This window comes from Caballeronia jiangsuensis (assembly GCF_046030135.1).
GTDB classification, from domain to species: Bacteria; Pseudomonadota; Gammaproteobacteria; order Burkholderiales; family Burkholderiaceae; genus Caballeronia; species Caballeronia jiangsuensis.
The window spans coordinates 1-228,756 of sequence record NZ_JAQQDB010000002.1 but is presented as its reverse complement, the minus strand read 5'-3'; the positions used below and the strand labels follow the sequence as shown (position 1 = coordinate 228,756).

207 protein-coding genes (1 of these 207 only partly in view) are annotated in these 228,756 nt (G+C 63.8%); 80 read left to right on the top strand and 127 right to left on the bottom strand.

Annotation, left to right across the window (positions count from 1 at the left end; all coding sequences use genetic code 11):
• The 4 genes in view from PQR08_RS02945 to PQR08_RS02930 are tightly spaced (at most 58 nt apart) and all read right to left on the bottom strand, a layout consistent with a single transcriptional unit that may run on beyond the window.
• Positions 1-376, bottom strand: the 5' portion of a protein-coding gene (locus PQR08_RS02945) for a VOC family protein (RefSeq protein ID WP_250485488.1). It extends 5 nt beyond the left edge of the window; only the first 376 of its 381 coding nucleotides appear in the window; the start codon lies at positions 374-376; its stop codon lies beyond the left edge, outside the window.
• A 58-nt stretch (positions 377-434) separates the two neighbouring features.
• Entirely contained in the window at positions 435-1,703 is a 1,269-nt protein-coding gene (locus tag PQR08_RS02940; protein WP_238211195.1) for a DUF3734 domain-containing protein, read from the bottom strand.
• Positions 1,704-1,712: 9 nt separating this feature from the next.
• Entirely contained in the window at positions 1,713-2,495 is a 783-nt protein-coding gene (locus PQR08_RS02935) for a 3-hydroxybutyrate dehydrogenase (RefSeq protein WP_187604066.1), read from the bottom strand.
• Between the two features lie 30 nt (positions 2,496-2,525).
• Positions 2,526-3,305: an acetoacetate decarboxylase gene (locus PQR08_RS02930; protein ID WP_273654916.1), complete on the bottom strand. Its 780-nt coding sequence runs from the start codon at positions 3,303-3,305 to the stop codon at positions 2,526-2,528.
• A gap of 366 nt (positions 3,306-3,671) precedes the next feature.
• Here PQR08_RS02930 and PQR08_RS02925 point away from each other — a divergent pair, with 366 nt between their 5' ends.
• Positions 3,672-3,851 (top strand): hypothetical protein, encoded by a 180-nt coding sequence (locus tag PQR08_RS02925; RefSeq protein ID WP_187604531.1) that lies wholly within the window; start codon positions 3,672-3,674, stop codon positions 3,849-3,851.
• A 90-nt stretch (positions 3,852-3,941) separates the two neighbouring features.
• Here PQR08_RS02925 and PQR08_RS02920 read toward each other — a convergent pair whose 3' ends face one another.
• Both PQR08_RS02920 and PQR08_RS02915 read right to left on the bottom strand, forming a co-directional pair.
• The gene (locus PQR08_RS02920; protein WP_250485490.1) at positions 3,942-4,499 is read right to left on the bottom strand and encodes a M48 family metalloprotease; all 558 of its coding nucleotides are present in this window, start codon (positions 4,497-4,499) and stop codon (positions 3,942-3,944) included.
• Between the two features lie 2 nt (positions 4,500-4,501).
• The gene (locus PQR08_RS02915) at positions 4,502-5,362 is read right to left on the bottom strand and encodes an oxidoreductase (protein WP_238288798.1); all 861 of its coding nucleotides are present in this window, start codon (positions 5,360-5,362) and stop codon (positions 4,502-4,504) included.
• Between the two features lie 97 nt (positions 5,363-5,459).
• Between PQR08_RS02915 and PQR08_RS02910 the strand changes: the two genes are divergently transcribed.
• The 12 genes from PQR08_RS02910 to PQR08_RS02855 all read left to right on the top strand — a co-directional run bounded on the left by PQR08_RS02910 (position 5,460) and on the right by PQR08_RS02855 (position 17,610).
• On the top strand, positions 5,460-5,708 hold the full coding sequence (locus tag PQR08_RS02910; RefSeq protein ID WP_250485491.1) for a hypothetical protein: 249 nt from the start codon (positions 5,460-5,462) through the stop codon (positions 5,706-5,708).
• A 181-nt stretch (positions 5,709-5,889) separates the two neighbouring features.
• Positions 5,890-7,149 carry an MFS transporter gene (locus tag PQR08_RS02905; RefSeq protein WP_250485492.1) on the top strand — a complete coding sequence of 420 codons (1,260 nt, stop codon included), beginning with the start codon at positions 5,890-5,892 and terminating at the stop codon, positions 7,147-7,149.
• Between the two features lie 199 nt (positions 7,150-7,348).
• Positions 7,349-8,074 (top strand): ABC transporter permease, encoded by a 726-nt coding sequence (locus PQR08_RS02900; protein ID WP_035505821.1) that lies wholly within the window; start codon positions 7,349-7,351, stop codon positions 8,072-8,074.
• Positions 8,075-8,077: 3 nt separating this feature from the next.
• Positions 8,078-9,196, top strand: a complete 1,119-nt coding sequence (locus tag PQR08_RS02895; RefSeq protein ID WP_238211188.1) for an ABC transporter ATP-binding protein — start codon at positions 8,078-8,080, stop codon at positions 9,194-9,196.
• Positions 9,193-9,897, top strand: coding sequence for an ABC transporter permease (locus PQR08_RS02890; protein WP_408161045.1), 705 nt, complete (start codon positions 9,193-9,195; stop codon positions 9,895-9,897). Before PQR08_RS02895 ends, PQR08_RS02890 begins: the two co-directional genes overlap by 4 nt.
• Positions 9,898-9,933: 36 nt before the next feature.
• The gene (locus tag PQR08_RS02885) at positions 9,934-10,818 is read left to right on the top strand and encodes a glycine betaine ABC transporter substrate-binding protein (RefSeq protein ID WP_035505815.1); all 885 of its coding nucleotides are present in this window, start codon (positions 9,934-9,936) and stop codon (positions 10,816-10,818) included.
• 33 nt (positions 10,819-10,851) lie between these two features.
• On the top strand, positions 10,852-11,670 hold the full coding sequence (locus tag PQR08_RS02880; protein ID WP_238288793.1) for a nitrilase-related carbon-nitrogen hydrolase: 819 nt from the start codon (positions 10,852-10,854) through the stop codon (positions 11,668-11,670).
• On the top strand, positions 11,654-12,862 hold the full coding sequence (locus PQR08_RS02875; protein ID WP_250485494.1) for an acyl-CoA dehydrogenase family protein: 1,209 nt from the start codon (positions 11,654-11,656) through the stop codon (positions 12,860-12,862). Before PQR08_RS02880 ends, PQR08_RS02875 begins: the two co-directional genes overlap by 17 nt.
• A gap of 15 nt (positions 12,863-12,877) precedes the next feature.
• Positions 12,878-14,452 carry a class I adenylate-forming enzyme family protein gene (locus PQR08_RS02870; protein ID WP_250485495.1) on the top strand — a complete coding sequence of 525 codons (1,575 nt, stop codon included), beginning with the start codon at positions 12,878-12,880 and terminating at the stop codon, positions 14,450-14,452.
• The gene (locus PQR08_RS02865) at positions 14,449-15,249 is read left to right on the top strand and encodes a crotonase/enoyl-CoA hydratase family protein (RefSeq protein ID WP_250485496.1); all 801 of its coding nucleotides are present in this window, start codon (positions 14,449-14,451) and stop codon (positions 15,247-15,249) included. Before PQR08_RS02870 ends, PQR08_RS02865 begins: the two co-directional genes overlap by 4 nt.
• A gap of 3 nt (positions 15,250-15,252) precedes the next feature.
• The gene (locus tag PQR08_RS02860; protein WP_250485497.1) at positions 15,253-16,584 is read left to right on the top strand and encodes an MmgE/PrpD family protein; all 1,332 of its coding nucleotides are present in this window, start codon (positions 15,253-15,255) and stop codon (positions 16,582-16,584) included.
• Positions 16,585-16,587: 3 nt separating this feature from the next.
• Positions 16,588-17,610 carry a GlxA family transcriptional regulator gene (locus PQR08_RS02855; RefSeq protein WP_250485498.1) on the top strand — a complete coding sequence of 341 codons (1,023 nt, stop codon included), beginning with the start codon at positions 16,588-16,590 and terminating at the stop codon, positions 17,608-17,610.
• Between the two features lie 23 nt (positions 17,611-17,633).
• On the opposite strand, the gene PQR08_RS02850 is transcribed toward PQR08_RS02855, so the two are convergent.
• On the bottom strand, positions 17,634-18,251 hold the full coding sequence (locus PQR08_RS02850) for a hypothetical protein (RefSeq protein ID WP_250485499.1): 618 nt from the start codon (positions 18,249-18,251) through the stop codon (positions 17,634-17,636).
• Between the two features lie 391 nt (positions 18,252-18,642).
• Here PQR08_RS02850 and PQR08_RS02845 point away from each other — a divergent pair, with 391 nt between their 5' ends.
• A complete protein-coding gene (locus tag PQR08_RS02845) occupies positions 18,643-19,797 on the top strand; it encodes a porin (RefSeq protein ID WP_250485500.1) in 1,155 nt (384 codons plus the stop codon).
• Positions 19,798-19,903: 106 nt separating this feature from the next.
• Here the strand turns inward: PQR08_RS02845 and PQR08_RS02840 are convergent, their stop codons facing one another.
• A complete protein-coding gene (locus tag PQR08_RS02840; RefSeq protein ID WP_250485501.1) occupies positions 19,904-21,034 on the bottom strand; it encodes a porin in 1,131 nt (376 codons plus the stop codon).
• Between the two features lie 74 nt (positions 21,035-21,108).
• Positions 21,109-21,291: a hypothetical protein gene (locus tag PQR08_RS02835; RefSeq protein ID WP_250485502.1), complete on the bottom strand. Its 183-nt coding sequence runs from the start codon at positions 21,289-21,291 to the stop codon at positions 21,109-21,111.
• Between the two features lie 163 nt (positions 21,292-21,454).
• Here PQR08_RS02835 and PQR08_RS02830 point away from each other — a divergent pair, with 163 nt between their 5' ends.
• On the top strand, positions 21,455-22,000 hold the full coding sequence (locus tag PQR08_RS02830) for a 4-hydroxylaminobenzoate lyase (protein ID WP_250485503.1): 546 nt from the start codon (positions 21,455-21,457) through the stop codon (positions 21,998-22,000).
• Between the two features lie 34 nt (positions 22,001-22,034).
• On the opposite strand, the gene PQR08_RS02825 is transcribed toward PQR08_RS02830, so the two are convergent.
• From PQR08_RS02825 to PQR08_RS02785, 9 genes are all read right to left on the bottom strand, one after another.
• The gene (locus tag PQR08_RS02825) at positions 22,035-22,571 is read right to left on the bottom strand and encodes a ProQ/FinO family protein (RefSeq protein ID WP_250485504.1); all 537 of its coding nucleotides are present in this window, start codon (positions 22,569-22,571) and stop codon (positions 22,035-22,037) included.
• Positions 22,572-22,696: 125 nt separating this feature from the next.
• Positions 22,697-22,963, bottom strand: coding sequence for a hypothetical protein (locus tag PQR08_RS02820; RefSeq protein WP_187604048.1), 267 nt, complete (start codon positions 22,961-22,963; stop codon positions 22,697-22,699).
• A 167-nt stretch (positions 22,964-23,130) separates the two neighbouring features.
• Complete coding sequence (locus PQR08_RS02815) at positions 23,131-24,489, bottom strand: MFS transporter (RefSeq protein ID WP_250485505.1); 1,359 nt, start codon at positions 24,487-24,489, stop codon at positions 23,131-23,133.
• A 236-nt stretch (positions 24,490-24,725) separates the two neighbouring features.
• Complete coding sequence (locus PQR08_RS02810) at positions 24,726-25,700, bottom strand: LysR family transcriptional regulator (RefSeq protein WP_250485506.1); 975 nt, start codon at positions 25,698-25,700, stop codon at positions 24,726-24,728.
• 4 nt (positions 25,701-25,704) lie between these two features.
• Complete coding sequence (locus tag PQR08_RS02805; protein WP_250485507.1) at positions 25,705-26,454, bottom strand: gamma-glutamyl-gamma-aminobutyrate hydrolase family protein; 750 nt, start codon at positions 26,452-26,454, stop codon at positions 25,705-25,707.
• On the bottom strand, positions 26,451-27,677 hold the full coding sequence (locus tag PQR08_RS02800; protein WP_250485508.1) for an NAD(P)/FAD-dependent oxidoreductase: 1,227 nt from the start codon (positions 27,675-27,677) through the stop codon (positions 26,451-26,453). The genes PQR08_RS02805 and PQR08_RS02800 overlap by 4 nt, the downstream gene beginning before the upstream one ends.
• Before the next feature lie 4 nt (positions 27,678-27,681).
• The gene (locus tag PQR08_RS02795) at positions 27,682-28,005 is read right to left on the bottom strand and encodes a 2Fe-2S iron-sulfur cluster-binding protein (protein ID WP_187604043.1); all 324 of its coding nucleotides are present in this window, start codon (positions 28,003-28,005) and stop codon (positions 27,682-27,684) included.
• A gap of 26 nt (positions 28,006-28,031) precedes the next feature.
• Positions 28,032-29,468 carry a glutamine synthetase family protein gene (locus PQR08_RS02790; RefSeq protein WP_250485509.1) on the bottom strand — a complete coding sequence of 479 codons (1,437 nt, stop codon included), beginning with the start codon at positions 29,466-29,468 and terminating at the stop codon, positions 28,032-28,034.
• Between the two features lie 61 nt (positions 29,469-29,529).
• The gene (locus PQR08_RS02785; protein WP_250485510.1) at positions 29,530-30,846 is read right to left on the bottom strand and encodes a Rieske 2Fe-2S domain-containing protein; all 1,317 of its coding nucleotides are present in this window, start codon (positions 30,844-30,846) and stop codon (positions 29,530-29,532) included.
• Positions 30,847-31,185: 339 nt separating this feature from the next.
• On the opposite strand from PQR08_RS02785, the gene PQR08_RS02780 reads away from it, so the two are divergent.
• Positions 31,186-31,917 carry a GntR family transcriptional regulator gene (locus PQR08_RS02780; RefSeq protein WP_035505778.1) on the top strand — a complete coding sequence of 244 codons (732 nt, stop codon included), beginning with the start codon at positions 31,186-31,188 and terminating at the stop codon, positions 31,915-31,917.
• On the opposite strand, the gene PQR08_RS02775 is transcribed toward PQR08_RS02780, so the two are convergent.
• Positions 31,912-32,541 carry a TetR/AcrR family transcriptional regulator gene (locus PQR08_RS02775; RefSeq protein WP_250485511.1) on the bottom strand — a complete coding sequence of 210 codons (630 nt, stop codon included), beginning with the start codon at positions 32,539-32,541 and terminating at the stop codon, positions 31,912-31,914. The two genes, PQR08_RS02780 and PQR08_RS02775, sit on opposite strands and share 6 nt — an antisense overlap.
• A gap of 111 nt (positions 32,542-32,652) precedes the next feature.
• On the opposite strand from PQR08_RS02775, the gene PQR08_RS02770 reads away from it, so the two are divergent.
• Positions 32,653-33,771, top strand: a complete 1,119-nt coding sequence (locus tag PQR08_RS02770) for an MBL fold metallo-hydrolase (protein WP_250485512.1) — start codon at positions 32,653-32,655, stop codon at positions 33,769-33,771.
• 15 nt (positions 33,772-33,786) lie between these two features.
• Here the strand turns inward: PQR08_RS02770 and PQR08_RS02765 are convergent, their stop codons facing one another.
• Positions 33,787-34,413, bottom strand: a complete 627-nt coding sequence (locus PQR08_RS02765; RefSeq protein ID WP_187604038.1) for a CGNR zinc finger domain-containing protein — start codon at positions 34,411-34,413, stop codon at positions 33,787-33,789.
• A 143-nt stretch (positions 34,414-34,556) separates the two neighbouring features.
• Between PQR08_RS02765 and PQR08_RS02760 the strand changes: the two genes are divergently transcribed.
• From PQR08_RS02760 to PQR08_RS02740, 5 genes are all read left to right on the top strand, one after another.
• Positions 34,557-35,411, top strand: coding sequence for an alpha/beta fold hydrolase (locus PQR08_RS02760; RefSeq protein ID WP_250485513.1), 855 nt, complete (start codon positions 34,557-34,559; stop codon positions 35,409-35,411).
• A gap of 43 nt (positions 35,412-35,454) precedes the next feature.
• Positions 35,455-36,426 (top strand): zinc-binding alcohol dehydrogenase family protein, encoded by a 972-nt coding sequence (locus tag PQR08_RS02755; protein WP_250485514.1) that lies wholly within the window; start codon positions 35,455-35,457, stop codon positions 36,424-36,426.
• A 15-nt stretch (positions 36,427-36,441) separates the two neighbouring features.
• Positions 36,442-37,212 carry an SDR family oxidoreductase gene (locus PQR08_RS02750; RefSeq protein ID WP_250485515.1) on the top strand — a complete coding sequence of 257 codons (771 nt, stop codon included), beginning with the start codon at positions 36,442-36,444 and terminating at the stop codon, positions 37,210-37,212.
• Positions 37,213-37,296: 84 nt separating this feature from the next.
• A complete protein-coding gene (locus tag PQR08_RS02745) occupies positions 37,297-37,677 on the top strand; it encodes a DUF1090 domain-containing protein (protein WP_250485516.1) in 381 nt (126 codons plus the stop codon).
• Positions 37,678-37,713: 36 nt separating this feature from the next.
• Positions 37,714-38,172 carry an MEKHLA domain-containing protein gene (locus tag PQR08_RS02740; protein ID WP_250485550.1) on the top strand — a complete coding sequence of 153 codons (459 nt, stop codon included), beginning with the start codon at positions 37,714-37,716 and terminating at the stop codon, positions 38,170-38,172.
• Positions 38,173-38,182: 10 nt separating this feature from the next.
• On the opposite strand, the gene PQR08_RS02735 is transcribed toward PQR08_RS02740, so the two are convergent.
• Positions 38,183-39,043, bottom strand: coding sequence for an NmrA family NAD(P)-binding protein (locus tag PQR08_RS02735; RefSeq protein WP_250485517.1), 861 nt, complete (start codon positions 39,041-39,043; stop codon positions 38,183-38,185).
• A 248-nt stretch (positions 39,044-39,291) separates the two neighbouring features.
• On the opposite strand from PQR08_RS02735, the gene PQR08_RS02730 reads away from it, so the two are divergent.
• The 3 genes from PQR08_RS02730 to PQR08_RS02720 are packed head-to-tail and all read left to right on the top strand — an operon-like array spanning position 39,292 to position 42,508.
• On the top strand, positions 39,292-40,107 hold the full coding sequence (locus tag PQR08_RS02730; protein WP_250485518.1) for an HTD2 family dehydratase: 816 nt from the start codon (positions 39,292-39,294) through the stop codon (positions 40,105-40,107).
• A 46-nt stretch (positions 40,108-40,153) separates the two neighbouring features.
• A complete protein-coding gene (locus PQR08_RS02725) occupies positions 40,154-41,317 on the top strand; it encodes an acyl-CoA dehydrogenase family protein (RefSeq protein WP_250485519.1) in 1,164 nt (387 codons plus the stop codon).
• A gap of 12 nt (positions 41,318-41,329) precedes the next feature.
• Positions 41,330-42,508, top strand: a complete 1,179-nt coding sequence (locus PQR08_RS02720) for a CaiB/BaiF CoA transferase family protein (RefSeq protein ID WP_250485520.1) — start codon at positions 41,330-41,332, stop codon at positions 42,506-42,508.
• Here the strand turns inward: PQR08_RS02720 and PQR08_RS02715 are convergent.
• From PQR08_RS02715 to PQR08_RS02675, 9 genes are all read right to left on the bottom strand, one after another.
• Positions 42,505-43,452: a LysR substrate-binding domain-containing protein gene (locus PQR08_RS02715; protein WP_250485521.1), complete on the bottom strand. Its 948-nt coding sequence runs from the start codon at positions 43,450-43,452 to the stop codon at positions 42,505-42,507. The genes PQR08_RS02720 and PQR08_RS02715 overlap by 4 nt on opposite strands.
• Before the next feature lie 84 nt (positions 43,453-43,536).
• On the bottom strand, positions 43,537-44,364 hold the full coding sequence (locus tag PQR08_RS02710) for an HpcH/HpaI aldolase/citrate lyase family protein (protein WP_250485522.1): 828 nt from the start codon (positions 44,362-44,364) through the stop codon (positions 43,537-43,539).
• Positions 44,364-45,296, bottom strand: a complete 933-nt coding sequence (locus PQR08_RS02705; RefSeq protein ID WP_250485523.1) for an electron transfer flavoprotein subunit alpha/FixB family protein — start codon at positions 45,294-45,296, stop codon at positions 44,364-44,366. Before PQR08_RS02705 ends, PQR08_RS02710 begins: the two co-directional genes overlap by 1 nt.
• Positions 45,296-46,045, bottom strand: a complete 750-nt coding sequence (locus PQR08_RS02700; protein WP_250485524.1) for an electron transfer flavoprotein subunit beta/FixA family protein — start codon at positions 46,043-46,045, stop codon at positions 45,296-45,298. The genes PQR08_RS02705 and PQR08_RS02700 overlap by 1 nt, the downstream gene beginning before the upstream one ends.
• A 124-nt stretch (positions 46,046-46,169) precedes the next feature.
• On the bottom strand, positions 46,170-46,526 hold the full coding sequence (locus tag PQR08_RS02695) for a hypothetical protein (RefSeq protein WP_250485525.1): 357 nt from the start codon (positions 46,524-46,526) through the stop codon (positions 46,170-46,172).
• Positions 46,526-47,212: an RNA polymerase sigma factor gene (locus PQR08_RS02690; protein WP_250485526.1), complete on the bottom strand. Its 687-nt coding sequence runs from the start codon at positions 47,210-47,212 to the stop codon at positions 46,526-46,528. Before PQR08_RS02690 ends, PQR08_RS02695 begins: the two co-directional genes overlap by 1 nt.
• Before the next feature lie 8 nt (positions 47,213-47,220).
• Positions 47,221-47,523 (bottom strand): cupredoxin domain-containing protein, encoded by a 303-nt coding sequence (locus tag PQR08_RS02685; RefSeq protein ID WP_187604022.1) that lies wholly within the window; start codon positions 47,521-47,523, stop codon positions 47,221-47,223.
• A gap of 1 nt (position 47,524) precedes the next feature.
• Positions 47,525-48,058 carry a DUF4142 domain-containing protein gene (locus tag PQR08_RS02680; protein WP_250485527.1) on the bottom strand — a complete coding sequence of 178 codons (534 nt, stop codon included), beginning with the start codon at positions 48,056-48,058 and terminating at the stop codon, positions 47,525-47,527.
• 83 nt (positions 48,059-48,141) lie between these two features.
• Positions 48,142-48,873, bottom strand: coding sequence for a GntR family transcriptional regulator (locus tag PQR08_RS02675; RefSeq protein ID WP_250485528.1), 732 nt, complete (start codon positions 48,871-48,873; stop codon positions 48,142-48,144).
• Positions 48,874-49,010: 137 nt separating this feature from the next.
• On the opposite strand from PQR08_RS02675, the gene PQR08_RS02670 reads away from it, so the two are divergent.
• From PQR08_RS02670 to PQR08_RS02655, 4 genes are all read left to right on the top strand, one after another.
• The gene (locus tag PQR08_RS02670) at positions 49,011-50,381 is read left to right on the top strand and encodes a class-II fumarase/aspartase family protein (protein WP_250485529.1); all 1,371 of its coding nucleotides are present in this window, start codon (positions 49,011-49,013) and stop codon (positions 50,379-50,381) included.
• A gap of 26 nt (positions 50,382-50,407) precedes the next feature.
• Positions 50,408-51,820, top strand: coding sequence for a cation:dicarboxylate symporter family transporter (locus PQR08_RS02665; protein WP_250485530.1), 1,413 nt, complete (start codon positions 50,408-50,410; stop codon positions 51,818-51,820).
• A gap of 114 nt (positions 51,821-51,934) precedes the next feature.
• Positions 51,935-54,676 carry an MGH1-like glycoside hydrolase domain-containing protein gene (locus PQR08_RS02660; RefSeq protein WP_250485531.1) on the top strand — a complete coding sequence of 914 codons (2,742 nt, stop codon included), beginning with the start codon at positions 51,935-51,937 and terminating at the stop codon, positions 54,674-54,676.
• Positions 54,677-54,746: 70 nt separating this feature from the next.
• A complete protein-coding gene (locus PQR08_RS02655) occupies positions 54,747-55,193 on the top strand; it encodes a universal stress protein (protein ID WP_187604016.1) in 447 nt (148 codons plus the stop codon).
• 15 nt (positions 55,194-55,208) lie between these two features.
• On the opposite strand, the gene PQR08_RS02650 is transcribed toward PQR08_RS02655, so the two are convergent.
• From PQR08_RS02650 to PQR08_RS02615, 8 genes are all read right to left on the bottom strand, one after another.
• Positions 55,209-56,666, bottom strand: a complete 1,458-nt coding sequence (locus PQR08_RS02650; RefSeq protein WP_250485532.1) for an NAD-dependent succinate-semialdehyde dehydrogenase — start codon at positions 56,664-56,666, stop codon at positions 55,209-55,211.
• 148 nt (positions 56,667-56,814) lie between these two features.
• Positions 56,815-58,476, bottom strand: a complete 1,662-nt coding sequence (locus PQR08_RS02645) for a cation acetate symporter (RefSeq protein ID WP_250485533.1) — start codon at positions 58,474-58,476, stop codon at positions 56,815-56,817.
• Positions 58,473-58,778, bottom strand: a complete 306-nt coding sequence (locus PQR08_RS02640) for a DUF485 domain-containing protein (RefSeq protein WP_035501389.1) — start codon at positions 58,776-58,778, stop codon at positions 58,473-58,475. The genes PQR08_RS02645 and PQR08_RS02640 overlap by 4 nt, the downstream gene beginning before the upstream one ends.
• 253 nt (positions 58,779-59,031) lie before the next feature.
• Positions 59,032-59,832 carry an ethanolamine ammonia-lyase subunit EutC gene (eutC, locus tag PQR08_RS02635; protein ID WP_250485534.1) on the bottom strand — a complete coding sequence of 267 codons (801 nt, stop codon included), beginning with the start codon at positions 59,830-59,832 and terminating at the stop codon, positions 59,032-59,034.
• Positions 59,799-61,178: an ethanolamine ammonia-lyase subunit EutB gene (locus PQR08_RS02630; protein ID WP_187604013.1), complete on the bottom strand. Its 1,380-nt coding sequence runs from the start codon at positions 61,176-61,178 to the stop codon at positions 59,799-59,801. The genes eutC and PQR08_RS02630 overlap by 34 nt, the downstream gene beginning before the upstream one ends.
• The gene (locus PQR08_RS02625; protein ID WP_238211106.1) at positions 61,175-62,326 is read right to left on the bottom strand and encodes a branched-chain amino acid ABC transporter substrate-binding protein; all 1,152 of its coding nucleotides are present in this window, start codon (positions 62,324-62,326) and stop codon (positions 61,175-61,177) included. The genes PQR08_RS02630 and PQR08_RS02625 overlap by 4 nt, the downstream gene beginning before the upstream one ends.
• 96 nt (positions 62,327-62,422) lie before the next feature.
• Complete coding sequence (locus PQR08_RS02620; protein WP_250485535.1) at positions 62,423-63,655, bottom strand: NAD(P)/FAD-dependent oxidoreductase; 1,233 nt, start codon at positions 63,653-63,655, stop codon at positions 62,423-62,425.
• Positions 63,655-65,082 carry an amino acid permease gene (locus PQR08_RS02615; protein WP_250485536.1) on the bottom strand — a complete coding sequence of 476 codons (1,428 nt, stop codon included), beginning with the start codon at positions 65,080-65,082 and terminating at the stop codon, positions 63,655-63,657. The genes PQR08_RS02620 and PQR08_RS02615 overlap by 1 nt, the downstream gene beginning before the upstream one ends.
• 299 nt (positions 65,083-65,381) lie before the next feature.
• Here PQR08_RS02615 and PQR08_RS02610 point away from each other — a divergent pair, with 299 nt between their 5' ends.
• The 7 genes from PQR08_RS02610 (at position 65,382) to PQR08_RS02580 (ending at position 76,692) form a co-directional block, all read left to right on the top strand.
• Complete coding sequence (locus tag PQR08_RS02610; protein ID WP_250485537.1) at positions 65,382-66,791, top strand: aminotransferase-like domain-containing protein; 1,410 nt, start codon at positions 65,382-65,384, stop codon at positions 66,789-66,791.
• Positions 66,792-67,242: 451 nt separating this feature from the next.
• Positions 67,243-68,487, top strand: a complete 1,245-nt coding sequence (locus tag PQR08_RS02605; RefSeq protein WP_238211102.1) for an efflux RND transporter periplasmic adaptor subunit — start codon at positions 67,243-67,245, stop codon at positions 68,485-68,487.
• 44 nt (positions 68,488-68,531) lie between these two features.
• Positions 68,532-71,753 (top strand): efflux RND transporter permease subunit, encoded by a 3,222-nt coding sequence (locus PQR08_RS02600; protein ID WP_187604007.1) that lies wholly within the window; start codon positions 68,532-68,534, stop codon positions 71,751-71,753.
• A 1-nt stretch (position 71,754) separates the two neighbouring features.
• The gene (locus tag PQR08_RS02595; protein ID WP_187604006.1) at positions 71,755-73,230 is read left to right on the top strand and encodes an efflux transporter outer membrane subunit; all 1,476 of its coding nucleotides are present in this window, start codon (positions 71,755-71,757) and stop codon (positions 73,228-73,230) included.
• Entirely contained in the window at positions 73,227-74,513 is a 1,287-nt protein-coding gene (locus PQR08_RS02590) for a paraquat-inducible protein A (protein ID WP_250485538.1), read from the top strand. The genes PQR08_RS02595 and PQR08_RS02590 overlap by 4 nt, the downstream gene beginning before the upstream one ends.
• Positions 74,510-76,111: a PqiB family protein gene (locus tag PQR08_RS02585; RefSeq protein WP_187604004.1), complete on the top strand. Its 1,602-nt coding sequence runs from the start codon at positions 74,510-74,512 to the stop codon at positions 76,109-76,111. The genes PQR08_RS02590 and PQR08_RS02585 overlap by 4 nt, the downstream gene beginning before the upstream one ends.
• Positions 76,111-76,692, top strand: coding sequence for a PqiC family protein (locus PQR08_RS02580; protein ID WP_250485551.1), 582 nt, complete (start codon positions 76,111-76,113; stop codon positions 76,690-76,692). The genes PQR08_RS02585 and PQR08_RS02580 overlap by 1 nt, the downstream gene beginning before the upstream one ends.
• Before the next feature lie 10 nt (positions 76,693-76,702).
• Here PQR08_RS02580 and PQR08_RS02575 read toward each other — a convergent pair whose 3' ends face one another.
• From PQR08_RS02575 to PQR08_RS02535, 9 genes are all read right to left on the bottom strand, one after another.
• Entirely contained in the window at positions 76,703-77,704 is a 1,002-nt protein-coding gene (locus PQR08_RS02575) for a hypothetical protein (RefSeq protein ID WP_250485540.1), read from the bottom strand.
• A 3-nt stretch (positions 77,705-77,707) separates the two neighbouring features.
• Positions 77,708-78,490, bottom strand: coding sequence for an enoyl-ACP reductase FabI (gene fabI, locus PQR08_RS02570; protein WP_035501325.1), 783 nt, complete (start codon positions 78,488-78,490; stop codon positions 77,708-77,710).
• Entirely contained in the window at positions 78,487-79,677 is a 1,191-nt protein-coding gene (locus tag PQR08_RS02565) for an acetate/propionate family kinase (RefSeq protein ID WP_250485541.1), read from the bottom strand. The genes fabI and PQR08_RS02565 overlap by 4 nt, the downstream gene beginning before the upstream one ends.
• Before the next feature lie 3 nt (positions 79,678-79,680).
• On the bottom strand, positions 79,681-80,619 hold the full coding sequence (locus PQR08_RS02560) for a phosphate acetyltransferase (RefSeq protein ID WP_187604001.1): 939 nt from the start codon (positions 80,617-80,619) through the stop codon (positions 79,681-79,683).
• A 38-nt stretch (positions 80,620-80,657) separates the two neighbouring features.
• A complete protein-coding gene (locus tag PQR08_RS02555; RefSeq protein ID WP_250485542.1) occupies positions 80,658-82,949 on the bottom strand; it encodes a DUF3141 domain-containing protein in 2,292 nt (763 codons plus the stop codon).
• Positions 82,950-83,097: 148 nt separating this feature from the next.
• Positions 83,098-84,792 carry a SulP family inorganic anion transporter gene (locus tag PQR08_RS02550; RefSeq protein WP_250485543.1) on the bottom strand — a complete coding sequence of 565 codons (1,695 nt, stop codon included), beginning with the start codon at positions 84,790-84,792 and terminating at the stop codon, positions 83,098-83,100.
• A 27-nt stretch (positions 84,793-84,819) separates the two neighbouring features.
• Positions 84,820-85,653, bottom strand: a complete 834-nt coding sequence (gene ppk2, locus PQR08_RS02545) for a polyphosphate kinase 2 (protein WP_250485544.1) — start codon at positions 85,651-85,653, stop codon at positions 84,820-84,822.
• A gap of 22 nt (positions 85,654-85,675) precedes the next feature.
• Positions 85,676-85,933: an RNA recognition motif domain-containing protein gene (locus PQR08_RS02540; protein WP_187603997.1), complete on the bottom strand. Its 258-nt coding sequence runs from the start codon at positions 85,931-85,933 to the stop codon at positions 85,676-85,678.
• Positions 85,934-85,991: 58 nt separating this feature from the next.
• Positions 85,992-86,204, bottom strand: coding sequence for a DUF2964 family protein (locus PQR08_RS02535; protein WP_035501314.1), 213 nt, complete (start codon positions 86,202-86,204; stop codon positions 85,992-85,994).
• 215 nt (positions 86,205-86,419) lie between these two features.
• Here PQR08_RS02535 and PQR08_RS02530 point away from each other — a divergent pair, with 215 nt between their 5' ends.
• The gene (locus PQR08_RS02530) at positions 86,420-87,391 is read left to right on the top strand and encodes a hypothetical protein (RefSeq protein WP_187603996.1); all 972 of its coding nucleotides are present in this window, start codon (positions 86,420-86,422) and stop codon (positions 87,389-87,391) included.
• Between the two features lie 9 nt (positions 87,392-87,400).
• On the opposite strand, the gene PQR08_RS02525 is transcribed toward PQR08_RS02530, so the two are convergent.
• The 9 genes from PQR08_RS02525 to PQR08_RS02485 form a co-directional block, all read right to left on the bottom strand.
• A complete protein-coding gene (locus PQR08_RS02525) occupies positions 87,401-87,913 on the bottom strand; it encodes a hypothetical protein (RefSeq protein WP_187603995.1) in 513 nt (170 codons plus the stop codon).
• A 22-nt stretch (positions 87,914-87,935) separates the two neighbouring features.
• On the bottom strand, positions 87,936-88,523 hold the full coding sequence (locus tag PQR08_RS02520; protein ID WP_250485545.1) for a hypothetical protein: 588 nt from the start codon (positions 88,521-88,523) through the stop codon (positions 87,936-87,938).
• A gap of 35 nt (positions 88,524-88,558) precedes the next feature.
• Complete coding sequence (locus PQR08_RS02515) at positions 88,559-89,032, bottom strand: glycine zipper family protein (protein ID WP_408161039.1); 474 nt, start codon at positions 89,030-89,032, stop codon at positions 88,559-88,561.
• A 345-nt stretch (positions 89,033-89,377) separates the two neighbouring features.
• Positions 89,378-90,049 carry a hypothetical protein gene (locus PQR08_RS02510; RefSeq protein ID WP_250485552.1) on the bottom strand — a complete coding sequence of 224 codons (672 nt, stop codon included), beginning with the start codon at positions 90,047-90,049 and terminating at the stop codon, positions 89,378-89,380.
• A gap of 12 nt (positions 90,050-90,061) precedes the next feature.
• Positions 90,062-91,057, bottom strand: a complete 996-nt coding sequence (locus tag PQR08_RS02505; RefSeq protein WP_035501306.1) for a 2-hydroxyacid dehydrogenase — start codon at positions 91,055-91,057, stop codon at positions 90,062-90,064.
• A 41-nt stretch (positions 91,058-91,098) separates the two neighbouring features.
• Positions 91,099-92,688 (bottom strand): aspartate:alanine exchanger family transporter, encoded by a 1,590-nt coding sequence (locus PQR08_RS02500; RefSeq protein ID WP_250485553.1) that lies wholly within the window; start codon positions 92,686-92,688, stop codon positions 91,099-91,101.
• 86 nt (positions 92,689-92,774) lie between these two features.
• Positions 92,775-94,871 carry a glycogen debranching protein GlgX gene (gene glgX / locus PQR08_RS02495; protein WP_408161054.1) on the bottom strand — a complete coding sequence of 699 codons (2,097 nt, stop codon included), beginning with the start codon at positions 94,869-94,871 and terminating at the stop codon, positions 92,775-92,777.
• Positions 94,855-97,353, bottom strand: coding sequence for a glycogen/starch/alpha-glucan phosphorylase (locus tag PQR08_RS02490; RefSeq protein ID WP_250485555.1), 2,499 nt, complete (start codon positions 97,351-97,353; stop codon positions 94,855-94,857). Before PQR08_RS02490 ends, glgX begins: the two co-directional genes overlap by 17 nt.
• 140 nt (positions 97,354-97,493) lie before the next feature.
• Complete coding sequence (locus PQR08_RS02485) at positions 97,494-100,166, bottom strand: winged helix-turn-helix domain-containing protein (protein ID WP_250485556.1); 2,673 nt, start codon at positions 100,164-100,166, stop codon at positions 97,494-97,496.
• 139 nt (positions 100,167-100,305) lie between these two features.
• On the opposite strand from PQR08_RS02485, the gene PQR08_RS02480 reads away from it, so the two are divergent.
• Together PQR08_RS02480 and PQR08_RS02475 are read left to right on the top strand one after the other, a co-directional pair.
• Positions 100,306-101,064 (top strand): universal stress protein, encoded by a 759-nt coding sequence (locus PQR08_RS02480; RefSeq protein WP_250485557.1) that lies wholly within the window; start codon positions 100,306-100,308, stop codon positions 101,062-101,064.
• A gap of 41 nt (positions 101,065-101,105) precedes the next feature.
• On the top strand, positions 101,106-101,669 hold the full coding sequence (locus PQR08_RS02475; RefSeq protein WP_187603986.1) for an RBBP9/YdeN family alpha/beta hydrolase: 564 nt from the start codon (positions 101,106-101,108) through the stop codon (positions 101,667-101,669).
• Here the strand turns inward: PQR08_RS02475 and PQR08_RS02470 are convergent.
• A complete protein-coding gene (locus PQR08_RS02470; RefSeq protein ID WP_250485558.1) occupies positions 101,650-102,894 on the bottom strand; it encodes a Zn-dependent hydrolase in 1,245 nt (414 codons plus the stop codon). The two genes, PQR08_RS02475 and PQR08_RS02470, sit on opposite strands and share 20 nt — an antisense overlap.
• Positions 102,895-102,934: 40 nt before the next feature.
• Positions 102,935-103,882 carry a GlxA family transcriptional regulator gene (locus PQR08_RS02465; RefSeq protein WP_238288713.1) on the bottom strand — a complete coding sequence of 316 codons (948 nt, stop codon included), beginning with the start codon at positions 103,880-103,882 and terminating at the stop codon, positions 102,935-102,937.
• A 114-nt stretch (positions 103,883-103,996) separates the two neighbouring features.
• Here PQR08_RS02465 and PQR08_RS02460 point away from each other — a divergent pair, with 114 nt between their 5' ends.
• Positions 103,997-104,791 carry an SDR family NAD(P)-dependent oxidoreductase gene (locus tag PQR08_RS02460; protein WP_250485559.1) on the top strand — a complete coding sequence of 265 codons (795 nt, stop codon included), beginning with the start codon at positions 103,997-103,999 and terminating at the stop codon, positions 104,789-104,791.
• Positions 104,792-104,795: 4 nt separating this feature from the next.
• On the opposite strand, the gene PQR08_RS02455 is transcribed toward PQR08_RS02460, so the two are convergent.
• Complete coding sequence (locus PQR08_RS02455; RefSeq protein ID WP_408161037.1) at positions 104,796-106,007, bottom strand: MFS transporter; 1,212 nt, start codon at positions 106,005-106,007, stop codon at positions 104,796-104,798.
• A 209-nt stretch (positions 106,008-106,216) separates the two neighbouring features.
• Here PQR08_RS02455 and PQR08_RS02450 point away from each other — a divergent pair, with 209 nt between their 5' ends.
• On the top strand, positions 106,217-107,746 hold the full coding sequence (locus PQR08_RS02450) for a tetratricopeptide repeat-containing glycosyltransferase family protein (RefSeq protein ID WP_250485561.1): 1,530 nt from the start codon (positions 106,217-106,219) through the stop codon (positions 107,744-107,746).
• 437 nt (positions 107,747-108,183) lie between these two features.
• Positions 108,184-109,638: a tetratricopeptide repeat-containing glycosyltransferase family protein gene (locus tag PQR08_RS02445; RefSeq protein WP_250485562.1), complete on the top strand. Its 1,455-nt coding sequence runs from the start codon at positions 108,184-108,186 to the stop codon at positions 109,636-109,638.
• 54 nt (positions 109,639-109,692) lie between these two features.
• Here the strand turns inward: PQR08_RS02445 and garD are convergent, their stop codons facing one another.
• Complete coding sequence (gene garD / locus PQR08_RS02440) at positions 109,693-111,285, bottom strand: galactarate dehydratase (protein WP_250485563.1); 1,593 nt, start codon at positions 111,283-111,285, stop codon at positions 109,693-109,695.
• A gap of 203 nt (positions 111,286-111,488) precedes the next feature.
• Here garD and kdgD point away from each other — a divergent pair, with 203 nt between their 5' ends.
• Both kdgD and PQR08_RS02430 read left to right on the top strand, forming a co-directional pair.
• Positions 111,489-112,406, top strand: a complete 918-nt coding sequence (gene kdgD / locus PQR08_RS02435; RefSeq protein WP_250485564.1) for a 5-dehydro-4-deoxyglucarate dehydratase — start codon at positions 111,489-111,491, stop codon at positions 112,404-112,406.
• Positions 112,407-112,508: 102 nt separating this feature from the next.
• Positions 112,509-113,861: an MFS transporter gene (locus PQR08_RS02430; RefSeq protein ID WP_250485716.1), complete on the top strand. Its 1,353-nt coding sequence runs from the start codon at positions 112,509-112,511 to the stop codon at positions 113,859-113,861.
• A gap of 45 nt (positions 113,862-113,906) precedes the next feature.
• Here PQR08_RS02430 and PQR08_RS02425 read toward each other — a convergent pair whose 3' ends face one another.
• Positions 113,907-114,239 (bottom strand): DUF2322 family protein, encoded by a 333-nt coding sequence (locus tag PQR08_RS02425; protein ID WP_250485565.1) that lies wholly within the window; start codon positions 114,237-114,239, stop codon positions 113,907-113,909.
• A gap of 69 nt (positions 114,240-114,308) precedes the next feature.
• A complete protein-coding gene (locus PQR08_RS02420) occupies positions 114,309-114,755 on the bottom strand; it encodes an SRPBCC family protein (protein WP_250485566.1) in 447 nt (148 codons plus the stop codon).
• 179 nt (positions 114,756-114,934) lie between these two features.
• Here PQR08_RS02420 and PQR08_RS02415 point away from each other — a divergent pair, with 179 nt between their 5' ends.
• A complete protein-coding gene (locus PQR08_RS02415; RefSeq protein WP_250485567.1) occupies positions 114,935-116,422 on the top strand; it encodes an MmgE/PrpD family protein in 1,488 nt (495 codons plus the stop codon).
• A gap of 14 nt (positions 116,423-116,436) precedes the next feature.
• On the opposite strand, the gene PQR08_RS02410 is transcribed toward PQR08_RS02415, so the two are convergent.
• Complete coding sequence (locus tag PQR08_RS02410) at positions 116,437-118,098, bottom strand: NAD-dependent malic enzyme (protein WP_408161036.1); 1,662 nt, start codon at positions 118,096-118,098, stop codon at positions 116,437-116,439.
• A gap of 120 nt (positions 118,099-118,218) precedes the next feature.
• Here PQR08_RS02410 and PQR08_RS02405 point away from each other — a divergent pair, with 120 nt between their 5' ends.
• Positions 118,219-118,836, top strand: a complete 618-nt coding sequence (locus tag PQR08_RS02405; RefSeq protein ID WP_250485569.1) for a VC0807 family protein — start codon at positions 118,219-118,221, stop codon at positions 118,834-118,836.
• Between the two features lie 21 nt (positions 118,837-118,857).
• Here PQR08_RS02405 and PQR08_RS02400 read toward each other — a convergent pair whose 3' ends face one another.
• Positions 118,858-119,799: a putative antibiotic biosynthesis monooxygenase gene (locus PQR08_RS02400; protein WP_250485570.1), complete on the bottom strand. Its 942-nt coding sequence runs from the start codon at positions 119,797-119,799 to the stop codon at positions 118,858-118,860.
• Between the two features lie 364 nt (positions 119,800-120,163).
• On the opposite strand from PQR08_RS02400, the gene PQR08_RS02395 reads away from it, so the two are divergent.
• Genes PQR08_RS02395 through tssA form a run of 3 tightly spaced genes read left to right on the top strand, consistent with a single transcriptional unit; the run spans position 120,164 to position 124,487 of the window.
• Entirely contained in the window at positions 120,164-122,125 is a 1,962-nt protein-coding gene (locus PQR08_RS02395) for an ATP-binding protein (protein ID WP_250485571.1), read from the top strand.
• Positions 122,122-122,868, top strand: a complete 747-nt coding sequence (locus PQR08_RS02390; RefSeq protein WP_187603971.1) for a response regulator transcription factor — start codon at positions 122,122-122,124, stop codon at positions 122,866-122,868. Before PQR08_RS02395 ends, PQR08_RS02390 begins: the two co-directional genes overlap by 4 nt.
• A gap of 29 nt (positions 122,869-122,897) precedes the next feature.
• Entirely contained in the window at positions 122,898-124,487 is a 1,590-nt protein-coding gene (gene tssA / locus PQR08_RS02385; RefSeq protein ID WP_408161035.1) for a type VI secretion system protein TssA, read from the top strand.
• Positions 124,488-124,506: 19 nt separating this feature from the next.
• On the opposite strand, the gene PQR08_RS02380 is transcribed toward tssA, so the two are convergent.
• The 17 genes from PQR08_RS02380 to tssB form a co-directional block, all read right to left on the bottom strand.
• Positions 124,507-128,376, bottom strand: a complete 3,870-nt coding sequence (locus PQR08_RS02380) for a type VI secretion protein IcmF/TssM N-terminal domain-containing protein (protein WP_250485573.1) — start codon at positions 128,374-128,376, stop codon at positions 124,507-124,509.
• Positions 128,373-129,062 carry a DotU family type IV/VI secretion system protein gene (locus PQR08_RS02375; protein WP_250485574.1) on the bottom strand — a complete coding sequence of 230 codons (690 nt, stop codon included), beginning with the start codon at positions 129,060-129,062 and terminating at the stop codon, positions 128,373-128,375. The genes PQR08_RS02380 and PQR08_RS02375 overlap by 4 nt, the downstream gene beginning before the upstream one ends.
• A 1-nt stretch (position 129,063) precedes the next feature.
• The gene (gene tssK, locus PQR08_RS02370) at positions 129,064-130,452 is read right to left on the bottom strand and encodes a type VI secretion system baseplate subunit TssK (protein WP_250485575.1); all 1,389 of its coding nucleotides are present in this window, start codon (positions 130,450-130,452) and stop codon (positions 129,064-129,066) included.
• Positions 130,453-130,468: 16 nt separating this feature from the next.
• The gene (locus PQR08_RS02365) at positions 130,469-131,242 is read right to left on the bottom strand and encodes a type VI secretion lipoprotein TssJ (RefSeq protein WP_250485576.1); all 774 of its coding nucleotides are present in this window, start codon (positions 131,240-131,242) and stop codon (positions 130,469-130,471) included.
• 129 nt (positions 131,243-131,371) lie between these two features.
• Complete coding sequence (locus tag PQR08_RS02360) at positions 131,372-132,148, bottom strand: hypothetical protein (RefSeq protein ID WP_250485577.1); 777 nt, start codon at positions 132,146-132,148, stop codon at positions 131,372-131,374.
• A 19-nt stretch (positions 132,149-132,167) separates the two neighbouring features.
• A complete protein-coding gene (locus PQR08_RS02355) occupies positions 132,168-132,563 on the bottom strand; it encodes a DUF4150 domain-containing protein (RefSeq protein ID WP_035501275.1) in 396 nt (131 codons plus the stop codon).
• 8 nt (positions 132,564-132,571) lie between these two features.
• Positions 132,572-133,237 (bottom strand): DUF3540 domain-containing protein, encoded by a 666-nt coding sequence (locus PQR08_RS02350; RefSeq protein WP_250485578.1) that lies wholly within the window; start codon positions 133,235-133,237, stop codon positions 132,572-132,574.
• Between the two features lie 28 nt (positions 133,238-133,265).
• Positions 133,266-134,294 (bottom strand): pentapeptide repeat-containing protein, encoded by a 1,029-nt coding sequence (locus PQR08_RS02345; RefSeq protein ID WP_250485579.1) that lies wholly within the window; start codon positions 134,292-134,294, stop codon positions 133,266-133,268.
• Positions 134,291-136,927: a DUF2169 family type VI secretion system accessory protein gene (locus PQR08_RS02340; RefSeq protein WP_250485580.1), complete on the bottom strand. Its 2,637-nt coding sequence runs from the start codon at positions 136,925-136,927 to the stop codon at positions 134,291-134,293. The genes PQR08_RS02345 and PQR08_RS02340 overlap by 4 nt, the downstream gene beginning before the upstream one ends.
• Before the next feature lie 4 nt (positions 136,928-136,931).
• Entirely contained in the window at positions 136,932-139,583 is a 2,652-nt protein-coding gene (locus PQR08_RS02335) for a type VI secretion system Vgr family protein (RefSeq protein WP_250485581.1), read from the bottom strand.
• Between the two features lie 83 nt (positions 139,584-139,666).
• Entirely contained in the window at positions 139,667-142,315 is a 2,649-nt protein-coding gene (gene tssH, locus PQR08_RS02330) for a type VI secretion system ATPase TssH (protein WP_408161034.1), read from the bottom strand.
• Between the two features lie 44 nt (positions 142,316-142,359).
• Positions 142,360-143,343: a type VI secretion system baseplate subunit TssG gene (gene tssG / locus PQR08_RS02325; protein WP_035501268.1), complete on the bottom strand. Its 984-nt coding sequence runs from the start codon at positions 143,341-143,343 to the stop codon at positions 142,360-142,362.
• The gene (gene tssF / locus PQR08_RS02320) at positions 143,307-145,028 is read right to left on the bottom strand and encodes a type VI secretion system baseplate subunit TssF (RefSeq protein ID WP_035501267.1); all 1,722 of its coding nucleotides are present in this window, start codon (positions 145,026-145,028) and stop codon (positions 143,307-143,309) included. The genes tssG and tssF overlap by 37 nt, the downstream gene beginning before the upstream one ends.
• A 51-nt stretch (positions 145,029-145,079) precedes the next feature.
• Positions 145,080-145,496, bottom strand: coding sequence for a type VI secretion system baseplate subunit TssE (tssE, locus tag PQR08_RS02315; protein WP_238288682.1), 417 nt, complete (start codon positions 145,494-145,496; stop codon positions 145,080-145,082).
• Between the two features lie 20 nt (positions 145,497-145,516).
• Entirely contained in the window at positions 145,517-146,005 is a 489-nt protein-coding gene (locus PQR08_RS02310; RefSeq protein WP_014192977.1) for an Hcp family type VI secretion system effector, read from the bottom strand.
• Positions 146,006-146,201: 196 nt separating this feature from the next.
• The gene (gene tssC, locus PQR08_RS02305; RefSeq protein WP_250485583.1) at positions 146,202-147,689 is read right to left on the bottom strand and encodes a type VI secretion system contractile sheath large subunit; all 1,488 of its coding nucleotides are present in this window, start codon (positions 147,687-147,689) and stop codon (positions 146,202-146,204) included.
• 1 nt (position 147,690) lies between these two features.
• Positions 147,691-148,185, bottom strand: coding sequence for a type VI secretion system contractile sheath small subunit (tssB, locus tag PQR08_RS02300; protein ID WP_035501262.1), 495 nt, complete (start codon positions 148,183-148,185; stop codon positions 147,691-147,693).
• 400 nt (positions 148,186-148,585) lie between these two features.
• On the opposite strand from tssB, the gene PQR08_RS02295 reads away from it, so the two are divergent.
• Both PQR08_RS02295 and PQR08_RS02290 read left to right on the top strand, forming a co-directional pair.
• Positions 148,586-148,930: an STAS domain-containing protein gene (locus PQR08_RS02295; protein WP_035501261.1), complete on the top strand. Its 345-nt coding sequence runs from the start codon at positions 148,586-148,588 to the stop codon at positions 148,928-148,930.
• Between the two features lie 118 nt (positions 148,931-149,048).
• On the top strand, positions 149,049-149,537 hold the full coding sequence (locus tag PQR08_RS02290) for an Hcp family type VI secretion system effector (protein ID WP_035501372.1): 489 nt from the start codon (positions 149,049-149,051) through the stop codon (positions 149,535-149,537).
• Between the two features lie 24 nt (positions 149,538-149,561).
• Here PQR08_RS02290 and PQR08_RS02285 read toward each other — a convergent pair whose 3' ends face one another.
• From PQR08_RS02285 to PQR08_RS02265, 5 genes are all read right to left on the bottom strand, one after another.
• The gene (locus PQR08_RS02285; RefSeq protein ID WP_250485584.1) at positions 149,562-150,416 is read right to left on the bottom strand and encodes a lipase family protein; all 855 of its coding nucleotides are present in this window, start codon (positions 150,414-150,416) and stop codon (positions 149,562-149,564) included.
• Between the two features lie 141 nt (positions 150,417-150,557).
• Complete coding sequence (locus PQR08_RS02280; protein WP_238211029.1) at positions 150,558-150,893, bottom strand: STAS domain-containing protein; 336 nt, start codon at positions 150,891-150,893, stop codon at positions 150,558-150,560.
• Between the two features lie 19 nt (positions 150,894-150,912).
• Complete coding sequence (locus PQR08_RS02275) at positions 150,913-151,341, bottom strand: ATP-binding protein (RefSeq protein ID WP_250485585.1); 429 nt, start codon at positions 151,339-151,341, stop codon at positions 150,913-150,915.
• The gene (locus PQR08_RS02270; protein WP_250485586.1) at positions 151,338-153,341 is read right to left on the bottom strand and encodes a SpoIIE family protein phosphatase; all 2,004 of its coding nucleotides are present in this window, start codon (positions 153,339-153,341) and stop codon (positions 151,338-151,340) included. Before PQR08_RS02270 ends, PQR08_RS02275 begins: the two co-directional genes overlap by 4 nt.
• Before the next feature lie 52 nt (positions 153,342-153,393).
• Positions 153,394-154,323 (bottom strand): hypothetical protein, encoded by a 930-nt coding sequence (locus PQR08_RS02265; protein ID WP_238288677.1) that lies wholly within the window; start codon positions 154,321-154,323, stop codon positions 153,394-153,396.
• A 344-nt stretch (positions 154,324-154,667) separates the two neighbouring features.
• Between PQR08_RS02265 and PQR08_RS02260 the strand changes: the two genes are divergently transcribed.
• From PQR08_RS02260 to PQR08_RS02230, 7 genes are all read left to right on the top strand, one after another.
• Positions 154,668-154,952 (top strand): hypothetical protein, encoded by a 285-nt coding sequence (locus tag PQR08_RS02260; protein ID WP_250485587.1) that lies wholly within the window; start codon positions 154,668-154,670, stop codon positions 154,950-154,952.
• 235 nt (positions 154,953-155,187) lie between these two features.
• Complete coding sequence (locus PQR08_RS02255; RefSeq protein ID WP_408161031.1) at positions 155,188-156,063, top strand: glycine betaine ABC transporter substrate-binding protein; 876 nt, start codon at positions 155,188-155,190, stop codon at positions 156,061-156,063.
• A gap of 135 nt (positions 156,064-156,198) precedes the next feature.
• Positions 156,199-157,563 carry an MFS transporter gene (locus tag PQR08_RS02250; RefSeq protein ID WP_250485588.1) on the top strand — a complete coding sequence of 455 codons (1,365 nt, stop codon included), beginning with the start codon at positions 156,199-156,201 and terminating at the stop codon, positions 157,561-157,563.
• Positions 157,560-158,531, top strand: coding sequence for a dipeptidase (locus PQR08_RS02245; RefSeq protein ID WP_187603949.1), 972 nt, complete (start codon positions 157,560-157,562; stop codon positions 158,529-158,531). The genes PQR08_RS02250 and PQR08_RS02245 overlap by 4 nt, the downstream gene beginning before the upstream one ends.
• Positions 158,532-158,616: 85 nt before the next feature.
• Complete coding sequence (locus tag PQR08_RS02240) at positions 158,617-159,180, top strand: PAS and helix-turn-helix domain-containing protein (protein ID WP_238211019.1); 564 nt, start codon at positions 158,617-158,619, stop codon at positions 159,178-159,180.
• 91 nt (positions 159,181-159,271) lie between these two features.
• Positions 159,272-159,736, top strand: a complete 465-nt coding sequence (locus PQR08_RS02235) for a GNAT family N-acetyltransferase (protein WP_250485589.1) — start codon at positions 159,272-159,274, stop codon at positions 159,734-159,736.
• On the top strand, positions 159,733-160,350 hold the full coding sequence (locus tag PQR08_RS02230) for an FMN-dependent NADH-azoreductase (protein WP_250485590.1): 618 nt from the start codon (positions 159,733-159,735) through the stop codon (positions 160,348-160,350). Before PQR08_RS02235 ends, PQR08_RS02230 begins: the two co-directional genes overlap by 4 nt.
• On the opposite strand, the gene pdxR is transcribed toward PQR08_RS02230, so the two are convergent.
• Positions 160,347-161,816 carry a MocR-like pyridoxine biosynthesis transcription factor PdxR gene (gene pdxR, locus PQR08_RS02225; protein ID WP_250485591.1) on the bottom strand — a complete coding sequence of 490 codons (1,470 nt, stop codon included), beginning with the start codon at positions 161,814-161,816 and terminating at the stop codon, positions 160,347-160,349. The two genes, PQR08_RS02230 and pdxR, sit on opposite strands and share 4 nt — an antisense overlap.
• A gap of 90 nt (positions 161,817-161,906) precedes the next feature.
• Here pdxR and PQR08_RS02220 point away from each other — a divergent pair, with 90 nt between their 5' ends.
• Entirely contained in the window at positions 161,907-162,656 is a 750-nt protein-coding gene (locus PQR08_RS02220; protein ID WP_250485592.1) for an SDR family oxidoreductase, read from the top strand.
• 15 nt (positions 162,657-162,671) lie between these two features.
• Here the strand turns inward: PQR08_RS02220 and PQR08_RS02215 are convergent, their stop codons facing one another.
• On the bottom strand, positions 162,672-163,778 hold the full coding sequence (locus PQR08_RS02215; protein WP_250485593.1) for a porin: 1,107 nt from the start codon (positions 163,776-163,778) through the stop codon (positions 162,672-162,674).
• Between the two features lie 216 nt (positions 163,779-163,994).
• On the opposite strand from PQR08_RS02215, the gene PQR08_RS02210 reads away from it, so the two are divergent.
• Together PQR08_RS02210 and PQR08_RS02205 are read left to right on the top strand one after the other, a co-directional pair.
• A complete protein-coding gene (locus tag PQR08_RS02210; RefSeq protein WP_250485594.1) occupies positions 163,995-165,842 on the top strand; it encodes a glycoside hydrolase family 28 protein in 1,848 nt (615 codons plus the stop codon).
• Positions 165,843-165,981: 139 nt separating this feature from the next.
• A complete protein-coding gene (locus PQR08_RS02205) occupies positions 165,982-166,185 on the top strand; it encodes a hypothetical protein (protein WP_035501235.1) in 204 nt (67 codons plus the stop codon).
• A gap of 80 nt (positions 166,186-166,265) precedes the next feature.
• Here PQR08_RS02205 and PQR08_RS02200 read toward each other — a convergent pair whose 3' ends face one another.
• From PQR08_RS02200 to PQR08_RS02185, 4 genes are all read right to left on the bottom strand, one after another.
• A complete protein-coding gene (locus PQR08_RS02200; RefSeq protein ID WP_250485595.1) occupies positions 166,266-168,245 on the bottom strand; it encodes a PhoX family protein in 1,980 nt (659 codons plus the stop codon).
• 233 nt (positions 168,246-168,478) lie between these two features.
• Positions 168,479-169,507, bottom strand: a complete 1,029-nt coding sequence (locus tag PQR08_RS02195; protein ID WP_250485596.1) for an alpha/beta fold hydrolase — start codon at positions 169,505-169,507, stop codon at positions 168,479-168,481.
• Positions 169,508-169,561: 54 nt separating this feature from the next.
• Complete coding sequence (locus PQR08_RS02190; RefSeq protein ID WP_250485597.1) at positions 169,562-171,070, bottom strand: M81 family metallopeptidase; 1,509 nt, start codon at positions 171,068-171,070, stop codon at positions 169,562-169,564.
• 31 nt (positions 171,071-171,101) lie between these two features.
• The gene (locus PQR08_RS02185) at positions 171,102-172,415 is read right to left on the bottom strand and encodes an MFS transporter (protein ID WP_250485598.1); all 1,314 of its coding nucleotides are present in this window, start codon (positions 172,413-172,415) and stop codon (positions 171,102-171,104) included.
• 122 nt (positions 172,416-172,537) lie between these two features.
• Here PQR08_RS02185 and PQR08_RS02180 point away from each other — a divergent pair, with 122 nt between their 5' ends.
• A complete protein-coding gene (locus PQR08_RS02180; RefSeq protein WP_250485599.1) occupies positions 172,538-173,521 on the top strand; it encodes a LysR family transcriptional regulator in 984 nt (327 codons plus the stop codon).
• On the opposite strand, the gene PQR08_RS02175 is transcribed toward PQR08_RS02180, so the two are convergent.
• The 7 genes from PQR08_RS02175 to PQR08_RS02145 all read right to left on the bottom strand — a co-directional run bounded on the left by PQR08_RS02175 (position 173,463) and on the right by PQR08_RS02145 (position 181,141).
• Positions 173,463-174,680, bottom strand: a complete 1,218-nt coding sequence (locus PQR08_RS02175) for an MFS transporter (RefSeq protein WP_250485600.1) — start codon at positions 174,678-174,680, stop codon at positions 173,463-173,465. The genes PQR08_RS02180 and PQR08_RS02175 overlap by 59 nt on opposite strands.
• Before the next feature lie 87 nt (positions 174,681-174,767).
• On the bottom strand, positions 174,768-175,418 hold the full coding sequence (locus tag PQR08_RS02170; protein ID WP_238288659.1) for a hypothetical protein: 651 nt from the start codon (positions 175,416-175,418) through the stop codon (positions 174,768-174,770).
• 49 nt (positions 175,419-175,467) lie between these two features.
• Positions 175,468-177,747 carry an EAL domain-containing protein gene (locus PQR08_RS02165; protein ID WP_250485601.1) on the bottom strand — a complete coding sequence of 760 codons (2,280 nt, stop codon included), beginning with the start codon at positions 177,745-177,747 and terminating at the stop codon, positions 175,468-175,470.
• Between the two features lie 125 nt (positions 177,748-177,872).
• Positions 177,873-178,511 carry a Vgb family protein gene (locus tag PQR08_RS02160; RefSeq protein WP_187603934.1) on the bottom strand — a complete coding sequence of 213 codons (639 nt, stop codon included), beginning with the start codon at positions 178,509-178,511 and terminating at the stop codon, positions 177,873-177,875.
• A 36-nt stretch (positions 178,512-178,547) separates the two neighbouring features.
• Positions 178,548-179,768, bottom strand: coding sequence for a helix-turn-helix domain-containing protein (locus tag PQR08_RS02155; RefSeq protein ID WP_250485602.1), 1,221 nt, complete (start codon positions 179,766-179,768; stop codon positions 178,548-178,550).
• Complete coding sequence (locus PQR08_RS02150; RefSeq protein WP_250485603.1) at positions 179,756-180,100, bottom strand: hypothetical protein; 345 nt, start codon at positions 180,098-180,100, stop codon at positions 179,756-179,758. The genes PQR08_RS02155 and PQR08_RS02150 overlap by 13 nt, the downstream gene beginning before the upstream one ends.
• 39 nt (positions 180,101-180,139) lie before the next feature.
• Positions 180,140-181,141 (bottom strand): FUSC family protein, encoded by a 1,002-nt coding sequence (locus PQR08_RS02145; protein WP_250485604.1) that lies wholly within the window; start codon positions 181,139-181,141, stop codon positions 180,140-180,142.
• A 168-nt stretch (positions 181,142-181,309) separates the two neighbouring features.
• Between PQR08_RS02145 and PQR08_RS02140 the strand changes: the two genes are divergently transcribed.
• The 4 genes from PQR08_RS02140 (at position 181,310) to PQR08_RS02125 (ending at position 185,779) form a co-directional block, all read left to right on the top strand.
• Positions 181,310-182,074, top strand: a complete 765-nt coding sequence (locus PQR08_RS02140) for a COG4705 family protein (protein WP_035501367.1) — start codon at positions 181,310-181,312, stop codon at positions 182,072-182,074.
• 20 nt (positions 182,075-182,094) lie between these two features.
• On the top strand, positions 182,095-182,499 hold the full coding sequence (locus PQR08_RS02135; protein WP_035501214.1) for a hypothetical protein: 405 nt from the start codon (positions 182,095-182,097) through the stop codon (positions 182,497-182,499).
• 205 nt (positions 182,500-182,704) lie between these two features.
• Positions 182,705-184,261 (top strand): methyl-accepting chemotaxis protein, encoded by a 1,557-nt coding sequence (locus tag PQR08_RS02130; RefSeq protein WP_284509089.1) that lies wholly within the window; start codon positions 182,705-182,707, stop codon positions 184,259-184,261.
• Positions 184,262-184,381: 120 nt separating this feature from the next.
• On the top strand, positions 184,382-185,779 hold the full coding sequence (locus PQR08_RS02125) for an MFS transporter (RefSeq protein WP_284509094.1): 1,398 nt from the start codon (positions 184,382-184,384) through the stop codon (positions 185,777-185,779).
• Between the two features lie 669 nt (positions 185,780-186,448).
• On the opposite strand, the gene PQR08_RS02120 is transcribed toward PQR08_RS02125, so the two are convergent.
• Complete coding sequence (locus PQR08_RS02120; protein WP_250485608.1) at positions 186,449-187,372, bottom strand: LysR family transcriptional regulator; 924 nt, start codon at positions 187,370-187,372, stop codon at positions 186,449-186,451.
• Between the two features lie 143 nt (positions 187,373-187,515).
• Here PQR08_RS02120 and PQR08_RS02115 point away from each other — a divergent pair, with 143 nt between their 5' ends.
• From PQR08_RS02115 to PQR08_RS02095, 5 genes are read left to right on the top strand one after another with little or no spacing between them, the layout of a single operon-like run.
• Complete coding sequence (locus PQR08_RS02115; RefSeq protein WP_035501207.1) at positions 187,516-188,691, top strand: L-rhamnonate dehydratase; 1,176 nt, start codon at positions 187,516-187,518, stop codon at positions 188,689-188,691.
• 47 nt (positions 188,692-188,738) lie between these two features.
• On the top strand, positions 188,739-190,037 hold the full coding sequence (locus tag PQR08_RS02110; RefSeq protein WP_250485609.1) for an MFS transporter: 1,299 nt from the start codon (positions 188,739-188,741) through the stop codon (positions 190,035-190,037).
• 25 nt (positions 190,038-190,062) lie between these two features.
• Positions 190,063-191,064: a 4-hydroxythreonine-4-phosphate dehydrogenase PdxA gene (locus tag PQR08_RS02105; RefSeq protein WP_250485610.1), complete on the top strand. Its 1,002-nt coding sequence runs from the start codon at positions 190,063-190,065 to the stop codon at positions 191,062-191,064.
• Positions 191,065-191,069: 5 nt separating this feature from the next.
• Positions 191,070-192,026 carry an amidohydrolase family protein gene (locus tag PQR08_RS02100; RefSeq protein WP_250485612.1) on the top strand — a complete coding sequence of 319 codons (957 nt, stop codon included), beginning with the start codon at positions 191,070-191,072 and terminating at the stop codon, positions 192,024-192,026.
• A 24-nt stretch (positions 192,027-192,050) separates the two neighbouring features.
• The gene (locus PQR08_RS02095) at positions 192,051-192,971 is read left to right on the top strand and encodes a dihydrodipicolinate synthase family protein (RefSeq protein WP_250485613.1); all 921 of its coding nucleotides are present in this window, start codon (positions 192,051-192,053) and stop codon (positions 192,969-192,971) included.
• On the opposite strand, the gene PQR08_RS02090 is transcribed toward PQR08_RS02095, so the two are convergent.
• Positions 192,972-193,883, bottom strand: a complete 912-nt coding sequence (locus PQR08_RS02090; RefSeq protein ID WP_250485717.1) for a LysR family transcriptional regulator — start codon at positions 193,881-193,883, stop codon at positions 192,972-192,974.
• Between the two features lie 95 nt (positions 193,884-193,978).
• On the opposite strand from PQR08_RS02090, the gene PQR08_RS02085 reads away from it, so the two are divergent.
• The gene (locus PQR08_RS02085; protein WP_238210972.1) at positions 193,979-195,079 is read left to right on the top strand and encodes an NADH:flavin oxidoreductase/NADH oxidase; all 1,101 of its coding nucleotides are present in this window, start codon (positions 193,979-193,981) and stop codon (positions 195,077-195,079) included.
• 13 nt (positions 195,080-195,092) lie between these two features.
• Here the strand turns inward: PQR08_RS02085 and PQR08_RS02080 are convergent, their stop codons facing one another.
• From PQR08_RS02080 to PQR08_RS02025, 12 genes are all read right to left on the bottom strand, one after another.
• On the bottom strand, positions 195,093-195,776 hold the full coding sequence (locus PQR08_RS02080) for a substrate-binding domain-containing protein (protein ID WP_250485614.1): 684 nt from the start codon (positions 195,774-195,776) through the stop codon (positions 195,093-195,095).
• A gap of 5 nt (positions 195,777-195,781) precedes the next feature.
• Positions 195,782-196,465 (bottom strand): 4-carboxy-4-hydroxy-2-oxoadipate aldolase/oxaloacetate decarboxylase, encoded by a 684-nt coding sequence (gene ligK / locus PQR08_RS02075; RefSeq protein ID WP_250485615.1) that lies wholly within the window; start codon positions 196,463-196,465, stop codon positions 195,782-195,784.
• A gap of 1 nt (position 196,466) precedes the next feature.
• Positions 196,467-197,492: an amidohydrolase family protein gene (locus PQR08_RS02070; protein ID WP_250485616.1), complete on the bottom strand. Its 1,026-nt coding sequence runs from the start codon at positions 197,490-197,492 to the stop codon at positions 196,467-196,469.
• Positions 197,493-197,507: 15 nt separating this feature from the next.
• Complete coding sequence (locus PQR08_RS02065) at positions 197,508-198,857, bottom strand: MFS transporter (protein WP_238210966.1); 1,350 nt, start codon at positions 198,855-198,857, stop codon at positions 197,508-197,510.
• A gap of 25 nt (positions 198,858-198,882) precedes the next feature.
• Positions 198,883-200,175, bottom strand: a complete 1,293-nt coding sequence (locus tag PQR08_RS02060; RefSeq protein ID WP_250485617.1) for a gallate dioxygenase — start codon at positions 200,173-200,175, stop codon at positions 198,883-198,885.
• Positions 200,176-200,438: 263 nt separating this feature from the next.
• Positions 200,439-201,311 (bottom strand): D-psicose 3-epimerase, encoded by an 873-nt coding sequence (locus PQR08_RS02055; RefSeq protein ID WP_250485618.1) that lies wholly within the window; start codon positions 201,309-201,311, stop codon positions 200,439-200,441.
• A 36-nt stretch (positions 201,312-201,347) separates the two neighbouring features.
• The gene (locus PQR08_RS02050; protein WP_250485619.1) at positions 201,348-202,889 is read right to left on the bottom strand and encodes a sugar ABC transporter ATP-binding protein; all 1,542 of its coding nucleotides are present in this window, start codon (positions 202,887-202,889) and stop codon (positions 201,348-201,350) included.
• 60 nt (positions 202,890-202,949) lie between these two features.
• Positions 202,950-203,897: a sugar-binding protein gene (locus PQR08_RS02045; protein WP_250485620.1), complete on the bottom strand. Its 948-nt coding sequence runs from the start codon at positions 203,895-203,897 to the stop codon at positions 202,950-202,952.
• A 32-nt stretch (positions 203,898-203,929) separates the two neighbouring features.
• The gene (locus PQR08_RS02040; protein ID WP_250485621.1) at positions 203,930-204,934 is read right to left on the bottom strand and encodes an ABC transporter permease; all 1,005 of its coding nucleotides are present in this window, start codon (positions 204,932-204,934) and stop codon (positions 203,930-203,932) included.
• Positions 204,935-205,059: 125 nt separating this feature from the next.
• Positions 205,060-206,343: a D-tagatose-bisphosphate aldolase, class II, non-catalytic subunit gene (locus PQR08_RS02035; RefSeq protein ID WP_408161027.1), complete on the bottom strand. Its 1,284-nt coding sequence runs from the start codon at positions 206,341-206,343 to the stop codon at positions 205,060-205,062.
• Positions 206,336-207,322, bottom strand: coding sequence for a tagatose kinase (locus PQR08_RS02030; RefSeq protein WP_238288632.1), 987 nt, complete (start codon positions 207,320-207,322; stop codon positions 206,336-206,338). The genes PQR08_RS02035 and PQR08_RS02030 overlap by 8 nt, the downstream gene beginning before the upstream one ends.
• Before the next feature lie 81 nt (positions 207,323-207,403).
• The gene (locus PQR08_RS02025; protein ID WP_408161026.1) at positions 207,404-208,291 is read right to left on the bottom strand and encodes a DeoR/GlpR family DNA-binding transcription regulator; all 888 of its coding nucleotides are present in this window, start codon (positions 208,289-208,291) and stop codon (positions 207,404-207,406) included.
• Between the two features lie 97 nt (positions 208,292-208,388).
• On the opposite strand from PQR08_RS02025, the gene PQR08_RS02020 reads away from it, so the two are divergent.
• Positions 208,389-208,763, top strand: a complete 375-nt coding sequence (locus tag PQR08_RS02020; RefSeq protein WP_408161025.1) for an ester cyclase — start codon at positions 208,389-208,391, stop codon at positions 208,761-208,763.
• On the opposite strand, the gene PQR08_RS02015 is transcribed toward PQR08_RS02020, so the two are convergent.
• From PQR08_RS02015 to PQR08_RS01980, 8 genes are all read right to left on the bottom strand, one after another.
• On the bottom strand, positions 208,760-209,530 hold the full coding sequence (locus PQR08_RS02015) for an ABC transporter ATP-binding protein (protein WP_250485623.1): 771 nt from the start codon (positions 209,528-209,530) through the stop codon (positions 208,760-208,762). The genes PQR08_RS02020 and PQR08_RS02015 overlap by 4 nt on opposite strands.
• Before the next feature lie 13 nt (positions 209,531-209,543).
• Positions 209,544-210,326, bottom strand: coding sequence for an ABC transporter permease (locus PQR08_RS02010; RefSeq protein ID WP_250485624.1), 783 nt, complete (start codon positions 210,324-210,326; stop codon positions 209,544-209,546).
• A gap of 10 nt (positions 210,327-210,336) precedes the next feature.
• Positions 210,337-211,161, bottom strand: coding sequence for an ABC transporter permease (locus PQR08_RS02005; RefSeq protein WP_250485625.1), 825 nt, complete (start codon positions 211,159-211,161; stop codon positions 210,337-210,339).
• Positions 211,162-212,247: an ABC transporter substrate-binding protein gene (locus tag PQR08_RS02000; protein WP_250485626.1), complete on the bottom strand. Its 1,086-nt coding sequence runs from the start codon at positions 212,245-212,247 to the stop codon at positions 211,162-211,164.
• Positions 212,248-212,287: 40 nt separating this feature from the next.
• The gene (locus PQR08_RS01995; protein WP_250485627.1) at positions 212,288-213,226 is read right to left on the bottom strand and encodes a TauD/TfdA dioxygenase family protein; all 939 of its coding nucleotides are present in this window, start codon (positions 213,224-213,226) and stop codon (positions 212,288-212,290) included.
• A gap of 117 nt (positions 213,227-213,343) precedes the next feature.
• A complete protein-coding gene (locus tag PQR08_RS01990) occupies positions 213,344-214,435 on the bottom strand; it encodes an NAD(P)H-dependent flavin oxidoreductase (RefSeq protein ID WP_250485628.1) in 1,092 nt (363 codons plus the stop codon).
• Between the two features lie 29 nt (positions 214,436-214,464).
• Entirely contained in the window at positions 214,465-215,379 is a 915-nt protein-coding gene (locus tag PQR08_RS01985; protein WP_250485629.1) for a LysR family transcriptional regulator, read from the bottom strand.
• Positions 215,380-215,559: 180 nt separating this feature from the next.
• A complete protein-coding gene (locus PQR08_RS01980; protein ID WP_187603888.1) occupies positions 215,560-217,071 on the bottom strand; it encodes a CoA-acylating methylmalonate-semialdehyde dehydrogenase in 1,512 nt (503 codons plus the stop codon).
• Between the two features lie 111 nt (positions 217,072-217,182).
• Here PQR08_RS01980 and PQR08_RS01975 point away from each other — a divergent pair, with 111 nt between their 5' ends.
• Positions 217,183-218,124, top strand: coding sequence for a LysR family transcriptional regulator (locus PQR08_RS01975; RefSeq protein WP_035504481.1), 942 nt, complete (start codon positions 217,183-217,185; stop codon positions 218,122-218,124).
• Positions 218,125-218,193: 69 nt separating this feature from the next.
• Here PQR08_RS01975 and PQR08_RS01970 read toward each other — a convergent pair whose 3' ends face one another.
• Positions 218,194-218,511 (bottom strand): DUF4148 domain-containing protein, encoded by a 318-nt coding sequence (locus tag PQR08_RS01970; RefSeq protein ID WP_250485630.1) that lies wholly within the window; start codon positions 218,509-218,511, stop codon positions 218,194-218,196.
• A 488-nt stretch (positions 218,512-218,999) separates the two neighbouring features.
• Here PQR08_RS01970 and PQR08_RS01965 point away from each other — a divergent pair, with 488 nt between their 5' ends.
• From PQR08_RS01965 to PQR08_RS01950, 4 genes are all read left to right on the top strand, one after another.
• The gene (locus PQR08_RS01965; RefSeq protein WP_250485631.1) at positions 219,000-219,482 is read left to right on the top strand and encodes an Hcp family type VI secretion system effector; all 483 of its coding nucleotides are present in this window, start codon (positions 219,000-219,002) and stop codon (positions 219,480-219,482) included.
• Positions 219,482-219,964, top strand: a complete 483-nt coding sequence (locus tag PQR08_RS01960) for an STM2901 family protein (RefSeq protein WP_250485632.1) — start codon at positions 219,482-219,484, stop codon at positions 219,962-219,964. The genes PQR08_RS01965 and PQR08_RS01960 overlap by 1 nt, the downstream gene beginning before the upstream one ends.
• Positions 219,936-220,310, top strand: coding sequence for a DUF1493 family protein (locus PQR08_RS01955; protein ID WP_250485634.1), 375 nt, complete (start codon positions 219,936-219,938; stop codon positions 220,308-220,310). The genes PQR08_RS01960 and PQR08_RS01955 overlap by 29 nt, the downstream gene beginning before the upstream one ends.
• An 86-nt stretch (positions 220,311-220,396) precedes the next feature.
• On the top strand, positions 220,397-221,626 hold the full coding sequence (locus PQR08_RS01950) for an NAD(P)/FAD-dependent oxidoreductase (RefSeq protein WP_250485636.1): 1,230 nt from the start codon (positions 220,397-220,399) through the stop codon (positions 221,624-221,626).
• Positions 221,627-221,637: 11 nt separating this feature from the next.
• On the opposite strand, the gene PQR08_RS01945 is transcribed toward PQR08_RS01950, so the two are convergent.
• Together PQR08_RS01945 and PQR08_RS01940 are read right to left on the bottom strand one after the other, a co-directional pair.
• Entirely contained in the window at positions 221,638-222,534 is an 897-nt protein-coding gene (locus PQR08_RS01945) for a fructose bisphosphate aldolase (RefSeq protein ID WP_035504521.1), read from the bottom strand.
• Between the two features lie 186 nt (positions 222,535-222,720).
• Entirely contained in the window at positions 222,721-223,125 is a 405-nt protein-coding gene (locus PQR08_RS01940) for a hypothetical protein (protein ID WP_250485718.1), read from the bottom strand.
• 312 nt (positions 223,126-223,437) lie between these two features.
• Between PQR08_RS01940 and PQR08_RS01935 the strand changes: the two genes are divergently transcribed.
• Complete coding sequence (locus PQR08_RS01935; RefSeq protein WP_250485637.1) at positions 223,438-225,090, top strand: D-alanyl-D-alanine carboxypeptidase/D-alanyl-D-alanine-endopeptidase; 1,653 nt, start codon at positions 223,438-223,440, stop codon at positions 225,088-225,090.
• Between the two features lie 12 nt (positions 225,091-225,102).
• Here PQR08_RS01935 and PQR08_RS01930 read toward each other — a convergent pair whose 3' ends face one another.
• Positions 225,103-225,972 carry an alpha/beta fold hydrolase gene (locus PQR08_RS01930; RefSeq protein ID WP_250485638.1) on the bottom strand — a complete coding sequence of 290 codons (870 nt, stop codon included), beginning with the start codon at positions 225,970-225,972 and terminating at the stop codon, positions 225,103-225,105.
• Between the two features lie 105 nt (positions 225,973-226,077).
• Between PQR08_RS01930 and PQR08_RS01925 the strand changes: the two genes are divergently transcribed.
• Positions 226,078-226,929, top strand: coding sequence for a LysR substrate-binding domain-containing protein (locus PQR08_RS01925; protein WP_035504475.1), 852 nt, complete (start codon positions 226,078-226,080; stop codon positions 226,927-226,929).
• Here PQR08_RS01925 and PQR08_RS01920 read toward each other — a convergent pair.
• On the bottom strand, positions 226,907-227,968 hold the full coding sequence (locus PQR08_RS01920; RefSeq protein ID WP_250485639.1) for a phytoene/squalene synthase family protein: 1,062 nt from the start codon (positions 227,966-227,968) through the stop codon (positions 226,907-226,909). The genes PQR08_RS01925 and PQR08_RS01920 overlap by 23 nt on opposite strands.
• A 66-nt stretch (positions 227,969-228,034) precedes the next feature.
• Positions 228,035-228,661 carry a septal ring lytic transglycosylase RlpA family protein gene (locus PQR08_RS01915; protein WP_250485640.1) on the bottom strand — a complete coding sequence of 209 codons (627 nt, stop codon included), beginning with the start codon at positions 228,659-228,661 and terminating at the stop codon, positions 228,035-228,037.
• Between the last annotated feature and the right edge of the window lie 95 nt (positions 228,662-228,756).

Here is a 228,756-nt window from a genome sequence, read left to right as displayed (position 1 = left end):
GCGTGGCGACCCACCAGGTCGTGCCGGCGGCATCGCGAAAACCGCCTCTGAAGTCGTCGTCGGTGCGTTTGCGCGTGGGCGCTTGCACGCTTTGCGCGCCGTTTTGCATCGCGCGGTCGTAGATGGCTTGAGCGTCACGCACATAGACGTGGATATGCGGCCCCGGCGCTTGCTGATCCGTCGCGCCGCCGCCGATCATCACGATGCTGTCGTCGATGCGCACTTCGGCGTGCATCAGCGAGCCATCGGGACGGTCGAAGCGGCGGACCAGTTCGGCTTCGAAGACGCTTTGCAGGAAGGTGATGATCGCGTCAGCGTTTTCGCAGATGAGATACGGGCTGATGGAGGGGTAGGTTGCGGGTTTCCAGTCGGTCATGAGATGCCTCGATTCATCGTGACGAGGCTGATCAGGTTAATGGAAACCCGCGTCGGCTTCAAACGCCTTCCACTTCATCCACATCGACCAGCTTCTTCGCCACCGCTTTCGGCATCTCCGCCGTCGCCTGCGGCGCGGGCTCATATCGATGCACGTCATGCGTGACGAAGCCCAGATCATGACTCGGCACCTCGAACCACTCCGGATGCGCGAACGAGCGGCGAATATCTTCCAGCCCGCTCGCCCAGTGCTCGTCCATCGTGTCGTTACTGAACTCGTAGTCCTTGTAATGACCTTCGAAGAACTTGTTCTTGTAGATGAGATGCACGACGTTCACCGCGCCGCCATCCGCGACTTTCTGCGCCTCGCGCAACAGCGGATGCGAGCGCCGCGTCTTCTCGGGAATATGCTCCAGCAATTCCTTGATGAGCCGCGCATGCTTCTGGTTATGCGAAACGAAATCGGTGATGGCGCGCGTCCGGCTCGAATACTGAATGTCCTTCGTGCGCTCGCTCACGTCGAGAAAATCGCCCGGCAACGTGCCGCGCGCGCTCCACAAATCCACCTGAAACACGAGCGTGTCCTTGTGCTGGCTTTCGCGGATGATCTCCGTCAACGGCGTATTCGATACGAGACCGCCGTCCCAGTAGAACTCGCCATCGATCTCGACAGCGGGAAACCCCGGCGGCAACGCGCCCGACGCCATGAAGTGCTCGGGCGCGAGACGCATCTTCGTATTGTCGAAGTAGACGAGGTTGCCCGTGCGCACATTGACGGCTCCGACCGACACACGCATGGCGCCGTCGTTGATACGGTCGAAATCGGCGAATTGCAGCAGCGTCGCGCGTAACGCGGACGTGTCGTAGTAGCTCACCTCGTTCGGGCGCTTGCTCTTCGTGCCCGGACCGAGTTCAGGCACATGCACGCGCGGCGAAAAGAAGCCCCTCTGCCCTTCGGTCAGCGCGCGCGCCGCCGCCCACATGCTCGAAAACTTGCGGCCGATGTTGGCGAAGCCGAACGCCGCGGGCACGAACGCGCCGACATGCCCGATCAGATCGGCGGGCTGGCAGATCGTGTTCCAGAATCCGCGCAGTGCGGCCACGCGGTGCTCGGGCGCATTGCCCGCGATGATCGCGGTATTCAGCGCGCCGATGGAAATGCCCGACGTCCAGGTCGGATCGACGCCGACTTCCGCGAGCCCTTCGAACACGCCGGCCTGATAGGAGCCGAGCGCGCCGCCGCCTTGCAGCACGAGGCAAACGTCATCGTAGTCCGGCAGCGCGACGTGGTTCGCCTGCATGAGTGTGTTGCGTTGACTGCGGCGCATGGATTCTCCTTATTGCATGAACCAGCCGTGGCTCACGACGACCGACTGCCCCGTCAGCGCATTCGATTCGAAGCCCGCGAGGAATGCGACCGTGTTCGCGACATCGGCGACGGTCGTGAATTCGCCATCGACCGTTTCCTTCAACATCACGTTCTTCACGACTTCTTCTTCCGAAATGCCGAGCGCCTTCGCCTGCTCGGGAATCTGCTTCTCGACGAGCGGCGTGCGCACGAAACCCGGGCACACCACATTGGCGCGCACGCCGCGCGGTCCGCCTTCCTTCGCGACGACGCGCGCGAGTCCCAGCAAGCCATGCTTCGCCGTGACATAGGCCGACTTCAGTTTCGATGCCTCATGCGAGTGCACCGATCCCATGTAGATGATCGAGCCGCCCTTGCCCGACGCGTACATGTGCTTGATCGCGGCCTTCGTCGTGAGGAACGCGCCGTCGAGATGGATCGCGAGCATCTTCTTCCAGTCGGCATACGCATACTCTTCGATCGGCGCGACGATCTGAATGCCCGCGTTCGACACCAGCACGTCGATGCCGCCTAACTTCGCCACCGCCTCTTCGATGCCGGCGTTCACCGCGTCTTCGCTCGTCACGTCCATCGATACGGCGATCGCCTTGCCGCCCGCCGCGACGATGCTGTCCGCAACCTTCTGCGCATTCGCGAGATTCAGATCGGCGATGACGACCGCCGCGCCATCGGCCGCGAGCTTGCGCGCCGTCTCTTCACCGATGCCGCTTGCTGCGCCCGTGACGAGCGCGACTTTTCCTTGCAGTGCCATGTGTTGTTCCCTTGTCGAAGTGATGCGAAGTTATTGATTGACGGCGAGCCTGAGTTCGTCCGGCGGCGCGAGATAGTCATACGCGACTTCGCCGATATCGAGCGTGAGGTTCGCGATGACGTGCCGCGCGCCGACCACCTTGCGCACCGGCAGATCCGCGACGGGCGCGAGCGCGTGCGCATGCAATTCCAGCGCGGCGGGGCCTTCCCACGCGCCGAGAACGCTCACGTCGCGCAGAAAGAAACGCACGAGTTCGCACACGCGCGCGGTGCCATCGACATGCGGCAGCACCTTCAGCAGATAGTTCGGCGTATCGGCGAGCTTCTTGCGCTCCGCTTCGAGATCGAGCGGACGATACTTGTAGCCCATCGTGCCCGTCGCGATACGCTGCGAGCCGTAGTCGAGCGTGCCGAGCAGCGTGTCCTTGCCGTCGACGGCCAAGCGCGGCGACGCCAGCTTCTTCGGAAAGCCCCAGATCTCGCGACCGCCCGCGATCGGGCCTTCGTCGTCGAGATACATCGCATGGGTATAGCTGCCCTTCCTGCCATCCGGATCGATGACCGAGATCACCTGGCCGCTTTCGGTGTAGTCGCCGAAGCCGGACGAATCCGGCATGCGAATGAATTCGTAATGCACGAGGCCGCTGTCGACTTCGAGCGGCTCGGGGACCACGGCGCGCAACGCGTCGAGATCGGTCTCGTAAGAGATGATGAAGTACTCGCGATTGAGAAAGCGGAACGGCGGACGCGGGTAAGCGGGATTGTGCACAGGCATGGCGAAGGCATTCCTGCGGATGTCGTCTTCTTTCACTGGATCGTCCCTGAGTTGAGAGCAGGCACGATAGTAGATGCAGTCGATGACATTTGTCGCGGACCACAGGCAGCAGATGCACATCTGTCGAAGCAGTGCAAATCGACAAAAATCCCGTTGCGTCAACGTCTTATGCGCGCGTATCAGTGAATTGCACTTTTTTGTGCAATATACTGTTGCCTCAGCAGCGCCCGGCGCGGAGGAACCGCGCGGCCGCGGCCTGAATCACAAACGCATGAGCGCGATCGAGCCGGTTTTCCCCTAGTTGCACCGGAATATCGAGTCTTTATATTTCTTTCGGTGCGAAGCGGCCGCCCACGCGTTGCTTTGCCCTTTTTAAGGCCATCTCCTCCAAGCGAGTCTCCGATGAAAAAGTCTTTGAAGAAATCCCTCGTGCTTCTGGTGCTGGCGGCTTTCGCGGCCCCGACGCTGTCGTTCGCGGCGGCGGACTACCCGAACAACAAGCCGCGCCCCGCGTATCACAAGAAAGGCCAGAAGCATCACAAGAAGTCGACTACGACGCCGCCCGCCTCGCAAACGCAATAACGCGGCAATCACGCGACACTGCTCATAAAAATGCACGGGCATCCGGTTACGGACGCCCGTGCATTTCTTTTGGCGCCGCCCGGCGCGAAATCAGGCCGCTTCGAGACGCGCCCGCATGGCGTCGAGACGCGCGGCGTCGATATGGCCGCGCGCCGCCATGACTTCGAGCGCTGCCAGCGCGGATGCCGCGCCACAAAGCGACGCGGCTTTCGCGTCCGCATCGAGTTCGAAGGCGGCCGAACGTTTGGCGCTACGCATTCGCCAGATTTTCCCGCACGCGAAAAACGCCACCACGAACCCGAATCCAGGGACGCTCACGCGCCAGAAGTCTTCATCCGATGAAGTCGCGAAAACGACGCAGGGTATCGACAGAAGCGCCATCACCGACAGCACCGTCCATGCGAAATCGAGCAGCATCGTTCTGCGTTGCGTCGCGTGCCCGACTTCATGCGCGACGACGATTCGAAGCAACGGCTCCGGCAGCGCCAGCGTGGCGCGATCGACTTCGATGCGATTGAACAAGGCCTCGTAGCAAGGCCCGGCGCAGCCGGTCACGAAGCGCACATGCGGCGGCGTGACGTGCAGCGCAGCGGCATCGGCGGCGACGAGCGAAAGGATATGTTGTTCCTCCACGCGAAGCCGCTTCATGATCATTGTCCCGGATGATCGGTCCATTCGCTGCGCGTCTGCCACGCATCGATCTCGGCGGTCAGCTTCGCCAGTTTGGCGCGCACGAGTTCCAGCCCGGGGCCGCCGAGCACGAGATGTCCCGGCGGCTCGGGCGACGTGACCGCTTCGATTATGACCTGCGCGGCGCGCGCCGGATCGCCCGGCTGCCTGCCGCTGCGTTCCGCGATGGCCGCGCGCCGGGTGCCCGACGTCTGCGCGTAATCGTCGATCGGCTTGCGCGTTTGCTTGAGGGACCGGCCCGCCCAGTCCGTGCGGAACGGGCCCGGCTCGACCGCCGTGACCTTGATGCCGAGCCCTTCGGTTTCGCGCGCGAGCGCTTCGCCGAGGCCCTCCAGCGCGAACTTCGTCGCCGCGTAGTAGCCGCTGCCCGGATTGCCGACGAGACCGCCCACCGACGTGATGTTGACGACATGCCCCGCACGGCGTTCGCGCATGCGGGGCAGCACAGCCCGGATCATCGCGGCTGCGCCGAAGAAGTTCGCTTCGAACATCGCGCGCACTTCATCGTCTTCGCCCTCTTCGACGGCCGAGAGATAGCCGAAACCCGCGTTGTTTACGAGCACGTCGATACGACCGAACGCGGCGTGGGCATCGTCGATGGCGGACTTGATCTCATCGGCGTGCGTGACATCCAGACGCACCGCGATTGCGCGGCCTTCGGCGCGTTCGACGATATCGGTGACGCTCGCGGGATCTCGCGCGGCGACGACAGCGCGCCAGCCCTTGTCGATCACGGCGCAGGCGAGTTCGCGGCCGAAGCCGGTCGAGCAGCCGGTGATGAACCAGACGGGCGTGTCGTTGTTGCCGTTGGATGCGGACATGTGGTTCTCCATGGAAAACGCGCGCACCCGATCATTTTGACCGGAATGCGCACGCGTGTGTCGGAGGGTTCGAAAGACGAATTCGTGAAGCTAATTCGTGAAGCTATCGCAACGCGGGCATACGGATCGCGCGATGATTCCGCGGCTCGAACAAAACCGCTTGTTCGATGCGCGTCGCGATTTTCTTCCACCCGGCGAGCTCGTCTTCGAGCACCGCGAGCGTCAGAAGAATGCGCTCGCGATCGTGTTTCCCGCGGGCCTCTTGCGCGCTTTCGCGCAACGGCACGAGCGCCGCCTCACGCTCCGCGATCTGCTTCGCGATTCTGTCCCTCAGGCATTTCAGTGATTGGTCCATTTCCGTATGACAGGATGATGTCACCGATCCCTGAGCAAACCGCGCGCCTGACCGCGAACGCCGCACAATGCCGCCTTCGTGCAAACCGATGTCGCTGCCGTGCTACACGCCTGCCCCGCTCCGTCCTTATAGTGATCCGTCGATCCGGCGCGCATTCATTCGAGGCGAAAGCGTGAGCACTGAAGAACTGGGCAGCATGAGTCCGCCGGATGAATGCGATAAACGCATCGGCGCCGGGCTTCCTTTTGGCCGCATCGTTTCGTCCATTGCCAGTCTTTTGCTCGGCTTCGCCCTGCTCGTCATGGGCAACGGCCTGCTGGGCACGCTCGTCGCGTTGCGCATGGTGCATGCGAATTTCCCGTCGGCGACGATCGGCTTCGTGCAGGCCGCCTATTACACCGGCTTCATGCTTGGCGCATGGCGCGGCTCGGCGATCATCGCGCGCGTCGGGCATCATCGCGCGTTCGCGGTTTTCGCGGCGCTCGCTGCGGCGAGCGCGCTCGGCTATGCGGTCACGTCCCAAGCGGCCGTCTGGATGGCGCTGCGCTTCTTGACGGGCTTCTCGCTCGTCGGCATCTTCGCCGTGATGGAAAGCTGGCTCAACGGCGTTGCGCCCAATGCCTTTCGCGGACGCGTGTTCTCCGTCTATTCCATCACCACGTATCTGTGTGTCGGCGCGGGGCAGTTTCTGATCGGCGTGGCGAATTCGAACGGCTTCGAACTGTTCAGTCTCGTGGCCGCGCTGTTCGCGTTGTCGCTCGTGCCGGCGAGTCTCGCGCGCGTGTCCGTCGCGGATATCGATGAACGTCCCGAGCCGGCCGGTCCGCTCGAAGCGCCGCCGAAAACAAAGCTCAAGGCATTGCCGACGCTCTGGCGCGATGCCCCTCTCGCGTTATGGGGATGCTTCGCATCGGGCCTGCTCAACAGCACGTTCTATGCGCTCTATCCGGTCTACATGCGGGGCGCGGGATATGCCGTCGAAGAAGTATCGAGCTTCATGGGCCTCGCGCTGATTGCGGCGCTGCTGCCGCAGTGGCCGCTTGCGCATCTGTCGGACAGGTTCGACCGCAAGCGCGTGATCTGCGCGATTGCTTCGGCGCTGACGCTCGCGAGCGCGACGCTCTTCGTCTTTCATGGCGCGGCCTTCGTTCAGCCCGTCGCGTATCTCTACGTGAGTCTCATCTTCACGATCTATGGCGTATCGGTCGCGCATGCGAACGACTGGATCGCGCCGCGTCAGCGCGTAGCCGTCAGCGCCGGACTGCTGCTGACCTTCGCGCTGGGCGGAAGCATCGGCCCGATTGCGGCTTCGTTCGTGATGGGTCGCGTCGGCCCTGCGGGCATCTATCTGTTTGCGCTGTTCGTCACCGCTTCGCTTGCGGCACTCGCATGGCGCAGTATCGGTGCTCGCCGCAATGCAGCATCGCAATGACCAGACCGTACAGCCGACGTACTTCCGTATGCAACTGATTTAAAACGAAAAAACTAGGTCACGCGCACGTCATGGCGTTTTCGTGACAAACAATGTCGGGTCGATGGTAGCCCTATGTCCCCACTCCGCTCTATCGTTTAGGCCATAGCAGGACTCAAACATAGACACGGCTCTTCAACGAAGGAGCTCAGGAGACATAGTGGAAACCCTTGCCTTCATCTGGGACAACCTGGCGAGCATCGCCAGGATGACCGGCGAGCACATCGAGATCGTCGGCGTGGGCGTCGGGCTCGCGATCCTGACTGGCGTGCCGCTCGGCATCGCGATCACGATCAACGAACGCCTCGCGAAGATCGTGCTGTATGTCGCGGCGATCATCATGACGATTCCCTCGGTCGCGCTGTTCGGCCTGATGATTCCCGTCCTCTCCGTGATCGGCCAGGGCATCGGCTTTCTGCCGACGGTCATCGCGCTCTTTCTCTATTCGCAGTTGCCGATCGTACGCAACACCTATACCGCGATCACCAACATCGATCCGGCCTTGCGCGAAGCAGCACGCGGCATGGGCATGACCACCGGCGAGCGTCTGCGCAAGGTCGAGATTCCCATTGCGCTGCCGATCATCATGGCCGGCGTGCGCATGGCGGTCGTGATCAACGTAGGCATCGCGGCGATCGCGGCGTATATCGGCGCGGGCGGTCTCGGCAAGCTCATCAGCCGCGGCATTTCGCAGTCGGACCCGCGCCAGTTGATCGCGGGCGCGATCCTCGTGAGCGTGCTCGCCATCGCCGCCGATATCGGTCTCTCGTGGGTGCAGCGCTGGCTCACGCCGAAGGGACTTCGCGCTCCTTCGCGCGCAGCCAGCCTCGCGCTGCGCCTCACCGCCATGACGGGCTTTCGCAAACAAACCGGACACGCGCAATAAATCATGATCAAGCTCTCCAACCTTACCAAGCGATATGACGGCGCGGCGAGCCCGGTCGTCGACGGCATCAACATGGAAGTGGGCGCGGGCGAGATCTGCGTGCTGCTCGGGCCGTCGGGATGCGGCAAGACCACAACGCTCAAGATGATCAACCGTCTCGTGCGTCCCACCTCGGGCAAGATCTATCTCGAAGGGCGCGATACGGACGAGTTCGAAGTCGTCGAATTGCGCCGCCGCATCGGTTATGTGATTCAGCAGATCGGGCTCTTTCCGAACATGACGGTCGAGGAAAACATCAGCGTCGTGCCGACGCTGCTCGGCTGGGACAAGGCGAAGACGCGCCGCCGCGCGGCGGAACTGCTCGAGATCGTCGCGCTCGATCCCGCAACCTATCTCACGCGCTATCCGAAGGACTTGTCGGGCGGCCAGGCGCAACGTGTCGGCGTGGCGCGCGCGCTCGCCACCGATCCGCCCGTCATGCTGATGGACGAGCCGTTCGGCGCGATCGATCCGATCAATCGCGAGCTGATTCAGGACGAATTCCTGCGCATTCAGAAGCAGGTGAAGAAGACGATCATGTTCGTGAGCCACGACATCGACGAAGCCGTGAAGATGGCCGACAAGATCGCTATCTTCCGCAACGGTCATCTCGAACAATTCGATTCGCCGGACAACATTCTCGCGCGTCCCGCCACGCCGTTCATCGCGGGCTTCGTCGGCACGGATCGCGCGTTGAAGCGTCTGCGTCTGTTGCGCGCCCGCGATGCGCTTTCCGCATGCGATTGCATCGTACGCGTCGGCGAAGACAGTGCGCGCGCCAGAGCGATGATGGAGAAGCACGGCGTCGACCGCATCGTGCTCGTCGATGCCGCCGACAAGCCGCACGGCTGTCTCACGATCGATCGCTTGCTGAATGTCGAAGGCCCGGTCACCGCGGCGCACGCGCTTCCCGTTCAGGCCACCGCGAGCCAGAAGGACGATCTGCGCACCGTCGTATCGACGATGTTCGCGAACGGCGCTTCGTGGCTGCCCACCGTCGATGACGACGGCCGCTTCGTCGGCTATGTGAGCCAGGAGCGCATCGTCGACATGTTGAAGCTGCCTGCCGGAGAACACGCATGAAACGCGTATTGTCAGCCGCGCTCCTTGCTGCGCTGAGCACGCAGGCGCACGCCGATAGCTGGTGGGCGAGCATCGATCAGTACCGCAGCGACATCGTGTATCAAGGGCTGCACATGATGATGATGGTCGCCGTGGCGGGCGTGCTCGCGATCATCGTCGCGATTCCGGCCGGCGTCTATCTGAGCCGTCCGTCGCAAAAACGCGGCGCGGCCGTCGTGATGCAGTCGCTCAACGCGGGACAGGCCGTGCCGAAGCTCGCCCTGCTCGCACTCGCCATGAGCGTGATGGGCATCGGTGCGATGCCCGCGATCTTCGGCTTGTGGGTCGCTACGCTGCTGCCCATTGCGCTGAACACATACGAAGGCCTGCGCGCGGTGCCGCCCACGCTGATCGAAGCCGCGACCGGCATGGGCATGACGCCGTGGCAGATTCTCTGGCGCGTCGAGCTTCCCAACGCGCTATACGTGATCTTCGCGGGCATTCGCACGGCATTGGCGATCACGGTCGGCACGGCCCCGCTCGCGTTTCTGATCGGCGGCGGCGGCCTCGGCGAACTGATCTTCACCGGCATCGATCTGAACGACTTCGGCATGCTGCTCGCGGGCGCCGTCCCGACCGCGCTGCTCGCCATTTTCACCGACGCGTTCATCGGCCAGATGCAACGACTGATGGTATCGCGCGGCGTGAATCCGCAAACCTGACTCCTTGATCCGCATTTCGCAACAGTGAGAGAGACCATGAAAAAGTTATTCTCCGTATCGTTCGGCATCCTTATTTCGATGTTTGCAAGCTTCACCGCGAGCGCCGCATCGGTGGTGGTCGGCGGCAAGAACTTCACCGAGCAGCAGTTGATGGCCGAGATGACCTCGCGCTATCTCGAAGCGAAGGGCTTCACCGTGACGAAGAAGGACGGCATGGGCAGCGCCGTGCTGCGTCAGGCGCAGGAAAACGGTCAGGTCGATGTGTACTGGGAATACACGGGCACGTCGCTCATCACCTACAACAAGGTCAACGACCGCCTCTCGCCCGACGACACCTACAAGAAGGTCAAAGAACTGGATGCGGCGAAGGGTCTCGTGTGGCTGAACCCGTCGAAGGCGAACAACACGTATGCGTTCGCGATGAATCAGGACGAAGCGAAGAAGCTCGGCATCGTCACGATGAGCGATCTCGCGAAGGCGATCAAGGGCGGCAAGGAACTCACGTTCGCCTGCAACTCGGAGTTCTACGCGCGCCCTGACGGTCTGCGTCCGCTGCAAAAGCAATACGGTTTCGAGTTCAGCCAGGGCGATGTCAAGCGCATGGATACGGGCCTCACGTATCAGGCGCTGAAGGATCATCAGGTGGATGTCGCGCTCGTCTTCGCCACCGATGGCCGCGTGCCCGCATTCAACTTCGTCTTGCTGAAGGACGACAAGGGCTACTTCCCGTCGTATGCGCTGACGCCGGTCGTCCGCAAGGCGACGCTCGATGCGAACCCCACACTCGGGCCGCTGCTCAACGCGCTGTCGGCGAAGCTGGATGCGCCCACGATGGCCCGCCTCAACGCGAGCGTTGACGTACAGAAGAAGTCCTTCTCCGATGTCGCGAATCAGTTCCTCAAAGAGTCCGGGCTGATCTGAACGCCAGCCGCGCAAATGCAAAGGATCGACCTCATGACCACGATCAAAGTGGCCGCTGCGCAAACCGATACGGCATACGGCGACGTGCACGCGAACCTCGCTCGTCATCTCGATCATATCGGCGATGCGAAGAAGCGCGGCGTGCGTCTGCTCGTCTTCCCCGAGCTTTCGCTGCACGGCCATAGCGGCGGCAAGGATGCGCTGCGTCTCGCGATGACGCGCGACGATCCCGCGATCCGCCAACTCGCCGAAGCGAGCGCGGGCATGCATGTGGTCTTCGGCTTCATCGAGGAGGCGCCCGGCGGGCAGTTCTACAACAGCCAGGCGACGGTCGCGAACGGCAAGCTGATTCACGTGCATCGCAAGACGATGCTGGCGACGTACGGCAAGCTGCGCGACGGCCTTTACTTCGCCGCCGGCCCGAAGCCGGAAAGCTATTCGATCGATGACGCATGGCGCGTCGCGACGCCCATCTGCAACGATCTATGGAATCCGGCGGTGGTGCACGGACTCATGTGCGACGGCGTCACGCTGCTGGCGGCACCGATCAGCTCCGCGCGCGAGGCCGTGGGCGAAGGCTTCGACAATCCATCGGGATGGGACCTCAATCTGCGCTTCTACGCGCTCACGTACGGCGTGCCGATCGTCATGGCGAATCGCGTCGGCACGGAGGGCATGATGACCTTCTGGGGCGGCTCGCGCATCCTCGATCCTTTCGGCAAAACCATCGCGCAGGCAGAAGGCGAAGCGGAGTGCCTCGTCGTCGGCGAGATCGATTACGAAGCGATCCGCCGCGCCCGCTTTCTTCTGCCGACCGTGCGCGACGCACGCGTCTATGCGCAGCGAATCTGAACGAACCTACACCACGATCATGCGCGATTTTCTTTTAGACGATGCGGACCGGGCCTTTCGCGCCGAAGTCCGCGACTTCCTGCAACGCGAGCTTGCGCCGCGCACAGCAGATATCGAAGACCGTCAGAGCTGGGATGCGGTCAGGCATGTAGTCCGCGCACTCGGTGCGGCGGGCTATCTGAAGCTGATGTTCCCCGACCTGTACAAAGGCAAGCTCGAACACCCCGGCCTCACGCACGCGACGATTCTTTCCGAAGAAGCGTCGTACATCAACTATGCGTTCGAGACGACCATCGCGACCGCCCTGTCATGTGCGTATCCGCTGCATCGTCATGCGAGCGAGCGTCTGCGCGATACCTATCTCACGCCGATACTCGAAGGCACGGCCATCGGCGCAATCTGTGTGACCGAACCGAATGTCGGCAGCGATTCGGCGGGCATGGAGACGCGCATCGAGTTCGATGAAACGCGCAACGAGTGGGTCATCAATGGTTTCAAGCGCTATATCTCGAATGCATCCGTCGCGGATGTCTACATCGTCTATGGACTGACCGGCGACGGCATGACCGCGGTTGCGGTGCCGAAGAACGCGAAGGGCATCAGTTTTCCTCGCAACTATACGTTCATGGGGCGGCGCGGCTGCATCGTCGGTGAGGTGAGGTTCGAGAATTGCCGCGTGCCTGCCGATCATCTGCTCGGCGACAAAGGCGGCGGCTTTCGCATCATGCGCGGCATGTTCAACTTCGAACGCGCGATTCTCGGCGGCTCGGGGCTCGGCGTCGCACGCAGCGCATTCGATATCGCGACGGCGCACGCGCAGACGCGCAAATCGTTCGGTCAGGCGCTCGGCTGCAAGCAACTCATCTGGGACAAGATCGCGCAGATGAGCTGGCGCATCGACGCATCGGAACTCATCACCTATCGCGCGACCAAGATGTACGACGCGGGCGCCGACGGCAAGGCGCTGATGAAGGAAGCCGCGATGGCCAAGCTCGTCGCGACCGAAACCGCGAACTATTGCGCCGACGAGACCGTGCAGATTCTCGGCGGCGACGGCCTCACGAAGGAATACGGCCGCGCCGAGCAGCTCTATCGCGATGCGCGGGCGCTCACCATCGTCGGCGGCACGTCAGAAGTCGCCAAGTATCTGATCGCGGGTCGCGATCTTCCCGATATCCGGATCACTCTCTAGAGAGCAACACGCATCATGCTCACGATCACGTCGCTTTTCGAAAACACGGTCGCTAAATATCCGGACCGTCCCGCGCTGACCTGCGGCGCCGTTTCACTCACGTATGCGCAATGGAATGCGCGTGTGCGCCGTCTCGCGCAGGCGCTCTTCGATCTTGGCGTGCGCCAGATGGACCGCGTCGCGATTCTGCAAAAGACCTCCGACGCGACGCCCACTGCGTACATGGCGTGCCAGTTGCTCGGCGCGATCGCGGTACCGATGAACTTCCGTCTCTCCGCCAACGAGGCCGCGTTCATTCTGCGCGACGCGGGCGCGCGGGCTTTGATCTATGACGACTCGATGTTGCCGGTGGTCGCGAAGATCGAGCAGTCGCTGCCTGATCTGCGCACGTACGTTTGCGTGAACAATGGCTCCGACATGCCCGCGCATCATCACGCGTTCGAAGCGTTGATCGCGCGCGTGGAGCAATTCGATGCGCCGCTGCCGCGCCTTGAGCCCGACGATATCTCCGCGCTCGTCTATACGTCCGGCACCACGGGGCGTCCGAAGGGCGCGATCCACACGCACGGCAACGACGTTTCCATCGCGACGAACTGCGTGATGGAGTACAGCCTCACGAGCACGGATGCGGCCTTGCATATCGCGCCGCTCTATCACGTCGGCGGCATGCAGGCGTATTTCGTGCCGCATCTGATGGTCGGCGCGCATAACGTGATCCTGCCGCGTTACGAGCCGCTCGCGACGCTGCAAGCTATCGCGCATTACGGCATCACGACGCTATTCGCCGTGCCGACGCAGATACAGGACATGCTGTTCCATCCGGACTTCGCATCGATCGATACGCATAGCCTGCGCATGATCACGACCGGCGGCGCGGCGATTCCCGCGAAAACGATGCAGCGCGTGATCGACGAGTTCTGCCCGAGCATCTTCAACGGCTATGGCATGACCGAAGCAAGCCTCACGCTGCTGCTGCATCCGCGCGATGCGCTCACGTATCTCGGCTCGTGCGGCAAGCCCACGCTCATCAGCACCTGTCGCGTGATCCGCAATGATCCGGAGCGCGTCGTCACGCCGAGCGAAACCGTCGAGGCGGGCGAAGTCGGCCAGTTGATCGTCAAGGGACCGCAGCTCGCGTCGGGCTACTGGAACAACCCGGTCGAGACCGACAAGAAATTCAAGTCGGGCTGGCTCTATACGGGCGATCTTTTCAGCATCGACGAAGCAGGTTACTTTCACTTTCAGGGCCGCGCCGACGACATGATCGTGTCGGGTGGCGAGAACATTTATCCGCGCGAGATCGAGGAAGTGCTGTATCACTGTCCCGGCGTGCAGGAAGCCGCGGTGATCGGCGTGCCCGACGAAAAGTGGGGGCAAGCGGTGACCGCCTTTATCGTGCGCAGCGTATCGACGCTGACCGAAGACGATGTCGTCGCCTTCTGCAAAACCGGCGACGATCTCGCGCCCTACAAGCGGCCGAAGAAGGTGTTCTTCGTCGATAAGCTGCCGCTGAATCCGAGCGGCAAGGTGCTGCGTCACGAACTCGCCGGACCCGTTTATCAAAGCATGCTTTCAGGAGCCTCGCAATGAGCGAACCCGTACTGTACGAACAGGACGGCCACGTCGTCACGATGACGCTGAACCGCCCCGAAACGCGCAACGCCATTACCGAAAAAGAAGTCGTCGATGCGATCATCGCGTGTCTGGAGCGCGCGCAGGGCGACATGTCCGTGCGCGTGATCGTGCTGACGGGTTCGGGTCCGGCGTTCTCGTCGGGCGGCAACATCAAGCATATGCGCGATGAAGTCGGCACGTTTTCGGGAACGTCGGCGCATATTCGCGAGAACTATCGGCGCGGCATTCAGCGCATTCCGCGTGCGTTTCATGAACTCGACGTGCCGTGCATCGCCGCCGTGAACGGTCCCGCGCACGGCGCGGGCTGCGATCTCGCGCTGATGTGCGATATCCGCATCGCGGGCGAAAGCGCGTTGTTCGCCGAGAGCTTCGCGAAGGTTGGCATCATTCCCGGCGATGGCGGCGCGTGGCTGCTGCCGCGTGCAGTCGGCCTGTCGCGCGCCAACGAAATGATCTTCACCGGCAAGGCGATCGACGCGAAATGCGCCGAGGCATGGGGACTCGTGTCGCGCGTCGTGCCCGATGCGGAACTGATGGAAACGGCGCTCACGCTCGCACGCGAGATCGCGAGCAACGCGCCCGATATCCTGCGCATGTCGAAGCGCCTCGTGCGCGAAGGTCAACGCATGGACCTGCCGAGCCTGCTGGAAATGTCGGCGGCGTTTCAGGGCATCGCGCATCGCACGGCGGATCATCGCGAGGCGATCGCCGCCACGTTCGAGCGCCGCGCGCCCTCCTATACCGGAGACTGATGGATGGGCACATCCGCCATCGCGTTCATTCATGAACTGACGTTCGATGTCTTGCCTGGGCGCGTCATCGAACAGGCAAAACTATGCGTGCTCGATTTGCTCGGCGTCGCGCTTGCCGGAAGAAAAACCGAGTCGTCGCGTATCGCGAGCGATCACGCCTTCGAGTTCTTCGCGCCTGGCGCGCTGCGCTCGCGCATGTTGTTCGATGGCCGCGCCGCCAGCCCGATCGGCGCGGGCCTCGCAGGCGCGATGACCATCGATAGCTGCGACGGCCACGACGGCCACGCGCAGACGAAAGGGCATGTCGGCGTGACCGTGCTGCCCGCGCTGCTCGCGCTCGCGGACATGCGGCCCGGCATGAGCGGCCGCGAGTTTCTCGCATGCGTCGTGCTCGGCTATGAGCTCGGCACGCGCGCGGGCATTGCGCTGCACGCGAGCGCCTGCGATTATCATACGTCGGGTGCACGGAATGCCCTGGCTGCGGCGGCGCTCGCCGCGCGCGTGCTGCCGCTCGACATGCGGCAAACGCGCGAGGCGCTCGGCATCGCGGAGTATCACGGGCCGCGCAGTCAGATGATGCGCTGCATCGATCACCCGACGATGGTGAAGGACGGTTCCGGCTGGGGCTGCATGGCGGGTCTCTCCGCCGCGTTTCTCGCGCAACGCGGCTTTACCGGCGCGCCGGCGATCACCATTGAGCAGGACGAAACCCGCGGTATCTGGAGCGATCTGGGCGAACGCTGGCGCATCATGGAGCAATATTTCAAACCGCAACCCGTCTGCCGATGGGCGCATCCCGCTATCGATGCAGCGCTCGCGCTCAAGTCGGAACACGGCTTCACGAGCGAGCAGATTCGCGCGGTGAACGTGCGCACGTTCCATCATGCGACGCGCCTCGCGCACGCCGCGCCGGCATCGACTGAAGAGGCGCAGTACAGTCTGCTCTTTCCCGTCGCGGTCGCGCTGAAACATGGCGCAGTGCGCTTCGACGCGCTTCACGGCGATGCCCTTCGCGATCAGCAAGTCCTTCGTCTGAGCCATCTCATTCGCGTCGAGGAAGGCGCGGAGTACACGTCGCGTTTTCCGGGCGAGCGCTTCGCCGAAGTGAGCATCGAACTATTCGATGGCAGGCGTTTCGATTCCGGTGCGACGCAAGCGCTGGGCGATCCCGACTTGCCGCTCGACGCCAACGCGATCCGCGCCAAGTTCCGCGCGTTCGCCGAGCCCGCGTGCGGCGCGAACATCGCGCGCGAACTGAAACGCACCGTTGACTCGCTGGACTCAGACGATGTGACGCCCCTGCTCGATCTCGTGCTCGGATCGATTCGCGTCTAGCGCATGAACGCGAACGACATCCCGCCGACCACACGCTCGATCAGGGCCGTGCGCGCGCCTGCGTCCATCGCCGATGGAGAGACGAAAACCCAGCGCATGGGCTTCTTTCTCGTTCCGCACTTCTCGATGATGGCGCTCAGCTCCGTCACCGAGCCATTGCGCGCGGCCAATCGCGTGAGCGGCAAGGCGCTCTATAGCTGGCACCTGATCAGCGCGGACGGCGAGCCGGTCTCATCGAGCTCGGGCTTCGCGCTGTTGCCCGACTTCGCGATCACGTCGTCGCCGGAATTGAGTCATGTGTTCGTCGTCGCGAGTATCGGCGTGTCGAACTATCGCAACGCACAGGTCTTCGATTTCTTGCGGCGCTATGCGGCAAAGGGATCGACGCTCGGCGGCATCAGTCTCGGCACGATGATCCTCGCGCGCGCGGGATTGCTCGACAAGCGCCGTTGCACGATTCACTGGGAAGCACTGAAGGAACTCGCCGACGAATTTCCCACGCTCGACGTGAGCCGCGATCTCTATTGCATCGAAGGCGATCGCATGACATGCAGCGGCGGGACCGCCGCCATCGACATGATGCTCGATCTGATCGCGCGTCAGCATGGGCATCAACTCGCCGCGGAAGTCGCCGATCAGTTCATCCACACGCGCATGCGCACCGCGCAGGAAAGCCAGAAGATGGCGATTCAATGGCGCTACGGCGTGGAAGATCGCCGCATCGTGCATGCGGTCACGCTGATGGAGCAGAACATCGAGCGTCCCATTCCGATGAAGACGATCGCATCGCTCGCGGGCATTTCGCCGCGCACGTTCGAGCGCATGTGGATCAAGCATTTCAACGTACGGCCGTCGCAGTTTTATCTGGAGCTTCGGCTCAAGGCCGCGCAAAAGCTGATTCGCGAATCGTCGCTTTCTCTGCTCGATGTTGCGATGCAGTGCGGCTTCGCGAGCGCGTCGCATCTCGGGCGCTGCTACAAGCAATGCTTTGCAAAGACGCCAGGACAGGAACGCGCCGCCAGCTAGACGCGATGAAAGTTATCGCGACGTTATCCGGCATCGCCTGCGCTGATCGCCGATTGCATGCTCTTCAATAGCTTCGCGAGATAGCGAAGCAAGCCGACCGTATCGCCGAATTCGATAAAACCCGGCTTGACGCCATCGCTGAAGAGCAGCGTGCCGTCCAGCGCGTGATCGACGATCAGGCCGGCGTACGCGGCGTGCGGCCTGTATTCGTCGGCGGCGAGGCTGAACGTGTTGCCGGTCGCGACGGCATCGCGCAGACGCATGAGGAATTGCACTTCCGGCGCGCGCGATGCGGAAAGTCGGTGAATATCGAAGTATTCGGCGACCGCGAGAATCGCATTCGTGCACGGCACGGTCAGCGCGAAAGCGATGCGCTTCTCGGCAGTGTCGAACGACGGCCACGACGGCGCGTTCTCCGGCGGCGAGCTTTTCATCGGCGTGCCGTCTTCGCTATGCGTATGCGCTTCAGGGTGCGAATGCTTGCGCGCGAGTAACGGCTGCGCTTTCGCGAAATCGGGCGGCGGCGCGCCGCGCTCGATCCAGTCGGACAGCAGGCTCGCATAGGCATGGAGCGTCGTCAGTTGCGCTTCGATGAAAGCGACGCCGATTCTGCAAGCGTCTGGATGGCGGTTTTCCGGCATGGCATCTCCTTTGCGTTTTTTCTTTATATGCAATGACTGCGCCCGATCAAAGTACGGGCCGGGGATCGACAGTTAGTTGCGCGGCATGTGACCGTAATGTGGGAGAAATGCTACAAATAACGTAACGGAAATTTACCAATCCCTGACGACACGCTATATTCCCATCGCTATAACGTGAAGCGGCGCTCCGTCGGCTTCATCGCGGTGGGACCTCTTGTCACTTCTCTCGCAAGAAGTGGCTTCAATGACATCACGCACGACTCGACCTTCGCGCGATTACTCGCGAAGCCGGGATGGCCGCGTTCGCGCCTTTAAAAGCGCTGCGCCGTCCCTCGATCGGGCCGCGTCGAGCGGCATCCGCGTCATGCGGACAACACCTGGGAAAAGAAAAATGAAGAAGCACATCGTAGCGGCTGCGGCACTCGGCATGTTCGGCATCGCGGCGCACGCGCAAAGCAGCGTCACGCTGTACGGGATCATCGACGCCGGCATCACGTACGCGAACAAGGTCGCGGTGCCCGGCGGCCACGACAGCCTCGTGAAGTACGGCGACGGCGTCGCGCAAGGCAGCCGCTGGGGCCTGCGCGGCACGGAAGATCTGGGCGGCGGTCTCAAGGCGATCTTCGTGCTCGAGAGCGGCTTCAACAGCGGCGACGGCACGCTCGGCCAGGGCGGCGCGCTGTTCGGCCGTCAGGCGTATGTCGGTCTCGCGAAGAACGAATACGGCTCGCTGACCTTCGGTCGTCAATACTCGTTCTCCACCGATTATCTCGGCGGCAGCTACACGATGGGCAGCCAGACGCCCGCCGGCAACTACGCGTATCACATCAACGATCTGGACCAGTTGACGTCGAGCCGCATCAACAACGCGGTCAAGTTCAGCAGCGCCAATTTCGACGGCCTGACGTTCGGCGCGATGTACGGCTTCTCGAACTCGACGAACTTCGCGGGCTCGCCCACGACCGGAACCGGCGCGACCGCGGTGCAAGGCTCGTCGAGCGCGTATAGCTTCGGTTTGAACTACGCGCAAGGGCCGCTCGGCATCGGCGCGGCGTACACCAAGCTGCGCTATCCGAACGCCGCGACGCCGGCCTTCAGCGTGAGCATCGCCAACGTGAACACGCTCGGTCTGCACGACCTCGAAACCTACGGCGTGGGCGCGCGTTACTCGATCGCCGCCGCCGTGATCTGGGCAAACTGGACGCACACGATGTTCCATCAGATCACGACCGGATCGTCGACGCTGAACAACTATGAAATCGGCGGCAAGTACACGTTCACGCCGGCATTGAGCGCGGGCGTCGGCTACACGTTCTCGGACCTGAGCGGCAACTTCGACGGCAAGTGGCATCAGATCAACGGCGTGGTGGACTACGCGCTGTCGAAGCGTACCGATGTCTATGTGATCGGCGCGTATCAGAAGGCGTCGGGCAGCAACCGCGGCGTGCCGGTGCAGGCGGAGATCGGCTCGTCGTCGTCGTTCATCGGCAATGCGGGCGCGAACACGCAGCTCGTGACGCGCGTCGGTCTTCGTCACAAGTTCTGATCGAAGGCTAGTTCGATGAAAGCGCGATGCCGCAGCGGCAGCGCGCTTTTTTTTCATCCATTCGATAGGCACCGTAGGCGCGCCGGCATTGCCTGACATGCGCCAGTCAGAAGGAGTGCCTCACGCCGACGATCGCGCCCAGTTGTCCCATGCCCGCGCCGGGTGTCGTGCCGCCGCCGCCCGCGCTCACCGAATAGCGCGCCTTCGCGCTGTTCCACAAGTAAGCGACGTTGCCGTATACGGCCGTTCGCTTCGACAGGAAATAGGTGGCGCGCAGGCTTGCCATCGTCGCGCGCGTGTCGTGTTGCTGGACGATCACGCGGTAGCCTTCGCCATCGAGCGCGAGCGCCGGCGTCACGAAGTATTGCGCGCCGAGATAGAAGAGATTGGAACGCACGCTGCCACCGGGCCCGTCCGATTCCACGCGACGCCCGACCCAGCCGCCGCCGAGCTTCACGCCCATCACGTTCACGTAACCGTTCGCCTGCAGGCGCGCGTCCTTGTCGCCGCTCGATACGATCGGAAAGGGCGCCACGCCATCGAAGAAATTCGCCGCGGCATTCGTGCCGCCATGCTGCTCGTCGTAAGCGGTGGCGACGCCGAAGTACGTGCTGTCGTACTTCAACATCGCGCTCCATTCGCGGCATTGGCTCGCATCGCCCGGCACGGGTCCGAAGCATGTGCCCTGCCCCGGCGAGTTGCCCGTGCCCGCGCTGTCGCGACCGAACGAGTACGACGCGCCCACCGTGACGCCGTGGAACTTGCCCTTATAGGCGACGGTGCTGTCGCTACGTCCGTTCGGGATGAACGCATCCAGTGCGCCGATGCCGTAGATGTCCGGCCCGAGGATATCGGCGTCGAGCATGGCCCAGTAGGTCATCGTGTATTGCCGCCCGAACGACAGCGTGCCCCACGGCCCTTCCAGCCCGACGAACGCCTGCCTGCCGAAGAGCCGCCCGCCCTGCCCTGAATCGCCCGCGCGTACGTTGAAGCCGCTTTCGAGCACGAATACGGCCTTGAGCTCCGCGCCGAGATCTTCCACGCCGCGCATGCCCCAGCGCGATGGCACTTCGCCAGTGATGCCCGGCATGCGCACGACATGATCGCCCGCGGCGTTTGCGTGCGACACGTACTCGACGCCCGTGTCCATCACGCCATACAACGTGACGCTGCTCTGCGCGAACGCAGACACACTGAACAACATTGCGATCGATACCGCGATTCGGCCAAATCTCATGAACTCTCCCATGTCTCCATATATTCGTTCGGATGACGAATCTTATGCCGATGAATGAAACCATCGCGGCGAGCTTAGGGATTGAGGCCGATATCGGCAACGGGGCGGACGACGGAGGTGCCGACGTCGAAAAGTGAAGCGAAGCGTTTTGTTTCTATGAAGCGCTCGACTGCACGCATTCTCTTTTCTTCTGCGACTCGAATCGCAAGAAAAATTGCAGGAATGGCGCTGCGTTCATGGGGATGAAATATGTTCAAGCCTTTCTTGAACGAGACGGATCGATGCCGTGTTCATATCGGCGGCGCGCGAGTTGCACGGCATTCATGTTTCACTTGCAACTACTTCGCTTCTGGCGCGCAAGTCGATATGGCATCTTTGACTTCACCTATCGATCTTCAATCAAGCGAAGGAAACGAACCCATGTCCCCGAAGCAAACCAGCAAGGAAGAACTCGTCGCGCGATGCCTGCCCTTTCTCGAAGAGGTCAGGAACATGACGACGGACCCGAACGTCGAGCAATGGCTCAATACGAAATACGGCGTGGATAGCGCGCTCTACAAGGACCTGGCGCGGCTGATCAGGCTCGGCGTCGAAGAAGGATGGGCGGCGGATGTCGAAATCTCCGGACCGCGATATCGACGCGCACGTCTTGTCGCGCCCTGTCCGGAGACGTTCTTTTTCAGCATCACGGCTGTGTTGATGGACAGCACCGGCAACGAGCAGAACAATCCGGAAGACAGCTTCCGTGGCGACTATCACGCGCACCCGTACGGCGAGTTCAACATGGTCGTGCCGCTCGACGAAGGCGCGGCCCTCGCTGGTCCCAACGGATGGTGTCATGGCGGATGGACAGCGCCCGCGCCGGGCAGCCATCACTATCCGGAAGCGAAGGGCGGCGCGGTGATCGCGCTGTTCTTTCTGCCTGCTGGGCGAATCGCTTACGACATCCAACCGCCCGCGCATTGAAGCACTTGGACATCGAAGCGCGCGGTGAGTCGCGTTACTCGGCGGCTTCCGCCGCTTTCGGCGCCGGAGCCGGAGCCGATCGCGCCAGGCGATTCGTCTCCAGATATACGGCGCGTTCCGCATCGGCCGTCGAGACTTCACCTGCTTTTTCGCCCGCGAGATCGATTCGCGACGCGCCCTGCACGAGGCAGGTCCAGTAGCGGTTGCCGCGGCACCATACCTTGATCGCGCTGCGCAGTTCCTTCTCGTTGAGCTTGAGCTCCTCCGCGTGCTTCATCAGATCCTCGAAAATACCGACCTTCAAGGGAACCTTGGGCGCGGGATTTTTCGGAAATGCGAGAGGAAAACGCTTTTGCAGCTTTCCGATCGTATGCACGACAGGATCCACCGGTTTCGATGGAACCGCGGGTTTGGCGGATTTGGCCGGTTTGGCCGATTTAGCAGGTTCAGCCGGCTTCGACGCGGCCACCGGCGCGGGACGCCGCACGCGCGGCGCCTTTTTCTTCGCTGCGTTGCTTGCAGCCTGTTTTGCGAGTTGCTCTTTCAGTCCGGCGAGTTGTTCGAAGCCCATCACATCGTGCCCGTAGAAAACGTATCCGGATTTTAACAGCCTCCGGTGACGACCTCGTTGCGGGCGGCGGCGGCCTCATCGGACAGGCATCCAAAACCGAAAAGACCGCCTTGCCGGCGTTGCGCTTACTGTCCGCCCGAATAGATGTTGCAGAAGGGTCGCGGAGCGCAGTTGTTCGACATGCTCCCGGCCCAGTTCGACGTTCTCCCGCTCGCGCTCTGGCCCATTGCCGCGCCGCCATAAGCGGTGTCGCCGGAAGGTGGCGCAGTTTGGGCCTCTTGTTGACGGGGTGCGGGGATGGACTGCAGGGTATCGGTGGGTTCCTGTGCCTGAGTCAGGTTTCCGAGTGAAAAGGCGGCCACTAGCGTGGTCGTAACGAGGAAGGTCTTCATGATGTTCTCCTTCAACGAAGACTTACCGCTGCCTGACGAAACAACCGCCAGGTGAACCAGGTGCGCAAGAATCTGCGCACATATCAAACATATACCGAAGCCGACGCGAAGTTAAATCCGATGCTCGTCGCGTCGCATGAACGTTCGGCCGAATCTTGATTCGCGCACTAATGCGCGACCGGCTGCCCATCGGCGACGTTCGCCACGATACGCGGGCTCGCCATCTGCTTGAGCAACAACGCGACGCACGATGCCGCGCCCGCCATCGCGACCACGGTGAAAATGCCCGGCAAGCTCATCCGCTGCCGCGACAACTCCGCGACGAGAAACGACCCCGCAATGCCGCCGAAGCGCCCGACGCCGAGCATCCACGCGACACCGGTGCCGCGTCCCGCTGTCGGATAGAACGCGGCGGCGAGTGCGGGCATCGACGCCTGCGCCGTGTTCACGAGCAGGCCCGCGACGAAGACCGTGCACACCAGCAGGCCGACATTGCCGATCGCCTGTCCGATCGCAATCACGCTCACCGCGCCGAGCGCATACGCGGCCGCCACGACGCCGTTCGGATTGAAGCGATCCATCAGCATGCCGCACAGCACCGTGCCCGCGCCGCCGAGCGGAAAGAGCGCGGAAATCAGCGCCGCGCGTTGCGGGCTCAGCCCCGCGTCCTTCAGCAGCACTGGCATCCAGTTGATCAGGCCGTAGAAGATGACGAGGCCCATGAAGTAGCACAGCCACAGCATCAGCGAACCGAAGACATAGCCGCGCGACAGCACGATGCGCGCGCCGCCGCCGTCCGTATCGCGCACGGTGGCTTCGCGCATCACGAACGATTCCGCCGATGCCGCTTCCGGCGCGATGCGCGCCATCACCTTTCGAATGCGCTCGACAGGCTTCTTCTTCGACACCATGTACTGGACCGATTCCGGCAACGCGATCACGAGCACTGCGGTCAGCACCAACGGCACCGCGCCGCCGAAGTGCAGCACGCCGCGCCAGCCGAACTGCGGAATCATCCATGCCGCGAGGAATCCGCCGAACGCGGCGCCCAGCGGAAAGCCGCAGAACATCAGATTAACGATGGTCGCGCGGCGGCTGTTCGGACAGAACTCGCTCATCAACGTGACGGCGTTGGGCATCGCCGCGCCCAGACCGACGCCGGTGACGAAGCGCAGCGCGGTCAGCTCCGTGAGGTTGCTCGCGAAGCCCGAAGCCAGGCACGCGAGGCCGAATATCAGCACGGCCGCGATCAGCACGCCGCGCCTGCCCCAGCGATCCGCCAGCGGCCCCGACAAAAGCGCGCCGCATGCGAGCCCGAAGAGCGCGGCGCTCAACACCGGCGCGAGGGCCGCTCTGCTCAAGTGCCATTCGCCGACGAGCGATGGCGCGATGAACCCGATCGCGGCCGTGTCGAAGCCATCCATCAGTACGATCACGAAGCACATCGCGAACACGAGCCATTGATAACGCGAAAACGGGTGCGCGTTGACGAGCGCCTGTACATCGATAACCTTTGTCTCTTCCATTGCATCCTCTCTGATCGACGGGCGCCCAGATTAAGAGCGCGCATGCGGGCAAACAACCGGGTAAGTTACGAACGCGAGGCGCGCATCGGCCGCGACTGTCTTTCGACGTCGCGCGCGATGTCACCTTTTCTATTGAAAAAGCCCTTGTTTCAGGGACTTTCGACGATATTCACGCATTCGCCTTCAGCGCTGCGAACGCAGTGAATCTTCTGCATGACGAGCTTGAATGCAGCGCATCAGCGGCAACGCACCTGCCGTGATACATCGATGAGTTGCTGTCTGAGCCAATGCAGCCCAGGATCGAGATCGTTGCGTTCGTGCCAGACGGCGCGCACGGTGACGTCGGGACATGCATAGGGCGTCGGACGCATCGTCAGTTCGCCGTCGCGCGAGAGTTCGCGTCCGAGCGACGACGGCACCAGCGCGAGCATGTCGCTATGACGCAAGAGCGCGGGAATCGCGAGCGAGTGCGCCACGGCCATGCGTACGCGCGGCGCCTCGTCGCTGCCGGCGAAACCGCGATCGAGCGCCTCGCGATCGAACATCTCCGATTGCCGCGCGAGCCCGCGTTCGACGATGAAGCCGCTCACCGCGCCCTCTTCCTCGCCGCCCTGCGAGACCGCGACGAGCGGATAGTTCAGCAAATCCTCGCGCGCAAGCGGCCGGTCCGTGAGCGGATGCTCGCGATGCAACAGCAACACGTCCGTTTGCTCCCAGAGACTCACCGAGTGAAAACGGCGCGGCACATCCGCGAAAATGCCGATCGCGACATCGATACGGCCGACATCGATCTGCCCCGCGAGATCGAGCCGCGTCGACGGTCTCACGACGATATCCACGAGCGGCGCTTCCGCGCGCAGGCGCTGACTGAGCCGCCCGAGCAGCAGCGCCGTGATGTAATCGTTCGCGGCCAGCACGAAGGTGCGTCGCGCGATGGCCGGATCGAACTTGTCGACGCCCAGCGCCGCCTTGATCTGCGCGAGCGCGCCGCGCACCTGCGTCGCCATCGCGAGCGCGCGCACGGTCGGTTCCATGCCGCGCCCGGTGCGCACGAAGAGATCGTCGCCGAGCACGTCGCGCATGCGTCCGAGCGCATGGCTGATCGCCGATTGACTGAGATTCAGACGCTTGCCCGCGAGCGCAAGATTGCGGTCCTCGAAAATCGCGTCGAATACGCGGAGCAGGTTGAGGTCGATGCGGTCGGCCGACATGACATCAAGCCTCGTCGCGCGTCGCGTAGCGCCTACAGCTCGCGCCGAACGATTCGAACAGCGCACGCGAAAGCGCGTCGCTCGTGACCATCGCTTCGGGATGCCATTGCACGCCGAGCGCGAACGGATGTTGATCGAGACGAATCGCTTCGACAAGACCATCCGGCGCGCGCGCCTCGACGGCAAGACGCGATGCAAGCTGCGCCACGCCCTGACGATGCAGCGAGTTCACACGCACATGCTGCACGCCGCCCGCGAGCGTCGATAACATGCCGCCGTCGGTCAGCGCGATTTCATGCCGATAGCGATAGCGCGCAAGCAAATCCTCGCTCAGGTCTTCGAGATGATCTTCCGAATGCCCCGACGCATGGATGTCAGCGTGCAGGGTTCCGCCGAACGCGACGTTCATCTCCTGAAAGCCGCGGCAAATGCCGAGAAACGGCATGCCGCGCGCCGCCGCGCCGCGCATCAGCGCGAGCGCGACATGATCGCGGTCGGGATCGACGAGCATCGCGGCATCGCTCGCACCACCGTACAGGTGCGATTCGACATTCGATGCGCCGCCGGGAAACAACAGCCCGCTCACGCCATCGAGATAGTCCGTGACCGACTCGACATCGCGCGACGCCGGAATCAGCACCGGGCTTAACTGCGCGCACGTCATCAACGCGCGGACATAGCTTTGCTTCGCACTATGCAGATCGTGATCGCCGACGAAAAACCGGTCGCACACGACACCGACGAGCGGCCTCATTGCACCGCTCCTTTCAGATCGAATGCGGGATCTTCCACATCGCGCGCAGACAGATGCACGCCGTTCGCGAGCAGCTTGCGCGCGAGCATGTGTTCTTGCGGACGATTGATGCTATCGACCGCGATCAATGCTTCGTTCCGGAAGTAGAAGAGGGAGAACTTTCTTTCCTCCACGGCACCGCGCAACGCGTGATGCGTGAATCCCGAATGAATGCCCGCCATCTGCAGCTTGAGATCGTATTGATCGGACCAGAACCACGGCACCGTCCGATACGGCTGCGGCCGGCCCGCAATCGCGAGCGCCGCGACTTTCGCCATATCGTTCGCGTTCTGCACCGACTCGATGCGGCACGCGCGTGAATCGCTCGGCGCCCAATGAGGCACGAACGCGGCGCAATCGCCCGCGGCGACGATCGCCGGATCGCTCGTGCGCGCGCACTCATCGACGACGATGCCGCCCGCCACCGTCAGGCCGCATTCCGCCGCCAACTCCGTATTCGGTATCACGCCGATGCCGACCACGACGAGATCGCACGACAGATGGGTGTCATCGTCGAGCACGACGGACACCGCATCCCCGGTTTGCTTCAACTCGATCACCTTGCGACCGAACTCGAAGGCGACGCCGTTCCGTGCGTGCGCATCCTGCATGAATGCCGACATCCACGGCGATGCGACGCGCGCAAGCAGGCGCGGCTCCGTTTCGACAACCGTTACATCGATGCCCTTCTGACGCAGCGAAGCCGCCGCTTCGAGACCGATATAACCGCCGCCGATCACGACCGCGCGCCGCGCCGTGCTCGCCGTTTGCGCGAGACGCCGCGCGTCGCGCAGATCGCGCAGGTAATGCACGGCATCGAGCGTCGCGCCGGGGCAGTCGAGTTTGCGCACGCGCGCGCCCGTCGTCAGCGCGAGATGGTCGTATGCGATGCGCGAGCCGTCCTGCAACTCGACTTCACGACGCCCGCGATCGATATGCGTTGCGCGCATCGAGGGCAGCCATTCGATCTTCTCTTCGTCGAAGAAGGCTTGCGAGCGCAAAGGCAGGCGCGCTTCGCTGAAGCTTCCGGTGAGAAATCCCTTCGACAGCGGCGGACGCTGATAAGGCGCATCTGCTTCGTCGCCGATGAGCACGATGCGTCCTTCGAAGCCGGTTTCGCGCGCAGCCGCCGCGAGTTGAACACCCGCATACGAAGCGCCGACGATCACGAGCGTGCTATGCATGGTCTTATCCCTGTGCTTGCGGAATCTGCACGACGAGGCCGTTCATCGCGGCGCTCATCACGAGCTGGCAACTGAGCCGGCTTTCGGGACGCCGCTCCGCCGCGACGCCGTCGAGCAATTCCAGTTCCGATTCGTCGGGCGATGGAAGATCCGCCGTCGACGATGCATCGATATAAACATGACACGTCGCGCATGACAAGCAGCCGCCGCATTCGGCGTCGATGCCGCGCACGTTGTTGTGGATCGCGGCTTCCATCACGCTCGTGCCGTCGGGCACGTCGATGTCGCGGCGCGCGCCGTCGCGCAGGATATAGGTAACCATAGGCATGACATTTCTCCTCTGTGAGCGCGCCGTCAGAACGCTTCGAAATATTCGCGGTGTTCCCACTCGGTGACTTCGAGATTGAAGCGGTCGATCTCCGCCTGCTTCAGCTTGCAGAAGTAATCGATGAACGCGCTGCCGAAGCCTTCGCGCAGGCATTCGTCGGTGCGCAGCGCATCGAGTGCATCGCTCAAGCTGCGCGGCAGTGCTTCCGCCTGCGTTTCATAAGGCGTATCGGCGGAAGGCGGGAGTTCGAGCTTGCGACGGATGCCGTCGAGACCCGAGATCACCTGCGAGCCGAAATACAGATACGGATTCGCAGTCGGCTCGCCCACGCGATTCTCGATGCGGCTCGCGGAATCGTTCACGCCGCCGAGCACGCGCAGCATCACGCCGCGATTGTCGCGCCCCCAGATCGCGCGATCGGGTGCGTTCGAATACGGCCGATAGCGTCGATAACCGTTGATCGTCGGCGTCGACAATGAAGTCGCGCCCTTCGCGTGCGCGAGCAGGCCGGCGAGATAGCGTTGACCGGTGATCGACAAAGGCTCGGATGCATCAACGGGCATGAAGGCGTTCGTGCCCTCGCCCGCATGCACGAGCGATTGATGCAGATGCCATCCGCTCGACACGACATTCGGAATGCGCGGGCGGCACATGAAGGTCGCGTGATAGCCATTGCGCTGACAGATCTGCTTCACCGCGCTGCGAAAGAGGATCATGTCGTCGGCGCTCTTGATGCCTTTCGTCGGCGCGAACGTGAACTCGAACTGGCTCGGGCCGTATTCGACTTCGAGCGAACGCACGTCGAGATTAAGCCCTTCGATATTGCGCCGAAGCATTTCCATCACGTCATCGACGGCGTCGTAGCGCAACTCCGTCAGATACTGATAGCCATGCGACAGCAACTCGACATCGGGCGGCAAGCCGGGTTGTCCCGAATGCTCGGGCTTCATGTGAGGGTCCGTCACCTTGAAGACATGAAACTCCACTTCGAGGCCCGATACGAATTCATAACCGTGATTCGACAGTTGATTCAGCGCGCGGCGAAACAGATGCCGCGTGGCGAACGGCACCGGCGCGCCGTTGGCGAAGTACACATCGCACAACACCCATCCCGTATGCGGCGCCCACGGCAGCACGCGAAACGTTTCGGGATCGGCGATCATCAGCGTGTCGCATGCGCCCTGCATCTCGGGCATGTCGAAGCCGCCGCCCGCCGTGAACACGGGAAACACCGTGCGATGCGACGTGTCCTTGGCGAAGAGCGTCGTCGTCAGCGTGACGCCGCTTTTCATCGCCTTGATCGCTTCATCGACGACGAGCGTCTTGCCGCGCAGCAAGCCATGCTGATCGGGAAACGAAAAGCGCACGACCTTCACATCGCTTTGCTTCATCCGCTCGACGAGTTCGGCATACGCAGCGTGCTGCGCGTCCGTCCACAAACCATGAGTCTCTACAAAAGACATGTGCGTTCCGCGCGGCAGCATCAGGCGCCGCGCGCTCCATTCAGGTTGCGGGTCGGTGTTTTCAGGCTTTGGGCGCGGGCCACGGCGCGCTTACGCGGCGCTTCACGTCGGACTCTTTCCAGTACTCGTCCCAGCGGTCCGCCGGTCCGATTCCGTCGATCGAAGCGGGGCCTGTGAAGTTCGCGGCTTCGCTCTCATCGATCAGCATCAGCGTCTTATCGCCAGCTTGCGTCTTCTCGATCGCATCGACGAGCAGGCGGCGATACGCGATGATGCCCTTGTCCGTCGTGCCCAGATGCTCGCGCGTGCGGTCCTGTATCGCGCCCTGCGATTCGACCGCCCATTGATCGTGCACGTTGATGTCGAAGCCCATGCCCGTGTAGGTTTCGCTCAGTTGCTCGCGCGGGTCGAAGCCGTAGTTGTTGCGCTTGTTCTTGCGCGACGTGTAATCGGGCAGTTCATACAGTTCGAGCCGCTGCTCGCGCATCTGCGCCTTGTCGGTCGGCGCGCCGAAACTCGTGAAAATCGCATACCAGTAGCAGTTTTCATCGTCGACGGGCACGTGCCATTGCGTGATCGTCATCTCCGAGCTCATCGGAATCACGAAGGCTTGCGGGAACACGACATTGGTCACGCGCACATGCGTATGCGCTTCGTCGAGCGCGCGTTTCGCGATGAGACGCAGGCCGTAATCCGCCGGGCTCACGAGAATTTCCGGCGATTCGAATTCGCGCAGCACTTTCGTGATCGGCATGTTCGAATCCGCCGACGCGCCGCGAAACTGCTTGCCATAGCTTTCGCTCACGTCCTCATCTTCGAAAAAGCGATGCAGAAACGACGCGTGCGCCGGATCGATACCGACTTCGAGCGCCTGCAGCCAGTTGCATTCGAAGAGCCCCTTGAATGCGAACGTGTAGGCATCGGGCGCGGCGAAGCAATCGAAGTTGGGGAACGCGGGCGGCTCGTCCTTGCCGATATAGCCGAACAGCACGCCGGCCTTCTCGATGATGGGATACGCGGACTGGCGCACCTTGTTGCACAGCGTGCTGCCGACGGGTTCGCCCGGCGTCGAGAGGCAACGTCCGCTGGCATCGAAGAGCCAGCCGTGAAAGGCGCAACGCAGTCCGCCGCCTTCGAGACGCCCCGCCGCGAGATCGGCGCCACGATGCGGGCAATCGCGATCCAGCATGCCGTAGCGGCCTTGCTCGTCCTTGAACACGACGAAGTCCTGCCCCATCAGGCGCACCGCCTTGACGGGGCGCTCGGCGGGCAACTCCTCGACGAGCGCGACGGGCTGCCAGTAACGGCGCAGCAACTGGCCGGCGGGCGTGCCCTTGCCGACGCGGGTAATGGTGTTGTTTTGCTGCGAACTCATCATGGCGGTGTCTCCGGTTCGTTGAATTCAGACGTCGGCTGATTGCATGCAGCGCGACGTGTTCTTGAGACGGAGAATAGCTTTTCGAACTCAAATGTACAAACGATGTATGCAGCATGCTTGTGCGGATCCACTCGCCTGCGATTTGCTAAGCTCATTTATCTTACTGTTATATATACGTTTTTCTGAATTTATAAGGATTTACCCCTTATCGATCCTACTCAGCTATTTTTAGCCTTGTTGCATACATCGAAAAACATTCTATGAAACGATGTCCGACTTTCGAGCACAGCAAGCAGCCGTTGGCCTAGAATCGCCCACAACGGTAAGCGGAGAAAAACCATGGAATCCCAGCAAGAACGCGTGTTGGTCTATCTACGCGATCTGATCCTGAAAGGCGAATTCGCGCCAGGCGAGCGCCTGGGCGAAGTTGCGCTCGCGGAGCGGCTAAAGGCGTCGCGCACGCCGGTCCGGCTCGCGCTCACGACGCTCGAACAGGAAGGTCTCGTCGAACCGTCGCCGGCGGGCGGATACGTGATGCGGCGCATCACGGCCGCCGAAATCGCCGATGCCATCGCGGTGCGCGGTCATCTCGAAGGCATGGCCGCGCGTCTCGTCGCGGAGCATGGCGTGCCGCGCCAGTTGTCGAATGCGCTCGCCGAGTGTCTGCGCGCGGGCGACCGCCTGCTCGCGAAGTCCGAGCTCGATCTCGACGACTACGCCGCCTATACCGACATGAACAATCGCTTCCACAAGCTGATCGTCGACGGGTCGGGCAATGCGGCACTGATGCGCGCCATCGACATGAACAATCGGCTGCCGTTCGCCGCCGCGAGCGCGATGCTGCCGATGCAATCGGCCATCGATGAAGGACGGCAATGGCTCTTCATCGCGCATCAGCAGCATCACAGTCTCGTGGATGCGCTGGAACGCGGCGAAGGCACGCGCGCGCAGGCGCTCGCGACCGAGCACGTGCAGATCGCACAGAGGAATCTGGCTTATGCGCTGGAGCGCCCGGAGGATTGCGTGAAGCTCGCGCCGGCGTTGCAACTCGTCGCGGAAGCCGTTTTATGAGCGCTTCGGCGCGGCGCGTTCATAGCGCGCGAGGAACATGTCGGCGGCCGCTTCCGCTACTCTTTTTTGCTCGTGCTTCGAAAGCGGCGGCTGGCCCATCGTGACCTGAGGCCAGAACGCGAAACCCTTCACGATGCCGTGCAGTTGCTGCCCCGCGAAGACCGGGTCGGCGACTGCGAGACGGCCATCGGCGGCGGCTTTTCTGATCCACGCCGTCACGTCTTCCTCACGCTCGCCGATGCGCGCCACCATGTCCCGCGCGCGATCCGGCGAATGAATGCCCGCCGCGATCGCCACGCGCGCGAGCGATAGAAATGCCTCGTCCGTCATGAGCCGCAGCTTGCGCGTGAGTAGCGCGAGCAGTTGCGCGCGCAGCGGTTCATCGGCGCTATATACCGGTGCGTCGCCGGTTTCGCTCGCATCCCACAAGCGATGCAGGATCGCGGCGAAAAGCGCTTCCTTGCCCTCGAAGTGGTTATAGACCGTGCGCTTGGACACGCCCGCGCGCGCGGCGATGCGGTCCATGCTCGTCGCGTCGTAGCCCGCCGCAATAAACTCCGCCACCGCTGCATCCACGATCGCGGCGCGCTTGCGGTCGGTCAGCCGCTGGGGAAGGTCGTTCATATCGCTCGAATCCATCCCCATATTTTACACCGTCCGGTTTACTTTTTTCTCAAAATTAAACTACACTGTACAGTCTACTTTCCGCTTCGGGCTCGCGCCCCGTCACGCCCTATGACTTCGTTCACCGATCGCATCAGCCGTGCCCTGGGTTTTGCCGCCGCGGAACGCGGCCGCGCGTTGTCGAACGCGTCGCCGCAACATGACGGCGCGCGTTTTCGCAATGTGAAGCCGCGTCCGGAAGAAGGACTCGGCAAGACCTTGCGCATCATCTGGAACGTGCTGTTCAACAAGCCGCGCAATACCGTGCCGACGCAGCCGCCCATCGTCGATACGCTCACGCGCGCGCAGCTCGATGCCGCGCCCGATCGCAGTCTCTACCGGCTCGGCCACTCGACGATCCTCTTCAAGCTGCGCGGCGAATACTGGCTGACGGACCCGGTCTTTGGCGAGCGCGCGTCGCCGTTCAGACGCATGGGACCGAAGCGTTTTCACGCGCCGCCCATCGCACTCGCCGATCTTCCGCCATTGCGCGGCGTGATCCTGTCGCACGATCACTACGATCATCTCGACCGCGATACCGTGCTCGCGCTCGCCGCGACGACGGAAATCTTTCTCACGCCGCTCGGCGTCGGCGACAGGCTGATCGAATGGGGCATCGATGCATCGAAGGTGCGTCAACTCGACTGGTGGCAAAGCGCACGAGTCGGCGAGCTTCTCTTTACCGCGACGCCCGCACAGCATTTCTCCGGCCGCAGCCTCTTCGATGGCAACAGCACGTTGTGGGCATCATGGGTGATCGTCGACGATGAGCTGCGCGTGTTCTTCAGCGGCGACACGGGTTATTTCGACGGCTTCAGGACGATCGGCGAACGCCTCGGCCCATTCGACGTCACCTTGATCGAAACCGGCGCCTACGATGCGCAATGGCCGTACGTCCACATGCAGCCAGAGGAAACTGTGCAGGCGCATATCGATCTGCGCGGACGCTGGCTCGCGCCGATTCACAACGGCACGTTCGATCTCGCGATGCATCCGTGGCAGGAGCCGTTCGAGCGCGTGACGGGGCTCGCGCTCGCGCGCGGCGTTGCCGTCGCGACACCGCGGATGGGTGAGCGGCTGGATCTTGAAGCGCCGCAACGCGGCGAGCGCTGGTGGCGCGAGGTGGCCGATGCGCCGAAGCCGGCTTCATCGTGGCGCATGTGCGCATCGCGAGCCGAGAGCGCGGAATAACGCGCCGCCACGCGATTACAACTTTCCTTCCTTGAGCCGCGCCCGGTGCGCGGCCACCTTCGCGCGATTCCCGCAGATCGCCATGCTGCACCAGCGCCGCGCATGTCCGCGCGTGTGATCCGCGAAAAGCAGCGTGCATTTCGGGCCTTCGCACGCCTTCACGTAAGTAAAGTCCTCTTCGCAGACGAGCTTCGCGAGCGCTTCGACAATCGGCATCAACAGCGATTCGGCGTTCGGCCAGCGTCGCTGCATGGCGAACGCAAGACCGCTCGCGGCATTCGCATCGGCGACGATCACCGCATGTTGCTCGTCGCGCTGCAACACGCCATTCAGCGGTTCGAGCTCGGCCAGATCCTTCGCCGATAACGGCCGCCCCTTCCTCTTCCGCACGAACGCACGAAACCATTCGCGCAGTCCGCGCGCCTTCGCCGCGACCTCGTCCAGTTCGGCAGGCGCGGTTTGCGAACGCATGTGCGCCAGCACGTCGGCGGGCACCAGTTGCGCCTGTTCCAGCCATGACAGCAAGCCTTCGCCATCGCCGATCCAGTCGACGGGTTCATCGACCGGCGTCGCGATCGAGTTGAGGAAATCGAGGCCGGGCGCGTCGGCCACGAAGATCGCCGGTATCGGGCGGTAGTCCATTTTGCAATCCAGACGTGTTTCTACGATGGCTTCATCGTAACCGCTAAAAAACATCTTGACAAGTTACACGACCCGTTTGTAACCTGTCTCACATGCTTTTAACGGTTACACAAATTTCCCCCTCAACCAGCGGAGAAACGCCCATGTCCACCATTGCGCATCGTCATATCGACGTCGACGGCTTCAATGTGTTCTATCGCGAAGCCGGTCCGGCGGACGGCCCCAAGCTTCTGTTGCTGCATGGCTTTCCGAGTTCGAGCCACATGTTCCGCGATCTGATTCCGCTGCTCGCAGAGCGATTTCATATCGTCGCGCCCGATCTTCCCGGCTTCGGCCTGTCCGATATGCCGAGCCGCGATGCGTTCTCGTACACGTTCGAGAACATCGCGAACGTGATCGATCGCTTTACCGAAGTGATCGGCTTCGATCGCTATGCGGTCTATGTCTTCGACTACGGCGCGCCGACCGGCTTTCGACTTGCGCTCAAGCATCCCGAGCGCATCACGGCGATCGTTTCGCAAAACGGCAACGCGTATGAAGAGGGATTGAGCGACGGCTGGAATCCGATCCGCGCGTACTGGCAAGCGCCCACGCAAGCGAACCGCGATGCATTGCGCGCGATGCTCACGAAGGACACGACGAAATGGCAATACACGCACGGCGTGCCCGACGCGTCCGCGATCTCGCCCGATGGCTATACGCTCGACGACTACTACCTGAATCGCCCCGGCGCGCATGACGTGCAGCTCGATCTCTTCGGCGACTACCGCAACAATGTCGCGCTGTACCCGGCGTTTCAGGCGTACTTCCGCGAGCATCAGCCGAAGTTCCTCGCCGTGTGGGGCAAGAACGATCCGTTCTTCCTGCCGCCGGGCGCGGAAGCATTCAAGCGCGATATCCCGCATGCGGACGTGCGCTTCTTCGATACAGGCCACTTCGCACTCGAAACGCACGCGGCGCAGATCGCGGCGGCCATCACCGAATTCCTCGCTCAATAAAACGCGGACCATCACCGCGCTCATCCATCACAGGAGAAACATCATGCGTGCAATCGTGCTCGACAAGTTCGGCGGAATCGACAGCCTCGTCTATACCGAGATTCCGGAGCCGGAACCGCTCGCGGGACATGTCGTCATCGAGATCAAGGCGTTCGGCATCAATCATGCGGAGATGCATATGCGGCGCGGCGAATGGGCCGAAGCCGCGAGAGTGAGCGGCATCGAATGCGTGGGCATCGTGAAGTCGTGTCCGGGCGGCGAGTTTCCCGTGGGCGCGAAAGTGGCTGCGTTGATGGGCGGACTCGGGCGCACGATCAACGGAAGTTATGCGCAATTCACGCGCGCGCCGGTGTCGAATGTTGCGCTGATCGAATCTGATCTGTCGTGGGCCGAACTGGCGGCCATTCCCGAAACCTATGCGACGGCCTGGACGTGCCTCTTCCGCAATCTCGAGATCGAAGCAGGACAGACGATCGTGATTCGCGGCGCGACTTCATCGTTCGGGCAGGCAGCGGTGAATCTCGCGGTGAACGCGGGCGCGAAGGTCATCGCAACGACGCGCAATCGCGATCGCTTCGCGAAGCTCGAAGCGCTCGGCGTGTCGCGTGTCGAAGTCGAAGGACCGGACTTGAGCAAGCGCATCGCGGAAACGAAAGAGATCGATGCGGTGCTCGATCTCGTCGGCAACAGCACGATTCTCGATTCGCTCGCGATGCTGCGCCGCGGCGGCCGCGCCTGTCTCGCGGGCTGGCTCGGCGGCCTCGCGCCGATCGCGGATTTCAATCCCCTGTTGCAGATGCCAAGCGGCGTGAATCTGACCTTCTTCGGCAGCTTCGTTTTCGGCACGCCCGGCTTTCCGCTCTCCGATGTGCCGCTGCAAGCAATCGCCGCCGATATCGCCGCGGGACGTTTCAACGCGAAGCCTTCCCGCGTGTTTTCGTTCGACGACATTCACGAAGCGCATCGCGTGATGGAAGCGAATGAAGCCAACGGAAAGATGGTCGTCGTTCATTGAAACGGGAGACATGACATGTCCACGAAAGTAGCGATCGTCACGGGCGCGAGCCAGGGCATCGGACGTTCCACCGCAATCCGCCTCGCACGCGATTTCGATTCGATCGTGCTCGTTGCACGCAATCGCGCGAATCTCGAAGAAACCGCGTCGATGGTCGAGCAAGCCGGTGCAAAACCGCTGACGCTCGATGTCGATCTCTCGCAACCCGACGCCGCGCAAGAGGTCGTCGATGGCGCGCTCGCAGCGTTCGGCCGCATCGACGCGTTGTTGAATATCGCGGGCGCGGTGCCGCAAATCGATCTGTTCGACATGACCGACGAACAATGGGACGCGGGCCTCGCGCTGAAGCTTCACGGTGCGCGCCGCCTGACGGTCGCGGCGTGGCCTTCGCTCAAAGCGACATCGGGATCGGTCGTGCTGATGTCGGGCAATTCGGCGCTGTTCCCCAAAGCGCCCTACGCGGCGGTCGGCACGATCAACGCTGCGATTGTCGCCCTGGCGAAGGCATTTTCCGATCGCGGCATCGCGGATGGCGTGCAGGTCAACAGCGTGTTGCCCGGTCCTGTGATGACGGGCCGACGGCGCTCGTATCTGGAGCACTGGGCGCCGTTGCACGATATGACCGTGGAGGAAGCGACCGCGCGTTTCCCTGTCGAAGCGGGCATCGCGCGTTACGGCACGCCGGAAGAGATCGCCGAGTTGATGGCGTTCCTCGTGTCGCCCGCCGCGAAATGGATGACGGGCAGCACGCTGAGAATGGATGGAGGCGAAGTCAAGTCGATATGACTTGCCGCGAGCGCAGTCAGTGGCTGTAAAGTATGCTGTGTCCATCGAATGGATCGTCCTGCATGGACTTTCGTGAGGCCACAGATGAAACTCGCATTCAAGGCACTGCTGCTCGTTTCGATCGCAAGTCCCCTCTATTGCGCGGCTCAATCGAAGGGATGCGATGCGAAGCGCAGTTCGATCGAACAGGAAATCGCTTATGCGCGCGCGCATGGCAACGCAAATCGCGTCGATGGACTGGAAACCGCGCTCGCCCGGCTGAACGCGAACTGCACGGATGCGTCGCTGCGAAGCGAGAGCCAGCGTAAGGTCACGGCGGCGCAAAAGAAGCTGGCCGAACGCGAGCACGACTTGCAGAAAGCAAAGGACGAAGGCAAGAGCGCGAAGAAGATCGCGGAGCGCCAGCACAAGGTCGATGAAGCCCATGCCGAGCTCGAACGTGCGCAAACGGAAGCGAACGAGTAAGGTGCTGTTTTCCGCTCATTGAATACACTCCGCACGATGCAGCCAACCGATCCCGACTTCTTCACGCTTCTTGGCGAAAGTTATGCGCGCCTGCTGGGCAAGCCGCTGGTTCCCGATGAAGAACTACCGCCCGCCGAAGCCGCGCGCTGGCTTTACGAAGACGCGCCCTTCGGCGTCCTCGCGCACGATACCCAGGCTGATCCCGTGTTCGTCTACGGCAACCTGCGCGCGCAACGTCTCTTCGGCTATACATGGAACGAGCTGACCGCGTTGCCGTCGCGTTTGTCGGCCGAAGCGCCCGAGCGCAGCGAACGTCAGGCGTTTCTCGAACAGGTGACGCGCGATGGTTATGTGGACGGCTATCGCGGCGTTCGTGTCACGAAATCGGGCGAGCGCTTCTGGATCGAACGCGCGACCGTGTGGCAAATGTTCGATCGGGACGGCGTCTATCGCGGCCAAGCGGCGATGATTCCGCACATCAGCAACATAGCCTGAAGCATTCCGCTCAACGCGCGACGAGCTTGCGGATCACATCGACGAGCGGCGTCGCGCCTTTGACGATATGTTCGCGCTGCCGTTCGAAGTCGATCCAGCCTTCGTTGAAGCCGTCGAGCATTTGAATGCGCGGCGTCGGATGCTTCATGCCCTGACTCACGAACAGCGCTTCCCATGTGTCGCGCGGGACGGCCTGCGCACGCACCGGCTTGCCGAGCACTTGTGCGAATGCGGCGGCAATATCGTCCGGGCTCGTGCGCCGTGGCCCTTCCAGTTCGACGATGCGCACGCCCGGCCAGCGCTCCTGCATGAGCTTCGCCGCGAGTTCACCGATGTCATCGGTGGCGATCATCGGAATCGCGCGATCGAGCGGTTGCAGAAACGATCGCACGATGCCTTCGTTGCGCGCCGAATCGACATCCCATGCGCAATTCTCCATGAACCAGCCCGGACGCAGAAACGTGACCGGGATCGCTTGCTTGCGAAGCGCTTCCTCCAGCAGCGAGCGCTGCGTCAGAAGATTGGTCTGCGTGGCCTGCGCGCCGATTGTCGACAGGCACACGATCCTGCGCGGCTTCGAACGCGCCACGGCCGCGACGATCGTATCGATGACCTCGCGCGCCTCCGGAAAGCCAGGCGCGGGATCGAATTCCGGCGGCGGAAGAATGAAAACGGCTTCGGCGCCTTCGAAAGCGTGCGCGAGCGCATCGGCATCGGTCATGGTGGCGAGGGCGATCTCGCAACCGCGTGCCGCCCACTCCGCGCCCTTCTTCCCGTCACGCACGACGGCGCGAACGGGCTTCCCCGCGTTCAACAGCGCGTTTGCGAGCGCCCCGCCGACTTGTCCTGTGATTCCAGTGATGACATACATGGTCCGACTCCTTGTGCAATTCGTCTGCCTGCGATGGATTGCATGTTAGGGCGCGGACTGTCCGCGACAAATGACTCGCGGGTTATCGGATTGATGACCCGGCGTCATTGATCGCGTCGCACGGGGCGCAATAGGTTCGCCCTATGCCCGGCACATGAAACTGGTATTTCCACTCCACGGAACATTTCCTTAAAGTCTTCCTTATCCAACCAGGATTCGCTGGCCGGTCCAGCAACGGAGACGACACCATGCAAACGGAAAGCGCCGCCGATATCGTCGCGCCCACCTCCGTCGCGGCGCTCGCCGCCACGCTCGATTACGATGCCGCGCCGAACGAAGGCGACGCGCTTCCGCCCTTGTGGCACTGGATTTTCTTCAGGCCGATCGCGAGGCAATCGCTCATCGCGGAAGACGGGCATCCGCAGAAAGGCAGTTTCCTGCCCGACCTCGGCCTGCCGCGACGCATGTGGGCCGGCGGGCGTCTGCGCTTTCCGGCGCCGGTGATCGTCGGTGAACGCATCACGCGCGAATCTACCATTCTCGATGTCAGCGAAAAGCAAGGCCGCACGGGCAAGCTCGGATTCGTGACGGTCGGGCATCGCATTTGCTGCGGCGATGTCACCGCGATCGAGGAAGAGCACGACATCGTGTATCGCGAACCGGCCGTACCCGGCGCACCCGCGCCCGCCCCGACTCCCGCGCCCCGCGACGCGCAATGGCAACGCAATATCGTGCCCGACGAAACGCTGCTGCTGCGCTATTCGGCGCTGACCTTCAACGCGCATCGCATCCACTACGACAAGCCTTACGTCACGCAGGTCGAAGGCTATCCGGGCCTCGTCGTGCATGGGCCGCTCATCGCGACGCTGCTGATGGATCTGCTGCGCCGCCAGTTGCCCGATGCGACTGTCATCGACTTCTCTTTCAAGGCGCAGCGTCCGTGTTTCGCCGGCAATACGCTGCATCTGTGCGGCCAGCCATCGGCGGACGGCAAGACCGTCGAGCTGTGGTCGAAAGATCACGAAGGCTGGCTCGGTATGACCGCCCGCGCGACGCTCGCCTGAATCGTTTGACTCGTTTGACGATACGAACCCAATAGCCAAGCACATCATGATCGAATCCACTCCCGACGCTTATCAGGACATCCGCGAAGCCGTGCGTGATCTTTGCGGTCAGTTCTCCGGCGAATACTTTCGCAAGATCGACGAAGCGCGCGGCTATCCCGAAGCATTCGTCGATGCGCTCACGAAAGCGGGCTGGCTCGCCGCGCTGATTCCGCAAGAGTACGGCGGCTCGGGTCTCGGGCTGACCGAAGCGTCGGTCATCATGGAAGAGATCAATCGCTCGGGCGGCAACTCGGGCGCGTGTCACGGCCAGATGTACAACATGGGCACGCTGCTGCGTCATGGCTCGGCGGAACAGAAGAAGCGCTATCTGCCGAAGATCGCATCGGGCGAATTGCGTCTGCAATCGATGGGCGTGACCGAGCCGACCACCGGCACCGATACGACAAAAATCAAGACGACCGCAGAAAAGAAAGGCGATCGTTATGTGATCAACGGTCAGAAGGTATGGATCTCGCGCGTGCAGCATTCCGATCTCATGATCCTGCTCGCGCGCACCACGCCTGTCGCGGATGTGAAGAAGAAGAGCGAGGGCATGTCGATCTTCATCGTCGATCTGCGCGAAGCGATCGGCCACGGCCTCACGGTGCAGCCGATCCTCAACATGGTGAATCACGAGACCAACGAGTTGTTCTTCGACAATCTGGAGATTCCCGCCGAGAATCTGATCGGCGAGGAAGGCAAAGGCTTCAAGTACATCCTCGACGGGCTGAACGCGGAGCGCACGCTGATCGCGGCGGAGTGCATCGGTGATGGCTACTGGTTCATGGACAAGGTTTCGCAGTATGTGAAGGATCGCGTCGTGTTCGGGCGGCCTATCGGCCAGAATCAGGGCGTGCAGTTTCCGATTGCGCGCGCCTATGTCAATGTCGAAGCGGCGAACCTGATGCGCTTCAAGGCGTGCGAACTCTTCGATTCGCACAAGCATTGCGGCGCGCAGGCCAATATGGCGAAGCTCCTCGCCGCCGATGCCTCATGGGAAGCGGCCAACGCGTGTCTGCAATTCCACGGCGGATTCGGCTTCGCGGCGGAATACGATGTCGAACGCAAGTTCCGCGAGACGCGTCTCTATCAGGTCGCGCCGATCTCGACCAACCTGATTCTCTCGTATGTCGCCGAGCATATCCTCGGCCTGCCGCGCTCGTTCTGAAGGAGGCCGATCATGCGTCCACTGCAAGGCATCAAGGTCGTCACGTTCGAGCATGCGATAGCCGCGCCCTTCTGCACGCGTCAGCTCGCCGATCTGGGCGCGCGCGTGATCAAGATCGAGCGTCCGGGAACAGGCGATTTCGCTCGCAACTACGACGAACGCGTGTCCGGGCTCGCATCGCATTTCGTGTGGACGAACCGTTCGAAGGAGAGCGTGACGCTCGACGTCAAGCATCCTGAAGCGCTCGATGTCGTGCACAAGCTGCTCTCCGATGCGGATGTATTCGTGCAGAACCTCGCACCCGGCGCGACGCAACGGCTCGGGCTCGACTACGACACATTGAAGGTGCGTTATCCGCGCCTCATCGTGTGCGATATCTCGGGCTATGGTTCGGATGGCCCGATGCGCGATAAGAAGGCCTACGACCTGCTGATTCAAAGCGAATCGGGCTTTCTGAGCATCACGGGCTCGGAGGGAGAACCCGCGAAGGCAGGCTGCTCGATCGCCGATATCGCCGCCGGCATGTACGGCTACACCAACATCCTCGCGGCGCTCATCGAGCGCGGGCAGACGGGGCGCGGCAAGCGCATCGACATCTCCATGCTCGAAAGCATGGTCGAATGGATGAGCTATCCGCTCTACTACGCGATCGACGGGCAGACGCCGCCGCGTCAGGCGGGCGCATCGCACGCGACGATCTTTCCTTATGGCCCGTTCCAGGCAGGAGACGGCAAGACCGTCATGCTCGGCCTGCAAAACGAGCGCGAATGGAAGAAGTTCTGCGAGATCGTGATTCGCCAGCCCGCGCTTCAGGACGACGAGCGCTTCTGCGCGAACAGCCGTCGCACGCAGCATCGCGAAGCGTTGACGCACATCATCGTCGAAGCGTTCGCTTCGCTGACCGCCGCGCAAGTCATCGAGCGGCTGGAGGAAGCGGGCATCGCCAATGCGCGCATGAACGACATGCACGACGTGTGGAAGCACGAACAACTCGAAGCGCGGCATCGCTGGACACGCGTCGAAACGCCCGCCGGCGCGATTCCCGCGCTCTATCCGCCGGGACTCGGCAGCGCCGATGAACCGCGCATGGACGCCGTGCCCGCGCTCGGCCAGCACACCGTTGCGGTCTTGCGCGAACTCGGTCTCGACGATAAAGCCATCGAGCGCTTGCGCGCAGCGAATGCGATCTAGTTTTGCGGTCCCCGCTTGCGCATCGTCACGCCTTGCCAGCTATCGTGTTCGATATGCTCGGCGATCAACTCGATCAGCGTCTCGCGCACCGCGACCGTCGCCGAGTTCATCGGCGCGCCATTGGGCCAGCAGATGCTGGCTGGCCGCCTGATCGTCGGCTCGACGATTCTTCGCATCTTCGGCAGGAGCGCCTCGTTCCATTGCGCGATTGCCGATGAAGGAAGAATCGTGCAGGCCCGGCCCGAATTCGCGATCAGCAAGAGCGCGGGCAACGAGTCGATATCCGCGACGATATTCAATTCGACCTTCTCGCTCGCGAAAGTGCGCTCGATCAAAAGACGCAAGCCGTTCGACGCGCCGGGCGCGACGAGCTTGACGCCCGCAAGCTTTGCGAGCGGGCATGTCGATGCGCGCGGCGAGATATCGCCGCCCGGATCGCCCAACAGATAAAGCGTTTCATCGAGCACGGGCAAGGCCGTGATGCCGGGTGTATCCGATTCGCGAAACAGGATGCCGAGATCGAGCCGGCCATTGGCGAGCAGCTCGTTCAGATAGCCGCTCATGCTTTCGAAGAATTGCAGGCGAATGCCGGGGTATTGATCCTGGATGCGCTCGAATAGCGGAACCGCGAGCACGGAGGCCATCGTCGTCGGCAAGCCGACCGCCACCGTGCCGGATTCGGCGCCCGCGCCCTTGGTCACTTCCTGCTTGAGTTGTTCCATCTGCCGCAGCACGAGACGCGCATGGCGATAGAGGGCATCGCCTTCGGCGGTCGGCGTGACGCCATGATTGCTGCGCAGAAGGAGCGTGACGCCGAGTTCTTCTTCGAGCCGCGCCATCTGCTGGCTGAGCGAAGGCTGTGCGACGAATAGCTTTTCCGCCGCCTTGCCGAGACTGCCGTAATCGACGATGCTGACGAAGTAGCGAAGCTGGCGGACGTCCATGTGGAATGGCGAGAGTCGGTGACAGGCGCGCGCGTGAGTGTCCGGCGCCGGTCGCCTATTCTATAACTCGCGGGTCCGCATGAACTATGCGCGCGCGCCTTCGAGTATTGTTTGCGCGCGAAGCACGACTGGCCGGTCCACCATTTTTCCATCGACGGCGACGGCCGCGCCGTTCGCATTCGAGAACGCATCGAGTATGCGCTTCGCCCATGCGAGTTCGGATTCGCTCGGCGCATAACATTCGTTGATCGTTCGAACCTGCTTCGGATGGATGCACAGCTTCCCCGCGAAGCCGCGGCGCTTTCCATTGAGCGTTTCGTGCTTCAACGCGTGTTCGTCGTCGATCGCGGGCGTCACGCCGTCGATCGGTGGGCCGATGCCCGCGACCTTCGATATCATCGCGAGATTCGCGCGGAACGGATCGAGAACATCGTCGTCGGTGGCCATGTTCATGTCGGCACAGAAGTCGAGCGTGCCGAACATCAACTGATGCACGTACGGTGCTTTCGCGATCTCTAGCGCGTTGAACATGCCCTTCGCGCTTTCGATCAACGGAAACAGCGGCATTCTGCTCTTCGTGCGCGAGACGAGCGCGATGATATCCGCGGCGCTTTCCGCCTTCGGCAACACGATGCCCGCCACGCCGCGCAGCTTGCCCAGTTGCGCATCGCGATCGAACCACGGCGTATCGCGCGCGTTCACGCGAATCAGCACGGGACGCTCGGGCGAGAGCCATGCGGCCACGACATCGCGCGCCTCGTCCTTGCTCGCGGGCGCGACGGCATCTTCCAGATCGATGATGATCGCGTCGGCGCCGCTGTCCAGCGCCTTCGCGAAACGCTCGGGGCGATTGCCCGGCACGAACAGAAACGAACGATATCGATCGGCGTTCGTTTTGGCGGGCGTTCGCATCACAGTTCGTTGACCAGTTCGGGGACCATCGTGAACAGATCGCCGACGAGACCGTAATCGGCCACGCTGAAAATCGGCGCTTCCGGGTCTTTGTTGATCGCGACGATCACCTTCGAATCCTTCATGCCCGCGAGATGCTGAATCGCGCCCGAGATGCCGACCGCCACGTACAGTTGCGGCGCGACGATCTTGCCGGTTTGACCGACCTGATAATCGTTCGGCACGTATCCCGCATCGACTGCTGCGCGCGATGCGCCCAGCGCGGCGTTGAGTTTGTCGGCGAGAGGTTCGAGCGTCTTCGTGTAGTTCTCGCCGCTGCCCAATCCACGACCACCCGACACGATGATGTGCGCGCTCGTCAGTTCCGGACGATCGAGCTTCGTCACTTCACGGCTCACGAACTGCGAGATGCCTGCATCGGCTGCGGCTTCGATCTTTTCGACTTGAGCGTTACCGCCTTCCGCCGCAACCGGATCGAAACCCGTCGCGCGAACGGTGACGACCTTGATCGGATCGCTCGATTGAACCGTTGCGATGGCGTTGCCCGCGTAGATCGGGCGCTCGAATGTGTCGGGGCTATCGACGGCGGTGATATCGCTGATCTGCGCGACATCCAGATGCGCTGCGATACGCGGGGCGATGTTCTTACCGTAAGCCGTCGCGGGCGCGAAGATGTGCGAATAGTTTTTCGCGATGTTCAGTACAGTGCCTTCGATGTTTTCTGCGAGGCCGTCGGCGAGTTGAGGCGCATCGGCGAGCAGCACTTTTGCGACGCCCGCGATCTTCGCTGCCGCATCCGCCGCGCCTTGCGCGTTCGAACCTGCGACCAGCACATGCACATCGCCACCGGTCTTCGCAGCAGCCGCAATCGTGTTCAACGTCGCTGCCTTGATCGACGCGTTATCGTGTTCCGCAATAACTAAAGTCGTCATCAGATTACCTTCGCTTCGTTCTTCAGCTTTTCGACCAATGCCTTCACGTCCGGCACCGTAATGCCCGCGCTGCGCTTCGGCGGCTCGACAACTTTCAGCGTCTTCAGACGCGGCGTAACATCGATGCCCAGATCGGCGGGCTTCACCGTCGTCAGCGTCTTCTTCTTCGCCTTCATGATGTTCGGCAGCGTCACGTAGCGCGGCTCGTTCAGACGCAGATCAGTGGTGACCACTGCGGGGAGCTTCAAAGAAAGCGTCTCCGCACCGCCATCGACTTCACGCGAAACCGTGGCCTTGCCATCGGCGATCACGACCTTCGATGCAAACGTCGCCTGCGGCAGACCAGCGAGCGCTGCAAGCATCTGACCGGTCTGATTCGAGTCATCGTCGATAGCCTGCTTGCCGAGGATGATCAAATCAGGCTTCTCCTGATCGACGAGCGCCTTCAACAACTTCGCGACGGCCAAAGGCTGCAAGTCTTCCGATGTTTCCACCAACACAGCGCGATCCGCGCCGATGGCCAGCGCGGTACGCAACGTCTCCTGACACTGCGCCACGCCGCACGACACGGCGATAACTTCCGTGGCAACACCCGCTTCCTTCAATCGCACAGCTTCTTCAACAGCGATCTCGTCGAACGGATTCATCGACATCTTCACGTTGGCGATATCGACGCCCGTGTTATCCGACTTCACTCGGACCTTCACGTTGTAATCGACCACGCGCTTGACTGGGACAAGAATCTTCACTTGCGTCTCCGAATAATGACAAGCTCTCAGAAAGAGGCTTGACCTAACCTCAATTTGAATGCGTGTCCGGAAAGCGCGCAAATATCAGATAACTTTGCCGGTCATAGGCTCAACCTAGGGCCGCTCAGTGTCCCGGTCCGTTTTGCTCGACGCAGCTCAGCACGAGCGTGCTGTTCATGCCCGCTTCGGGGCTGAGCATCGCGGTGTGGAATTCGCTGTCCGTGCAGCGCCAGTCGGCCTGAAGATCCTTGCTGCAAGCACGCGTCGCATCGCCGATGCGCTTTTTGTCCGGCACGTACTGACACGTATCGAGGCCATCGCACTGAAGCGTCAGATCGTGCGTCGCGTTGCCGTTCGCGGCGCCACAATTCGCGCCATAAGTTCCGGATATGACCTTGATCGTCCTTGCCTCAGCGCCCGAAATGCCCGCCAGCATGACGATGCCCGCTATTGCGCAAGCAGCCGCCCTGTTTATTGTCATCAAGCACCGCCATCGCGTAGTTTCGATTGCACCCGCTCGACGATCCGATCGCACCGCGCCCCACCGAATTCGAACACGTCGCGTTCGGCGAGATCGAACGCCTGCGCCAGCGATTCCCGCAACATGCCGCGCGCGCGAAAATGCCGGCTGCGCACCGTCGCTTCGGGAATGTTCAGACACTGCGCCGTCTCCTCGACCGTCATCTCCTCGATCGAACGCAGCACGAACACGATGCGAAATAGCTCCGGCAATGCGTCGAGCTTGCGTTCGAGCAGTGCCCGAACCTGCGAACGCGCGAGCGCATCGTCGGGCGCGGAATTGTCGTGCGAGGTCATTGCTTCAGCCTGTTCGACCCAATCGGGCGCATCCACGATCGGAATCACATTCTGACGCCGCGCCGAACGCCGGATGCGCGCGAAACACTCGTTGAGCACGAGTCGCGATAGCCACGTGGAAAGTTGCGCGTCGCCGCGAAACTGGCTCATCGACCGATACGCGTGCAAATAAGCGTCCTGCAATGCATCCTCGGCTTCGGCATCGTTGCGCAAGGTCGCGCGCGCGAGGCGATACAGACGCCGGTTATGCCGGCGCATCAGCAATTCGAACGCCGCGCAATCGCCCGCGACGACGCGTCGTGCAATGCTCAGATCATCGTCGGCTACGAGGGTTTGTGCGGTGTCGCTCATCGTCGTCTCTATCGAACGTTCAGTGTCGCGTGCATCGTCGGATGCAGCCTGCACGAATACGCATAGCTTCCCGCCTCGCGCGCGACATAACTCCACGACGCATCGGGCGAAATATCGTGCGAATCGAAGGCCGCTTTATCGGCGGTCGCGGTGTGCGGAAACAAATCCTTGTTCACCCACACGATGCGATCGCCGGGCGCAACGGTCAACACAGGCGGCTCGAAACGCATTTGCTCGATCACGACGACATACGTCGCGGCGCTCGCCTCGCCACACAAAACGAGCGCGCCTACGCAAAGAAGCCAGCGCATCTCACGCTCCGCTCTTTTTCAGTTCCGCCTGCACATGCCGTGCATGTTCGAGATGTGCGACGAATGCGGGCCGCACCTTGACGAGCAGCGCCTTCAGTTCTTCGTTTTGCGCGCCTGGAATCAAGGTCTTGTCGAGCGCATCGAGCACGCTTTCATGATAGGCGACCTCGTGATCGATGTACGACCGGTCGAAGCTCCCGCCTGAAAGCGCTTTGAGCCTCGCGAGATTCGCGTCTCCGCCTTGCTTCAGGCTCTGGCTCGTCGGGTTGTCCTCGGGCGTGACGTTGAGCTTCTTCACGAGATCGGTCGCGGCCTTGTTGACGCCGCTATGGTCCGTGACCATTTGCTGCGCGAACGCCTTCACGTCGCTCGATTTCGTCTTCGATTCGGCGAGCTTGCCCGCGTCGATATCGACCTGATTGGCCGTCACGACGATAGCCGCGATCTGCGGATCGGTCGGTCCGGCATTTTGCGCATGAGCCGCGATGCCTGCGAATGCGACTATCGCGCTCAACGCGGCGTGGATGAGTTTCATGTGACGTCTCCCGGCATTCCGTTGTGGATACCGGCTTGGATGTCACGTCGAAAGACGGCGTTCCCGGATCGCGAAAGACGCGTTCAGCCCGGCGAGCGCTTGAGCCGCATCGACACGCAGAAGCGCTCCGCCGGATGCACCGTCACCGACACCTCGAACGTCGCGCCGCTCGCATCGAGATAGCGGCGCACGATCTCCAGCGCCGCCGTGCCCGCCTCCACGCGCAGACGCCTCGCCATTTCCGCCGACACGTTGATGGCGCGCACGTCCTGCTGAATCTCATCGATTCCGCGCCCATAGCGCGCTTCGATCAGCGAGCTGATGAGCGTATCCGGATTCTCCTTCGCGGCTTCGGCGACGTCGTCGTATGCCGGATCGATATACACGTCCGTCCAGCCGACGGGCCGGCTGTCCTTGTCGCCATCGATACGCAGGCTCGATACGCGCAGCCACGGCGTGCCCTGCGCGCAACGCAAGGTCTTCGCGAGTTTCGCCGATGCCTCGATGTGCTGCGTCGATTGCACGAGACGCAAGTGCTCGGAGCCGAACTGCACGAGATCGTCGACGGACGCGAGCGAGGGACGGAAGTCGTTGCGCGGCTGCATCGACTCGACACGCGTGCCCGCATTCTTGCGCCGCGACACGAGGCCCAGTTGCTGCAATTCGTGCAGCGCGGCCCGCACGGTATGCCGGCTCGTCTGATAGTGGTCGCGAAGTTCCAGTTCGGTCGGCAGATAGGAGCCGACAGGAAAGCGGCCCGACGCGATGCCTTCGGTCAACTCGCGCGCGATATCGGCGAAATGCGGTCTGTTCATTGCTGCTTTGGCGGTGTGTTTTCGGTGGTCAGGGTAAATCATAGCTTGCCCGATATGTTCGAACATATTAGTCTGAATATGTCCGGACATATTTGCCTGTCCTGCCCCGATCAATTTCGCTTCCGCAAGAGGTCAACATGACGAGTTCCGTTTCTCCCCTGGCCAGCACCGTGTTCGATTCCGTGCTGTTTCGCGACGCGTTCGGCACCGCGAAAATGCGCGCGCTGTTCTCGGATCACGCGCTGGTGCAGCGTTATATCGATGTCGAAGTGGCGCTCGCGAAGGCCGAGGCGCGCGCGGGCGTGATTCCGGCCGAAGCCGCCGAAGTGATCGCACGCGAATCGAAGATCGAGCGCATCGACTTCGATCACATGCGCGAGGAAACGGATATCGTCGGCTATCCGATCCTGCCGCTCGTGCATCAGATGGTCGCCATGTGCGGCGACGCCGGACGTTACGTTCATTGGGGCGCGACGACTCAGGACATCATGGATAGCGCCGTCGCGCTGCAAGTGCGCGATGCGCTCGAATCCATCGACGGCGACATACGCGAATTGCGGGCGATTCTCGCGAACCTGGCGAAGAAGCACCGCGATACGCCGATGGCCGGCCGCACCCATTTGCAGCAGGCGCTGCCCGTGACGTTCGGCTACAAGGTCGCGATCTGGCTCGCGATGTTCGATCGCCATCAGGAACGCATCGCGCAGATGCGCGAGCGCGTGGCCGTCGTCGAGTTCGCGGGCGCGGCCGGCACGCTGGCATCGCTCGGCGACAAGGGCTTCGCGGTGCAGAAGGCGCTCGCCGAAGAACTGAAGCTCGGCGTGCCGGCAACCACCTGGCATGTCGCGCGCGACGGATTTGCCGAAGCGGTCAACCTGCTTGCGCTCGTCACCGGCTCGCTCGGCAAGATCGCGATCGACATCATGATCATGGCGTCGACGGAATTCGCGGAAGTGTACGAGCCCTTCGTGAAAGGACGCGGCGCGAGCAGCACCATGCCGCAAAAGCGCAATCCGATTTCGAGCGAGCTCATGCTGGCCGCGGCAAAAGCGGTGCGCCAGCACGCGGGACTGATGGTCGACGCGATGATCCAGGACTTCGAACGCGCCACCGGCCCGTGGCACGCGGAATGGATCGCGATTCCCGAGAGTTTCATTCTCACGTCGGGTGCCCTGCATCAGGCGAAGTTCATGCTCGGCGGCCTGATCGTCGATGAAGCGCGCATGAAGCACAACCTCGGCATCAGCCGCGGCCTGATCGTCGCGGAAGCCGTGATGATGGGCATGGCCCCTTACACCGGACGTCAGCAGGCGCACGACATCGTGTACGACGCATGCCGCACGGTGAACGAACAAGGCGGCACGCTCGCGGAAGCGCTCGCGGCGTTGCCCGAAGTGACGAAGCACTTCGACCGCGCCGCGATCGAGCGCATGACCGATCCCGCGAACTATCTCGGTCTCGCGCCGCAGATGGTGGATCGCGCCATCGCGCTGTCGAGCGAAGTCTGAACGTAAAGAACATGGAGGAGCATGCGATGCATAACGAATCCGCATCACACGACGACACGACCGTCGCCCCGCCGAAGAAGCTGCCGTGGTATCGCAAGCTCGGCATGCAGGTGCTTTTGTCGCTCGCGATCGGCATTGCGGTCGGTCTCGTCTTTCCGAAGTTCGGCGCGCAACTGAAGGTGCTCGGCGATATCTTTCTCGCGCTCATCAAGGCCGGCGTCGCGCCGCTCGTGTTTCTCACGATCGTGCATGGCATCGCGTCGGCGGGCGATGTGAAGAGCGCGGGGCGCGTCGGCTGGAGAGCGATCGTCTACTTCGAAGTCGTATCGACGATCGCACTCGCGGTCGGCCTGCTCGCGGGCAATCTGCTGCAAACGGGCAAGGCGATGACCTCCGTCGCCGTCGGCGCCGTGCCCACGACGGCCGCAAAGGCCGCGCCACAAGGCTTCACCGAGTTCGTGATGCATGTCGTGCCGGACAACTTCATCGGCGCGTTCGCGAAGGGCGAGCTGTTGCAGGTGGTCGTGCTCGCGGTGATGGTCGGCATCGGCATTCTCGCCATTCCCGAGCGCCGCCGCGTGCGCATCAACGAAGGGCTCGATCTCGTTTCCGAGGTGCTGTTCTCGTTCATCAACCTCGTGATGAAGCTCGCGCCGCTCGGCACGTTGGGCGCGGTCGCGTATTCGGTGGGCAGCAACGGCACGGCCGTGCTGGTCGCGCTCGCACAACTCGTGGTGAGCTTCTATGCGGTGGTGGCGCTGTTCATCGTCGTGGTGATGGGCATCATCGCGAAGCTCGCGGGCTTCAGCCTGTGGCGCTTTCTGCGCTATATCAAGGACGAAATCTTCATCGTGCTCGGCACGGCGTCTTCGGAAAGCGCATTGCCGCGTCTCCTGATCAAGCTCGAACGGCTCGGCTGCGCGAAGCAGACCGTCGGGCTCGTGCTGCCTACGGGCTATGCGTTCAATCTCGACGGCACGTCGATCTTCATGTCGATGGGCGTGATGTTCATCGCGCACGCGTACGGCGTGCCGATCACGCTGGACCATCAGATCGGCATTCTGTTGCTGATGCTGCTGACGTCGAAGGGCGCGGCCACGGTCTCGGGCGGATCGTTCGTGGTGTTCGCCGCGACCGTCACGTCGACGGGCATCCTTCCGGTCGAAGGCCTCGCGCTGATCTTCGGCGTGTACCGCTTCATGTCGATGGCGATCGCGACCTGCAACACCATCGGCAACAGTCTCGCGACCGTCGTGATCGCCAAATGGTCGCGCACCTTCGATGCCGCCGTCAGCGAACGGCATCTCTATCCGGAGCGTTATCCGGAGATCGCGGAAGCGGACCGCCGGCTCGCGGACGGCAATCTCCTTCCGGAAGACATGAACGACGCGAATCCTCATCCGGACGGAATCTCGCTGAGAAGCGCGGGAACGCGATGAAATGAGCACGATGAGTTTTTGCAGCGCGGCAATCGCCGCGCTTTTTTTCACTTCGCTTATCATCGGAAAGCCGCGCATCGAACATATTGGATGGTCATCCGGACCGGAGGTCGCATGCCACCGCTACGCGCAATCCATTTGCTGCAAACCAGGGAAGGCTCTCGCCTGCATGGCGCCGAACTCGACCGGTGGCGACGCTGGGGACCGTACCTGAGCGAGCGTCAATGGGGCACGGTCCGCGAGGATTACAGCGAATGCGGAACCGCCTGGGATTACTTTCCGCACGACCATGCGCGCAGCCGCATGTATCGCTGGGGCGAGGACGGTATCGCCGGATTCGGCAACGACCCGCTCGACTGGTGTGTGTCGCTCGCGCTGTGGAACGGGCGCGATCCGATCATCAAGGAACGGCTCTTCGGCCTCACGAACGAGCAAGGCAATCACGGCGAGGATGTGAAGGAGCTGTACTTCTATCTCGACGGCACGCCGACGCATTCGTACATGAAGATGCTGTACAAGTATCCGCACGACGCGTATCCGTATCAGCAGCTCATCGACGAAAACAGGCGGCGCGGCCCCGAGCTTCCCGAATACGAAGTGCTCGATACCGGCGTGTTCGACAACGATCGATACTTCGATGTCTGCGTGGAGTATGCGAAGCACACAGCCGATGACGTCGTGATGCGCGTGACCGTCGAAAATCGCGCGGACGAGGCCGCGACGCTTCATGTGCTGCCGCAGTTCTGGGCGCGCAACCGCTGGTCGTGGTCGAGCAAATGGGGCAAGCCTTCGCTGACCCTGGAGCAGGATGCGCGGGAAGGCGCGCGCGTCGTCGCGCACAATCCGTCGCAGGGCGCGATGCTGGTGACGGCCTCGGCAGAGACGCCCGTCGAATGGCTCTTCTGCGAGAACGAAACGAACGTTCGTCGCATCTTCGGCATCGAGGGCGCGGGCCCCTTCAAGGACGGCTTCAACGACTATCTCGTCGAAGGCGACGATCACGCTATCCGGCGCGATCATGGCACGCGCAGCGCAGCGCATGCGTGTCTGCAACTCGGACCGCATGAACACTCCGTGATGTATCTGCGCTGGCGTCCGGCATCGGTTTCGGATGATCCGCCGCTCGACATGGCGCAGCTTTTCGCGCAACGCCTGGCGGAAGCCGACGAGTTCTACGCGACGCTGCAACACGATATCGATGAAGCCGATGCGCGTCTCGTGCAGCGTCAGGCGCTCGCGGGCATGTTATGGACGAAGCAGTATTACCAGTTCGACGTCACGCGCTGGCACGACGGCGATCCGGGCCAGCCCATTCCGCCTAAAGGACGCCGACAGGGCCGCAATGCGGACTGGCGGCACATGTGCAACGGCGACATCGTATCGATGCCCGACAAATGGGAGTACCCGTGGTACGCGTCGTGGGATCTCGCGTTCCATGCGGTCGCGTTCGCGACGATCGATCCGGACTTCGCGAAGAAGCAGTTATCGCTGCTCGTGAAAGAACGCTACATGCATCCGAACGGGCAATTGCCCGCCTACGAATGGGCCTTCGGCGACGCGAATCCGCCCGTTCACGCGTGGGCGACATGGCGCGTATTCGAGCTCGATCGCGAGATGACCGGCATCGGCGATCACGCTTTCCTCGAAGTGATGTTCCACAAGCTGCTGCTCAACTTCGCGTGGTGGGTCAACCGCAAGGACGCCGACGACCGCAACATCTTTCAGGGCGGTTTTCTCGGGCTCGACAACATCGGCATCTTCGACCGCTCGCAGCCGTTGCCGACGGGCGGACGCATCGATCAGGCCGATGGCACCGCGTGGATGGCCTCGTATGCGCTCGACCTCATGCAGATCGGTCTCGAACTCGCGATGGCCAACGAGTCGTATGTCGAGATCGCGGTGAAGTTCTTCGAGCACTTCCTGTATATCGCGGAAGCGGTGAGTTGCGGCGAAGGCTGCAACACGGGCTTGTGGGACCGCAGCGACGAATTCTTCTATGACGTGCTGCATTTGCCGGACGGCACGCGCGTTCCTATGCGCATTCGATCCATCGTCGGGCTGATACCGCTCTTCGCGGTGCATGTGCTCGAAGAGCGCGTGTACGGCGATTTGCCGGGACTGCGCGAAAGGCTTGCGTGGTTTCTCGATCATCGGCCGAATCTCGCGAAGCTCGTCTCGCGCTGGACGGAGCCGGGCAAGGGCAACACCACCCTGCTTTCGCTATTGCGCGGACATCGCATGAAAGCGCTTCTGCGGCGCACGCTCGATCAGTGCGAATTCCTTTCCGACTACGGCGTGCGCGCGTTGTCCCGCGTGCATTGCGAGAAACCTTATATCTTCGATCACGATGGCGTGAAGGTCTGCATCAGATACCTGCCCGCGGAATCGGATTCGCGTGTATTCGGCGGCAATTCCAATTGGCGTGGACCGATCTGGATGCCGGTCAACTATTTGCTGATCGAATCGCTGTACGAGTTTCATCGCTACTATGGCGATGAATTTCGCGTCGAACATCCGACGGGCTCGGGCAAGATGCATTCGCTGAGCGAGATAGCCGACGACCTCTCGCGGCGCATCAGCACGCTCTTCCTGAAAGACGCCGAGGGCAAGCGTCCCGTGATGGCCGCGTATCCGATGCTGCAAGCCGATCCGCGCTCGCAGGATCTCATCCTCTTTCACGAGTACTTTCATGGCGACAGCGGGCGCGGCGTCGGCGCTTCGCATCAGACGGGATGGAGCGGGCTCGTGGCGTTGCTGCTGCAGCCGCGTCTGATGAAGCTGTCGCACGTGGGGCCCGAAGCGCCCGTCATGTCCGTGCGTCTGGACGAGGAGGCTATCGCGGCGATGGGGCGCTAGAACTCGCCTATACTGGAATCGTCGATTCGACTCTCTCTTTCGTGTCCCCAGAGAACCGGAGGACGTCATCATGTTCAACCATTTGCTGGTTCCAACGGACGGGTCCGCGCTATCGGAGGCGGCGGTGCGCATGGCCGTTGCGCTCGCCAAGGAGAACAGCGCGCGCATCACCGGTCTTTATATGATGCGGCCGTTTCATATGACCGTTTATAGCGCCGAGATGGCGGGCGCGAATCAGGACGAGGTTCAGGCCGCCGATCAGGCGCGCGCTCGCGTATACCTCGAAAATCTCCGGAATATCGCGGTACAGGCGGGCGTGGAGTGCGATACCGAAGCGCCCACGGGATCGCATCCCTATGAAGTGATCCTCGATACGGCGAAGACGCGGCACTGCGATCTCATCGTGATGGCCTCGCACGGTCACGGCGGGATTCGCGGGCTATTGCTCGGAAGCGAGACGCAGAAGGTGCTGACACATAGTCATTTGCCGATTCTGGTGGTGAGGCCGCCGGAGTGATGGCGGGTCGAGACTTCAGCCCTCCAGATTCCCGAAACAAACATACTTCGCCTCCAGATACTCCTCCACACCCGACGACGCCCCCTCGCGCCCCATCCCCGATTCCTTGATGCCGCCGAACGGCGCGACCTCGTTGAACACGAGACTATCGTTCACGCCGACGACACCGCATTCGAGCGCCTCCATCACACGGAACGCGCGGCTGATATCCGCCGTGTAGAAGTAAGACGCGAGCCCGGTGCGCGTATCGTTCGCGAGCGTGATGACGTCGTCCTCGTCCCTGAACTGGAGCACGCTCGCTATCGGCCCGAGGACTTCGTCGCCGCACACGCTCATCGACGGATCGACGCCCGTCAGAACCGTCGGCCTGAAGAAGTTCGATCCGGGCGCGACACGCGATCCGCCCGCCGCGATCTTCGCGCCGAGCCTCACCGCTTCATCGACGAGACTTTCGATGCGCACCACCGCCGCGTCGTCGATGAGCGGACCGATCTGCGCGCCTTCGTCCAGTCCGTCGCTCACCTTGAGCAACGCGACCTTCGAAACCAGCTTCGCGACGAAGGTCTCGTACACGTCTTCATGCACGAAAAAGCGGTTCGCGCACATCGCCGCCTGACCTGAGTGACGGAAACGCGCATCGAGCGCGCCTTTCACAGCGAGGTCGATATCCGCATCGTCGAACACGATGAAAGGGCAGTTCGCGCCCAGTTCGAGCGACATCTTCTTCACGGTGGATGCGCACAGGGTCATCAGCCGCTTGCCTTCGTCGATGGAACCGGTGAACGATACTTTCCGCACACCGGGGCTCGCGAGCAGCGTGCTTCTGATCGGCTCGCCTTCGCCCGTCAGCACGGACAGCACGCCGCGCGGCAAGCCCGCGTTCTCGCCGAGCGCGCACAGCGCGAGCGCGGAGTACGGCGTCTGCGGATCCGGATGATGAATGACCGTGCAGCCCGCCGCGAGCGCGGCGCCGACGCGTCGCGCGACCATCGAAGAGGGAAACGTCCATGACGTGATCGCGCCGCACACGCCTACCGGCTGATGCAGCACGCGGATACGCTGATTGCGGCGCGGCGCGGGAATGTTGTCGCCGTAGATGCGGCGCGCTTCTTCGGCGAACCAGTCGAGATAGTTGGCGGCCTGCGTGATTTCGGAACGCGCTTCGTGCAGCGGCTTGCCTTGCTCGGTGGACAGGATGATGGCGAGATCGTCGCGATGATGTTCGACGAGCCGCGCCCATTCCCTCAGCACCGACGCCCGCTCGCGGCTGCTCCAGTTGCGCCAGTCCTGCAAGGCCGCGTTCGCGCAGTCGATGGCTTCGGTCACCTGCTCCGCCGTGACTTGCGGCACGGTGCCGATGATCTCGCCGGTGGAAGGATTGGTGACGGGCACGCGCGGCAGCGAAGTACTGTCGACCCACGCGCCGCCGATATACGCCGATTGCTCGAAAAGACTGGGGCACTGCAATTCCATGGCTCGCTCCAATGCGTAAGAAGCTTCGTGCATTCAGTTGCATCGAGCTTAACGCATTTTTTACTCGCCATTCGCGACGCGCCCGGCATCTCCGGTATACGAATCGCGCCGGCGGCGGCGCATCGGAGAACGCGCCGCCGCCAGGACTTCAGTGGCTCGCGCCCTCCACCGCGCCGATGCCCGTCTCCGAGCGCACCGTCTGCGCTTCGAAGCCGGCCTTGTCGATGCGCGAACGCGCGGATTTGTCGGTCACCGAGAAGAGCCAGATGCCGATGAAGCCGATCGCCATCGAGAACAGCGCGGGCGACGCATACGGGAACGGCGCGCTCGCGTAGTGGAACACATCGACCCACACGGCCTTCGAGAGCACCGTCATCGCGACCGCCGAGAACAGGCCGAGGAAGCCGCCGATCGCCGCGCCGCGCGTGGTGCATCCGCGCCACAGGACCGACATGAACAGCACCGGGAAGTTGGCCGACGCCGCCACCGCGAACGCAAGCGACACCATGAACGCGATGTTCTGCTTCTCGAACACGATGCCGAGCACCACCGCGACGATGCCGAGCACGATCGTCGTGATACGCGACACCTTCAGTTCGCTCTTGCTCGACGCCTGGCCTTTCTTGAACACGGTCGCATAGAGATCATGCGACACCGCCGACGCGCCCGCGAGCGTCAGCCCCGCGACGACCGCGAGAATGGTTGCGAACGCCACTGCCGAGATGAAGCCGAGGAACACGTTGCCGCCGACCGCGTTAGCAAGATGCACCGCCGCCATGTTCGTGCCGCCGAGCAGCTTGCCGCCCGCATCCTTGAACATCGGGTTGGTGCTCACCAGCACGATCGCGCCGAAGCCGATGATGAACGTGAGAATGTAGAAATAGCCGATCCACGTCGTCGCCCAGAACACCGACTTGCGCGCTTCCTTCGCGTTCGGCACGGTGAAGAAGCGCATCAGGATGTGCGGCAGACCGGCCGTGCCGAACATCAGCGCAATGCCGAAGGAGATCGCCGAGATCGGGTCCTTGATGAAGTTGCCCGGACCCATGATCGATTCCTTCTTCTCGTGCACCTCGACTGCCTTCGCAAAGAGCGCCTCGGGGCTGAAGTGGAATTGCCACAGCACCATGAACGCCATGAACGAAGCGCCCGCGAGCAGCAGACACGCCTTGATGATCTGCACCCACGTCGTCGCGGTCATGCCGCCGAAGAGCACGTACACCATCATCAGCGCGCCGACGATCACCACCGCGATCCAGTATTCGAGGCCGAACAACAGTTTGATGAGTTGTCCCGCGCCGACCATCTGCGCGATCAGATAGAACGCCACGACGACGAGCGTGCCCGACGCCGCGAACGCGCGAATCGGCGTCTGCTTGAAGCGGTATGCGGCGACATCGGCGAAGGTGAAGCGGCCGAGATTGCGCAAACGCTCGGCCATCAGGAACGTGATGATCGGCCAGCCGACGAGAAAGCCGATCGAATAGATGAGGCCGTCGTAACCATTGCTGTAGACCGCCGCCGAAATGCCGAGGAACGAGGCCGCCGACATGAAATCGCCTGCGATCGCAAGGCCGTTCTGAAAGCCCGTGATGCCGCCGCCCGCGGTATAGAACTCGGCGGCCGAACGCGTTTTCTTCGCGGCCCATTTGGTGATGAAGAGCGTCGCGATCACGAACGCGATGAACATGCAGATCGCGGTCCAGTTGGTCGCCTGCTTCACCGCCTGACCGAGATCGCCGCCCGCGGCGAAGGCGCTGGAGGAAGCCGCGACAAGCGCGCCCGATGCGAGGATATGTTGCGGCTTCATGCGGCCTCCCGCTTGATCTTGTCGGTGAGTTCGTCGTACGTGCTGTTGGCATGGCGCACGTAGAGACCCGTTATCACGACCGTGAAGACGATCACGAACAGGCCGATCGGCATGCCCCAGGTCATCACGCCCGCGCCCATCTTCGCGGCGAGCAGATCCTTGTCGAACGCGATCAGCAACACATAGCCGTAGTACACGACCAGCACGAGGGCCGTCAGCGTCCAGCCGAGCTTCGAGCGTTTTCGCACCAGTTCGCCGTATGCGGCGCTCGACTTGATTTTTTCTACGATCTTGAGATCCATTTCCGTCTCCTGCATGAATGTCTCTTTTCTGCGTGCGAAAACGCCCGCGTTCGGCGCGGCGCGCGAACGGTCAGCGATGCGTATGAATAAGGACATCCCCGGACGGGGACGTCATGCAATGCCCTCGCGCATACTTTTCAGGCGAGTTTTTGCTTTCGATGCGCTGGAGACTAAGGTAAAAGCGTCCGCTTACCCGTTTCTTACGCGAGGCACTTTCTTTCGACGGGGTTTACGCGAAGCATCGGGTGCGCAGTCATGCGCGCGACAGGCGATCGATCGTTCGCCCGGGCAGGGTTATCGCGCTGTCGTCCTTCAGAAGAACGCCCGTCAGCTTGCGAGAGCGCGCTTCGTTCAGCAGCCACGCGAGCTTGAACGCGGCTGCATCGTAGGGCAGTCCTTCGGGGCGCACGTTCGATATGCAGTTGCGCTCCGCATCGCTGCGACTCGGACGCGGATCGTAGGTGACATACACGCCGAGACTTGCCGGAGAACTGAGCCCCGGTCGTTCGCCGATCAGCACGGCAACGATGCGCGCCCTCAGGATCGACCCGATGCAATCGCCGAGCGCCACGCGTGCCTGCGTCGCGATGACGACAGGACCGATGCGCCAGCCGTCGAGCCGCGCGACGGTCCTTTCGATGAGCGCGATCGCGTGCGTCGATGCCGCGTTCGATGAAAGTCCATCGGCGATGACGAACACGAGGTCTGCGTCCTTCGTGTGCGATTCGAGTTGTGTCGCGCTCGTCTCGTTCAGGCGGCGCCCGAGATCGGGACGCCGCAGATAGACATCGCGCGAGGGCGCGGCGCTGCAAACCGTGGCGCTCTCGAATCCCTTCGACGTCAGTTCGTCCTGCAATGCCGGGACATCGAGCGGCCGATGCACCGCGTCGCGCGCCTGCGCATGTGCGAGATTGAACGCGAGCAGCGGCGCGGTCGGCACGCTGCTGCCCGCGCGTCCGAGCGCGATGCGCGCATCGGTGAACCGGCGCAACGCTTCCCACGGATTCGCGCTGACGTTCATCACGCCCTCATCCAGTCGATGAGCGCGGGCCATTGCGTCTGTTCCCTCAGCATGCCGCGCGCATTCGTGATCTGGATCGCCTGCAGCCATGCTTCGAACTCGGGCGCGCGTTTGAGGCCGAGCACATCGCGCACATAGAGCGCGTCATGAAACGAAGTGCTCTGATAGTTCAGCATCACGTCGTCGGCGCCGGGCACGCCCATGATGAAGTTCACGTTGGCCGCGCCGAGCAGCGTGAGCAGCGTGTCCATGTCGTCCTGATCGGCTTCCGCGTGATTCGTGTAGCACACGTCGCAGCCCATCGGCACGCCGAGCAGCTTCGCGCAGAAATGATCTTCGAGGCCCGCGCGAATGATCTGCTTGCCGTCGTAGAGATACTCCGGACCGATGAAGCCCACCACCGTATTCACGAGAAACGGATTGAACCTGCGCGCCACCGCATAGGCGCGCGCTTCGCACGTCTGCTGATCCACGCCGTGATGCGCGTTCGCGGACAGCGCGCTGCCCTGCCCCGTCTCGAAGTACATGAGATTCTCGCCGACGGTCCCGCGCTTCAACGACAATCCCGCCTCATACGCTTCCTGCAGCAACGCGATGGAGATGCCGAACGATGCGTTCGCCTTCTGCGTGCCCGCGATCGACTGAAACACGAGATCGACCGGCGCGCCCTGCTCCATCGCCGCGAGCGTGTTGGTCACGTGGGTCAGCACGCAGGTCTGCGTCGGCACGTCGTAGCGTTCGCGAAACGCGTCCATCATCGCGAGCAATTTGCCGATGGCCTGCGGCGAGTCCGATGCGGGATTGATGCCGATCATCGCGTCGCCGCAGCCGTACATGAGGCCGTCGATCATCGATGCGGCGATGCCCTGCACATCGTCGGTCGGATGATTCGGCTGAAGACGCACCGACATGTGTCCGGGCAAGCCGACCGTGTTCCTGAAGCGCGTGACGACCGGGCGCTTCTTCGCGGCGAGGATGAGGTCCTGATTGCGCATCAGCTTCGATACCGCCGCGACCATCTCCGGCGTGAGCCCCTGCGACACCGCGACGAGCGCGGCAGTATCGGTCGAATCGGCCAGCAGCCATTCGCGGAACTCGCCGACCGTGAGATGCGACACGGCGGCGAACGCATCCTTCGAATGTTCGTCGATGATGAGGCGCGTGACTTCGTCGTCTTCGTACGGGATCAACGCCTCTTCGATGAACGCGCGCAGCGGCACCGCCGACAACGCCAGCTTCGCCGCCGCGCGCTCTTCTTCCGTCGCCGCGGCGATGCCCGCGAGTTCATCGCCGGAACGTCGCGGACTCGCCTTCGCGAGGAGCGTCGCGAGATCGTCGAAACGATACGTGCGAACGCCTACGGTTTCGCTGAAGCTCATACGCCGCTTCCGCCGACTGTCTTCAAACTCTTCCATTGGCCCTGCTCGACCTGAAAGAGCGTATAGGGCGGCTTGATCAGATCGCCGTACGGATCGAACGATATCTTGCCGGTCACGCCCGTCACGTTGACCTTCGCGAGCGCCTCGACGATCTTGCCGCGATCGAGCGAATTCGCATCGTGGATGGCCTTGATCATCGCGAGCGCGGCATCGTAGGCGAAAGGCGCATACAGCTCCACATCCTGATTGAAGCGCGCTTTGTAGCGCTTGCCGAACTCCTGCGCGGACGGCAGCTTGTCGAGCGCGGGACCGGGTTCGAGATCCTGCGTGCCGTTGCCCGACGTGCCCGCGATTTGCAGGAACGCATTGCTTTTCAGCGCGCCCGCGCCGAAGAGTTGCGTCGTCATGCCGAGCGAGCGCATCTGCTTGACGAGCATCGCGCCTTGTTCATCGAGTCCGCCGAAGAAGATCAGATCGACGTTCTGGCTCTTCATCGTCGTGAGAATGGCGCGGAAGTCCACGGCCTTGTCGTTGGTGTATTCACGCGCGACGACCTTGCCGTTCGCCTCCTTCACGCCCTTCTCGAACGAATCGGCGAGACCTTGCCCGAACGCGGTGCGATCGTCGATGATGCCGATGCGCTTCGGCTTCATCTGCTCCACGACGAAGCGCCCCGCCACCACGCCGCCCACGCCGTCATGGCCCATCGTGCGGAACACGTTCTTGAAGCCCTGCTTCGTGAGTTGCGGGTTCGTCGAGCCGGGCGTGATCATCGCGACATTCGCCTGATGATAGACAGTCGACGCCGGAATGCTGCAACCGGAGTTGTAATGCCCGATCACGCCGACGATGCCGCTATCCACCGCTTTCTGCGCGACCTGAATCGCGACGCGTGGATCGGCCTGATCGTCGTACACCTCCAGTTCGAACTTGACGGGCTTGCCGCCGACGGTCGGATGCTTCGCGTTCTCTTCATCGATCGCGAGTTGCGCACCGTACTGCAAATCCTTGCCGACGCGCGCGACCGGCCCCGTCAACGGCCCGACGAAGCCGATCTTCACGACTTCGGGATCGGCGGCCCACGACATCGGCATATGCGCGGCAAGCACGCCTGCGGCAAGGCTCGAAAGCAAAAAGCGGCGGTTCATGTTCGTGCTCCACATGGTTGGACGTCGCGCCAGTTTTCATACGGCCCGCTCGCGGCGCGACACCGCGAACAGGTCTCATGCGAATGCGTGCCGCGCTCAGTGAAAGCGCGACGCGCGATAGCTCGCGAGATCGAGCGGCGGTGCGCGCCGCGCGATCAGATCGGCGACGATGCGTCCGCTCACGCCCGCGAGCGTCAACCCGAGATGCTGATGCCCGAACGCATACACGACGCGCTCGCTCGCCTTCGACGCGCCGATCACCGGCACGCCATCGGGCAATGTCGGACGAAAGCCGAGCCATTCGCGGTCCGGCGCGCCGAGCGCGGGCAACGCGCGCTTGGACGACACGGTCACGAGATCGAGCAGCGCGCGGTTGCGCGTCTCGGTGAAGCCCGCGAGCTCGACCGTGCCCGCTACGCGAATGCCATCGCTCATCGGCGTCATGTAGAAGCCGCGCTCCGCCCAGCCGCACGGCCGCGATATCAGGTTCGACGCCGACGCATAACGAACGTGATAACCGCGCTCGGTATCGAGCGGAACGTCGTCGCCGCATTGATGCGCGAACTCGCGCGAGCGCGCGCCCGTCGCGACGACGACATGATCGAAGCGGCGCGCATCGCCGTTCACACGCAATGAAACGCCTTGCGCGTCCGGTTCTATCGCGTCCACTTTCGCGCGCTCCAGTTGCGCTCCGCGCGCCGCAAGCCGTTCATACAAGGCCTCCAGAAAACCGGCGGGATCGGTGAAATGCCAGCTATCGCGGAACAGCACGCCGCGCGCGAAGATCGGGGCGAGCTGCGGTTCGAGTTCGCGGATCGCGCCGCTTTCGAGCACGTCGAAGCTCACGCCGAGCCGTTCGCGAAGGCTGAGCGAATCGCGCGATGCATCGAACGATGCGGCGCTCGAATAGAGATACAGACACTCGCGCGGCTTCACGAAACGCGCGAGACCGTCTTCTTCGAGCAAGGGCGCATAGCCTTCCTGCGCACGCGAGAGCAGCGCCGACAACGCCTTCGCGCTCGCTTCGAAGTTCGCGCGCCGCGAGCTCATCAGAAAGCGCGCGAGCCACGGCGCGAGTTGCGGCAGATAGCTCCAGCGCAATCTGAACGGGCTGTCGTTCGATAACAGAAAGCGCGGGATATCGCGGAACACGGACGGATTGTTCACCGGCACGCATCCGTACGGCGCGAAGGTGCCCGCATTGCCGAACGACGCGCCCTGCGCCACGCCCGACGGATCGAACAGCGTGACGCCGTGACCGTCGCGCATGAGCCAGGCGGCGCTCGCCATGCCGATGAACCCCGCGCCGATGATCGCCACATTCGACATCAGTCACGCCCCTTCCATGCAAGATTGCCTTCATGCGACAGAAATCCCGTCGCCGACTCGCTCTCTTCCTGACGACGATGATGCTTCGCCGCGAACAGGTAAGCCGCCGAGGCCACCGCGAGACTTGCGAGGCTCGCCATCAGTTGCGGACGCAGTTCGCGGTCCGCGCCCATCGCCGCGAGCACGCCGACGATCGCGATGACCACCGCATACGACAGCCACGGAAAGAGCCACATCTTGAGCGTGAGACGCTCGGGCGCTTCTTTCTGGATGCGCCGGCGGATGCGGATCTGCGCGAGTGCCGTCGCGAGATAGACGAACAGCATCACCGCGCCCGATGCGTTCACGAGGAACAGGAACACGCCCTGCGGCGACACGATCGCCGCGACGATCGCCACATAGCCGACCACGCTCGAGAGCAGCACCGCGAGACGCGGCACCTTCTGCGGCGTGAGCCTGAGCAGCGACTTCGGCGCATCGCCGCGTTCGGCGAGACGGAACAGAATGCGCGACGACACATACAGGCCCGAGTTCAGCGCGGACAACACGGCGACGAGCACGATCGCGTTCATGATGTCGGCGGCGTAGGGAATGCGCATCGTCTCCAGTGCGGCAACGAACGGCGAATGCCCCGTCACGATGCTGCCCCACGGCACGATGCACGCGATCAGGAACAGCGAGCCGACATAGAACGTGATGACGCGCAGGATCACCGAGCGCGTCATGGCGGCGACGCTCTTCGCGGGATCGTCGGATTCGGCGGCGGCGATGGTCGCGATTTCCGCGCCGCCGACCGCGAAGATCACCGTCGGCACGGCGGCGAACACGGACATCGCGCCGAACGGGAGAAAGCCGCGATTGCCGGTGAGATGGGTAACCGCGCCGCCCGTGTGCCCGAAGCCGAGCAGATAGCCCGCGCCGATCGCGATGAACACGATGATCGCCGCGACCTTGATCGACGCGAACCAGAACTCGAATTCGCCGTACGACTTGACCGAGAGCAGGTTGATCACGGTCATCACGGACAAGAGCACGAGGCCGATGACCCAGACCGGCGCCGGTATCCAGCGCTGCAATATCGCGGCGCCCGCGACGGCCTCCACCGCGACGACGATCACCCAGAAGTACCAATAGAGCCAGCCGCTCGTGAAGCCGGCCCAGTTGCCGAGGCCGATGCGCGCGTATTCGGTGAACGAGCCGACGCCGGGCACGGCGAGCGCCATTTCGCCGAGCATGCGCATGACCATCAGCACGACGATGCCGGCGACAAGATAGGACACGCACGCCGCCGGGCCGACTGTCGCGAGCGTCGCGCTGCTGCCGACGAACAGCCCGGCGCCGATGATGCCGCCGAGCGCGATCATCGTGACGTGACGCTGGCGCAACGCCGCGCCGAGCTTGGGTTGAGAGGTTTGAGGCAAGGACATCGGGGAAATCTCCTGCGAACAAAGATCGGATGAATCGGACGCGCGGCTGATGCAAAAACCCAGCGCACACCAGACAAACTCTGATACTAGAATCACACAAGATTTTTTTGTGTGCAATTAAAAACGCTATTGTGTGGTGATGGGATTTTCCCTGAGTGCGCCTGGAGCGCGTCTTGCAGAAGCGCTTCAACACGCTTTGGCGCTTACGCGAGCATTGCATCGCGGCCACTCTGGGTTAGAATCGCCTGACTTCCGCACAAATCGCGGACAAAGCATCGTTTGTATGGAGACAGAGATTCATGGCTTCCGACAAGGATCAGACGCTGACCGCGAACGGCGAAGGCGACGGCGCGACCAAGCGATCGACCTATATCGAGGTATCCAGCTCCATCGAGAAGGAAATCCGCAGCGGCATCTATCCGCCCGGCAGCCGTCTGCCGCCGCAACGGCAACTGGCGAGCGACCTGGGCATCAATGTGTCCACGGTGTCGCGCGCGTACAAGGAATTGCAGTTGCGCGGCCTCGTGATCGGCAGCAAGCGGCGCGGCTCGCTCGTGACCGGCGGCGCGATGCCGAGCGTGGAGACGCCGCCCGCGAGCTCGGGCAGCGCGGTCATCGACCTGACGGTGAACCGGCCCGCGACCGGCGAATTCCTCGCCTGCCTCGCGCGCACGCTGGGCGAGTTGCCGCGCGATCCGCGCTTCGCGCAGTTGCAGGAATATCAGCCGCCGCAGGGCCCTTCATGGGCGCGCGCCGCCGGCGCGCGCTGGATGAGCGCGCCGGGCTTCGCGCCCACCGCGGATCAGGTCGTCGTCACGAGCGGCGCGCAGCACGGCCTGTACGCGGTGCTCAACAGCCTGATCGGCACGGATGGCGTGATCCTCGCGGATCAGCTCACGTATTACGGGCTGAAAGCGCTCGCGCCGGTGTTCCAGTTCGAGATCGTGGGCATTCCGAGCGACCGCGACGGCCTGCTCATCGACGAGGTCGAGCGCGTGTGCAAGCGCGTGCCGGTGAAGGCGATCTTCACGGTGCCGAATCTGCAGAATCCCACCGTCACGACGATGAGCCTCAAACGGCGCATGGCGCTCGTCGATGTCGCGCGGCGGCATGGCGTGGCGATCATCGAGGACGATGTGTACGGCCCGCTCGTCGCGCAACGCCTGCCGACGCTCGCGAGCCTGTGCCCCGAGCTGACGTTCCATATCTCGGCGACCTCGAAGATACTCGCGCCCGGCTTGCGGCTCGGTTATCTGCTGAGCCCGCAGGACAATTCGGCGCTTTGTGCGGAGGCCGTGCGCACGACGGCATGGATGCCCGCTCCGCTATCGATGCTGATTGCCGCCGTCTGGATGGAGGATGGCACCGCGCAGCACATCATGAACGCGCAGCTCGCCGAGATTCGCGCGCGGCATGATCTCGCGCGCGAGTTGCTGCCGCAGGATCTCCTTCAGTCCGATCCGGCCTGCATGTTCGTCTGGCTGAAGCTGCCGCTGCCGTGGCGCGCCGACGATTTCGCGGCGAATGCAAAGGCGCGCGGCGTGGTGGTGATGCCGTCGTCGGCGTTCGCGGTGGACCGCTCGGAGATCGAGCATGGCGTGCGCATCAATCTCGCGTGCGCCGAAAGCCGCGATCAGCTCGTCAGCGGCCTGAGAATGCTCGCGGGTACGCTGAGGGACCGGCCGCGGGCGCTGTTCGGGCACCTGTGACAAGCAGCACGCCGGCCAAATTCCGGCACGCCCGTTCGACAGACTGCCAAGCAATCCATAGCTTCCCGCCGCAGCCGGCGATCCCGTCGGCCTGCAAACCAAAGCCAGCAGTAATTGCTGCGCGGCCCGATCCGCCGCCTCAGTCGAAATGGCATTAAACGCTATAGCGTTTTCATCCGTATTCGGCTATTAGTAGACACGTCACGCAACACAGTCGCGAAACAATCAGCATCTCTGGCTATAACTCGACCGCCAAAACCGGAGGCAGCTACGACACATCAAAAGCATCAGGCTCGCGCTCGCTGACGTCGCCAAAGATTCCTGTCCCGCGATTTCATCGCACGGCGAAGGCACGCCTTCGCTGAAACGCAGCCGCGAGCATGTCGTGGCGAGGCGCCTTCCAGGGCGCGCTCGCTCATCAACGATCGGCCATCCCAAGAGGGAGGCGCCTATGGCGTTCGTGTCGGAACAGATGCTGGACTGCTGCTCGTTCGCTCAACCGTCGCGCCCGATGCGCGCGTTGCGTCTCGTCGCTGTCGCCACGATGGCGTCGCTTGCGCTCGTGGCGTGCAAGAAGCCGCCGCCCGAAGCGCAGAAGCCCGCCGTCGATGTCACTGTCGTGACCGTCGCCGCGCAGTCGACGCCCGTCGAATTCGAATTCACCGCGCAGACGCAGAGCTCGCGCGAGGTCGAGATACGCGCACGCGTCGACGGCTTCCTGGAAAAGCGCATGTACACGGAAGGCTCGCTCGTCCAGGCCGGGCAGGTGATGTTCCTCATGGACAAACGCCCCTTCGAAGCCGCGCTGCAGACCGCGAAGGGCTCGCTCGCGCAGCAGGATGCGCGCCTCCTCGTCACCCAGCAGAATCTCTCGCGCGTGAAGCCGCTCGCTGCGATGAACGCGTTGAGCAAGAAAGATCTCGACGACGCCGTCGGCAACGAGAAGAGCGCGCAGGCCGCCGTCATCGCCGCGAAAGGCGAGGTGCAGACCGCGGAGCTCAATCTGAGCTACACGACGATCCGCTCGCCGCTCAAGGGCCTGTCCAGCTTCGCGCACGTGCAGGAAGGCAGCTACGTGACGCCGACGCAATCGGGCCTGCTCACCTCCGTCTATCAGCTCGACCCGATGTGGGTGAACTTCAGCATCTCGGAGAACGAGTTGCTGAAGTATCGCGAGCAGATCAAGACGGGCCAGCTGCACTTTCCGCCCGACAACAAGTTCGATGTCGTTGTCATTCAGGCCGATGGCTCGGTCTTTCCGCAGACCGGCCGTATCGACTTCACGAATCCGGCGTTCAGCACGGAGACGGGCACGTTCCTCGTGCGCGCGGTATTCGCGAATCCGCAGGGCACGCTGCGTCCCGGGCAGTTCGTGAAGGCGCGCGTTGTGGGCGCGGTGCGGCCCAACGCCATTCTCCTGCCGCAGCGCGCCGTGCTGCAGGGCGCGAAGAGCCACTTCGTGTGGGTGCTCGACGAGCAATCGAAGCCGCACCAGCGCGTGGTCGAAGTCGGCGAATGGCACGGCGACGACTGGTTCATCACGAGCGGCCTGAAGGCGGGCGAGCGCGTCATCGTCGATGGCGCGATCCGGGTCAGCGCGGATTCGCAGATTCGCGTTTCGGCCGCACCCGCGGCGCCGGCGTCGGGCGCGCAGGAGGCGTCGGCCGGGCAAACGAAGAGCGCAGGCGAAAAGTGATTTGATCTGACGTCTATCGGAAGCATGTCGCGCGGAAGAGGCCAATGAACATTTCACATTTCTGCATTGACCGTCCGATTTTCGCGTCGGTCATATCGATCGTCATCACGCTGGGCGGCGCGCTGTGCATGCTTGCGCTGCCCACCGCGCAGTATCCCGACATCACGCCGCCGCAGATCACGATCTCCGCGACCTATCCGGGCGCGAGCGCGGACGTGGTCGCGAACAACGTCGCCGCGCCGATCGAGCAGCAGGTCAACGGCGCGGACAACATGATCTACATGAGCTCGTCGAGTTCGTCGACGGGCAATCTGACGATCAACGCCTACTTCCAGATCGGCACCAACCCGGAGCTCGCGCAGGTCGACGTGCAGAACCGCGTGAATCTCGCGCTGCCGCAACTGCCGCAATCGGTGACCGCGCAGGGCGTGCAGGTGCAGAAGAAGTCGCAGGCTTTCATGATGGTCATCGCCATCTATTCGCCCGACGAGCGGTATGACGCGACGTACATCGCGAACTACGCGAACGTGTATGTCCTCGACGCACTCAAGCGCATTCCCGGCGCGAACCAGACGAGTATCTTCGGCACGCCCGATTACGCGATGCGCATCTGGCTCAAGCCCGATCGCATGGCGCAGCTCGGCATCACCGCCGCGGACGTGCAGCGCGCGGTGGCGAACCAGAACCAGCAGTTCGCCGTGGGCCGTCTCGGACAATCGCCGACGGGCGCGGCCGTCGAGCAGTCCTTCGCGGTGACGACGACCGGGCGGCTCACCGAGCCCTCCGAGTTCGAGAACATCATCATCCGTGCGCAATCGGGCGGCGCCGCGATCGTGCGCCTGAAGGACGTGGGCCGCGCGGAGCTCGGGCAGAAAGATTATTCGATCCGCAGCCGCTTCCAGGGCAAATCGGCGACGGTGCTCGCCGTCTATCAGCAGCCGGGCGCGAACGCGCTCGACGTGGCGAAGCAGGTGCGCGCGTCGCTCGCCGAGATGAAGAAGACGTTCCCGCAGGGCATCGACTACGAAGTCGCGATGGACACGACGGAGTTCACGCGCGCGTCCATCTCGGACGTGGTGCATACGTTCTTCGAAGCGGTCGTGCTGGTCGTGATCGTCGTGTTCGTGTTCCTGCAAAGCCTGCGCGCCACGCTGATTCCGGTGATCGCGGTGCCGGTGTCGATCGTCGGCACGTTCATGGGCATGGAGGCTCTCGGCTTCTCCATCAACATGCTGACCTTGTTCGGCATGGTGCTCGCGATCGGGATTGTCGTGGACGATGCGATCGTGGTGATCGAGAACGTCGAGCGCAACATGACCGTGCACAAGCTCGATCCGAAGACCGCCGCCAAGAAGGCGATGGACGAAGTGGCCGGGCCGGTCGTTGCCATCGTGCTCGTGCTGTGCGCGGTGTTCGTGCCGGTGGCGTTCCTCTCCGGCATCACGGGGCAGATGTACAAGCAGTTCGCCATCACGATAGCGATCTCGGTGGTGATCTCGGGCATCGTCGCGCTGACCTTGTCGCCCGCGCTCGCCGCGCTGCTGCTCAAACCGGGGCATCACGAGAAAAAAGGCTTTTTCCGCTGGTTCGATGCCCAGTTCCTGCGCATGACGCATGGCTACACGAGCGTCGTGCGGCTCATCATCAAGCGTTTCGCGATTGCGCTGCTGCTCTTCATCGGCATGATCGCGCTCGCCGTCGTCATGATGCGCGACATACCGACCGCGTTCCTGCCGCCGGAAGATCAGGGCTATCTGCTCGGCGCGGTGATCATGCCCGATGCCGCGTCGCTCGACCGCACCGGCGCGGTGTCCGACCGCGTGACCGAGTACTTCATGAAGCAGCCGGCGGTCGGCAGCATTACGACCGTCGATGGCTTCAGCATTCTCGATAGCCAGAACAAGAACAACTCGTCGACGTTCTTCGTCGGCTTCAAGAGTTTCGAGGAACGCTACAAGTCGGCCAATATCCGCACGCAGAACGCGCGCGCGGTGCTCGTCGATGCGTACAAGCATCTGTCGCAGATCAGGGAAGGCATCGTCGTGCCGCTGAATCCGCCGTCGATTCCGGGTCTCGGCACGACCGGCGGCACCGAGATGTGGATTCAGAGCAAGGGCGATGCGACCATCGGCCAGTTCGCCGCCATCGTGGACGATTTCGTCGCCAAGGCCAAGGCGCGCCCGGAACTGACGGGCGTTACCTCGACCTTCAACGCGTCGTCGCAGCAGATGCTCGCCAATGTCGATCGCGACAAGGCCGAAACGCTTGGCGTGCCCGTCGAGGACGTCTATAGCGCGATGCAGACGATGTTCGGCTCGCTCTACGTGTCGCAGTTCAACCGGTCGAGCCGGCTCTGGCAGGTGATCTTGCAGGCGGAGCCGCAATACCGGCTGAAGCCGGACGATCTCACGCAGATTTTCGTGAAGAGCAAGTCCGGCGAGATGGTGCCGCTCAAGGCGATGGTCACGACGCGCTATGTGACGGGCCCCGATCTCATCACGCGTTTCAACAACTTCCCGGCGGTGAAGATCACGGCGAACGCCGCGCCAGGGTATGCGTCCGGACAGGTCATAGACGCGCTGGAAGATATCGCAAGGGGCTTGCCAACGGACTACGGCGTCGGGTGGAGCGGCGAGGCCTACGAAGCGAAGCAGTCGGGCAGTTCGTCGGCGCTCGTCTTCGTGTTCGGCCTGATCATGGTGTTCCTGATTCTCGCGGCGCAATACGAGAAGTGGAGCCTGCCGTTCGGCGTGCTGATGGCGGTGCCGTTCGCGATCTTCGGCGCGCTGCTCGCGATTCTCCTGCGCGGCCTCAACAACGACGTGTACTTCCAGATCGGCCTGACGATGCTCGTCGCGCTCGCCGCGAAGAACGCGATTCTCATCTTCGAGTTCGCCGTGCTGAACCGCGAGGCGGGCGCGTCCGTCTACGACGCGGCGATGACCGCCGCCGAAGAGCGCCTGCGCCCGATTGTGATGACCTCGCTCGCGTTCATTCTCGGCTGCGTGCCGCTCGCGATCGCGACGGGCGCATCCGCGAACAGCCGGCATTCCATCGGCACGGGCGTGATCGGCGGGATGCTCGGCGCGACGGTCATCGCCGTATTCTTCATCCCGATGTTCTTCTGGGGACTGGAAACGATGTCCTCGCGCTCGAAGAAAAAGAAAGCCGACGAAGCGCCCGCCGCCACCGATGCGAAGCCGTCCCAGAACGCATCGGGAAGCGGTTCGAATGCCTCGCCGTCCGCCCCGGACAAGGGAGACTGACATGCGGCGCACTTTCGCCAGCTTCGCCGCCGCGCTAGCGCTCTCCGGCTGCCTGCTCGGTCCGAACTATTCGCGTCAGCCGGTCGATACGCCGGCGACGTTTCGTTTCGCCACGGCCGAAGTCGCCGATACCGCGAACACCGAATGGTGGCAGGAGTTCCAGGATCCGGTGCTCAACGAGCTGATCTCGACGGCGCTCGCGAACAACAAGGACGTGAAGATCGCGGCGGCGCGCGTCGATCAGTTCATGGGCCAGTTCGTGACGACCCGTGCCGCGCTGTTTCCGCAGATATCGGCGGGGGCGTCGGCGGCGAGGCAGCGCGCGTCGGCGGCGGGGCCGCAGCCGCTCAACGGCTTCGGGCCGGTCTACAACGACTTCCAGGCGTCGGTGTCGGCGTCGTGGGAACTCGATCTCTTCGGCCGCAACCGGCGCCTCACGGAGGCCGCGCGCGCCAACCTGCTGTCGAGCGAGGAAGGACGGCGCGCGACCATTCTGTCGCTGGTGGCGTCGGTGGCGTCGGCGTATCTGAATCTGCGCAGCTTCGACAAGCAGCTCGAAATCGCCAAGGCGACGACGCAGAGCCGCGCCGAATCGGTGCACGTGTTCACGTTGCGCTTCGAAGGCGGCGAAGTCTCGCAGATGGAACTCGCGCAAAGCCAGTCCGAATACGAAGCCTCGCTCGCGGTGATTCCGCAACTCGAAACCCAGATCGCGCAGCAGGAAGACGCGCTCTCGGTGCTGCTCGGCGCGAATCCGGGGCCGATCGTGCGCGGCCGGACGCTCAACGAACTCGCGACGCCAGTGATCCCGGCGGGCCTGCCATCGGACCTGCTGGAGCGGCGTCCCGACCTGCGTCAGGCGGAACAGGATCTGGTCGCGGCCAATGCGCTCATCGGCGCGGCGCGCGCACTCTACTTCCCGCAGATTTCGCTGACCGGCCTCTTTGGCACCGCGAGCGGCCAGTTCTCGTCGCTCTTCACGGGGCCGGCGCGCGTGTGGGCGTTCGCGGGGCAGATCACGCAGCCGATCTTCACGGCGGGCAATATCTCCGGCCAGGTGCAGTCGGCCGAAGCGCAGCAGCAGGCGGCGTTGCTCACGTATCAGAAGTCGATCCAGGTCGCGTTCCAGGAAGTCGATGATGCGCTGATCGCGTCGCAGAAACTGCACGAGCAGCTCGAAGTGCAGGGCCGCCAGGTCACCGCGCTCGCCACGTATTCGCGGCTCGCGCGGGCGCGCTACGAAGGCGGCTATACGAGCTATATCGAAGTCCTCGACGCCGAGCGCAGCCTCTTCAACGCCGAGCTTTCGCAGGCGCAGACGCAGGCCGCCGCGCTCGTGTCGTTCGTCACGCTCTACAAGGTGATGGGCGGCGGCTGGGTCGTCGCGGCCGACAAGATGACGACGCAGCAACAATCCGCGACGCCATCCGCCGATACGGCCAAGCCGGACCAGCCCGCTTCCCAGACAGTGCAATGAACACGGTCACATCCGACGATCGCGAAGCGCGCCCGCTCATTGCGTGCCACGAATGCGATCTGATGCAGCGCGAAGGCGTCGTGCCGCCCGGCGGCACGCTGCGCTGCTGCCGTTGCCGCGCGGTGCTCTATCGCCGGCGCGGGCGCGGTTTCGACCGCGCGCTCGCCTTCGCGCTCGCCGCCTTCGTGCTGTGGCTGATCTCGAACGCGTTTCCGATCGTCGGCCTCGCGGTGAACGGCGATGTCGTCGAGACGACGCTGATCGGCGCGGTGCGCGTGCTCTATCGCGACGGCATGTGGCCGCTCGCCGGCCTCATCTTCATCACGACGATCCTGATGCCCGCGCTGCAGGCGCTCGGCATGGTGTGGCTGCTGCTGCCGCTGTATCTGAACCGCAGGCCGTGGCACGCCGACGCCGTCTTCCGTCTGCTGCGCGTCGCGCGCAACTGGGGCATGACCGAAGTGCTGATGCTCGGCCTGCTGGTCGCGGTCGTGAAGCTCGCGCATATCGCTTCGGTGGTCACGGGGCCGGCGCTGTGGTCGCTCGCCGCGCTGATGCTGCTGCTCGTCGCGGCGACGTCCGCGTTCGACGAGCGCGCGATGTGGATGCGCATCGAAGGCGCGCCGCCCGGCATGCCCGCCGACACGCCGCTTCACGGGCGCACGGCGGCGGCGAGCGGCATCTGCGTCTGTCACGATTGCGGGCTCTCCACGCGCGGCACGCTGCGTCATGACCATCTGTGCTGCCCGCGCTGCGGCGCGCACCTGCATCTGCGCAAGCCCGCGAGCCTGTCGCGCACGTGGGCGTACCTGATTTCCGCGGCGATCCTCTACATCCCCGCGAACCTGCTGCCGGTGATGAACACGAGCTCGCTCTTCGGCGCGCAGAAGGACACGATCATGAGCGGCGTCGCGTATCTGTGGCATTCGGGATCGTGGCCGCTCGCGATCATCGTGTTCATCGCGAGCATCGCCGTGCCGATGCTCAAGATTCTCGCGATCGGCTATCTCGCCGCGACCGCGAATCTGCGCATGACGCAGCAAGGCCTGCGGCGCGCGCGCATCTACCGCATCGTCGAGCTGGTGGGCCGCTGGTCGATGCTCGATATCTACGTGATCGCCGTGCTCGTCGCGCTCGTGCAGTTCAGCGCGATGGCGACGATCGAGGCCGGTCCGGCGGCGATCGCGTTCGGCGCGGTCGTCGTGCTGACGATGTTCGCGGCGATGTCGTTCGATCCGCGCCTCATCTGGGACTTCGCGCCGCCTCGGGATGAACGACGATGAACACGCCCGGCGATATCCCCGATGCGGAAGTCGCGCCGAAAAAGCGCTGGCGCATTCCCTGGGTGTGGGTCGTGCCGGCCATCGCGGTGGTGATCGGCGTCTGGCTCGCCGCGAAAGCCGTGCTCGAACAGGGCCCGACTGTCACGATCACCTTCAAGACGGGCGAAGGCATCGAAGCCGGCAAGACCAAGATCAAGTTCAAGGACGTGGACATCGGCCTCGTGAAGTCGGTCGCGCTCTCGAAGGATTACAAGCACGTGGTCGCCACCGCCGAGCTGACGCGCGACGCGACCAACATGCTCGTCGACGACACGCGCTTCTGGGTCGTCCGGCCGCGCGTGGCGGGCGGCTCGGTGTCGGGCATCGGCACGCTGCTGTCGGGCGCGTATATCGGCATGGATATCGGGCACGCGAAGCAGGACCGGCGCGATTACACCGGCCTCGAAACGCCGCCGGTGTTCGCGAGCGACGTGCCCGGACGGCAGTTCGTCCTGAAAGCGACGGATTTGGGCTCGGTCGATGTCGGCACGCCGGTGTATTTCCGCCGCCTGCAGGTCGGCCAGGTGACGGCCTTCGAACTCGACAAGGACGGCAGCGGCGTCACGCTGCATATATTCGTCAATGCGCCCTACGACCGTTACGTGAACGCGGACTCGCGCTTCTGGCAGGCGGGCGGCATCGACGTGACGCTCGGCACCGACGGCCTCAAGGTCAACACGCAATCGCTCGTGTCGATCCTGATCGGCGGGCTCGCGTTCGAGACACCCGCGGTGTCGCTCAGCTGGTCCGAGGCGCCGCCCGACACGACCTTCAACCTGTTTCCGACGCGCGCCGAAGCGCTGCGCGTGCAGGAGCGCATCGTCGATACTTACGTCTTCAACTTCGAAGGCTCGGTGCGCGGGCTCGCCGTGGGCGCGCCGGTGGAATTCCGCGGCATCCAGATCGGCGAGGTGGCGGCCATCAACACGCGCTTCGATCCGGTCACGAAGCGCATCAGCATACCGGTCGAAATCAGGCTCTATCCGGAGCGCTTCACGTCGCGCTTCGCGGTCGAGCCGAAGAGCGGACGCGTCGTGTCCGACCGGCGCGCGCTCGCGGACGTGCTCGTGTCGCGCGGCCTGCGCGGGCAGTTGCGCACGGGCAGCCTGCTTACCGGCCAGTTGTATGTTTCGCTCGATTTCTTCCCGACCGCGAAGAAGGCGAGCATCGACTGGAACCGCACGCCGCCCGAATTGCCGACGACGCCGAGCGGCCTCGAATCGCTGCAGGATTCGATGAACCGCATCATGACGCGCATCGACAAGCTGCCGATCGAGGAACTCACCGCGAGCGCACGGCAGACGCTCAACAGCACGACCGCGCTGATGCAGGGCCTCAACACGCAAGTCGTGCCGCAAGCTGCGACCACGCTCGCCGCCGCGCGCGCCGCGCTCGATGCGGCGCATTCGACGCTCATGCCGGATTCGGGCCTGCAGCAGGACACGGCCGAAGCGGTTCGCGAACTGACCCGCACGGCGGCCTCGTTCCGCAGTCTCGCGGACTATCTGCAGCAGCATCCGGAAGCATTGCTGCGCGGCAAGCCGGAGGACAAAAAGTGATGCGGCCCGCTCTGCTCTCTCTCTTTCTCGCGGTTCTGCTCGCGGCATGCGCTTCGCCGCAAGCGAGCTTCTACCGGCTGAGCGCCGATCCCTCGCTCGCCGCGACGGCCGCGCGCACGAACTCGCGGCCCGTGATCGTCGGGCCGGTGACGGTGCCCGAGCTCGTCGACCGGCCGCAGATCGTCACGCGCAATACGAACAACGAAGTCGCGTTCAACGAATACGCGCGCTGGGGTGCGCCGCTCAACAGCGGCATCGCGGATGCCATCGCCGGCGATCTCACGTTGCTGCTCGGCTCCGATCGCGTGGCGCCGGCCTCGCGTGCGCTCGCGGACCCGCAGGCCTTGCGCGTGCGCGTCGATATCCAGCAGTTCGAGTCCGTTCCCGGCGATGCCGTCACGGTCGACGCGCACTGGTCCGTGCGCCGCTTCGGCGACGACAACGCGCTGACGGGCCGCTCGCTCGTGCGCGAGCCCGTCACCGGCGGCGACTGGAACGCGCTCGTTGCGGCGCACAGCCGCGCGCTCGCGAGCGTGAGCCGCGACATCGCGAAGGCGATTCAGGGCGGCATGCCTCAGTAAAGCCGGGGTGTCACAGCACGAAACGCGCGGCCTCGTCGAACGCGGCGCCGGCGGGCGGCACATCGCGCCGCGCGATGCGCACGATCTCGACCGCGCGCGTCTGCGGCGGCTGCGTCGGCAGGCGCGCGAGCATGATCGCGATATCCGCATGAGGTTCGTCGCAGCGCGCGTCCATCAGCAGATTCATCTGGTTCAGGCACAGCTCGCGGTGCGCGATGGAGATGAGCGCCGCCGGATCGGCGAGCAGATCGACGATCGTCTGAAGCTGCGTCTCGATGGAATCGGCGGGCGAGCCCAGCGCGGAGAGCGCGGCTTCGTTTTCCTCGAAATCGCGCTGGAGCCGCGTGGCGTCGCCGGAAACATCGGCGGCGGCGGTCAGGCGGCTCATGCCCGCGCCGCGCCGGCCGAGCATGTGCATGCGCGCGCTCAGCAGCGCGCGATGTTCCTGCAGCGCGTCGCGCCGCGCCTCCTGACCGGCGACGCGCGACATCGCTTCGAGCGCGAATTGCTCGACGATCCGCTGCACGAGTTCCTGCCTGAGCGATTCGTCGGTGTCGCTGCAAAAGCGCATGCGCTTGTCTTCGAAGCCTACCGCCGTGCGCGCGACATCCGAGCGCATCGCGCCGTTCTCGACGGCCGAGACGAGCACGCTTCGCTCGACGAGCGTCGCGCCCAGCACCGCGAAGGCGTAGTCGGCGGCGATGTTGCCGTCGAACCAGTCGCGCACGTCGCGGGACTCGCCGATGACTTTAGTGATGTCGTCGGGCGTCGCGAACTTCGCGCGCAGATAAGGATCGTCCGCCCATGCGCCGGGCGTCGCATCGCGCGGCGCGGGCAGCGCGCCGACGAGTTCATGCGCATGGTCGAGCGTCTTGCCGATGACCGATTTGATCCGCGCTTCGTAACGATTCGCGAGCTTCACCTGAGGCGCGACCGCGACGATGCGATCGAGCGCCTGCCGGACGTCCTCGCGCGATGTGGTGTCCTCGCGCCTGAACAGCCAGTTGAACATGCTTCATCCCATGATGTGCACGCCGCCGTCCACATAGAGCGTTTCGCCCGACATCCGCCGCGCGAAAGGCGTCGCGAGAAACGCGCAGGTGAAGCCGACGTCCATGATGTCCACCAGTTCGCCGAGCGGCGCGCGTTCCGCGGCTTCGGTCAGCAGCAGGTCGAAGTCCTTCAGCCCCGACGCCGCGCGCGTCTTGAGCGGGCCCGGCGAGATCGCATGCACGCGAATGCCCTGCGGCCCGAGCTCGTAGGCGAGATAGCGCGCGCACGCTTCGAGCGCGGCCTTCACCGGGCCCATCACGTTGTAATTGGGTACGACCTTGTTCGCGCCGTGATAGCTCATCGTGAACATCGCGCCGCCGTTTTTCATGAGCGGCGCCGCGAGCCGCGCCATGCGCACGAACGAATGGCAGGAGATGTCCATCGCCTTCGCGAAGCCGTCCGCCGAGCAGTTCAGCAAGCCGCCTTGCAAATCGTCCTTCGGCGCCCACGCGATCGAATGCACGAGGATATCGAGCGTGCCCCACTCGCTCGCGATGCGCTCGAACACCGCGTCGAGTTCGGCCTCGCTCGATGCGTTGAGCGGCATGAAGATCGGCGCTTCGAGATCCTTCGCGAGCGGCTCGACATACGGCCGCGCCTTGTCGTCGGCGTAGGTGATGGCGAGATCGGCGCCCAGTTCGCGGAACGCCTTCGCGCAGCCGTACGCGATGGAATGCTCGTTGGCGATGCCGGTGACGAGCGCCTTCGCGCCCTTCAGCACGGGCTGTGGCACGGTGAGCGTCATGCGGATGCTCCTTCGATCAACGTCAATGCGTGACGCGCGATCATCAGTTCCTCGTTGGTCGGAATCACCCACGCGCTCACCTTGCTCGACGCCGCGCTGATGCGCGGGCCGCCGCTCTCGTTGGCTTGCGCATCGAGTCCGATGCCCCACCATGCCGCCTGCTCGCACACGCGCTGTCGTATCTCTTTCGAATGCTCGCCGATGCCCGCCGTGAACACGATGGCATCGAGCCCTTGCAGCGCGGCGCTCATCGAGCCGATCTCGCGGGCGATGCGATACACGTAGAGATCGACGGCGAAACGCGCGCGTTCGTCGCTGCTCGCGAGGAGCGCACGCATGTCGCCCGAGATGCCGGACACGCCCAGCAAGCCCGAGCGGCGATACAGCAGGTCTTCGATCTCGCGTGCGTTCATGCCGAGCTCGTCGAGCAGATACAGGATCACGCCCGGATCGAGATTGCCGCAGCGCGTGCCCATCATGAGGCCGTCGACGGCGGTGAAGCCCATCGTGCTCGCGACGCTCTTGCCCGCGTGCATCGCGCACAGGCTCGCGCCGTTGCCCAGATGCGCGACGACCGTGCGTCCGCTCGCCGCCTCGGGCGCGATATCCGGCAACGCGTTCGCGATGTATTCGTACGAGAGGCCATGAAAGCCATAGCGCCGCACGCCGTTCTTCGTGATCGATTCGGGCAGCGCGAACGCCTGCGCGAGCGGCGCCTGCGTCGCGTGAAACGCCGTATCGAAGCAGGCGACTTGCGGCAGGCCCGGATTGCGCTCGGCGATGATGCGGATCGGCTTGATATTGTGCGGCTGATGCAGCGGCGCGAGCGGCGTGAGCTTGTCGAGTTCGTCGAGCACTTCGGGGCTCGTCAGCACGGGCTTCGTGAAATGCGCGCCGCCATGCACGACGCGATGCCCCACGCCGATCAGATGATGCCCCGCGCCATGCCCGCGCAGGAACGCGCCGAGATGCGCGATGGCTTCGGCATGTTCGAGCCTGACGCCTTCGCCCCATGCATGCTCGCCGGTCTTTTCGCCGCTCGCATTGAACGCGACGAAATGCGGCGAGCTGAAGAGCCCTTCCACTTGTCCGTGCATGACGAGTTCGAGCGCCTTGCCTTCGACATCGAACGCGCTGAACTTGATGCTCGATGAACCCGCGTTGAGAACCAGAATGACGTCGGCCATGATTTACCCCGCCACCTGCGCTTCTTCGCGGCGTTTCGACGCCACGAGCGATGCGATGGCGCACGACGCGAGCCGCGATTGCAGCGAATCGGCGCGGCTCGTCAGGATGATCGGTACACGCGCGCCGAGCACGATGCCCGCCGCATCCGCGCCCGCCAGAAACGAGAGGCTCTTCGCGAGCATGTTGCCCGCTTCGAGATCCGGCACGATCAGCACGTTCGCGCGCCCCGCGACGGGCGAATCGATCTTCTTCGTCTTCGCCGCTTCGAGATCGATCGCGTTGTCGAGCGCGAGCGGGCCATCGACGAGCGCGCCGGTGATCTGATGGCGATCCACCATCTTGCAGAGTGCGGCTGCCTCCAGCGTCGACGGCACTTTCGGGTTGACCGTTTCCATCGCCGAGAGGATCGCGACCCGGACCTCTTCGAGACGCAGCGCGTGGCCGAGATCGATCGCGTTCTGCACGATATCGACCTTGTCGGCGAGCGTCGGCGCGATATTGATCGCGGCGTCGCTGATGATGAGCACGTTCTCGTGGCCCGGCACATCCATGATGAAGCAGTGCGACACGCGACGCTGCGTGCGCAGGCCGCCTTCGCGTTTCACGACGGCGGCCATGACTTCGTCGGTGTGCAGGCTGCCTTTCATGAGCGCTTCGGCTTTCGCCTCGCGCACGAGTTCCACCGCCTTTTCCGCGGACGCGTGACTGTGCGGCGCATCGACGATCGGCAAGCCCGCGATGTTCAGCCCGCATTCCTCCGCGACCTCGCGGATGCGCTCGCGCGGCCCGACGAGAAGCGGCGAGATCAGGCCCATCTCGTGCGCCTTGACTGCGCTTTCCAGCGATGTCCGGTCGCACGGATGCACAACCGCCACCACGAGCGGCGGCAGCGTCCTGCAAACCTCGATGAGCCGTTCATACTTCTCGTGCGTATGATTCATACCGCCTCCGTGTGAACGTGCGATGCGCCGCCCAAGCCTCAGTGCGCGGGCGCGGAACGTCTCGGCGCGCGCGCGGCCTTGACGGGCAGCGCCGCGCGAATGCGCGCGAGCATCTCGTGCTGCGCCGCCGTCGGCTCGAAGCCTTGCATGCGGCTATCCGCGTGCAGCTTGTCGAACAGGGTGAGGAGCTTCTTGCGGTCGTCGTTATCGTCGAGCAGATCGGGCAAGGTCGAGAGCGCCTGTTCCGGCTCGTAGCGCACGACGATTTCCTGTTCGCCGCGAATACGCCGCCATTCATCGCGCGGCATCTGCGGCAGATATTCCGCGTAGTCGGCCGCGAGCGTCTGACGCAGGACCATGCGCGTGAGCGGCAGCGGCTCGTCATGCCGCATCAGCAGGCACGCGACGCGCGCGACGGCCTCCGCATATCCGCCGTGCCCGATCGATGCGAGCGCTTCCTGGACGAAAGGCAGCTCGCGCGGATCGGCGACATGCTCGCGGGGCTCGTGCTGTTGCGCGGGATGCGCCGAGAACATGTTGCCGTAGACGGAGAAGAACATCGCTTCGGTCGCCGCATCGCGCATCGCCCGATAGAAATCGAGGCTCGCACTGATCATGTCGGAGCCGCAATGCTCCGCACGGCGCAGCGGTTCGTCTGCGGCGGCGGGCTTGCGCGCGGCTCTGACCGCATCCGCCGCGGGGCCGAGCCATGCGAGCCACGGGTTGTAATCCGAGAACATCCAGCGTTGCGCGCGCAATGGATGAAACGCGCGCAGCATGCTCGCGGTGGTGTCGTTGGCCATCGCCTGCACGAAGGGCTGCGCGAACAGTTCATAGGCGCGCTGATTGAAATCCGATACCTGCTTCACCGCTTCGAACGGCAACTCGTCCACGCGTTCGAAGCGGTTGAAGCGCGCCGTCACGTCTTCCAGGCGGCGCTCGTGAAAGCTCACGTCGTATTCGGTCTTGCCGCCTTCGCCCTTGCGTTCCGCGATCTCCATGCCGTACAGACCCGGCGGAAACGACTCGATCGCCTCCAGCACCGATGCGATCTGCGTGTATTCCTTCTTCGCGACCTTGCCGCTCACGAAGATGCCCAAGTGCCCGATGCTCTTGTGCATCAGCCCGACGATCACCTGTCCGCGCGCCTTGATCTCGTCCGTGCTGCCGTAGATATCCGCGACCCAGTTGAACGCCTGTTGCGGCGGCGTGATGTTGTCGCCCATCGAAGCGAAGAGAATGATCGGCGACTTGATCGCGCGCAGATCGAAGGACGCGCCCGACACGCCGCTCACTTCACCCGACCATAGCTTGTTGCCGACGAAGAGATTGCGCGTGATCCATTCGATCTCTTCGCGGTTCATCAGGTAATAGCCGCCCCACCAGCGTTCGAAGTCGAGAAAGCGCGGAGGCTCGGTGTCGATGTTGGCGAACAGCGTGTAGTACTTGTCCCAGAAGCTGTTCGCGGGATTCAGGTTCTCGAAGTTCTCGACGAGATACGCGCCGTCGAACTTGCCGTTGCCGAGGTCCGCCGTCAGCGACGCGAGCCAGGTGCCGCCCAGCATGCCGCCCGAATAGCGCATCGGGTTGTCGCCCTCGCCTTCGCTCCATGCGCCGCTCCAGTACGACATCGGCGCGCCGTTGATGACGAGCGGGCCGGTATCGTCGGGCTGCGAGCTTGCGAGCATCATCGCGGCCCAGCCGCCCTGACAGTTGCCGACGATCGCGGGCTTCGCGCTGTCGGGATGCAGCTCGCGCACGTGCCTGACGAACTGCTGCTCGGCCGCGCACACGTCGAGCAGCGTCTGGCCCGGCTGCGGGTCGCGGAAGAACGTGACGAAGTACACCGGATGACCCGCGCGCAACGCGACGCCCACTTGCGAATCGTCCTTGAAACCGCCGATGCCGGGACCGTGCCCCGCGCGCGGATCGATGATGAGATAGGGACGCTTCAGCGGATCGATGATCACGCCCTCGGGCGGCACGATGCGCAAGAGCGCATAGTTCACGGGCCGCGCGAAGGTGCGGCCATCGATCAGCATTTCATGCGCGAAATGCAGCACCGGTTCGAGACCGCGCTTCGTCTGCTCGATGAAATTGTTGCCGCGCTGACGCAGCGTGTCCCAGAAGAGAATCGAGCGCTGCATGAGATCGAGCGCGTAACCGTAGCCGTTGAAATGATCCGCGTTGCCGTTGCCGACAAGACGCGTGCCCGCATCGTGTGCGCGCTCGCTGAACTGCTGTTGCGCCAGTTCAGCGCGCTTCTGGAACACGCGCGCGACTTTATCCGCGATTTCCTGGCTGCGCGCCAGTTGATCTGCATACGGCATGACGTGACCTCCGCGAAGAGAACGTGCAAGGGATGGCGCTGAAAGCGGATGCATCGGCCGGCGAGACGAAAGCATGGACCGAAGACTTGAATACCATCATTAAAATATATGCGCAATGTGCGACAGGGAAGTGGCAAATAGGGGCGGCTCAACGTCGCGCGCCGGCGTCGCCATCGGATGAAGCAATCTCCTGATACTTCATCACGACATGTTCGAGGTTGTAGAACATGCGTGTTTCGCCGAGCCGTTCACCGAGCGGCGAGCGCCGCACCGCCGCGAGCACGCCCGGATTCAGGCCCGCGAGCCACAGCGTGGTGCCGCTCGCGGCGAGGCGCTCGTCCGCTTCGATCATCATCTTGAGCGCGGTGTATTCGACATCGAAAACACGGCTCAGGTCCAGCACGACGATTTTCGCGCCGGACTCGCGCACGAGCGGCCGGATCTTTTCGGCGACACGTTGCGCATTGGCGAAGAATATCCGTCCCTCCGGACGCAGGAGCAACATGCCGGGAAACGCTTCGTCGTCGGGATGTTTCGACGAATCGCGGCGGAACACGTTCGTGCCCGGCATCCGCTTGAGCGCATACACCGGCGGATTCGACACCTGATGCGCGAGCGCGAAGAGCGACACGACGATCGCGACCACGATGCCCTCCAGCGTGCCCAGCAGCACGACGCCCGCGCATGCCGTCAGCGCCCAGACGAACTCGGTGCGGCGAATCTTCAGGATCGCGCGGAACTCGGCGGGGCTGAAAAGCCCGATGGAATAGAACACGACGACGGCGGCGAGCGTTGCGTGCGGCATCAACGCCATCAGCGGTGCGAACAGCAGCATCACGGCGAGCGCGATCAGCGCCGTCACGAGTCCCGCGAGTTGCGTGCGAGCGCCCGCCTGCCGGTTCACGGCCGTCTGGCTCGTGCCGCCACCCGCGACCATCGCGCCGAGCAATGCGCCGCCCGCGTTCGCGAGGCCGGTCGCGAGCAGTTCGCGGTTGGCGTCGGGCACCGGCTCGTCGTTGCGCGCGAATGCGCGTGCCGCCGCGATGCTTTCGGTGAAGCTCATCAGCGCGATGCCGAGCGCGTCCGGCCACAGCTTCAGCGCGAGCGCCAGATCCGGCTTTGTCCACGACGGCAAGCCCGCGGGCACCGCGCCGACCGTTTCGACGCCATGCGCGCGCAGATCGAGGACGGCCACCGCGATGATCGCCGCCGCGACGACGAACAGCGGCGCCGGCGCGCGCGGCACGAAGCGTTCGAGCAGCACCAGCGCGGCGAGCGTCAGCACCGCGAGCGCGAGCGTGCTCGCCGAGAAATGCGGCAAACTCGCGACGAACGCGCCCGCGTTATGAAAGAACGAGCCTTTCGGATAGTGGATGCCGAACAGCTTCGGCAACTGATCCATGACAATGACGATCGCCACGCCCGCCTTGAAGCCGACGAGCACCGGCTCGGAAATGAAGTTCGCGACGAAGCCGAGGCGCAGGCACGCCGCCGCGACGAGCATCGCGCCGACGAGCATCGTAAGCGTGGCGCTGGCGACGGCGAGCGCGTGCGCGTCGTCGCTCCCGACCGTCATGCTCAGCGCGTTCGCGGCGAGAATCGCGAGCGTGGTCGTCGTGCTGACGGAAAGCGCGCGCGACGATCCGGTGAACGCGTAGACAATCATCGGCACGCATGCCGTATAGAGACCGACCTGAACCGGGAGGCCGGCGATCGTCGCGTAGGCGAGCGCCTTCGGGATGACGACGGCCGCCGCCGTCAGGCCCGCGAGCGTATCGGCGCGCGCCCATCGTTTCTCGTAATGAAACAGCCATTCGGCAGCGATGGGCGCGCGTGGCGGCATGTCGATATCCGTGCGCCGATATCGCGCTCAGAAGCGCTCGGGCACGTAACGCAGCGGCCGGTCGCTCTCGCGATAGCCTTCCGCCTTCTGGCGCTTGGGCAGCTTCACCTTTTCCCGCGGCACCGTCGTGTAGGGAATGCTCGCCAGCAAATGGCTGATCAGGTTGAGGCGCGCACGGCGCTTGTCGTCGGAGCGCACGACGTACCACGGCGCGAGATCGGTGTCGGTCGCTTCGAACATGTCGTCGCGGGCGCGCGAATAGTCGTACCAGCGGCTGTACGAGCGCAGGTCCATCGGCGAAAGCTTCCAGATCTTGCGCTCGTCGTGGATGCGCTCTTCGAGACGCCGCGTCTGTTCGTCCTGGCCGACTTCGAGCCAGTATTTGAGCAGGATGATGCCCGAGTCGATGATCGCGCGCTCCACGAGCGGCACACCTTTCAGGAAGGTGGTCGCCTGCTCGTCGGTGCAGAAGCCCATCACGCGTTCGACGCCCGCGCGGTTGTACCAGCTCCGGTCGAACAGCGTGATTTCACCCGCGGCGGGCAGATGCGGCAGATAGCGCTGCACGTACATCTGCGACTTCTCGCGCTCGGTGGGCGCGGGCAGCGCGATCACGCGGAAGATGCGCGGACTCACGCGCTCGGTGATCGCCTTGATCGTGCCGCCCTTACCCGCGCCGTCGCGCCCTTCGAACACGATACAGACCTTCGCGCCCGTATAGACGGCCCATTCCTGCAGCCTGACGAGCTCGGCGTGCAGACGCGCAAGCTCCTTCTCGTACTGTTTCCGGCTCAGGCGCTCATGCACGCTCGCGCCTTCGCGCACGCCCCGCGTTTCGCTGACAGCCTTGTCTTCTTTCAATGCTGGCTCCCCATGTGGTCCATCAGGTTTCGTTGCGCTCGGGCACAACCTGCACCATGAGCGTGCGATTTTTCCAGAACATGTTGTGGATGCGCGGCTGAAACGTGCGCAGCACGTGCGGCTCGACCTTATCGAAAGTCACGACCGCGGCCGGATGTTCCCCGGTGCCGGGCACGCGCTGAATCGAATCGTACGGAGGAAAGCCGTAATTGCAGAGAAACTGCCGAATTTCGTCGTCGGTCGTGGACTCGTCTACATTGCCTATCCAGAGGTCACCCATTGCAAAGTTCTCCGTTGAGTTCTGTGATGCTTCTATAGCCTAGTACACGAACGGCCGGTCAGGTCGATCGATCGCGCTTTCCCGATCTGCGCTGCGCGAGCGGATTCAACGCGACAACGAAGATCACAATGCCGATGCCGAGCGCCCACATGCCGTAGCGGAATTCGGGCTTGATGTCATACAGCACGCCGTGCATCGTGAAGTAAAGGCCGGCGAGCCAGATGAACACGCCGATCGAGGCAACCACCATGCGCGGCTCGTTCAGTCTCATCGATGTCTCCCGATACATTGCGCGGAATGATTTCAGTTTAGGACGTATGTACGCGCGCGTATGCATCGGGCTTGGCGCGCGGCCATCGTTAGACTACATTCTCTGCTTGTGACCGTGGGATCGGTCAACGGCTCCGCGCATGCAATGACGCATCGGCGGAGCGGCCGAATGCAACGTACGACCAACCAGCCGTTCAACGTCCGGGCGCTGCGCACATGCGAAAGCCGATCCTGTCTTCGAGCCGGTTGCGCAACTTTGCGGCGCTCGTCCTGCTCGCCGTCGCGCCTGCCATCGCGCACGCGCAGGCCGCGCCGGAAAGAGCCGTCGTCGGCACCAACGTCAAGAACTACGCGAACGCCGTGCTCGCGATCATGTCGTACACCGCGGTGCCGGACGTCACGACGAGTTCGCTCTCCATCAACAGCGGCGCGAGCGGCAATCCGGGCTTCGGCCAGACGCAGCTCGGCGGCGGCTTTACCCTCAGCCGGTCGTTTCCGCTCTATCTCGAAGGCACCGTCGCGTACAGCCGTTACGATCCGACCTTCATCGCGACCGACGGCAATCAGCAACGCCCGGTGCCGGCGAAATGGAACACGCTCAGCACGACCATCGGCATCGGCTGGGATTTCCCGATCACCGACGAGCTTCGCCTGCGGCCGATCCTCAACGGCATGGTCGGCCGCGTGGCAAGCGATCTGCGTGTCGCACAGACCGTGTTCAACCATGTCGCCAACACCAATCTCCAGTTCCTCGAAGACGGCGCGCTTAACGCGTACGGCCTCGGCGGCTCGCTGATGCTCGATCTGGAGCATTACCGCGAACACTACGAGATCGATGTCGAACTCCGCGCAACCGATATCTATCTGCGCAGTTTCGGCAGTTCGTCCGACGCGGTGCAGGGATCGGCGACCGCGCAGCAATTCAGCCTGTGGGCGCGCTGGCGTGCGCCCACAGGCTTTGCCGCGCTCGACCGGCCGGTGCGCTACGTGCTCGAAACCGCGTACTCGCATTACTTCGGCGACAGCGCCGGCGTGCTCGGCTTCAACGATCTGACGTCGCTCGGCGTGGGCCTCGAACTCGACAGCAGCAGATATCCCGTCGTCATCACGCGCACGCGGGCGATGGTGCGCTACGTGTTCGGCCACAACGTGCACGGCGTGTCGTTCGGCTTCGCCGTCAGCTTCTAGCGCGCCGGGTCAGAGCACGTTGCGCTGGCTCGGATCGTATTTCGGGTCCGGCTGCTTCTGCGTCTGCCTGAGGACGCCCTGAGCGTCGAAATAAAAATGAAACAGCATGTGGTCGATGTTGTTCTGCGTGTACCGATACGACCACACCTCCCGATCCATGCGCTTGAAATACGCCGTCTCGAACGGACGGCCGAATGCGATCAGCACGTCGTTGCGCGTCCATTTGTTGACTTCGGCCCGATAGAACTCGTTTTCCTGAAGCACTTGCCGGACACTGACCGTATTGCCTGCCGCATCGAGATCCACGGCGGTGGTCGTCGATCCCATCGGCTGCGTGGGCCACATGAGGCGCTTGCCGCCGTTGGGCAGGTCGTAGGTTTCCTTGGGCGGTCCGAGCTTCGCGACGATCGCCTGCTGGTCCATGCCGGGCTGCACGCGCTGTTCGGGCTGCGCGCAGCCGGCGAGCGCGACGGCGACGATGCACACGCCCTGCGTCAACGTAAATGCGACGCGTCTTTTCATTGGGTCTCTCCCGCGTTTGCGCTTATTTCGTCGTGGCGGGCTCCACGGAGATCGCGAGCGCTTCCGTATAGACCGCCTTCACCTGATCGCCCTTTTTCACGCGCTTCAGGCGTTCCGGGTCCTGCACGTGCAAGTCCACGATCTGGCCGCGCGGCCCGCGCAACGTGACGATCTTCGCTTGACGATCGACGCCGATCACATCCGCGATGACCGTCACCTCGCGGCCTAACTCGCCACCCGGCTTCGCACCGCGCGGCGCCCGTTCGGCGGTATCGTTCTCCGAGCGCGACGGCTGTGTTTTCTTGTCGACGAGACTCAGCGTCAGGGATTCGCGATACTGCGTCGTCACGACATCGCCGAGCGCGAGCTGATCGAAGTTGCGCGCCTCGTTCGTCACTTCGAGCTCGATCACCTTGCCCGCCTGCGTTTTCAGCGTGACGGTGCGCGTCGCCGGATCGATGCCGACGATCGTCGCCGTGACCTTCACGACGCCCTGCACCGTGGCGCTGTTCGCATCGCGCGTGACGGTCACGTCGTTTTCGGGCTCGGCGGATAGCGCGCTTGCGGAGATCGCAAGGCACGACAAGACAACGAAGCTCATGCGCTTCATGATCGCGCTCCTTGTTCTAGTTGCGCCCCACGACGTTACTGGATCGAGTAACCGCGTCCCTGCATGCACGCCGCCCACGCACGATAGTACGTGGACATCGCGCCCTGGCTCTGCGCTTGCGCATTCGACTGCTGCGCGCGTTTCTCCTGTCGCGCACGCGCGCCGCCCGCCATCGTGCCCGTTACCGCGCCGATGGCCGCGCCCTTGCCCGCATCGCCCGCGATCGCGCCGATCGCCGCACCGCCCGCCGCGCCGCGCGCCGCGCCGCCCACGCGCTGGCCGCCACCCACGGCGGCGCCGCCTTGCGGTGGCGGCGCCGCCGATGCGGTCGCCGGGTCGATGCCCGTGTTGCTCTTCGCCCAGCTATAGCACGCGCCGTCGTCGTTTTGCTGTTGCTGCGCACTCTGACCTTTGGACGGGTAAGCGATCGGCTTGGTCTGCGCAACGGCATCGAGCGCCATCACGGCGATCGCGATGGCGCAACCCGCACGCAATCTGTTTGCATTCATGGCGACTCCTTGCTTTGGTTCGGGCGATTCGAGAGCATGCGTCGGATCGGATTCGCGAGCGGTTGCGCGGACGCACCGCAATTCTTTTGATACACGACACCGTGGTTGTTCGCAATGAATGTCATCGCGAAAGCGGCTCTCGCATGCTTTCCGTGTTTCGTGAGGATGTGAAATACGCCTGTCGACAGGCTGTGCTGCGGTGTGGATGACTTCGGGATTCGGTGGCGGCGATTCCGGCCTTGGGAACCGATTGACTTCTCGAAGATATGCGAACCTTTCATCGATTGCAAGAATGGTGGCGTAGGTGTTTATTTCGATCATTCGTCGCACACTTCGCGCTATTAACTACCCGCCTAAAGCGATGATCGCCATCGTCAGGAGCACGCCCAGCGCCATCATCGAAACCCCTGCTTTCCAGCCCTTCCAGCCCGCATAGCCGCCCAGCGCGAAGCCGCAGAAGAACAGCATCGCGAGCGTCAGCACGCGCGAAATCAGCAAGGCCGTAGGCACATGCCTGACGAGCACAAAAGGCGCGGCGACAGGAAAGGTCGACAGCACGATGATGATGAAAATGCCCAGCGCCGCGAGAAAGTCGTCGCGCACGAAACGCGCATGCTCGGGCAGGCTGCCGCTTGCGGCGATGCGCCTGCGGATGGATTCGAGATCGGCGTCGGAGACGAACGGGTCGAGTGCCGCGGACAGGCGCTCGCGCAACGCGCGCACGCCCGCCGCCGCATCGGGCTCGCGATGTATGGCGAGCGCGAGCGCATGCCTGCGCGCGCGGTTCGCGATCGTGCGCACGAGATACATGACGGCATCGGCGAGACCCCACGCGAGATTGCAGCCGATGGCCGTGTACAGCATCTTGTGCCCCGCGGCCTCGCCGCCCGTCGCCGCCGATACCGTGCCGACGAACGTCAACGCCATGAACAGGCCGAAGCATAGTTCCGACACGCGATCCACAGTGTCGAGCACGGGCTCGCGCGCGCGTTCTTTCGGCGACTCTCCGGTGGTCATCGGCACGCGCCGCTATTTGACCTTCACCTCGTTTTCCAGAGGCGCGTTCTTTTCGAAAGCCGTAATGCTCTGCAGCGTGGTTTCGCAGATCGTCGTCAATGCTTCGCGGGTCAGATAAGCCTGATGTCCCGTCACGATGACATTCGGGAACGAGACGAGCCGCTGGAAAATGTCGTCGGTGATGATTTCGCTCGACAGATCGCGGAAGAAGAGATCCGCTTCCTGTTCGTACACATCGATCGCGAGACCGCCGAGCTGGCCGGTTTTGAGCGCCTCGATGACGGCTTCCGTGTCGATCAGCGCGCCGCGGCTCGTGTTGACGAGCAGCGCGCCGCGCTTTGCACGCCTGAGCGACTCGGAATTGATGATGTGATGCGTCTGCGGCGTCAGCGGACAGAACAGCGCGACGATATCCGCGCGCTCGCCGATCTCGCCGGGCGTCGCATAGTGCAGCCCCAGCGCCTCGAATTGTTTCGACGGATACGGATCGTAGCCGATCACATTGCAGCCGAAGCCCTGCATGATCTTCGCGAAGACGCAGCCGATCTTGCCCGTGCCCACGACAGCCACCGTCTTGCCGTACAGATCGAAGCCGATGAGGCCGTCGAGCGAGAAGTTCGAATCGCGCGTGCGGTTGTACGCGCGATGCACCTTGCGATTGATCGCGAGCAAGAGCGCAACCGCGTGTTCCGCCACCGAGTTCGGCGAGTAATTGACGACGCGAACGACCCTGATGCCGAGCTTCGCGGCGGCCGCGAGATCGACATTATTGAAGCCCGTGCAGCGCAGCGCGACCAGACGCGTGCCGCCCTTGTGCAGCGCTTCGAGCACCTCGGCGTCCGCCTTGTCATTGACAAAGATGCAGACGGCGCCATAGCCCGCCGCGAGTTCGACCGTGTCCATATCGAGCGACATGTCGTGGTATCTGAGCTTATGCTTCTCGATCTTGTTTGCTTCGTCGAGATACTCACGCTCGTAGGGCGTCGAGCTGTAGATCGCCACTTCCATGATGCGCTCCTTCAGATTTTGATGGCATGGTGACGCAAGGTCTAACCCGCGGCAAGCGATATGGCAATCTGCACGAAAAGCACTTTGACGATGGTCATCGACGGGAAAATCATCGCGTACATGATGTCGGGCTGATCCGTCGGCGCGACGCGATTGGCGAACGCGAGGATCGCCGGATTGCCGGTCGCGCCGCAGATCACGCCGATCGACGTATCGAAGGGCAGCTTGAAGATCCACAGGCAGCACGCCGCCGTGACGCTCACGAGAACCAGCAGCGTGATCACACCGTAGACCAGCAGGATCGGCCCGGCCGTGGCCACGGTCGCGACGAACTTCGGCCCGCAGGAGATGCCCACTTGCGCGAGGAAGATCGTGAGGCCGAGGTTGCGCAGCACGAGATTCGCCGACAGCGGCATCACCCAGACGAACGGCCCGTTGCGCCGCGCCTTGCCGAGACACAGCGCGACCAGCAGCAATGCGGCGAGCCCGAGGCTGAACGCGCCGATGCCGGGAACCGGCAGCGGAATCGCGCCGACGAGCAGGCCGAGCGCCGCGCCGATCCCGAGGCAGATGAAGCTCAGGTCGGCCGTGCCCTTGATCGAATCGCCGAAGAACGTGCGCATCGTCGCCTGATGCGCACGATTGACGAGCAGGCCGACCCGGTCGCCCGCTTCGAGGATCAGATCGGGCGTCGAGACCATGTCGGCGTCGCCGCGGCGCACGTGCGCGACCGCGCAGTTCACGCCGTCGGGGAAGCGGATATCGCCGAGCGCCATGCCGACGACCGCCGGATTCGACGCGAACACGCGCATGTAGTCGAGGTCTTCGCGATGGCTCGCCATGCGTCCCGGCTGCAATTCGCCGCACAGCGCGGTGGCTTCGTCGAGCAGACGCCGGTCGGTGGCGGTCGCGAGGAGCACGTCGTCGGCGCGCAGCGTGAAGTCGGCCGTGGGCAACTGATTGTGATGCGCGCGCCGCACCGCGGCGATCACCACGCCGGAAGGCAGGCGGCTCGCAAGCTCCGAGAGCTTCAGACCGAAGAGGCTCGCGTTTCTCAGCGCGATCTCCGCCGTTTCGATCAGCTTCGCCGGCGGTTTCTGGATCTTTACCTTCAGCGTGACGTTGAGCAGGTAAATGAAGAGGATCGGACCGGCGACGCCGAACGGATACGAGATGCTGTAGGCCACGGCGGCATCGTTGCTTTTCATCGATGCGATCGCGACCTGCAAACTCGCCGTGCTGGTGCCGCTGCCGGCGAACATGCCGAGCGCATCGGCGAGCGAGATGCCGAAGTGAATGAGGCCGCAGGCGACCAGCCCCGAGACGACCACGCCGATGCATGCGGCCAGGTTCGCCTTCACGCCATCGCGGCTGGTGAGCCCGCGAAAGAACTGCGCGCCGTATTGAATGCCGATGCCATAGAGAAACAGCAGCAGCCCGAGTGTGCCGAGCAAGGGCGGCGGCGCGGACTTCGGCGCAAATGCGCCGATCGCGAGCCCGACGAACAGCACCGCGCCGGAACCGAGCGCCACGCCCTTGATATTGATCTCGCCGATCAGATACCCCAGCGCGATCGTCAGGAAGAGCGCGAACAGCGACTGATTCTCGAGAAAGGCCCTGACTGCATCCATGCCGCCTCCTGTGGGTGGACAAAGCAACTCAGCAGTACACGAACATTAAAGGCGCTTTACTCCGCGCAGTCCAGCAACACCTTACATCAACGCGATTCGAGCACGACGACGCTGCGCGCGCCGACACGGCATGCAGCGCGTTCGATCGATGCCCTTTCGACATCGGCAACGATATCCCCCGGTGCTTGCGCTGCCGTGTCCACGATACGCCGCCAGCTTCCGCTATCGACCACAGGAAGAGCAATATCACGGGCGTCGTCGTTCATGTTGAAGACGATGTGCAGCATCGGCTCGCCCGCCGTCTGGCCCGCGAGCGTGAACGCCACGAGGCGCGCGCCGGGATCGTGCCACGCGGGCGCATCGAGCCGTTCGCCATGCCATGCTACATCGGCGTGCGTCTGCCCGTTCGACGGCTGCCCCGTCAGAAAACGCCGGCGGCGCAGACTCGCGTGACGCTTGCGCAGCGCGATCATCTCGCGCACGAAGCGCAGCATGTCGAGGGCGTCGCCGGAGAGTTGCCAGTCGATCCACGAGAGCGCGTTGTCCTGACAGAACGCGTTGTTGTTGCCGCGCTGGGTGCGCAGGATTTCGTCGCCGGCGAGGAGCATCGGCACGCCCTGGCTCAGGAGCAGAATCGCCATGAAGTTGCGCGCCTGTCGAAGCCGCATGCCGATGATCGCCGGGTCGTCGGTCTCGCCTTCCGCGCCGCAATTCCACGACAGATTGTCGTTGCTGCCGTCGCGGTTGTCCTCGCCATTCGCCTCGTTATGCTTCGCCTCGTAGCTGACGAGATCGCTCAGCGTGAAGCCATCGTGACAGGTCACGAAGTTGATGCTGTTCGCAGGCAGCCGGCCATCGTTCTGATAGAGGTCCGCGCTGCCCGCGATGCACGTGCACACCTCGCCCACGATGCCCGGATCGCCGCGCACGAAACGCCGGATCACATCGCGGTAACGCCCGTTCCATTCGGCCCACGTCATGCCCGGAAACGAGCCGACGTGATAGAGACCGCCCGCGTCCCATGCTTCCGCGATCAACGGCACGCGCGCGAGCACCGGCGATGCCTCCATCGCCCACGGTAAAGGTGGCGTGCGCAACAATTCGCCGTGCTCGCCGCGCACGAATACGCTCGCGAGATCGAAGCGGAATCCATCGACATCGAGCTCGCGAACCCAGTATTCGAGGCAGCGCATGATGAACGCCGACACCAGCGGATGATTGCAGTTGAGCGTATTGCCGCAGCCGGTGTAGTCGCGATAAAGCCGCGCATCGTTCGAATCGATCTGATAGAACGCCTCGTTGGCGAAGACCTTGAAATGGATCACCGGTCCGTTCTTGCCCGCCTCGGACGTGTGATTGAACACGACATCGAGCAATACGCGAATGCCCGCCGCGTGCAAGGCATCGACGAATTCGCGGAACTCCTGCGGCGCTCGCGCGGGCTCCACGCAATAGCGCGGATGCGGGCTGTAGAAGCTGTGCGTGCTGTAGCCCCAGTAGTTGGAAAGGCCACGGGCCGCGGCGAACGGCGGAATGTCCTGTTCATCGAAGGCCATCACCGGCAACAGTTCGACGTGCGTGACGCCGAGCGCCTTCAGATAAGGGATTTTCTCAATGAGACCCGCGAACGTGCCGGGATGGCGCACGCCGCTCGACGGATGCCGCGTGAAGCCGCCCACATGCAGCTCGTAGATGATCGCGTCGTCGAGCGTGCGGATCTCGATGTCGTCGTCGGCGCGGTCGAGCGGCGCCGTGACGATGCCCCTGAGCGATGCGTGACCGGCCGCGTGCGCATCGGCGGCATGCTGACGGCGATAGAAGCGGTCGCTCACGCCGCGCGCGTGCGGATCGAGCAGTTCCTTGCGGCTCGCGTGTTCGTCGCTCATCTGCGGCACGCCGAGCGGGCCATATGCGCGCCACGTATAGCAGCAGCGCAACGGAAGATCCTCGACGAACACATGCCAGAAGAGATACGTGCGGTTCGCCTCGCTCGTCAGCGCGACGACCTGAAACGGCTCGGCGCTCTCCTCCGATGCGTACAGCAGCAGTTCCACACGCGTCGCGCGCCGGCAGAACGCGCAGAAGTTCACGCCGCCCGGCACGACCGTGGCGCCGAGCGGAAAGCGCGAGCCCGGCTGCGTGCGATAGCTTTCCTGGGCGTGCGCGTCAGGACTGGGCAAGATCGATCCTCACGGGACGCGTCTTCCAGATGCGCTCGCAATACTCGCCGATCGCGCGGTCCGACGAGAACTTGCCCGAGCGCGCCGTATTCATGATCGACATGCGTGTCCATTGCCGCGCGTCGCGCCATGCTTCGCTCACGCGGTCCTGACACGCGACGTAATCGGCGAAATCGGGGAGCACGAGGAAGGGATCGTGTTGCAGCAGGTTATCGAGCAGCGGGCGGAACATCTCCCTGTCGCCGCGCGAGAAGCGGCCTTGCGCGATCTGATCGAGCGCATCGCGCAAGTCGTCGTTCTGTTGCGCGTAATCCGTGGGGCGATATCCGGTGCGTTTCAACTCGTCCACTTGTTGCGCGGTGAGGCCGAAGAGGAAGAAGTTCTCCGCGCCCGCTTCCTCGCGAATCTCCACGTTCGCGCCGTCCAATGTGCCGATCGTCAGCGCGCCGTTGATCATGAACTTCATGTTGCCGGTGCCCGATGCTTCCTTGCCCGCCGTCGATATCTGCTCGGAGAGGTCCGCGGCGGGATAGATCCAGTGCCCGTTCTTCACGTTGAAGTCCGGATAAAAGACCACTTTCATGCGGCCTCTGATGCTCGCATCGTTGTTCACGACTTCCGCGATGCCGTTGATCAAGCGGATGATGAGCTTCGCCATCGCATAGCCCGGCGCGGCCTTTCCGCCGAAGATGAAGCAGCGCGAGGCCGCATCGGAATCCGGATTACGGCACAGGCGTCTATACAGCGTGATGATGTACAGCGCATTCAGATGCTGACGCTTGTATTCGTGAATGCGTTTCACCTGGATATCGAAAAGCGCAGCCGGATCGACGTCGATGCCGGTCGAGGTCCGGATGCGCGCCGCGAGCGCGGTCTTGTTGTCGCGCCGTATCGCGCGCCATGCTTCCTGGAAGGCGGCATCGTCGGCGTGGGCCGCGAGCGCATCGAGACGTGCGAGATCGCTGCGCCAGCCATCGCCGATGGTCTTGTCGAGCAGACGCGCGAGCCCCGGATTGCTCAGCATCAGAAAGCGGCGCGGCGTGACGCCGTTCGTCACGTTAAGGAAATGCTCCGGGAACATGTCGGCGAAATCGCGCAGCACGGTCTGCTTCAGCAAGTCCGAATGCAGCGCCGCGACACCGTTGACCGCATGACTGCCGACCGTCGCGAGATTCGCCATGCGCACTTTCTTGTCGCCGGTTTCGTCGATCAGCGACATGCGCTTGACGCGCGCATCGTCGCCGGGATACTTGCGGCGCACATCGTCGAGAAAGCGGCGATTGATTTCGTAGATGATTTCGAGCGGACGCGGCAACAGGCTCTGAAAGAGCGGCAAGCCCCATGTTTCGAGCGCTTCGGGAAGAAGCGTGTGATTCGTATAAGCAAGCGTGCGCCGCGTGATGTCCCACGCGGCATCCCATGAAAGTCCACGCTCGTCGATGAGCAGACGCATCAGCTCCGCCACCGCGACGGAAGGATGTGTATCGTTGAGCTGCGCGGCGAAAAGGTCCGCGAAACGGTCGATCGACGTGCCCTTCGCATCCATCATGCGCAGCATGTCCTGAAGCGAGCATGAGACGAAAAAGTACTGCTGGGCGAGACGCAGGCGCTTGCCGGCTTCGGGCTCATCGTTCGGATAAAGCACTTTCGAGAGCGTCTCCGAGATGACCTTTTCCTCCACGGCCTCGTAGTATTCGCCCGCGTTGAAGTCCTGAAAGTCGAACGACTCGACCGCCTCGCTCTTCCACAGGCGCAGGATGTTGCAGGTATCGACGCGATAACCCTGCATCGGCATGTCGCACGCGACGCCCTTTACCTGCCGCCTCGGAATCCAGCGCACGCGCAGCCGGCCATCGGCATCCGTTTCGCTTTCCGTGTGTCCGGCGAAGGAAACGTAGTAGCTGACATCGGGGCGCACGATTTCCCACGGATTGCCTTTTTGCAGCCACTTGTCGGTGGTTTCGGCCTGCCAGCCGTCGCGGATCTCCTGATCGAAGATGCCGAACTCGTAGCGTATGCCGTAGCCGATTGCGGGAATCTGCAGCGTCGCGAGCGAGTCCAGATAGCACGCGGCAAGCCGTCCGAGGCCGCCGTTGCCGAGCCCCGGTTCTTCTTCGATGGCGAGCAGACTGTCGAGATCGTGGCCGAGCGCGTGCATCGCTTCGCGCGCTTCGGCTTCCATGTCGAGATTGAGCAGGTTATTGCCGAGTTGCGGGCCGATCAGGAATTCCGCCGAAAGATAGCAGGCGACCTTGATGTCCTTCGCCGCATAGGTCTTCATCGACGCGGCCCAGCGCGCGAGCATCCGGTCCCGCACGCTGTAGGCGAGCGCCATGTACCAGTCCTGCTGCGTCGCGATGTCGGGATAGCGCGCCTGACGGCAGATGAGATTCCTCACGACGTCATGCTGGAACGCATAGCCGGGTACGTCGCTCGCGGCGGCTCTGACGTTCGCGCCTGCATCGAATGCGGGTACATCGCTCATGGTCGCTCCCCGGTTCGGGTCATCACACTGAGCAAGAATATGTTAGGCGGCGGGGATTACAAGCGGCGCACGTCCGTTGCATCCTCAGGCGTCGAACGTCCCATTGTTTCCATTTGCGCAATCGACGCGCCGCGCAAGCGCTACTGCACGCCTTCCAGCAGCCCGAGCGCGAGGGCGCGACGCACCGCATGCTTGCGCGAACTCGCGTCGAGCTTGCCAAAGAGATTCTTCAGATGCCACTTGACGGTGCCTTCGCCGACCGCCGCCGCCAGCGCGATTTCCTTGTTGCTCAGATTGCGCGCGAGCAGTTCGAGTATCTCGCGCTCTTTCGGCGTGAGGATCACGCTCGGCAACGCGCGCGGGCCGCCCTCCCCGGAGCGCGGCGGCACGCGCACGACATGCGGCGGCACGACCGGCCGCTCGCCCGGATTCATGTCGCCGGCTTCGCTCAGGCGGCGCGCCCAGTCGGCGAGCGCCGGGTGCGCGTCGATCAGCACGCGCCCGAGGTGATACGTGCGCGCGAGGTTCAACGCTTCGAGAAACGGCGCGTGTCCGTCGCCGCTCGCGCGTTCCTGCGCGAACGCGCGCAAGGCCATCAGTTCGATGCGCTGGCGGCCGAGCTTCATCGTCGCGGCGATCTGCTCGGCCTGCGCGAGCGGTTCGAGCGCGGCCTGCCAGTCCTGACGCGCGAGCGCCGCGCCGCCGTGCGCCATCGACTGGAGCATGTGCATCGAGCGGCGCCAGATCGGTCCGCGCGCGGGCGCATGTTCATCGACGATCGCATCGATGCGCTCGACCAGCGCGTCGCAGGTCTGTGCGCGGTAGCGGCCCGCATGCGCGCTCACCTGCTCGGCAAGGCTCGTCGCGCACAAACGCGGCAGGTTGCGCGCGACGCCCATCGCGTGAAGCATTTCGAGCAGATCGAGCGCGCGATGCTCGTCGCCGCGCAAGGCCGCGATGCGCGCCGCCGTGCGATACGCGAGCATCACCGTCTCCGGCATCGCCGCGTGTTCGAGCACGTCGAGGCGATTGGCGAGCAGCGCGCCGGCCTCGTCGATGCGGTCGTCCTCGTAGGCGATCGACGCGCACGTCGCCGCGAACATGCACGTCAGCGGATGACGCCGGCCGAGATCCTCTTCGGCGCTCGCGAGCGCGGGCAGCAGCACGCTTTCGGCGAGCTTCACCTGCCCTTCCTGCAGCCACGTCAGGCCGACCATGTGATCGCCCCAGCGCACGACATAGCCGAGTCCCTTGCCGATCTGCGCGCGCGTCACGGCCTGCTGGAGCCTGCGCGCCTGCGCGGGTTCGCCGAGCAGCATCGCGCGCGCGGCGAGTCGGTTCGCGTGCGCCTGCGAGAGCCACGAATCCTTGGCGGGCGGCCTTTGCGCCCACGGCTCGAAGATCGCCACGAAACGGTCGGGATCGTCGGCGTACCAGGCGGCCGCGCTCGTGATCAGCGCGCATTCGTAGCGCAGGGCATCGTCGGCGCCGGGCGATGCGAGCACGCGCTGCACCTGCCGCTCCGCCTCGCGATGACGTTCGCCCAGCGCGAGCGCCCACGCGACGGCGAGGCACAGGCGCGGGCGCTGTTCCAGCTCGTCTTCCGGCAGGCGCTCCAGCCAGTCGAGCACGGTGCCGAGCTGGCCCTGCTTCACGGCATCGTGCAGCGAGCGCTCCGCGAGTTCGTAGGCGTGCTCGCGCTCGCCCGCCGCATGCGCGTGACGCGCCGCCTGTTCGAGCATGCCGCGCGCGCCGAGCCAGCGCGCCGCGCGCCGGTGCAGCGCCGCGCGCTCGTCGTCCGCGAGCGCGCCGAGCCGTGTCTGAAGCACATCGCGCGCGAGCGGATGCAGACGGCACCAGTCGCTTTCCTCCGCCGTGACGAAGACGGGCGTATCGCGCACGAGGCGCGCGAGGCGCTGCGGCGCATCGGCGGCGTCGGTCAGTTCGGCGCACAGCTCGGGATGCAGCACGTCCACGATGCTGATCTCGACCAGAAAGCGCTCGTCGTCCGATGACAGTTCGCTGAGCAGCGCCGCGACAAGCGGCTCGCGCAAGCCGCGCGGCCCCGCCGCGAGGTTGTCGAGCGCCGCGCGCGGGTCCTGGGCGCGCGCCATCGCGGTGAGCGCGAGTTGCAGGCCGAGCGGCCAGCCATCGGTGATTTCGAAGAGGCGCGCGCAGGCATCGGCATCCACGCGCGCGCCGAAACGCTGCGTGACGAGCGCGATGGTGTCGTCGACGCGAAAGCGCAGCGCCTCCGGACCGATGAGTTCCGCCTGCCCGTATGCGAGCAATTCCGCCGCCGGTTTGTCGAGCCCCTGCCGCCCCGCCGCCACGATGCGCAGATTCTGCGGCGCGTTGTGCATCACGTAATCGAGCATGCGCGCGCCCGAGGCGGGCAGCCGGTCCGCTTCATCGACGATCAGCACGACATCGAGCGACAACTGTGCGAGCTCGGCGAGCCAGGCGGTGGCGAGATCGAACGGGCCGGGCGCGCCCGCGCCTTCGGCGATGAGCCGCCCGAAGCCGGGACGCGCGCAGCCCGTGCGGATCGCGTGGACGAGCGCGCGCAGAAAGCGTTCGGCGTCGTCGCGGTCGTCGGCGAGCAGCCATGCGACGGCCGCGCCGCGCGCCAGAAACTCGCGCCGCCATTGCGCGAGCAGCGAGGTCTTGCCGTACCCCGCGCCCGCCTGCACGAGCACGATCTGGCTGCGGGCGCTTTCCGCGTTCAGGCGCGCACGCGCGAGCAGGCCCGACGGCGCGCGCGGCGCCATGGTCTTCAATACGAGTTCGGTGGATGGGGAGTCGGTGGGCATCGGATAATTTTTGTGATCAGCCTAGCATGGTTCGGATGGCGCACACGCGTCAAGCCCCCTCCCGACACGGGAGGGGCGCGCGAGCGATGCCCGCACTACGATGCATTCATCAGTGCAACCGCAAGCCGAAGGATTCACCATGTACCGACATCTGCTCGTGCCCATCGAACGCAGCGACGCGTGCGTCGAGGCGATCGGCCATGCGGCCGAGCTCGCGCGATCGCTCGGCGCCCGCATCACGTTCTTTTGCCCGCAGGCGGGCGCAAACGACGATGCGGCGCAGCATCGGCAAGCTGCTTCGCTGCTGGCCCGCGCCGAAGCCGCGGCCCGCGCGCAGGGCGTGCCGGCGTCGGTGCTGGCGGCGCTCGGCGGCGCGACGTCCGAAGGCGGCGGCGGGCAATCTGCACGCGAATACGACCTCGTGTGTATCGCGCACGGCGGCGCGGTGCCGCCCGTGCCCGGCGTCGCCGTGCTCGTGTGCCCGCGCGACGCGCGCCCGATGGTCGCGAAAGCGCTCGGCGCATTGCTCGACGTGCATCGCACGCGCTCGGATGCTTACGACGATGCGCTGCGCACGGCGCGGCCCGATGCACGCATCATCGAACGTCTTCGCGAAGCACATGGCGAAGAGCACGCGCTCACGATGGCATTGCGCGAGCGGACATCGTCGCTCGATGCCGAACTGGACGAACTCACACGCCTCGCCGGGCGCGAAGCCGACATGCTCGCGCGCGTCGCGAAATCCATCATGAACGACGAGCCCGTCGACCACACCCTGCATGCGTGCGCGCAGTTCGCGTGGGAACGCATGGGACGCATCGAAGGCGTCGTGCTGCCCGCTGCGCGCCGTTATCTGCGCGACGAAGACTGGAGCGCGCTCGCAGAAAACGCGCGCTGAAACGCAGCACCACTTTCGTGACCGACAAGGATATTCATCGCATGAACGCATCACCGAACGCGCCGACGATTCTCATGGTTCCCGGCCTGCGCGATCACGTCGAGGATCACTGGCAGACGCATTTCGCGAAGGCGCATCCGAACGTGCGCACCGTGCCGCCGCTGCAACGCGACAAGCTCGATCGCAGCGCGCGCGTCGCCGCGCTCGACGCGGAGTTGTCGCATATCACGGGGCCGGTCGTGCTCGTCGCGCACAGCGCAGGCGTGATGATCACGGTGCACTGGGCGCAGCGCCAGCGGCGCGAGATTCAGGGCGCGCTCTTCGTCACGCCGCCCGATTTCGATGCGCCGCTGCCCGAAGGCTATCCGACGCTCGATGAGCTTCGTGCGAACGGATGGCTTCCGAGTCCGCGCGAGCGCCTGCCGTTTCCGTGCGTCGTCGCGGCGAGCCAGGACGATCCTCTGGCGCGTTTCGAGCGCGTCGAAGGCATGGCGCGCGACTGGGGCGCGCGGCTCGTCGATCTCGGCAAGGTCGGGCACATGAACCCGGCGTCGGGATTCGGCGTATGGCGCGATGCCGAGCGGTTCATCGCGGAGATCGGCTGAGCAGGTCCCGCAGAATGTCCGCCGCGGCCCGCGCCGCCACTTCGCAACCGAGCACGATATGCGCCTCGGCCGTATCTTCGATGAAGTCGTGACTGACGCCGCCGATGCTCGGCACGAACAGCATGCACGCCGGCACATGATGCGCGATGACCTGCGCATCGTGTGACGCGCCGCTCGGCATGCGCTCCCACTGGCCCGGCGCGAGCGCTTCGGCCGCGTTCGCGAGATGCGTCTGCAATGCGGTGTCCATCGTCACCGGTTCTTCGGGCGGCTCGCTGTCCGTCGTGACGACGCTCGCCCGGCCTTCGACGTTGAAGTCGCGGATCAGCGCGGCGAGCGCGGCTTCCATCGCGTGCAGACGCGCGGCGCTGGCGTCGCGGAATTGCAGATAGAGGTCCGCCGCGCCCGGCACCACGCTGAACGAACCCGGATCGAGCTCGATGCGCCCGACCGTCCACACGGTATCGGCATCGGCGAGCTGGCGGAACGCTTCGTCCATGCGCGCGATGAACGCGACGAGCGCCGCGCCCGCATCGCGGCGAATCGACATCGGCGTCGTGCCGGCGTGATTGCGCTGGCCGGTGAAATGCAGCTTCAGCTCACGTATGCCGACGATCGTCGTCACCACGCCTATCGACTTGCCGTGCGCCTCCAGGCGCCCGCCCTGCTCGATATGCGGCTCCAGATACGCCTTGTGCCGAGTCTTATCGATGCGCACGCGCGCGGCTTGCGCGAGTCCCGCTTGCTCGAGCGCATCGCCGAGCAGCAGGCCATCGCGATTGCGCGCGCCGCGCACGGCTTCATCGACGTTTTCGCCGACGAAACTGCGGCTGCCGAGAAAGCCCGAGAACGTGCCTTCCTCGTCGATCCACGATGCGACGTCCACCGCGAAATGGCGCGTCTCGTCACATTCGGCGAGCCCGCGTGCGATCTCCAGACCGTAGACGACGCCGAGCGCGCCGTCGAGCCAGCCGCCCGTCGGCTGCGTGTCGGTGTGCGAGCCGATCAGCAGCGCCGGACCCGCGTTGCGCGAGCGGCCGAACACGGTGCCGACGCCGTCGATCGATGCGTCGAGGCCCGCGTCGCTCATGCGGCCGGCGAGCCAGCGGCGCGCAGTCATATCGACCGGCGACAGCGACAGGCGCACGACGCCCGGTCCCGTCGCGCCGAACGTGCGCAGATGTTTGAGGTCGCCTAGCAGGCGCTCGGGGTCGATCTTCAACACGGTTTGTCCTCGACGTTGCAGTGCCTGTAAAAGCGGCGCATCAGCCCTCCGTCCGCGCCTCGCGCCGCACTTCCTGCGGCGGCACGCCGAAGCCGCGCATGAACGCCTCGCGCATGTGCCGCCGGTCCCTGAAACCCGTTTCCTGCGCAATCGTTTCGAGCGAATGGCGGCTCTTTTCGATCAGGAGGCGCGCCGCTTCCAGCCGTAAGCCCTCGACCGCCTTCGCCGGCGACTGCCCCGTCTCCAGCGCGAACACGCGGCTGAACTGACGCGGGCTCAAATGCGCCTCGCCAGCCAGTTCCTCGACCGTCAAAGGCCGGTTGAGGTTCTTGCGGGCGAAGTTCAGCGCGTTCTGGATTCGATCCGACTTCGGCGCGAGATCCAGCATCTCCGAATGCTGCGACTGGCCACCCGCGCGCCGCTGATGCATCACGAGCTTGTGCGCGACCGAGCGCGCGATCTCCGCGCCGAGATCCTTTTCGACCATCGCGAGCGCGAGATCGAGGCCGGCCGTCATGCCCGCCGAGGTCCAGACCGGACCATCGACGATGAAGATGCGATCTTCCTCCACGCGCACATCCGGAAAACGCTGCTGCATCTCGCGCGCGTAGGCCCAGTGCGTGGTCGCGCGCCGGTTCGCGAGCAGACCCGCTTCCGCCAGCACGAAGCCGCCCGTGCAGATGCCCGCGATGCGCCGCGCGCGCCCGGCCGACCGGCGCAGGAACGCGAGCATGTCGGCGGGCGTCGGCGTGTCGAGCGGGTCGTTGACGCCCGCCGCGATCCACGTGTCCACGGCGATGCGCGGGCTGACCGGCCTTGTGTCGATCTTCATGCCGAGCGACGAGCGCACTTCGCCGCCTGTGATCGAATGATTTTCGATGCGGTAGAACGCTTCGCCCGCGGTGATGTTCGCGTACTCGAACACCGATTGCGACGCGAGCGCCATCACCTGAAAGCCTTCGCTCAACAAATAGCCGACGCGATGCATGTCCGTTGTCCGTCCGATGTCCTGAATCCATACCTTATACGTCATTTGCGCCACCGTCAAACGGGCTCAGAATTCACCCACGCAATCCAACCAGTTTTCTGACGGAGTGAAATCATGACGCAGACACACCTCGGCACGGCCCTCGTCACGGGCGCGTCTTCCGGCATCGGCGCGGTTTATGCGGAACGCCTCGCGCGGCGCGGCTACGACCTCATTCTGGTCGCCCGCAATCGCGATCGCCTCGCGACGCTCGCCGGGCGAATCACGAACGAGACGCGCCGCAGCGTCGAGATTCTCGATGCCGATCTGAACGACCGCAACGCCCTCGCCGCCGTCGAAGCGAAGCTGAAGGAAGACGCGAGCATCACGCTGCTCGTGAACAACGCGGGCATCGGCACGCATACGCCTTTGCTCGACAGCGACGTCGACGCGATGACGCGCATGATCGATCTGAACGTGACCGCGCTCACGCGCCTCACTTATGCGGCGGTGCCCGGCTTCGTTGCGCGCGGCAAGGGCGCGGTCATCAATATCGCGTCGATCGTCAGCATTGCGCCGGAGATTCTCAACGGCGTGTACGGCGGCACCAAGGCTTTCGTGCTCGCGTTCAGCCAGTCGCTGAAGCGCGAACTGGCGGACAAGGGCGTGCACGTTCAGGCGGTGCTGCCGGGCGCGACGGCCACCGACTTCTGGGAAACGGGCGGCCTGCCGCTGGAGAATCTCGACAAGGCGATCGTCATGTCCGCGGGCGATATGGTCGATGCGGCGCTCGTCGGCTTCGATCGCGGCGAGTTCGTGACGATTCCATCGCTGCACGACGGCGCGAAGTGGGATGCGTATGAAGCCGCGCGGCAGGCGATGGCGCCCGAGTTGTCCACGGACACACCGGCTGCGCGTTACGCCGCCTGACGCGTCATTCCGAGCGCGGCGCGAGCACGCACATGACGAGCGGTATCACGGCGATGGCGGCGCCGGCGAAGAACGTCGCCGGCGCGCCGCTGCGATCCCAGAGCCAGCCCGCGATCGCGCTCGACAGCAGCATGCAGACGCCGCTCGCGAGATTGAACACGCCGAATGCGGTGCCGCGCAGCGACGGCGGCGCGGATTCGGCGACCATCGCCGCGAGAATGCCCTGCGTGAAGCCCATGTGAAGTCCCCACACGGCGACGCCCGCGAACAGCGTGAGCATCGATGATCCCGCGCCGAGCAGCACATCGGCTGCGATCAGGAGAACGAGGCCGCACGCGAGCAGCGCGCGCCGGTCCCAGCGGTCCGACAACACGCCTGCGGGATACGCGCTCAGCGAATAGGTGAGGCTCATCACCACCATCACGCCGGGAATCCAGGCGATGTCGAGTCCGGTTTGCTGGGCGCGCAGCACCAGAAACGCTTCGCTGAAACGCGCGAGCGTGAACGTCGCGCCGATGCCGACGACATACCAGTAGCGCCCGGAAAATTCGCGCATCGACCGCCAGTGCAGCGGCGTGCGGAATGCGCCTTTCACGTGCGTACTGTCAGGCTCGCGAACACCGAACAGAATGATGACGATGGCGATGAACGCCGGCACCGTCGCGAACCACAGCACCGTGCGGATGTGATCGGAGAACGCCAGCATCAGCACGATGGCGGCGAGCGGTCCGGCGAACGCGCCGATCGTGTCCATCGATTGCCGCAGACCGAAGCACGCGCCGCGAATCTCCGGCGGCGCGATATCCGCGACGAGCGCATCGCGCGGCGCGCCACGTATGCCCTTGCCGAAACGGTCGATGAGACGTGCCGTCACGACCATCGCGGGGGTATCGGCGAGCGGGAACAGCGGCTTCGTCAATGCGGCGAGACCGTAGCCGAAAAGCAGCAGTTCCTTGCGGCGTCCGAGCCAGTCGCTCAACGATCCGGAGAAGACCTTGACGATCATCGCGGTCGCTTCGGCTGCGCCTTCGAGCGCGCCGAGCGCGGCGACGCTCATCCCCATGGTCGTGACGAGGTAGATCGGCAGCAAAGCGTGCACAAGTTCGGACGACAGATCCATGAACAGGCTGACGAAGCCGAGCGCCCAGATTGTGCGAGGGATGGGGGATGGTCGGGACGAGGTGGGGCGGGATGTCATTGGCTGGATCGGCTCCATCGTGCCATGCGGCGAGATGCATCCTGATTCACGGACAGAGGGAAGCGGCGCAACACTGAATTTCGGATGCATTGCGGCTGTTTACCACACTTACTTCGTGAATATTGCCTAAAATTCGCGGTACCCGGCGCGCGATGTCGCGACTCCAGATCACCCCCGCGACTTGTCAATGTATGAGCGTTCTAGATCGTTTCAATGAACATAGTCGTATGCACTACACACGCTCCGTCGAGGCATACCAGAAAAAAGCGTGGGATTCTGCGATGGCGCACGTGGAAGCGTGCCTTTCGCACTGCATCGAAATTGAAGAGCGCTGTCAGGCCTTATTGCTCAAGGGAATCATCGCGCGGGAGATGAAGCGCAACGCGGAAGCGGCGGTATGCTTCGAGGAAGCCACGCAGATCCTCCCAAGTCCCACGTCTTATTCACTCTTGTCCGAAGCACTCAGACGCTGTGGCGAATTCGAACGCGCCGCGACGCAGGCGCGTGCGGGCCTCGCATTGTCGACCGGGCAGATATCCCCTGCGGAAGCAACATTGCTGTTCAATAACTTGGGCGACGCGCTGCGGCACGATCGAAAGTATGAAGAAGCGGCCGAGGCGTATCGGCAGGTGATCAGCTTGATGCCCGGGCATAGCGCCGCGCACCACAACCTTGGATACATCCTGCACTTTCACGATCAGATTGACGCGGCAATCGAACACTATGAGCAAGCGCTGAACCTTAATCCAAATGATCTCATGAAGCGGTCGAATCTGGCCTATGCGTTATTGTCGGCAAGTCGATTCGTAGAAGCGTGGCCTCATTTCGAGCATCGTTGGGTAAGCTTGCTATCCACGTCAAGGCAGCGCATGACATCAAGACCGGCTCTGCCCATTCGACGGTGGGAGGGAACGTTCGACAATACCAGCGATCAGCACTTGCTCGTGGTTGCCGAGCAAGGTCTCGGCGACACATTGCAGTTTTGTCGCTACCTTCCAATGGTATTGAAACGGTTCGCCAAGGTAGGCTTCGTATGCCCGAAGCCATTGCGGCGGTTGCTCGCACACTCGCTGGGTAGACACTGGCCTAACCTCATCTTGCTCGACGACGAACCGAAGGAATTCTGGGAGTGGGATTCGTATATTCTGCTGATGTCGATGCCCATGGCGTTCCGGACCAACCTGGAAACCATACCCGCGACGCTTCCCTATTTGTCGGCGGAGCCACGCGCCACGCAGCGATTCATACCTCGTTTGAAAAAGCTCGGATGCCCATCGTTGCCTCGGATCGGACTGGTATGGGCGGGCGGACACGCGGGCCTGGGTGTCGATCAATGGAGAAGTATTCCCCCGGAGCAACTGAATCCGCTCATCGACTGGCCTCACGCGTGCTGGGTGAGCCTGCAAAAGCCGGAGAACGACGAGAAGCGTCTCAAGCCTGAGCAACGCGCAAAGGTCATCGACTGGATGGACGAAATGAAGGACTTCGCCGACACGGCCGCGCTCATCGCAAGTCTCGATCTCGTCATCTCGGTCGACACATCCGTCGCTCATCTCGCCGCTGCGATGGGCAAACCGGTGTGGCTCCTGAATCGCTTCGCCGGCTGCTGGCGATGGCTGCGCAACCGCGACGACAGTCCGTGGTATCCGACGATGCGTATTTTCACGCAAAAGGAACGCGGGAACTGGAGTGAGGTTCTTGAGCAAGTCTTAAATGAGTTGAAGCGCCGGGATTTTCGGGGAGGTCTCGACAGTTAAACCATCGCAAGCTTCAGCAAGTCGGGCAGTTCTTTCTTTCGCCGCGATTCCCCGCCAGATGACGCGGAACCGCGGCGAACGGCTTTACAACCGCTGAACTTCTATGTCGAAGCCAGAGCGCCGAGGATAGTTCGGACGAGGTGGGGCGGGATGTCATTGGCTGGATCGGCTCCATCGTGCCAAGCGGCGAGCTGCAACTTGGTTCACTGACAGAGGGAAGCGGCGCAACACTGAATTTCGGATGCATTGCGGCTGTTTACCACACTTACTTCGTGAATATTGCCTAAAATTCGCGGTATCCGGCGCGCGATGTCGCGACTCCATATCACCCCGCGACTTGTCAATGTATGAGCGTTTTAGATTGTTTCAGTGAAGATAGTCGCGGCCACTACATGCGGTCTGTTGACGCGGTTCAGAAGAAATCGTGGCAAGTGGCAATGGCGCACGTCGACTTGTGCGTCGCACAGTGCATCGGTATCGAGGAGCGCGGCCTCGCACTACTGCTTAAAGGGATGATCGCGCACGAGTTGAAGCGCGACGGAGAAGCCAAGACATGTTTTGAGGAACTCACGCACATCCTCCCCAGTCCTGAGTCTTATATGGCCCTGTCTTTCGCACTCTTAAGCTGCGGCGAATTCGAACGCGCCGCAACGGAGGCGCGCGCGGGGTTTGCTTTGTCCACCGAAGAAACGACGCCGATGACAGTATCGGCGCTGTTCGATTCTCTGGGACAAGCGCTGCGGCACACTCAAGACTACGAAGAAGCGGCGGAAGCGTTTCGGAACGTGATCAGCATGACGCCCGATCATGGCGCCGCGCACCAACACCTCGCATGCATCCTGCGAATTCTGGATCAGGTCGACGCGGCAATCGAACATCTTGAACATGCTGTAAGGCTCGATCCAAATATTCCCGCAAGGGGCGCAGCTCTGGGCTACGGCTTGCTGGTTGCGGGTCGCTTCGAAGAAGCGTGGCCTCACTTCGAGCATCGCTGGTCACTCACGATGCTTCCGTCGGGGCAGTATATGACCTCGAAACCGGCGATACCCATTCGACAGTGGGAAGGAACGTTCGAGAATAGCAGCGGTCAGCATCTGCTCGTGACTCCCGAGCAAGGGTTAGGCGACACATTGCAGTTCTGTCGCTACCTTCCGATGGTCCTGGAGCGATTCGCCAGAGTCGGATTCGCCTGTCCTCGGCCGTTGCACCGGTTGCTCGCTCAGTCGCTGGGTACGCGCTGGTCAAATCTGGTTTTGTACGAAGAGGTACCGAAGGACTTCTGGGAGTGGGATCGGCACATCCCGCTTATGTCGATGCCCATGGCTTTCCGAACTGATCTCAAAACCATACCCGCGACGATTCCCTATTTGTCGGCGGAGCCACGCGCCACGCAGCGATTCATACCTCGTTTGAAAAAGCTCGGATGCCCATCGTTGCCCCGCATCGGACTCGTATGGGCGGGCGGACACTCGGAGCTGGCTTACGATCAATGGAGAAGCATTCCCCCGGACCAACTGAGTCCACTCATCGACTGGCCTCATGCGTGCTGGGTGAGCCTGCAAAAGCCGGAGAACGACGAGAAGCGCCTCAAGCCTGAGCAACGCGCAAAGGTCATCGACTGGATGGACGAAATGAAGGACTTTGCCGACACGGCCGCGCTCATCGCAAGTCTCGATCTCGTCATCTCGGTCGACACATCCGTCGTTCATCTCGCCGCTGCGATGGGCAAGCCGGTGTGGCTGCTAAATCGCTTCGCCGGCTGCTGGCGATGGCTGCGCAACCGCGACGACAGTCCGTGGTATCCGAGCGTGCGCATCTTCACGCAGAAGGAACGCGGGAACTGGAATGAGGTTCTTGAGCGCGTTGTTAACGAGTTGGAGCGCATGCGGTGAATCGGCCTCGACGGGACGCCAGGCCGACCATCGCTGCGACGCGTGCTCCGATAATCACGTCACCGGCGCCGGATTGAACAGCACGAGCGCGTTATGCAGCTTGAGCGCCTCGGCCTTCGTCTGCTTCTTCCCGCTCGCGACATCCAGCATCAACCTGAACAACTCCCAGCCCACATCGGCGATGGTCGCTTCGCCCGTCGCGATGGTGCCCGCGTTCACGTCCATCAGATCGTGCCAGCGGCGCGCGAGATCCGAACGCGTCGCGACCTTGAGCACCGGCACTTCCGCGAGGCTATAAGGTGTGCCGCGCCCCGTCGTGAACACATGCAGATTGATGCCCGACGCCAGTTGCAGCGTGCCGCAGATGAAATCGCTCGCGGGCGTCGACGCGTAAATCAAACCCTTCTGCTTCACCTTCTCGCCCGGCGACAGCACGCCTGAAATGGCCGAGCTGCCCGACTTGACGATGGACCCCATCGCCTTCTCGACGATGTTCGACAGCCCACCCTTCTTGTTGCCCGGCGTCGTGTTCGCGCTGCGGTCCGCGCCGCCGCGCTTCAGATAATCGTCGTACCACTGCATCTCGCGAATGATCGCCTGCGCCACTTCGCCGTTCGCCGCGCGCGCCGTGAGTTGCGCGACGCCATCGCGCACTTCCGTGACTTCCGAGAACATCACCGTCCCGCCCGCGCGCACGATGAGATCGGTCGCGAAGCCGACAGCCGGATTCGCCGTCAGACCGGAGAACGCATCGCTGCCGCCGCACTGCACGCCAACGACGAGATCCGCAGCCGGACACGTCTCGCGACGGCGATTGTTCAGCCGCCTCAGATGCGTGTCGGCCATGCGCATGATCGAATCGATCATCGAGCCGAAGCCGACGTGCGCCTCGTCCTGCAGCACGACCGCGCCGCCGTTGTCGTCATGCGTGTTGTCGCCGATATCGGCCACGTCTTCAATCTGCGCCGATGCAGCCGCGATCGGAATGGTGCCCGGCGGCATCAGGCGCTCGGGCTGCAGTTTCTCGCAGCCGAGACTCACCATCATCACTTCGCCGCCGAAGTTCGGGTTCAGCGCGATGTTGCGCACGGTGCGGATCGGCACCATCGCGTCGGGGGCGTCGATCGCCACGCCGCAACCGTAGGTATGGCCGAGGCTCACGACATCATCGACATTCGGATATTGCGGCAGCAATTCGGCCTTGATGCGCGTGACCGCATGCTGCACGACATCGGCGACGCACTGCACAGTCGTCGTGATCGCGAGGATATTGCGCGTGCCGACCGAGCCGTCCGCGTTGCGATAACCCTCGAACGTGAAGCCTTCCAGTGGCGACTCGTCGGGCGCCTTGATCGTCGCGATAGGCAGGTCGTGCAGTTCGGGCGACGCCGGCATGCGCGTCACGTGCTCGTTCACCCAGCTTCCCTTCGGCAGCGCTTTGGTCGCGTAGCCGATCACCACGTTGTAGCGCATCACCGCGTCGCCTTCCGCGAGATCCTTCAGCGCGACCTTGTGGCCCTGCGGCACGCGCTCGCGCAGCACGAGGCCATCGGAGAAAGTGGCGCCTTCGCCGAGCCCGCCGTCATTGACGACGATCGCGACGTTGTCGTCCGGGTGGACGCGAATATAAAGAGGGGACTGGTTCATTCTGACGAATCCTTGAGCGTACGCACCGCGTAGCTGTGGCTGGAGTTATGTCATCCTACAACATAGCCGTTCACATTTGGCTAGTATTTACCCGTATCCGTTGATTCTACTGGCTTAAAACAGTTGTCCGATGTCATCTCATGTTGTACGATGACCTATAAGCTCGGCAATCGCCGGTCGCTGACCAACGAGACACTCACATCATGACGACACCGCAAGAACTGAAGCAAATCGTTTCCGAAGGCCTGCTCTCCTTCCCCGTGACGGACTTCGACCAGCAAGGCAACTTCCGCGCGGACACCTACGCGGAACGCCTCGAATGGCTCGCTCCGTACGGTGCTTCAGCCTTGTTCGTCGCGGGCGGCACGGGCGAGTTCTTCTCGCTGACGCAACCCGAATATTCGCAGATCGTGAAGACGGCCACCGAAGTGTGCCGCGGCAAGGTGCCGATCCTCGCGGGCGCGGGCGGCCCGACCCGCACGGCCATCGCGTTCGCGCAGGAAGCCGAGAAGCAAGGCGCGCAAGGCGTGCTGCTGATGCCGCACTATCTGACCGAAGCGTCGCAGGACGGCATCCGCGCGCACGCCGAGGAAGTGTGCAAGGCCGTGCCGAACATGGGCGTGATCATCTATAACCGCGCGAACTCGAAGCTCAACGCCGACATGCTGGAGCAACTGGCGGATAGCTGCCCGAACCTGATCGGCTTCAAGGACGGCGTCGGCGAAATCGAGAACATGGTGACGATCCGCCGCCGTCTCGGCGAGCGTTTCTCGTACCTCGGCGGCCTGCCGACGGCCGAAGTCTACGCAGCCGCCTACAAGGCGCTGGGCGTGCCGGTGTACTCGTCGGCGGTGTTCAACTTCATCCCGAAGACGGCGATGGAGTTCTACCGCGCGATCGCCGCCGAAGACCACGCGACCACCGGCCGTCTGATCGACGATTTCTTCCTGCCGTACCTGAAGATCCGCAACCGCAAGGCGGGTTATGCCGTGTCGATCGTCAAGGCGGGCGCGAAGCTCGTCGGCCACGACGCGGGTCCGGTGCGCGCGCCGCTGACCGATCTGACCGAAGAAGAGCTCGAACAGCTCGACGCGCTGATCAAGAAGCTCGGCGCGCAGTAAGCGGCATGCAGGAGACACGCGAAGCGCGGAAACCGCTTCGCACATGAGGGCCGCACACGCGGCCCTCCGTGCATCGGCACGATCGAAATGAAGGGGAAGTCCATGTCGCTGAGCCGCACCGCGAATCCCGCGGACGTCATGAAGCGCACCCGCGTGCGCTATCTCATTCTGTTGCTGATCTTCGTGATCACGACGTTCAACTACGCGGACCGCGCGACGCTGTCCGTGACCGGCTCGGCGATGCGCGCCGAATTCGGTTTCGATGCGATCCGCATGGGTTACATCTTCTCGGCCTTCAGTTGGGCGTATGTACTCTCGCAAATGCCCGCGGGCTGGCTGCTCGATCGCTTCGGCGCGCGGCGCGTGTACGCGGCGAGCATCTTCCTGTGGTCGCTCTTCACCTTGCTGCAAAGCTCCATCGGCCTGCTCGGCAGCGCGGCGACCGCCGTGACGGCGCTGTTCGTGCTGCGTTTCGCGATGGGCGCGGCGGAAGCGCCCGCGTTCCCGGCCAATGCGAAGGTCGTCGCGAGCTGGTTCCCGACGAAGGAACGCGGCACGGCATCGGCGATCTTCAACTCCGCGCAGTATTTCGCGGCGGTCATCTTCACGCCGCTGATGGCGTGGCTCACGCACGCGTTCGGCTGGCATCAGGTGTATATCGTGATGGGCATCGCGGGTCTGGTGCTCGCGCTCACGTGGCTCTCCGTGATGAAGAACCCGGCGGACCATCCGCGCGTGAACAGGCAGGAACTGGAGTACATCGAGGAAGGCGGCGGTCTCGTGCGCGGCCATCAGCGCGCGGGCGGCGCATCGACGGCGGCATCGAACAGCGTGGGCTGGCCGGTCGTGAAGCAGTTGCTCACGAACCGCATGCTGCTCGGCGTGTATCTCGCGCAGTACTGCATCAACGTGCTCACGTACTTCTTCCTGACGTGGTTCCCGATCTATCTCGTGCAGGCGCGCCACATGACGATCCTGCAGGCGGGCTTCGTCGCCTCGCTGCCGGCCATCTGCGGCTTCACGGGCGGCGTGCTCGGCGGCGTCATCTCCGATGGCCTCATCCGGCGCGGATGCTCGCTCACGCTAGCTCGCAAGGCGCCGATCGTCGGCGGCATGCTGCTGTCGTCGTGCATCATCGGCTGCAATTACGTCGATACGGACTGGGTCGTGGTCGCGTTGATGTCGCTCGCGTTCTTCGGCAAGGGCATCGGCGCGCTGGGCTGGGCGGTGGTCGCGGATACGTCGCCGAAGGAAGCCATCGGGCTTTCGGGATCGATCTTCAATATGTTCGGCAATGTCGCGGGCATCGTGACGCCGATCGTGATCGGCTATCTCGTCGCGCAGTCGGGTTCGTTCAACGGCGCGCTGGCGTTCGTCGGCATCAATGCGCTGATCACGGTGTTCAGTTATCTCGTGATCGTGAAGGACATCAAGCGCGTCGAGTTGCGCGTCTGATTCGCGTGACGGCCCGCTCCGTCGATGACGGAACGGGCCTGATTTTTACTTCGCCTGAACCACGTCGATACGCAGCGCTTCGCCGCCATCGGCGACCGCGAGCAGGCGATCGACATTCGGATGCGCGCCCGGACGATTGCGCGCATCGGCGGTATGTTCGGCGAACACCGCGAGACCGTGCTCCGCGGCCTTCGCGTCGAGCGTGCCGAACGTCTGCTTCAGATAGTTGTAGACCGCGAGCGAGCCCTGCTTGCCCGGCTTGTTTTCGATGCTCGCGGCCACTTCGCCCTTGCCGTCGACCAGATCGATACGCTCGATGCCATCGATGGCGGGCATCTGGGCCAGGTTGTCCTTGAATACGCTGCTCGGCTGGATCACGGAAAGCACTCCACGTTGTGAATTGATGATGCGGGGCGCAGTATCTTAGCCGATCGGTCGCAGTCGTCGTCAGTCGGGAATCTCGGGCTCGACGAGCCTTGCCAGTTGCACCAGCGACTCCTGCCAGCCGAGATAGCACATCTCCACCGGAATGACTTCGGGCACGCCCTCCTGCACGATGCTCAGTTCCGTTCCGCACGACACCTGCCGCAACGAGACGGTGACCTGCATCTCTCCGGGCAGATTCGGGTCGTCGAAGCGGTCCGTGTAGCGGATCTTTTCGAAGGGCACCAGTTCGAGATACTCGCCGCCGAACGAATGAGCGTTGCCCGTGCCGAAATTGCGGAACGACATCTTGTGGGTTCCGCCCTGACGTGCATCCATATGATGGACCTGACAGGTGAAGCCATAAGGCGGAAGCCACCTTGCGATCGCATCGGGTTCCAGGAACGCGCGATAGAGGCGTTCGGGCGTCGAGCGCAAGACACGGTGAAGTCGGATGGTGCCGGTAGTCATGTTGGGTTCTCCTTTGACCTGGGAAACTGGACACATCTCTACGACGATGCATCGCAGTGTTAATCGACACGCGCGGGCATCGGGGAAAACCCTCGATGCCTGTCGTCGCGCGGAATGATACTTGCTCGCGGATCACATCTTCCGCTCCGGCGGACTGCCCGCACAAGGAGATATATCCCATGCCCATCATCGATCGCCGTGGCTTTCTCGTGACGAGCGCCGCGGGTGCATTCGCGTCGGCGGCGGCCGGCAACGCGGCGTTTGCGCAGGCGAGCAACGCCGCCGCCTCGCCCGCATCATCCGGCGGCGGCGCGAATGCGCGGCCACCCAGAGTCACGCGCATCCTCGCGGAGTTCATCGTCAAAACCGGTTATCGGGACCTGCCCGCGCCGGTGCGCAAGGAAGGCGTGCGGACCTTGATGAACTGGGTCGGCGTCGCTGTCGGCGGATCGCATGACGAAACCGTGAATCGCGCGGTCGCCGCGCTCACGCCGTTCTCCGGGCCGCCGCAGGCGAATCTGCTGGGCCGCACCGAGCGCTTCGACATCATGAACGCGGCGTTCATCAACGGCGTGAGCAGTCATATCTTCGACTACGACGACACGCATCTGAAGACCATCATCCATCCGGCGGGGCCGGTCGCATCGGCGATTCTGGCGTACTCGCAATATCGCCCGGTCACGGGAAAGGACTTTCTGAACGCGCTCGTGCTGGGCGTCGAAACGGAACTGCGCATCGGCAACGCGGTGTATCCGAATCATTACGATGTCGGCTGGCATATCACCGGCACATGCGGCGTGTTCGGCTCCGCTGCGGCGACGGGCAAACTGATGGGACTGAGCGTCGAACAGATGGTGTGGGCGCTCGGCCTCGCCGCGTCGCAGCCGGTGGGCCTGCGCGAGTCCTTCGGTTCGATGAACAAGAGCTTCAATCCGGGGCGCGCCGCCGCGAACGGCATCTTCGCGGCGCTGCTCGCGGCCCAGAACTACACGAGCTCGGACGGCATGATCGAAGCGAAACGCGGCTGGGCCAACACCATCAGCACGAAGCAGGACTACCGCGAGATCACAGACTCTCTCGGCTCGCACTGGGAATCGACGCTGAACACGTACAAGCCCTTCGCGTGCGGCATCGTCATTCATCCTTCGATCGATGCTGCGATCCAGCTACGCAATCAGGAGCATCTGAGCGCCGATCAGATCGAGCGCATCGATCTTCGCGTGCATCCGCTCGTCATCGAGTTGACGGGCAAGAAGACGCCGCAGATCGGGCTCGAAGGCAAATTCAGCATCTATCACGCGGTGGCGATCGCCATCATCGACGGCGCCGCCGGCGAGAAGCAGTTCAGCGACGCCAAAATCCGCGACCCGAAGACCGTCGAGCTGCGCGACAAGGTGAATGCGATCGTCGATCCGAACATCAAGCCGGAACAGGTCGACATGACCATCACGTTGAAGGACGGGCGCAAGCTGCATAAATACATCGAGCACGCGATCGGCAGCACGCAGGTGCCGATGACCGATCAGCAGCTCGAAACGAAGTTCTCGGATCTGGCGGACGGCATCCTCACGCAGCAGCAGACGCGCGCGCTGATCGACACGTGCTGGCATGTCGAGCAACTGGACAGCGCGAGCGAGATCGCAACGGCCGCGCTGCCGAATCGCTGATTCATACGCTCCGGCTACAGCGGCCGGTAAGCCGGCGCATACGCGGCCGACTTGATATGCGCGGCGAGATCGGCGGGCCGCTCGACCCGCGCGAAGCCATGATCGAAGATGTACGCCGCCACCGAAGCGGCGACATGCATCGACGCCTCCAGGATGCGGCTTTGCGGCGGATAGATGAGGCCCTTGTCGAGGCTCTCGTCGCTGACCTGCTCGGCCACCGCCTTCGCCGCGACGATGAACATGTCCTCCGTCACGCGCGTGGCCTCCGTGGCGAAGACCGCCATGCCCATGGCGGGAAAGATATAGACGTTGTTGCCCTGCCCCGGCACGAACTGCTGGCCTTCTATCTGCACGGGTTCGAACGGGCTGCCGCTCGCGAAGATCGCGCGGCCGTTGGACCATCGGTACGCCTCTTCCGCCGTGCATTCGGAACGCGACGTCGGATTGGAATAGGGAAAGATGATCGGGCGCTCGTTGATTTCGCTCATCGCTTCGATCACCGCCTGACTGAAGAGCTTCGGCACCGTGCTCACGCCGATGATGCCCGTCGGCTTCAGCGTCCGGACCGCATCGACGAAGCTGTCGATCGGCGCGTGATCGATCGCGAAGACCTTCTGAAAATCGGCGAGATCGGTGCGTGACTGCACCATCAGCCCGTTGATGTCGAAGAGACTGTTGCGCTTGCGAGCCGAGTCGATATCCAGACCCTCCAGCGCCATGGCCGCGCTGATCAGTTCGGCGATACCCGTCGCCGCCGATCCTCCGCCGAGAAACAGAAAGCGCTGGTCGGTCAGCTTCTGCTTCGAGATGCGCAGCGCGCCGTAGATGCCCGCGAGCGCCACGGCGGCGGTGCCCTGAATATCGTCGTTATAGGTGCACACCTTGTCCTTGAAGCGCGCGAGCAGAGGCACCGCATTGAAGTTGGCGAAGTCTTCCCACTGGATGCAGCACTTCGGATAGAGCGCCTGCACCGCCTCCACGAACTCATCGACGAAAGCGGTGTAGCCCTCGCCGCGCACGCGTTCGTGCCGCAGGCCGAGATAGAGCGGATCGTCGAGCAGGGATGCGTTGTTCGTGCCGACATCCAGCGTGACGGGCAGGCACACCGATGGCGGCACGCCCGCGCAGGCGGTGTACAGCGCGAGCTTGCCGATAGGAATGCCCATGCCGCCGACGCCGAGATCGCCCAGTCCGAGAATGCGCTCGCCGTCCGTCACGACGATGAACCGGACATCCTGTTCCGGCCAGTTGCGCAACAATTCCTTCACGCGGCCGCGCGCGTCGATCGGAACATAAAGGCCGCGCGTGGCCCTGAACACATGATCGAACTTCTGGCACGCTTCGCCGACCGTCGGCGTATAGACGATCGGCATGAAGGCCGCCGGGTCGGACATGAGCAGCGCATAGAAGAGCGTCTCGTTGCGCGCCTGCAGGTCGGACAGGAACAGGTATCGTTGCAGGTCGTTGTCGAGATTCGACAGTTGCGCATGCGTGCGCGCGATCTGAATCTCCAGCGAAGTCACGCCGGGCGGCAGCAATCCTTCGAGGCGGTATTTCCGGCGCTCCTCCTGCGAGAAAGCGGAACCCTGATTGAGCCGGGGATTGTGCAGAATATCGTAGCCAAAAGCCTGCGTGGACATGATCGTTTCCTTCTTGACGTGAGCTGGGAATGCCACGAAAACGTCGGGGGAGATGCATCGCTAAGCATAGTCGTTCGCGCCGATACCGCAACACGATCCCGGATCAGGGACGTATCGATGATCCGTCGGAAGAAACGGCATGACCGGGAGATCTCGATGATGATTCCGTCCGCACGTTATGCGCTCGCGTTCGTCGTGAACGTGGCATTGCCGGCGCTCGCCTACCGGATCACGATCGGCCGTTACGGCGTGGTGGACGCGCTCATCGCCTCGGCCGCGCCGCTCGTCGTGTGGATGATCATCGATGTCGTGCGCTACCGGCACTTCGATGCGCTGAGCGCTCTGGTGCTGGCGGGGGTCGCCATGTCGCTGATGGTGCTGCTGTCCGGCGCGTCGCGCTGGATGGGCGAAGCGCGCGACCCCGCCGTGAGCGGGATCATCGGCGTGCTGTTTCTGCTTTCGCTCTTTCTGGAGCGGCCGCTCGTGTTCTATCTGGCGCGCTCGACGATGTCGCGCGAAAAGCAGGGCGGCGAGGCGGAATTCGACGCGCGATGGCAATCGCGCCCGGCGCTCGCCAGATCCATCCGGCTGATGACCGTCGTGTGGGGCATCGGGCTCGTCGGGGAGAATCTGGCCCGTCTGTGGATCACGCTCGCGCTGACCGAGCCGGATGCGGGCCGGCTCTCCACGTGGGTCCGGTACGTCATGTATGGCGGACTGACGGTCTGGACGATCATCTACCGCCGCATATACATCAAACGTCAGCAGCAGTAGACGCCCGCGTATCAGTACGCTTCAGAACACGAGCATGAATATCGCCAGTTCGATGATATAGAGCGCGAGCATGGTGCAGGCGCCGAGCGCTTCGCGACGCCAGCGCCGCACAGGCGAAGGGCGCAGCCACCAGCCCATGCAAAGGACTGCGATCTTCATGAGCGGCCAGGACACGAGCGACACGCTGATCGCATTGGCGATGAACGTGGCGATCGCCACATGCCGCCCCGCGAGCAACGGGCTCAGGAACTTGATTTCGAGCATCACGACGGGAAACAGCACGAGCAGCACGAGCGCCGACTGTTTCCAGGCCGCCGGCGACCGTTTTCCCGTCTCCGGAAACCAGCCGGCAAAAGGGCTTTCCATCCGGTAGCTTTTCCACCTGGCGATATGCGGTTCGACCTGTTCGAGCAACTGCTTGCGCGCGGGACAGCCGAGCCATGCATCGAGTTGCGCGGGCGTGGAGAAGCGCACGAGCGTCGTCCAGTACTGCATCTCGTCCGATACCGGCGCCTGAACCAGCGTTCCCATGTAGCCGGGGAAGTTCGACTGGTTCGCCTGGATGGTTTCCGCCCACGCCCGAAAAACCCCTTCCTTGCCCGGTTCCACGACGGTCATGATGACTTCAGTGACGCAGGAGAGCGGATCGAGCGAGTGCACGGTTTCGTCGTCGAATGCGGCGGCCGCGGGATCGCGCATCGGTGCGAGTTCGGCGAACAGATGCGCGCGCAGCACGGACGTGCGCCAGCCTTCGAGCGCCTCGGGCGAGCGGAATCGCTGGATGATCCGCCAGTCGTATGAACCCGCGAAGGCAGGCGCGATGTCGAGCGCGAGAAATCCCGCTGCCTTCGTGGCCGTATGCGTGAAGCGGGATTGCCAGGCGGCGAACGGTTCTTCCATGCCCGCGCGCAACGTGATGTTCGTCGTGATCGCGGTCGCCGGCGGGCGGGTCGAATCGTTCATCGCGTTTTTTTCCACCGAAGGTGATGACTTGTTCGAACGCATGTGCCGCTTTCAATTCGTTAGCGCGGGATGTTTCGACCACGCGATGCGGCGCTGTTTTCCGACTCGCCCGGGCGGTCCTGACCGAAGGCGCTGGTGACGTTATCCGACGGTCGGGTGAATTGCAAGCATCGCCGGCGCGGTAACTACCCATTCAAGTTCCCCCTGTTTCTGCCGAAATAATCACGGAGGAATCGTCATTCGATGAAGCCTGCATCGACGTAAAACATCGCCCCTGCCCGCTCGTTCACTGCTCATGTCACTCTCCATCCGGCAGAACTTTCTAGCGAATCTCTTTCGCGGAACCAGCGGGCGCGATCCGCACATGCCTCGTCCGATACCGGCTCCCGCTCCGTCGACGAGCACGCTGCGCGCGTTCGCCGATCCCGTCGTGCTCGGCATACTCTGCTATCTGCTCGCGCGGCCCGTCGCGCATCTGGAAAGCGCGGGCACGCTCGCCGCGATCGCGTGGCCCGCGCCCGCCATCGCCATCGCGATACTCTGGCCGATGGCTCCGCGACGCTGGCCCATCCATCTGCTTGCGGTGTTCATCGCGATCGCTGCGACGGGCGATTTCAGCAGCACGTCATGGCGCAGCGATCTCGGCTTCTGCGTGCTGAACGTGCTCGAAGTGGCGCTGTGCGCGTGGCTCGGCCGGCGTTATGTCGATGCCGGCGGCACGATCGTCACCACCACGAGCCTGATGCGCTTCCTGCTGCTGCTTCCGCTCGCGGGCATCGGCGTCACGTCGATGCTCGGCGCGACCCTCGCCAGCGACCTCGGTCACGACGGCTGGTGGCGCGAATGGCGCACGCTCTTCGTCGGCAACGGCGTCGCGGTGCTGGTGCTCGTGCCGGCGGTGCTCGCGTGGCGCGCGCGCTCGCCGGCGGGCGCGGGCAACGCGCGACATGCCGAGCCGCTCTTCGCGCTCGCGTGCAGCGTCGCGGTCGTCGCGTTGCTGCTCGGCGCGGCGGCGCTGCATGTGTCGGAACAGGTGCAGCGCGCGGTCGTCTCGCTGCTGCTCGCCGGCACCGCCCTCTACGGCGGACTGGCCGCCGCCGCGACGACGCTCGGCACGGCCGCGGTGCTCGGCGTCGGACTGACGTTGATGAAGCTCGGCCCGTATCACTACGAGAACGCCGAAAGCGCGTGGAATCTCCAAATCGACATGGCCGGGCTCGCGATTCTGACGTTCTTCGTGGCCGTCACCGTGCGCGAACGCAGGCAGCTCGCGCTTCGGCTGGAGCGCGGACGACGGATGGAATCGCTCGGGCTGCTCGCGGGCGGCGTCGCGCACGACTTCAAGAACATCCTCGCGGCCGTCGACGGTTACGCGGAAATCGCCCGCGACCGTCTCGCCCACGACTCCGCCGCGCGCAAGCCGCTGCGCGAGGTGCAGGCCGCATCGGCACGCGGCTACGAACTCACCGAGGAAATCCTGCTGGCGGCGCGGCGCGGGGATCGCGTGCGCGAATCGCTCGATCTGATGACGATCGTGCGGGAAAGCGTCACGCTTGCGCGGCCGCTGTGCCGCAATGGCGTCGTCATCGAGTTCGAGGGCGCCGATTCGCGCCTGTTCGTCGCGGCGCACGGCGGCCAGCTCGTGCGAGCCGTGCTGAACCTCGCGAGCAACGCCAGCCTCGCGGCGCGCTCGCGCGTGGTGCTGCGCGTCGGCAGCGCACTCGCGATGGACGAGCCGCTCGCCATCGGCGATGCGCCGCCGGGGGCCATCGCGTGGGTGGACGTCGCAGACGACGGCCCCGGCATTCCCGCCGAACATCTCCAGCATCTCTTCGAACCGTTCTTTTCGGTGCGCGCGAAAGGCGGCGGCTCGGGCCTCGGCCTCGCGATCGTCGCGGGCGTCGCGTGCGAGCATCAGGGCGGCGTCGCCATCGCGACGGGACCGGACGGCACGCGCTTTCGGCTCGTGCTGCCGTTGTTGACGAAGGCGCCCGTGCCCTCGTCCCCGCACGAACGTCACGAAACCCCCGAACCGCTCGGCAATGGCGAACGCGTCATGCTGATCGACGCCGATCCCGCCTCGCGCGAACGCTGCGAGGACTGGCTTGCTGAAATGGGCTTCGAGCCGATCGGTTACGCCGACGCGCAGGAAGCGCGCGACGCAGACGCCCACGCCGACGACGAGCTCGCGCTCGTGATCGCCGCCGCCGACAGCCTGCCCGCGAACGACATCGGATTCGCCGCGCGTGTCGTCGTCCTGAGCCGGCCCATCGACCGCGAGTCGCTCGCACGCGCCGCCGCATCAGCCCTGAAGGACTTCTCATGACCCTGCAGCCGCAACACAGCATCCTCGTCGTCGATGACGATCATTCGATGCGTATCCTGCTGATCGAATATCTCTCCGGACACGGCTACAAGGCCGATGGCGCCGCGAGCGCGCAGGAGGCGATCGGCATGTACGCCGCGAAGCGCTACGACCTCGTGCTGCTCGATCTCGGCCTGCCCGATGGCGACGGCACCGACCTCGCGCGCCGCTGGCGCGAGCAGATGCAAACGCAGGGGCAAGTGCCGATCATGTACATCACGGGCCGCAAGGACGAAGCCGATCTCGTGATGGGCCTCGAACTCGGCGCGGATGACTACATCGTGAAACCGTTCTCGCTGCGCGAAGTGCTCGCACGTATGCGCGCGGTGATGCGCCGCGCGGGCGCGACGACCGCCGCGCCGCTCACGCGCGGCAAGCTGCCGAACGCGTATCGCTTCGCGGGCTGGACGCTGAATCTGAACACGCGCCGCCTGAGCGCCTCGGATCAATCGACGGTGCCGCTCACCAATTCCGAGTTCAATCTGCTGGTCACGTTTCTGAACGCGCCGGGCCGCATCATCACGCGCGAAAAGCTGCTCGAAAGCACGCGCGCCTTCGATGACATCTATGATCGCGCCATCGATGTGCAGATTCTGCGGCTGCGGCGCAAGATCGAGACCGATCCGAAGAAGCCGGCGCTGTTGCGCACCGAGCGCGGCGCGGGCTATATCTTCGATACCGATATCGAACATCTGTGGACCTGAACGCGTCCCTTCACTCTCATCAGCCTGCAATGAACGCCGTGACCGACTTCAAGAGCCTTGGCTTGCAACCCATCAGCGACGCGCAGCCCTGCGGCGTCGACGTGCGCGACGATCCGGACTTCGATCTGCTGCAAAACGAAATCGCCAAACTGACCAATCCGGCCGCGAGCGGCGCGCCGGACTGGGAGCAGGTGGTGAAGCTGTCGTCGGGGCTGCTGGCGGGCAAGGGCAAGGACATTCTCGTCGCGAGCTATCTGACGGTCGCGCTTCTGATCACGCGCGGATTGCCCGGTCTGAACGACGGCGCGCAGATGCTCGAAGGACTGCTCGCCACGCATTGGGAGCAGCTCTATCCGCCGGTCGCGCGGCTGCGCGCGCGGCGTAACGCGATTCAATGGCTGATCGACCGCGTACGCGCGCATGGCGAGGAGCATGACTGGTCAAGCTGGCCGCCGCAGGATGCCGCGCTCGTCGATGCTCTGCGCGCGGCGCTCACGGGCATCGACAGCGTGCTCGCCGACAAGGACGCCGACGCGCCTTCGATGCAGCCGCTGCGGGCGCTGCTCGGCACCGTGCAGGTCGCCGAGCCGGAGCCTGTGGCTGTCGTCGAGCCTGTGGTCGAGCCGGAGCCTGTCGTTGCGGCTTCTGCTTCTGCTCCCGCTCCTGCGCCCCGGCCAGCGCCCGCTGCCGCGCCCGCGATCCAAGCCGATCCGCTCGCGCCGCTCGCCGTCGATTCATCCGACAGCGCCGTCCACGCCACCGACGAAACGCTCGAGCGGCTCGCGGCCATCGGCAACTGGTATGCGCAGAACGAGCCGTCGAGCGCGCTCGGCTTCAGGTTGCGGCGCGTGGGCGTGTGGGCCGGCGTCGAGCACGCGCCGAACGCCCAGGGCTCGGAGACGCGGCTTCCCGGCCCGATCGCGCCGTTGCAGGATGCTCTGCGCAATCTGCAGTCGCGTGCGGCGCACATGGATATCGTCGGTTTTGCGGAAACGCAGGTGCTGACCTATCCGTTCTGGCTCGATCTGAACCATGCCGCCGCGATGGCCCTCGCCCAGCTCGGCGATGCGTGGAGTGCCGCGCGCCGCGAAGTCTGCAACGAGACCGCGAAATTCGTCTCGCGGATGGAAGGCATCGAGCGTCTGAAATTCGCCAACGGCGTGCCGTTCGCAAACGCCGACACGGTGCAATGGCTCGGCTCGCTGGCGTCGTCAGGTGGCGATGCGGGCGCGGCCGCCGCGCCGGATCCGCTCGTCGCGGTGCTCTCGCGTGCGCGTGCGCTCGCCGCGGACAATGATCTCGGCGCCGCCGCGCAATGTCTGCAGGACGCCATCGACAAAACCGCCGCGGTCGGCACGCGCCTGCGTCTGCGCACGGCCTTGTGCGATCTGCTGCTGGAGCATCGTCCGGGCGCGCGCCTCGATGCATTCGCGCGCGCGCTCGTGGCGGAAGTGGATCGATACGGCGTCGCGTCGTGGGATCCGGAACTCACCGCCGACGCATTGCGCGCCGCCTTCGCGATCCTGAGCCGCAACGATCAGAACGAAGCGGAGACGGCGGCGCTGCTCGCGCGTATCGCACCGCTGGATGTGGCGATCGCGGTGCGGTTGATTACGTGATCCGCCCCGCGCGCCGCCCTCAAAGCCCCGTCATCATCATCGACGGCGTCTGACCGCGCCAGCACGCGCCGATCGTCGCCGGCAATCCCAGTTCCGCCAGCGTCACCGGCGTGCTCGCCACCGTCGGCACGATGGCCGGCAGCGGCGGCATGCCGGGACTCATCACCGCGAGCTGATCGACGATGTTCATCTGCTGACGCTGCGTCTGCGCGTCCTGGATCTGCTGCTTCTGTTGCGCCGTCGTCTTCTGCAAGGTCTCGTAGAGCTCGATCCTGTGCGCGGCATCGGTCACCTGATCGCCGCCCGTCACCGAGAAGCTCACCGTCAGCGACTGCACGTTGAGCGCTTTGAGCGCCGACTCGCTCGCCGGAAAATCGGCGGGCGTGAACTGACGCTGGCCGTCCGCGAAATCCTTCAGGAACGCCGCGACGCCCAGCGGCCCCGCATAGTTTCGATTCAAGGTCAGATTGCCGATCTTGATCTGCAGACGCGCATCGCCGCATTGTCCCGCCGTCCAAGCAAAGCTCGTCCTGACCGGAAAGTTGTAGTTGTTCAGCGTCTGCACGCCCGACGCGCATTGCACGGTGAGAATCGTCGCGTAGGGCTTCGCTTGCGCATCGGCGTTGACGTTGGTCGGCTGCGCCGTGAGCGTGAGCGGCACCGACAGCGCGCGGGCCGCATCGGCCTGCTGCTTCGCCGTCGCGAGCGTGCGGTCGAGCTGATCGAGCGCCTGTTGCGCGTCCAGTTGCGCCTTCTGCGCCTGAAGCTGCTGTGCCTCTTTGTCTGCGGCGCTGCGCGCGGCGGATTGCTGTTGCGCGAGCTGACGTCCGAACGCGCCATTGAGCATCGGCACGAATCCCGACGTGAACGGCACGCTGAAACCCTGCGTCTCGACGATGCCGTAGCGGCTCGCATTGCGCGTCAGAAACGGCTTGGCCGCGCCGTCCGCGAACGCCCAGACCGCGCCCTTCGCGCCGAAGAGCTGATCGATCGCGGCGCTCTTGTCGGTCGCGCCCTGCAGCGGAAACACCACGCCCGATTCCCAGCCGCGCTGCAATTCGCACGACGCCTGCTGCTCGATATACGCCGCGAGAAAATCGAACGGACCGCGAATGAGACGCCACGTCAGCATGTCTGAGCCATCGCCGGTGCCGATGAGCGTGCGCAACTGCGTGAGCGGCTGCAGCGCGTTCATCATCTCGGACGGCTGCGGCTGTGCGCTCGTCGCCAGTTGAGCGAAGTCCGCCGCGAGCTGATAGCTCTTGCCGCTGCCCGCGCTGCTGTCCATCGCGAGCTTGTTCAGTCCCGACAGATACTGCGTCAGCGCATCGACCGCGCCGAGGTTGTTGGCAACAGTCTGGCTGCCGCGTTGCGGCGCGCCCGCGAGCACGTCCTTGATCGCCGATGCCCCGACCGCGTTGATCGCGCCCGCCATCCTGACCGCCTGATTCGCCGCGCCCGTGCGGGTCGCCTGTTCGCGCAACTGCTGGAATTGCCGCGCGAGGACGATCCAGCCGGGCAGCGGCGCATCGGCGCGTTCGCCGTCGAATTCCTCGTTGAGCCGCGCGACGAGGCGGAAGTACGGGCTCGCCGGCCCGCTCACGATGCCGAGCGCTGAGCGCCAGCCCGCTTCGCCCGAATACGGCGTCGCGTTGCTCGTGAATGCCTCGACGAAGTTCTGCCACGCCATCACGCGCTGGGTGCGATACCAGTCGTCGAAAGCCGCGCGCTGCCTGTCGAATTGCGCGGGATCGACGAGCGCCGCGCGAATCTGCTTCGCGAGATCGTCGAGCGATTTGCGGCCCGCGACGGTGTACACGGCGGGCACGGTCGCGCCGGTCATGTTCGTGGCGCTCGCACCCGCGCTGGCACCGATCACGCTGCCGTTCGCCGTTTGCATGCTCGTGGTCGCGGCTTGCGCGCTGCCGCCCCAGAAATCGGCGGCACGCACGGACGCGACATCGCCGCCGTCCGGCACGAGACCGACGAGCCAGGACATCTGCGGATCGGCGGCGATGGCCTGATCGAGCAGCGCGCGTTGATCCTTCAGCCGATCGCGCAGATAGCCCGCGTCCTTCGGCGACCAGACGAGATACGAGATCGTGAGCGGATTGAGCTGCGCGTTCAGTTGCGCCGGATAGAGCGGCGAGGCGACCGGCTGCGGCATCGCTTCGAGCGTCGCGCGATCCGCGCCGTCGAGCCGCGCGCGCAACAGCGCGATCGAGCGCGCCAGATTCAGCACCTGCCGCGCCGCCTCGACCGGCTGCTCCGCCTGGCCTCCCGATGCCGCGAGCGAGGTCTGCTGGCTCTGGTCGGCCGCGGGCTGGATCGCCTGCCGATACTGCTGCACGAACACGTCATGCAGACGCGCTTCGAGCGCGGCGAGCCCCGCGCCGTTGCCGAGCAAGCCCGACATCCAGCGCCGGTCGTTCTGCGCAACTTGCGTCAGCACGTCGTTGGAATAGGTGAGCGCGGCGGCGTCGTGGAACAGGTTGCCATTGAGCGAAACCTTGTCGGGCCGCGCGCTCTGCACCAGTGCGAGCGTCTGCCTGTTGCCGGCGAAGGACACCGACAGCAGAATGCCGAACATCGCGAGCAGGAGCACCCACGCGACGACGCCCACGCTCTGCGTGACGCGCCGCCAGTGATGGACGAGCAAGGTCGGCTTCGCGGCGTTCCGATCCTGCGGCAGGATGCGGCCGAAGAAGTCGTGCAGGAACACGCCCGCCGTGTCGCCCGCATGCGACGGCGACGCCGGCAACAGCGAGCCCATCAGCGCGGACATCGCGCCGCCTTCCTGCTGGCCGCTGCTGAAGAAGATGCCGCGCAACAGCGGCCGTTCGAGATACGGGCTATCGGCGAGGCAGGTGCCGAGGAACATCGTGAGGCCGTTTCGCAACTGCGCGAGTTCGTTCGGGAACATCAGCAGTTCGGGCGACGCCTGCGCTTCGCGCGATACCAGCGCGAGACGCAGCGCCTGCAGCCGCGCGCCGATCGAATCGAACGCCCGCGCGACGAACGCGCTTTCACCCGATGCGCCCGCCACGCCCGCCTCGCTCTCTTCGGCGAGATACCCCATCGCCTGATCGAGGGCATCGGCGGGCAGCGTCTTCGCCCATTCCTCGAAGCCGTAGAGACGGTCGCACTTGGTGACCAGCACATACACCGGAAAGCGCTTGCCGAACATGCGTATCAACTGCTCGATGCGCGCCCGCACGATGCGTCCTTCATCGGCGAAGGTATCGGCGTCGGGCACCATCAGCCGGTCCGCGCTGACCGCGAGCACGAGCCCGTCGAGGCCTTCGCGCGGCCGGTAGCGTCCGAGCAGATCGAGACCGACTTCCCATTCGCGCCGATCCTGCTCGACGTCCTCCGCCTGCACGTAACGGCCCGCGCAATCGATCACGACAGCGCGATCGAAATACCACCAGTCGCAATTGGCCGTCTGGCCGATGTTCGCCTGCTGGCTGATCTTCTGGATCGGCGACGAAAGCCGCGCGCGCGTGAGCGCGGTGGTCTTGCCGGTGCCCGATTGCCCCACGACCATGAACCACGGCAGCGCGTAAAGCGGATCGCCCTTGCTGCGCAAATTCGACCGGCGCAGCGTGGCGACGGCCGTCTTCCACTTGCGCCGCAAGAGCGCTTCGGGCGACGCGGCCGGCGCTTCGACATGGATGGCGGCGCTCTGAGCCGCGAGCCGGCTGCGCGAACGCATCATCACGATCATGCGGCGCGCGAACGCGATGAAGAAGTACAGCGCGAACACGCCGACGAAGATCGCGAGCGCGACCCACAGCGGCCAGCCGAAATAGAGGACGACGCCCCAGCCGACCAGCGCCACGACGATCAGCGTCAACAGCCACAGCAATGCGATGCCCAGCGTTTTCATAGATGGATCTGCGCGAGAAGCGTATCGACGGACTGCGCGACGACGGTGTGATACACGCCATACAGCAGCGCCAGCAGGAAGAGCGGTAACAGGATGGCGGTCACCTTGCCGCGCGTGAGGCGCGTGGCGAAACGCGCGCGCGCGGTCGGCTTGCGGGCCGCGGCGTCATCGCCCGCGACGTGATAGCCGTCCGGAAACAGGAACGCGCGCGCCGATGCGCCGAGCTGTTCGGCGTCGGGCAGCAGCATCGCGAGATTGGTGCGGCGAATGTCGGTCAGCGTCTTCTGGTTGCGGTCGTACGCATAGCGCCCGCCGAAGCCGAGCGCGAGACACAGGTAGAACACTTCGCGCACCGCCAACTGTGAAGGCGTGAGTTGCGCGAGGCGCTCGTAGAACACCACGCCTGCATTGCTCACATTCGAGTAGCGACGTTGCAGCAGATGACGCTGCCACTGCGCCGCGCCGTCCCAGCGCGTGGTGAGCAGCAGTTCGTCGGCCCACGCGTTGAAGGCGAACAGCGCCTCGTCGATGTCGGCCTGCGGGAAGCCCGCGTCATGCGCGCGCAACCGCGCGGCCGCGATCGCGCCGTCGAGTTGCGCGGTCAGGCTCGCGGCATCGCCCATCGGCGAGCGCGAGAACGCGCGGACCTGCGCGAAAAGGGGGATGAGGGTATCGGCGAGCGTCATGCTATCTCCGCAGCACGACGATTTCGGCGCGCAGATCCTGCGGCGCGTCCGGCCATTGCAGCGCGATGTTCTCGTCGCGCTCGACGGCGTCCCAAAGCTCGCTCACCTGCTCGATCCGGAAGTAGTTCGACGACGCGCGGCGCGGCATGCCCTGCGGCGCGTTCGGCAGATGGATCAGCTCCAGCCCCGGCAGCGCGTGCGCGACGAGCCGCGTGACATCGGCGGCATTGGCGAGACGCGCATCGTAGAGCGCGCCGTCGACGACCTGCGCCGCCGCCTGCTCCGTGCGCAGCACGAGATAGAAGCGGTTGCGCCGGTCGAAGAACGCGCGCGGCAGATCGCCTGCGAACATGCCGTCGCGATAGTCGAGCACGGCGAGATGCTCCGGCCCGATCGCGATCTCGCCGAGCAGGAAACCGATCAGCGCCTGCGCGCGCGAGAAGCAGTTGTAGAGATCGGCGTGATCGTAGGCGGGCAGGCCCGGCGTGCCGTCCTGCGCCTCGCCGAGCATGTCGAAGCGCTCGGAAAACGCGCTCAGCTCGCCGACGAGATTGCGCAGCTCGCCGTACAGATGCCACGGATGCAGCGTCTGCGTCTGCGTCAGATGCACGAGGTTCGGCGCGGCGCGCGACAGCGTGCGCATCGCGAGCAGCAGCATCATGTAGCCGGGATCGAACTCGGCTTTCTGCAACTCGCGCGGATTCTTGAATTCCTGAAGATGATGCGCGCGGCCGACGACATCGTCGCGAATCTCGCGCACGATGCGCAGCAGCGCGTCGGAGCCGGAGAGCGCGTAGGCGGGCGGGATGAAGCGCTCCGACAGCGTCACCGTATCGCCGATGCGGGCGAGCTGCGCAATCGGAATCAGGTCGTACTGGCCGAGATTGGCGGTCTCGCCCTCGAAGAACACCTTCAGCACGTGCAGCAGCGTATGCACCGGCGCGGCCGGTCCGTTCGAATGCAGGTCGGGCACGTCGGCGGGGCGTTCGAGGCTCGCGTAGCGGGTCGGCGCGGCGGCGGCGTCATCGGGCGATGCGCACATCGTCACGTTGTTGCCTTCGGCGGCGAACTTGCGCACGCCGAGATAGACCGTCAGCGCGCGTCCCTCGCCGATCGTGCTCGCGTCGAACGAACGCGGCGCGAGCACCGCGTTGCCGGGAAACTCGACATACGTGCGATCCGGAAAGATCAGCCTGGCCGCCCGCACTTCGATGGTCTGGCTCGCGATGGCGCCCGTCGCGATATCGAGCGCGCCCGCGCCCCAGAAATGCGGCAGACCCGTCTCGACGACCGGCTTGTTGCGGAACTGCTCGTGCAGCGACGCCAGCTGAAAGTGCTGGGGCTGCATGAACATGCCCTGATGCCAGTAGATGCCCTTGTTATGGTCCATGCGATGGGTTCGATGTCTAGTTGCTGAGCTTGCGCAAGGGCGTGTCCTGCGAACTGGCCGCGCCTACGACGCCGGTCGTGGCGCCGGAGCCGTCCTGGCCCGCCGGTTTGTCGCTCAAACGGATTTCCTTGCCGCCGCCTTCGAGCTGCTGCGCGCGCTGCAGCGTCGCGGCATCCGGGCCGCCGGGCTGCACTTCGGCGTTGAGAATGCCTTGCGCGCCGAGGTTGAGGCGCACGACGAGCGGCCCCGGCAGCTTGGTATGCGTGCGGAAGATGAAGCCCGAGGTCTTCGTGACGACGGGAACGTCGAACTGGCGCGCCGCGTTGGCCACGCCGAACTGCGCGTAGCCCGCGACGAGGCCGATCGAGCGCGTGCTCTGCGCCCGGTCGAGAATCAGATACGAATGCTGGCCCGGCGCGACCACATAGCGCGAGAACTGCGAGAAGGTCTGCGGCACCTTGCCCGTCGCCATCGTTTCGGCGAGCGCGTTCGGGTCGGCGGAAAGATTGCGGAACGCCTGCGCATCGCCGGTCTCGTAGACGCCCAGCAAGAGCGTGTGCGACTGGCTGTCGTACTGGTTGAGGCCCGGATCGGCGGTGATCTCGAACATCACCGCGTCGGTCGCGTAGCTCCAGGTGACGTCGGCGAGCGGGTCTTTCGGCGGCGCGCTGCCGCATCCCGTCAGCGCGAGCACGGCCGCCGCGCATGCCAGCGACGCCATCCGCCGCATTGCGCGCCCGCGATTTTTGCCGCGCGTCGCGGCATCGTTTGTCATAACAGCCACAGCCATTGCCGGTGCCTCTTTCATGTGCCGTCGAGCATTACCCACTGCCACCCATTCTCCGGATATTGCGTCGCGCTCATGCGGCGAAAAAAGGCGGTTTTCCGGCCTTATTCGAAGCCTGCCGGGAAAACGGCGTCAGACGAGCGGCAGGATCGTCGCGCTGGCTTCGCTGTCTTCGGTGTACGGCATGAAGAGGATCGATTCGGGCGTGCCCTTTACGCGGGCGTAATAGACATCGTCCGCGCCGAGGCGGTTGCGCACCGCCCACGCCGTGAATTCGCGCTCGCCCACCTGCAGCGTCAGCCCTTCCTGCGCGAACTCCAGCACGGTTTTCTCCGGCAGCTTGCCGCGCGGGCCGACCGCCTGAAAATCGATCGTCGCGCCGCCGCCATGAACGCCGAACACGACGCCCTGCCATTCGCCCTCGCGCGGCCCGATCGCGAACCACTGACCGAGCTGCTCCTCGCCAACCACCTCAAAGCGGTGATCCTGCGGATCGCCCGCCTTCGCGAGATTCGCGCGCGCGACGATCTTCGCCGGCCATGACGGATGGTTCTCGACCAGCACGGTCGCGCCGCCGAGCAGCGCCGGCATGCTCTCGATGCCCGCCGCGCCCGACAGCACCATCGGAAAGCCGGGCCCGCGCGCCTCGCGCAGGCTCGCGGCGAACACCGACAGGCCATAGCGGATCGACGGCTTCGCAAGCGCCGCATCGTCGGCGAGGATCAGCCAGAGATCGGCGCGCGCGGCGTTCAGCGCGTCGAGGCCGGCGCGCCATGCGAGCTTCGCGGGTTCATCGACCCAGAAGTGGCCTTGCGTCGCGAGGCCGTAACGTTTCAGCAACTGCGACACGGCGGCGACGCGCGCGGCGTCCTTTTCCTTGTCGAACGCGGTGATCCAGACGGTTTTCATGATGGTTTTTTCCTCTCGTTCAACTCATGACCATCACGACGGACTGGCTCGGCGCGAGCACCGCGCCGACCATGTTGCCTTCGTTGTGCTGGGTCGGATCGCTGAGCCGCACGGCGGGCGAGCCTTCGAACTTCACGGTGACGCTGCCCATCATGAACTGGACCTTGCCCATCATCTTGCCCGACACGACGCCGCCCGCGACGCCCGCCTCGTCGCCCGAGCTCAGCGGAATCTCCGACGACTTGGTGAGCGCCGGCATGCCGCCGACGAGCACCTTGACGGTCGCCGGATTGCCCATCGGCGGCATGCCGATGTTCGGATACGGAATCGGGATCGGCGGCGCGGGCGGCGCGGGCGTCTTGCATACATCGGGCATCGCCATGCACTGGCCGCCCGCTTTGGTGACTGCGAACATGTCGGCTCCTATCCGAGATCGATCTTGTCGGCGTCGATCTTCACCTGGCCTTCGGCCAGAATCGTCGCGTGGCGGGCGGAAACGTGCATGCGCTCCTCGACATGCATGCGCACGCGGCCGGCGTGCGTCTCGTCGGCGTTGTCGATCCGGCGAACGCTGTCGCGCGCGCGCTGGATCAGGCGTCCGACCGTGCTCGTGATCTGCTGCGCGACCGTGCTTACCGCGCCGAAGCGGCCCTGCAACTGCTGGATCGCCGCCTCCATGCGATGGAACGTGATCTCGCCGCGCACGCCCGTCATCGCGATCTCAGGCGCCTGCATCGTCAGGCTGCGCGCGGCTTTCATGTCGACGCTATCGGCTTCCACGCGCAGCGCGCCGCGATCCGTGTGCAGCGCGACATCGCCGGGCAGCACGAGCGCCGCGCTCGATGGCTGCGCCCGCGCGAGCACCGCGAGCACGTACGAAATCGCGTTCGCGCCGCTCGCGGCGACGAGCACGGTGTCGCCGCACTCCGGTTCGACGAGACAGCTTTCCGCGCGCAACGCGCGCAGCGGCGCGCGGCCGGCGGCGTCGAACAGAAACCAGCGGTCGGCGCGGCCGGTCACGGTCGCGTAGGTGAGCTGGACGGCGGGATCGTCGCCGGGCCGGGCGATCGTGACGAGCGTACGGTTCATGGCCGTGTTTCCTTGAATGAGGTTCATGTCAGACGCGCGGCTGCCATTGCTCGGCGCGCGCGAGAGCGGGATCGGTGCGGCGCGCGCCGTCGAACGACGCGCCGTGCAATTGCGCGCCCTGATCGACGAGCGCATGCAGATTGGCGCCGCCGAAGTCCGCGCGCGTGCAATCCGCGCCGGACAGGTCCGCGTGCGAGAGATCGCAGTACACAAAGCGCGCGGCTTTCAGCGATGCCCGCTGCCACACGCTCGCGCTCAGCACCGACTGATTCCAGCGCGACGCATCGGCGCGCGCGGCGGCGAAGTTCGCCTCGCTCGCGTTGACCATCTCGCAGACCGCGTCGGTGAGATCGGCGCGTTCGAAGACGGCGTTCAGCAGCGCCGCGAAGCTCGCGCGCACGCCGCGTAGCGTCGCGTCCTGCAACTGCGCGCCGACGAAGCTCGTGCGATCGAGCGCGACGCCGGACAGGTCGGCCTTTCGCAGCGATGCGCCGTCGAGGATCGTCATCGTCAGATCGCAGTTGCGCAAATCCTGGCCGCTCAGGTCGGTGCCGCGCAGATACGCCTGCGCAAGCGATGCGCCGGTCAGACGCGCGCTCGTGAGGTCCGCGTCCATCGCGGTGAAGCGATGCAGGTTCGCGCCGGTGAAGTCGGTCTGGGCGTAGCGGCAGCCGTGCGCATCGGCGCGCACGAAGCTCGCGCCCGCGAACGATGCGCCGCCGAAGTCGCAGCGATCGAAAGCGGCGAACGCGCAATCCGCGTCGCGCAAGCTCGCGCCGCTGAAGTCGGCGTTCTCGAAGCGCGTCTGCTGCGCGCGCAGGCCATCGAGCTTTGCGCGCGCGAACGACACGTCCTGGAAATCGGCATCGGCGAACACGGCGTTCGTCAGATCGGCTTCTGCGAGCGCGACGTTTTGCAGCCGGCAGCCGGACAGATCGATGCCCGAAAGATCGGCGCCGGACAGATCGGCGTCGGCGAGCAGACGCTGCGCGGCGAGCGTCGCGCGGGCTTCGTCGGCGCTCATGCGCGTGCGGGTGGCGGGAGTCGTCGTGCTCATATCGGCGGCCTGAATTGAAGAATGGTGCGATCGATGTTCGAGCCTTCGAGGCTCGCGATAGTCGGCTGCGCGCCGTCGAAGTCCACGCCGTACAAATTCGCGTGGCGCAGCAGCGTGCCCTTGAGGTTCGATTTGCGCAGCGAGCCGCCGAACAGGTTGACGGCATCGAGATCGGCGCCGCTCAGGTCGGCCTTGTCGAAGCGCGCGCCCTTCGCCGACGACGCGCCGAAGCGTGCCGCCTGCGCCTGCGCACTGCCGAGATCGGCGTGATCGATGACGGCGCGCTCGAAGCTCGCGCGGCGAAGCTGCACGCCGTCCCATGCGGCGCGGACGAGGCGCGCGCGCGTGAAGCGTGCGTCGTCGAAACAGGTCTTTGCGTCGGCGCGAGACTGGCTCAGGTCGGCATCGGTGAAGACGGCTTGCTGGGCCTGCGCGCCGTAGAACTCCGCCTGACGGCACGCCGCTGCCGAGAAATCGCTGCCCGCAAGACGGCTGCCGCTGAAGCTCGCCGCGACGAGATCGGCGCCGATGAACTTCGCGCCGCTCAGGTCGGCATCGGTGAAGCTCGCGTGCTGCGCGCGGCACGCCGATAGATCGGCGCCGGCGAGCTTCGATCGATCGAAGATCGCGCCGCGCAGATCGGCCTCGTTCAGCTTCGACGCGGAGCAATCCGCGCCCGTGAAATCGGCGTCGGCGAGTTGCGCGCCGCGCAGGTCCGCTTTGGCGAACGTGCTCGCCGCCGCGCTCGATTGCGTGAATCGCGCGCGTTGCAGATCGGTTTCGCTCAGGTCGGCGCCGTGCAGCAGCGCTCGCGTGAAATCGGCGTCGGCGAGACGGCTGCCCGCGAACGAGGTCTTGTCGAGCACCGCGCCGGAGAAATCCGCGCCGGACAGATCGAGCTTCGAGAGATCGACGCCGCTCAGGTCGTAATTCGCGAGGCTCGCGCGCGCAGCGTGCCGCGCGATCACGTCTTCGCGCGTCAATTGGACGACGGCGGGCGCTTCGGCCTCGGGCATGTCGATGGCGGGCAAGTCGATGGCGGGCGCGGGCGGCTTCGCGGCCAGCGCGGCGAGCGCGGCGAAATCGGCTGCGGACACGACGCCCGGCGGCGCGAGATGCGGCAGCGTTTCGGCCAGTTCGGGACGGCTCGCCAGTTGACGACGCACATCCGCTTCCGACAACCCGGCGTCGCGCAGGCGCTGCTGCGTTTCAGCCTGAAGCCGCGCGAGCATACCGGGCAGATCGGCGGCGCTGGCGTCGGCTTCCGGCTGGTTCAGATAGCGCGCCGCGTCGGCATCTTTCACGCCGTACTTCTGCATCAGCGCGCGGGTTTCCGCGTTCAGTTCGGCGACACTCGCCTTGACTTCGGCCAGCGTCGGCACGCGTTCGGGCGCGGCGTCCTTCAGGTACGGCGCGATATCGGCGTCGGTCTTGCCGAACTTCGCCATCAGCGCGCGGCTTTCGTTGTTCAATGCCGCGGTCTGCGTCTGTACGGCCGACAGCCCGGAGGTGTCGAACGAAACCGCCGCTGCCTGCGGTGCCACCGCGACGGGCATCGCGACGGGCGCGGCAGCCTCGGCCGGTTCGACAGCAGCCGCCGCGCGCGCCGGCACCGCCACGGCGATCCGCTCGCGGAACACATCGCGGTAATGCTCGAACGGCAGCGGCGCATCGCCCTGACGCTCCCATCCGGCCATCACGTGAGTTACTTGGCTCGCGTCGGTATCGGCGATATTGGCGAGCGCGCGATACAGCACCACGCCGCATTCCAGCTCGGGAAAGAGCCAGAGCGTCTCCGCATGGGCGGCCACTTCGGTCAGCGTATCGTTCGCGTTGACGAAGCAGCGCGCCCGCAAGCGCGGCAGCACGCCCTGAAGCACGCTCGCACGCGGATGCATGTTGACGATCTCGAAGCGCTCGTCGCCGATGAAATAGCCGGGCAGACGCTGATCGGACGGCGCGCTCAGAAAGAACTCGGGCCGTGTGTCCGACGGCAGATGCGGCCACTCGCTCTTGAGCCAGCGCTCGTCGCACGCGCCCAGATGCTGCCGGCGCAACGGCGCGTCGCTGCCAAAACCCCAGAAACCCGCGGGCGCCGCGCGGTCGCCACGGCTCGCGATGCGCCGCGTTTCGCTCTCGACGTTCGGCAGCGGCCAGACGCGCGTGCCGTCTGCGTTGTCGATTTCCGCGTAACCCTTGCCGGCCGGATTGTCGGCGCAGCCCGTGCCGCCGAATGCGGTCGCGGGTTCGATCGGCATCTGCGTATAAGGCGTGGCCGCCGAGATCAGGCCGAGCGCATTGAACCGACGCTCGCCGCTGACCACGAGCGACTTGCCGAGCGCGCCGATCCGCGCGCTGACCCGCTGCTGCACGACCTGCGTGCCCGCCGGCGCATGCGCCGCGCCGTGGATGAGATATTCGCCGACGGGCTTCGGATAGCCTTCGTCGAGGATCGCGTTCTTGCCGAGCGCGCCAGCGACAGCGGCCCACACGTCGGGTTCGGGCATCAGTCCATCGAGACCGGCGTCGTCGAAGCGAAAGCCGGCGATCATGCCGATCGAGAGCACGTCGCGCCGCGCGAGCCGCAGGCCGCGATAGACGAGCGCGAGATTGTCGGGCTTGAGGATCTTCATGCCGTCATCCCAACTGGATCAGCGCGCTGTTGAACTTCACCGTCGAGCCGTTGAACTTCACCTGCGAGGCCGTCACGCTGAATGCGTTGGCGGCTTCAACGTTCACGTTCGTGGAGATGGTCGCGACCTTGTCCAGTCCGTCGATGGTCACCTGCGCGCCCTTGATCGATACGTTGCCGGCCGCCTGCGCCGAGAGCGCGCCGGTCGCCTTCAGGCCGAGGTCCGCGCCGGCGGTGGCCGTCAGGTTCGACACCGCCGTCATCTTGATGGTCGCGGCGCGCGTGCCGGCGCCGTCGCCATCGACCCAAGTCGTATTGGCGCCGCCGGCCTTGAGCACCACTTGCAGGCTGTCGACCTCCACGCTCGACGACACCCCCGGCCCGCTCGCCACGGACAGCTCGCTGCCGAACTGCGACATGTTCAGCGTCGAGCCGATGCCGGGCAACGGCAGGACGGTAGCCTTGATGCCGGAAATACCGAGCTCGATGTTGCTGGCGTAGAGCGGCTTGGCCTCGCTCGCGGCGGCGATCGCCTTCGCGCCGTCGAACAGCACCTTGTGCGCGAGGATCGACGTGAGCGCGCCGCCCAATGCGGTCTGCGCCGCCGTGACGCCGTAGCTGCCCGGCGTCCACGGCGCGACCTTGCCCGAGCCGCCGCCGGCGTCGTCGGCCGCGCTGATCGCGAGGCCCGCTTCCGCCGCGATCACCGCGTTCACCGCGAGACTCAGCGCGACGGCTCCCTTGATCGAGTCCTTCACGCCATCGACCGTCGTCTTGATGATCGGGTCCTGGCCGCCCGAGATCAGCACCGTTTCCGCGCCCTGCAGCTTGCCGGAGGTCTTGAGCGAGACCGTGTCGGAATCGTCGACGGTGATGCTCTTGCCTTTGTTCCAGCTCACGTTGGTGCTGAGACCAAACGATACGTTCGCGCCGAACGACGCCTTCGTGGTCATCGACGCCGACAGCGAGCCTTCGTAGGACAGCGTGAGCGAATTCTTCGTCCCCGCGAACAGCGAGTTGCTGACGCCGACCGTCACGCTTTCCGAGCTGCCCGCCGTGCTGGTCCACAGGCTGCCGCCGCCGTTCACGTCGGTCGAGCCGATGCCGATCGTGCTGTTATGAAACGGCGAATGCAGCCACACGGCTTCCTTGCCCTTGCTGTCGGTCATGTGCAACTGATTGCCGCCCGCCGTCGCGATGCGGTTCGCCTGCGCGTTCTGCTGCGTGACGACGTTGCTGTTCTCCGAATTCGCCAGGCTGCCGACGATGACCGGCTGATCCGGATCGCCGTCGATGAAGGACAGCAGCACTTCCGCATCCTTGTGCAGCGGGAAATGCATGCCGTGGTCCGTGCCCGCGTACGGCGACGCCATGCGCAGCCGCGCGGAACTCTTGTTGGCGTTCTTGTCGGTCTTGTCGAACGGCAGTTGCACCTTGTACTGGCCGTACTCGTCGAGCTCGGCGTACTCGCCGCTGCCTTCGCTGTCGATCGTCGCGTTCATCGTGCCGGCCACGCGCGGCTTGGCCGTCGTGCGCTCGGGGCGGAACTGCGTCGCGGCCGGGATTGCACGGAAGCTGTTGCGGTAGACGATCTCGCCGCCGCGCGCGCCCTCGCTGTACGGGCTCGCCACGCCGTTGAGCAGCGCGCCCGCCTGCGAGCCCTGATGATGCACTTCGGTGACGAGATAGCGCCCGTTGAAGTCGTCGCGATAGTGAAACCCGAGCGTGAAGAAGAAGCCGCTGCGCAAGCCGAGCGCGGTGCCTTCGCCCGAATACACCTTGCCACCGCAGACGAGCTCCTGCGCGCGCAGCTTCGCGTAGCGGTCGCCTTCCTGCTGGTCGCGGAAGTTCTCGCCGTACAGCATGACTTCGCCGATACCCGCATCGGACACGGTCGCGCGAGCCTTCAACTGCACCGTGGCCTTGCGATAGTTGTAGTCCTGCAAAACCACTTCATGCGGCAGCGGTTTTTGCCGGCACACGAAGTCGCGCACCGAATCGGCGGCGAGGCCGGTGTCGAGCGAATCGTCCGGACGATACGCGACGGGAAGCGCGTCCGCCGCGTGCATGATCTTGTCGTCGATCACGACGAGCTTGTCCGCGCCGCCTGCATGGTCGAAGTAGTAGTAGACGCCCTCCTTCTCCAGCCAGCGCGACACGAAGTCGAGATACGTCTCCTGATACTGGCAGACGAAGGTGCGCGGCCGGTAGTCGCCGGTGAGCCGGAATTCATAATCGGCGGAATTCAGGCGGCCGGTTTCGAGCACGCCGCGCACGGTATCGGTGATCGGGCGCTCGTCGAGATACACCTCGGAGATGCGAAAGAGCGACAGCCGCCACAGGCGCGGCACCAGCACGGCGCGATAGAACACATAACCGTCCGCGCGATGCAGTTGCTCGAACTCGGCGAGGATGCCGTGATACGGCGCGCGGATGCCGCCTTCCGGGCCGTAGATCACGAACGACGCGCGATGGCTCAGCATCGTGTCGAAATCGATCGATGCATCGTCCGACACCAGCGTGAGGACAAAGCGAAACGGCTGCGAGATCGCCTCGAAGCCTTCCATTTCGACGACCGCGAACTTGTCCGCGCCGAACGCTTCGGACGTGAAATCGAAGCGCTTGTTGGCGAGAATCCGGTCGGACAGTGCGTTCATGTTTGAATCTCCGTACAGGTGATGCTCGTTATTCTTGCGGCGCTCGGTCACCGCATGGTTTCAGCCGCGTTACGTTTGAAACTTCAGGCCGGCGCGCCGGGAAACGTCACGGCGAAATCGCCGCTCTCGTTCACGTCGAGCGCCACTTCCGGCAGCGCGACGCCCTCGCCCATGCGCGTGAGAATTTCCTGCGACATCAGCGGCAGCACCGTGCCGCGCAGAATGAAATCGATGTTGCGCGCGCCCGTTTCCACTTCCGTGCAGCGCGCCGCGATCTGCGCGACCACCGCATCGGTATAGGTGAAACGCATCTTGTTGTTGTGCGCGACGCGACGCACGATCTTGTCGAGCTTCAGGCGCACGATGCCAGCGAGCGCGTCGGTGGCCAGCGCGAAGTACGGAATCACGGTCATGCGCGCGAGCAGCGCGGGCTTGAAGTGATTCGACAGGATCGGCCGCACCGCGGAAAGCAGCGTCGCCGCGTCGGGCTTGTCATCGCCCGCGGTCATTTCGGTGATGACATCGGTCGCGAGATTCGACGTGAGGAAGATCACCGTGTTCGAGAAGTCGATCTCCTTGCCCTCGCCGTCCGACAGCATGCCCTTGTCGAACACCTGATAGAACAGGTTCATCACGTCGAGATGCGCCTTTTCCACTTCGTCGAGCAGCACGACCGAATACGGGCGCTGGCGCACCGCTTCGGTCAGCACGCCGCCCTCGCCGTAACCGACGTATCCCGGGGGCGAGCCGATCAGCCGGCTCACGTTGTGCTTCTCCTGGAACTCGCTCATGTTGATGACGGTGGTCGATTTCTCGTCGCCGAACATGATGTCCGCCACCGACAGCGCCGTCTCCGTCTTGCCGACGCCCGACGGACCCGCGAGCAGGAACACGCCCATCGGCTGATCCGGGTCCTTCAGGCCCGACTTGGCGGTCTTCAGCACTTCGGCGATCTGCTCCATCGCGTGGTCCTGGCCGCGGATGCGCGCCTTCAGCGTGTCGGCCATGCGCATCACGCTCTGCGCCTGATCGCGCAGCATCTTGCCCGCCGGAATGCCGGTCCAGTCCGAGATCACGCGCGCGACCACGTCCGGATCGACATCGATATGAACCAGCGGCTGATCGCCCTGCGCCCCCTTGAACGCGTCGGCCGCCGAAGCGATGTCGCGCGACAGCGCCTCGAGCGTGTCGGCGGGCGCACCGGCCGCCTTCGCCTCGTGACGCGCCGCGCGCGCATCGAGCAGCGCGCGGGCGGCGTCGCGTTGGCGTTGCCAGAAGGCGCGGAGTTCTTCGGCTTGCGCGCCGAGCTTCGGCAGTTCCTCGTCGATCTCGCGAAGACGCGCGAGGTCGACGGGCTGCTGGTTGTCCGCATCGCGCTCCAGTCCGTTCTTCTCGCGCTGCAATGCCTGGATGCGGCGCTCCGTGTTCTCCAGCACGTCGGGCTTCGCGCTTTGCAGCACCTTCACCCGCGCGCAGGCGGTATCGAGCAGATCGACGGCCTTGTCCGGCAGTTGACGGCCCATGATGTAGCGGCTCGACAACTCGGCCGCCGCGACGATCGCGTCGTCGCGCAGCACGACCTTGTGCACGTCCTCGTACTTCTCCTTCAGGCCGCGCAGGATCAGCACGGCGGTATCGAGATCGGGTTCGTCGAGCTTGACGAGCTGGAAGCGCCGCGCGAGCGCCGCGTCCTTTTCGAAGTACTTCTTGTATTCGGCCCACGTCGTCGCGGCGATCGTGCGCAGTTCGCCGCGTGCGAGCGCCGGTTTCAGCAGATTGGCCGCGTCCGAGGTGCCCGCCTGACCGCCCGCGCCGATCAGCGTGTGCGCTTCGTCGATGAACAGAATGATCGGTTTCGCCGACGCCTTCACTTCGGTGATGACACCCTTCAGGCGATTCTCGAACTCGCCCTTCACGCTCGCGCCTGCTTGCAGCAGGCCCATGTCGAGACCGAGGATCGTCACGTCCCTGAGCGAATCGGGCACGTCGCCTTCAACCACGCGCAGCGCCAGCCCTTCGACGACCGCCGTCTTGCCGACGCCCGGATCGCCGACGCAGATCGGGTTGTTCTTGCGGCGTCGCGCGAGAATATCGACCATCTGGCGAATCTCGGCATCGCGGCCGAACACCGGATCGAGCTTGCCCGCGCGCGCCTTCTCGGTGAAGTTTTCGCAGAAGCGCGCGATCGCGCTGCCGTCGCCGCCGGCGGGCGCGGACGCATCGCTTGCGCTGTCACCGAGCGTCTCGCGCGTGCCCGCTTCGACCGAACCGCCGCACACCGCGTCGAACGAACGGATCAGCGTTTCGCGATTCAGCGCGCGCAACGGCGCGGCGTAGTCGCCGGTCGCGTAATAGGTCGGACGCGCGAGGAACGCGAGCAGCACCGCGCCCGAGCGGACGCGCGGCTCCTGCAGGTCCACCGATGCGATCAGCCACGCGTCCTGGAGCAATTCGAGCAGCAGCGGCGAGAACGCGGGACGCCCCGCGTTGCCCGTCCTCATCTGTTCGAGCGACAGGTTGATCGAGCGTTGCACCAGCGCCGCCTCGACGTCGTGCTGACGCAGCAGGAGCGCGATATCGGCCTGTTGATCGTCGAACAGCTTGACGAGCAGATGCTCGACCGTGATCTCGTAATGACCGCGCGACACGCACAGCCCGACGCCATCTTCGAGCGCCTGTTTGCAAAAGCCGTTGAGGCGGCCCACCAGGGGCTTCAGTTCGACCAGCAGCATGTTAGTTTTCCTCTTAGTCTTTCCAGCAACGGCCAGCAGTGGGTTTAAAGAGCGTAGTGAACCCGCGTCGGCAGCTTCGCCTCGCCGGGGTTGAGCCATGTATCGAAACCGAGCCGCGACCACGCGCCGCGACCCGTGCGCGCCGCGCCTGCTTCGTCATGGCGCAGTTGCAGCCCGACTTCCACGTCGAGCGGATCGGTCAGATAGAAACGCGTAAAAAAGCGCAGGCGCGCATGCGCGGTCCCGCCCGGCAGCATCTGATGGAAAAGCGCTTGCGGCACGTTCGCGAATTCGATGCGGATCGCGCTTTCGTAATCGTCGATCTCCGAGCCGAGCCATGCGTCCTCGCCCAGACAGCTCTGCTGACGCCCGAGTTGCCAGCGCTGATCGGCGGGAATCGGCACCACGCGCAGCACGCCGCACACCACGTTCACATCGGCGGGGGCGAAGGCATCGGCGAGCAGGGTTTTCAGGCCGAGCGCCGAGCGCGGCCGCTGGTTGAACAGGCCCGCGTAACGCAGCAGTTCGGCGCTGCCCGGCAACAGATCGACGCGCAGATCGGGATCGTGCAGACCGACGAACGCATACAACTGATTGAGCGACGCCTCGTGCCGATCCTCGACGATGCGCTGCTCGACGCGATACTTCGCCCATCCGTCGAAGAGCAGCGGATACAACGCGTGATGCACGATATCGAGGAAATCGCGCGTGACGTGATGCCCTTCGCGCTCTTCCTCGAAGAGGTCTTCGGTGTAATACGTCGGCAGCGGCGACGCCACGCCGTACAGGCCGAAGAAGTTCGCCGTGATGCGATAACCGCCTTCGGGCATCGCCTCGATGCGGTCGATATCGTTCTCGGGAAAGCCGAGCCCGAGCCGCGGCCGCACCCGCAGGTTCTCCTGGTTCAGACCCGTGTGACGGTCGTAGAGCCGCAGCAGCCGGATCGCCTGGAAGTAGGAATACTTCTCGCCGTTGGTGAGAAGCAGCGCCTTCACAGCATCGGTTGTTGTCCGAGTCTCGGCGGCCATTTGAAAACTTTCCCTGAGAGCGTGTCTTCGAGCTCGACGCGCGTATAGGAATTGATGCCGGCGTAATCGCCGAGAAATCGCTCGAGCATGCAACCGAACAGATACAGATCGCCGATCCCGGCGTAATGGTCCTCACGGCAACGAATGCGGATCAACTGGCCGCGCTGCATGCCGCCACGGCCGACGAGCCGCGTTTCGCGCGTGACCGTCACATCGACGATGCCTTCGATGCGACGCCGGTTCGACAGCTCCTGGCCCTGCCGCCCGGCGAACACGTAAAGACCGAGCAGCTTGCGCAGGTTGTCGGCGCTGGCGAGCGACAGCAGATTCAGCGACACGTGCGACAGCAGGCACCACAGCAGTTCCTCGCCCGCGGGCGGGTCCTGCGCGGGCGTGATCGCGCGGATATTGGTGAAGCTCATCTGATCGGGCGACGAGCTGGTCGGCACGTTGATATCGCCCGGTTTCAGGCCTTCCGGCAACGCGCGGTTCGTGCAGGTGACGCGGATCGACAGCGTCTCCGGCAGCGGCGTCTCCGACGGCGGATAGTTGAGCGACAGATACACGTCGCTGCCGCGCTCGACGTTCGCGCTTTTGAGCGTCGTGCGGTAGCTCAATTGCGCGCCGCGCCCGTCGTGACGAAACATGCTGAACGGCTGATACACGCGCTCCTGCGCGCGGCCCTGCTGATAGCCCAGCACCTGATCGACCGAATACACCTGATAGTGACGGCGATCGCGGCCTTCGGGAATCACGCGATATTCCGTCGCCCGGTGATCGTGCGTGATCGGGTCCGCGACATGCGCGAACACGTTGATCGCCGGAACCACGTTGAGCATGAAGCTTTCGGCGTCGATCTCGGGCATCCAGTCGTGCAGCGCATCGAGCGTCATCACGATGCTGAAGCTCGTGCCGTTCGCGTTCGCGGTCCAGCGCCTGATGCCCGTGATGTCGATGAAGAGAAACTTTTCCGGCTGCGCGAAGAATTCCTGGATCGTGCGATAGCCGCTCGACGCGTGGCCCGGATAAGTCAGCAAGCCCGCGTCGAAGCCGCTCGTGCGCAGGCTTTTCGCGCCGAGCGAAAGGCGCTCGCCGCCGCTTGCGATGCGCACGTCGGTGACGTGGTTCATCAACAGCAAGAGCAGCTTGGAAGCATCGACATGGCCGCCGTTCAGGAAGAGACGAATCGAATCGCCATTCCATTGCGCGATGCTCGCGCCGCCGTCCATTTCGAAGTCGATCATCAGCACGGGCGCCGCGCCCGCGTGGCTCAGCAAATTGACTTCGGCGATGCGCAACGGCTCGACATCGAGATCCCAGGCGGTGCGAAAGCGGCACGACGTGCCATCCACCGGGACGGACGCGAGCTCGGTGCCCGCGGCCACGCGCGACGCCTGCGTGCGCGGACCTTTGGCCGCAAAGCCGATCAGCGTCGAGGCCGGAACGGGCCGCAGATAATGCGGAAACAGCAGATTGGTGAGTTCCTGAACGAACTCGGGAAACTGGTCGTCGAGCTTCTGGCGCGTGAGGCCCGTGAGAAACGCGACGCCTTCGAGCAGGCGCTCGACATCCGGATCGGCGGACGTGCCCGAGAGCATCGGCGCGATCGCCGGATTCGCGCGGGCGAATTCGGCGGCCAGGCCTTTCAGCTTGTTCAGCTCATCCTGATAGTATCGATTGAACATGCGTGACCGACTCGGCTGAATCCGGATAAGAAAGAGAGTGACGGCGTGAAATCAGTCGACGCTGACGCGCCCATTCGCGCCCACGGTCGTCGAGATGCGCAGCGGAATCTCGCGGTCGTCCACTTCGAGCGAACCTTCGAGCGCGAAGCGGATCGACAGCACATCGGTTTCCTCGCGATTGAGCGTGACGCGCGGCGACTTGATGCGGGGCTCGTAGCGCAGGACCATGCGGCGAATCTCCTCTTCGATCTCGCGCGTGGAGCCCATCGCGGTGGTGCCGGCAAGGTTCGTGAAATCGGGCACGCCGAATTGCGGATCGATCTGCACGCTGCCTTGCCGCGTGTTGAGCAGCCGGCTCAGATGGCCCATCACGGAATCGACGAGCACATCCACCTGGGTCTCGTTGGTGCGCGCTTCACCCGCGCTCCAGCTCGCGATCCGTTCCAGCAGCCGGCGCTCTCTCACCATTGCCCCCGCTCAGATGCGAATCAGGACTTCGGCGCGAGCCACGAATCTTCGGCTTCGATGCCGTCCGGATCGAAGGTCCACGTGATCTTCTCGTACGTGAACGAGATATCTTCCATGTGACCCATCTGCTTGTTTTCCGGCGAGAGGCAGTTCGGCGTCCACGACTTCATGTTAGTCAGAATCGCGTTCGACAGCTTCACGGTGTAGTACTTCTCTTCCGTGCCCTTCGGCGAGATGCGGTAGAACTCGAGCGTGACGTTCTTCATCTGCTCGCCCGAGGTCAGCGCCTGGAACAGCTTCGGCGACGACTTGTCGATTTCCTTGGTGAGCGTCATCGGCAGATGCACGCGCTTGCCGGTCGGCAGACCCGTTTGCGGGCTCTTCGGAATTTCGATGGTGTGATCGACGGCCTGGACGAGAATCTTTCCTTCGTGACCCTGAACCTTGGTCGAGCCTTCGATCTTGCCCTGGTTCTGGCCTTCGAGAGTGAGGTAGCACGGCATCGGCATGATAATTCCCCTGTTGGGTAGCAAACTGTGTTTGGGTTTCGGTTGTTTCGCCGAGACCTTGCGGCCCCGGCGTTTCGCTCAGCTCTTGTGTGCTGCGCATGTTTCACATGTTGCAGGAGGCCCGTTACTGGTCGGTTTCAGTTCTCCCGCGTTGCGTTACAGATGAAGCACGGCGCGCTTTCCGGCGATGTGCCGCTTACTTCTTGTCCAGCTTGCCAACCAGGGACAACGTGAACGACGCGCCCATGTACTTGAAGTGCGGGCGCACCTTCAGATCCACGCGATACCAGCCCGGATCGCCTTCGACATCGGCCACGACGATTTCCGCCTGACGCAGCGGACGACGGCTGCGCACGCCTTCGGCGGGGTTGTCCATGTCCGCGACGTACTGGCGAATCCACGTGTTGAGTTCGCTTTCAAGATCGACGCGCTCTTTCCACGTGCCGATGTTCTCGCGCTGGATCACCTTGATGTAATGCGCGAGACGGCTCACGACGAACATGTACGGCAGCTGCGTGCTGAGCTTGTAGTTGAGCTCGGCTTCCTTGCCTTCCTTGGTGTTGCCGAAGAACTTCGGCTTTTGCGCCGAGTTCGCCGAGAAGAACGCGGCGTTGTCGCTGTTCTTGCGCATCGTCAGCGCGATGAAGCCCTGCTCCGCGAGCTCGAACTCGCGGCGCTCGGAGATGAGCACCTCGGTCGGGATCTTGTTCTGCAACTCGCCCATCGACTCGTACGTGTACACCGGCAGGTCGCCCACCGTGCCGCCGCCCTGCGGTCCGATCACGTTGGCGCACCAGCGGTAATCGGCGAAGCTCGACGTCAGGCGCGAGGCGAATGCGAACGCCGCGTTGCCCCACAGGAACTGGCTGTTGCCCCCCGACACGTCTTCCTTGTAGTTGAACTTCTTGGCCGGCACGGTATCCGCGCCGTACGGCACGCGCAGCAGGAAGTGCGGCAGCGTGAGACCGACGTAACGCGCGTCTTCCGATTCGCGGAACGCATTCCACTTGACGAATTGCGGGCCTTCGAAAATCGACGAGAGATCCTTCAGGTTCGGCAACTGATCGTAGGTATCGACGCCGAAGAAATGCGGACCCGCCGCGGCGATGAACGGCGCATGGCTCATCGCCGATACGCTCGCCACGTTCTGCAGCAGCTTCACGTCCTGCGTGCCCGGACCGAACTCGTAGTTCGCGACGATCGCGCCGAACGGCTGGCCGCCGAACTGGCCGTATTCAGCCGTGTAGAGATTCTTGTAGAGACCCGACTTGGTGATATCCGCCGCGTCCTCGAAGTCTTCGAGCAGCTTGCCCTTGCTTACGCTCAGCAACTGAATCTTGACGTTCTCGCGGAAATTCGTGCGGTCCACGAGGAACTTGAGCGAGCGCCATGCCGACTCCATCTTCTGGAAGTCGGCGTGATGCAGGATCGCATCGACCTGCGCGCACAGCTTCTGGTCGAGGTCGGCGATCATGCTGTCGACCGTCGCCTGCGTGATGCGCTCGACTGCGTTCTGCGGCTCCAGCAACTGCGAGATGAACGCCTGGATGCCCTGACGCGTGATCGAATAGGCTTCGTCGCCCGGCTTGATGCGCGCCGACTCGATCAGCGAGTCGAGCAGTGAGAGATTTGCGTCGGACTCGGGTGCGGCTGTCGCTGTCTGTTGCTTTTCCATGTCGCTCATGTCACTTTTCCTCGATGCCGAGTTCGCTCATCAGACGCGCGCGCACGCCTTCGTCTTCGATCAGTTCCTGAACGCGCTTGCGGAAATCCGGAATGTTGCCGAGCGGGCCCTTCAGCGCCTTGAGCGCGTCGCGCAAGGCGATCATCTGGCGCAACTCGGGGACTTTCTCGACGATCGCATCCGGCGAGAAATCGTCGACGGACTCGAACTTCAGGTTCATCGCGATCTGCGCTTCCGGATCGGCATTCGCGTCGAGGCGGTTCGGCACCGCGAGATCGAGCGAGAGCTTCTGCCCCTTGAGCACTTCGTTGAAGTTGTCCTTGTCGACGTTGACCGGCTTCATGTCTTCGATCGGCGTGTCGTCGTCGCGCAAAGTGAAGTCGCCGAGCACGAGCAATTTCAGCGGCAATTCGACTTCCGCCTTGGCATCTCCGGTGGCCGGACGATACACAATATTGACCCGCTCCTTAGGAGCGACTGAACCGTCAGATGCCATGCCTACCCCCTAACCCAATACCAAAAGTGTTGATGAAATATTCAAGCCGCTTTGAACAGCGTCAGCACGATCGTGCGCGAATGCCGTCGCCGCTCATTCATTGCATGCTGCTGGCGACATGGAACGATCTCACGGCGTATAGCGGGTCATTGCCGCAAAGAGAACCGGATTCCGGGCTCTTTTCGCGCATTGGGCGCATCGCCTGCGTGCTACGCTGAACTTCCTGTCGCTCAGGGCATTAACGACCGCGCTTTCGAATTCTTGAAGCTGTTTTTAGGGCGGCCGAAATGCGGCAATGCGCTTCACCGATCCATAAGGTTCTTTTGATTTCTGCCGTTAATGCTTCGAGAACTCCTGAAGCCAGGCGGACAGCGGCATCGCCATTGCGTGAGAGACCATTGTGGCAAACCAGTATGAAGTCCAGGGCGACGTGCTCATCGTGAGCCTCGAAGGCGCGCTGAACAGCACGAACTCGGCGCAGGTCGAGGCCGAAATCCAGCGCCGTCTCGATCAGGGCACCAATCAGGTCTTGTTCGATCTGAGCGCGCTCGGCTATATCTCCAGCGCGGGATTGCGCGTCGTGCTCATCGCCGCGAAGCGCCTCAAACAATCCGCGGGACGGCTCGTCCTGTGCGGCATGCACGACCAGATCCGCGAAGTGTTCGAAGTCAGCGGATTTCTCAACATTCTCAACGTCACCGACACCCGCGCGTCCGCGCTCGGGCGCTTCAACGAGGTGGCGTAAGCCTCATGTTTCGTTTGTAACCTGAGCCCGTTTTTATGAAACGCGGCCGTAACGGCGCGCGCCGAGAATTCATCCCATGCGCAGAACGAACTGCGCCAAACAACCGGAGAAAAAAATCATGCCGATGCCGTGCTACCTCTCACTCGAAGGCCAGAACCAAGGCAAGATCGAAGGCTCGACCAAGGTTCAGGGTCACGAAGGAAAGATCCTCGTTCAGGCTGTCGATCACACCATCGAAATTCCGAAGAGCCCGCAAACGGGTCTGCCGACCGGCAAGCGCGTGCACCAGGCGATGACGCTCACGAAGGAAATCGACAAGTCGTCGCCGAAGCTGTATCAGGCGCTGACTTCCGGCGAGCAGATGAAGGACGTGTCGCTGGAGTTCTATCGCATTTCGCCGAAGGGCACGGAAGAGAAGTACTACACCGTGAAGCTGTCGAATGCGATTCTGACCAACATGAAGTCGTGGACGCCGAACTGCCTGTCGCCGGACAACAAGCAGATGGGCCACATGGAAGACGTGTCGTTCACGTACGAGAAGATCACGTGGACGTATGAGCCGGACGGCATCGAAGCCGAAGATTCGTGGCTCGCGCCGAAGTCCTGACGCGCTGCGGCGCTCGTCGGCTTATCAAGGAATGAGGCTCCGGATGTAGTTTATCGGCGCATGGTCAGCGAGATCCCTGATCATGACGGTGCCCTTCTTCCACGCATACTCGCGAAGATAAGCGATGCGCGCCGCCTCGCGGTCGGCCTGCACGAACGACGGCTCGGGCGCAGCGTGCAGCGTGCCGTCGGCGTCGATGAACGTCATGGACCCCGCATGAATGTATCCGCCCAGTTCGGGAGGCAATTCGGTGACGAGGTCGCAGCAATCGACGAAACGCGTGATGGCGACCTCGGCCAGCGTCGCGGCGAAGTCCGCATTCCCGACTCGCGGCGATCCGAACGTAATGAGCTCATCCGGGCGGCATACGCTCGCAGCCAGCGTCGCAATCGCGGCGCCGAGACTATGGCCTGTGAGTACGAGCCGCTTTCTCGCGTTCTTCGTCTCATCCAGCCATTGCATCACGGCGGGAAGAATACTTCTCGTGGCAGCAGCGAAGCCATCGTGAACCCGCCCGGCGGTTTCGTTCCAGGGCGTCAGGCTCGCTACGAGATCGACCGCGATATCCGTGAGTTCCGCGGGTTCGGTTCCGCGAAACGATACGATCGTCAGACCGTCTGCTTCGCGGAGTGCCCCGAAACCCTGAGTACCGGTGTCCGGATTATCGAACAGCTTGGGTTCGCCGAATCGCACCTTCGAGAGTGCCTGCCGTAGCCGGTCGAGTTGAGGTTGGGCGTCTTCGGCATGGACATAGGCGAGTCGTGCGGATTCCGCGGCGAGCGCCGAAACCTTGTACTCGGCACGATCATCGAAGATCGTGTCATCGTCTTGCGGCGAGTACAGGGCAACACGTCTTGCATCGTAGGCAATCGTCGGCATGTGCATCTCCCGCGGCTTCGGAACGCTTCAGAATAGGTGGCGCTCACACGATACGAAACCAGAACCGGCGCGGTTGTGTGGCATAGCAGACAGAGATCGCCGATTGCTTCGGATGGCTTATCGCAATGCAACACCGAATCGTCACGCCGCCAGCGCGGCCATCGCGGCGGCGCGATCGGGAAGAATGCGAAACAGCGAATCGAAGCCGATCACCTGAAACACTTCATGAACCTGCGGCAAGAGTCCAGTCAGCACCAGATCATGCCCCGTGCTGCGCGCGCTCTTCGCCGCCTTCAGCAAGACGCGCAGGCCGGCCGAACTGACGTATTGCACGTCGCTCATATCGAGCAGCACGCGCGGCGTCGCCTGCACACGCTCGGGCAGCACGTCTTCGAGTTGCCGGGACGTCGTGCTGTCGATGCGTCCATCCACGGCGATGACCAGTACTTCGCCTTCATGCGTTTCGTTGATATTCATCGGTTTCCTCGGTAGATCTTCAAGCGTCCGGCTTCGCGGCGATGCGCTTGTGAAAGCTCAGGCAGTTCAATTCTTCACGACGCTCATAAGCCACGCGATCCATCATCTTGCGCACGAGATAGACGCCGAGCCCGCCGATCGCGCGATCGTCGAGTTCGCTCGTCACATCGGGATCGGGCAGCTTCAATGGATCGAAAGCCACGCCGTCGTCGATGACTTCGGCATGCACTTCGTCCGTGCCGATCGTCACGTGAACGCGGATCGCGCCGTGCGCCGAACCGTACGCCGCGATGTTCGAGATGACTTCGTCGAAGGCCATCGCGAAGCTCTGGAACAGCGCGGGCGGCAGGCCGCGCGCATCGAAGAGCGTCTGCAAGCGATTCACCAGCGCATCGATGTCGGGCGCTTTCGGATCCAGTTGCGTGTCGAGCGTGTCGGTCGCGTTCATGCTGTCTTCGACCCGGAAGCCCCGTAGTGAACCGCGAGGCAGGTGATGTCGTCGGATTGCGGCGCACCGTCGGCGAACTGATTGACGCTGTCGAAGAGACGCTTGAGCAGCACTTCGACATCCGCACCGTTGGACCCGGCGAGATGCCGCGCGAGACGCAGTTCGCCGTATTCCTCGTCGGCGGGATTGAACGCCTCGGTGACGCCATCGGTATAGAGCAGCAGCGTCGAACCGGCTTCGAGATGCGCGCGCCCTTCCTTGAACGGCGTGCCTTCGATGACGCCCAGCGCCATGCCGCCCGTGCCCGGCAATTGCGACACCTCGCCGTCCGGACCGATCAGATAAGGCGGATTATGCCCGCCGTTCGCGTATTCGAGTTCGCCTGTCGCCGTATCGAGGATGCCGTAGAACAGCGTCACGAACATCGTGGCTTCATTGTCCTGCGCGAGCAGATCGTTGGCGAGCGCGAGACACGCGCCCGGGCTCGCGGCGCTCGGCGCGATCGCGCGCAGCAGCGTGCGCGCCACCGCCATGAACAATGCGGCGGGCACGCCCTTGCCCGACACATCGGCGATCACCATGCCGATCTTCTGATCGGACAGCCAGAAGTAATCGTAGAAGTCGCCGCCGACTTCCCGCGCGGGAATCATGCGCGCGAACATCTGCAAGTCGGGCCGCGATGGAAAGCGCGTCGGCACGATCGATTGCTGCATGCGGCGCGCGACGTCGAGTTCCTGCTGGATCGACACGAGCTTCGTATGCGCGTTGAACACGTTCTGGATCGTGAGGAACCACGGACGCCATGCCTGCGGAATATCCGGAATCGACTTGACGGAGCCGCGGTCTTCGTCCTGGATATAGCGCACCAGCTTCTGCGCGGGCACGATCGCATCCCGATACGTCATCCGGCTCGCGATCATGAGCATCAGCGTCAGGCTCAGCACGAGCACCAGCACGCTCGGCACGCCGGTCTCCAGCGCCACGCGCTGAAGGTTCCAGCGCGGCAGCAGCAGCACGAGGCGAAACGGCGCATGCCGGATGCCGACCGCTTCGATGTAATAGCCGTCGCGAATCGAAAGACGCCCGTCCGCATCGTTCAGCACGCTTTGCAGGTCGCTGCGCAATGAAGGCGGAAAGGCTTCGTCGGCCGATCGCACCTGCTGTGCGCCGTCGCGCACCAGTTCCGGGTCCGCGAGCAACTGCCCGCGATCGTTGACGATGAACATGCGGCCCAGTCCCGGCGGCCAGGTGCGCACGAACTGGTTGAGCCAGCCGAGCGTCAGATCGAGCGACACCGAGCCGCGAAACTGGCCCGCATCGAACACGCCCGCCGATGCGGTGACCATCACGCCCTTGCCGGCTTCATCGACATAAACGGGCGTCCACACGACGGCGTGATCGGGATCGGCCGCCGTTTGCACTTCCGTGAAAAATTCCTTTTGCTTGAGCGAATCTGCGTAGAAGAAGTCTTTCGACGCGACCCACGGATAGATATTGATGAAGCGTTGCGCGGACGTGTAGTAGACCCACGTCGCGCCCGGCAGGTTGGCCATGATCGTCTTGAACGTGCCGTTCAGGCTCAGCGCCATCTCTAGCTCGCGATCGAGCGCGGGCGTGCGCGGACCGACGAGGCCCGTGAGATTGCCGGCATCGGCGGCGGTCCACGGCGCAGGCAACGCGTCGAGCTGGATGCTGTCCGGCTCCTTGCCCGGCCGCAGCGCGGCGAGCAAGGGCGAATCGGCCGCGCCTTGCGGATGCAGGCGCAACCATGTCTCGCCCTGAATGCGCATCGAGTTGACGGCGTCGGTGCTGCTTCGCACGAGCGCATCGAGCGCGATCGCCTGTTCCTGCATGCGCTGACTGACGCTCGACGTTTGCGCCGCGAGCGTCATCGTGTATTGCAGATAAACGAGCGCGCACGCGACGATGAGCACGCCCACGAACGCGATGCGCATCACACGGTTGTAGCGGGCGAACAAGGCCGCCGTCAGATCGGACATACGCTCTTTCGTTTAACGTTGATGCGGATTGTGGTCATGTCGAATCACCCGCTCAGGCCGCGACGCTGCCCGCGCGTGCCTCGCGCGTGCCGGCGTAGCCGAGCTGTTCGAGGCGCTTTTGCAGCACGCCGGAACTCGTCAACTGAAGGATTTCGGAGAAGACCATGCGGGTCATCGATTTCGGATCGACGATGCGCGCGCCCTGCTCCGCCTTCAATACGCCGATGACCTCGCGATAATCCTCGATGCCTGCGACCATGATGTCGAACCAGCTCAGCCACGCGGCGGAGATCGTCGGGTTCTGCTGCAGCTCCTTGCACAGCCGTCCGATGCGCGTCGCCTGATCGAGCAGGATCACGTCGATCTCGTGCTCGTCCGAGCCGAGCCGATCACGCAAATCGACGTCCCAGCGAATGCTGATTTCGGGGAGAAAGATATAGCGCAGCCCCTGCACGATGCCGATCCGGCTGTGCACCGACGGGATCATCGTGAAGCCGTCGATAGCCCAGCCTTCGCCGGGAAACTCGACGATCTGGCGCACCAGTTCGACCGTATCCGCGATGCGCCGCGGCTCGCGGAACATCACGGTGAGACCGGGCCGCGCGTTGTCGGTCCATTCGCCGGGCGGCAGCACGCGTCCGACGAAGGCATCGGTCTGCGCGGCGGCATCGGCGAGCGAGAACACGGCAGCGGCGAGCGCGGCCGCATCGAAGCCGATTGCCGCCTTCACTTCGAGACCGACCGACAGTTCCTGGCTCGATCCATAACGCCCGAGCACGGGACGCAGCACGATGTCCCGCACGCGCTCGTCGTCGCTCAGCAACGTGACGAGCGGATGCACGAAGGCCTTGAAGCGCGCGCCGACCGGATACACGCGCGATGCCGGAATCGTCGTCGCGCCATGACCGCGCAGACGCGCGAGCCCGCCGGCCGAGGCCTGCTGCGTGAGGCCCACGAAGTAATGATCCACAGCGTCGGCCATCGCCGTTCCTTGTTTTTGCTTTGAGTTCGAAATTACGTCGGAAAGTGTATCGATGGCCGGCGCGGACAAAAGCCCGAGAAGAACGCCAAAGAGGCGACTATTCGTGGCTTTGCCGCGACCAACGCGAGCGTGGCCGATCAGCCTTGCAAATGGCCGGCTTTTCGAGGGATCTGGAACGCTGATGAAATCTCGCGGGAAGGCGCGGGAAAGGTCGGCACACGATTGCGCGCGACGCATGCATTCGGAAGCCGGGCGGTCGCAGCCCCGTTCAATCCGCGCGTACTGATTCGTTCTTCCGGATGAGTCTGTCGTTCCGGGTGAGCGCGATGGGTCACGATCTTTACATGAACATCCTGACGGGCATGTTCCTTTTCTGGAACGGCGCTCGCGTGCTGACCTACGTTCCCACGATCGTCAGACTCGTCTGCGCGCCGACCGACGCGCGAAGTCATAGCCTTCTGACCTGGTTATGCTGGGTGCTGAGCAACGGGACATTCGCGCTGATGCTGCTCGAACGAAACGACGGCGTACCTGAAGCGATGTTCTGGCTCAACGTCGGCAATACGACGATGTGTCTGATCGTTTGCGCGATCATCTTTTGCAAGCAGCACAGCGTGGATGCGCGCTGACATATCCCCTCGCTGCTTAGCAAAACATCGACCCGCTTTCCTACATGTAAACCCTCTCGCACATCTCCCCGTGCACGTGTGATTCGATGCGCCCGGCGAGTCGAAGAGCATTGACGGCGGGTTAATGCGCCCGAATACTGCCGACTGGAGGGCGTCGCTTGCAGCGATGCGTATTCGTCAGGAGACTTTAGCGCACCCGGTCTTCATCAAACCCACCCGATACAAGGAACGTAGAATGAAGAATGCCTTGTCCGTACGCTTCGTCATGAAGGTTGCCGCCGCCGTGTCCGCGGTCACGTTCGCCATGTCCGCGCATTCCGCGGACCCGCTCAAGATCACGCTAACCAACTGGGCCGATACCCAGGCGGTCGTCTACACCGCGAAGTACGTTCTGGAAACCAAGCTGCAACAGCCCGTTACGCTGGTCAACGCGGATATCGGCATTCAGTTTCAGGGCCTCGCCCGCGGCGATGTGGATCTGATGCTGGGCGCCTGGCTTCCGGTCACGCACGCGGCTTACTTCGCTCGCTACAAGAACGACATCGAGGATCTGGGCACCATCTACTCGGGGGCGAAGATCGGATGGGCGGTTCCGGACTACGTGCCCGAGAGCGAGGTCGCCTCGATCGCCGATCTCAACAAGCCCGACGTCAAGACGAAGCTGAACAGCACGATTCAGGGCATCGAGCCGGGTGCGGGCGAGATGGTCGCCTCGGAGAAAGCGCTCAAGGAGTATGACCTCGCCGGCTATAACCTTGTCCGTGCAAGCGAGGCCGGCATGCTGACGGCGGTCTCGCGTGCTTATCCGGCGAAGAACTGGATCGTCGCGACGGTCTGGAGCCCGCACTGGCTGTGGCAGAAGTACAAGATGCGGTATCTGAAGGATCCCAAAGGCGTACTCGGCGGCGACGAGCAGATTCACGGTTTCGGGTCGAAGCAGTTCGCGCAGAAATTTCCTCGCGCCAACGTCTTCGTCCGGCACTTCAAGCTGACGCTCGCGGATGTCGAAGCGATCGAACTCGACGGCAATGCCACGAACGACTGGAACGTGGCGGCGAAGAAGTTCGTCGATGCGCATCCCGAGAAAGTGCAGGCATGGCTCCAGCAGTGAAGCGTCCGGCCGCGCCGACCGTGGCGCGGCTGACCGATTACCTAGGTAATTGACACGTATGGACCTAAGTAATTTGAGCGCTTACGCTCTTTTTCAACTCGGAAGGAATCCGACAAGAGAAAGGGGTCAAGCGCCATGCCGAATCAAGCAGCCCAAGAGGTCGATACCAGAACGCTCAGACGCGTCATAGCCGCGGCTTCCATCGGCAACTTCGTCGAATGGTTCGACTTCGCCGCGTATGGATTTCTCGCGACCATCCTGACTCGCGAGTTCTTTCCGAGCGGCGACCCGACGGTCGGGCTTCTGAAGACGTTCGCGGTCTTTGCGGTGGCCTTCGCGTTCCGGCCGCTGGGCGGCCTCTTCTTCGGCGTCGTCGGGGACCGGATCGGCCGCAAGCGAACCCTCGCTTTCACCATCCTGATGATGGCGGGCGCCACCACGCTGATCGGGCTGCTGCCGACGTACGCAAGCATCGGCTACTGGGCGCCGCTGCTGCTCACGATCATCCGCTGCGTGCAAGGCTTCTCCGCGGGCGGCGAGTATGCGGGCGCCTGCGCGTACGTGATGGAACATGCGCCGCGCCGCCGTCGCGCATTTTTCGGCAGCTTCGTTCCGGTTTCGACGTTCTCGTCGTTCGCGTGCGCGGCGGTCGTCGCTTATGCGCTCGAATCTTCGCTGTCGCCCGCGGCGATGGTCGACTGGGGCTGGCGCATCCCGTTTCTGATCGCGGCTCCGGTCGGTCTCATCGGCGTCTATCTGCGCGTGAATCTGCATGAGACGCCCGCATTCAAGGCGCTCGAAGGCAACAAGGAAGTCGCTCATGCGCCCTTGATAGAAACCCTGCATTCGCAGTCCGGGAACATCCTGAGACTCGGCGCGTTCGTCTCGGTGACAGCGCTGTCCTTCTATACGTTCACCACGTATTTCGCGACCTATATGCAGGTGGCGGGGCACTTGTCTCGCGGAACCTCGCTGCTCGTGACCGTGCTCGCACTCTTCTTCGCCGCCGCGCTGTGCCCGCTGGCCGGCCTTTTCTCCGACCGCGTCGGCCGACGCACGACGATCGCCAGCACCTGCATCTTCATCATCGTCTCGGTCTATCCTGCCTTCACGCTCGGCGGATCGGGCGAACTGTCGCGCTCACTGCTCGGCGTCGCGCTGCTCGCCGTGGGCGCCGTGCTCTCGGGCGTCGTGACGGCTCCGCTGCTGTCGGAAGTGTTCGCCACCAAGACCCGATACACCGCATCCGCCATCACCTACAACCTCGCGTACACGATCTTCGGCGGCACCGCGCCGCTCGTCGCGACGTGGCTGATCTCCGCGACGGGAACGAATCTCTCGCCGGCGTATTACCTGATCGCCGTGTCGATCTTCGCGATGATCGGCGGCCTCTCGTTGCGCGAGACATCGAAGACCGCGCTCGAGGAAGCAGGCCATGCAAGCGCGGGCGCAAGCGCCGCGGCGCGCTCAACCACGATACCGAAAGGATCGACGCAATGAGTAGCCTTCACGATTCGAGCATCATCATCGACGGACTGAACATCTCGAAGTTCGAGCGCTCCGTATTCGAGGACATGAGAAAGGGCGGCGTCACGGCGGTCAACTGCACCGTGTCGGTGTGGGACGACTTCCAGAAGACCATCGACAACATCGCGGAAATGAAGCAGCAGATCCGCGAGTACAGCGAGATTCTCACGCTCGTGCGCACCACCGACGATATCCTGCGCGCGAAGAAAGAGAACAAAACCGGCATCATCTTCGGCTTTCAGAACTCGTATGCGTTCGAGGATAACCTCGGTTACATCGAGGTATTCAAGGAACTCGGCGTCAACGTGGTTCAGCTTTGCTACAACACGCAGAATCTCGTGGGCACCGGCTCTTATGAACCCGATGGCGGCTTGTCCGGATATGGCCGCGAAGTGATTCAGGAGATGAATCGCGTGGGCATCATGGTGGATCTTTCGCATGTCGGCGCGAAGACTTCTTCCGATGCGATCGCCTGCTCGAAAAAGCCTGTCACGTACTCGCACTGCTGCCCTTCTGGTTTGAAAGAGCATCCGCGCAACAAGACGGACGAGCAGTTGAAAGAGATTGCCGATGCGAACGGCTTCGTCGGCGTGACGATGTTCATGCCGTTCCTGAGAAGAGGCGCGGACGCGACCGTCGACGATTATCTCGAAGCGATCGAGTACACGATCGATCTGATCGGCGAAGACAAGGTCGGCATCGGCACCGACTTCACGCAAGGTTACAGCACCGAATTCTTCGACTGGATCACGCACGACAAGGGCCGCTATCGCCGTCTGACGGACTTCGGCAAGGTCGTGAATCCGGAAGGCATCCGCACGATCGGCGAATTCCCGAATCTCACCGCCGCGATGGAGAAGGCGGGCTGGAGCGAATCGCGCATAAAGAAAGTGATGGGCGAGAACTGGCTGCGTGTATTCGGCGAAGTGTGGAACGTGTGATTTGCGTCGGCATCGATCCTGTGCGAAAAGTTATCTGACCTCGGTGTTACGATAACTTTTCGCCAGACGCGGCAAGCTTCCCGACATGACCGATCCGACGCCCAAGCTCGACTACGAGGATTTGTTCAGGCATTTGCCCGTTGCCGTCATCGTTGCAAGAGAGCGGGTCATGGTGGATTGCAATTCGAGAGCGCTGGAACTCTTCAGGGCGACACGCGACGACATCATCGATCAATCGTTCTCGAAGCTTTATCCGCAGCGCAAGGACTTTTCCACCACCGGCCGCCGTCTCGCACCGCTGCTCGCCAAGCATGAATTTTTCAGCGATGACCGCATCATGCGGCGCATCGACGGCACGCATTTCTGGGTCACCGTCTGCGGCTTCGGATATAACCCGAAGCGGCCTTTCGAACTGGCGGTCTGGACTTTCACGGACTTGTCGCAGGGCACGAAGCAATCCGATAACGCCAACATGTTGACCGAACGTGAGCGCGACGTCGCCGCACTGCTCGTTCACGGCATGACGAGCAAGGAGATCGGCAAGGAGCTGAACATCAGTCCGCGTACGGTCGATATCCATCGCGCGAGCCTGCTGCGCAAATACGGCGCGCGAGCGACGCAAGACCTGATCGCGCGGCTGCTGGCGTAAATGGATGGCCTGGTCGAAAGAACGTTTCTTGGCCCTTCAGCCTGGGTCATCGCGCGGATATCGTAGGTGTCATGCAACGTGGAGAACACGCATGGACACCTCGATCGCCTTTCGGCATCTCGACACGCCCGACGACTGGACGCGCGCCTTCGACGTCATGAAGGAACTGCGCCCGCATCTCACCGACGCGCACGCGTTCGCCGCGCAAATGCGCCGTCAACGCGAGGAAAGCTATCGTTTGCTCGCCGCGTGCGACGAAGATGGCGCGATCCTCGGTCTCGCCGGCTATCGAACGCAAACGAACACGCTGTATGGGCGTTTCGTCTATCTCGACGATCTCGTCGTCACGGCGCGGCTGCAACGCAGCGGCATCGGCGAGCAATTGCTCGGCAAAGTGCGCGAGATCGCGCTTCATTCGCGCTGCGCGCATTTCGTGCTCGATACCGGCCTGCACATGGCGCTCGCGCAGCGCTTCTACTATCGCAATGGCCTGCTCGCGAAGGGCATGCACTTCGTCGAGACGCTCGCCGGCAATGCCAAGGAGGCCGCGCGATGAAAGTGCTATTCGTCAACGCGAGCCCGCACGGCGATGCGAGCAACGGCTACCGGCTCGCGCTGGAGATGATCGAGATGTTGCAGAAGACCGCGCGCGTGGAAGTCGTCGAACGCGATCTCGCCGCGAAGGCGTTGCCGCCCATCACGCGGGACTATGCGCGCGCGGTCACCTCGCGTCATCCGGATACGAGCGCGTTCGACATATCCGAGCAACTGGTCCGCGAGATCGAAACGACTGATGCGCTCATCATCAACACGCCGATGCACAACTTCACCGTGCCCGCCGCGCTGAAGCTGTGGATCGACTACGTGCTGCGCATTCATCGCACATTCGCGGCCACGCCCGAAGGCAAGGTCGGCCTGATGCGCGACCGGCCCGCGTTCGTGATCGTCGGATCGGGCGGCTTTCATAGCGGCGAGCACGCGCGCCAGCCGGATTTCCTCACGCCGTATCTGCGTTACGCGCTCGGTTCGATCGGCTTGCGAAGCCTGCACTTTCTCTTGCTGCAAGGACTCGTGCGCGGCGATGAAGCCGTGGCCGAAGCGCTGCAATGCGCGCGCGATGAGATCGCGCGGCACGCGCTTTTTGCTTCTGACGACGCCATCACGCTCTAACCGTCGTAGGCTCGTCGAAGCATGCGCGCGAGCCGCGTTGCTTCGGCGGCATCGGCGACATTCGCAAAGCCGACGACGATCCCGCGCCACGTATGCTTCGTGCGCCCGTTCAGATACCACGCCGACAGCGCCAGCACCGCGAGCCCGGCTTCGCGCGCGCGTGCGGCCATCGCCAAGTCGTCGATGGGACCAGCGCGACCCTTGCTGAAGATCGCGACGAGATGCATGCCGCCGGTCGGCAGGTCGATGGTCACGTCATCGCCGAACGCCTTCAGAATCGCATTCGCGAGCAGCATCCGCCGCTCGGCGTACAGCGCGCGCATGCGCTTCAGATGCCGCGCGAAATGCCCTTGCGCGATGAAGTCCGCCACCGCCGCCTGCAACAGATAAGGCGATCCCGCATTCATGCTCTTCGTGAGCTGCCCGAAGCGCGCGACGGCCCGCTCGGGCGCCACCACATAAGAGAGACGCAGGCCCGGAAACAGCACCTTGCTGAACGTGCCGCAATAGATCACGCGATCGTCGCGATCGAGGCTTTTCAGCGCGGGCAGCGGACGGCCGACATAGCGAAACTCGCTGTCGTAATCGTCCTCGACGATCCAGCTCCCCGCACGGCTCGCCCAGTCGAGCAGCTTCATGCGTCGGGAAAGCGCCAGCGTGACCCCGAGCGGACTGTGATGCGATGGCGTGACGAACGCGAAGCGCGCATCGGCATCGAGCGCGATGCCCGCATCGACGTCGAGCCCTTCGTGATCGATCGGCACCGGCACGAGCTGCACGCCCGCTTCGACGAGAAAGTTACGCGCGAGCAGATAGCCCGGCTCTTCGAACCACGCGCGGTCTTCGGGCTTCGCGAGACTGCGCAGGATGAGTTCGAGCGTCGAGCGATAGCCGTTCGTCACGAACACCTGCTCCGGTACGCACTCCACGCCGCGCGAGAGGCCGAGATACGTCGCGATGCGCTCGCGCAACGGCCGATAACCGGAAGGATCGGGATACGTGAGTGCGGCGAGATCGCCGCTGCGTGCCCGATACGCGACGAGCCGGCTCCATACCTTGCGCGGAAACGCATCGAGCGCGGGCAGGCCGGGGCGCAAGGGCTTCGCATCGTTGCCGATATCGGCGGCGGGCTCGACGCGTCTCGCGCGCGGCGCATCCGCGCGTTCGCGGCTCTTGCGCGTGGCGGACCGCGTCACCGCACCCGGCAGTGACGACGACACGAACGTGCCCGCCGCGCCGCGCATCTGCAAGTAGCCTTCATCGACGAGAATGTTATAGGCCATCTCGACGGTGCCGCGTGCCGTATTCAGTTGCGTCGCGAGGCCGCGCAACGCGGGCACCCGATCTCCCGGCTTCAGATGACCCGCCGCGATCGCGGCCTTGAAGCGCTCGCAAATCTGCAGATAAATTGGCGATGCTTCCTGCCGGTCGATTGCTATCGTCAGTGCATTTCTGGTTTGCGGCATGGACTAGTCCAATCGATGATTCTTGTCCCTTTCTGCTAAGCCATCATTGTCACACAATGACTTCACTTTCACTTGACCGAGAGGTGCATCATGAAGATCGTCGTCATTGGCGGTTCGGGTTTGATCGGCGCGAAAACCGTCGCGATTCTGCGTGCGAAGGGTCACGAGGCGATCGCCGCGTCGCCGCGCAACGGCGTGGATTCGGTGACCGGCGCAGGATTGAATGAAGCGCTTCGCGGCGCGCAAGTCGTGATCGATGTATCGAACGCGCCTTCATGGGCGCCCGACGACGTGATGGCGTTCTTCCGCACGTCCACCACGAATCTCGTGAAGGCCGAAGCCGCGGCGGGCGTGCAGCATCATGTCGCGCTGTCGGTCGTCGGCACGGACCGCATGCCGGACAACGGCTATTTCCGCGCCAAGGTCGCACAGGAGCAGTTGATCTCGGAATCGGGCGTGCCGTATTCCATCATTCGCGCGACGCAGTTCATGGAGTTCCTCGGCGGCATCGCCGATGCGGGCACGCAGGACGGCCGCGTGCATCTCTCGACAGGACAGTTCCAGCCGATCGCGGCGGATGACGTCGCGGCCATCGTCGCCGATGTCGCGCTCGCTGCGCCGTCGAATGGCATCGTCGATATCGCGGGGCCGGAGCGTGCGCCGCTGCATCGGATCGTCGGCCAGTATCTGAAGGCGCGGGGCGATGCGCGCGAGATCGTCGTCGATCCGAAAGCGACGTACTTCGGCGGCACCATCGTCGAGGACTCGCTCGTGCCGACCGGCGTTGCGCGCCGTGGAAACATCGCGCTCGCGGACTGGCTGAAGCAGGCGCGGGCGTAAACGGCGCAACGCGTTTCAAAAGACGTGCATCATCCCGATGTACGCGCCGGTCTGCGACTCGCCTGCTATCGGACTCGTACTGGGTTCGGCGTCGCGCGGCGTCGCGAAGACCGAGAACGTGCCGTTCGCGCTGTTGCGCACGTATGCCACCGTGCCGTACAGGAAGGTGCGCTTGGTGAAGTTGTAGGTCGTGCCGAGCGCGTAGAGCATCGCGTGGCTCGCGGGATCGTGCGCCGCATCGCCCGCGCCCTGACCCACGTGGATATAGAAGCCCGCCGCGGTGACGGCCCAGGCGGGCGTGGCCTGATACGTCGCGCCGAGCCAGTAGTGATCGGCGCTGTCGGCCACGCCCGCGGGAGAATCCGGCGCGGCGTAATGCGTGTAGGCGGCCTGCACCTTCCACTTGTCCACCTTCAGGTTCGCGCCGACGAAGTACTCGCGCGACGCCTGAAAAATGTTGTCGAGCTTGCCGTCCTGGCTGCGCAGTTCGTCGTAGATGCCGCGCACGTCGAGCACCGGCGAATGATAGGTCAGCATGATGCCTTCTGAGCGGCCGAACTCGCCCTGCGCGCCCGAATTGAACGCGCCCGCCTGATTGCCGAACGCATACTGCCCCTGCACGTCGAAGCCATGAAACACGGGGCTGTGGTACTCGACGTTATTGCTCGTTTGCTGCCAGTTGCGCCCACGCACCAGCGACGCCGACGACACCGCCTGCTGCACGAAGGGATCGAATTCCCACACGCCGTCGCTGTCGATGAAGAGGTTGCGGCCCGCCTGCAACTGGCCCCACGTCTTCGAGTTCAGTCCGACATAGGCGCGGCGCGACCACAGGCGTCCGCCGCCGGTGGTGCCGTTCATGATCTGGATGGCTGTTTCGAGGTCGAAGACCGCGCTCAGGCCGGCGCCGAGATCTTCGTTGCCCTTGAGGCCCCACATGCTGGTGCCCCAGTCGCCGCCTTCGGCGCTCCATCGCGAAGCGCTGCCGCCCGTGCCGTTCGCGATGTGATTCAGATATTCGATGCCGCCATCGATACGCCCGTACATCGTGACGGTCGTTTGCGCCCATGCGCCCGAGGTGACGAGAAGAAGGCCTGCCGCTTTCCAGAGACGAACTTTCATGGCCGACTGAACTCCATGTTGGCCCTGCCCGGTTGAGAGAAAACGATTGGCTGCACCTTAGCACCATCCGATGAAGTCGGCAAAAATCAGTGCCGCATCGGTTGTCGAAATGGCTTAAGGGCGAACACCAAGTATCGGCATTTTCATTCGGATGCCTAATATTCGAACGATGTCATACGACATCGATGATTCGATCGCTTTCAAGAGGCTGACTAATTGAACAAGAACCCCGCTCTTTCCGCGCTGGCCCGAGCCGGCGTCGCCTGGCTCACCGCCGCTTCGATCGCGTTGACGCTCAACGCTTGCGGCGGCGACGGCGCCGATGCGTCACCCGCCTCGGTACAGAAATCCGATGCGCCCTCGGGATTTCCGGTCGGTACGACGACCTATGACGCCGCGCTGCCGCCCGAACCTGCGCTGCCGCTCGCGCCGCAGATCTGCGCGACCTTGCCCGCCGCGCTGACGGCGCAAGCGAACGGCCTTCTGCCCGATAGCGCCGACGCCACCGACACGGCCCCGGACACCGCGCGCATCCAGACGGCGCTCGACGCGTGCAAGAATCCGTCGAGCACCGGTCTCGCGACGAACAAGGCCGTGCGGCTCGTGACCGGCCCGAACGGCGCGAACGCGTTCATCGCCGGAGCGCTGAATCTGCCCGGCGGCGTGACGCTCTGGATCGACACGGGCGTCACGCTGTTCGCCTCGCGCGATCCGCGCCAGTACGACAAGGTCAAGGGCACCGCGAGCTGCGGCATCATCACGCCGAGCGACAACGGCTGTCTCGCGCTCATCAACGCGAACAAGATCGCGAACGGCGCGGTGGTCGGCGATGGCGTCATCGATGGACGCGGCGGCAGTCCGCTGATCAGCAGCGTCGCCAACGATCCGAATCTGATGAAGCGCCCCGACGGCAACGGCACAATGAGCTGGTGGGATATCGGCTGGATGGCGAACAAGGTGCTGAACCAGGCGCAGAACAATCCGCGCCTCATCCAGATCAGTAATGGCCGCAACTTCACGCTGTATCGCGTGACGCTGCAGAACGCGCCCAAGTTTCACGTCGTGTCGAGCGGCGTCGAAGGTTTCACGGCGTGGGGCGTCAGGATCTACACGCCGACCGCCGCCTATGAAGCGATGACAAACTATCTCGGCATGCCCTACAGCCCGGATACGGCGAAGAACACCGACGGCATCGATCCCGGCAGCTCCGGCCCGATCACGAGCAATCCCGGCAATCCGGGCAAGCTGACGGGCGATGCGAGCAACATGCTGATCGCGTACACGTCGATCCGCACGGGCGACGACAACATGGCGATCAAGGGCGGCACCGGCACGACAAACGGCCGCACTTACGACATCACCGTCGCGCATAGCCGCTTCTATTCCGGGCACGGCATGTCGATCGGCAGCGAGACGGCGGGCACGGACAATGGCGCGGCGAATCCGGACGTCGCGCCGGTGAACGGCGTCCTGCCGAGCCTGAGCAATGTCAACGTCTACGATCTGGTAATCGATGGCGCCGACAACGGTCTGCGCATCAAGTCGGACTGGAGCCGCGGCGGGCTGGTGTCGAACATCCGTTATTCGAACGTATGCATCCGCATGCCGCAGTCGTCGTCGGACGGTGCGCCGCAAGCGCTGATCTTCTCGCCGTACTACAGCGCGACGAAGAACGGCGCGCTTTATCCGAGCTTCCAGAATATCGCGCTCGATGGCGTGCGCATCGTCAATGCGTCGAGTTTTACGTTTCAGGGCTTCAATTCCGCGAGTCCGGTTTTGCAGGGTGCGGCCGGCTGGCCGAATCCGCCCGTCGTCAATCCGTTGACGATCTCGCTGAACAACGTCGTTACGGATGTCGCGCCGTCGAGCTTCACGGTCGCGGATGCGCTCGTCAGCATCGGCGATGGCGGCACGTCGCTGCCCTTCGCGGCAGGCGGCGGCGTGAGCGTCACGCGCGCCGCCGCGGGCCCGGCGAGCGCCGCGCCGGTCGATTGCGGCCGGGCGTTCGCGCCGTTCCCCGGACAACAGGTCAGCGGTTCGAGGCCTTCCTCCAGCGAGTCTTGAACGCTCCCTGTAAAGAAACGTTTACCCGTGCCGATAACCTGTAACAGAAGGAGCCGGACGATCGTTCGGGCCTTTCGACATTTAAGACGAGTGTCCCGCAGCCGCACTGCGCGGGCCGACAACATCGGGCAGAGAGAGAATGGTCTTCAGCTACAGGGACATGATGGTCACGCCGGCAGCGGTTCGGCAGGGCAATGTGTTTGCCGCGACGGCGCGCATCCAGGATTTGAACGGAATGGAGCGTTCCGTGCGCCTGCCGGGCGAGTTTCCCAACGTGGAAGAAGCGATCCGCTTCGCGATCGCGGCGGGCTTCGAATATATCGACTGCGATCAGCGCTGCTGATTTCACGCGAAGCGCGCGCCCGCGCGCTTTCGCTCGGCCAAAACGACGCCGCGATCACCGATCGCGGCGTTTGCTTTTTATCAGCTCAGCTTGATCGACGCCGGATCGGCAGTCAGATAACCGACCGCCGCGCCGAAGCGATCCTTGTAGTTCGCGCGGATGAGCGGATCGAGCGTCGCCTGAACCTTGCCGTGCAGCGCCGCTTCCCAGTCGCCCGCGTGCTGGAAGTTGCTCATGATGTAGGTCCAGCCGTTGATCTCGTCGACCGCGTGCAGGCCCGTCGATTCCGCTCCCGAAGGCGCGGACAGAATCCGCGACAGCGTTTTCGTATCGACGTTGTACGCCCACAGGAAATTGTTGACGTGCGCGCCGCTGTCCTCGCCGATGAAAAGCGTGCGCAGCTTCTCCGAGAACTTGACGTTGTCCGGATTCGCGACGCGCTCCGGGTTCGCGAGATTGCCGAGCGTATCAGACGAAATATCCTCGCCGACGAGCGCAGCGGGCGCGGCCATATCGACCGGCACCCATTCGCTGTCGATCGCGGCGCCGCCGAGATCGCGCTGCCCGCCCTTCAGGTTGAACGCGTAGACGGCGCCGGCGGTGATGGCGCGATCGACGGCGATGTCCGTCGAATGCGCGTCGCCCTTCACCATCGACTTGACGATCTGCGACATCGCCGAATAGACGATCTTGTCCTTTGCGTTGACCGTCGTGCCTTCGAGCTTCGTGAAGCACATGCTCGCACCGCGCAATGCGGCGTAGCGGTGCGTCTCCAGGAACGCCGCCGCCTTCTCCATGCCGGGCTTGATGCGAATCCAGTTGAACTTGCCGCCGAAGTGGATACGCGTGTAGCTCGCATCCAGCGTCGGGCCGACCTTTTCGTCGTTGACGACGTCCATGATGTCGGCGATCGTCAGCGTGTTGGCGAGATTCTCGATCTCGTCGCTGGTTGCGTGACCGAGGTTGAGCCACGTGAGCGTGGCCGAGCCCGCGCCCGCCGACGACGTCTGCGCGCACTTCGCGACGTACAGCGTGCCCGCGGAAAGATCGGCCTCCTTGTCGGCGACGAACATGAAGACGCCGCCGTTGGTGGCGTCGTCGCCCATCATCACGGTGCGCTTGTCGGGGAGCACCTGAATCAGTTCGTGCGAGATGCGGCCGAGGCAATAGTGCTTCCTGATCGTGCCGGTGCCGTCGGGATGCACGGTCACTTCGGGCACATGGCCGTAGTGATACGGGCGCGCCTTCGTTTCGTCGCCGTAGAGATTCTTGCTGTAGGCCTTGAGCTGCGCATCCGTCGATGAAATCGCCGCATCCGGCTCGTACTCTTCGCTCGACAGATGCGTGTTCCACGGCGACAGGCTCGCGCCGCACGTGATCCACAGACCATTCGTCTTCGACGTATCGACGTTCGCGTAGCTCACGAGCGAGAGCTTGCCGGTTGCCGGGTCCTGATCGAGCGTGAGCACGGCAATCGGCGACGGCAGGCGGCCGTACATGCTGGCCGCGCTCTGATCGCGCGTCGTGTATTCGAACTGGACGACCGCGAACACGGCGTTGCCCTTCACGCCCTTCACCGTCGGATTGTCGATTTTGATGAGCGACGTGCCGTCCGGGCAATCCGAGAAGAACTGGCGTTCCTTGCCCGGCGTCGAGCGGTCGATGATCGGCTGATTCGCGATATCGAAGTAGCCGCCCGCGACGATCGTCCCGCCGGTCGTGTTCGGCACGACATCGCCCGTCATGAAGAACGGCTGATACGCGAGCTTGTAGGCGCGGTTGCTGCCGTCGCTGAAGTTCACGGTCATCGTCGAGGCAACCGTGGTCTTGGCCATCGCGCCGGGATCGGCGAGCGTCGGCGCGGCCATGCCGGTGAACGTCGCCGTGGTGAAGGCGGCTGTCGGCGCGGGTGCGGTCGCGGGCGTGGCTGCGTTGCTGTCGCTGCCGCCGCATGCGGTGGCGAGCAGCGAAGCGGTGGCCGCGCCGCCGAGCGGCAGCATCGGCGCGCCGGCGAGAATCTTGAGGGCTTTGCGGCGGGAAAGGTCGAGTCGCTGCGCCATGTGTGGTTTCAAGTCCTTGATTGTGGGTTGTGTACCGGCGATGAAAGTCCCTGCTTCAGGCCATTGCGGCCTGATGCGCCGGTTGACGCGCTACTTTAGGAAATGAATGTGAAATGCGTTTGACAGGCTGATGTAATTGTTTGGTTTATTGCCTGAAAGCGTGAGATGGGTCGATTCGAGGTCGCGGCGGGCGCGCCGCGCCCGCCCGCACAGTCAGAAACGCGGCGCCGCGTTCACATCCGGTCGGCTTCGATCACCGCATCCGCGAAAGCCTTGGGCGCTTCCTGCGGCAGATTGTGGCCGATGCCGCCCGCGACATTCCGATGCTTGTACTTGCCGGTGAACTTCTTCGCATACGCCGACGGATCGGGATGCGGTGCTCCGTTGGCGTCGCCTTCCATCGTGATCGTCGGCACGCCGATGGTCGGCGCGGTCGCGAGACGCTGCTCCAGCGCGTCGTATTGCGCCTCGCCCTGCACGAGCCCGAGACGCCAGCGATAGTTGTGAATCACCACCGCGACGTGATCCGGATTCTCGAACGATTTCGCCGAGCGGTCATAGGTCGCGTCATCGAATTTCCATTTCGGCGATGCGAGTTGCCAGATGAGCTTGTTGAAATCGTGACGGTTCGCTTCGTAACCCGCCTGGCCGCGATCCGTCGCGAAGTAGAACTGATACCACCACGCGAACTCGGCCTTCGGCGGCAGCGGCGCGCGATTCGCCTGCTGACTGCCGATCAGATAGCCGCTCACGGAGACCATCGCCTTGACGCGCTCGGGCCACAGCGCCGCGATGATATTCGCGGTGCGCGCGCCCCAGTCGAACGCGCCGAACGTCGCTTGCTGAATCTTGAGCGCGTCCATCAGCGCGATGATATCCACCGCGATCACCGCTTGCTGGCCGTTGCGCGGCGTGTCGGCGGAGAGAAAACGCGTCGATCCGTAGCCGCGCAGATACGGCACGATCACGCGATAACCCTGCGCGGCGAGCAACTGCGTGACTTCGGCGAAGCTGTAGATATCGTACGGCCAGCCGTGCACGAGGATCACCGCGGGACCGTTCGCCGGGCCCGCTTCCGCATAGCCGACGTTGAGCGATCCCGCATCGATCTGGCGGATCTGGGCAAAGCCGGCAGCCGGCTTCGCGGGCGCGGCGGTCTGGGCATGAACGAGGTCGCTCAACCCGAGCTGCATGACGCCGACGCTCGCGATCGTCGTGCCGAGAAAACGGCGGCGCCATGTGTTGATCTGATCATCCGGCATGATGGGATTCTCCTTTCTTCGACGTATTCAATGAGCGGAAATTAGCGCGATCGATCATGCGGCCGATGCGCGCAACGCGGCAAGCGTCGGTCCGAGCGGGCGCACGCGCATGCGCGCATCGAGATTGCGCCACGGCAGATCGGCGGGATCGGCGGCCATCGGACCGGGCGACTTCGCGACGAGTATGCGCGCCGCGATCGGTTCGAAATCGGCGCGAAAATGCACCGAGCTCTTGTTCACCAGAATCTTCATGCGTTCCGGCTCGATGCCCGCGACGCGAAAGAGATTGCGGTCGAACACCTGCATCTTGATGCTGCTCACCGCGATGCGCACGCCGCCGATGCGCAGGCAAGCGGTCGGCCCGAGTTCGCCCGACATGCCGTTGAGCATCGGGCCATCGAAGCGAAAGCGCCCATCCGACAGATACTCGACTTCGAACTCGCCTTCAAGCGGCGCGTCGCCCGGCACGTTCGAGCCGCCGCCGAGCGCGAGCGCGATACGCGCGCCGACGCCCGCGCGATGCGCAGCCCGCGCCGCCTGCTCGTCCCAGATCACGCCCACCGCCGCGTCGCGCGCGTCGTTGCGCAGCAGCGCGCGGACCATGCCCATCGTGTTCGAGTCGCCGCCGACGCCGGGGTTGTCCTGCGTATCCGCGATGATCACGGGCTTCGTCGCGTCGCGGCTCGCATCGATCGCTTCGCGCGCGGCTTCGTCGGGCGAAAGAAACGGCACGTCCCAGCGCGCCTCGTCGTTCACGAGCGTCGTGTAGAGCGTATCGACGGCTGCGTCGGCGGCTTGCTGATCGTGCGCGTAGCCCCAGAACACCGGGCCGCACTCGTCGAAGTCCGACGCGGGGAAACCCGGCGCGAACGACAGCGACACGACATCATCCTTTTCGAGCGATTCGAGCGTGCCGTACATGCCGCGCGCCGGCTCGACGAGCGTGCACATGCCGTTCACCGGAATCAGGAACGGGACGCGGCGCATCGCGCGCTTGAACGGCCCGGCATGTTCGATACGCTTCGCCAGAAGATGCGCCGCGCGCAGGCCGGTTTCCGCCATATCGACGTGCGGATACGTGCGATACGCGACGAGCGCATCCGCGAGTTCGACCATGCGCGCGGTGACGTTCGCATGCAGATCGAGCGACACGACGAGCGGCATGTCATCGCCGACGATGCCGCGCACGCGCGCCAGCAATTCGCCTTCGCCGTCGTCGAGATGCTCGGTGACCATCGCGCCGTGCAGATCGAGATAGATCGCGTCGAAGCCGCCCGCGCGAATTCGATCGACGATCGCGCCCGCGATGCGCTCGTACGCATCTTCCGTCACATGCGCCGATGCGCTCGCGCCCGCCCAGATCACCGGAATCAGTTCGTGCCCATTCGCCTCGGCCCACTGAATGAAACCGCCGATCGGCACGTTCACGTCGCGCAGCTTCAGCACATCGTCGCCGTGGGCCATCGGCGGAAATCCTTCGCCCTGGATGAAGCTCTGATAGCTCGCCTTCGTTGGCGCAAAGGTGTTCGTTTCGTGCTGGAATCCTGCGATCAAAATCTTCATGATCGTTGTCCTTGAGAGTGTCGGTTGATGTTCAGGCAGTGCGCGCCTCGGCCGCTGCGACCGTGCGCCTGTTCGAGAGAATCAGCACGCATGAGAGCGCCGCCATGCACGCCATCACGACGAGGCCGCCGTTCGTGCTGCCGGTCGCCGACTTCACCCAGCCGATCACCGCCGGGCCCCAGAAGCCGCCCGACAGGCCGATCGTGTTGATGAGCGCGATGCCGCCCGCCGCGGCCGGGCCGGAAATCGTTTCGGACGGAATCGCCCAGAAGACCGTATAGGCCATCCACATGCAGGCCGTGGCGAGCGTGAGCAGCGTGAGCGTGGCGACGAGATTGCCCGATGCATACGGCGTCATCACCAGCAGCGCGGCGGCGGCGAGCGCGGGCAGCGCGCTGTGATAGCGGCGCTCGCCGACCTTGTCGGAGCGTCGTGCTGCCGCGTACATCGCGATCGCGGCGGCGACATAGGGAATCGCGGCGTACCAGCCGAGATGCATCGTGTCGCTCACGCCTTGCTCCTTGATGAGCGTCGGCAGCCAGAAGCTGATCGCGTAGATCGGGAAGATGATGCAGAAGTACGCGATCGCCAGCAGATAGATGCGCGGATTCTTCGCGATTTCCCTGAACGAATCGATACGATGCGACGCGCCGCCATGACCGCCGACTTCCGCCTCGACGAGACGCCGCTCGTCCTCTGTGAGCCAGCGCGCATCGGCGGGACGATTGGCGAGCACGCGCCACACGAGCGCACCCAGCGCGATGCACGGCAGGCCTTCGACCAGAAACATCCACTGCCAGCCGGCCAGTCCGCCGACGCCCGCCAGCGACGAGATCAGCCACGCCGAGAGCGGCCCGCCGACGACGCCGCCAAGCGGCCCCGCGACGAACACGAGCGCGATCGCCCGCGCCATGCGCTTCGGTCCGTACCAGCACGAGAGGTAATAGATCATGCCCGGCGCGAAACCCGCTTCGAAGACGCCGAGCAGGAAGCGCATCGCGTAGAACGCGGGCACGTTGCGCACGAAGAGCATGCACGCCGACGTGATGCCCCACAGCACGAGAATGCGGCTGAACGTGCGGCGCGCGCCGATCTTCGGCAGCATCAGGTTGCTCGGAATTTCGAACAGCACGTAGCCGATGAAAAAGATCCCGGCGCCGACGCCGTACGCCGCATCGGAGAAGCCGAGATCGCTTTGCATCTGAAGTTTCGCGAAGCCCACGTTCACGCGGTCCAGATACGCGAACATGTAGCACGCGATGAGCAGCGGCAGGAGCCGCCAGTTGATTCTGCTGTAGAGCGCCGAAACGGCATCGCCGCCTCGCAGGGTCTGTATCGTCGACATCCGCGTCTCCTGGTTTGTCTCCCCCTTATCGGGTAAGGCGATGTTGAGCGCGTGCAACTGTGCTGGCAAGAGCAACTAAGTTCACGTATCGTTGCTCTGTGAGCAACACGGAGCCGATGACGATGCGCGAGATCAATCAGCAGCGCCTGCGCTACTTTCATGAAGTGCTGTCGCACGGCACGATTCGCGGGGCGGCGGATCATCTGAATACGTCGCCGTCGGTGATCGCGCGGCAGATCAAGCTGCTCGAAGACGAACTCGACACGAGGCTCTTCGAGCGCGAGCCGCGCGGCGTGCGGCCGACCGAGGCGGCGTTTCATCTGCTCGAATTCTGGCGCGGCTATCGTTCGCAGCAGGAGAAGCTCGAAGACCAGTTGCATGCGTTGAAGGGATTGCAGCAAGGCCAGATCCGGCTCGCGGTGAGCGAGGGTTATGTCGATACGCTCGTTGACGACGTGCTCGCGCCGTTCTGCGCGCGCTATCCGCGCCTCGAAATCGACATGCAGATGCTCGCCGTCGACGATCTGCTGGAGGAAGTCGCGCAAAGCCGCGCGCATATCGGCCTTGCGTACAATCCGCCGCCGCACGAGCGCATCGAGAGTCGCGCGAGCTCGCCGCAGCCGGTCGTGCTGCTCGCGCGCCGCGATCATCCGCTCGCGCTGCGCGGCGGCGTCGCGCGCATTCGCGATCTGCTCGACTATCCGCTCGCGCTGATGCCGCCCAGTTTCGGCATCGGCCATGTCGTGAAGATGCTGGAGACGACCGACAACCTCGCGATCCGCCCGACGCTCACGACGAACTCGCTCGGCGCGCTGAAGCGCTTCGTCGCCGCGGAGAATTTCATGACGCTGATCGGCGAGTTCGCCGCGTATCGGGAACTGGCGAGCGGCGAGCTGACGACGATCCCGATCGCGCATCCGCTCTTCGAAAGCGCGCAGGCGAAACTGCTCGTGAAGACAGGGCGGCCGCTCGCGGCGGGACCGCAGGAATTGCTCGACTGGATTCTCAGGCGGATGCCGATGTTCGCTCATCCGCCCACGGCGGGCGTCAAACGAGCGCGCCCTCGGGCACGTCGGAAAGACGCGCCGCCGGCGAAACCGCGATGATCCACGCCTGCACGACGAAGCCCGCCGCCGCCGCGACAAGGCACGGCCCCATGCCGAAGCGCGCGCTGATCGCCGCGCCGAGCAGCGCGCCCAGCGGACGCGCGCCGTAAGTCGCCGTGCTGTTGAGCGCCGAGACGCGGCCCATCATGTTCGCGGGCGTGATGGCCTGGCGCAGCGTCGTCGAGCCGACGGTCCATAAAATCGGCCCCGCGCCCAGCAGGAAGAAGCTCGATGCCGCGAGCCAGAACGACGGCACCGCGAGCGTTCCGACCATCACGAGCGATGCGGCCAGCCCGCAAAACGGCCCGACGAGCAACATGCGCCCGAACGCGATGCGCCGCGCCACGGCGGGCGCCGCGAGCGCGCCGCACACCATGCCGACGCCGTACGCGCCGAGCGTGACGCCTACCGCCGATGCGCTCAGGCCGAGCCGCTGCACCGCATACGGCACATAGACCGACTGCAAGGTGAAGAAGCCGATGTTGAAGAACACGGCGGTGGCGAGCATCGGGCGCAGCAGCGCATCGTGGCCGACGAAACGCGCGCCTTCGCGCAATTCGATCAGGAAATGACGCGCGGCGGCGTTGTGGCGCGGCGGTTCGCGCAATCTCGCGAGCAGCATCGCTGCTGCCGCCGACAAGCCCGCCGCGCAGCCATACGCCCAGCCCGCGCCGATCCATCCGACGATCAGCCCGCCCAGCGCCGGCCCCGCCGAATACGCGACGCTGCGCGCCAGCTCGATGCGCCCGTTCGCGGCGGGCAGCGCGGCGCGCTCGACCAGCGCCGGCACGAGCGCGGGCGCGGCGACGTTGTAGGCGACCGTGCCCGTCGCGCCGAGAAAGCCCAGCAGCGCGAGCAGCGGCAGCGTCAATGCGTGCGAGAACACGAGCAGCAGCACGCAGGCCATCGCGAGCGCGCGGGCGCATTCGGCGGTGGCCATCAACGTGCGGCGCGAGCGGCGGTCCGCGATCACGCCGAGCGGAATCGACAGCAGCAGAAACGGCAGCGTCTGCGCACTCTGCAACAGACCGATATCGACGGCCGACGCGCCGAGCGCGAACACGGCGGCGAGCGGCGCGGCGGCAAGGCCGATCTGCTCCGCCGATTGCGCGAGCAGGTTCGACCAGGCGAGGCGTTGGAAGGAAGCGGGGAAGCGCATCGACGTGGCTCCGTGACGGGGATGAGATAGCTCATCGTCACGGATGCGGCGCGCGCCGGCACTCCAGTTCTTGCGCTGTGATTCGCGTTACTGCGGCGTGGCGTCGAGCTTCGCCTTCTCCGTCGCGATCTGATCGGCGATCTTTGCCGCGAGATCGTCGAGCGAGGAGATGGATTCGGCCGTGTTGATCACGAAGCGCGCCGCCGCGCCGTAGGGCTTGGGCGCCGCCGCCGATTTCTGCCCCTTCAGCTCGCTGCTCGTGTCGATCTGCGTGAGCGGCGCGTCGGGGCTCGCGGCGAGATTGGCGAGCTGCACGGTGACATGCGTGTTGGGCTTCTTGTCCGACGAACCCATCGACGGCAATGCGGAGCCGAATCCCGACGTCAGCGTTTCGTCGAATTCGCCGGTCACGAGCCAGCCCGAAGTCGGCGGCGGCGAATCCGCCGTCATATGACACGCGCCGATGCCCTTCGCGGCGAGCTTGCTGACGATGCCTTCGGCCAGCGCCGATGCGTTCTGATCCACCTTCATCGTGTTGCGCGCGGAACGCAGCCGCGAGCCGAGAAAACGCGACGAGCCGCCTTCCTTGCTGACCGGCGTGAAGTCGCGAACCTGAACCAGCTTGCCTGCGTTCGCGTCGTTCGCGCCCGGACACGGCGGCGCGGCATCGGCGAGCGCGAGCGTGCTGATCGAAAAGCCGAGCACGGCCAGCGAAACGCGTAAGGATGAAGTGTTCATCGGTGGTCTCCGGCTCGCATGCGCGAGTGTCGCGATGATAACGCCGGTGTCAGCGCAGCGCCGCGGCTTCTTCCGCGCCGGCCTGCGCCATCAGATTCGCGAGCGGCACGGGACGGCTGAGCAGGAAGCCCTGCACCTTGTCGCAGTGCATTTCGCGCAGCGTATCGAGTTGCTCCTGCGTCTCGACGCCTTCCGCGACCACCGTCACGCCGAGCTTGTGCGCGAGATCGATCACGCCTTCGACGACCGTGCGCACCATCGCGTCGGTCGCGATGTTGTCGACGAAGGATTTGTCCAGCTTCAGCACGTCCGGCCGGAAGCGCGCGAAGTAGCTGAGGCTCGAATAGCCCGTGCCGAAATCGTCGATGGCGATGCGCACGCCCATCGCGCGCACGTTCGAGAGCACTTCCTGCGCGTCGTCGACATTGTCGATCAGCGCGGATTCGGTGATCTCCAGCGTGATGCGGTTCGAATCGATGCAGCCGCGCCGGATCGCGTGTCTGAGCACGGAGACGAGGCGCGGATCGCGGAACTGTTTCGGCGACACGTTGAGCGCGACCGAACACGCCTGCGGCAGCGCGAGCGCCAGTTGCGACGCGGCCTGCACGGCCTCGCGGATGACCCAGTGCCCCGCTTCGACGATGAGCGCGCTCTCTTCCAGCACCGGCACGAACGCGCCGGGCGCGAGCAGCCCGAGCTGCGGATGATCCCAGCGCAAGAGCGCCTCGACCCCGACGAGCTCGCCCGAATCCACGCGATACTGCGGCTGATAATGCAGCACGAACTGATTCTCGCGGATCGCGCCGTGCAGTTCGGCTTCGAGATGCGCGCGCGCGAGATCGTCCTTCTCGCGATCGCCGAACACGCGGAACGTGTTGCGGCCCGCGCGCTTCGCGGCGTACATCGCCATGTCGGCGCTGATGAAGAGCGCTTCGGGCGTGCGTCCGTGCTCCGGATACAGCGCGACGCCGATCGAGCAGGTCATCGTCAGGCTCTTGCATTCGATCTTGATCGGACGATGGCAGGCGAGCGAGAGCTTGCGGCACGCACGCGCGATGCTTTCCTGTTCGAAGACGCCCGGCAGGATCACCGTGAACTCGTCGCCGCCCGGACGCGCGGCCACGGCGCCTTCGGGCAGCGTCTCCTGAATGCGTCGCGCGATCGTGCGCAACACGGCATCGCCGGCGATATGGCCCGCCGTGTCGTTGATGGACTTGAAGCGGTCGATATCGATGAAGAGATACGCGAACGGCGCGCCCGCTTCGCAGCGTTTCAGGAGCGCGTCCATCATCGCGTTGCGGTTGGCGAGGCCGGTGAGGCTGTCGGTGTTCGCGAGCCGATGCAGTTCCTGCAGACGTTGACGCTCGTCGGTGGCATCGACGCACACGCTCACGACGCGCGACACCACGCCGTCCTCGGTCACCGGATAGATATCCGCGCGAACCCAGCGCGTGCGGTCGTGCGGCAGACACAGACGGAAATAGCTCTGCGTCGCGGCGCCCGTGTTCAGGGCCGTGCGCATTTCCTCGCGCAGCGCGGGCAAATCGTCGGGATGCACGCGCTGCGACCACGCGGTCTGATCGGCTTCGAGCGCGGACATCGGCATTTCCCACATGCGTTCGAACGCGGAACTCACGTGCAGCAGTTCGCGGAAATCGCGCGTCGCGGTCCAGAAGACGGCATCGACGTGATCTTCCATGTCCTTCTGCACGCGCGCGTTGCCGCGCAGTTCGTCGATGAGATTCACTTCCGCGGTGATGTCGCGCGATTTGCACAGCACGGCCGTGACCTTGCCATGCTCGCCGTAGACCGGCGCAAACGTCGACGTCCACCATTTCAGCTTGCCGTTCATCGTGCGGCAGGTGCCGGAAAACGACGTCGATTCGCCCGCTTTCGCGCGCTCGAACGCTTGCCGCGCATCGGGACCGTCCCAGAGCGCGAGCCAGTCGATGCCGACGAGCTCTTCGGCGCAGTCCGCTTCGATGAGACGCCTGCCGACATCGGAAATGCACATGATGCGGCCTTCGAGCGAGAGCAGCTTGAGGCAGTCCTCGGCGATGGAAAGCAGCCCATGCGCGACTTGCCGCGCGACGAAGATCTGACGATTCGTCGCCTGCATGCGATGCACGACGATCGTCGCGGCGAAGACGAGCGCGGCGAGCAGCACGTTCCACGGCAGCGGCACGAAGAAGGTGCCGCATGCCGCGATGAGCACGCCGAGCGGAGCGAGACCGAGCCCATCGAAACGGCGTGCATGTTCGATGTACGGCAGGTTCCTGGCGACGTTCTCGCCGATGGTCCCGAGGAAATCGTTGGCGCCTCTCTGCACCTTTCTGGCCCTGTTCTAATGATGGCTTTGATCGGTGTTTATCGGCGTGAGGGAGGAAGTCTTTAGTAAGGAACGCGGCGGCGAGGATCGCCGCGCCGTGTCGCAACATCAGACGAAAGCCGCGTTCAGCCGCGCTTCGGTTTGCGCACGGCCCGCACCTTGCCCGTGCGCCCGCCGCCGCAGAAAAAGCGCTCATGTCCGTCCGATTCCAGCCCGGACACGCCCATTCCTTCGGGCATCTCCAGCCGCTCGATGACCTCGCCCGATTGCGGATCGATATGGCGCAGCTCGCTCTCGTCGCCTTCCCAGGTGGCGTGCCAGAGTTCGCCGTCGATCCACGTCACGCCCGTGACGAAGCGATTCGACTCGATGGTGCGCAGGATCGCGCCGTTGTCCGGATCGATCTGATGGATCTTGCGTTCGTTGTATTGCCCGACCCAGAGCGTGCCCTCGGCCCACGCGAGGCCGGAGTCCGCGCCGCCGCCCGGCGCGGGAATCGTCGAGAGTACGCGCCCTGTCTTCGGATCGATCTTCTGGATGCGGTCCTCGGCGATCTGAAACAGATGCTCGCCATCGAAGGCAGTGCCCGCATGCGCCGCGATGTTCAGCGAGCGCTCTTTCCTGCCGCTGTCCGGATCGAAGGCATTGAGCGTGTCGCCCGCTGCGAACCACACGCGCTCGCCGTCCCAGGTGACGCCGTGCACCCCTTCGACATCCGGAAAAGGCCCGTATTCACGGATGATTTCAGCCTTTGCGCGCTTCATTTCACCGTCCTCCTGATGATTGATCGTGCGTTCATGCTAATCACTCGCGAGCCCGACGGGGAGTAACAAGGTCGTCGTGAATCCGGGCATCGGCGGCGTGGTCCAGCGGCGCGCGCGACCGCGTCCGAACGATTGCACCTTGCCGCTCGCGGCGAGCGCATCGAGCGAGCGCTGCACCGTGCGCTGGCTCGCGCCGAGCGCGATCGCGAGCGCCGAGCTCGACCACGATTCGCCATCGGCGAGAAACGCGAGCAGCGGCGCGTACTCGTCCTCGACCGGCAGCGCGAGCACGGCCACCTCGCGCGCATGACGCGGCTTCAGCACGAAGCCGCGCGAAGTGGCATCGATGCCCGCGTGCGCGCGCAGCATCGTGCGCAGCCTGCCCATCTCGACGCGCAGCCGCGCGCGATGCGTCTCGTCCGCTTCCCTGATGCGAAACGCCCGCAGGATCAGCGCATCGCGCGGCGCGTCGTGGGGCCATGCCTGCGCGAGCATCCGCGCGAGCGTGAAAAGCACGGGACGCGTCGCGAGCGATATCGACGTGCCGTTCTCGCGCACGCACAGACGGCACGCATCGACGACGAAGGTATTCGATGCAAACAGCGCCTCGACCTCTTCGAGCCGGAGCAGCCGCTCGTTGCCGTGTGCGATGAGACGCGCGACGGGCGTGCTGAGGATGCGCCAGGCGCTCTCGACTTCGGCGGCGAGCGCCGGAATGCCCGCTTGCCGCGTGGCTTGTGTCGCACGTTCGAGCGCGGCGTGCGCCGCTTGCGTGTGCAGACGCCGCATCGCGATGCCTGCCGCGATGAGCTCATGCGCGGCCCGCGACGCGGCCGGAAGCGATGCGGGATTCAACCCGGCGAGCACGCGCTCCGCATCGTCGGTCCGTCCGATGAGCAGCGCGCGGCGCACTTCCAGATAGCGCGCATGTGCTGCGTTCACGTGGTCGCCATGCGCTTCGAGAATCGCGCGGGCGTGATCGAGCGCCTTCGCGGGCCACGTGAGATCACGCGATGCGAGCGCGATTTCCGCTTCCGCGACGATGCAGCGCGAACGCGCCAGCGCCTCTTTCGTACCGAACGCACGCGCCGCGCTTTTCACGAGCGCGCGCGCACGCACGAAGTCGCCGAGCTGCGCCATCGCGATGCCGCGCAACGCGAGCGCACTCGCGTCCTCGCGCAGCGCGATCCGGTTCAGCGCGCCGAGCGGATCACCCGCCGCGAGCGCGCGCGCCGCCGCCGTGATCAGTGAATCCATGCGAATCCCGACACACTTGTCACTCCTTTGCCGTGCATGCCCGCGACTAATCTAACACCGTACTCGACGCGCACCGGACGAACGCAAGGGGATGACATCATGAACGTGCTGACCGCGATGATCGAACGAGAGAGCATGTGCGTTTCGCGCCGCCGGATTGTGGTCGTGGCCGCGCTGGTCTTGCTGGCGGGCGTGATCGTGACCTGCTCGACGCACGCGCCGATATCATCGATGAGCGAGTTGCCGATGCCCGGCGGCTCGATGCTCTTGCCTGCGTTCACGCCGATGTGCGGGCGCACGTGGCTGCGCGCGGCGGCGGGGTTCGTCGGCATTTGGATCGCGACGATGCTGCCGTCGTTCGCAATAAGCGACTATCGACGCGACAAGCGCCGCGCCACGGCATGTGCGCCGAACACGCACACAATGCCGATCACGCCGCCTGCGAGCACGTGCGTGAGCCGCTCGAACGCGTCGGCGGCGGACTGGTTCGCCAGCATGATCGCGAGCGCCACGAACACGCATCGGAAGAAATATCCGACGACGTAGCGCTGAAACGCGACGAGCGTGAGGAAGGCCGCGAGCGTCGCGAGCGTGACGGCGATGTCCGAATGCGGTACGACGAACCGCCCGAGCACGATGCCGATTGGCACGCCCACAATCACGCCGAACGCGCGGTTCGCGAGCTTCGTGCGCGCCGTATCGACCGAACCCGTCACGATGCTGGCCGCGCCCCAGATCACCCATTGCGCACGGTCCATGTGCCAGAGCACCACCATCACCGCCGCAATGCCCACGCTCGCGAGCATCGCCGCGAGATCTTCGCCGAAGGGCGCGCGCTCGCCGAAATCATCGAGATTCGACCAGCGCGCGGCGGGCTTGCCGCGCGAGCGGATATGCGCCGACACGAGCGCCGGAACGAGCGCGACGAGCAGATAAGGCAATGAGGCGGGCACTTCGCGCAACAGCGCATCGATGCTGCGGCCGCCCTGAAGTTCGTTCGCGAGAATGAGCACGGGAACGAAGGTCCAGTTGCCGAGCGCGCGCAATTCCTTGCCTCGCGACACGAGCAGGATCACGCCGGCCGCGAGCAACATGCACGCGACGACGAAGAACACCGGAACCCGTTCGGCAAGCAGCAGAAGATACGTCCCGGCGATGATCGCGAGCCCATGCGCGAGGACACCGAGCGGCCTCAGCGCGAGCCTGTCCTCCCCGATCACGGTGCCGATCGCGAGCAGCGAGGCCTTCATCCACAAGTCGTTGCCCGTTGCGAGCGCGAGCACGACGAACGGCAACAGCGCGATGGTCGCGCGCAGGAGCGGCCAGACCTTGATTTCATCGGCGAGACGAAGATGCGGTGCGTCGGCAGACATGCTCGGCGATTCCCCTCGTGAGCCCGCATGAAGTTTAGGACGGTTTTCGGGCGGCGGTTGCTTCGCGGTTACCTAAGCGCGCACTAAGTATCGGCGCACACAGTTCGCGATGACGACGCGCGGTGTTCGCGCGCTCGCACCGATACGAGGAGGCGACACATGCCCGCGATGCTCAACAAGGTACCCGAAGTCACGCTCGCATTCTGGATCATCAAGATCATGTCGACGACGGTCGGCGAAACGGGTGCCGACTATCTCGCGGTGAACGCGGGACTCGGCGTCATCGTGACCGATGCGATCACGGCCGCGCTGCTCGCCACGGTCCTATTCATGCAGATGCGCACGCGCCGCATGGTGCCGTGGCTCTACTGGCTCACGGTGGTGCTGATCAGCATTGCGGGAACGCAGATCACCGATGCGCTGACCGACAGCGCGGGCGTGAGTCTCTATGCGAGCACCGCGTGCTTCGCCGTGCTGCTCGCCTTCATCTTCGCGATCTGGCATCGCACGGAGCATTCGCTCTCCATACGTTCGATCGACACGCGGCGGCGCGAACTCTTCTACTGGTGCGCGATTCTCTGCACCTTCGCGCTGGGCACCGCCGCCGGCGATCTCGCCACCGAAGCGCTCGGTCTCGGCTTCCCGCTCGGCGTGCTGATCTTCGCCGCGCTCATTGCGATCACGGGCGCGGCGGCGTTTCTGGGCATGAATCGCGTCGCCGCGTTCTGGATCGCGTACATCCTGACGCGCCCGCTCGGCGCATCGCTCGGCGATCTCATGTCGCAGCCGCGTACTTACGGCGGCATGGGATTCGGCACGATCTACACCAGCGCCCTCTTTCTCGCGATCATCGTCGCGCTCGTCGCCTATGTGACTTATCTCGATCACACGAGCCAGGCACGGCGCCGGCGCGGCGGTTCGCATCCTGCCTGACCTCATCCAAGGAGAAGACCATGAAATCCCGTCATATCGCGGGCGCGGCGCTTTGCGCGGCCGTCGCCATCAGCGCCTTCACAGGCTCGATCACGTCGGCCGGATTCGAAGCGATCGGCACGGCGCATGCTGCATCGAAGCTCGGGGACCTGACGCCGTTTCGCACGATCGCCGCCGATACCGCGACGCTCGTCGACAAGGGCGATCTCGCCGGCGCGAAGGCGCGCATCAAGGACCTCGAAGTCTCGTGGGACGAAGCGGAGCCGTCGCTCAAGCCGCGTGCCGCGAGCGACTGGCATGTCGTAGACAAGGCGATCGATCGTGCGCTGGAAGCGCTGCGCGCGAAGACGCCGCAGCAAGCAGCCTGTAAACAATCACTCGCCGATTTGCTGACGACATTCGACCGGATCGGCGGCAAACCCTGACCCACAGCGAAAAGGCCCTGTAAACAGGGCTTTTTCTGCGTAAGCGTTTTGAAAAACGTTTTACTTGCTCACTAAATGCTCACTAAAGGACCTTGTCCTGCTGTCGTTATACAGGCCAGCCGATGGATTCCAGCGGCCGCGCAGCAGGCGAAGCATCGCCGCCCGCGCGCTTGCGCCTTCGCGATGCAGCCACCTTGAGAGAGCTATGTTTTCGACAATCAAAGGCCGACTGGCCTTGGCCATGACGCTTCTGAGCGCGCTGCTGATCGCGATCGGCATGGTCGGAGTGATCGGCATGAGCCGGTCCAACGCGGTCACGTATGACCTCTTCACGAATGAAATGCCGAGCGCGGTGTCGGTCGGCGAGGCGGAAATGTTCATGGCGCGCGAGCGCCTCTCGTTCGATCGCGCGGCGCTGAATGTCGGCACGCCCGCTGCGGAAGATGCGATCGGACGCGGCTCGCTGATGCGCAAAACCTCCGACGACTCATGGACGAAGTATTCCGGCCTGCCGCAAGGCCCCGAAGAAAAGGCGCTCGCCGACAAGTTCAACGAGCAGCGTCTCGCGCTGCAAAAGCTGATCGACGCGGGCTATGCCGATGTCCGCGCGAAAGATCAGGCGAAGATCGTCGACGACGCGAGCGCGATGCAGGCCGCCTTCACCGAATTCGCGAAGACGGGCGTGCTGCTGCGCAAGCTGCAATTCGAACAGGCGAAGGCTTCGTATGATCACGGCCAGGAAGTCTTCGGCACGTTTCGCCTCGGCTGCATCGTTGCGATTCTGCTGGGCGTCGCCGCGGCCTTCTATACGTGGATCTCGCTGCGCCGCCGTATTTCGCGTCCGCTCGATGCCGCACTCGCGCAATTCGATGCGATCGCGACCGGCGATCTGCGCCGCAACGTGACGGTGACATCGAACGACGAAATGGGCCAGTTGTTGCGCGGACTTGCGACGATGCAGTCGAGCCTCATCGATACGGTTCGCACGGTGCGCGGCGGCAGCGAATCGATTGCATCCGCGACCAAGCAGATCGCGGCGGGCAACGTGGATCTGTCCTCGCGCACTGAGCAGCAGGCGTCGGCGCTTCAGGAAACGGCGTCGAGCATGGATGAGCTGACGGGCACGGTCAAGCAGAACGCCGACAATGCCCGTCAGGCGAGCGTGCTCGCGGCGAACGCATCGGAGATCGCGGGCAAGGGCAGCCATGTCGTGTCGCAGGTCGTGACGACGATGGGCGAGATCAACCAGAGCTCCTCGAAGATCGCGGACATCATCACGATCATCGAAGGCATTGCGTTCCAGACCAACATTCTCGCGTTGAACGCGGCGGTCGAAGCGGCGCGTGCCGGCGAGGAAGGACGCGGCTTCGCGGTCGTGGCGGGCGAAGTGCGCTCGCTCGCGCAACGTTCGTCGGCGGCGGCGAAGGAGATCAAGGAACTGATCGATAACTCGGTCGAACGCGTGCAATCGGGCACTGCGCTCGTCGACGAAGCGGGCCGCACGATGACCGAGATCAGCACGGCGGTGCAGCGCGTGACGGACATCATGGGCGAGATCGCGGCGGCTTCGGAAGAGCAAAGCAGCGGCATCGAGCAAGTGGCGCGCGCCGTCACGCAGATGGACGAAGTGACGCAGCAGAACGCGGCGCTCGTCGAGGAAGCGGCGGCGGCGGCGCAGTCGCTGGAAGATCAGGCGGGCGCGTTGCGCACGGCGGTGGAGACCTTCCGTCTTCACGATGAAGGCATGCGCGCGGCGGCCTGAAGCAGCTTCGCGGTTGACGATGCGCGGCTCGCGATCCTTCGGGACGCGAGCCGCGTGCTTTTGCGCGAGCCATAACCGCCGGTAATCACCTCATGAGGCGAATTCAATAGACGGCTATCGCTGTTTTCGCGAGACTGCGATGCGTCGGATCGACATGCGGTCCGTCCTCGAACAAGAGCGCAACAAGCCTCGGAGGAGACACAAGAGATGCTGCATCGCCCCAGAGTCACACGTTCCGTTCTCGCGCTGATGTGCGCGATGTCGTTCATCATGTATCTCGATCGCGTCAACCTGTCCGCTGCGGCAGGCCTGATACGCGACGACCTTCATCTCACCAATACCGACATCGGTCTCGTGTTCGGTGCTTTCGCTTACACGTATGCGATCTGCCAGGTCATCGGCGGATGGTTCAGCGACCGCTTCGGCGCGAAGACGACGCTCGTGCTGTGCGCATCGATCTGGATCGTCGCGACGATCGCAACGGGATTCGCGGGCGGTGTCGTGTCGCTGTTCTGTGCGCGCATGTTGCTCGGCGTCGGCGAAGGCGCGGCGCTGCCTGCGCAGGCGCGCGCGCTCGTCAACTGGTATCCGGCGAGCAAGCGCGGTTTCGTGCAGGGCCTCACGCATTCGTTCTCGCGACTCGGCAATGCGCTCACGCCGCCTTTGATCGCGTTGCTCGTCGCGTTCGCTTCGTGGCGTGCGTCGTTCGTGCTCGTCGGCGCGCTGACGGCCGTGTGGGTCGGCGTGTATGCGTGGTACTTCGCGGATAACCCGCGCAAGCATCGGCATATGACGGCCGAGGAAGAGGCCGAGTTGCCGCCTGAAGACAAGGTCGCCGTCGACAAGACGCGCGAGCCGACGCCCTGGGGCCGCCTGCTCAAACGGATATCACCGACGATGATCGTCTACTTCTGTTATGGCTGGACGGGCTGGCTGTTCTTCACGTGGCTGCCGACGTTCTTCATGCATGGACGCGGGCTCGATCTGAAGAGTTCGGCGCTCTTTTCGGCGGGTGTGTTTCTGTCGGGCGTCGTCGGCAATACGGCGGGCGGGGTGATTTCGGATCGCATTCTGAAGCGCACGGGCAGCGTGGTTTCGGCGCGTCGCAATATGATCATCGTCGCGTTCCTCGGTGCGCTCGTGTTTCTCGCGCCGGTGATGGTCGTTAAGTCGCTGCCGGTCATGGCGGCGTCGTTGAGTTTGTCGTTCTTCTTTCTGGAGATGACGATCGGGCCGATCTGGGCCGTGCCGATGGACATTACGCCGAAGCACGTCGGGATCGCGAGTGGGCTCGTGAATGCGGGATCTGCTATCGCTGGGATTTTTTCGCCGATCGTGTTCGGGTTTGTCGTCGATCGGACCGGGAGTTGGACGTTGCCTTTTGCAGGGTCGCTTGGGTTGCTCGCTGTTGGGATCGTGATGACGTTTTTTATGCGGCCGGATATCGCGTTGGATCGGGGGGCGGGTTCTGCTTCGGATGATGATGCTGCGCGGGAGGAGTTGAAGTTTGGGAGGTAGGGGTTGATTTGGGGCGGGGGCGGGTTTCTTCGCGTTGGGTGCCGGATCCCGGGTTCGTGTCGGTTTATTAGCACTGCCCCTCCCCGGGGCGGGGGTCACTTTCTTTGCTGCTGCAAAGAAAGTAACCAAAGAAACAGCTTCTCACCGCCCGCGGTCACACGCACGTTGGCCATGCTTGCCAGCCCGCGGTGGCCCTCGCCTAAGTGTCGCCCTCGAAGGAACAATCGGGCTTGGCTCGCGCACGGTCTGACGCACCAAATGTTTTAGCGAGCTGGTTCAGCACGAAATAGCTTCGGCACAGCGCTACGCGCTGCCGTTGGGTCTGCAAGGGAAACCATCGAAGCAGAAGCGTACGCACACCCGATTAACCCGTCGGCCGCGTAGCGGGCCGGAGCTATTTGGTGCTGAGCCAGTTTGTCATGCGGCGCGAGGTGACAGACCGTGCGCGGTCCAAGCCCTTGTCTGCTTGTGGGGGCACTCGCTACTGCCGGGCCATTAGGCCAATCGCCTGTGCCGCGGCCGGCGTGAAGTGCTTAGGCTGGGGATAGCTGTTTCTTTGGTTACTTTCTTTGCAGCAGCAAAGAAAGTGACCCCCACCCCGGGGAGGGGCAGTGCCAATAGACCGACACGAAATCAGGAATCCACAAAAACAAAAAGCAAAACCACCCTTCAAGCCCTCCGAATCGCCTCAATCACCAACTGCGTCGCCGGACTAATCCGCCTGTTCTTCCTGAGAATCAACCCATATGGCGCGAGCCGCCCCCTCAACCCCGTGGGCAATGAAGCAATCGTATCCAAAGCGGAATAATAGTCCGCGACTGAACTCGGCAGCACCGCCAGCATGTCCGAGTCCCGCAACAACGAAAGGGTAGTAAGAATCGAAGAAGTCTCGACGGTGCTAACCGGCGGCGCAACCCGCGATTCGCGAAACGTCTGATCGATGATCTGCCGCATCGGACTCGGATGCGGCTGCACGATCCACGGATACTTCGCCAGATCGGCGAGCTTCGGCTTCGCCGCCATCCCGACAGCCGGATGCTCCGGCCGCGCGACGATCGTCAGCGCCTCCTCCGACAAGGTCTCGAACGTCAAATCGAGCGCGGAGAAACCGTAAGGAATACGCCCCACCACAACATCAAGCTGATCCTGCTGCAACGCCTGCACGAGCACATCGCTGGTATCGATCTGCACGCTGATCTGCAAGCGCGGATGCGCTTCCTTAAGCTGCACGATCACCTTCGTCAGCAAATCAGGAGCCGGCGCCATCACCGCGCCGATGCGCACCTTGCCGATATCGCCCGCCTCGATCGCAGCCAGTTCCTCGCGCAATTCGTCGAGGTCCTCGAAGACGACGCGCGCGTATCGCATCACCGCTTCGCCGTAGATCGTCGGCTCCATGCCTCGCGCATGACGCACGAACAGCGTCGCGCCGATCGTGTCCTCCAGTTCCTTCAGCGCCTTGGTCGCGGCGGGCTGCGTCATCGCGAGTTCGTCGGCGGCGCTTCTGAGCGATTCGGTCTCCGAGAGCGCCATCATCAATTGCAGATGACGCAGGCGCAGGCGTTTGCGTATGGTCGTGGCGGGCGCGATCATGCGAGCGATAACTCCAGGAAATAGCCTGATGCAAATAATTCAATGGTCAGTTATCGCGGAGTTTCGCACACTAGCGCTACCCGATACAGCCGCGCAAACCCTCGTTTCAGCGGCCCCACCCGAATAGACCGGAGACACCGAAGATGAAGATCAAGCATGTCCGCGCACGCGTTTTCGAATGGAAAGGCAAGGTCGTGCCGCCGCAATCGCACTTCTGCACGAACGCCGTCGATGTTCTCTACGAACGCGGCGACGCAATGGGCTCGTTCCGCTTTCACGGCTGGCTCGTGGTGGAGATCGAATGCGACGACGGCACCGTCGGCATCGGCAATTGCGCGCTCGCGCCGCGCGTCGCGAAGCAGATCGTCGATGAATATCTCGCGCCCATCGCTATCGGCGAAGATCCGTTCGATCACGAATACATCTGGCAGAAGATGTATCGGCGCACGCTCGCATGGGGCCGCAAGGGCATCGGCATGGCGGCGATCTCCGCCGTGGATATCGCGCTGTGGGACATCATGGGCAAGGCCGTGAAAAAGCCCGTCTTCAAGCTGCTCGGCGGCCGCACGAAAGAGAAGATCTGGTGCTATGCGTCGAAGCTCTATAACAACGACGACCGCGACGCATTCCTCGCGGAAGCGCAAGGCTATCTCGATCAGGGCTTCACCGCGATGAAGATGCGCTTCGGCTATGGCCCGAAAGACGGCCCGAAAGGTATGGCCAAGAATCTGGAACAGGTGCGCCTGTTGCGCGAACTCGCGGGCGACGATGTCGACATCATGCTCGAATGCTATATGGGCTGGACGCTGGAATACGCGCGCCGCATGCTGCCGCGTCTTGCCGAGTTCAATCCGCGCTGGCTCGAAGAGCCCGTGATCGGCGACGACGTCGAAGGTTATCAGGAGCTTAAAAAGATGAACATCGTGCCGATATCCGGCGGCGAGCACGAGTTCACGAGCTATGGCTTCAAGGATCTGCTGGAACGTCGCGCCGTCGATGTCATTCAATACGACACGAACCGCGTGGGCGGCATCACCGCCGCGCGCAAGATCAACGCAATGGCCGAAGCGTGGTCCGTTCCCGTGATTCCGCACGCGGGCCAGATGCACAACTATCACCTGACGATGGCGAGCACCGCGAGCCCGATGTCCGAGTTCTTCCCCGTGTTCGACGTCGAAGTGGGCAACGAACTCTTCTACTACATCTTCGACGGCGAGCCGCAGCCGGAGAACGGCTATCTGCAACTCTCCGATGAAACGCCGGGCCTCGGCATCACGCTGTCCGACAAGCATCTGAGCGACTTCAACATCATCGAATGACGCAATGATGCAGGGCCAATGCAGCCCGACACTATCCGGAGACAGACATGGAGAGCAGGATCGAATCACACGCGGCGCGCGACGCCGCCTCGTCCGAACACGCGACGAGCGTACGCTGGCGCATCTTCGGCGTGGTATTTCTCATCACGCTGATCAACCTCGTGGACCGCATCTCGCTTTCCATCGCGATGCCCACCATCGCGAAAGAGTTCGCGCTCTCGCCCGCGATGCAGGGGCTCGTGCTGTCGAGCTTCTTCTGGTCGTATGCGCTCCTGCAGATTCCGGGCGGCTGGCTCATCGACAAACTGGGACCGCGCAAGGTCGTTGCAGGCGCAACCGTCTTGTGGGGAATCTTTCAGACGTTGATGGGCGCAGCCACCGGCGGCCTGTCGATGCTGTTTCTGCGCGTCGGTCTCGGCGGCGCGGAAGCCCCGCTCTTCCCCGCGGGCAGCAAGCTCAACGCGCTCTGGCTGTCGCGCACCGAACGCGCACGCGGCGCGGTGCTGATGGATGCGGGTTCGCCGCTCGGCGCGGCGATCGGCGGCCTCGCGATCTCGAATCTGATCCTCATGTTCGGCTCGTGGCGCACGGCGTTCGTCGTCGCGGGACTCGCGACGATCGCGTGCGGCTGGCTCGCATGGCGCTATCTGCGCGACGATCCCGCGAAACATCCGGGCGTGAACGGCGCGGAACTCGCGCATATCCGCGACGGCGCGCCAGCCGTGTCCAGCGCGGCGCGCGCAAGCCAGGACGATGCGCCGCTGCCGCTGCGCTCGACAATCGCGATGTGCGTCGGCCGCATGAGTTGGGCGATGATCTTCTTCGGCCTGCTCACGTGGGGCCCGAGCTATCTGACGCAGGCGCGCGGTTTGAGCCTGTCGCAGATCGGCGCGGCGACCTTCTTCATCTTCCTCGCAGGCGCACTCGGCTCGCTGTCGGGCGGCTTTCTGTGCGATGCGCTGTGCGCGATGAATTTCTCGCGCGGCAAGGTCGTGAAGAGCATGATCGCCGTGTCGGGGCTCGTCACGCTCGCCGTGTTCGCCTCGCTGCCGACCATCACGTCGCCTGTCGTCGCGGTCGCGGTGCTGTGCGGCGCATCGTTCCTGCTGATGTGGGGCAGCCTCTACTGGAGCCTGCCTTCGTTGCTCGCAAGCCCCGGACGCGTCGGCCTGCTCGGTGCGTGCATGAACTGCGCGGGCAGCGTCGGCGGGATTTCGATTCCGCTCATCACGGGCTTCATTCTTCAGCGCACCGGTTCCTTCGACGCGGTGCTGCATTTTTACGGCGCGTGCGCGCTGGTGTATATCTTCGGTTCGATCGCCATCGATCTGCGCCGCACCCGCTAACATCCGATAACGAGACCCTACACACATGAAACCTCTCATCGCAGTGCTTCTCGGCGACCCCGCCGGCATCGGTCCCGAACTGATCGCGCGTCTCGTCGCGAAACCGGAGAATCGCGCGCGCGCCGATCTCGTCATCATCGGCGACAAGCGCGAGCTGGATCACGGCATGGAGATCGCGCAGCAACGTTTCGATTATCAATTGGTCGATAGCGTCGATGCCGCCGCGCGCGATACCGACGTGCCCTCGCTCATCGACTTCCGCCTGCCCGACGACGCCCCCTACGAGCGCGCCGTATCGACCGAACGCGGCGGCCGCTACAGCCTCGAAGCCTTCAAACAGGCGCTCGCGATGACGCGCGCGAACCGCACGCAGGCGATGCTCTTCGCGCCCGTCAACAAGACCTCGCTGCACATGGCCGGCATGGAGACGAACGACGAAATGGAATGGTTCGCGCGCCAGCTCGATTTCAGCGGCGCATTCTGCGAGTTCAACGTGCTCGACGAGTTGTGGACCTCGCGCGTGACCTCGCATATCGCGTTGAAGGACGTGAGCGCGAAGCTCACGCAGGAGCGCATCGTCGGCGCGGTGCAATTGATTCACGATGGCCTCAAGCGCGCCGGCATCGAAGAGCCGCGCATCGCGGTCTGCGGCTTCAATCCGCATAACGGCGATAACGGCGCGTTCGGCCGCGAGGAAATCGACGTGATCGCGCCCGCCGTCGAACACGCGCGCGCGCAAGGTTACGACGCGCAAGGCCCCTTCCCCGCCGACACCATCTTCGTGCGCGCACGCGATCAGAAAGTCTTCGACGGCGTCGTCACGATGTACCACGACCAAGGTCAGATCGCGATGAAGCTGATGGGATTCTGGCGCGGCGTCACCGTGCACGGCGGCCTGCCCGTGCCGATCGCGACGCCCGCGCACGGCACCGCCTTCGATATCCACGGCCAGGGCCGTGCCGATGTCGGCGCGACGCAAAAAGCGTTCGACATCATCGTGCGCATGGCGCAAGACCGCCTGAGCTGAACGCCATGATGCAAGAGCGCATCGAAGCCTTGCGTGAGCGCTTCCTGGAAAGCGGCGACGACGCGGACCTGCCCATCGTCGACGCACATCATCACTTCTGGGACGTGGCGCGCAACTATCATCCGTGGCTGCGCGATCTGCCGCGCATTCCGTTTCGCTATGGCGATTACGCCGCGATCTGCCGGAACTTCCTGCCCGACGATTACTTCGCGCAGGCGGGCAATCATCGCATCGTGAAGACGGTGATGATGGAAGGCGAATGGGACCCGCGCGACGTGCTCGGCGAAGCGCGCTGGGCGACGGCGCTGCACGAACGTACCGGCTTGCCGAACGCGATGGCCGCGCAAATCTGGCTCGATCGCGACGATGCCGCCGATGTGATCGGCGCCTATCGCGAGGTGCCGCTGGTGCGCAGCGTGCGTCACAAGCCGAAGATCGTTCCGCGCGCCGAGCATCGCGCGGATTTCGCTGCGCCCGGCTCGATGCGTTGCGCGCGCTGGCGATGCGGTTATGCATTGCTCGCGCAAAGCGGCCTGATGTTCGAATTGCAGGCGCCGTGGTGGCATTTCAGCGAAGCGGCGGAACTGGCGCGCGATTTTCCGCAGATGAAAATCATCGTGAACCATACGGGGCTGCCCGCGGATCGCAGCGACGAAGCGCTCGCCGCGTGGCGCGCCGCGCTCGATGCGCTCGCGCAGTGGCCGAACGTATGGCTCAAGATATCGGGCATCGGCGAAGCTGGCGTAAGCTGGAGCGTCGGGCGCAACGGACGCATCGTGCGCGATGCGATCGAAAGCTTCGGCGTCGGCCGCTGCATGTTCGCGAGTAACTTTCCGGTCGACAGTCTCGTCGTCACGCTCGATGATCTTTTCGCGGGCTTCAAGACCATCGTCGCGGATCGCACGCGGGAAGAACGCCTCGCGCTATTCTTCGACAATGCGAGCGCGCTGTATCGCATCTAGACCAATCACAGGAGACACACTTCAATGGCTGCACCTGCTTATCGCGGCGTATTTCCCGTCGCCCCGACCATCTTCGACGATCAGGGCCGTCTCGATCTCGAAGGCCAGAAGCGCGCGATCGATTTCATGATCGACGCCGGTTCGCACGGCGTCTGCATACTCGCGAATTTCTCCGAGCAGTTCGCGCTCTCCGATGCCGAGCGCGATACCGTTCAGCGCACCGTGCTCGAACATGTCGCGGGCCGCGTGCCCGTGATCGTCACGACGACGCATTTCAGCTCGCGCGTTTGTGCCGAGCGCAGCCGCGCCGCGCAGGACGCGGGCGCGGCGATGGTCATGATCATGCCGCCGTATCACGGCGCGACGATCCGCGTCGGCGAGCGCGGCATTCACGAGTTCTATCGCGACGTGTCGAATGCGATCGACATTCCGATCATGATTCAGGACGCGCCCGTGGCGGGCACGCCGCTTTCCGCATCGTTCCTTGCGAAGCTCGCACGCGATGTCGAGCACGTGTCGTACTTCAAGATCGAAACGGCGCAGGCCGCATCGAAGCTGCGCGAACTGATCGAGCTCGGCGGCGATGCGATCGTCGGTCCGTGGGACGGAGAAGAGGCAATCACGCTGATCCCCGACTTCGACGCGGGCGCGACCGGCGCGATGACGGGCGGCGGCTATCCGGACGGCATCCGCAAGATCGTCGACGCCTACTTCGCGGGCGACGCCGACAAAGCCGCCGATCTGTATCAGCAATGGCTTCCGCTCATCAACTACGAGAACCGGCAATGCGGGCTCGCCGCGTGCAAGACCTTGATGAAGGAAGGCGGCGTGATTCGCTCCGATGCGGTGCGTCATCCGCTCGCGCCGATGTCGCCCGCCGTGCGCGAAGGGTTGCTCAAGGTCGCGCGCAAGCTCGATCCGCTCGTGCTGCGCTGGGGGCATTGACTAGCGCCGGCGCTTCCTTTTCGTATCGGCCATCATCGCGGGAACGCCGACATGTTCCCGCAAATACTCCACGGCTCGCGCGCAACGCGCGGGCAGCGGCCATTCCGCGCGACGAATGAGCCACAGCGTATCGACGACAGGCGCACCGCATTCCACGACGCCTATCGCTTCCGGCTTGCCGAACGCGATGCGCGCATAACGCGGTATCACCGTGAAGCCGAGCCCGCGCGCGACGAACTCCAGGATAAGGCTGATCTGATTGCAGAAGCCTTGCCTTCGCAGACTGCCGACGCCCGGATTGCCCGGAAAGCGCCGGCTCAGCAAGCGGCTCGCCATCATATGCCCGTCCGGATAATCGATGAAGCCGAGCCTTTCCAGATCGCTCCATTCATGCACATCCGCATTCGCGGGCACGACGAGTTCGAGCGGCTCTTCGATGAACTTGCTCGCGGCAAGGCGAGGATCGTCGGGCTTCAACGTGACGATGCCCAGATCGTAGCGGCTCTGCAATACAGCTTCGAGCACTTCCGAATCCGGCCCGAAACGATGACGCATCTTCCATTCGGGACGCTGCTGCTGCAAATCCAGCAATAGCGGAAACAAAACGAGCCCGATGCTGCCCGGCGTGATGAGGCCGATCTCGCCGGCTTCGTCTTCGCTATCCGACAGACGCGACGCGAGACGCTTGCCCGCCAGTTCCATCTCTTCGCAATAGTCGATCAACGCCCTGCCCGCCGGCGTCAGTTCGATGCCGCGCGGACGGCGTATCACGAGCAGGCCGAGCGCGTCTTCGAGATGACGAAGGTGCTGGCTCACGGCCGCCTGCGTCAAATCGAGCCGCTCGGCGGCGCGCGTGAAGTTGCCGAGATCGACGAGCGCAAGAAAGGTGCGCAGCCATTGCGGATTGAGTATCACAAAATTTTATCGAATCGATAATCCCCAGATAGTTTTCATTATGACACTGAGCGGTTAAATTGCAGGCCTCAACTCAATTCGAGAAAACCCGTATGTCAGCACTTTTCACTCCGTTCAAACTGAAAGACGTCACGTTGCGCAACCGCATCGCCATTCCGCCGATGTGCCAGTACAGCGCCATCGACGGCTTCGTCAACGACTGGCACGTCAGTCATTACGCGAGCCTCGCGCGCGGCGGCGCGGGCCTCGTGATCGTCGAAGCGACGGGCGTGTCGCCGGAAGGCCGCATCACGCCCGGCTGCACGGGCCTCTGGGACGATGCGCACATCGAAGGCATGAAGAAGATCGCCACGGCGATCAAGGCGGCGGGCGCGGTGCCCGGCATCCAGATCGCGCACGCGGGCCGCAAAGCGAGCGCGAACCGTCCGTGGGAAGGCGACGATCACATTTCCCCCGACGACGCACGCGGCTGGGACACGCTCGCGCCTTCGGCCGTCGCGTTCGGCGCGGGGTTGCCGAAGATGCCCAAGGCCATGACGCTCGAAGACATCGAGCGCGTGAAGGCGGACTTCGCGGCGGCTACGCGCCGTGCGCGCGAAGCGGGCTTCGAATGGCTGGAACTGCACTTCGCCCACGGCTATCTTGCGCAGAGCTTCTTCTCGGTGGATGCGAACCAGCGCGACGATCAATACGGCGGCGATCTCGCGGGACGCAGCCGTTTCATCGTCGAAACGTTCGATGCGGTGCGTGAAGTGTGGCCGGAGAATTTGCCGCTGACGGCGCGCTTCGGTGTCATCGAATACGATGGCCGCGATGAAGTCACGCTGAACGAATCCATCGAACTGACGAAGACGCTGCGTCGCAAGGGACTCGATCTGATGAGCGTGAGCGTCGGCTTCTCGACGCCCGATGTGCGCATTCCGTGGGGACCGGCGTTCCTCGGCCCGATCGCGGAGCGTGTGCGCCGGGAAGCGGAGATTCCGGTTGCATCGGCATGGGGATTCGATTCGCCGCCCAACGCGGAACGCGCCGTCGAGTCGGGTCAGCTCGATCTCGTGATGGTCGGCCGCGCGCATCTTTCGAATCCGCACTGGCCGTATCACGCCGCGAAGCAGTTGAAGGTGGAGAAGCCGTCGTGGGCGTTGCCCGCGCCGTATGCGCACTGGCTCGAACGTTACGCCGTGGCCGAGTGATGGCTCGATGTGACTAGCAAGGCTCCATGCCGTGGCGCACCTTCGCGCCCTCGGCATCGGGCGAAGCGAGAAACGCAAGGAACGCGCGCGCGAGTTGCGGCGCGTTCGCGTTCGCACAGATCGCGCCCTCGAACACCGTCAGCGTCTGAATCTGCGGCGGCAACATGCCGAGCACATCGATGCCTTCGACGCCGATCATCTCGCTCATCTGCTGGAAGCCCAGTTCCACTTCGCCACGCGCGATGAGCGTGCCCACCGCGACGCCCGGCGGCGCCTGCACGATGCGCGCTGCGATGCGTTCCGCGATGCCCCAGCGCTCGAACAGACGCGTCAGATAAACACCGCTCGGTCCCGTCGAATAACCGATGCTGCGTGCCGCGAGCACGGCCTCGCGCACGGCGGCTTCATCGTCGATGGCGGGACGCGGTGCGCCCTTCGCCACCGCGATCGCCACGCCCGAGCGCGCGATGCGCACGCGGCTCGTTGCATCGATGCGCGCCGACGCCGCGAGCCGGTCGATCGCGTCCGAAGCGAGCACGACGATATCGAACGTCTCGCCTTCTTCGATCCGCTTCAGCGCCGCGACACCGCCTACCGATTCGATCACCACACGCTCGCCCGACTTCGCTTCGAAAGCGGACGCGAGATCGTTGAGCACCTGGCGCGTGGCCATCGAAGAAATGCCGTTCATGCTCATGCGCATCAGTCGATATAGCGCAAACCCGCTTTTTCCAGCGGCTCGCGCATCTTGTACATGTCGAGGCCGAGCACGCCGCTTGCGAGCTTCGCGCGCTTCTCTTCTTCGAACGCTTCGCGCGCCACGGCCTTGTCGAGCACCTGTTGCGCCGATGCGGACGGCACGACGACGACGCCATCGTCATCCGCGACGATCACATCGCCGGGCGTGACCCATGCGCCCGCGCACACGACGGGAATGTTCACCGAACCGAGCGTCGCCTTCACCGTGCCTTTCGCCGAAATCGCGCGGCTCCAGACCGGGAAATTCATCTCCGTCAATATGCGCACATCGCGCACGCCGCCATCGATGATGAGCGCCCGCGCGCCGCGCGCCTTGAAGCTCGTCGCGAGAAGATCACCGAAGAAGCCATCGGTGTTGTCGGTCGTGCATGCGGCCACGACGATATCGCCCGGACGGATCTGCTCGGCGGCGACGTGCATCATCCAGTTGTCGCCCGGTTGCAGCAGCACGGTCACGGCCGTGCCGCACGCCTGCGCGCCCGTGTAGATCGGCCGCATATACGTCTTCATCAGGCCGACACGGCCCATCGCTTCGTGCACGGTCGCCGAGCCGAGCGCGCCGAGCTTGTCGGCCGCATCCGCGTTCGCGCGATCGATGTTGCGATACACCACTCCCAGTTCGTACATATCAACGTCCCTTTGCTTTGAGCGCCGCATCGAGGCGCGGATACACGCGGCGCGCGTTGCCTTCGTAAATCTTGTAGCGCGCTTCGGGCTCGATCTGCGCGGCCTCGACATAGCGCTTCGTGTCGTCGAAATAATGCCCGGTTTCAGGATCGACGCCACGCACCGCGCCGATCATCTCGCTCGCGAACAGAATGTTGTCGACGGGAATCACGCGCGTCAGCAAGTCGATGCCCGGCTGGTGATAGACGCAGGTATCGAAGAACACGTTGTTGAGCAAATGATCCTTCAGCAAGGGCTTTTTCAGCTCCTGCGCGAGACCGCGAAAGCGTCCCCAGTGATAGGGCACCGCGCCGCCGCCGTGCGGAATCACGAACTTGAGCGTCGGAAAATCGCGGAACAGATCGGACGTGAGGCACTGCATGAAGGCGGTCGTGTCCGCGTTGAGATAGTGCGCGCCCGTCGTATGGAAGCACGCATTGCAGCTCGTGCTTACGTGGATCATCGCGGGGAGGTCGTACTCGACCATCTTCTCGTAGATCGGATACCAGTAGCGGTCCGAGAGCGGCGGGCTCGTCCAGTGCCCGCCTGAAGGGTCCGGATTCAGGTTGATCGCGACATTGCCGTATTGCTCGACGCATTTCACGAGCTCGGGAATGCACGTCGAGACATCGACGCCCGGACTCTGCGGCAGCATCGCCGCGGGAATGAAGCTGTCGGGAAAGAGCTCGCTCACGCGATAACACAGCTCGTTGCAGATCGCGGCCCACGTGCTCGACACTTCGAAGTCGCCGATGTGATGCGCCATGAAGCTCGCGCGCGGACTGAACACGGTGAGATCGAGGCCGCGCTCGCGCATCAGTCGAAGCTGGTTCGCTTCGATCGACTCGCGCAGTTCATCGTCGCCGATATGCAGCTCCGATGCGCTCGGCATCTCTGAAGGACTCTTGATGGCGGCGATCTGCCGGTTGCGCCACGCTTCCAGCGCCTTCGGCGCGGTCGTGTAGTGGCCGTGAATGTCGATGATCATCCTTTACTCCAGGTACTAATGTGCTGCGGTCGTTTGTGCGTGCGCTTCGTCGGCACGCGTGCGTTGCGCGACGAGAATCGAGATCGCGGCGAGCGTTGCGGGCACGGCGAGCATCGCGAGGATCGCGCCGAACTCCCAGCCGAGACCGAGCAGCGCGCCGCCGAACGCGGAACCGAAAATGCTGCCAAAGCGGCCCATGCCGAGCATCCAGCTCACGCCGGTTGCACGCGCAACCGTCGGGTAGCGGCTCGGCGCGAACGCGTTGAGGCCCGTTTGCGCGCCGCTCATGCAGAAGCCCGCTGCGAACACGAGCACGGCAAGCGACGACGACAACGCGCCGATCCACGCCAGCCCGAGCACGCACACCGCGCCGCCGAGATACGCCGCGCTGATGACGGGCGCCGGGCGCACCTTGTCCATGATCCAGCCGACGATGATCGCGCCGATCGTGCCGCCGATCTGGAACATCGCCGTGATGTTCGCCGCCGACGACACCGTGAGACCCGCGTCCTTCATCAGCGTCGGCAGCCAGCCGGTGAGCAGATAAATCACGAGCAGGCCCATGAAATACGTGATCCACAGCGCCGCCGTCATCAGGCCGTAGCCCTGCGAGAACAATACGCCGATGGGCTTTTTCGTGGGCAGCGGCGGCTCGTTCGATACGAACGTTTCATTGCCGTCGAAGCGTGCGCCGCACACGCGGCCGAGCACCTTGCCGATACGCGCCGAGGTCGCGCCGCGCACCGCGAGCAGACGCGCCGATTCGGGCAGCAGCCAGATTTGCAGCGGAATCAGCAGGAGCGGCAGCGCGCCGCCGCAGATCAGCACGGAGCGCCAGCCGTGCACCGGAATCAAACCGCCCGCGAGGAAGCCGATCAGCGCCGAGCCGAGATTGAAGCCCGTGAACATGATCGTGATGAGCAGCGCGCGCTTGCGTTGCGGCGCGTACTCGGAGAGGAGCGTCGTCGTGTTGGGCATCGCGGCGCCGAGGCCGATGCCGGTCAGCACGCGCAGCAGTGCCATGCTCGAAGGCGAATTCGTGAACGCGGTGGCGATCGTGAACACGCCGAAGAGAAACACCGAGGTGATCAGCACCCACTTGCGTCCGATGCGATCCGATGCCGGTCCCGCCGCGAGCGCGCCGATCACGAGACCGATCGGCGCGGCGCTCATCACGAGGCCGAACGCGGGCCGCGAGATATGCCAGTCCGCGATGATCGAAGGCGCGATGAAGCCCATGATCGCGACGTCCATGCCGTCGGCCGTCACGATCAGAAAGCACAGCGCCACCAGCAACCACTGGTAGGCGGAAATCGGGCGTTCGTCGATGAAGCCCTTGATGTCGATGGTTTTACCGATAGCCATGTTTGTCTCCTGTCTCCTCTTTTATTCAGTTCTTCGCCTTGTCCCAGTCGAGCTTGCCCGCGCCCTTGCCCGCGACCGAGTACAGCGCGCCGGGCGCGTTGCGTGTCTTCTGAAATTCTTCGAGCGTTTCACCGCGCATCGCGGCGTAGATATGCAGGTTCGACACGCCCGTCACCGCGCCGAGCTTCTCCAGCATGAAGAAGATCACGCCGTAATGAAGCAGGCCGCGCCAGTCGCGGCGTCGAATGAGATCGCGCTCCTGTTCGGAGAGACCGGCCGACTCGAAGCTCGCTTCCTCGTTCTCCTTGAACGCCTCGCGATGCGCGGGCTCGACCATGCGATGCAGATACTCGTTGATGCGATACGCGCGCACCGCCGTTTCGATCGAGAACGGATAGGTGCCTTCGAGCTTCTCGACATCGGTGAGCTGCACGGCCATCTTCTGACGATGACGCTCGACGATCGCCGGTTTGGTCTCGCTGTCCTCGCCTTCGTAGATCGCGGTCGCGATGCCCGCCATCGACGGCAGGTAATAGCTGCGATGCTTGCACACGACATTCGACGACAACGCGCCGCGCATCGTGAGCCACATGATCACTTCCGCGCCTTCGTAGCCGCCGAGCGCCGCATATTCGGCGATGGTCATGTCCGCGAGCTGTTCGGGATCGCGTTCGAAGAGATCGAGGAAACGCGCGTCCCATTCCGTGTTGTTGAAGCCCGCGCGTTCGCCATGCACCTGATGCGAGAGACCGCCCGTGGCGAGAATCGCAACCTTGATGTCCTCCGGATAGCTTTCGATCGCGCGGCGCAGCGCCTGACCCAGCTTGTAGAAGCGGCGCGCGCTCGGCACGGGCAATTGCAGCACGCCCATTTGCAGCGGCACGAGCTTGACCGGCCATTCGGGCTTGTGCGGGCAGAGCATCGAGAGCGGCGAGAAGCAGCCGTGATCGAGCGCCTTGTTCTGGAAGAACGACATGTCGAATTCGTCGGACATCAGCGACGTGCCGATGTGCGCGGCGAACGCCGGATGACCCTTGATCGGCGGCAGATCGCGCGCGCCACCGCCTTCGTCCGCCACGCGCCATTCCGGGCCTACGCCGAGCGAGAACGCGGAATAGTGATCGAAGAAGAAAGACGTGACGTGGTCGTTGTAGATCGTGACGATGACATCGGGCTGTTTCTCCGCGAGCCAGTTCGCGAGCGGCGCGAAATTTTCGAAGATCGGCGCCCAGACGGGATCGTCGCGCTTGTTCTTGTCGAACGCGAAACCGATAGTCGGTGTGTGCGAGGCGGCAATGCCTCCGATGATCCGTGCCATGTGCGCTACTCCTTCTGAATGCGTGGCCGAGCGGGCTTGCTTTAGTGAAACTGAAGCCCGAAGGGTAGCGAGGAAGGCGACGGCGCTGGTACTACGCGTTAACCAGTAATTTACTTATGTGCATGGGGTTTCGGCGTGCGGGAAGCCCGCCGGGACGGGCGCGGCGAGGTGTGCGCCGGGCTCGCGCCATCGATATGCCGATAAGCAAAACTGATGGCGCGTGAAGCAGGACGCAAGAATGGCCGTTTTGCCGGCCTGCGCGGTCAGGCCAGCTTGCCGCGAACGAACTGCAGCGAGCGGCGAGCGCGCTCGTCCATCTGCTCATCCGTCGCACCATTCGACATGTCGCGCCAGACACCGACGGCCCGGCTTACGGAGCCGCCCTTGCGCATGAAGGGTTCCATCACGATGGTCCCGTCGTAGTCGATTTCCTTCAGTGCGCCGAAGATTTCGTCCCACGGGAGACGGCCTTCTCCGGGCGGCAGGCGGTTCGCTTCGCCGAGATGGAAGTGTCCGAGCTTGCCTTTGCACGCGAGGATCGCATCGCGGAAGGAATGCTCCTCGATGTTCATGTGGAAGGTGTCGAGCTGCACCTTGCAAGCCGGGCTGTCCACTGCGTCGACGAAGGCAAGTGCTTCCTTGGCGTCGTTGCATAGCCATTGCTCGAAGCGGTTCACCACTTCGAGCGCATAGATGATGCCGTAATCTTCGGCGACCTCGATGACGCGTCGGACGCTGTCGATCGCATGGTCGACGTAAGGCCGCTTGTCCTTCATGCCGGGCGGCGGCGACTGCGGCCACGCGCAGAACGTGAGGCCGGCGAAGACCGGTGCACCGAGCATGTGGCAATCGTCGAGCAGGCGCTTTACATATTCGGTGCCGGCGTCGCGCACGCTCTGTTCCGGCGAGGCGAAGTCGTACTCGGGCTTCAGCCCGATGCAGCACATCACCGTGAGGCCCAGATCGTCGGCAACCGCTTTCAGCTCGCGCTTCTTCGCATCCGGAAGGTTGTGGAATTCTCCGAGCGAGATTTCCATCATGTCGAAACCGAGCCCGGCGATGCGCTTTGCCGTCGCGGGAAAATCGACCATCCACTCGGTCGACCAGTAGGTGTAGAACATGCCAACCTTGTTCACGGCGAAACTCCTCTATGAGAGCGTCTCGAAGTCAGCTCAGGAAACGAATCCGGTCGGCTTGACCTCCGGATGCGCGGGATCGGCGTGTTCGAGCGCGGCCAGGGACATGATCCGTTCCTCCGACGCTTCATCGAAGCCGACTTCGCCCACCAGTTGCCCCGCGCGCATGACCAGAATGCGGTCCGAGATGGTGAGAATCTCGGGCAGGTCGCTCGAAATCACGAGAATCGCCAGTCCTTCGTGAGCGAGCTCCCGCATCAGCGCATAGATTTCCGCTTTCGTTGTGACGTCGACGCCTCGCGTCGGCTCATCCACGATGAGCACGCGCGGTCTGGACGCCAGCCATTTCGCCAGCACGACCTTTTGCTGGTTGCCGCCGCTCAGGAGCCGCACCAGTTGCTCGACCGTCGGCGTCTTGATCTTGAATCGTCCGACGTAGGTGTCGATCAGCCGCGCCTCCTGCATGGGCCGCACGACCGGTCCTTTCGACAGGCGGCCGAGTCCGAGCGCAGCGAGCGAAAGATTGCTCCCGACCGACATGCCCAGAACCAGTCCCTGATCCTTGCGGTCTTCGGGGGCGAGCGCAATGCCGAGCCGCATCGCATCGCGGGGCCGGGAAATCTTGACTGGCTTGCCCGCGATGGAGACGGTCCCGTGTTTCGGCGGAGGCGCGCCGAAGATCCCCATCGCCACTTCCGAGCGACCCGCGCCGATCAGACCCGCGAGGCCGACGATTTCGCCCTGTCGAAGCGAGAACGAGACGTCGCGATAACGATGGTCATCGCCCAGGCCTTCCACCGAAAGCACCACAGGCTTGCCCGCGTGCTCCGGTCGAACGCGCTTCACCTCCGCAAGGTCGCGGCCGACCATGAGGCGGACCACCTCGTCCGGCGAGGTATCGGCAAGCCGCGCGGTGCGCACGTGCTTGCCGTCGCGCAAGACGGTTACGGCGTCGCAGTTGTCGAACACCTCGCGCATCCGATGGGAGATGTACAAGATGGTCACGCCCCGGTCCCGCAACTCGTGAACGACCTTGAAGAGCGTGAGCGAATCGGCTTCGGACAAGCTCGATGTCGGCTCGTCCAGGATCAGCAGGCGCGGCTCGTGAATCAACGCCTTGCAGATTTCGATGAGCTGTTGCTGGGCGATGGTCAGATCGCCCAGACGCGTGTCGGGGTCGAGCGAGATGCCCAGACGCAGCATGGCCGCCTTCGCCTTTTCCAGCAGCGTGCCGCGGTCGACCAGCACGCGTGCCATGCGCGGTTCCGTGCCGAGGAATATGTTCTCGGCGATGGTCATGTTCGGAGCCAGCATGAGCTCCTGGAACACGATGGAAATGCCCTTCTTCGCCGCGTCGCGCGTGCCGGTGAACTCGACTTCCTGTCCGTCGAATATGAGCCTGCCGGAAGTCGGCGAATGGGCCCCGGCGATGACCTGCATCAACGTCGACTTGCCTGCGCCGTTCTCGCCCATGATCGCGTGCACGGTCGCCGTCTCGACGCTGAAGGAGACCTCTTGCAGCGCCTTGACACCCGGATAGGTCTTGGTGATCTGCTCAACGCTCAATAGAACGGTCATGGCGGGACTCTTCGCAAGGAAAGCATGGGACCGTGGGCATCCCGGTCCCGGGCGGATGGATTACTTGCCGCCGACGAACTTGTCCACGTTGGACGAATTCACGATGTCGACACCGGTATCCGTGATCGGCGGAATCTTGCCGCCCTTGGACAGTTCATTGAGCTGTTTCACCGACTCGATGCCCATCGCGAGCGGTCGCTGGCCGATCAGCGTGGTCGCGTAGCCTTCCTTCAACAGCTTGACCTGCGACGGCAACGTGTCGAACGAGACGATCACGAACTTGCCGGACTTGATGTCGGCTGCCTTGTTCTTGACCGCGCGGATGTAGGCCTCAGGCGCGAACATCGGCCAGCCGCCTGCGAAGAAGATGCCGTCGAGATTCGGATTCTTGGCGAGAATGTCCTGAATCAGTTGCACCGCCGTGCTGGAGTCGTCGTTGCACGCAAAGGGCGAACCCGACACTTCCTTGAAGCTGCCGCCGAGCTTGGACTTGAAGCCCTTGATCCGCTCGTTCAGATTCGCCGCCGACAAGCCGCCCGTCAGAATCGCGTACGTGCCGCCCTTCGGAAGCGCTTTCGCGAACGCTTCCCCGGCGGCCTCGCCGCCAGCCTCGTTGTTCGTGCCGATGAACGCGGCCCGCTTGGACTTCGGCGCATCGGAGTCGAACGTGACGATCGGGATATTCTTCGCGACAGCCGCACTGATGACGTTACCGATGGAGTCGGCGTTATTCGGCGCAATCGCGATACCGGCGACCTTCTTGGTGATCAGATCCCTCACGATGCGGCCTTGCTCGGCGTCATCGAGTTGCGCCGGGCCCGTGAACAGGCACTCGGCGCCGAGTTTCGCCGCCTCTTCCTTGCAGCCTTTCTCCGCATCGGCGTAGAACGCGACACCGAGCGCCTTCGGCACGACGGCGAAAACCTTCTTGTCGGCTGCCTGCGATTGCGAGATGCCGAGCCCGAACAGGACGGCGGCTGCTACTGCGCTGATCATGGTGCGTGTCATGTCTTCTCCAAGGGTTGTTATGGTTACAGCGCTCATCGACGTCGCCAGACGCCTTTTCTGAGTTGGTCGATAAAGACGGCAAGCACGATGACGGAACCAACGAACACCCCTTGCCAATAAGCGTCCGTTCCGAGCAAGACGAGACCATTGCGCAGCACTTCGAGGATGACCGTGCCGACAAACACGCCGATCACGGTGCCTTCGCCGCCGGACAGGGCCGTGCCGCCGATGACCGCCGCTGCGATGACACTCAGCTCCTTGCCGAGGCCCTGGTTCGAAATCGCGGACGAAAGGTAGCTCACTTCGATGATGCCCGCGACACCCGCCAGAACAGAGGACATGATGTAGACGCTCATCTTGAGCCGGTCCACGTTCAGGCCGGTGAGCATCGCCGCGCGTTCGTTGCCGCCGACCGCATACAACTGGCGGCCGTAGACCGTTCTCTTGAGCACGATCGCGGAGATGATCGCCAGCACCACGAAGATGATGAAGGGAACCGGCAGGTCGAGGAAGTCGCCGCCGCCGAGCGAGAAGAACGCGTCGCCGTCGGGCCGGAAACCGTCGATTGCCTTGCCGCGTGTGATGATGAGCGCGAGCGCACGCGCGATGCTCATGGTGGCGAGCGTCGGCACGAACGGCAACATGCGCAGCTTCGTCACGCAGAAGCCATTGAAGAAGCCGACGGCGGCGCAGATGAGAAGCGTGAGCGCACACGCCGGAACGACACCCATGCCCGACTGCATCATCGCGGCGGACGCCACCGCCGCAAGGCCCCACACGCTGCCGACCGAAAGGTCGATGCCGCCGGTGATCATCACCGCAGCCTGACCGAGCACCACGATGCCGATGAACGACAGATTGCGCGCGTCGTTGAGCAGATTGCCCTTGCTGGCGAAGTCCGGCGCAAAAATCGATAGCAGCACCATCATGATGGCCAGCGCACCCACGATGCCGGTCTCGCGCGAGTGCATTATTTGAGACGCGAAACCCTTGCGAGGCTTAGGCTGCTCATTGTTGACCGGGGTCACCTTGCTCATATGTCGCCTCCAGTACGCCTCGGCGCTCGTCATGGAATGGCGAGCCGCTTTTACCGTGAAAAATTCTAGTTTCGAGTCGAAAGCCCAACAAAGCGGGTTTTCCCTGCACAGGTAAGAAAGACGCTCTACTTTCTACAGGCGGCCGCATACATGCCGATGACTTCCCGGACCTTACCGAAGATCAGGCTCATCGGCGAACCGTCGATCAGACCGCGCCGGCGTGGCCAGTACTGGTTCGGGAGGTATCGGCTGATGAGGTTTTCGCTTATGTCGACGCGTTCCAGATTGGACACCAGCTTTCGCGTTGCGGCGCCGACCGCAGGATCGGCCCAGTAGTAGCGAATCCGGTCGCTGTAGCTGAACGTGCGCAAGAGGCGCTTTTCCTGTTCGCTGCCGTGGTAGTACTTCTCCCAATTCGTGGGTTTCTCCAGCATCACGCGCTCGACCACGGCTCGCAGATCGGAGCGCGCATCCGCTGCGACCAGTTCGTCTTCGATGTCCGCGAGCGCACAGAGCGCTTCCCGCAACGCGAAGGTCGCGCCCGGACCGACTTTCAGAATGGCGAAGCCATCGCGAACCAGCGCCGAAAGCGCTTCGGGCTTCTGATAGTCCGTGGAATGGGCTTCGAAGACCATGTCAGGCAGGTCTTCGAGGATATGCGACAGTTCGCGAGCGGACGACGCGTCGTAGTCCACGACCTTCGTATGGTCGAAGTCCACGCCCGGCTGAACGACCAGACCCACGACGCGCTGCCACGACGCGTCCAGGCCACATGCGTGCCATGCCGCACGATGTACCGCGACGGTATCGAGCGCCGCACGCGGACTCGTCGCCTCGACCGCAGAGAGCGCTTCGGATGCGCCCCCGGGCACGGGGACTTCCGTACCCACGATGTAGACCGGGCGTTCGCGCAGTCCCGCGCGTCCGGCTGCCTTCTCCGCGACCGCGCACAATCGGGCCGCACGCCGGGCAACGACTTCGTCCGAAAGACGCGGCGGGTCATCGGCGCAACGCATGCTCGTGTCGAGGTGAAGCTTTCGAAATCCTGCCGCGGCGTAGGCTTCGATCGGGGCGTCCGCGTGGTCCATCGCTTCATCGGCCGGACGATTGCTCCAGGCATTCGGGCCGAGATGGTCGCCGCCGAGAAGCAAGCTTGCCCGAGGAAAACCGACGCTGTCGGCGATGCCGTGCACGAATCGCACGAAGTCGGCCGGCTGCATACCGGTGTAGCCGCCATACTGGTTCACCTGATTCGAGGTCGACTCGAGCAGCAACGGCGTGCCGTCATCGAGCGCCTGCCTCATGCTCGCCTCGATCACCCACGGATGAGCCGAGCAGACCGAGTAGATTCCCCTCAGCCGGGACGCGAATCGTGCGTCGCCCGTGAGTCGCGTGACGATTTCAGTCATGGCTCGCCTCGGATCTCTCCTGGATGAACTTGTCCAGTTCCGCGAGGGTTGCGGTGCCTTCCATGGGTCCGCGATACGTCACGGCGCGCGCGCCCGCGGCGCTGGCGTACGTCAACGCGCGTTCGACAGCGAATCCCTGTGCGCGACAGGCGATATACGTACCGCCGAAGCAATCCCCGGCGCCCGTCGGATCGACTTCGGTCACCGGCAACGCCCGCACGTGCCGCTCGTCTTTTCCGTCGTAATAGCTGCAACCATCCTTGCCGCGTTTCACCACGACCTCGCGCACGCCTCTGCCCAGCAGTTCATCGATCGCCGCCTTCTCGGTGCTCGCGCTCGCGAGCAACATCACTTCGTGGCCGCTCGGCAGGAACACATCGGTGTAGTCGAGGATGAAGTCGAGCGCCTCGCGCATTTCCGGAATGCGCAACATCTCCTTGCGGATGTTCGGGTCGAAGCTGACCGTGCCACCGTTGGCCTTCACCGTTTCGATGACGCTCTTCATCGCCTCGATGATGCGGAACGAGAAGAGCGAGGAGCCCATCACATGGAAATGCCTGCAATCCTTCAGCAAGTGTTCGCGAATCTCGCTGACAGAGAGATGTCCCGACGCGCTGTTGACGATGTTGTAGATGAAGTCTCTGTCGCCGTCCTTGCGATAGGTGACGAACGCGCTGCCGGTCGTCGCGGCCTTGATGACGGATATGCCGGAGACATCGACGCCGTCCTCGCGCAGGCGTTCGACATTGAGCGCGCCGAAATCGTCATCGCCGACACATCCGATGATCGCGCACGGACTACCGCATTTCGCGACCTGATCGATAAAAATTGCCGGAGCGCCGCTCGCGAACGGTCCGATCAGCGTTCCCGCCCGCCGAAACGACTGCCCGATTTCCGTGGCGAGAATCTCGACGAGAATCTCGCCCATCGTGAGGATGCAGCCGGGACGGGCGTCCGGCTTCGCTTCAGATTTCGCCATGTCGGTTTTCATTAGGATAACGATGCACGAGGCGCCGGACAGCGCGCGCACTTCGGGTTTTCTACTTCGCGATACGTCCCGTCAGGAAGCGCGAAACTCCAGAATTCCAGTGTCGCGCCTTTGTAGCTGAAGACCTTTGCGCATGACCGTCTCCATCGTCGGCGGATCGATTCCATCGTCGATGAGAAGCGTGTCGATCTCTTGCGCGCTTGCAAACACTTCGCCGCTGCGTTCGTCGAGCGCCGGCTGAAACGCAACAACGATCGTGCGCCTGGCAGCCCGGCGCGCAGCCTGCGCCACACGCGCCAGGGCCAGATTCGCCGTCAGCAGGTTGCCGTCACGATCGACACCGGATGCTTGCAGGACGCACAGATCGATCGCGCGTCGCCCGACGGAAGCTTCGGCGTCAGGGCCGGTCATCACGGTCGATCCGTGTTCCAGTTGCCCGCCAGTCAAAAGCACCTCGCAGTGCAGAAACCGCTGAACCGTCTGGGCAACCGTAACGTCCTGCACCAGCAACGAAAGGTTTGCACGGTCGGCGAGGAATGGAATCATCTTATGAACGATCTCGCCCGCGCCCAACATGACCGCTTCGCTATCCGCCACCCGCTCTGCCGCGAATCGGGCAAGAAGCGTTTCGGAGGCCTTGCGTGCAGCGGCGTCGGACGCTGGCACGAGTATGTCGTCTCCGGCCTTCTGCGCGAGATAGCGGGCTTTGCCAAACGAGCGCAAAAGATAGCGCTGCTGCTCCAGGTAAGTCAGATCACTGCGGATGGTGACGCTCGAAACTTCGAAAGCCTGACTGAGCTCATCGACGGAAACCTCGCCTCGCTTGCGAACGAGTTCGACGATTTGAAGGCGTCGCTTCAATGAACTCTTGTTGGTGAGCATCGGGCCGCTTTCATCCGCTCTTTCGTCACGGAAGAGTCTAGTTTCGAAACGAAAGAAGTTCAAAGCGAATCTCGTCATGGTTTTCCCGTGAGAGATTGCTGGATGAGCGAGGGAACTGGAGCGCGTCGCGCTGTGAGAGGATGCACGCATCGTCGACTCTTGCAGAGCGTATCCGATGCTTTCAGAAATTTATCGCGGCTATATCGCCTGTCTGAACGCGCAAGACTGGTTAAATCTCGGCACGTTCGTTCATGACGCGCTGCACTACAACGGCCGCGCGCTGACGCTCGACGATTATCGAGAGATGCTGATAAAGGACTTTCGCGAGATACCCGATCTCTTTTTCGACATTCAAATGCTGATCGAGGAACCGCCGCGCATCGCGTGCCGGTTGCGGTTCGAGTGCGCGCCCAAAGGGGTTTTCATGGGACTGCGCGTCGACGGAAAACGCGTCGTCTTCTGCGAGAACGTGTTCTATGAGTTCCGCGAAGGAAAAATCGACAACGTCTGGTCCGTCATCGACAAAGCCGCGATCAAGGCGCAGCTTTAGGCGGCTTCCGTGAAGAACGTATCGACGATATCGTCCCGCAAGCGCGCGACCTCGCGATGTCCCACCTTGCGCGGCCTCGGCAAACTGACGTCGATCACTTCGCCGATCCGCCCAGGCCGCGCCTGCATCACCACGATCCGGTCCGAAAGCAGCACGGCCTCTTCCACATCGTGTGTGACGAGCACCATCGTGATCCGCTCGCGCTCCCATATGCGCTGCAATTCGACTTGCAAACGACTGCGCGTAAGCGCATCGAGCGCGCCGAACGGCTCGTCGAGCAGCAGCAATCGCGGCCGATTGACGAGCCCGCGCGCGATCGCCACGCGCTGCGCCATCCCGCCCGACAACTGATGCGGATAGTGCCGCTCGTATCCCGTAAGCCCGACAAGCTCGATATGCTCCGCCACCGCCCGCGCCTTTGCCGCTTTCGAGAGCGGCGCATTGCGTAACGCGACGGCCACGTTCTGCTCGACATCGAGCCACGGAAACAGCCGATGATCCTGAAACACGATGCCGCGCGACAGATCGGTCGTCACGATACGCTTGCCGTCGAACTCGATCTCGCCTTCGTGATTGCCATCGAGTCCCGCCACGAGCCGCAACAACGTCGACTTGCCGCATCCGCTCGCCCCGACGATGCTGACGAACTCGCCACTCGTAATCGACAAGTCGATTCGATCCAGTACCGGAGGCGCCGCATCGTCGTTGAAGCGCTTGCTCACATGCCGCAGCGTCAGACCGCTGTCTTGCTCGATTACAGTCGTCATTCCTGGATTCTCCTCAAGCCGCGCGCGACGTATCGAACCAGCGCCGCTGCACGCCGCGCGCGAGGGCATTCAGCGCCCACCCCGTCAAACCGACCACGATCACGCCGAACACGACGAGATCCATGCGAAACTGCTCGCTGCCATCCACGAGCGTATTGCCTATTCCGCTGCCCGCGACGAGCAGATACTCCGCCCCGAGCGTCGCGAGCCACGAATAGATGAGCGCGAGATACACGCCCGTGAAGATCGACGGCAACGCCGCAGGCAACACCACATACGCCAGCGTCTGCAACTTGCCATAGCGAAAGGCGCGCGCCACATCGAGCAAGTCGGCGGACACGGCGCGAATGCCATCGTTCGTGTGCATCACGACGGGCACGAGCGCCGCGAGCGACAGGAACACGACCTTCGCGACATCGCCCAGACCGAACCAGACGGAAATCAGCGGAATCCACGCGAACAGCGACACTTGCTTGAACGTGTTGAAGCTCGGCGCGATGGCGCGATTCGCCAGCTTCGAGATGCCGAGCAACGCGCCGAGCGCGAGGCCGAGGCTCGTGCCGATCGCAAATCCCGTCAGTTCGCGCGCCAGCGATGCGGACAGCGCGCGCACGAGCGCGCCGCTTCGAACTTCCTCCACGGCGGTGGCCCAGACCTGCGCGGGCGATACCATCACGCCGTGCCCGACTTGCGCGCCGCGCGACACGAACCACCACACGCCGAGCGCGGCGATCGGCAGCACGAGGCCGCGCCACGATCCTTTGACCGATCCTGCTTCCCAATCCAGAGTCGACATCTGTTGATCCTCAAACGGAACGGCCGCGCTGAAGCTTGCGCTCGAAAACATTGAGCAGACGATCGGCCACATAACCGATTGCACCGACGATCAGCACCGCAGCCAGCACGAGATCGAGTTGAAAGAGTTGCCGTCCATACACGATCAGATACCCCAGCCCTTCCGACGACGCGACGAGTTCGACGACGACCAGCGTCAACCACGCCTTCGTGAACGCGAGCCGCACGCCGGTGCCGATGACGGGAATCGCCGAAGGCAAAGTCACACGCGTGATCACCTGCCAGCGCGAATAGCGATACACCGCCGCGACTTCCTGCAATGCGCGCGGCGTGCCGCGAAAGCCCTGCAACGTCGAAAGCGTCACGGGAACGAGCGCCGCATGTCCGATCAGCAGATACTTCAGCGGCTCACCGATGCCGACGACGATCATCAGAAACGGCAGCCAGCCAAGCACGGGCACTTGCACGATCGCGTTGAAGCTCGGCAGCACGTAGGCCTCCAGCGTGCGCGACAGGCCCAGCAAACCGCCCAGCAAGATACCGAGCGCCACGCTGCCGCCGAAGCCCACGGCAGCACGCGTCATGCTCGCGGAGACATGCATCCACAACTCACCGCTTTTCAGGAGCGCGCCGAGCGTTTCGAACACGAGCGCGGGCGGCGGCAGCACCTGCGCGGAAATCCAGCCGTATCGCGAACCGAGCATCCACAGCAAGGCCAGAGCGATGGGCACGATCCACGGCAACGCGGTCCAGCCGATCGTGCGCAACGTATCGCGAGACAGCGTCCCGCGCGCGCGATACGCGGGCAGAAATACACGCGTCAGGGCATTGGCCATCTATCGATTCTCCGCGAGATGTTCGCCGACGGCCTTGCCCGATGCATCGAAACGCGGCCAGTACGCTTCGAGCTTCAGCGACTTCAAAGCCTGATCGAGATACTTCGGCTCGAACCATCCGTTCACGCTGACGGGCTGGCGGATCAGGTTCAGGCGCAAAGCGTCATCGGCGACGGCCTGATAGCGCGCGACGAGAAACGGATCGATGAGCGGCGAATTGCGATCCTTCAACGGCTGATTCGCATACTCCGAGGCCCACGATTCGGTCGGAACGCCGCTCTTCGACCACAGCGTGAAGAGCGCGTTGCGGTTCGCTTCATCGGACGACCAGTACGCCGCCTGAACGACCGCGGTCACGACCTTCTGCACGGTATCGGGATGCGCGCTTTCGAAGTCGTCGAGCACGAGCAGATGCGCCTGTCGCGTGAGTTGCAAGCCGTCGTCGCGCGATGCATAGACGATCTTCGCGAGCCCCTGACGTTGCAGCTTGAAGAGCGAGTAGTCGAGGAACACAGCATCGACGCCCTTAGATGCAAGTGCGGCCTGTGCGGCGGCGGTATCGAGATTGATCACGCGCAGATCGCGTTCGGTGAGGCCGTTCTGCTTGAGCACGTTATCGGCGACGAGTTGCAGATTCGTCCCGCGAAAGATGCCCACGCGCTTGCCCTTGAGGTCCTTCACGCTCTTGATATCGGAGTCGGGCGGCACGGCGACATAGACGCCCGCGCGCACGTTCGACGCCACCAGCAAATGCGTCTTCAGACCGTTCGCGCGGCCGATCACGGCGGGCAGATCGCCCTGATACGCGAAATCGATCTGCTTGTTGGCGAGCGCTTCGTTCACGGCCGGTCCCGCGCCTTTGAAGAAGATCCATTCGACCTTGACCTGCGCGGGCCGCAATGCATCCTCGACACGATGCTGCAACTGCGCGGTCGCGGCCGGCGAGCCGCCGAAGGTCGGCGGATCGCCGCTGCCCTGCTGCGCGACGCCGATGCGCACCACGGCCGGATCGGCGGCATGCGCTGGGCCGATGAGCGCGGCGAACAACGTCGCGGCGCCGACGAGGAACTTGAATCGTAGTGTCATCGTGCAATCGAGAAAGAGTGAAGAGCAAAAGCGGAGCGTGTCAGGCGCTGCGCGTTTCCTGCCTGACGATGCGGCTCCTGCGCCCGTCGATGCCCGTGGGCACGTCGCCATGCACCGTCGCGCGGCGCACGACGCGATGCGCGTCGCCGTAATCGGCCACGGCATAGTGCTGGGTCGCGCGGTTGTCCCAGATCGCGACGTCGCCTTGCGTCCAGCGCCAGCGCACCGTGTTCTCCAGCCGCGTGACGTGGTCGTGGAAGAGTTCGATCAGGCGATCCGAATCGCGCTGCGACAAGCCGATGAAGCGCTGCACGAAGTGCCCGAGCACGAGCGTGCGCTCGCCCGTTTCCGGATGCACGCGCACGACGGGATGCTCCGTTTCGTAGAGCGTCGAGGTGAACTGCTTGCGATACTCGCGCTCGGTTTCGGTGTCGGGCGCGTGACGTGTCGCCGCATAGTCGTAGGTGTTCGAATGCAGCGCCCACAGCTTGTCGGCGAGATCGCGCAGGGCTTCGGGGAGATTTGCGTATGCGGCGGCGGTGTTGGCCCACACCGTGTCGCCGCCTGCGGGCGGAATCACCACGCCGCGCAGAATCGAGATCTTCGGATAGGCATCGACGAACGTGACGTCCGTATGCCAGGAGTTCGCGCGCGTGCCGTGCTTCGAATCGAGTTCGAGCAGGCGGCTTCCGCTCGACAGCGACGGCACGGTCGGATGCGCGACGGTCTCGCCGAAGCGCGCGGCGAAGGCTTCCTGCGCGGCGTCGTCGAGATGCGACTGGCCGCGGAAAAACAGCACTTTATGTTCGAGCAGCGCCTGGTTGATCGCGGCGATCGCGGCGGCGTCGAGATCGGCGGAAAGCGTCACGCCGCGCACTTCCGCACCGATGCGACCGCCTATCGGGCGCACCTGGAACGGTTCGTTCGACGTGACGGGGGCAAGCGTGGAATCGGCGGCGAGCGTGGGGATATCGGACATCGAAAATCTCCGTTGGTATGCGTTTGTCGGATGCAGGCCGCAGTGAATGCGACGGAATCATTGAAGCATCGACAGGACGCCCGACCAACGAAGCGTTTCGACTAAGCTTTAAAGCGCTCAGCGAGATATGTATTGCTGCAGGCCCGCGATGCTTTGCTGCAGTTCCGCTTCCAGGCGCGCCATCAGTTCGGCTGCGGGCAATTCGCGCACGAGCGCGGCCGCCTGTCCTGCCCATTGCGCGCCGTAACCGAATTCGCCTTTCGCTTTGGCGGCGGCATGCAGCGACTTGCCCGCATCGTAGGTGATGGGATAGGCGGGAATCGCGGGCGCCTCTCCGCCACGCCCCAGTTCGGTGAACTTGTTGACGAGGCCGCGCGCGCTGCGGCCCGAGATTGCCGCGGTGAATGTGGTGTGGTTCGCCGCGTCGCCGAGAATGGCGCGACGATACCCTTCATCGATCGACGTCTCCGTGCACGGCACGAACGCCGTGCCGAGTTGCGCGGCCTGCGCGCCGAGCGCCAGCGCCGCCGCGATGCCCGCGCCATCCATGATGCCGCCCGCCGCGATCACCGGCACATCGAATTTGCTTGCAAGCAGGCGCGTGAGCGCGAAGGTGCCGAGGTTGTCATCGTCGGCTTGAGGGTCGAAGATGCCGCGATGCCCGCCCGCTTCGATGCCCTGCGCAACGATCGCATCCATGCCCGCCGCCACGAGTTGCTCCGCCTCACGCACGTTAGTTGCAGATGCAATCAGTTTGATGCCGGCCCCACGCAACGCATCGATATATTCCTTCGACGGCAGGCCGAAGTGAAAGCTCACGATAGCCGGCTTCTCGTCGACGAACACGTCGAGCATGGCCTTATCGACGACGAAGCTCGTGTAGATCTCGCTCAGCTTCGCGGGCGGCGTCGCGCCGTATTGCGCGAATACGGGCGCGAGCCATTCGGTCCACGCCTTCTCGACGGCAGCGTCGGCGCTGGCGGGCGCATGACAGAACACGTTGATGTTGAACGGCTTGCTGGTGAGCTCGCGCGTCTCGCGGATGACCTTGCGCGCGCCCTGCGCGTTCATCGCGCCGACGCCGAGCGAGCCGAGGCCGCCCGCATTCGATACGGCCGCCGCGAGCGCGGGCGTGCTCACGCCTGCCATCGGCGCCTGAATGATCGGCGTCTCGATGCCGAGTAACGAGGTCAATGCGTTCTTGCTCATGGATATGCATCCTTTAAACATTGCGTGATTCAACGCTTCGCGAGCCTCTCGACGACGAAGTCGACGAAAGCCCGCACGCGCGACGACAAATGCCTGCCATGCGGATACAGCAGGATGAACGGTCTGCTGCAGCCGCCGAACTCGCGCAGCACTTCGGTGAGCGTGCCCGCGCGCAATTCGTTTTCGACGGTGAAGCGGTAGGTCTGAAATAGGCCCGCGCCGTGGCACGCGAGCGGAATGCCCGCGAGCGCGTCGCCGGACGTGCCGTAGCCGCCTTGCGTCGTGATCTCCACCGGTTCGCCGTTCTGCATGAATAGCCACGGCACGGGGCGTCCGGTGCTCGGCATCTCGAACTGAATGCACTCGTGTTCGAGCAGGTCCTCGATGCTTTTCGGCGTGCCAGTGCGCTTCAGATAAGCCGGTGTGCCCACGACGACCAGCTCCGCATCCTCCAGCTTGCGCGCGATCAGTCCGGAATCGCGCGGCGCGCGGCCGCGTATCGCCAGATCGAAACCTTCATCGGCGAAGTCGATGTTGCGGTTGCTCAGATGCGCTTCGACGGTCACATCGGGATAACGCGTTCGGAACTCCGCGAGAATCGGCAGCATGCGATAGTGGCCGTAAGGCGTCGGCATGCTGATGCGCAGCACGCCCTTCGGCGTCGTCTGCTGGCCGGTGGCTTCGCGTTCCGCTTCCGCAAGACGATTGAGCGCGTCGCGGCATTGCTCGAAGTAGCGGCGGCCCGCATCGGTCAGTCGAATCTGGCGCGTCGTGCGCACGAAAAGCCGCACGTCCAGGCGTTTTTCGAGCCGCGCGACGGAGCGGCTCACCGCCGCGGGCGTGACGCTCGCCGCGGTTGCCGCCAGCGTGAAGCTGCCCAGCTCCGCCGCGAGGCAGAAGAGTTCGATGCTGCCGAGAAGGAGATCGTCGAATTGCCGCTGCATGTCGAATGGCTTCGCGTCGTTTTCGGTGCATCTTCCGCGCTTGCGGACGCACGGTCAACCGACGCCAGTTCATTTGAGTTGTGACGCACGGGAACAGATCGATCGCGATGGCCCCAAAAACAATCGCCCGCTTCTTCCACACGGGAAAAAGCGGGCGACATTCATGCGCTTGTGTATGCCTTACTTCGCGGTCGGCATCGCGAATTCCGCGCCCTTCTCCGTGCTCTCGGGCCAGCGCTGCATGATCGACTTCTGCTTCGTGTAAAAGCGCACGCCTTCCTCGCCGTACGCATGCATGTCGCCGAAGAGACTGCGCTTCCAGCCGCCGAAGCCGTGCCATGCCATCGGCACCGGGATCGGCACGTTGATGCCGACCATGCCCACTTCGATGCGTCGGCCGAATTCGCGGGCGATGTGACCATCGCTCGTATAGCAGGCGACGCCGTTGCCAAACTCGTGTTCATTGACGAGCTCGACCGCTTCGCCGAAGTCCTTCACGCGCACGCACGCGAGCACCGGGCCGAAGATCTCTTCCTTGTAGATACGCATTTCCGGCGTGACGTGATCGAACAGCGTGCCGCCCGTGAAGAAGCCGTCTTCATGGCCCGGCACCTTGTAGCCGCGTCCATCGACGACGAGCTTCGCGCCTTCGTCGACACCCAGCGCGATGTAGCCTTCGATGCGCTCCAGAGCCTGGCGCGTGACGATCGGACCCATCTCCGCGTCGGACTCCATGCCGTTCCTGATCTTGAGCTGCTGCGCGCGCTCGGCGAGCATCGGCACGATCTTGTCGGCGACATCGCCCACGAGCACCGCAACCGAGATCGCCATGCAGCGCTCGCCCGCCGAACCGTAGCCCGCGCCGATCAAGGCATCGACGGCCTGCTCGATATCCGCGTCGGGCATCACGACCATGTGATTCTTCGCGCCGCCGAGCGCCTGCACGCGCTTGCCGTGCTTCGCGCCCGTCTCGTAGATGTAATTCGCGATCGGCGTCGAGCCGACGAAGCTGATCGCCTTCACTTGCGGATGCGTGAGCAGCGCATCGACGACGACCTTGTCGCCCTGCACGACGTTGAAGATGCCATCGGGCAGACCGGCCTGCTTCAGCAGATCGGCCATGAACAACGACGCCGACGGATCGCGCTCGCTCGGCTTCAGGATGAACGCGTTGCCCGCCGCGATCGCGACCGGGAACATCCAGCACGGCACCATGCACGGGAAGTTGAACGGCGTGATGCCCGCGACGATGCCGAGCGGCTGGCGCGTCGTCCAGTTGTCCATGCCGGTCGAAACCTGTTCGGTGTAATCGCCCTTCAGCAGTTGCGGAATGCCGCACGCGAATTCGATCACGTCGATGCCGCGCGACACCTCGCCCTGCGCATCCGAAAACACCTTGCCGTGCTCGGCGGTGATGATCGCGGCGAGTTCGTCGCGATGCTTGTTCATGAGTTCGAGGAACTTGAGCATGACGCGCGCGCGGCGGATCGGCGGCATGTCGCGCCAGGCCGGAAACGCGGCTTTCGCGCTCGCGACGGCTGCATCGACATCGGCGGCTTCGCCCAGCACGAGCTTGCGCGGACGCTCGCCCGTCGCCGGATTGAACACCGGCTGCGTGCGCGTGGCCGAACCGTGCGTGCGCTCACCGTGAATGTAATGAACCACGTCGGCCGTATCGTTGAACGCTTGCATCTCGACTCCTCTCACTGATTGTTTGGCGATGGACACAGTGTAGGAACGGTCGCGCTCCGTGCAAAGGCGCTATGATTGAACTCATTGTTTATATTGGCAAACAATCGGCTGATGGACGAGCAAAAGATCGAAGGTCTCTGGACCCATTTGCACTGGCTGACCGTGCTCGCCGAGCAAGGCAGCTACACGGCGGCGGCGGCGCGCCTGAACGTATCGAAAGCGGCGATGAGCCAGCGCATCGCGGAGCTGGAGCGCGCGGCGGGCGTGCCGCTCGTCACGCGCACCACGCGCAGCGTGCGCTTCACGGAGGCGGGCCGCAGACTCGTCGACGATACGCGCGGGCAGTACGAGCGCATCGCGTCGAGTTTCCTGAGCGTGAAGGAAATGGCGGGCGTGGCGCGCGGCCTGATCCGCGTGACCGCGCCGATGGCTTTTTCGCGGCAGCAACTCGTGCCGCGCATGTCGGGATTTCTGCATGCGCATCCTGATGTGCGGGTGCAACTGGAGGCGTCGGACAAACTGAGTTCGATCGCGACGGAAGGCTTCGATCTCGCGGTTCGGCACAGCGCGCAAGTGCCGGATACGCATGTCGCGTGGAAGCTGTGCGATACCTATTCGGTGATCGTCGCGACGCGCGCGTATCTGAAGCGGCGCGGCACGCCCGCGACGCCCAACGATCTCGCCACGCACGATTGCCTCGTCTATCCGCGCCCGCAGGCGTCGAGCATCTGGTCGTTTCAGCGAAAGGGCGGGCGCAAGAGTTCGACCGGGCCTTATACGCTCGCGGTGAACGGGCCATTCGCGGCGAACAACAGCGAGGTTTTGCGCGATGCCGCGCTCGACGATCTCGGCATCGCGCTGCTGCCTGATTTCACCGCGCAGGCCGCCGTGCAGGCGGGCAAGCTCGTCGTGCTGTTGCCGGAGTGGCGTCCGGTCGGCGCATTCGCCGATCAGCTATTCGTGGTGCGGCCTTATGCGCCGCATGTGCCGCGCGCGGTCGCGCTTTTCATCGGATATTTGCGCGAGACCTTTGCGGGCGGGTTTCCGCTTTAGATCGAACTTCCGTAAACGGCAAAACGCGCCCGCTTGCATGCGGGCGCGTTCCGTTATACCCCTTGCTGCTTAGTGATGCGCGAATGTCGGGAACACGTCGGCTTGAATCGGATTCACGCGAGCGCCCGATTGCGCCGAACCTTCCGTCGCGCCGCCGAACGCGGTTTGTGCCGCGCCGTTTTGCGCTGCGACGCGTGCTTCGGCGGCCTGAACGTCAGCCGGATACTTCGAGTCGCTGATCACGCCGGGGTTATAGCCGGCCTTTTCCAGTTGCACGATTTGCTCGCGAACTTCCGCGCGCGTCAAAGGTTGATTCGATTGCGCGAACGACGCGACCGGAGCGGCAAAAGCGAGAGCGACCGCTGCGATACCGATGAGCTTGTTCATGATGCTTTCCTCCGTACAGAAGTTTTTGAATTGCCGCTTACGTTGCTTTGTTTTGCTCGTTCGCGACCGTTGAAGAGAGTTTAGGTATCGCACGATCTAGGGTAAATACCTAAACGGCGAAATCACTTTTGGCGAAAAGCTGACTAATCCGGGCGCGAGACAAGCACGCGTGCGCACGTCGCGCCGACGACAGGCCAATTTCTGGCAGCAAGATTGCAGGCAGGCGTCGCGATCGGTTCCTTGAAGCGACCAGCTTGGGCTACGCTGCCTGTCTTTGGATGCCGCCGATGCGGCGACCAATGCCTCGCGAATCCGCCTATAACCGAGGACAGAGCGGCCACCTTAATCAACTCAAAGTACGAACGATCGTTTAAGATCTTTCGCTCTTTCAGCATCGCCATTCGTGCGTTACGCTAAATCCGCATTGACATATTCCTCGTTCCTAGAACTCTCGTTACCACGAGATTTCATCGCATAGCATGAGGCTCATGGCCGACGACATCTTTATACGCATCGACGGTATACAGGGTGAATCGCAGGACCCGATTCACCCTGGTGAAATTCAAGTCAGTTCATGGAATTGGAGCATTCACCAAGACGCTGCATATCTATCAGGTTCAGGCGGCGGCGCACCCAAAGCCAAAGTTGGAGACCTCACGTTCATACATGCCATCGACCGCGCCACTCCGAACCTCGCATCCCATTGCTTTCACGGCAGGCGTATTCGTCAGGCAAGGCTGACGCTACGCAAAGCAGGCGGCGTACCGTTCGAGTATTTTCGAATGGTAATGAGCGACGTGGTTATTACTCACGTCGGTCCGGCAAGTGGAGGCAATATGGCGATTGAAACGGTCAGCCTTTCCTTTTCGTCGATCAAACAGGAGTATTTCCCGCAAAGCACGACCGGGGGCGCTATGGGCGCGGTGACCGGCATGATTGATCTGCGGCAATTCCGTCAGTGCGAAAGTTAATGAACTACAAGAGCCTCATTGACGACGGCGAACTGCCTTTTAATCGCTACAGTTATGGCAACCTGCACGACCTCACGAAGGAAGAACTCCATCTATGCATTCTCGTTGAGGTCATCTGCACGCACTTTGATGCTGCCAATGTTATCGGAGTGTTCGGGATGGTTCTCGGCGCGCCGATGCTCAGCACACGCACTAAACCCGGAGGCGCGATCGCTGGCACGTCGCTCGCTTCCGAGATTTGTCGTGAGTTACTGGACGTCAGAGTTCATCGACGGCTTCCTACCCTCGTGGGATTCTTCTCGATTCGCGTCAGGTACGTAACGCACATCGGCGCATTCGTCGGCAGGTGGGTGCCGTGGATCGCAGTACCAATCATGGCTTATGACCTTGTCGCTATCGAGATGAAGGTCATATTGCGCTATAACGCGCTTGTCCGGCAGGAGGATCGAATCAATGACGCAACCGTCGGCACTCTCGGCTGACCTCGAGGCGCTTGTCCTTAAGCACGGTCACAAGTCGAAACATCAGCCGCTCATGCTCAGCGACCGGATAGACCAAGACCTCGAAATGGCGCCGGAGGCAGCGGCGGATTTGGTTACGGATTTCTTTGAACGCTTCGCGATTGATCCCGGCGATTTCGACTTCAATCGATACTTTCCGTGGCAGGGAATCAGGATTCCGTTTCTCACAAAATGGCTGCTCAAGGTTTGGGGCGTCGTCGATTATGGACAATCGGAGCCGCTAACACTCGGCATGTTTCAGCGCGCCATAGAGTTGGGCAAGTGGGACACCGTCGAATTGCGGTCGTTGTGTGTCGCAGCATCGTGAGCCGCAGGAATCGCCTATAACCAAGAACAGAGCGGCCGCTTTAACCGACTCATAGCACGAACGATCGTTTATTCAGGGGAATGACCTTGAACCAGATCCTTGTGATCGGCGCAGGCTTCGCCGGTCTGTGGAGCGCGCTGTCGGCGGCGCGCAAGCTCGACGAGCTCGGTCGCACCGATGAAGCCGAAGTCGCCATCGTCAATCCGGTGCCCTTTCACAGCGTCCGGGTGCGCAATTACGAGCAGCCGCTCGACCCGACACTCGTGCAGCTCGACACCGTGCTCGGGCCCGCGGGCGTGCGGCTGATCCAGGCGAAGGCGACCGATATCGACAGCGCGAGCCGTCGCGTGACGATCGAGCGCGACGGCGCGTCCGAATCGCTCGATTACGACCGGCTGATTCTCGCGGCGGGCAGCGTGCTCGTGCGCCCGCCGATACCAGGCCTCGACCACTTCTCGTTCGATGTCGATACCTACGCGGGCGCGTGCAAGCTGCAGGCGCATCTGCTGACGCTGCCCGCACTGCCCGATACGCCGGGCCGCTATACGGCGGTCGTCGTCGGCGCGGGGTTGACGGGCATCGAGCTCGCGGCGGAACTGCCCGCGCGGCTGCGCGAGATCGTCGCGGAAGGCGATCGCGGCAAGGTGCGCGTCGTGCTCGCGGATCGTTCGGCGAAGATCGGGCAATCGATGGGCGGCGCGCAGCATGTCATTGAAGGCGCGTTGCAGACGCTCGAAGTCGAGACGCGGGCCGGCGTATCGCTGGAATCGCTCGACGGCCAGGGCGTGACGCTCCACGACGGCGCCACGAGCGAGCGCATCGAAGCCGCGACGGTCGTCTGGTGCGGCGGCATGCATGCGAATGCGCTCGCGGCGCAACTGCCGGTCACGCTCGATCCGCTCGGCCGCGTGCCGGTCGATGCGTTCCTGCGCGTGGAAGGCGTGCCGGGCGTGTTCGCGGCGGGCGATTGCGCGCGCGTGCTGATCGACGGCACGCGGCCATCGGTGATGTCGTGCCAGCATGGCCGGCCGATGGGACGTTACGCGGGCAACAACGCCGTCTGCGATCTCTTCGGAATGGAGATGCTGCCGCTATCGATCGACTGGTACACGACCATCTGCGATCTCGGGCCGTGGGGCGCGGTGTACACGGAAGGATGGGACAGGAAGCTCGTCGCCGAAGGCGAGACGGCGAAGGCGACCAAGCGCACGATCAACGGCGAGCGCATCTATCCGCCGAAAAGCGGCACGCGCGAGGATCTCTTTCGGGCGGCGGCGCCTGTCGTGCAAACGCCGCCGCCAACCGAACGCGGATAAGCGCCGAAGAATCAGGCCTTCTTGACGGACGCGTTGTAGATTTCGTCGATCGACTGTTCGAGCGTCTTGTCGAACTCGCTGTCGCTCATCGACTTCTTCAGCTCGTTGATGAGCGCGCGCGAGAAGCTCGCGATCATGCCGTGGTTCTGCTCCAGCTTCTTGCACGCGTCGCTGCGCGTATAGCCGCCCGACAGCGCGACGACACGCACGACACGCGGATGCTCGATCAGCGGACGATAGAAATCCGCCTCGTCGGGGATGGTCAGCTTGATCATCACCTTGCTCGATTCCGGCAGCGCGTCGAGGCCCTTGAGCAATTCGTCGCGCAGAATTTTTTCCGCGCCCTTCTTGTCCGGGCTCTTGATCGAGACTTCAGGTTCGAGAATCGGCACGAGGCCATGCTTGATGATCTGCGCGCCCACTTCGAACTGCTGCTTCGCCACCGCCGCGATGCCCTTTTCATCGGCCTGATGAATCACCGAGCGCATCTTCGTGCCGAACACGCCGAGCTTCACGGCGCGCGCGAGCAGATCGTCGAGGCCGGAGATCGGCTTCATCACCTGCACGCCATCGGCTTCCGTTTCGAGGCCCTTGTCGACCTTCAGGAACGGCACGATGCCACGGTCTTCCCACAGGAACGTGGGGACCGGTTTGCCTTCCGCTTCGCCGTCCATAGTGCGCTCGAATAGAATTGCACCGATCACCTTGTCTCCCGTGAACGAAGGCGCGGTCATGATGCGCACGCGCATTTCATGCATCAGCTTGAACATTTCGGCGTCGCCGTTGTAGGCGTCATCCGGAATTCCGTATTGCCTTAGCGCGCCGGGCGTCGAACCACCGCTCTGATCCAGAGCAGCAATGAAACCATCCTTCTCAGCCATTTGCGCGAGCATCTTTTCGTTAGCCACGAACATTTCCTCCTCGAAGTTCAAACTCCGGACCTGCGCGCATGCATAGTCCGGGCTTATGGTTCAGCTTCCTCAAGTGTAATGGTTTTGGCGGGCGCTCAAGTCGTGCAAATCCGCCATTCGTGCGCAAAGGGGGCGCGAATGGGTTCGGGCCGTGCGTTGACGCACGGCCTGCGATAGAAAAGATCAGGAAGCGGCGGAATTGAGATCGCCCGCGTTGCCGGATCGCCAGATAAAGTTCAGGGCGCGGCGAAGAACCGATGGCGCGCGTGCGAAGTCTTCGGGCTGCGGCATTTGCGCATGATCGTTCGATGATTCCGCTATCGCTTCGCCGACCGGCGAAGGTTCGGCTTCGATCACGTCGGGCTCGGGAAGCGGAACGTGCTTTTCACGCGCATCGGCGCAACGCTGATTGAGCACGCGGCGCATCTCGGGGTCGTCGATGAGCGCTTGCGCGGTCGCCATGCCGCGCTCGAACTGCAACGCATAAGCGATGTCGGTGAAGTCCTCATGGCGGCCGCTATCGGCCAGTTCGAACGCCAGCTCGAGCGTGCGCCGGCGTTTCCATGCATCGAGATCGTCTTGGCCCATGCTCACGGATGTCCTCTTCTTCGCGATGAGGTGCCGAAGATGTTAGCCCGCGCCAAACGTTTTTCCGTTGTCGCGTCACAACAAGCAGATCAAAAGCGCGCATGAAATCGTACAAAAAGCGCTTGCCTAAAGCACTGGATTCGCGATAGTCCTCGCTTGACAAGCCCCACGCAAGGTATTTAATTCACTCAGCCGCCGCTTTGAAGAATGGTGGACGGCCGCCGACATCTCCTGTCTGCGCTGTGAAGCAGTCCCGACGTATTGGATGTTCGCTCCAGGTGGAGCGCGATGTGCCTTTATCGGAGCCGCGTCATGTACCCGCTTTCAGGAAGTCCGGCACGTGTTGCCGCTCTCGCGCTCTCGTGCGCGCTCGCCGCATCCGTCGCCGCGTGCGGCGGGTCGGATTCGAACAATACGTCCGTCCCCGACGCCATCACCCAGATCATGAAGAAGCCCATGTATCAGGGCTCGACGTGGGCGCTGCGCGTCGTCGACCTGAACTCGGGCGATCTCATCTACGACATGAATTCGAACGCACAGGTGTATGTCGCATCGGTGCGCAAGGTGTTTTCGCTCGGCGCGGCGCTCGATCAGTACGGCGCGGATCATCAGTTCCAGACGCCGGTATATCGACTCGGCACCGTGGATGCGACCGGCACGCTCAACGGCAATCTCGTGCTCGTCGCGAGCGGCGATCTCGCGATGGGCGGCCGCACGAATCCCGACGGCACGCTTGCCTGGACGAACTTCGACCACAACGAGGCGAACAGTCTGGGCAACGCGCAGATCACCGCGCCCGATCCGCTCGCGGGCTACAACTCGCTCGCGGCGCAGGTGGCGGCGGCGGGCATCAAGAAGATCAACGGCGAGGTCGTGATCGACGATCGCCTTTTCGATCCCTTCGATTTCCGCGACGAATTCGACCTGCGGCCGATCTTTGTGAACGACGATGTGGTCGACACGATCATCGGTCAGGGCAGCGCGGGTTCGGCGTCGCCGGTGGATTACCGGCCGAAGTCATCGGCGTTCACCGTTCAGTCCACGCTGACGACGGGCGCGGCGGGCACGCCCGCGACGATCACCGTCACGCCAACCGACCCGACCTGCTTCGGCACGCTGCCCTGCGGCGGCGTGCTGAGCGGCTCGATTCCGGCGGATTACGTGCCGCCGATCGTCCCCAGCTTCCCGGTGATCCGCACGTTTCGCGTCACGCAGCCGTCGAACTATGCGCGCACGGTGCTCATCGAGGCGCTCGCGCGCGCGGGCGTCACGGTGACGGCAACGGCCGTCGAGAACAACCCGGTGCAACTGCTGCCCGCGAAGAACTCGTACTCCGCCGATACGCGCGTCGCGCAACTCACGTCGCAACCGTACGGCGAATATTCGAAGTGGATTTTGAAGGTCAGCTACAACATCGGCGCGGACACGAGCCTGATGCTGTTCGGCGTCGCGAACAACGGCTCGACCACGCTGAACGCGGCGCTCGCCGCGGAGAGCGCGAAGCTGTCGGCCGCGCCGTTCAGTGTGCCGATGACCCAGACGCATTTCATCGACGGCAGCGGCGGTGGCGAAACCACGGCGACGCCGCTCGCGGTCATCGCGATGCTGCGCGCGATGAACGGCCGTCCGGCCTTCCCGGCGTATGTGGATTCGATGCCGTTTCTCGGCGTCGACGGCTCGCTCGCGAGTACGACCGACTTCGAAAACGATCCGACGCTCGCGGGCGCGAAAGGCAAGGTCTACGCGAAAACGGGCACTTACGCGACCGGCACCGAACTGCCGAACGGTCAGGTGCAAACGACGCTCAAGGGGCAGGCGCTTGCGGGCTATATCGACGCGAAGAGCGGACGGCGCCTCGCGTTTGCGCTGATGGTGAACAACGTGCCGATCGCCAACGTGCCCGACATCCTCAACGTGTTCAACGACCAGGGCACGATCGCGGCGAATATCTGGAAGCTGCAATAAGCCGCGTTCGCTTCACCACGCGCCGGCGAACGCCAGCACCGCGCGATTGAACGCGCCGGGGCTGGCGGCGTTCATCCCGTGCGATGCGCCCGCGATCGTCTGACGCTCGGCGAACTCGATCCACTCCTCCAGCTTCTCGACGTTGTTGCGGAACATGCGCGGACTCTTCTGCCCGTCGATGAGCAGCGTGCGGCACTTGATGTCGCGCGCCGCCTCGCGCGTGTAGGCGGGCAAGGGATCGCGGAATTGCCTGGGCAGCGTGAGCGCGTTGTCGAGCGCCATGCGACGGAAGCTCTCCGTGCTCTTCTTCCAGAAGCCCGGCATGCTGACCGAATCCACGAACAGTTCCAGCCCACGATCGAACTCGCCCTGTTCGATCAGTTCGGCCACGCGTGCGCGCAATGCGTTGGTCGCGGGCGGCAGCGTGGCGGGCACGGGCTGCGGCGTCGTTTGCAGCGGGCCGCCCGGATCGGCGAGCGTGAGCGTCTTCACGAGCCGCGGATACTCGCGCGCCAGATGAAACGCGATACAGCCGCCGCGCGAATGCCCGACGAGATGCACCGGCGCGAGATCGAGCGATACGATGAACTCGGCCGTTTCCGCGACGTGCGTTTCCCAGCCGAATTCGCCTTGCACGAAGGCATCGACGGCGGGCCAGTAATGCGAAAGGCTCGGCGCGATGCAACGAAACTGCTTCGCAAGCGGCAGAATCTGCGCGTTCCAGTAGCGGTAGTCGCACAGCGACCCATGCACGAACACGAGCGGCTCGCCCTCGCCGCACTCGATATACGGCACCGAAACCCCCGACGCCGTCGTGGCGAACGACGGTTCGGGCAAGCCTTGCACGGCGGTGAGGACGGAAAGATCGGTTCGCGCGTTCATGAATAAGCTCCTTGGATGCGACTATGCGCCGCGCCGAAGCAAAAGAAAAACGCATAATTTTGATAGAATCGTTCAGATTTTCTGATACCAAACGGTCGTTCACCCATGAAAGCGCTGGATCTGGATGTCCTCTCGATGATCGTCGCCGTTGCGGATACGGGCAACATCAGCCGCGCGGCGGAGCTGGTGCATCGCTCGCAATCGGCGGTGAGCATGCAGATCAAGACGCTGGAAACCGCGCTCGGCAAGCCGCTTTTCGTGCGCAAGCCGCGCAGCGTGGTGCCGACGCAGGACGGCGAGGTGCTGCTCACCTACGCGCGCCGCATGATCGCGCTGCGCGACGAGGCGTGGGCGGCGGTCGTGCGGCCGGATGTGACGGGGCGCGTGGTGATCGGCGTGCCGGACGATTACGCGTCGTCGCTGTTTCCGCCGATCCTCAAGAAATTTTCGGCGACATATCCGAAGGTCGAGATTCAGGTGGTCGGCCTGCCGAGCCTCGCGCTCGCGCCGATGGTGAAGGACGGCTCGGTCGATCTCGTCTGCGCGACGCGCGTGAAGGGCTTATCCGGCGAATTTCTGCGCCATGAGCCGATGGTCTGGGCCGCCGCGCCCGGCGAAACCGAAATCTGGAAGGAGCGGCCCTTGCCGATCGCGGTGTTTCTGCCGGGCAGCGTCGCTCGCGAGAACGCGATCCGGAGTCTCGAACGCGCGCGTATCGGCTATCGCACGTCGTATGAAAGCCCGAGCCTGCTCGGTCTCTTGACGATGGCCGAAGCGGGCCTCGCCGTGACGCCGCTCGCAAAATGCGCGGTGCCGTCGCACTTCACGCTGCTCGGGCCGGCGCAAGGTCTGCCGGATATCGGCACGCTCGAAGTGGTGCTCGCGCGCAGCGCGGCGTCGAAACGGCCGCCTTGCGACTTTCTCGCCGAGCGCATCATGGCCGAATTGCGGCGCTGATTTCCGCCTCGATCGCGCGGATGCGGCGCGAGGTCCACGCGCGCAGCATGCCGTTCGATGCGACCATCGGCAACGATGCAGCCATGATCCGATACACGTCGTTGCGCCGGACCTTCGAGATTTTGTCGGGATCGAGCCATGCATCGTTGCGCGCGAGCAGCACGAGCGTGTCGAGGCCGATCATGATCGGCCAGAGACAGGCGAGCCGCAGACGGATGGCGCCCGATGGAATCGCGAGCGTGTAATCGACCGCATCGCGAAACAGCGCGAGCGACGTGCGCAGCAATTCGAAGAGCACGGGCCGCGCGCGCGCCGACGATTCCGGCCGCAACAGATCCTGCGGCGTGAGACCGTGACGCGCGAGCATCGATTCGGGCAGATAGCAGCGGCCGATGCGCAGATCGCGCGCGCAATCGCGCAGCACGTTGGTCATCTGCAGCGCCTTGCCGAAGCGCACGCCGAGCGCGAGCATCGTATCGGGCGCAGCCTTGAGCGTGCCGGGCATATGCGCGTACGTCATCTTCGTCCAGAACTCGCCGACGCAGCCCGCGACGAGATACGTGTAGCGGTCCAGCTCTTCGAATTCCTTCAGTGCGACGATCTCGCCCGATGTCTCGTCGGGGAACGTGCGCAGATCGAACTCCATGCCGGTGCTGAGCGTCGTGACGATATCGCGAACCGCGGCCTGATCCTGCGCACCCAGTTGCGGCAGGATCGCGAGAGCGTCGCGCAGGCTTTCGAGCAACGCGCGCTCGTCGGGCTGCGCCTGCTGCCCCGCGACTTCACCCGCGATGCGCGCGAGCGCGCCGTCGTCGGGTGCGCCGTTGATTTGCGCGCGCAGCGAAAGCAATAGTTCCAGACGACGTTGCGGTGAGATCAGCGATGTATCCGCGATCGTATCGGCGGCGCGCGCCAGCAGATACGCAAGCCCGATGGGATCGCGCATGCCCGTCGGCAGAATGCGCAGCGTGAGGTAGAACGACCGCGACACGCGCTTGAGAAGCGGGCCCAGCAAAAAGGCCCGGGGCGAATTGTTCATGACTTGAAGGATGGCTTCGGCTTGAGGCGCGATGATCGCGCGCCGCAGCATTGTATCCGTCCAGAGTCAATGACGATGCGCGTGCTTCTTGTGGTGTCGCGGATGAGGCGCGATGCGCAGCATGATGCGTTCGGGCGCGCGCGACGTCGACGCGAGCGCGATGGGTCGATCGACCGGTTCGAGGATCACCTGGGCGCTTCCCGATCGTTGCAGACCGAGTTCGACGGCCGCCGCGAACGACACATCGATCATGCGGCCCTTCGTGAACGGACCGCGATCGTTGATGCGCACGACGACCGACCTCGTCTTCGCGAGATTGCTGACGCGCACATACGAGCCGAGCGGCAAAGTGCGATGCGCCGCCGTGAACGCGTGCATGTCGTAGCGTTCACCGCTGGCCGTTCTGCGCCCCTGAAATTTCTTGCTGTAATACGACGCCCAGCCAATCTTCGGAACGGTCTTCGTCGTGGCGTCGCGGTAGTCGAGCGGCTGGGCATCGAGGGAGCGACGTTCGTGAGTGCGCATCGAATCGGCGATGCGCGCGCCTTCGGTCAGCACCGACGGCGTGCCCGCTTCCTTCGGCGCGTCGTGCGGATGAACGGCGCATCCGCCGAGCGTCGCGCACGCGCCGGAAGCCGCGATGGCGGCCACGCCGGCCGCCTGCCATTGGATGATGGGTCCGTTGTCCTGCATAAGCGAGTCTCTCCATGAAATGCCGACGCATTCCATCGACTCGCACACAACGTCTGCCTCGGTTCGAAGTTGACCTGTGCGGCGAAGATATGACT

What these genes read in the sequence shown, in the direction of transcription:
- PQR08_RS02630 (WP_187604013.1), bottom strand. Translation starts at nt 61,178, where the DNA reads ATGAGCTTCAGCGAAACCGTAGGCGTTCGCACGTATCGTTTCGACGAT.
- PQR08_RS02130 (WP_284509089.1), top strand. Translation starts at nt 182,705, where the DNA reads ATGTTTTCGACAATCAAAGGCCGACTGGCCTTGGCCATGACGCTTCTG.
- PQR08_RS02175 (WP_250485600.1), bottom strand. Translation starts at nt 174,680, where the DNA reads ATGCGCTTCCCCGCTTCCTTCCAACGCCTCGCCTGGTCGAACCTGCTC.
- PQR08_RS02065 (WP_238210966.1), bottom strand. Translation starts at nt 198,857, where the DNA reads ATGGCTATCGGTAAAACCATCGACATCAAGGGCTTCATCGACGAACGC.
- PQR08_RS02600 (WP_187604007.1), top strand. Translation starts at nt 68,532, where the DNA reads ATGAACATTTCACATTTCTGCATTGACCGTCCGATTTTCGCGTCGGTC.
- PQR08_RS02365 (WP_250485576.1), bottom strand. Translation starts at nt 131,242, where the DNA reads ATGGCTGTGGCTGTTATGACAAACGATGCCGCGACGCGCGGCAAAAAT.
- fabI (WP_035501325.1), bottom strand. Translation starts at nt 78,490, where the DNA reads ATGACGCTCACCGTGCCACAGCCCGTGCTGAAGGGCGCGAAGGCGCTC.
- PQR08_RS02395 (WP_250485571.1), top strand. Translation starts at nt 120,164, where the DNA reads ATGCCTCGTCCGATACCGGCTCCCGCTCCGTCGACGAGCACGCTGCGC.
- PQR08_RS02190 (WP_250485597.1), bottom strand. Translation starts at nt 171,070, where the DNA reads ATGAAGATTTTGATCGCAGGATTCCAGCACGAAACGAACACCTTTGCG.
- PQR08_RS02360 (WP_250485577.1), bottom strand. Translation starts at nt 132,148, where the DNA reads ATGAAAACCGTCTGGATCACCGCGTTCGACAAGGAAAAGGACGCCGCG.
- PQR08_RS02710 (WP_250485522.1), bottom strand. Translation starts at nt 44,364, where the DNA reads ATGCGAACGCCCGCCAAAACGAACGCCGATCGATATCGTTCGTTTCTG.
- PQR08_RS02535 (WP_035501314.1), bottom strand. Translation starts at nt 86,204, where the DNA reads ATGAGACTGAACGAGCCGCGCATGGTGGTTGCCTCGATCGGCGTGTTC.
- PQR08_RS02800 (WP_250485508.1), bottom strand. Translation starts at nt 27,677, where the DNA reads ATGCATAGCACGCTCGTGATCGTCGGCGCTTCGTATGCGGGTGTTCAA.
- PQR08_RS02400 (WP_250485570.1), bottom strand. Translation starts at nt 119,799, where the DNA reads ATGAACGATTCGACCCGCCCGCCGGCGACCGCGATCACGACGAACATC.
- PQR08_RS02380 (WP_250485573.1), bottom strand. Translation starts at nt 128,376, where the DNA reads ATGAAAACGCTGGGCATCGCATTGCTGTGGCTGTTGACGCTGATCGTC.
- PQR08_RS02875 (WP_250485494.1), top strand. Translation starts at nt 11,654, where the DNA reads ATGCGCAGCGAATCTGAACGAACCTACACCACGATCATGCGCGATTTT.
- PQR08_RS02110 (WP_250485609.1), top strand. Translation starts at nt 188,739, where the DNA reads ATGGAGAGCAGGATCGAATCACACGCGGCGCGCGACGCCGCCTCGTCC.
- PQR08_RS02415 (WP_250485567.1), top strand. Translation starts at nt 114,935, where the DNA reads ATGCCCATCATCGATCGCCGTGGCTTTCTCGTGACGAGCGCCGCGGGT.
- PQR08_RS02005 (WP_250485625.1), bottom strand. Translation starts at nt 211,161, where the DNA reads ATGGCCAATGCCCTGACGCGTGTATTTCTGCCCGCGTATCGCGCGCGC.
- PQR08_RS02260 (WP_250485587.1), top strand. Translation starts at nt 154,668, where the DNA reads ATGAACATCCTGACGGGCATGTTCCTTTTCTGGAACGGCGCTCGCGTG.
- PQR08_RS02855 (WP_250485498.1), top strand. Translation starts at nt 16,588, where the DNA reads ATGAACGCGAACGACATCCCGCCGACCACACGCTCGATCAGGGCCGTG.
- PQR08_RS02565 (WP_250485541.1), bottom strand. Translation starts at nt 79,677, where the DNA reads ATGGCCGACGTCATTCTGGTTCTCAACGCGGGTTCATCGAGCATCAAG.
- PQR08_RS02000 (WP_250485626.1), bottom strand. Translation starts at nt 212,247, where the DNA reads ATGACACTACGATTCAAGTTCCTCGTCGGCGCCGCGACGTTGTTCGCC.
- PQR08_RS02475 (WP_187603986.1), top strand. Translation starts at nt 101,106, where the DNA reads ATGAACGCATCACCGAACGCGCCGACGATTCTCATGGTTCCCGGCCTG.
- tssC (WP_250485583.1), bottom strand. Translation starts at nt 147,689, where the DNA reads ATGAGCGACATGGAAAAGCAACAGACAGCGACAGCCGCACCCGAGTCC.
- PQR08_RS02890 (WP_408161045.1), top strand. Translation starts at nt 9,193, where the DNA reads ATGAAACGCGTATTGTCAGCCGCGCTCCTTGCTGCGCTGAGCACGCAG.
- PQR08_RS01925 (WP_035504475.1), top strand. Translation starts at nt 226,078, where the DNA reads ATGAAAGCGCTGGATCTGGATGTCCTCTCGATGATCGTCGCCGTTGCG.
- PQR08_RS02230 (WP_250485590.1), top strand. Translation starts at nt 159,733, where the DNA reads ATGAAAGTGCTATTCGTCAACGCGAGCCCGCACGGCGATGCGAGCAAC.
- garD (WP_250485563.1), bottom strand. Translation starts at nt 111,285, where the DNA reads ATGAACCAGTCCCCTCTTTATATTCGCGTCCACCCGGACGACAACGTC.
- PQR08_RS02080 (WP_250485614.1), bottom strand. Translation starts at nt 195,776, where the DNA reads ATGAGCATGAACGGCATTTCTTCGATGGCCACGCGCCAGGTGCTCAAC.
- PQR08_RS01940 (WP_250485718.1), bottom strand. Translation starts at nt 223,125, where the DNA reads ATGGGCCAAGACGATCTCGATGCATGGAAACGCCGGCGCACGCTCGAG.
- PQR08_RS02185 (WP_250485598.1), bottom strand. Translation starts at nt 172,415, where the DNA reads ATGTCGACGATACAGACCCTGCGAGGCGGCGATGCCGTTTCGGCGCTC.
- PQR08_RS01975 (WP_035504481.1), top strand. Translation starts at nt 217,183, where the DNA reads ATGGACGAGCAAAAGATCGAAGGTCTCTGGACCCATTTGCACTGGCTG.
- PQR08_RS02680 (WP_250485527.1), bottom strand. Translation starts at nt 48,058, where the DNA reads ATGAAACTCATCCACGCCGCGTTGAGCGCGATAGTCGCATTCGCAGGC.
- tssK (WP_250485575.1), bottom strand. Translation starts at nt 130,452, where the DNA reads ATGGACCATAACAAGGGCATCTACTGGCATCAGGGCATGTTCATGCAG.
- PQR08_RS02135 (WP_035501214.1), top strand. Translation starts at nt 182,095, where the DNA reads ATGAAATCCCGTCATATCGCGGGCGCGGCGCTTTGCGCGGCCGTCGCC.
- ligK (WP_250485615.1), bottom strand. Translation starts at nt 196,465, where the DNA reads ATGTACGAACTGGGAGTGGTGTATCGCAACATCGATCGCGCGAACGCG.
- PQR08_RS02940 (WP_238211195.1), bottom strand. Translation starts at nt 1,703, where the DNA reads ATGCGCCGCAGTCAACGCAACACACTCATGCAGGCGAACCACGTCGCG.
- PQR08_RS02120 (WP_250485608.1), bottom strand. Translation starts at nt 187,372, where the DNA reads ATGATCGCGCCCGCCACGACCATACGCAAACGCCTGCGCCTGCGTCAT.
- PQR08_RS02675 (WP_250485528.1), bottom strand. Translation starts at nt 48,873, where the DNA reads ATGAACAGACCGCATTTCGCCGATATCGCGCGCGAGTTGACCGAAGGC.
- PQR08_RS02820 (WP_187604048.1), bottom strand. Translation starts at nt 22,963, where the DNA reads ATGAAGACCTTCCTCGTTACGACCACGCTAGTGGCCGCCTTTTCACTC.
- PQR08_RS02020 (WP_408161025.1), top strand. Translation starts at nt 208,389, where the DNA reads ATGCTTTCAGAAATTTATCGCGGCTATATCGCCTGTCTGAACGCGCAA.
- PQR08_RS02045 (WP_250485620.1), bottom strand. Translation starts at nt 203,897, where the DNA reads ATGACACGCACCATGATCAGCGCAGTAGCAGCCGCCGTCCTGTTCGGG.
- PQR08_RS02235 (WP_250485589.1), top strand. Translation starts at nt 159,272, where the DNA reads ATGGACACCTCGATCGCCTTTCGGCATCTCGACACGCCCGACGACTGG.
- PQR08_RS01980 (WP_187603888.1), bottom strand. Translation starts at nt 217,071, where the DNA reads ATGCAAGCGTTCAACGATACGGCCGACGTGGTTCATTACATTCACGGT.
- PQR08_RS02450 (WP_250485561.1), top strand. Translation starts at nt 106,217, where the DNA reads ATGCACTACACACGCTCCGTCGAGGCATACCAGAAAAAAGCGTGGGAT.
- PQR08_RS02735 (WP_250485517.1), bottom strand. Translation starts at nt 39,043, where the DNA reads ATGTATGTCATCACTGGAATCACAGGACAAGTCGGCGGGGCGCTCGCA.
- PQR08_RS02825 (WP_250485504.1), bottom strand. Translation starts at nt 22,571, where the DNA reads ATGGGCTTCGAACAACTCGCCGGACTGAAAGAGCAACTCGCAAAACAG.
- PQR08_RS02085 (WP_238210972.1), top strand. Translation starts at nt 193,979, where the DNA reads ATGTCAGCACTTTTCACTCCGTTCAAACTGAAAGACGTCACGTTGCGC.
- PQR08_RS02815 (WP_250485505.1), bottom strand. Translation starts at nt 24,489, where the DNA reads ATGGAAGAGACAAAGGTTATCGATGTACAGGCGCTCGTCAACGCGCAC.
- PQR08_RS02150 (WP_250485603.1), bottom strand. Translation starts at nt 180,100, where the DNA reads ATGCCGACGAACCCCGCCGCCGCGCGCAGCCACGTGCGCCCGCACATC.
- PQR08_RS02720 (WP_250485520.1), top strand. Translation starts at nt 41,330, where the DNA reads ATGCGTCCACTGCAAGGCATCAAGGTCGTCACGTTCGAGCATGCGATA.
- PQR08_RS01955 (WP_250485634.1), top strand. Translation starts at nt 219,936, where the DNA reads ATGACGCAACCGTCGGCACTCTCGGCTGACCTCGAGGCGCTTGTCCTT.
- PQR08_RS02490 (WP_250485555.1), bottom strand. Translation starts at nt 97,353, where the DNA reads ATGAGCGATGTACCCGCATTCGATGCAGGCGCGAACGTCAGAGCCGCC.
- PQR08_RS02420 (WP_250485566.1), bottom strand. Translation starts at nt 114,755, where the DNA reads ATGACTACCGGCACCATCCGACTTCACCGTGTCTTGCGCTCGACGCCC.
- PQR08_RS01985 (WP_250485629.1), bottom strand. Translation starts at nt 215,379, where the DNA reads ATGCAGCGGCAATTCGACGATCTCCTTCTCGGCAGCATCGAACTCTTC.
- PQR08_RS02585 (WP_187604004.1), top strand. Translation starts at nt 74,510, where the DNA reads ATGAACACGCCCGGCGATATCCCCGATGCGGAAGTCGCGCCGAAAAAG.
- tssA (WP_408161035.1), top strand. Translation starts at nt 122,898, where the DNA reads ATGAACGCCGTGACCGACTTCAAGAGCCTTGGCTTGCAACCCATCAGC.
- PQR08_RS02625 (WP_238211106.1), bottom strand. Translation starts at nt 62,326, where the DNA reads ATGAACCGCCGCTTTTTGCTTTCGAGCCTTGCCGCAGGCGTGCTTGCC.
- PQR08_RS02035 (WP_408161027.1), bottom strand. Translation starts at nt 206,343, where the DNA reads ATGACTGAAATCGTCACGCGACTCACGGGCGACGCACGATTCGCGTCC.
- PQR08_RS02070 (WP_250485616.1), bottom strand. Translation starts at nt 197,492, where the DNA reads ATGATCATCGACATTCACGGCCACTACACGACCGCGCCGAAGGCGCTG.
- PQR08_RS02860 (WP_250485497.1), top strand. Translation starts at nt 15,253, where the DNA reads ATGGGCACATCCGCCATCGCGTTCATTCATGAACTGACGTTCGATGTC.
- PQR08_RS02355 (WP_035501275.1), bottom strand. Translation starts at nt 132,563, where the DNA reads ATGTTCGCAGTCACCAAAGCGGGCGGCCAGTGCATGGCGATGCCCGAT.
- PQR08_RS02375 (WP_250485574.1), bottom strand. Translation starts at nt 129,062, where the DNA reads ATGACGCTCGCCGATACCCTCATCCCCCTTTTCGCGCAGGTCCGCGCG.
- PQR08_RS02840 (WP_250485501.1), bottom strand. Translation starts at nt 21,034, where the DNA reads ATGAGATTTGGCCGAATCGCGGTATCGATCGCAATGTTGTTCAGTGTG.
- PQR08_RS02660 (WP_250485531.1), top strand. Translation starts at nt 51,935, where the DNA reads ATGCCACCGCTACGCGCAATCCATTTGCTGCAAACCAGGGAAGGCTCT.
- PQR08_RS02885 (WP_035505815.1), top strand. Translation starts at nt 9,934, where the DNA reads ATGAAAAAGTTATTCTCCGTATCGTTCGGCATCCTTATTTCGATGTTT.
- PQR08_RS02240 (WP_238211019.1), top strand. Translation starts at nt 158,617, where the DNA reads ATGACCGATCCGACGCCCAAGCTCGACTACGAGGATTTGTTCAGGCAT.
- PQR08_RS02765 (WP_187604038.1), bottom strand. Translation starts at nt 34,413, where the DNA reads ATGGACTACCGCCCGATACCGGCGATCTTCGTGGCCGACGCGCCCGGC.
- PQR08_RS02515 (WP_408161039.1), bottom strand. Translation starts at nt 89,032, where the DNA reads ATGAATGCAAACAGATTGCGTGCGGGTTGCGCCATCGCGATCGCCGTG.
- PQR08_RS02775 (WP_250485511.1), bottom strand. Translation starts at nt 32,541, where the DNA reads ATGAACGACCTTCCCCAGCGGCTGACCGACCGCAAGCGCGCCGCGATC.
- PQR08_RS02725 (WP_250485519.1), top strand. Translation starts at nt 40,154, where the DNA reads ATGATCGAATCCACTCCCGACGCTTATCAGGACATCCGCGAAGCCGTG.
- PQR08_RS02060 (WP_250485617.1), bottom strand. Translation starts at nt 200,175, where the DNA reads ATGGCACGGATCATCGGAGGCATTGCCGCCTCGCACACACCGACTATC.
- PQR08_RS02925 (WP_187604531.1), top strand. Translation starts at nt 3,672, where the DNA reads ATGAAAAAGTCTTTGAAGAAATCCCTCGTGCTTCTGGTGCTGGCGGCT.
- PQR08_RS02655 (WP_187604016.1), top strand. Translation starts at nt 54,747, where the DNA reads ATGTTCAACCATTTGCTGGTTCCAACGGACGGGTCCGCGCTATCGGAG.
- PQR08_RS02810 (WP_250485506.1), bottom strand. Translation starts at nt 25,700, where the DNA reads ATGTCGGCCGACCGCATCGACCTCAACCTGCTCCGCGTATTCGACGCG.
- PQR08_RS02595 (WP_187604006.1), top strand. Translation starts at nt 71,755, where the DNA reads ATGCGGCGCACTTTCGCCAGCTTCGCCGCCGCGCTAGCGCTCTCCGGC.
- PQR08_RS02605 (WP_238211102.1), top strand. Translation starts at nt 67,243, where the DNA reads ATGGCGTTCGTGTCGGAACAGATGCTGGACTGCTGCTCGTTCGCTCAA.
- PQR08_RS02845 (WP_250485500.1), top strand. Translation starts at nt 18,643, where the DNA reads ATGAAGAAGCACATCGTAGCGGCTGCGGCACTCGGCATGTTCGGCATC.
- PQR08_RS02100 (WP_250485612.1), top strand. Translation starts at nt 191,070, where the DNA reads ATGATGCAAGAGCGCATCGAAGCCTTGCGTGAGCGCTTCCTGGAAAGC.
- PQR08_RS02645 (WP_250485533.1), bottom strand. Translation starts at nt 58,476, where the DNA reads ATGAAGCCGCAACATATCCTCGCATCGGGCGCGCTTGTCGCGGCTTCC.
- PQR08_RS02880 (WP_238288793.1), top strand. Translation starts at nt 10,852, where the DNA reads ATGACCACGATCAAAGTGGCCGCTGCGCAAACCGATACGGCATACGGC.
- PQR08_RS02500 (WP_250485553.1), bottom strand. Translation starts at nt 92,688, where the DNA reads ATGGATGCAGTCAGGGCCTTTCTCGAGAATCAGTCGCTGTTCGCGCTC.
- PQR08_RS02780 (WP_035505778.1), top strand. Translation starts at nt 31,186, where the DNA reads ATGGAATCCCAGCAAGAACGCGTGTTGGTCTATCTACGCGATCTGATC.
- PQR08_RS02540 (WP_187603997.1), bottom strand. Translation starts at nt 85,933, where the DNA reads ATGGGTGACCTCTGGATAGGCAATGTAGACGAGTCCACGACCGACGAC.
- PQR08_RS02310 (WP_014192977.1), bottom strand. Translation starts at nt 146,005, where the DNA reads ATGCCGATGCCGTGCTACCTCACTCTCGAAGGCCAGAACCAGGGCAAG.
- PQR08_RS02760 (WP_250485513.1), top strand. Translation starts at nt 34,557, where the DNA reads ATGTCCACCATTGCGCATCGTCATATCGACGTCGACGGCTTCAATGTG.
- tssG (WP_035501268.1), bottom strand. Translation starts at nt 143,343, where the DNA reads ATGGCCGCCGAGACTCGGACAACAACCGATGCTGTGAAGGCGCTGCTT.
- PQR08_RS02555 (WP_250485542.1), bottom strand. Translation starts at nt 82,949, where the DNA reads ATGCCGTATGCAGATCAACTGGCGCGCAGCCAGGAAATCGCGGATAAA.
- tssB (WP_035501262.1), bottom strand. Translation starts at nt 148,185, where the DNA reads ATGGCATCTGACGGTTCAGTCGCTCCTAAGGAGCGGGTCAATATTGTG.
- PQR08_RS02255 (WP_408161031.1), top strand. Translation starts at nt 155,188, where the DNA reads ATGAAGAATGCCTTGTCCGTACGCTTCGTCATGAAGGTTGCCGCCGCC.
- PQR08_RS02025 (WP_408161026.1), bottom strand. Translation starts at nt 208,291, where the DNA reads ATGACGAGATTCGCTTTGAACTTCTTTCGTTTCGAAACTAGACTCTTC.
- PQR08_RS02525 (WP_187603995.1), bottom strand. Translation starts at nt 87,913, where the DNA reads ATGAAAAGACGCGTCGCATTTACGTTGACGCAGGGCGTGTGCATCGTC.
- PQR08_RS02180 (WP_250485599.1), top strand. Translation starts at nt 172,538, where the DNA reads ATGCGCGAGATCAATCAGCAGCGCCTGCGCTACTTTCATGAAGTGCTG.
- PQR08_RS02705 (WP_250485523.1), bottom strand. Translation starts at nt 45,296, where the DNA reads ATGACGACTTTAGTTATTGCGGAACACGATAACGCGTCGATCAAGGCA.
- PQR08_RS02915 (WP_238288798.1), bottom strand. Translation starts at nt 5,362, where the DNA reads ATGTCCGCATCCAACGGCAACAACGACACGCCCGTCTGGTTCATCACC.
- PQR08_RS02390 (WP_187603971.1), top strand. Translation starts at nt 122,122, where the DNA reads ATGACCCTGCAGCCGCAACACAGCATCCTCGTCGTCGATGACGATCAT.
- PQR08_RS02715 (WP_250485521.1), bottom strand. Translation starts at nt 43,452, where the DNA reads ATGGACGTCCGCCAGCTTCGCTACTTCGTCAGCATCGTCGATTACGGC.
- PQR08_RS02445 (WP_250485562.1), top strand. Translation starts at nt 108,184, where the DNA reads ATGGCGCACGTCGACTTGTGCGTCGCACAGTGCATCGGTATCGAGGAG.
- PQR08_RS02580 (WP_250485551.1), top strand. Translation starts at nt 76,111, where the DNA reads ATGCGGCCCGCTCTGCTCTCTCTCTTTCTCGCGGTTCTGCTCGCGGCA.
- PQR08_RS02805 (WP_250485507.1), bottom strand. Translation starts at nt 26,454, where the DNA reads ATGAGGCCGCTCGTCGGTGTCGTGTGCGACCGGTTTTTCGTCGGCGAT.
- PQR08_RS02145 (WP_250485604.1), bottom strand. Translation starts at nt 181,141, where the DNA reads ATGTCTGCCGACGCACCGCATCTTCGTCTCGCCGATGAAATCAAGGTC.
- PQR08_RS02850 (WP_250485499.1), bottom strand. Translation starts at nt 18,251, where the DNA reads ATGCCGGAAAACCGCCATCCAGACGCTTGCAGAATCGGCGTCGCTTTC.
- PQR08_RS02170 (WP_238288659.1), bottom strand. Translation starts at nt 175,418, where the DNA reads ATGAACACTTCATCCTTACGCGTTTCGCTGGCCGTGCTCGGCTTTTCG.
- PQR08_RS02270 (WP_250485586.1), bottom strand. Translation starts at nt 153,341, where the DNA reads ATGTCCGATCTGACGGCGGCCTTGTTCGCCCGCTACAACCGTGTGATG.
- PQR08_RS02460 (WP_250485559.1), top strand. Translation starts at nt 103,997, where the DNA reads ATGACGCAGACACACCTCGGCACGGCCCTCGTCACGGGCGCGTCTTCC.
- kdgD (WP_250485564.1), top strand. Translation starts at nt 111,489, where the DNA reads ATGACGACACCGCAAGAACTGAAGCAAATCGTTTCCGAAGGCCTGCTC.
- PQR08_RS02575 (WP_250485540.1), bottom strand. Translation starts at nt 77,704, where the DNA reads ATGTTCAACTGGCTGTTCAGGCGCGAGGACACCACATCGCGCGAGGAC.
- PQR08_RS02265 (WP_238288677.1), bottom strand. Translation starts at nt 154,323, where the DNA reads ATGGCCGACGCTGTGGATCATTACTTCGTGGGCCTCACGCAGCAGGCC.
- PQR08_RS02480 (WP_250485557.1), top strand. Translation starts at nt 100,306, where the DNA reads ATGTACCGACATCTGCTCGTGCCCATCGAACGCAGCGACGCGTGCGTC.
- PQR08_RS02245 (WP_187603949.1), top strand. Translation starts at nt 157,560, where the DNA reads ATGAGTAGCCTTCACGATTCGAGCATCATCATCGACGGACTGAACATC.
- PQR08_RS02610 (WP_250485537.1), top strand. Translation starts at nt 65,382, where the DNA reads ATGGCTTCCGACAAGGATCAGACGCTGACCGCGAACGGCGAAGGCGAC.
- PQR08_RS02935 (WP_187604066.1), bottom strand. Translation starts at nt 2,495, where the DNA reads ATGGCACTGCAAGGAAAAGTCGCGCTCGTCACGGGCGCAGCAAGCGGC.
- PQR08_RS02665 (WP_250485530.1), top strand. Translation starts at nt 50,408, where the DNA reads ATGCATAACGAATCCGCATCACACGACGACACGACCGTCGCCCCGCCG.
- PQR08_RS01990 (WP_250485628.1), bottom strand. Translation starts at nt 214,435, where the DNA reads ATGAGCAAGAACGCATTGACCTCGTTACTCGGCATCGAGACGCCGATC.
- PQR08_RS02215 (WP_250485593.1), bottom strand. Translation starts at nt 163,778, where the DNA reads ATGAAAGTTCGTCTCTGGAAAGCGGCAGGCCTTCTTCTCGTCACCTCG.
- PQR08_RS02345 (WP_250485579.1), bottom strand. Translation starts at nt 134,294, where the DNA reads ATGAGCACGACGACTCCCGCCACCCGCACGCGCATGAGCGCCGACGAA.
- PQR08_RS02790 (WP_250485509.1), bottom strand. Translation starts at nt 29,468, where the DNA reads ATGTCTTTTGTAGAGACTCATGGTTTGTGGACGGACGCGCAGCACGCT.
- tssH (WP_408161034.1), bottom strand. Translation starts at nt 142,315, where the DNA reads ATGCTGCTGGTCGAACTGAAGCCCCTGGTGGGCCGCCTCAACGGCTTT.
- PQR08_RS01930 (WP_250485638.1), bottom strand. Translation starts at nt 225,972, where the DNA reads ATGAACGCGCGAACCGATCTTTCCGTCCTCACCGCCGTGCAAGGCTTG.
- PQR08_RS02870 (WP_250485495.1), top strand. Translation starts at nt 12,878, where the DNA reads ATGCTCACGATCACGTCGCTTTTCGAAAACACGGTCGCTAAATATCCG.
- PQR08_RS01920 (WP_250485639.1), bottom strand. Translation starts at nt 227,968, where the DNA reads ATGAACAATTCGCCCCGGGCCTTTTTGCTGGGCCCGCTTCTCAAGCGC.
- PQR08_RS02650 (WP_250485532.1), bottom strand. Translation starts at nt 56,666, where the DNA reads ATGGAATTGCAGTGCCCCAGTCTTTTCGAGCAATCGGCGTATATCGGC.
- PQR08_RS02785 (WP_250485510.1), bottom strand. Translation starts at nt 30,846, where the DNA reads ATGATGAGTTCGCAGCAAAACAACACCATTACCCGCGTCGGCAAGGGC.
- PQR08_RS02895 (WP_238211188.1), top strand. Translation starts at nt 8,078, where the DNA reads ATGATCAAGCTCTCCAACCTTACCAAGCGATATGACGGCGCGGCGAGC.
- PQR08_RS02140 (WP_035501367.1), top strand. Translation starts at nt 181,310, where the DNA reads ATGCTCAACAAGGTACCCGAAGTCACGCTCGCATTCTGGATCATCAAG.
- PQR08_RS01970 (WP_250485630.1), bottom strand. Translation starts at nt 218,511, where the DNA reads ATGAACAAGCTCATCGGTATCGCAGCGGTCGCTCTCGCTTTTGCCGCT.
- PQR08_RS02195 (WP_250485596.1), bottom strand. Translation starts at nt 169,507, where the DNA reads ATGCCGGATGATCAGATCAACACATGGCGCCGCCGTTTTCTCGGCACG.
- PQR08_RS02730 (WP_250485518.1), top strand. Translation starts at nt 39,292, where the DNA reads ATGCAAACGGAAAGCGCCGCCGATATCGTCGCGCCCACCTCCGTCGCG.
- PQR08_RS02285 (WP_250485584.1), bottom strand. Translation starts at nt 150,416, where the DNA reads ATGCCGACGATTGCCTACGATGCAAGACGTGTTGCCCTGTACTCGCCG.
- PQR08_RS02290 (WP_035501372.1), top strand. Translation starts at nt 149,049, where the DNA reads ATGCCGATGCCGTGCTACCTCTCACTCGAAGGCCAGAACCAAGGCAAG.
- PQR08_RS02615 (WP_250485536.1), bottom strand. Translation starts at nt 65,082, where the DNA reads ATGTCCTTGCCTCAAACCTCTCAACCCAAGCTCGGCGCGGCGTTGCGC.
- PQR08_RS02430 (WP_250485716.1), top strand. Translation starts at nt 112,509, where the DNA reads ATGTCGCTGAGCCGCACCGCGAATCCCGCGGACGTCATGAAGCGCACC.
- PQR08_RS02280 (WP_238211029.1), bottom strand. Translation starts at nt 150,893, where the DNA reads ATGAATATCAACGAAACGCATGAAGGCGAAGTACTGGTCATCGCCGTG.
- PQR08_RS02160 (WP_187603934.1), bottom strand. Translation starts at nt 178,511, where the DNA reads ATGAAGCGCGCAAAGGCTGAAATCATCCGTGAATACGGGCCTTTTCCG.
- PQR08_RS02275 (WP_250485585.1), bottom strand. Translation starts at nt 151,341, where the DNA reads ATGAACGCGACCGACACGCTCGACACGCAACTGGATCCGAAAGCGCCC.
- PQR08_RS02040 (WP_250485621.1), bottom strand. Translation starts at nt 204,934, where the DNA reads ATGAGCAAGGTGACCCCGGTCAACAATGAGCAGCCTAAGCCTCGCAAG.
- tssE (WP_238288682.1), bottom strand. Translation starts at nt 145,496, where the DNA reads ATGGTGAGAGAGCGCCGGCTGCTGGAACGGATCGCGAGCTGGAGCGCG.
- PQR08_RS02455 (WP_408161037.1), bottom strand. Translation starts at nt 106,007, where the DNA reads ATGGAGCCGATCCAGCCAATGACATCCCGCCCCACCTCGTCCCGACCA.
- PQR08_RS02740 (WP_250485550.1), top strand. Translation starts at nt 37,714, where the DNA reads ATGCAGCCAACCGATCCCGACTTCTTCACGCTTCTTGGCGAAAGTTAT.
- PQR08_RS02865 (WP_250485496.1), top strand. Translation starts at nt 14,449, where the DNA reads ATGAGCGAACCCGTACTGTACGAACAGGACGGCCACGTCGTCACGATG.
- PQR08_RS02795 (WP_187604043.1), bottom strand. Translation starts at nt 28,005, where the DNA reads ATGCCTATGGTTACCTATATCCTGCGCGACGGCGCGCGCCGCGACATC.
- PQR08_RS02520 (WP_250485545.1), bottom strand. Translation starts at nt 88,523, where the DNA reads ATGAAGCGCATGAGCTTCGTTGTCTTGTCGTGCCTTGCGATCTCCGCA.
- PQR08_RS02050 (WP_250485619.1), bottom strand. Translation starts at nt 202,889, where the DNA reads ATGACCGTTCTATTGAGCGTTGAGCAGATCACCAAGACCTATCCGGGT.
- PQR08_RS02220 (WP_250485592.1), top strand. Translation starts at nt 161,907, where the DNA reads ATGAAGATCGTCGTCATTGGCGGTTCGGGTTTGATCGGCGCGAAAACC.
- PQR08_RS02755 (WP_250485514.1), top strand. Translation starts at nt 35,455, where the DNA reads ATGCGTGCAATCGTGCTCGACAAGTTCGGCGGAATCGACAGCCTCGTC.
- PQR08_RS02505 (WP_035501306.1), bottom strand. Translation starts at nt 91,057, where the DNA reads ATGGAAGTGGCGATCTACAGCTCGACGCCCTACGAGCGTGAGTATCTC.
- PQR08_RS02920 (WP_250485490.1), bottom strand. Translation starts at nt 4,499, where the DNA reads ATGAAGCGGCTTCGCGTGGAGGAACAACATATCCTTTCGCTCGTCGCC.
- PQR08_RS02695 (WP_250485525.1), bottom strand. Translation starts at nt 46,526, where the DNA reads ATGACAATAAACAGGGCGGCTGCTTGCGCAATAGCGGGCATCGTCATG.
- PQR08_RS02590 (WP_250485538.1), top strand. Translation starts at nt 73,227, where the DNA reads ATGAACACGGTCACATCCGACGATCGCGAAGCGCGCCCGCTCATTGCG.
- PQR08_RS02640 (WP_035501389.1), bottom strand. Translation starts at nt 58,778, where the DNA reads ATGGATCTCAAGATCGTAGAAAAAATCAAGTCGAGCGCCGCATACGGC.
- PQR08_RS02770 (WP_250485512.1), top strand. Translation starts at nt 32,653, where the DNA reads ATGACTTCGTTCACCGATCGCATCAGCCGTGCCCTGGGTTTTGCCGCC.
- PQR08_RS02670 (WP_250485529.1), top strand. Translation starts at nt 49,011, where the DNA reads ATGACGAGTTCCGTTTCTCCCCTGGCCAGCACCGTGTTCGATTCCGTG.
- PQR08_RS02350 (WP_250485578.1), bottom strand. Translation starts at nt 133,237, where the DNA reads ATGAACCGTACGCTCGTCACGATCGCCCGGCCCGGCGACGATCCCGCC.
- PQR08_RS01935 (WP_250485637.1), top strand. Translation starts at nt 223,438, where the DNA reads ATGTACCCGCTTTCAGGAAGTCCGGCACGTGTTGCCGCTCTCGCGCTC.
- PQR08_RS02015 (WP_250485623.1), bottom strand. Translation starts at nt 209,530, where the DNA reads ATGACGACTGTAATCGAGCAAGACAGCGGTCTGACGCTGCGGCATGTG.
- PQR08_RS02560 (WP_187604001.1), bottom strand. Translation starts at nt 80,619, where the DNA reads ATGAATCATACGCACGAGAAGTATGAACGGCTCATCGAGGTTTGCAGG.
- PQR08_RS02200 (WP_250485595.1), bottom strand. Translation starts at nt 168,245, where the DNA reads ATGGCGCAGCGACTCGACCTTTCCCGCCGCAAAGCCCTCAAGATTCTC.
- PQR08_RS02010 (WP_250485624.1), bottom strand. Translation starts at nt 210,326, where the DNA reads ATGTCGACTCTGGATTGGGAAGCAGGATCGGTCAAAGGATCGTGGCGC.
- PQR08_RS01965 (WP_250485631.1), top strand. Translation starts at nt 219,000, where the DNA reads ATGGCCGACGACATCTTTATACGCATCGACGGTATACAGGGTGAATCG.
- PQR08_RS01915 (WP_250485640.1), bottom strand. Translation starts at nt 228,661, where the DNA reads ATGCAGGACAACGGACCCATCATCCAATGGCAGGCGGCCGGCGTGGCC.
- PQR08_RS02250 (WP_250485588.1), top strand. Translation starts at nt 156,199, where the DNA reads ATGCCGAATCAAGCAGCCCAAGAGGTCGATACCAGAACGCTCAGACGC.
- PQR08_RS02095 (WP_250485613.1), top strand. Translation starts at nt 192,051, where the DNA reads ATGGCTGCACCTGCTTATCGCGGCGTATTTCCCGTCGCCCCGACCATC.
- PQR08_RS02205 (WP_035501235.1), top strand. Translation starts at nt 165,982, where the DNA reads ATGGTCTTCAGCTACAGGGACATGATGGTCACGCCGGCAGCGGTTCGG.
- PQR08_RS02530 (WP_187603996.1), top strand. Translation starts at nt 86,420, where the DNA reads ATGCGAAAGCCGATCCTGTCTTCGAGCCGGTTGCGCAACTTTGCGGCG.
- PQR08_RS02485 (WP_250485556.1), bottom strand. Translation starts at nt 100,166, where the DNA reads ATGCCCACCGACTCCCCATCCACCGAACTCGTATTGAAGACCATGGCG.
- PQR08_RS02340 (WP_250485580.1), bottom strand. Translation starts at nt 136,927, where the DNA reads ATGAAGATCCTCAAGCCCGACAATCTCGCGCTCGTCTATCGCGGCCTG.
- eutC (WP_250485534.1), bottom strand. Translation starts at nt 59,832, where the DNA reads ATGGCCCGCGCTCATCGACTGGATGAGGGCGTGATGAACGTCAGCGCG.
- PQR08_RS02405 (WP_250485569.1), top strand. Translation starts at nt 118,219, where the DNA reads ATGATGATTCCGTCCGCACGTTATGCGCTCGCGTTCGTCGTGAACGTG.
- PQR08_RS02510 (WP_250485552.1), bottom strand. Translation starts at nt 90,049, where the DNA reads ATGACCACCGGAGAGTCGCCGAAAGAACGCGCGCGCGAGCCCGTGCTC.
- PQR08_RS02465 (WP_238288713.1), bottom strand. Translation starts at nt 103,882, where the DNA reads ATGCATCGCGTCGGCTATTTGTTGAGCGAAGGCTTTCAGGTGATGGCG.
- PQR08_RS02115 (WP_035501207.1), top strand. Translation starts at nt 187,516, where the DNA reads ATGAAGATCAAGCATGTCCGCGCACGCGTTTTCGAATGGAAAGGCAAG.
- PQR08_RS02335 (WP_250485581.1), bottom strand. Translation starts at nt 139,583, where the DNA reads ATGAACGCACTGTCCGACCGGATTCTCGCCAACAAGCGCTTCGATTTC.
- PQR08_RS02030 (WP_238288632.1), bottom strand. Translation starts at nt 207,322, where the DNA reads ATGGCGAAATCTGAAGCGAAGCCGGACGCCCGTCCCGGCTGCATCCTC.
- PQR08_RS01995 (WP_250485627.1), bottom strand. Translation starts at nt 213,226, where the DNA reads ATGTCCGATATCCCCACGCTCGCCGCCGATTCCACGCTTGCCCCCGTC.
- PQR08_RS02690 (WP_250485526.1), bottom strand. Translation starts at nt 47,212, where the DNA reads ATGAGCGACACCGCACAAACCCTCGTAGCCGACGATGATCTGAGCATT.
- PQR08_RS01960 (WP_250485632.1), top strand. Translation starts at nt 219,482, where the DNA reads ATGAACTACAAGAGCCTCATTGACGACGGCGAACTGCCTTTTAATCGC.
- PQR08_RS02105 (WP_250485610.1), top strand. Translation starts at nt 190,063, where the DNA reads ATGAAACCTCTCATCGCAGTGCTTCTCGGCGACCCCGCCGGCATCGGT.
- PQR08_RS02750 (WP_250485515.1), top strand. Translation starts at nt 36,442, where the DNA reads ATGTCCACGAAAGTAGCGATCGTCACGGGCGCGAGCCAGGGCATCGGA.
- PQR08_RS02620 (WP_250485535.1), bottom strand. Translation starts at nt 63,655, where the DNA reads ATGTCGAATGTGGCGATCATCGGCGCGGGGTTCATCGGCATGGCGAGC.
- PQR08_RS02155 (WP_250485602.1), bottom strand. Translation starts at nt 179,768, where the DNA reads ATGGATTCACTGATCACGGCGGCGGCGCGCGCGCTCGCGGCGGGTGAT.
- tssF (WP_035501267.1), bottom strand. Translation starts at nt 145,028, where the DNA reads ATGTTCAATCGATACTATCAGGATGAGCTGAACAAGCTGAAAGGCCTG.
- PQR08_RS02550 (WP_250485543.1), bottom strand. Translation starts at nt 84,792, where the DNA reads ATGCCGCCACGCGCGCCCATCGCTGCCGAATGGCTGTTTCATTACGAG.
- pdxR (WP_250485591.1), bottom strand. Translation starts at nt 161,816, where the DNA reads ATGCCGCAAACCAGAAATGCACTGACGATAGCAATCGACCGGCAGGAA.
- PQR08_RS02685 (WP_187604022.1), bottom strand. Translation starts at nt 47,523, where the DNA reads ATGCGCTGGCTTCTTTGCGTAGGCGCGCTCGTTTTGTGTGGCGAGGCG.
- PQR08_RS02745 (WP_250485516.1), top strand. Translation starts at nt 37,297, where the DNA reads ATGAAACTCGCATTCAAGGCACTGCTGCTCGTTTCGATCGCAAGTCCC.
- PQR08_RS02830 (WP_250485503.1), top strand. Translation starts at nt 21,455, where the DNA reads ATGTCCCCGAAGCAAACCAGCAAGGAAGAACTCGTCGCGCGATGCCTG.